This is a genomic window from Caballeronia sp. LZ024 (assembly GCF_031451455.1).
In the GTDB taxonomy this organism is placed as follows: domain Bacteria; phylum Pseudomonadota; class Gammaproteobacteria; order Burkholderiales; family Burkholderiaceae; genus Caballeronia; species Caballeronia telluris.
In genome coordinates, this window is sequence record NZ_JARUXL010000001.1 from 169,991 (window position 1) to 394,424 (window position 224,434).

General features: G+C 64.3%; 219 protein-coding genes, 1 tRNA gene and 1 riboswitch (2 of these 221 cut by a window edge). Of the genes, 135 read left to right on the top strand and 85 right to left on the bottom strand.

Going from position 1 to position 224,434, the window contains the following annotated elements:
• From bioA to QCE48_RS00820, 10 genes are all read right to left on the bottom strand, one after another.
• Positions 1–15, bottom strand: the beginning of a protein-coding gene (gene bioA, locus QCE48_RS00775) for an adenosylmethionine--8-amino-7-oxononanoate transaminase (protein ID WP_309786669.1). 1,314 nt of this gene lie to the left of the window's left edge; only the first 15 of its 1,329 coding nucleotides appear in the window; the start codon lies at positions 13–15; its stop codon lies beyond the left edge, outside the window.
• Positions 16–54: 39 nt separating this feature from the next.
• A complete protein-coding gene (locus QCE48_RS00780) occupies positions 55–852 on the bottom strand; it encodes an enoyl-CoA hydratase/isomerase family protein (protein WP_309786668.1) in 798 nt (265 codons plus the stop codon).
• 230 nt (positions 853–1,082) lie between these two features.
• A complete protein-coding gene (locus tag QCE48_RS00785; RefSeq protein WP_309786666.1) occupies positions 1,083–2,321 on the bottom strand; it encodes an alpha/beta fold hydrolase in 1,239 nt (412 codons plus the stop codon).
• Between the two features lie 325 nt (positions 2,322–2,646).
• Entirely contained in the window at positions 2,647–3,069 is a 423-nt protein-coding gene (locus QCE48_RS00790; protein WP_309786664.1) for a YchJ family metal-binding protein, read from the bottom strand.
• Positions 3,066–3,674: a glutathione S-transferase family protein gene (locus QCE48_RS00795; protein WP_309786663.1), complete on the bottom strand. Its 609-nt coding sequence runs from the start codon at positions 3,672–3,674 to the stop codon at positions 3,066–3,068. The genes QCE48_RS00790 and QCE48_RS00795 overlap by 4 nt, the downstream gene beginning before the upstream one ends.
• Positions 3,675–3,708: 34 nt before the next feature.
• Positions 3,709–4,386, bottom strand: coding sequence for an SDR family oxidoreductase (locus tag QCE48_RS00800; protein ID WP_309786661.1), 678 nt, complete (start codon positions 4,384–4,386; stop codon positions 3,709–3,711).
• Positions 4,387–4,408: 22 nt separating this feature from the next.
• Complete coding sequence (locus QCE48_RS00805) at positions 4,409–5,602, bottom strand: acetyl-CoA C-acetyltransferase (protein WP_309786660.1); 1,194 nt, start codon at positions 5,600–5,602, stop codon at positions 4,409–4,411.
• Positions 5,595–6,377: a carbonate dehydratase gene (can, locus tag QCE48_RS00810; protein WP_309786658.1), complete on the bottom strand. Its 783-nt coding sequence runs from the start codon at positions 6,375–6,377 to the stop codon at positions 5,595–5,597. The genes QCE48_RS00805 and can overlap by 8 nt, the downstream gene beginning before the upstream one ends.
• 40 nt (positions 6,378–6,417) lie before the next feature.
• Positions 6,418–8,214 (bottom strand): bifunctional isocitrate dehydrogenase kinase/phosphatase, encoded by a 1,797-nt coding sequence (gene aceK / locus QCE48_RS00815; RefSeq protein ID WP_309786656.1) that lies wholly within the window; start codon positions 8,212–8,214, stop codon positions 6,418–6,420.
• A gap of 19 nt (positions 8,215–8,233) precedes the next feature.
• Positions 8,234–8,656 (bottom strand): MerR family DNA-binding transcriptional regulator, encoded by a 423-nt coding sequence (locus tag QCE48_RS00820; RefSeq protein ID WP_309786654.1) that lies wholly within the window; start codon positions 8,654–8,656, stop codon positions 8,234–8,236.
• 111 nt (positions 8,657–8,767) lie between these two features.
• On the opposite strand from QCE48_RS00820, the gene QCE48_RS00825 reads away from it, so the two are divergent.
• Positions 8,768–9,841 (top strand): MBL fold metallo-hydrolase, encoded by a 1,074-nt coding sequence (locus QCE48_RS00825; protein WP_309786652.1) that lies wholly within the window; start codon positions 8,768–8,770, stop codon positions 9,839–9,841.
• A 19-nt stretch (positions 9,842–9,860) separates the two neighbouring features.
• On the opposite strand, the gene QCE48_RS00830 is transcribed toward QCE48_RS00825, so the two are convergent.
• The gene (locus QCE48_RS00830; RefSeq protein ID WP_309788309.1) at positions 9,861–11,447 is read right to left on the bottom strand and encodes an ABC transporter substrate-binding protein; all 1,587 of its coding nucleotides are present in this window, start codon (positions 11,445–11,447) and stop codon (positions 9,861–9,863) included.
• A gap of 211 nt (positions 11,448–11,658) precedes the next feature.
• Positions 11,659–11,835, top strand: a riboswitch (yybP-ykoY riboswitch).
• Positions 11,836–11,940: 105 nt separating this feature from the next.
• On the opposite strand from QCE48_RS00830, the gene QCE48_RS00835 reads away from it, so the two are divergent.
• The gene (locus QCE48_RS00835) at positions 11,941–12,951 is read left to right on the top strand and encodes a sodium:calcium antiporter (protein WP_309786650.1); all 1,011 of its coding nucleotides are present in this window, start codon (positions 11,941–11,943) and stop codon (positions 12,949–12,951) included.
• A 123-nt stretch (positions 12,952–13,074) separates the two neighbouring features.
• Here the strand turns inward: QCE48_RS00835 and QCE48_RS00840 are convergent, their stop codons facing one another.
• The 4 genes from QCE48_RS00840 to QCE48_RS00855 form a co-directional block, all read right to left on the bottom strand.
• Positions 13,075–13,374, bottom strand: a complete 300-nt coding sequence (locus QCE48_RS00840) for a flagellar protein FliT (protein WP_309786648.1) — start codon at positions 13,372–13,374, stop codon at positions 13,075–13,077.
• 15 nt (positions 13,375–13,389) lie between these two features.
• Positions 13,390–14,901 carry a flagellar filament capping protein FliD gene (gene fliD / locus QCE48_RS00845; protein WP_309786646.1) on the bottom strand — a complete coding sequence of 504 codons (1,512 nt, stop codon included), beginning with the start codon at positions 14,899–14,901 and terminating at the stop codon, positions 13,390–13,392.
• A 163-nt stretch (positions 14,902–15,064) separates the two neighbouring features.
• Positions 15,065–16,216 carry a flagellin gene (locus QCE48_RS00850; RefSeq protein WP_309786644.1) on the bottom strand — a complete coding sequence of 384 codons (1,152 nt, stop codon included), beginning with the start codon at positions 16,214–16,216 and terminating at the stop codon, positions 15,065–15,067.
• A gap of 265 nt (positions 16,217–16,481) precedes the next feature.
• On the bottom strand, positions 16,482–18,731 hold the full coding sequence (locus QCE48_RS00855) for a tetratricopeptide repeat protein (RefSeq protein ID WP_309786642.1): 2,250 nt from the start codon (positions 18,729–18,731) through the stop codon (positions 16,482–16,484).
• A gap of 187 nt (positions 18,732–18,918) precedes the next feature.
• Here QCE48_RS00855 and QCE48_RS00860 point away from each other — a divergent pair, with 187 nt between their 5' ends.
• Positions 18,919–19,869 carry an aldo/keto reductase gene (locus QCE48_RS00860; RefSeq protein WP_309786640.1) on the top strand — a complete coding sequence of 317 codons (951 nt, stop codon included), beginning with the start codon at positions 18,919–18,921 and terminating at the stop codon, positions 19,867–19,869.
• Positions 19,870–20,191: 322 nt separating this feature from the next.
• Complete coding sequence (gene rpsU / locus QCE48_RS00865) at positions 20,192–20,404, top strand: 30S ribosomal protein S21 (protein WP_035942296.1); 213 nt, start codon at positions 20,192–20,194, stop codon at positions 20,402–20,404.
• Positions 20,405–20,514: 110 nt separating this feature from the next.
• On the opposite strand, the gene QCE48_RS00870 is transcribed toward rpsU, so the two are convergent.
• The 3 genes from QCE48_RS00870 to QCE48_RS00880 form a co-directional block, all read right to left on the bottom strand.
• Positions 20,515–20,874 carry a hypothetical protein gene (locus tag QCE48_RS00870; RefSeq protein WP_309786638.1) on the bottom strand — a complete coding sequence of 120 codons (360 nt, stop codon included), beginning with the start codon at positions 20,872–20,874 and terminating at the stop codon, positions 20,515–20,517.
• 17 nt (positions 20,875–20,891) lie between these two features.
• Positions 20,892–21,317 carry a hypothetical protein gene (locus tag QCE48_RS00875; protein ID WP_087629193.1) on the bottom strand — a complete coding sequence of 142 codons (426 nt, stop codon included), beginning with the start codon at positions 21,315–21,317 and terminating at the stop codon, positions 20,892–20,894.
• 470 nt (positions 21,318–21,787) lie between these two features.
• Entirely contained in the window at positions 21,788–22,423 is a 636-nt protein-coding gene (locus QCE48_RS00880) for a DNA-3-methyladenine glycosylase I (protein ID WP_309786636.1), read from the bottom strand.
• A gap of 109 nt (positions 22,424–22,532) precedes the next feature.
• Here QCE48_RS00880 and QCE48_RS00885 point away from each other — a divergent pair, with 109 nt between their 5' ends.
• Both QCE48_RS00885 and QCE48_RS00890 read left to right on the top strand, forming a co-directional pair.
• A complete protein-coding gene (locus QCE48_RS00885; protein WP_309786634.1) occupies positions 22,533–23,462 on the top strand; it encodes a BadF/BadG/BcrA/BcrD ATPase family protein in 930 nt (309 codons plus the stop codon).
• A gap of 40 nt (positions 23,463–23,502) precedes the next feature.
• Positions 23,503–24,342, top strand: a complete 840-nt coding sequence (locus QCE48_RS00890) for a Cof-type HAD-IIB family hydrolase (RefSeq protein WP_309786632.1) — start codon at positions 23,503–23,505, stop codon at positions 24,340–24,342.
• Between the two features lie 66 nt (positions 24,343–24,408).
• On the opposite strand, the gene QCE48_RS00895 is transcribed toward QCE48_RS00890, so the two are convergent.
• Entirely contained in the window at positions 24,409–24,714 is a 306-nt protein-coding gene (locus QCE48_RS00895) for a hypothetical protein (RefSeq protein WP_309786630.1), read from the bottom strand.
• Between the two features lie 336 nt (positions 24,715–25,050).
• Positions 25,051–25,752 (bottom strand): aquaporin Z, encoded by a 702-nt coding sequence (gene aqpZ, locus QCE48_RS00900; RefSeq protein ID WP_309786628.1) that lies wholly within the window; start codon positions 25,750–25,752, stop codon positions 25,051–25,053.
• Between the two features lie 329 nt (positions 25,753–26,081).
• Here aqpZ and QCE48_RS00905 point away from each other — a divergent pair, with 329 nt between their 5' ends.
• Positions 26,082–26,378, top strand: coding sequence for an H-NS histone family protein (locus tag QCE48_RS00905; protein WP_309786625.1), 297 nt, complete (start codon positions 26,082–26,084; stop codon positions 26,376–26,378).
• A 140-nt stretch (positions 26,379–26,518) separates the two neighbouring features.
• On the opposite strand, the gene QCE48_RS00910 is transcribed toward QCE48_RS00905, so the two are convergent.
• Positions 26,519–27,583: a glycosyltransferase family 4 protein gene (locus QCE48_RS00910; RefSeq protein ID WP_309786623.1), complete on the bottom strand. Its 1,065-nt coding sequence runs from the start codon at positions 27,581–27,583 to the stop codon at positions 26,519–26,521.
• Between the two features lie 645 nt (positions 27,584–28,228).
• Between QCE48_RS00910 and flhD the strand changes: the two genes are divergently transcribed.
• The 15 genes from flhD to QCE48_RS00985 all read left to right on the top strand — a co-directional run bounded on the left by flhD (position 28,229) and on the right by QCE48_RS00985 (position 43,703).
• Positions 28,229–28,552, top strand: a complete 324-nt coding sequence (gene flhD, locus QCE48_RS00915) for a flagellar transcriptional regulator FlhD (protein WP_309786620.1) — start codon at positions 28,229–28,231, stop codon at positions 28,550–28,552.
• Positions 28,553–28,608: 56 nt separating this feature from the next.
• A complete protein-coding gene (gene flhC / locus QCE48_RS00920; RefSeq protein WP_309786618.1) occupies positions 28,609–29,199 on the top strand; it encodes a flagellar transcriptional regulator FlhC in 591 nt (196 codons plus the stop codon).
• Between the two features lie 174 nt (positions 29,200–29,373).
• Positions 29,374–30,234, top strand: coding sequence for a flagellar motor stator protein MotA (gene motA / locus QCE48_RS00925; protein WP_116560984.1), 861 nt, complete (start codon positions 29,374–29,376; stop codon positions 30,232–30,234).
• Between the two features lie 36 nt (positions 30,235–30,270).
• Positions 30,271–31,380 (top strand): flagellar motor protein MotB, encoded by a 1,110-nt coding sequence (motB, locus tag QCE48_RS00930; protein WP_309786616.1) that lies wholly within the window; start codon positions 30,271–30,273, stop codon positions 31,378–31,380.
• A 38-nt stretch (positions 31,381–31,418) separates the two neighbouring features.
• Complete coding sequence (locus QCE48_RS00935) at positions 31,419–31,823, top strand: response regulator (RefSeq protein WP_116560985.1); 405 nt, start codon at positions 31,419–31,421, stop codon at positions 31,821–31,823.
• A 76-nt stretch (positions 31,824–31,899) separates the two neighbouring features.
• The gene (locus QCE48_RS00940; RefSeq protein WP_309786613.1) at positions 31,900–34,164 is read left to right on the top strand and encodes a chemotaxis protein CheW; all 2,265 of its coding nucleotides are present in this window, start codon (positions 31,900–31,902) and stop codon (positions 34,162–34,164) included.
• Between the two features lie 32 nt (positions 34,165–34,196).
• Complete coding sequence (gene cheW, locus QCE48_RS00945) at positions 34,197–34,721, top strand: chemotaxis protein CheW (RefSeq protein ID WP_309788308.1); 525 nt, start codon at positions 34,197–34,199, stop codon at positions 34,719–34,721.
• Positions 34,722–35,448: 727 nt separating this feature from the next.
• The gene (locus QCE48_RS00950; RefSeq protein WP_309786611.1) at positions 35,449–37,302 is read left to right on the top strand and encodes a methyl-accepting chemotaxis protein; all 1,854 of its coding nucleotides are present in this window, start codon (positions 35,449–35,451) and stop codon (positions 37,300–37,302) included.
• 168 nt (positions 37,303–37,470) lie between these two features.
• On the top strand, positions 37,471–38,397 hold the full coding sequence (locus QCE48_RS00955) for a CheR family methyltransferase (protein WP_309786608.1): 927 nt from the start codon (positions 37,471–37,473) through the stop codon (positions 38,395–38,397).
• Positions 38,394–39,275, top strand: coding sequence for a chemoreceptor glutamine deamidase CheD (cheD, locus tag QCE48_RS00960; RefSeq protein ID WP_309786606.1), 882 nt, complete (start codon positions 38,394–38,396; stop codon positions 39,273–39,275). Before QCE48_RS00955 ends, cheD begins: the two co-directional genes overlap by 4 nt.
• On the top strand, positions 39,272–40,378 hold the full coding sequence (locus QCE48_RS00965; protein ID WP_309786604.1) for a chemotaxis response regulator protein-glutamate methylesterase: 1,107 nt from the start codon (positions 39,272–39,274) through the stop codon (positions 40,376–40,378). Before cheD ends, QCE48_RS00965 begins: the two co-directional genes overlap by 4 nt.
• 83 nt (positions 40,379–40,461) lie before the next feature.
• Positions 40,462–40,857 (top strand): chemotaxis response regulator CheY, encoded by a 396-nt coding sequence (gene cheY, locus QCE48_RS00970; protein WP_116560992.1) that lies wholly within the window; start codon positions 40,462–40,464, stop codon positions 40,855–40,857.
• 2 nt (positions 40,858–40,859) lie between these two features.
• Entirely contained in the window at positions 40,860–41,564 is a 705-nt protein-coding gene (gene cheZ, locus QCE48_RS00975) for a protein phosphatase CheZ (RefSeq protein ID WP_309786600.1), read from the top strand.
• A gap of 315 nt (positions 41,565–41,879) precedes the next feature.
• Positions 41,880–42,413, top strand: coding sequence for a DUF2844 domain-containing protein (locus tag QCE48_RS00980; RefSeq protein ID WP_309788307.1), 534 nt, complete (start codon positions 41,880–41,882; stop codon positions 42,411–42,413).
• Between the two features lie 18 nt (positions 42,414–42,431).
• Entirely contained in the window at positions 42,432–43,703 is a 1,272-nt protein-coding gene (locus tag QCE48_RS00985) for a DUF3443 domain-containing protein (protein WP_309786597.1), read from the top strand.
• An 83-nt stretch (positions 43,704–43,786) separates the two neighbouring features.
• Here QCE48_RS00985 and QCE48_RS00990 read toward each other — a convergent pair whose 3' ends face one another.
• The 4 genes from QCE48_RS00990 to argS form a co-directional block, all read right to left on the bottom strand.
• A complete protein-coding gene (locus QCE48_RS00990) occupies positions 43,787–44,563 on the bottom strand; it encodes an SDR family oxidoreductase (protein ID WP_309786596.1) in 777 nt (258 codons plus the stop codon).
• A gap of 16 nt (positions 44,564–44,579) precedes the next feature.
• Positions 44,580–45,233, bottom strand: coding sequence for a thiol:disulfide interchange protein DsbA/DsbL (locus tag QCE48_RS00995; RefSeq protein ID WP_309786594.1), 654 nt, complete (start codon positions 45,231–45,233; stop codon positions 44,580–44,582).
• Between the two features lie 146 nt (positions 45,234–45,379).
• A complete protein-coding gene (locus tag QCE48_RS01000) occupies positions 45,380–46,162 on the bottom strand; it encodes an SPOR domain-containing protein (RefSeq protein WP_309786593.1) in 783 nt (260 codons plus the stop codon).
• 156 nt (positions 46,163–46,318) lie between these two features.
• Complete coding sequence (gene argS / locus QCE48_RS01005) at positions 46,319–48,103, bottom strand: arginine--tRNA ligase (protein ID WP_309786592.1); 1,785 nt, start codon at positions 48,101–48,103, stop codon at positions 46,319–46,321.
• Positions 48,104–48,433: 330 nt separating this feature from the next.
• Between argS and QCE48_RS01010 the strand changes: the two genes are divergently transcribed.
• Entirely contained in the window at positions 48,434–48,760 is a 327-nt protein-coding gene (locus QCE48_RS01010) for a DUF1840 domain-containing protein (RefSeq protein WP_116560997.1), read from the top strand.
• Positions 48,761–48,925: 165 nt separating this feature from the next.
• On the opposite strand, the gene QCE48_RS01015 is transcribed toward QCE48_RS01010, so the two are convergent.
• The 7 genes from QCE48_RS01015 to QCE48_RS01045 all read right to left on the bottom strand — a co-directional run bounded on the left by QCE48_RS01015 (position 48,926) and on the right by QCE48_RS01045 (position 56,761).
• Positions 48,926–49,123, bottom strand: coding sequence for a hypothetical protein (locus QCE48_RS01015; protein WP_309786590.1), 198 nt, complete (start codon positions 49,121–49,123; stop codon positions 48,926–48,928).
• 154 nt (positions 49,124–49,277) lie between these two features.
• Entirely contained in the window at positions 49,278–52,076 is a 2,799-nt protein-coding gene (gene metH / locus QCE48_RS01020; RefSeq protein WP_309786589.1) for a methionine synthase, read from the bottom strand.
• On the bottom strand, positions 52,046–53,137 hold the full coding sequence (locus tag QCE48_RS01025) for a homocysteine S-methyltransferase family protein (protein ID WP_309786588.1): 1,092 nt from the start codon (positions 53,135–53,137) through the stop codon (positions 52,046–52,048). The genes metH and QCE48_RS01025 overlap by 31 nt, the downstream gene beginning before the upstream one ends.
• A gap of 203 nt (positions 53,138–53,340) precedes the next feature.
• Positions 53,341–53,598 (bottom strand): DUF3567 domain-containing protein, encoded by a 258-nt coding sequence (locus QCE48_RS01030; RefSeq protein WP_062634911.1) that lies wholly within the window; start codon positions 53,596–53,598, stop codon positions 53,341–53,343.
• A 116-nt stretch (positions 53,599–53,714) separates the two neighbouring features.
• Positions 53,715–54,503 carry an alpha/beta fold hydrolase gene (locus QCE48_RS01035; protein WP_309786587.1) on the bottom strand — a complete coding sequence of 263 codons (789 nt, stop codon included), beginning with the start codon at positions 54,501–54,503 and terminating at the stop codon, positions 53,715–53,717.
• A gap of 61 nt (positions 54,504–54,564) precedes the next feature.
• On the bottom strand, positions 54,565–55,788 hold the full coding sequence (locus QCE48_RS01040) for a DUF3108 domain-containing protein (protein ID WP_309786586.1): 1,224 nt from the start codon (positions 55,786–55,788) through the stop codon (positions 54,565–54,567).
• A gap of 133 nt (positions 55,789–55,921) precedes the next feature.
• Entirely contained in the window at positions 55,922–56,761 is an 840-nt protein-coding gene (locus QCE48_RS01045) for an IclR family transcriptional regulator (protein ID WP_404982989.1), read from the bottom strand.
• 92 nt (positions 56,762–56,853) lie between these two features.
• Here QCE48_RS01045 and QCE48_RS01050 point away from each other — a divergent pair, with 92 nt between their 5' ends.
• The 4 genes from QCE48_RS01050 (at position 56,854) to QCE48_RS01065 (ending at position 60,793) form a co-directional block, all read left to right on the top strand.
• Positions 56,854–57,840: a fumarylacetoacetate hydrolase family protein gene (locus tag QCE48_RS01050; RefSeq protein ID WP_309786584.1), complete on the top strand. Its 987-nt coding sequence runs from the start codon at positions 56,854–56,856 to the stop codon at positions 57,838–57,840.
• Between the two features lie 157 nt (positions 57,841–57,997).
• Complete coding sequence (locus QCE48_RS01055; protein ID WP_309788306.1) at positions 57,998–59,119, top strand: ABC transporter substrate-binding protein; 1,122 nt, start codon at positions 57,998–58,000, stop codon at positions 59,117–59,119.
• A 21-nt stretch (positions 59,120–59,140) separates the two neighbouring features.
• The gene (locus QCE48_RS01060; protein ID WP_309786583.1) at positions 59,141–59,971 is read left to right on the top strand and encodes an enoyl-CoA hydratase/isomerase family protein; all 831 of its coding nucleotides are present in this window, start codon (positions 59,141–59,143) and stop codon (positions 59,969–59,971) included.
• 75 nt (positions 59,972–60,046) lie between these two features.
• Positions 60,047–60,793, top strand: a complete 747-nt coding sequence (locus QCE48_RS01065) for a PhaM family polyhydroxyalkanoate granule multifunctional regulatory protein (RefSeq protein ID WP_309786582.1) — start codon at positions 60,047–60,049, stop codon at positions 60,791–60,793.
• Positions 60,794–60,850: 57 nt separating this feature from the next.
• Here QCE48_RS01065 and QCE48_RS01070 read toward each other — a convergent pair whose 3' ends face one another.
• Both QCE48_RS01070 and QCE48_RS01075 read right to left on the bottom strand, forming a co-directional pair.
• Positions 60,851–61,645 carry a molybdopterin-dependent oxidoreductase gene (locus tag QCE48_RS01070; protein WP_309786581.1) on the bottom strand — a complete coding sequence of 265 codons (795 nt, stop codon included), beginning with the start codon at positions 61,643–61,645 and terminating at the stop codon, positions 60,851–60,853.
• 35 nt (positions 61,646–61,680) lie between these two features.
• Positions 61,681–62,319 carry a cytochrome b/b6 domain-containing protein gene (locus QCE48_RS01075; RefSeq protein ID WP_309786579.1) on the bottom strand — a complete coding sequence of 213 codons (639 nt, stop codon included), beginning with the start codon at positions 62,317–62,319 and terminating at the stop codon, positions 61,681–61,683.
• Between the two features lie 191 nt (positions 62,320–62,510).
• On the opposite strand from QCE48_RS01075, the gene QCE48_RS01080 reads away from it, so the two are divergent.
• Positions 62,511–63,095 carry a sigma-70 family RNA polymerase sigma factor gene (locus QCE48_RS01080; protein WP_309786578.1) on the top strand — a complete coding sequence of 195 codons (585 nt, stop codon included), beginning with the start codon at positions 62,511–62,513 and terminating at the stop codon, positions 63,093–63,095.
• A complete protein-coding gene (locus QCE48_RS01085) occupies positions 63,095–63,295 on the top strand; it encodes a zf-HC2 domain-containing protein (protein ID WP_309786577.1) in 201 nt (66 codons plus the stop codon). The genes QCE48_RS01080 and QCE48_RS01085 overlap by 1 nt, the downstream gene beginning before the upstream one ends.
• Before the next feature lie 30 nt (positions 63,296–63,325).
• Here the strand turns inward: QCE48_RS01085 and QCE48_RS01090 are convergent, their stop codons facing one another.
• From QCE48_RS01090 to QCE48_RS31795, 3 genes are read right to left on the bottom strand one after another with little or no spacing between them, the layout of a single operon-like run.
• Positions 63,326–63,685, bottom strand: coding sequence for a DUF1365 family protein (locus QCE48_RS01090; RefSeq protein ID WP_309786576.1), 360 nt, complete (start codon positions 63,683–63,685; stop codon positions 63,326–63,328).
• Positions 63,682–64,119: a hypothetical protein gene (locus QCE48_RS01095; protein ID WP_309794057.1), complete on the bottom strand. Its 438-nt coding sequence runs from the start codon at positions 64,117–64,119 to the stop codon at positions 63,682–63,684. Before QCE48_RS01095 ends, QCE48_RS01090 begins: the two co-directional genes overlap by 4 nt.
• Position 64,120: 1 nt before the next feature.
• The gene (locus QCE48_RS31795; protein WP_404982985.1) at positions 64,121–64,375 is read right to left on the bottom strand and encodes an NAD(P)-binding protein; all 255 of its coding nucleotides are present in this window, start codon (positions 64,373–64,375) and stop codon (positions 64,121–64,123) included.
• Positions 64,376–64,625: 250 nt separating this feature from the next.
• Here QCE48_RS31795 and QCE48_RS01105 point away from each other — a divergent pair, with 250 nt between their 5' ends.
• From QCE48_RS01105 to rfaE2, 3 genes are all read left to right on the top strand, one after another.
• On the top strand, positions 64,626–65,627 hold the full coding sequence (locus tag QCE48_RS01105) for a MerR family transcriptional regulator (protein WP_309786574.1): 1,002 nt from the start codon (positions 64,626–64,628) through the stop codon (positions 65,625–65,627).
• 457 nt (positions 65,628–66,084) lie between these two features.
• A complete protein-coding gene (locus QCE48_RS01110; RefSeq protein ID WP_309786573.1) occupies positions 66,085–66,957 on the top strand; it encodes a ferritin-like domain-containing protein in 873 nt (290 codons plus the stop codon).
• A gap of 114 nt (positions 66,958–67,071) precedes the next feature.
• On the top strand, positions 67,072–67,551 hold the full coding sequence (rfaE2, locus tag QCE48_RS01115) for a D-glycero-beta-D-manno-heptose 1-phosphate adenylyltransferase (protein ID WP_309786572.1): 480 nt from the start codon (positions 67,072–67,074) through the stop codon (positions 67,549–67,551).
• Positions 67,552–67,568: 17 nt separating this feature from the next.
• On the opposite strand, the gene QCE48_RS01120 is transcribed toward rfaE2, so the two are convergent.
• Genes QCE48_RS01120 through QCE48_RS01130 form a run of 3 tightly spaced genes read right to left on the bottom strand, consistent with a single transcriptional unit; the run spans position 67,569 to position 69,539 of the window.
• Positions 67,569–67,808 (bottom strand): hypothetical protein, encoded by a 240-nt coding sequence (locus tag QCE48_RS01120; RefSeq protein ID WP_309786570.1) that lies wholly within the window; start codon positions 67,806–67,808, stop codon positions 67,569–67,571.
• 13 nt (positions 67,809–67,821) lie between these two features.
• On the bottom strand, positions 67,822–68,628 hold the full coding sequence (locus tag QCE48_RS01125) for a type III pantothenate kinase (protein WP_309786569.1): 807 nt from the start codon (positions 68,626–68,628) through the stop codon (positions 67,822–67,824).
• Positions 68,625–69,539: a biotin--[acetyl-CoA-carboxylase] ligase gene (locus tag QCE48_RS01130; protein WP_309786568.1), complete on the bottom strand. Its 915-nt coding sequence runs from the start codon at positions 69,537–69,539 to the stop codon at positions 68,625–68,627. Before QCE48_RS01130 ends, QCE48_RS01125 begins: the two co-directional genes overlap by 4 nt.
• A gap of 144 nt (positions 69,540–69,683) precedes the next feature.
• Here QCE48_RS01130 and QCE48_RS01135 point away from each other — a divergent pair, with 144 nt between their 5' ends.
• The 10 genes from QCE48_RS01135 (at position 69,684) to QCE48_RS01180 (ending at position 78,571) form a co-directional block, all read left to right on the top strand.
• Positions 69,684–70,811 carry an ABC transporter permease gene (locus QCE48_RS01135; protein WP_087629234.1) on the top strand — a complete coding sequence of 376 codons (1,128 nt, stop codon included), beginning with the start codon at positions 69,684–69,686 and terminating at the stop codon, positions 70,809–70,811.
• A complete protein-coding gene (locus tag QCE48_RS01140; RefSeq protein ID WP_087629235.1) occupies positions 70,811–71,686 on the top strand; it encodes an ABC transporter ATP-binding protein in 876 nt (291 codons plus the stop codon). The genes QCE48_RS01135 and QCE48_RS01140 overlap by 1 nt, the downstream gene beginning before the upstream one ends.
• A gap of 58 nt (positions 71,687–71,744) precedes the next feature.
• Positions 71,745–72,704 (top strand): MlaD family protein, encoded by a 960-nt coding sequence (locus QCE48_RS01145; RefSeq protein ID WP_309786567.1) that lies wholly within the window; start codon positions 71,745–71,747, stop codon positions 72,702–72,704.
• Between the two features lie 152 nt (positions 72,705–72,856).
• On the top strand, positions 72,857–73,486 hold the full coding sequence (locus QCE48_RS01150; protein ID WP_404983329.1) for an ABC-type transport auxiliary lipoprotein family protein: 630 nt from the start codon (positions 72,857–72,859) through the stop codon (positions 73,484–73,486).
• A 49-nt stretch (positions 73,487–73,535) separates the two neighbouring features.
• Positions 73,536–74,711: a VanZ family protein gene (locus QCE48_RS01155; protein WP_309786566.1), complete on the top strand. Its 1,176-nt coding sequence runs from the start codon at positions 73,536–73,538 to the stop codon at positions 74,709–74,711.
• A 29-nt stretch (positions 74,712–74,740) separates the two neighbouring features.
• Positions 74,741–75,070 carry a (2Fe-2S) ferredoxin domain-containing protein gene (locus tag QCE48_RS01160; RefSeq protein WP_309786565.1) on the top strand — a complete coding sequence of 110 codons (330 nt, stop codon included), beginning with the start codon at positions 74,741–74,743 and terminating at the stop codon, positions 75,068–75,070.
• A 13-nt stretch (positions 75,071–75,083) separates the two neighbouring features.
• Positions 75,084–75,710 (top strand): serine aminopeptidase domain-containing protein, encoded by a 627-nt coding sequence (locus tag QCE48_RS01165; protein ID WP_309786564.1) that lies wholly within the window; start codon positions 75,084–75,086, stop codon positions 75,708–75,710.
• A 418-nt stretch (positions 75,711–76,128) separates the two neighbouring features.
• The gene (locus tag QCE48_RS01170) at positions 76,129–77,355 is read left to right on the top strand and encodes a D-alanyl-D-alanine carboxypeptidase family protein (protein ID WP_309786563.1); all 1,227 of its coding nucleotides are present in this window, start codon (positions 76,129–76,131) and stop codon (positions 77,353–77,355) included.
• Between the two features lie 17 nt (positions 77,356–77,372).
• Positions 77,373–78,275 carry a D-amino acid aminotransferase gene (locus QCE48_RS01175; RefSeq protein ID WP_309786562.1) on the top strand — a complete coding sequence of 301 codons (903 nt, stop codon included), beginning with the start codon at positions 77,373–77,375 and terminating at the stop codon, positions 78,273–78,275.
• A gap of 11 nt (positions 78,276–78,286) precedes the next feature.
• Positions 78,287–78,571, top strand: a complete 285-nt coding sequence (locus tag QCE48_RS01180) for a DUF493 family protein (RefSeq protein WP_309786561.1) — start codon at positions 78,287–78,289, stop codon at positions 78,569–78,571.
• Here the strand turns inward: QCE48_RS01180 and QCE48_RS01185 are convergent.
• Positions 78,555–79,508, bottom strand: coding sequence for a transcriptional regulator GcvA (locus tag QCE48_RS01185; protein ID WP_309794061.1), 954 nt, complete (start codon positions 79,506–79,508; stop codon positions 78,555–78,557). The two genes, QCE48_RS01180 and QCE48_RS01185, sit on opposite strands and share 17 nt — an antisense overlap.
• A gap of 140 nt (positions 79,509–79,648) precedes the next feature.
• On the opposite strand from QCE48_RS01185, the gene QCE48_RS01190 reads away from it, so the two are divergent.
• The 6 genes from QCE48_RS01190 to QCE48_RS01215 all read left to right on the top strand — a co-directional run bounded on the left by QCE48_RS01190 (position 79,649) and on the right by QCE48_RS01215 (position 87,005).
• Positions 79,649–79,975, top strand: coding sequence for a DUF2917 domain-containing protein (locus QCE48_RS01190; RefSeq protein WP_309786559.1), 327 nt, complete (start codon positions 79,649–79,651; stop codon positions 79,973–79,975).
• Positions 79,976–80,037: 62 nt separating this feature from the next.
• Complete coding sequence (gene lipB / locus QCE48_RS01195) at positions 80,038–80,820, top strand: lipoyl(octanoyl) transferase LipB (RefSeq protein WP_309786558.1); 783 nt, start codon at positions 80,038–80,040, stop codon at positions 80,818–80,820.
• A 13-nt stretch (positions 80,821–80,833) separates the two neighbouring features.
• Positions 80,834–81,832, top strand: coding sequence for a lipoyl synthase (gene lipA / locus QCE48_RS01200; RefSeq protein ID WP_309786557.1), 999 nt, complete (start codon positions 80,834–80,836; stop codon positions 81,830–81,832).
• Positions 81,833–82,347: 515 nt separating this feature from the next.
• Positions 82,348–83,646, top strand: a complete 1,299-nt coding sequence (locus QCE48_RS01205) for a dicarboxylate/amino acid:cation symporter (RefSeq protein ID WP_309786556.1) — start codon at positions 82,348–82,350, stop codon at positions 83,644–83,646.
• A 22-nt stretch (positions 83,647–83,668) separates the two neighbouring features.
• The gene (locus QCE48_RS01210; protein WP_309786555.1) at positions 83,669–85,639 is read left to right on the top strand and encodes an ATP-binding protein; all 1,971 of its coding nucleotides are present in this window, start codon (positions 83,669–83,671) and stop codon (positions 85,637–85,639) included.
• Positions 85,640–85,664: 25 nt separating this feature from the next.
• On the top strand, positions 85,665–87,005 hold the full coding sequence (locus QCE48_RS01215; protein WP_309786554.1) for a sigma-54 dependent transcriptional regulator: 1,341 nt from the start codon (positions 85,665–85,667) through the stop codon (positions 87,003–87,005).
• 54 nt (positions 87,006–87,059) lie between these two features.
• Here the strand turns inward: QCE48_RS01215 and QCE48_RS01220 are convergent, their stop codons facing one another.
• A complete protein-coding gene (locus QCE48_RS01220; RefSeq protein ID WP_309786553.1) occupies positions 87,060–87,596 on the bottom strand; it encodes a TlpA disulfide reductase family protein in 537 nt (178 codons plus the stop codon).
• A gap of 144 nt (positions 87,597–87,740) precedes the next feature.
• On the opposite strand from QCE48_RS01220, the gene QCE48_RS01225 reads away from it, so the two are divergent.
• Positions 87,741–88,328: a hypothetical protein gene (locus QCE48_RS01225; RefSeq protein WP_309786552.1), complete on the top strand. Its 588-nt coding sequence runs from the start codon at positions 87,741–87,743 to the stop codon at positions 88,326–88,328.
• Between the two features lie 356 nt (positions 88,329–88,684).
• Here the strand turns inward: QCE48_RS01225 and QCE48_RS01230 are convergent, their stop codons facing one another.
• Complete coding sequence (locus QCE48_RS01230; RefSeq protein ID WP_309786551.1) at positions 88,685–90,232, bottom strand: YifB family Mg chelatase-like AAA ATPase; 1,548 nt, start codon at positions 90,230–90,232, stop codon at positions 88,685–88,687.
• 93 nt (positions 90,233–90,325) lie between these two features.
• Positions 90,326–90,586, bottom strand: a complete 261-nt coding sequence (locus QCE48_RS01235) for an accessory factor UbiK family protein (RefSeq protein WP_116561034.1) — start codon at positions 90,584–90,586, stop codon at positions 90,326–90,328.
• A gap of 423 nt (positions 90,587–91,009) precedes the next feature.
• Here QCE48_RS01235 and QCE48_RS01240 point away from each other — a divergent pair, with 423 nt between their 5' ends.
• From QCE48_RS01240 to ptsP (QCE48_RS01270), 7 genes are all read left to right on the top strand, one after another.
• Positions 91,010–91,348: a P-II family nitrogen regulator gene (locus QCE48_RS01240; protein ID WP_087629253.1), complete on the top strand. Its 339-nt coding sequence runs from the start codon at positions 91,010–91,012 to the stop codon at positions 91,346–91,348.
• Positions 91,349–91,379: 31 nt separating this feature from the next.
• Complete coding sequence (locus tag QCE48_RS01245; RefSeq protein ID WP_309786550.1) at positions 91,380–92,843, top strand: ammonium transporter; 1,464 nt, start codon at positions 91,380–91,382, stop codon at positions 92,841–92,843.
• Positions 92,844–93,134: 291 nt separating this feature from the next.
• Complete coding sequence (gshA, locus tag QCE48_RS01250) at positions 93,135–94,424, top strand: glutamate--cysteine ligase (protein ID WP_116561036.1); 1,290 nt, start codon at positions 93,135–93,137, stop codon at positions 94,422–94,424.
• Positions 94,425–94,488: 64 nt separating this feature from the next.
• Complete coding sequence (gene gshB, locus QCE48_RS01255) at positions 94,489–95,445, top strand: glutathione synthase (RefSeq protein ID WP_309786549.1); 957 nt, start codon at positions 94,489–94,491, stop codon at positions 95,443–95,445.
• A gap of 308 nt (positions 95,446–95,753) precedes the next feature.
• Positions 95,754–96,242, top strand: coding sequence for a PTS sugar transporter subunit IIB (locus QCE48_RS01260; RefSeq protein ID WP_309786548.1), 489 nt, complete (start codon positions 95,754–95,756; stop codon positions 96,240–96,242).
• 52 nt (positions 96,243–96,294) lie between these two features.
• On the top strand, positions 96,295–96,564 hold the full coding sequence (locus tag QCE48_RS01265) for an HPr family phosphocarrier protein (protein ID WP_116561038.1): 270 nt from the start codon (positions 96,295–96,297) through the stop codon (positions 96,562–96,564).
• 195 nt (positions 96,565–96,759) lie between these two features.
• Positions 96,760–98,517: a phosphoenolpyruvate--protein phosphotransferase gene (ptsP, locus tag QCE48_RS01270; RefSeq protein ID WP_309786547.1), complete on the top strand. Its 1,758-nt coding sequence runs from the start codon at positions 96,760–96,762 to the stop codon at positions 98,515–98,517.
• Here ptsP (QCE48_RS01270) and QCE48_RS01275 read toward each other — a convergent pair.
• From QCE48_RS01275 to gpmA, 4 genes are all read right to left on the bottom strand, one after another.
• The gene (locus tag QCE48_RS01275) at positions 98,514–99,737 is read right to left on the bottom strand and encodes an autotransporter strand-loop-strand O-heptosyltransferase (protein ID WP_309786546.1); all 1,224 of its coding nucleotides are present in this window, start codon (positions 99,735–99,737) and stop codon (positions 98,514–98,516) included. The genes ptsP (QCE48_RS01270) and QCE48_RS01275 overlap by 4 nt on opposite strands.
• 142 nt (positions 99,738–99,879) lie before the next feature.
• Positions 99,880–100,638 carry a molybdopterin-synthase adenylyltransferase MoeB gene (locus QCE48_RS01280; RefSeq protein ID WP_309786545.1) on the bottom strand — a complete coding sequence of 253 codons (759 nt, stop codon included), beginning with the start codon at positions 100,636–100,638 and terminating at the stop codon, positions 99,880–99,882.
• Positions 100,639–100,761: 123 nt separating this feature from the next.
• Positions 100,762–102,342 (bottom strand): S41 family peptidase, encoded by a 1,581-nt coding sequence (locus tag QCE48_RS01285; protein ID WP_309786544.1) that lies wholly within the window; start codon positions 102,340–102,342, stop codon positions 100,762–100,764.
• 309 nt (positions 102,343–102,651) lie between these two features.
• Positions 102,652–103,398, bottom strand: a complete 747-nt coding sequence (gpmA, locus tag QCE48_RS01290; RefSeq protein WP_087629262.1) for a 2,3-diphosphoglycerate-dependent phosphoglycerate mutase — start codon at positions 103,396–103,398, stop codon at positions 102,652–102,654.
• A 194-nt stretch (positions 103,399–103,592) separates the two neighbouring features.
• On the opposite strand from gpmA, the gene QCE48_RS01295 reads away from it, so the two are divergent.
• The 5 genes from QCE48_RS01295 to QCE48_RS01315 all read left to right on the top strand — a co-directional run bounded on the left by QCE48_RS01295 (position 103,593) and on the right by QCE48_RS01315 (position 106,457).
• A complete protein-coding gene (locus tag QCE48_RS01295) occupies positions 103,593–104,018 on the top strand; it encodes a rhodanese-like domain-containing protein (RefSeq protein ID WP_309786541.1) in 426 nt (141 codons plus the stop codon).
• Positions 104,015–104,275 (top strand): glutaredoxin 3, encoded by a 261-nt coding sequence (gene grxC, locus QCE48_RS01300; RefSeq protein WP_087629264.1) that lies wholly within the window; start codon positions 104,015–104,017, stop codon positions 104,273–104,275. The genes QCE48_RS01295 and grxC overlap by 4 nt, the downstream gene beginning before the upstream one ends.
• A 97-nt stretch (positions 104,276–104,372) precedes the next feature.
• Positions 104,373–104,843 carry a protein-export chaperone SecB gene (secB, locus tag QCE48_RS01305; protein ID WP_309786540.1) on the top strand — a complete coding sequence of 157 codons (471 nt, stop codon included), beginning with the start codon at positions 104,373–104,375 and terminating at the stop codon, positions 104,841–104,843.
• 39 nt (positions 104,844–104,882) lie between these two features.
• Complete coding sequence (locus QCE48_RS01310; protein WP_309786538.1) at positions 104,883–105,881, top strand: NAD(P)H-dependent glycerol-3-phosphate dehydrogenase; 999 nt, start codon at positions 104,883–104,885, stop codon at positions 105,879–105,881.
• Positions 105,882–105,905: 24 nt separating this feature from the next.
• Positions 105,906–106,457 carry an O-acetyl-ADP-ribose deacetylase gene (locus QCE48_RS01315; protein WP_309786537.1) on the top strand — a complete coding sequence of 184 codons (552 nt, stop codon included), beginning with the start codon at positions 105,906–105,908 and terminating at the stop codon, positions 106,455–106,457.
• On the opposite strand, the gene trmL is transcribed toward QCE48_RS01315, so the two are convergent.
• Positions 106,430–106,900 (bottom strand): tRNA (uridine(34)/cytosine(34)/5-carboxymethylaminomethyluridine(34)-2'-O)-methyltransferase TrmL, encoded by a 471-nt coding sequence (gene trmL / locus QCE48_RS01320; RefSeq protein WP_309786536.1) that lies wholly within the window; start codon positions 106,898–106,900, stop codon positions 106,430–106,432. The two genes, QCE48_RS01315 and trmL, sit on opposite strands and share 28 nt — an antisense overlap.
• A 24-nt stretch (positions 106,901–106,924) precedes the next feature.
• On the bottom strand, positions 106,925–107,686 hold the full coding sequence (locus QCE48_RS01325) for a ComF family protein (protein ID WP_309788304.1): 762 nt from the start codon (positions 107,684–107,686) through the stop codon (positions 106,925–106,927).
• A gap of 138 nt (positions 107,687–107,824) precedes the next feature.
• Here QCE48_RS01325 and QCE48_RS01330 point away from each other — a divergent pair, with 138 nt between their 5' ends.
• The 8 genes from QCE48_RS01330 to QCE48_RS01365 all read left to right on the top strand — a co-directional run bounded on the left by QCE48_RS01330 (position 107,825) and on the right by QCE48_RS01365 (position 114,904).
• A complete protein-coding gene (locus QCE48_RS01330; RefSeq protein WP_309786535.1) occupies positions 107,825–108,805 on the top strand; it encodes a methyltransferase domain-containing protein in 981 nt (326 codons plus the stop codon).
• Positions 108,806–109,017: 212 nt separating this feature from the next.
• Positions 109,018–109,494, top strand: coding sequence for a DUF2244 domain-containing protein (locus tag QCE48_RS01335; RefSeq protein ID WP_309786534.1), 477 nt, complete (start codon positions 109,018–109,020; stop codon positions 109,492–109,494).
• A gap of 76 nt (positions 109,495–109,570) precedes the next feature.
• A complete protein-coding gene (coxB, locus tag QCE48_RS01340) occupies positions 109,571–111,217 on the top strand; it encodes a cytochrome c oxidase subunit II (RefSeq protein WP_309786533.1) in 1,647 nt (548 codons plus the stop codon).
• A gap of 73 nt (positions 111,218–111,290) precedes the next feature.
• Positions 111,291–112,901 (top strand): cytochrome c oxidase subunit I, encoded by a 1,611-nt coding sequence (gene ctaD / locus QCE48_RS01345; protein ID WP_309786532.1) that lies wholly within the window; start codon positions 111,291–111,293, stop codon positions 112,899–112,901.
• A 73-nt stretch (positions 112,902–112,974) separates the two neighbouring features.
• Complete coding sequence (locus QCE48_RS01350) at positions 112,975–113,115, top strand: cytochrome oxidase small assembly protein (RefSeq protein ID WP_087134882.1); 141 nt, start codon at positions 112,975–112,977, stop codon at positions 113,113–113,115.
• A gap of 8 nt (positions 113,116–113,123) precedes the next feature.
• A complete protein-coding gene (locus QCE48_RS01355) occupies positions 113,124–113,702 on the top strand; it encodes a cytochrome c oxidase assembly protein (protein WP_309786530.1) in 579 nt (192 codons plus the stop codon).
• A 29-nt stretch (positions 113,703–113,731) separates the two neighbouring features.
• A complete protein-coding gene (locus QCE48_RS01360) occupies positions 113,732–113,950 on the top strand; it encodes a DUF2970 domain-containing protein (protein ID WP_309786529.1) in 219 nt (72 codons plus the stop codon).
• Between the two features lie 96 nt (positions 113,951–114,046).
• Positions 114,047–114,904: a cytochrome c oxidase subunit 3 gene (locus QCE48_RS01365; protein ID WP_309786528.1), complete on the top strand. Its 858-nt coding sequence runs from the start codon at positions 114,047–114,049 to the stop codon at positions 114,902–114,904.
• 209 nt (positions 114,905–115,113) lie between these two features.
• On the opposite strand, the gene QCE48_RS01370 is transcribed toward QCE48_RS01365, so the two are convergent.
• Positions 115,114–115,323 carry a twin transmembrane helix small protein gene (locus tag QCE48_RS01370; protein ID WP_016344133.1) on the bottom strand — a complete coding sequence of 70 codons (210 nt, stop codon included), beginning with the start codon at positions 115,321–115,323 and terminating at the stop codon, positions 115,114–115,116.
• 90 nt (positions 115,324–115,413) lie between these two features.
• On the opposite strand from QCE48_RS01370, the gene QCE48_RS01375 reads away from it, so the two are divergent.
• From QCE48_RS01375 to cyoD, 9 genes are all read left to right on the top strand, one after another.
• On the top strand, positions 115,414–116,154 hold the full coding sequence (locus tag QCE48_RS01375) for an SURF1 family protein (protein WP_309786527.1): 741 nt from the start codon (positions 115,414–115,416) through the stop codon (positions 116,152–116,154).
• Positions 116,155–116,223: 69 nt separating this feature from the next.
• The gene (locus tag QCE48_RS01380; RefSeq protein WP_309786526.1) at positions 116,224–116,880 is read left to right on the top strand and encodes a cytochrome C oxidase subunit I; all 657 of its coding nucleotides are present in this window, start codon (positions 116,224–116,226) and stop codon (positions 116,878–116,880) included.
• A 12-nt stretch (positions 116,881–116,892) separates the two neighbouring features.
• Positions 116,893–118,002 carry a COX15/CtaA family protein gene (locus tag QCE48_RS01385; protein ID WP_309786525.1) on the top strand — a complete coding sequence of 370 codons (1,110 nt, stop codon included), beginning with the start codon at positions 116,893–116,895 and terminating at the stop codon, positions 118,000–118,002.
• Between the two features lie 9 nt (positions 118,003–118,011).
• Positions 118,012–118,917 carry a heme o synthase gene (gene cyoE / locus QCE48_RS01390; protein ID WP_309786524.1) on the top strand — a complete coding sequence of 302 codons (906 nt, stop codon included), beginning with the start codon at positions 118,012–118,014 and terminating at the stop codon, positions 118,915–118,917.
• Positions 118,914–119,516 (top strand): SCO family protein, encoded by a 603-nt coding sequence (locus QCE48_RS01395; RefSeq protein WP_309786523.1) that lies wholly within the window; start codon positions 118,914–118,916, stop codon positions 119,514–119,516. Before cyoE ends, QCE48_RS01395 begins: the two co-directional genes overlap by 4 nt.
• Before the next feature lie 400 nt (positions 119,517–119,916).
• Entirely contained in the window at positions 119,917–120,807 is an 891-nt protein-coding gene (cyoA, locus tag QCE48_RS01400) for a ubiquinol oxidase subunit II (protein ID WP_309786522.1), read from the top strand.
• Positions 120,808–120,810: 3 nt separating this feature from the next.
• Positions 120,811–122,796 (top strand): cytochrome o ubiquinol oxidase subunit I, encoded by a 1,986-nt coding sequence (cyoB, locus tag QCE48_RS01405; RefSeq protein WP_309786521.1) that lies wholly within the window; start codon positions 120,811–120,813, stop codon positions 122,794–122,796.
• Positions 122,797–123,405: a cytochrome o ubiquinol oxidase subunit III gene (gene cyoC, locus QCE48_RS01410; protein ID WP_309786520.1), complete on the top strand. Its 609-nt coding sequence runs from the start codon at positions 122,797–122,799 to the stop codon at positions 123,403–123,405.
• Positions 123,406–123,738, top strand: a complete 333-nt coding sequence (gene cyoD, locus QCE48_RS01415; protein WP_309786519.1) for a cytochrome o ubiquinol oxidase subunit IV — start codon at positions 123,406–123,408, stop codon at positions 123,736–123,738. It begins immediately after the preceding gene.
• 56 nt (positions 123,739–123,794) lie between these two features.
• On the opposite strand, the gene QCE48_RS01420 is transcribed toward cyoD, so the two are convergent.
• Positions 123,795–124,091: a YciI family protein gene (locus QCE48_RS01420; protein ID WP_309786518.1), complete on the bottom strand. Its 297-nt coding sequence runs from the start codon at positions 124,089–124,091 to the stop codon at positions 123,795–123,797.
• Positions 124,092–124,260: 169 nt separating this feature from the next.
• On the opposite strand from QCE48_RS01420, the gene QCE48_RS01425 reads away from it, so the two are divergent.
• Positions 124,261–125,073, top strand: a complete 813-nt coding sequence (locus QCE48_RS01425; RefSeq protein WP_309786517.1) for a MetQ/NlpA family ABC transporter substrate-binding protein — start codon at positions 124,261–124,263, stop codon at positions 125,071–125,073.
• 46 nt (positions 125,074–125,119) lie between these two features.
• On the opposite strand, the gene QCE48_RS01430 is transcribed toward QCE48_RS01425, so the two are convergent.
• On the bottom strand, positions 125,120–126,028 hold the full coding sequence (locus QCE48_RS01430) for a bifunctional helix-turn-helix transcriptional regulator/GNAT family N-acetyltransferase (protein ID WP_309786516.1): 909 nt from the start codon (positions 126,026–126,028) through the stop codon (positions 125,120–125,122).
• Between the two features lie 341 nt (positions 126,029–126,369).
• On the opposite strand from QCE48_RS01430, the gene QCE48_RS01435 reads away from it, so the two are divergent.
• From QCE48_RS01435 to nagE, 5 genes are all read left to right on the top strand, one after another.
• Complete coding sequence (locus QCE48_RS01435; protein ID WP_309786515.1) at positions 126,370–127,104, top strand: GntR family transcriptional regulator; 735 nt, start codon at positions 126,370–126,372, stop codon at positions 127,102–127,104.
• 169 nt (positions 127,105–127,273) lie between these two features.
• Positions 127,274–128,377: an N-acetylglucosamine-6-phosphate deacetylase gene (nagA, locus tag QCE48_RS01440; protein WP_309786514.1), complete on the top strand. Its 1,104-nt coding sequence runs from the start codon at positions 127,274–127,276 to the stop codon at positions 128,375–128,377.
• Positions 128,370–129,377 (top strand): SIS domain-containing protein, encoded by a 1,008-nt coding sequence (locus tag QCE48_RS01445; protein ID WP_309788303.1) that lies wholly within the window; start codon positions 128,370–128,372, stop codon positions 129,375–129,377. Before nagA ends, QCE48_RS01445 begins: the two co-directional genes overlap by 8 nt.
• 11 nt (positions 129,378–129,388) lie before the next feature.
• Positions 129,389–131,971 (top strand): phosphoenolpyruvate--protein phosphotransferase, encoded by a 2,583-nt coding sequence (gene ptsP, locus QCE48_RS01450; RefSeq protein ID WP_309786513.1) that lies wholly within the window; start codon positions 129,389–129,391, stop codon positions 131,969–131,971.
• A 76-nt stretch (positions 131,972–132,047) separates the two neighbouring features.
• Entirely contained in the window at positions 132,048–133,829 is a 1,782-nt protein-coding gene (nagE, locus tag QCE48_RS01455) for an N-acetylglucosamine-specific PTS transporter subunit IIBC (RefSeq protein WP_309786512.1), read from the top strand.
• Positions 133,830–133,965: 136 nt separating this feature from the next.
• Here the strand turns inward: nagE and rpoH are convergent, their stop codons facing one another.
• Positions 133,966–134,901, bottom strand: coding sequence for an RNA polymerase sigma factor RpoH (gene rpoH / locus QCE48_RS01460; RefSeq protein WP_309788302.1), 936 nt, complete (start codon positions 134,899–134,901; stop codon positions 133,966–133,968).
• Positions 134,902–135,272: 371 nt separating this feature from the next.
• Here rpoH and QCE48_RS01465 point away from each other — a divergent pair, with 371 nt between their 5' ends.
• Both QCE48_RS01465 and QCE48_RS01470 read left to right on the top strand, forming a co-directional pair.
• Entirely contained in the window at positions 135,273–135,839 is a 567-nt protein-coding gene (locus tag QCE48_RS01465; protein WP_309786511.1) for an acyloxyacyl hydrolase, read from the top strand.
• A gap of 45 nt (positions 135,840–135,884) precedes the next feature.
• Positions 135,885–136,268 carry a nuclear transport factor 2 family protein gene (locus QCE48_RS01470; protein ID WP_087629292.1) on the top strand — a complete coding sequence of 128 codons (384 nt, stop codon included), beginning with the start codon at positions 135,885–135,887 and terminating at the stop codon, positions 136,266–136,268.
• 35 nt (positions 136,269–136,303) lie between these two features.
• On the opposite strand, the gene leuA is transcribed toward QCE48_RS01470, so the two are convergent.
• Positions 136,304–137,956, bottom strand: a complete 1,653-nt coding sequence (leuA, locus tag QCE48_RS01475; RefSeq protein ID WP_309786510.1) for a 2-isopropylmalate synthase — start codon at positions 137,954–137,956, stop codon at positions 136,304–136,306.
• Between the two features lie 471 nt (positions 137,957–138,427).
• Complete coding sequence (gene ybiB, locus QCE48_RS01480) at positions 138,428–139,399, bottom strand: DNA-binding protein YbiB (protein WP_309786509.1); 972 nt, start codon at positions 139,397–139,399, stop codon at positions 138,428–138,430.
• A 298-nt stretch (positions 139,400–139,697) separates the two neighbouring features.
• On the opposite strand from ybiB, the gene QCE48_RS01485 reads away from it, so the two are divergent.
• The 3 genes from QCE48_RS01485 to QCE48_RS01495 are packed head-to-tail and all read left to right on the top strand — an operon-like array spanning position 139,698 to position 141,680.
• A complete protein-coding gene (locus tag QCE48_RS01485) occupies positions 139,698–140,396 on the top strand; it encodes a fumarylacetoacetate hydrolase family protein (protein ID WP_309786508.1) in 699 nt (232 codons plus the stop codon).
• A gap of 22 nt (positions 140,397–140,418) precedes the next feature.
• A complete protein-coding gene (gene maiA, locus QCE48_RS01490) occupies positions 140,419–141,063 on the top strand; it encodes a maleylacetoacetate isomerase (protein ID WP_309786506.1) in 645 nt (214 codons plus the stop codon).
• Positions 141,060–141,680: a LysE/ArgO family amino acid transporter gene (locus QCE48_RS01495; protein WP_309786505.1), complete on the top strand. Its 621-nt coding sequence runs from the start codon at positions 141,060–141,062 to the stop codon at positions 141,678–141,680. The genes maiA and QCE48_RS01495 overlap by 4 nt, the downstream gene beginning before the upstream one ends.
• A gap of 68 nt (positions 141,681–141,748) precedes the next feature.
• Here the strand turns inward: QCE48_RS01495 and ftsY are convergent, their stop codons facing one another.
• Positions 141,749–143,056 (bottom strand): signal recognition particle-docking protein FtsY, encoded by a 1,308-nt coding sequence (gene ftsY, locus QCE48_RS01500; protein ID WP_309786504.1) that lies wholly within the window; start codon positions 143,054–143,056, stop codon positions 141,749–141,751.
• Between the two features lie 245 nt (positions 143,057–143,301).
• Here ftsY and rsmD point away from each other — a divergent pair, with 245 nt between their 5' ends.
• From rsmD to QCE48_RS01515, 3 genes are all read left to right on the top strand, one after another.
• Positions 143,302–143,961 (top strand): 16S rRNA (guanine(966)-N(2))-methyltransferase RsmD, encoded by a 660-nt coding sequence (rsmD, locus tag QCE48_RS01505; protein ID WP_309786503.1) that lies wholly within the window; start codon positions 143,302–143,304, stop codon positions 143,959–143,961.
• A 105-nt stretch (positions 143,962–144,066) separates the two neighbouring features.
• The gene (gene coaD, locus QCE48_RS01510; RefSeq protein ID WP_309786501.1) at positions 144,067–144,570 is read left to right on the top strand and encodes a pantetheine-phosphate adenylyltransferase; all 504 of its coding nucleotides are present in this window, start codon (positions 144,067–144,069) and stop codon (positions 144,568–144,570) included.
• Positions 144,571–144,662: 92 nt separating this feature from the next.
• The gene (locus QCE48_RS01515) at positions 144,663–144,920 is read left to right on the top strand and encodes a YfhL family 4Fe-4S dicluster ferredoxin (RefSeq protein WP_309786499.1); all 258 of its coding nucleotides are present in this window, start codon (positions 144,663–144,665) and stop codon (positions 144,918–144,920) included.
• 7 nt (positions 144,921–144,927) lie between these two features.
• Here QCE48_RS01515 and hisC read toward each other — a convergent pair whose 3' ends face one another.
• From hisC to QCE48_RS01555, 8 genes are all read right to left on the bottom strand, one after another.
• Positions 144,928–145,998 (bottom strand): histidinol-phosphate transaminase, encoded by a 1,071-nt coding sequence (gene hisC, locus QCE48_RS01520; RefSeq protein ID WP_309786498.1) that lies wholly within the window; start codon positions 145,996–145,998, stop codon positions 144,928–144,930.
• Between the two features lie 18 nt (positions 145,999–146,016).
• The gene (gene pth, locus QCE48_RS01525) at positions 146,017–146,619 is read right to left on the bottom strand and encodes an aminoacyl-tRNA hydrolase (protein ID WP_309786497.1); all 603 of its coding nucleotides are present in this window, start codon (positions 146,617–146,619) and stop codon (positions 146,017–146,019) included.
• Between the two features lie 128 nt (positions 146,620–146,747).
• Positions 146,748–147,368, bottom strand: a complete 621-nt coding sequence (locus tag QCE48_RS01530; RefSeq protein WP_309786496.1) for a 50S ribosomal protein L25/general stress protein Ctc — start codon at positions 147,366–147,368, stop codon at positions 146,748–146,750.
• 143 nt (positions 147,369–147,511) lie between these two features.
• Positions 147,512–148,465 carry a ribose-phosphate pyrophosphokinase gene (locus QCE48_RS01535; RefSeq protein WP_062639206.1) on the bottom strand — a complete coding sequence of 318 codons (954 nt, stop codon included), beginning with the start codon at positions 148,463–148,465 and terminating at the stop codon, positions 147,512–147,514.
• Positions 148,466–148,513: 48 nt separating this feature from the next.
• Positions 148,514–148,590: transfer RNA gene (locus tag QCE48_RS01540), tRNA-Gln, on the bottom strand.
• A gap of 54 nt (positions 148,591–148,644) precedes the next feature.
• Positions 148,645–149,526: a 4-(cytidine 5'-diphospho)-2-C-methyl-D-erythritol kinase gene (gene ispE, locus QCE48_RS01545; protein ID WP_309786495.1), complete on the bottom strand. Its 882-nt coding sequence runs from the start codon at positions 149,524–149,526 to the stop codon at positions 148,645–148,647.
• A gap of 17 nt (positions 149,527–149,543) precedes the next feature.
• Entirely contained in the window at positions 149,544–150,170 is a 627-nt protein-coding gene (gene lolB, locus QCE48_RS01550; protein WP_309786493.1) for a lipoprotein insertase outer membrane protein LolB, read from the bottom strand.
• The gene (locus QCE48_RS01555; protein ID WP_309786492.1) at positions 150,170–152,059 is read right to left on the bottom strand and encodes a tetratricopeptide repeat protein; all 1,890 of its coding nucleotides are present in this window, start codon (positions 152,057–152,059) and stop codon (positions 150,170–150,172) included. Before QCE48_RS01555 ends, lolB begins: the two co-directional genes overlap by 1 nt.
• A gap of 98 nt (positions 152,060–152,157) precedes the next feature.
• On the opposite strand from QCE48_RS01555, the gene mutM reads away from it, so the two are divergent.
• Together mutM and mutY are read left to right on the top strand one after the other, a co-directional pair.
• Complete coding sequence (gene mutM, locus QCE48_RS01560) at positions 152,158–152,988, top strand: bifunctional DNA-formamidopyrimidine glycosylase/DNA-(apurinic or apyrimidinic site) lyase (RefSeq protein WP_309786491.1); 831 nt, start codon at positions 152,158–152,160, stop codon at positions 152,986–152,988.
• A gap of 8 nt (positions 152,989–152,996) precedes the next feature.
• Complete coding sequence (gene mutY / locus QCE48_RS01565) at positions 152,997–154,058, top strand: A/G-specific adenine glycosylase (protein ID WP_309794064.1); 1,062 nt, start codon at positions 152,997–152,999, stop codon at positions 154,056–154,058.
• Here mutY and QCE48_RS01570 read toward each other — a convergent pair.
• The 11 genes from QCE48_RS01570 to kdsD all read right to left on the bottom strand — a co-directional run bounded on the left by QCE48_RS01570 (position 154,055) and on the right by kdsD (position 163,531).
• Positions 154,055–154,687 carry an LON peptidase substrate-binding domain-containing protein gene (locus QCE48_RS01570; protein WP_309786489.1) on the bottom strand — a complete coding sequence of 211 codons (633 nt, stop codon included), beginning with the start codon at positions 154,685–154,687 and terminating at the stop codon, positions 154,055–154,057. The genes mutY and QCE48_RS01570 overlap by 4 nt on opposite strands.
• 34 nt (positions 154,688–154,721) lie before the next feature.
• Positions 154,722–155,618 (bottom strand): RNase adapter RapZ, encoded by an 897-nt coding sequence (gene rapZ / locus QCE48_RS01575; protein ID WP_309786488.1) that lies wholly within the window; start codon positions 155,616–155,618, stop codon positions 154,722–154,724.
• Between the two features lie 97 nt (positions 155,619–155,715).
• Positions 155,716–156,684 carry an HPr(Ser) kinase/phosphatase gene (hprK, locus tag QCE48_RS01580; RefSeq protein ID WP_062639198.1) on the bottom strand — a complete coding sequence of 323 codons (969 nt, stop codon included), beginning with the start codon at positions 156,682–156,684 and terminating at the stop codon, positions 155,716–155,718.
• A 164-nt stretch (positions 156,685–156,848) separates the two neighbouring features.
• Entirely contained in the window at positions 156,849–157,340 is a 492-nt protein-coding gene (gene ptsN, locus QCE48_RS01585; RefSeq protein ID WP_309786486.1) for a PTS IIA-like nitrogen regulatory protein PtsN, read from the bottom strand.
• Between the two features lie 324 nt (positions 157,341–157,664).
• Positions 157,665–158,024, bottom strand: a complete 360-nt coding sequence (gene hpf, locus QCE48_RS01590; RefSeq protein WP_062639196.1) for a ribosome hibernation-promoting factor, HPF/YfiA family — start codon at positions 158,022–158,024, stop codon at positions 157,665–157,667.
• 185 nt (positions 158,025–158,209) lie between these two features.
• A complete protein-coding gene (locus QCE48_RS01595) occupies positions 158,210–159,727 on the bottom strand; it encodes an RNA polymerase factor sigma-54 (protein WP_309786485.1) in 1,518 nt (505 codons plus the stop codon).
• 145 nt (positions 159,728–159,872) lie between these two features.
• The gene (gene lptB / locus QCE48_RS01600) at positions 159,873–160,640 is read right to left on the bottom strand and encodes an LPS export ABC transporter ATP-binding protein (protein ID WP_309786484.1); all 768 of its coding nucleotides are present in this window, start codon (positions 160,638–160,640) and stop codon (positions 159,873–159,875) included.
• An 11-nt stretch (positions 160,641–160,651) separates the two neighbouring features.
• Positions 160,652–161,341: a lipopolysaccharide transport periplasmic protein LptA gene (gene lptA, locus QCE48_RS01605; protein ID WP_087629314.1), complete on the bottom strand. Its 690-nt coding sequence runs from the start codon at positions 161,339–161,341 to the stop codon at positions 160,652–160,654.
• Positions 161,342–161,371: 30 nt separating this feature from the next.
• Positions 161,372–161,974 (bottom strand): LPS export ABC transporter periplasmic protein LptC, encoded by a 603-nt coding sequence (lptC, locus tag QCE48_RS01610; protein ID WP_309786483.1) that lies wholly within the window; start codon positions 161,972–161,974, stop codon positions 161,372–161,374.
• A 4-nt stretch (positions 161,975–161,978) separates the two neighbouring features.
• Positions 161,979–162,548 carry an HAD family hydrolase gene (locus QCE48_RS01615; protein ID WP_309786482.1) on the bottom strand — a complete coding sequence of 190 codons (570 nt, stop codon included), beginning with the start codon at positions 162,546–162,548 and terminating at the stop codon, positions 161,979–161,981.
• Positions 162,548–163,531, bottom strand: a complete 984-nt coding sequence (gene kdsD / locus QCE48_RS01620; protein ID WP_309786481.1) for an arabinose 5-phosphate isomerase KdsD — start codon at positions 163,529–163,531, stop codon at positions 162,548–162,550. Before kdsD ends, QCE48_RS01615 begins: the two co-directional genes overlap by 1 nt.
• Before the next feature lie 158 nt (positions 163,532–163,689).
• On the opposite strand from kdsD, the gene QCE48_RS01625 reads away from it, so the two are divergent.
• The 5 genes from QCE48_RS01625 to purU all read left to right on the top strand — a co-directional run bounded on the left by QCE48_RS01625 (position 163,690) and on the right by purU (position 168,726).
• Positions 163,690–165,684: a cation:proton antiporter gene (locus QCE48_RS01625; RefSeq protein WP_309786480.1), complete on the top strand. Its 1,995-nt coding sequence runs from the start codon at positions 163,690–163,692 to the stop codon at positions 165,682–165,684.
• A 44-nt stretch (positions 165,685–165,728) separates the two neighbouring features.
• Positions 165,729–166,295 carry an adenine phosphoribosyltransferase gene (locus tag QCE48_RS01630; RefSeq protein WP_309786479.1) on the top strand — a complete coding sequence of 189 codons (567 nt, stop codon included), beginning with the start codon at positions 165,729–165,731 and terminating at the stop codon, positions 166,293–166,295.
• Between the two features lie 4 nt (positions 166,296–166,299).
• Entirely contained in the window at positions 166,300–166,914 is a 615-nt protein-coding gene (locus QCE48_RS01635) for a LysE family translocator (RefSeq protein ID WP_309786478.1), read from the top strand.
• Between the two features lie 71 nt (positions 166,915–166,985).
• Positions 166,986–167,831 (top strand): DUF4743 domain-containing protein, encoded by an 846-nt coding sequence (locus QCE48_RS01640; protein ID WP_309786477.1) that lies wholly within the window; start codon positions 166,986–166,988, stop codon positions 167,829–167,831.
• A gap of 25 nt (positions 167,832–167,856) precedes the next feature.
• Positions 167,857–168,726: a formyltetrahydrofolate deformylase gene (gene purU, locus QCE48_RS01645; protein WP_309786475.1), complete on the top strand. Its 870-nt coding sequence runs from the start codon at positions 167,857–167,859 to the stop codon at positions 168,724–168,726.
• Between the two features lie 72 nt (positions 168,727–168,798).
• Here purU and QCE48_RS01650 read toward each other — a convergent pair whose 3' ends face one another.
• Together QCE48_RS01650 and uvrA are read right to left on the bottom strand one after the other, a co-directional pair.
• Positions 168,799–169,884 (bottom strand): AI-2E family transporter, encoded by a 1,086-nt coding sequence (locus QCE48_RS01650; RefSeq protein WP_309786474.1) that lies wholly within the window; start codon positions 169,882–169,884, stop codon positions 168,799–168,801.
• A 146-nt stretch (positions 169,885–170,030) separates the two neighbouring features.
• Positions 170,031–172,904 (bottom strand): excinuclease ABC subunit UvrA, encoded by a 2,874-nt coding sequence (gene uvrA / locus QCE48_RS01655; protein WP_309786473.1) that lies wholly within the window; start codon positions 172,902–172,904, stop codon positions 170,031–170,033.
• 270 nt (positions 172,905–173,174) lie between these two features.
• Between uvrA and QCE48_RS01660 the strand changes: the two genes are divergently transcribed.
• The 7 genes from QCE48_RS01660 to QCE48_RS01690 all read left to right on the top strand — a co-directional run bounded on the left by QCE48_RS01660 (position 173,175) and on the right by QCE48_RS01690 (position 183,142).
• The gene (locus QCE48_RS01660) at positions 173,175–174,377 is read left to right on the top strand and encodes an MFS transporter (RefSeq protein WP_309786472.1); all 1,203 of its coding nucleotides are present in this window, start codon (positions 173,175–173,177) and stop codon (positions 174,375–174,377) included.
• A gap of 125 nt (positions 174,378–174,502) precedes the next feature.
• Complete coding sequence (locus tag QCE48_RS01665; RefSeq protein ID WP_309786471.1) at positions 174,503–175,015, top strand: single-stranded DNA-binding protein; 513 nt, start codon at positions 174,503–174,505, stop codon at positions 175,013–175,015.
• A gap of 554 nt (positions 175,016–175,569) precedes the next feature.
• Positions 175,570–176,199, top strand: coding sequence for a response regulator transcription factor (locus QCE48_RS01670; protein ID WP_309786470.1), 630 nt, complete (start codon positions 175,570–175,572; stop codon positions 176,197–176,199).
• Between the two features lie 157 nt (positions 176,200–176,356).
• Positions 176,357–177,028 carry a response regulator transcription factor gene (locus QCE48_RS01675; protein ID WP_309786469.1) on the top strand — a complete coding sequence of 224 codons (672 nt, stop codon included), beginning with the start codon at positions 176,357–176,359 and terminating at the stop codon, positions 177,026–177,028.
• Positions 177,029–177,148: 120 nt separating this feature from the next.
• A complete protein-coding gene (locus QCE48_RS01680) occupies positions 177,149–177,793 on the top strand; it encodes a response regulator transcription factor (RefSeq protein WP_309786468.1) in 645 nt (214 codons plus the stop codon).
• Positions 177,794–177,862: 69 nt separating this feature from the next.
• Positions 177,863–178,708, top strand: coding sequence for an aquaporin (locus QCE48_RS01685; protein ID WP_309786467.1), 846 nt, complete (start codon positions 177,863–177,865; stop codon positions 178,706–178,708).
• A 96-nt stretch (positions 178,709–178,804) separates the two neighbouring features.
• On the top strand, positions 178,805–183,142 hold the full coding sequence (locus tag QCE48_RS01690; RefSeq protein WP_309786466.1) for an ATP-binding protein: 4,338 nt from the start codon (positions 178,805–178,807) through the stop codon (positions 183,140–183,142).
• Positions 183,143–183,220: 78 nt separating this feature from the next.
• Here QCE48_RS01690 and QCE48_RS01695 read toward each other — a convergent pair whose 3' ends face one another.
• Complete coding sequence (locus tag QCE48_RS01695) at positions 183,221–184,153, bottom strand: LysR family transcriptional regulator (RefSeq protein ID WP_309786465.1); 933 nt, start codon at positions 184,151–184,153, stop codon at positions 183,221–183,223.
• A 476-nt stretch (positions 184,154–184,629) separates the two neighbouring features.
• Here QCE48_RS01695 and QCE48_RS01700 point away from each other — a divergent pair, with 476 nt between their 5' ends.
• The 3 genes from QCE48_RS01700 (at position 184,630) to QCE48_RS01710 (ending at position 187,379) form a co-directional block, all read left to right on the top strand.
• A complete protein-coding gene (locus QCE48_RS01700) occupies positions 184,630–185,745 on the top strand; it encodes a porin (protein WP_309786464.1) in 1,116 nt (371 codons plus the stop codon).
• A gap of 188 nt (positions 185,746–185,933) precedes the next feature.
• Positions 185,934–186,380: a CHRD domain-containing protein gene (locus QCE48_RS01705; RefSeq protein ID WP_309786463.1), complete on the top strand. Its 447-nt coding sequence runs from the start codon at positions 185,934–185,936 to the stop codon at positions 186,378–186,380.
• 48 nt (positions 186,381–186,428) lie between these two features.
• On the top strand, positions 186,429–187,379 hold the full coding sequence (locus tag QCE48_RS01710) for an alpha/beta hydrolase (RefSeq protein ID WP_309786462.1): 951 nt from the start codon (positions 186,429–186,431) through the stop codon (positions 187,377–187,379).
• On the opposite strand, the gene QCE48_RS01715 is transcribed toward QCE48_RS01710, so the two are convergent.
• Positions 187,349–188,197: an EcsC family protein gene (locus QCE48_RS01715; protein ID WP_309786461.1), complete on the bottom strand. Its 849-nt coding sequence runs from the start codon at positions 188,195–188,197 to the stop codon at positions 187,349–187,351. The two genes, QCE48_RS01710 and QCE48_RS01715, sit on opposite strands and share 31 nt — an antisense overlap.
• A gap of 106 nt (positions 188,198–188,303) precedes the next feature.
• Between QCE48_RS01715 and QCE48_RS01720 the strand changes: the two genes are divergently transcribed.
• The gene (locus QCE48_RS01720) at positions 188,304–189,899 is read left to right on the top strand and encodes an MDR family MFS transporter (RefSeq protein WP_309786460.1); all 1,596 of its coding nucleotides are present in this window, start codon (positions 188,304–188,306) and stop codon (positions 189,897–189,899) included.
• A gap of 32 nt (positions 189,900–189,931) precedes the next feature.
• Positions 189,932–190,387: a MarR family transcriptional regulator gene (locus QCE48_RS01725; protein WP_309786459.1), complete on the top strand. Its 456-nt coding sequence runs from the start codon at positions 189,932–189,934 to the stop codon at positions 190,385–190,387.
• On the opposite strand, the gene QCE48_RS01730 is transcribed toward QCE48_RS01725, so the two are convergent.
• Positions 190,384–191,658 carry an amino acid deaminase gene (locus tag QCE48_RS01730; protein WP_309786458.1) on the bottom strand — a complete coding sequence of 425 codons (1,275 nt, stop codon included), beginning with the start codon at positions 191,656–191,658 and terminating at the stop codon, positions 190,384–190,386. The genes QCE48_RS01725 and QCE48_RS01730 overlap by 4 nt on opposite strands.
• A 146-nt stretch (positions 191,659–191,804) precedes the next feature.
• Here QCE48_RS01730 and QCE48_RS01735 point away from each other — a divergent pair, with 146 nt between their 5' ends.
• The 4 genes from QCE48_RS01735 to QCE48_RS01750 all read left to right on the top strand — a co-directional run bounded on the left by QCE48_RS01735 (position 191,805) and on the right by QCE48_RS01750 (position 195,774).
• A complete protein-coding gene (locus QCE48_RS01735; RefSeq protein WP_309786457.1) occupies positions 191,805–192,692 on the top strand; it encodes a MurR/RpiR family transcriptional regulator in 888 nt (295 codons plus the stop codon).
• A gap of 1 nt (position 192,693) precedes the next feature.
• Positions 192,694–194,190: a D-aminoacylase gene (locus QCE48_RS01740; RefSeq protein WP_309786456.1), complete on the top strand. Its 1,497-nt coding sequence runs from the start codon at positions 192,694–192,696 to the stop codon at positions 194,188–194,190.
• An 18-nt stretch (positions 194,191–194,208) separates the two neighbouring features.
• On the top strand, positions 194,209–194,589 hold the full coding sequence (locus QCE48_RS01745) for a Rid family hydrolase (RefSeq protein WP_309786455.1): 381 nt from the start codon (positions 194,209–194,211) through the stop codon (positions 194,587–194,589).
• Between the two features lie 219 nt (positions 194,590–194,808).
• On the top strand, positions 194,809–195,774 hold the full coding sequence (locus QCE48_RS01750) for a fimbrial protein (protein WP_309786454.1): 966 nt from the start codon (positions 194,809–194,811) through the stop codon (positions 195,772–195,774).
• A gap of 19 nt (positions 195,775–195,793) precedes the next feature.
• Here the strand turns inward: QCE48_RS01750 and queF are convergent, their stop codons facing one another.
• Genes queF through ilvA form a run of 3 tightly spaced genes read right to left on the bottom strand, consistent with a single transcriptional unit; the run spans position 195,794 to position 199,045 of the window.
• Positions 195,794–196,618 carry an NADPH-dependent 7-cyano-7-deazaguanine reductase QueF gene (gene queF, locus QCE48_RS01755; protein WP_309786453.1) on the bottom strand — a complete coding sequence of 275 codons (825 nt, stop codon included), beginning with the start codon at positions 196,616–196,618 and terminating at the stop codon, positions 195,794–195,796.
• The gene (locus QCE48_RS01760) at positions 196,615–197,517 is read right to left on the bottom strand and encodes a 5'-nucleotidase (protein WP_309786452.1); all 903 of its coding nucleotides are present in this window, start codon (positions 197,515–197,517) and stop codon (positions 196,615–196,617) included. Before QCE48_RS01760 ends, queF begins: the two co-directional genes overlap by 4 nt.
• A gap of 4 nt (positions 197,518–197,521) precedes the next feature.
• Positions 197,522–199,045: a threonine ammonia-lyase, biosynthetic gene (gene ilvA / locus QCE48_RS01765; protein WP_309788301.1), complete on the bottom strand. Its 1,524-nt coding sequence runs from the start codon at positions 199,043–199,045 to the stop codon at positions 197,522–197,524.
• A 500-nt stretch (positions 199,046–199,545) separates the two neighbouring features.
• On the opposite strand from ilvA, the gene QCE48_RS01770 reads away from it, so the two are divergent.
• The 18 genes from QCE48_RS01770 (at position 199,546) to QCE48_RS01855 (ending at position 221,847) form a co-directional block, all read left to right on the top strand.
• Positions 199,546–203,637, top strand: a complete 4,092-nt coding sequence (locus tag QCE48_RS01770; RefSeq protein ID WP_309786451.1) for an FAD/FMN-binding oxidoreductase — start codon at positions 199,546–199,548, stop codon at positions 203,635–203,637.
• Between the two features lie 36 nt (positions 203,638–203,673).
• A complete protein-coding gene (locus QCE48_RS01775; protein WP_309786450.1) occupies positions 203,674–204,108 on the top strand; it encodes an HIT family protein in 435 nt (144 codons plus the stop codon).
• A 22-nt stretch (positions 204,109–204,130) separates the two neighbouring features.
• Positions 204,131–204,544, top strand: coding sequence for a DUF971 domain-containing protein (locus tag QCE48_RS01780; RefSeq protein ID WP_309786449.1), 414 nt, complete (start codon positions 204,131–204,133; stop codon positions 204,542–204,544).
• A gap of 89 nt (positions 204,545–204,633) precedes the next feature.
• Positions 204,634–205,365, top strand: a complete 732-nt coding sequence (ubiE, locus tag QCE48_RS01785) for a bifunctional demethylmenaquinone methyltransferase/2-methoxy-6-polyprenyl-1,4-benzoquinol methylase UbiE (protein WP_309786448.1) — start codon at positions 204,634–204,636, stop codon at positions 205,363–205,365.
• A gap of 28 nt (positions 205,366–205,393) precedes the next feature.
• Complete coding sequence (locus QCE48_RS01790) at positions 205,394–206,392, top strand: Tim44-like domain-containing protein (RefSeq protein WP_309786447.1); 999 nt, start codon at positions 205,394–205,396, stop codon at positions 206,390–206,392.
• Between the two features lie 136 nt (positions 206,393–206,528).
• On the top strand, positions 206,529–207,230 hold the full coding sequence (locus QCE48_RS01795; RefSeq protein ID WP_309786446.1) for an SCP2 sterol-binding domain-containing protein: 702 nt from the start codon (positions 206,529–206,531) through the stop codon (positions 207,228–207,230).
• 27 nt (positions 207,231–207,257) lie between these two features.
• A complete protein-coding gene (gene ubiB / locus QCE48_RS01800; RefSeq protein ID WP_309786444.1) occupies positions 207,258–208,838 on the top strand; it encodes a ubiquinone biosynthesis regulatory protein kinase UbiB in 1,581 nt (526 codons plus the stop codon).
• Between the two features lie 3 nt (positions 208,839–208,841).
• On the top strand, positions 208,842–209,453 hold the full coding sequence (locus tag QCE48_RS01805; RefSeq protein WP_309786442.1) for a methyltransferase domain-containing protein: 612 nt from the start codon (positions 208,842–208,844) through the stop codon (positions 209,451–209,453).
• A 185-nt stretch (positions 209,454–209,638) separates the two neighbouring features.
• Positions 209,639–210,001 (top strand): FmdB family zinc ribbon protein, encoded by a 363-nt coding sequence (locus QCE48_RS01810; RefSeq protein ID WP_309786440.1) that lies wholly within the window; start codon positions 209,639–209,641, stop codon positions 209,999–210,001.
• Positions 210,002–210,128: 127 nt separating this feature from the next.
• Positions 210,129–210,788, top strand: coding sequence for a DUF502 domain-containing protein (locus QCE48_RS01815; protein WP_309786438.1), 660 nt, complete (start codon positions 210,129–210,131; stop codon positions 210,786–210,788).
• Positions 210,789–210,865: 77 nt separating this feature from the next.
• Positions 210,866–212,668 (top strand): aspartate--tRNA ligase, encoded by a 1,803-nt coding sequence (gene aspS, locus QCE48_RS01820; RefSeq protein ID WP_309786436.1) that lies wholly within the window; start codon positions 210,866–210,868, stop codon positions 212,666–212,668.
• 101 nt (positions 212,669–212,769) lie between these two features.
• Positions 212,770–213,252 (top strand): dihydroneopterin triphosphate diphosphatase, encoded by a 483-nt coding sequence (gene nudB, locus QCE48_RS01825; protein ID WP_309786434.1) that lies wholly within the window; start codon positions 212,770–212,772, stop codon positions 213,250–213,252.
• Complete coding sequence (locus QCE48_RS01830; protein ID WP_309788300.1) at positions 213,252–214,544, top strand: phospholipase D-like domain-containing protein; 1,293 nt, start codon at positions 213,252–213,254, stop codon at positions 214,542–214,544. The genes nudB and QCE48_RS01830 overlap by 1 nt, the downstream gene beginning before the upstream one ends.
• Before the next feature lie 214 nt (positions 214,545–214,758).
• Positions 214,759–215,394: a TetR/AcrR family transcriptional regulator gene (locus tag QCE48_RS01835; protein ID WP_309786432.1), complete on the top strand. Its 636-nt coding sequence runs from the start codon at positions 214,759–214,761 to the stop codon at positions 215,392–215,394.
• 66 nt (positions 215,395–215,460) lie between these two features.
• On the top strand, positions 215,461–217,248 hold the full coding sequence (locus QCE48_RS01840) for an acyl-CoA dehydrogenase C-terminal domain-containing protein (protein WP_309786431.1): 1,788 nt from the start codon (positions 215,461–215,463) through the stop codon (positions 217,246–217,248).
• Between the two features lie 102 nt (positions 217,249–217,350).
• Positions 217,351–219,786: a 3-hydroxyacyl-CoA dehydrogenase/enoyl-CoA hydratase family protein gene (locus tag QCE48_RS01845; RefSeq protein ID WP_309786430.1), complete on the top strand. Its 2,436-nt coding sequence runs from the start codon at positions 217,351–217,353 to the stop codon at positions 219,784–219,786.
• Between the two features lie 25 nt (positions 219,787–219,811).
• Positions 219,812–221,011 (top strand): acetyl-CoA C-acyltransferase, encoded by a 1,200-nt coding sequence (locus QCE48_RS01850; RefSeq protein ID WP_309786429.1) that lies wholly within the window; start codon positions 219,812–219,814, stop codon positions 221,009–221,011.
• A 71-nt stretch (positions 221,012–221,082) separates the two neighbouring features.
• Complete coding sequence (locus QCE48_RS01855; protein WP_309786428.1) at positions 221,083–221,847, top strand: enoyl-CoA hydratase; 765 nt, start codon at positions 221,083–221,085, stop codon at positions 221,845–221,847.
• On the opposite strand, the gene fdhD is transcribed toward QCE48_RS01855, so the two are convergent.
• Positions 221,848–222,678, bottom strand: coding sequence for a formate dehydrogenase accessory sulfurtransferase FdhD (gene fdhD, locus QCE48_RS01860; protein WP_309786427.1), 831 nt, complete (start codon positions 222,676–222,678; stop codon positions 221,848–221,850).
• 192 nt (positions 222,679–222,870) lie between these two features.
• On the opposite strand from fdhD, the gene QCE48_RS01865 reads away from it, so the two are divergent.
• Together QCE48_RS01865 and QCE48_RS01870 are read left to right on the top strand one after the other, a co-directional pair.
• Positions 222,871–223,350, top strand: a complete 480-nt coding sequence (locus tag QCE48_RS01865) for a nitrate reductase associated protein (RefSeq protein WP_309786426.1) — start codon at positions 222,871–222,873, stop codon at positions 223,348–223,350.
• A 209-nt stretch (positions 223,351–223,559) separates the two neighbouring features.
• Positions 223,560–224,434, top strand: partial view of an EAL domain-containing protein gene (locus tag QCE48_RS01870; RefSeq protein ID WP_309786425.1) — the 5' portion only. It continues 2,227 nt past the right edge of the window; the window shows 875 of its 3,102 coding nt (coding positions 1–875); the start codon lies at positions 223,560–223,562; the stop codon falls past the right edge of the window.

Genomic DNA, 224,434 nt, shown 5'->3' on the forward strand with positions numbered 1-224,434 from the left:
GGCTTCAGTGTTCAAAGCAACTCCACGACATGCGCAGCGCGCACGCCTATTACTTCACGCGAGCCACGACGGCTTGCGCTTCTCCAGAAAACTGCGCACGCCTTCGCGTCCTTCGTCGGAGGCGCGAATGCGCGCGATGCGATCGGCGGTATCGGTGATCAGCGTGCCGTCGATTGCCCGCTCCGCCAGATCGACCACCAGTTGCTTGCATTCGCGCACCGCGTTCGGGCTGTTCGCGACGATCGACGCCGCGACCGCGTTGACGGCCGCATCGAGCTGGTCGGCCGCCACGACCTGGTGCACGAAGCCGATGCGCAGCGCTTCGGCCGCATCGAACCGCTCGGCGGTGACGAAATAGCGATGCGCCGCGCGTGCGCCCATTGCGCGGATCACATAGGGCGCGATCGTCGCGGGCATCAGGCCGAGCTTCGCTTCAGAGAGGCAGAAGTTCGCGCTGTCGGCGCTGATCGCCATGTCGCACGCGGCGACGAGGCCCATGCCGCCCGCGTAGGCGTCGCCCTGCACGCGCGCAATCACCGGCTTCCTGCACGTGTAGATCGTGTTGAGCATCGTCGCGAGACCGAGCGCGTCGGCGCGGTTCTCGGCGTCCGAGTAACCCGCCATGCGCTTCATCCAGTTCAGGTCCGCGCCCGCGCAGAACGCCGGGCCGTTCGCTGCGAGCACGATGGCGCGCACGCTGGTGTCGTCGTCGAGCGCGCGAAACGCGGCGGTCAGTTCGACGATCGTCGCGTCGTCGAAGGCGTTGCGCACGTCGGAGCGGTCGAGCGTCACGCGGGCAACGTGTCCCTCGACGGCGAACTGGAGACGTTGCAGGTTCAGTGCATCGGTCATGGAAATGTCTTCGCAAGGTGGACGACGAGAAACCGATTATCGCTAAATTCGAGATGCATTTCGATTCCGGCCCGCAATGCGAGCTTGCGACGCAGCGGCGCGCGCGCGCGGCGGACACGATACCGCGCGTAACTTCGTGCATCGCGTTGGCTTGTCGGCGCTTTTTGCGCGCGAAGATGCAAAAACGCCGGCGGGTGCGCCGGCGTGAAAAAATGCGGAGTTCGGTAAATTCAGCGCGATGCGGTCTGCGTGTCGCCGCTGGAATCGCGCCAGACGACGGCGTCGTCGACTGCGTAGAGCCGGCACGGATCGCTGCTTTGTTTCTGGCAGCTCGCGAGCGCGACCGACATCGGATCGTCGCCGCCCTCGGCCCACGACCACGCGCCCGAGTTCGAGACCGCGAACGCCCGGCTCGAATACTGGTTCAGGAAGTTGCGGTAGCCGGCGCGGCCGCTTTCGTCGAGGAAAGGAACGGCGGTCACGGCGTCGAGGTTCGCGTAGCCGGTGGCTTTCGGCGCGTGCGGCTCGTAGACCTGGTATTGCACGGAGGTCGGCATCCCGATCTGCGCGAGGAACGCCTTCACGCGCGGCCACCAGACCTGGACACCGTCGCGGTCGCCGACGAGCCGGTGCGCATCGTTCTTGTAGCTGCCGAAGTCGAACATCTGGGCTTTCGCGCCGTGTTCGGTGAACGCTGCATACATCTGGCCGGCGAGTTCGCCCTGCCACACGGAGTCATTGTTGCCGTAGAGCCAGAGCGACGGGAGACGCACCTTTTCGCCGTAGGCGCCGAACGCCGACGTCAGGTTTTTCTGCCAGCCTTCGCACTCGTCCTGGCGCAGTCCGCCGGAAAAGTTGATCAGGCCGCGCACGCCGGGCGCCGACACGACGTCGTGCGCGCCATAGGCGATCGCGGTCAGCCCGCCATGCGAGGTGCCGCCGACGACGATATGCGTCTTGTCCACGTAAGGCTGTTGGCTCATGTACGCGACGGTCGCCGCGACATCGCGCGCCTGCGCGTAGCCGTTCGCTTCGACATTGCAGCCACTGCCCGCGTAGTTGCCGTCGGATTCGGCGAAACCGCGGCGATTCGGCACCACGACGACGTAGCCATGCCGCACGAATTCGCGTGCGAGCGCGAGCGGGCGGTTACGGGGCTGGTTGTGCGAGTCGCCGGGCAGCTTGCCGTGGTTGAACACGATCATCGGGAACGGGCCGTTGCCGTCCGGCTTAAAAACGGTGGTCTGCAGCGTGATGTCGTCCTCGGGAACGCGGATCACGATTTCATTCAGACTGGTGTCGACGACGGGGAGGGTCGGATCGGCGGCGCTGGGCAACTGGCCGAACACGGGTGCCTGTAGTCCTTCCGACTGGCGCGTGCCGCCGACCGGATCGGCATGCGCGACGGAGTGCAGCGTTCCGAGCACGCAAATGAGGCTCAACCCGATCGACCAGACTTTGCTTCCCATCCCTTTGAACTCCGGCGGCCTGAAAGGCATTAAACGGTGTGGCCCAGATTGAAAACGCAAACCCAAGTCACAAACCGATCTCCCTGCTTACCTTGGAAGCAGTATGACGGCGGGATTCCGGGAGTCATGTCCTGAACAGACACGACATTTGGCTTCAAAACGGGCATTCAGGCACTGCATGAGACTTTGCCTGACGTAGCCGTAGATTAACCGGTCAAAAAGAATGTGAACAATTAGCGAAGACCCTGTAATTACTCGCTTAATCGAAAGCAGTCTTTAAGGGAATTTCTACCGTGTAAGTGTAGGGAGCGCTTAACAAGACTTATTAAGCGTTATTTACTTCTCCGTCGATATATAGCCAGCGTGCTTCGGCATTGCGCACGAAACGGCTCGTTTCGTGCAGACGGTGCGCGCGCCCGCCGACCTTGTAGCGCGCGACAAATTCGACGAGCGCATAATTCGCATCGGTCTGCTCGTGGCGCCTGATCTGCAGGCCGAGCCAGCGCGTGGCCGGATCGGCGGAGGCGTCGAGGTCGGGCGGACGGGTCTCGTCTGCCCACGTCGCGCGCAGATAAGGCGTGTCGCCGAGAACGTAGGCGGTGTAGCGCGAACGCATCAGTTCCATCGCCGTGGCGGGCAGGGCGCGGCCTTCGACGAATCGTGCGCAGCAGTCGGCGTAAAGCGGCGCGCGGTCGTTCGGCCGGCGTTCGGGCGACGCGCCGCCGCATGGGCATTCGAGCGGCTTCATTGATCGGCGTGCGGCATGTCGATGTGACGCGGCTGCGTGCGCACGCGTTCGAGCCACGCCCGGATGGCCGGATAACGCACGAGGTCGAGATTCGCTTCGCCCGCCACATGCGTGTAGGCATAGAGCGCGATGTCGGCGACGCTGTAGCACTCGCCGACGAAGTAAGTGCGCGTCGCGAGATGCGACTCCATCACGTCGAGCGCGCGGTAGGAGCCCGCGATCTTGTCGGGCAGGCGCGGATCGTCGGGTGTCTTCACGAACTGCAGGATGAAGCGCGCCACCGCGACGTTCGGCTCGTGGCTGTATTGCTCGAAGAACATCCACTGAAGCACCTGCGCGCGCGCGAGGCGGTCGGTCGGCATCAGCGGCGTGCCCTCGGCCAAGTAGCAGAGAATCGCATCCGATTCGGAAAGACACGTGCTGTCGTCGATCTGCAGCACCGGCACCTTGCCATTCGGATTGAGCGCGCGAAACGCATCGGTGCGCGTCGCGCCGTTCATCATGTCGACTTCGTGCCACACATACGGCAGATTCAATTGTTCGAGCGCGAGCCTCACCTTGTAGCAGTTGCCCGAAGCCGATACACCATGCACCTGATAAGTCACGAGCGGTTCCTTGAGACGTTGATTGTGTTGACGCTCACCAGTCGATCTTCGTGCCGTCGTATTGCACGAAGCTGCCGTTGAACTCATGGCGCATTGCACCGGCCTCCGCGATCACCGCGCGCATGCCGGCCACGCTGTGCGCGACGTCGATCGCCGCCGACGAGCCGCCCATCTCGGTGCGCACCCAGCCCGGATGCAGCGCGATGCAGGTGGAGTGCCGCGTTTCCAGCGACGCCACCTTGAGCACCGCGTTCAGCGCCGCCTTGCTCGCGCGATAGAGCCAGCCCGTCGTGCCGCTCGCCGTACTGATGCTGCCCATCCTGCTCGACAGCACGGCCAGCACGCCGCCCGCCGCATCGACGCGCGGCAGCAGCACGGGAATCAGTTGCATCGGGCCGCGCACGTTGGTGCGCATGACGTCGTCGAAGTCATCTGCGCTGATCGTCTGCACGCCTTCCGTGCGTGGGCCGTACACGCCCGACACGATCACCGCGACATCGAGCGTCTCGCCTTCCAGTTGCCACGCGAGCGCCGCGACTTGCTCGGGCTGCGCGACATCGAGTGTGAAGGTCTGCGCGCCGAGCGCGTCGAGCGCATGCAGCGACGCCTTGTCGCGCGCGGTGGCGAGCACGCGCCAGCCGTCGCGGCAATAGACACGCGCGAACTCGTGACCGATTCCACGCGAAGCGCCGACGATCAATACGGTTTTCATTTCGGGTCCTTGTCTGAAAGACTCAGAACAGCTCCACGCCCATCGCCGTCGCCTCGCCGCCGCCGATGCACAGGCTCGCGACGCCGCGCCTCAGTCCGCGTTCCTTCAGCGCGCCGATCAGCGTGACGAGAATGCGCGCGCCCGACGCGCCGATCGGATGCCCGAGCGCACAGGCGCCGCCGTGCACGTTCACCTTGTCGTGCGGCAGGTCGTGTTCGCGCATCGCGGCCATCGTCACGACGGCGAACGCTTCGTTGATCTCGTACAGGTCGACGTCGCTCGCACGCCAGCCGTTCTTCTCGAAGAGCTTGCGGATCGCGCCGACGGGCGCCGTCGTGAAGAGCGCGGGTTGCTGCGCGAACGTGCTGTGTCCCGCGACGCGCGCAAGTGGCGTTACGCCGAGGCGTCTGGCCGTCGATTCGCGCATCATCACGAGCGCCGCGGCGCCATCCGAAATCGACGACGAGTTCGCCGCCGTCACCGTGCCGTCCTTCGCGAATGCGGGCTTGAGCGTCGGGATCTTGTCGATGTTCGCCTTGAACGGCTGCTCGTCGCGATCGATGACGGTATCGCCCTTGCGGCCCTTCACCGTGACGGGCGCGATCTCCCACTTGAAGGAACCGTCGTCGTTTGCCCGCTGCGCGCGTCGCAGCGATTCGATCGCGAACGCATCCTGCGCTTCGCGCGAAAACGAATACGACGACGCGCATTGCTCCGCGAACGTGCCCATCAGGCGACCCTTTTCATAGGCGTCTTCGAGACCGTCGAGGAACATGTGATCGAGCACCTGGCCGTGTCCCATGCGCATGCCGGCGCGCGCTTTCGGCAGCAGATACGGCGCGTTCGTCATGCTCTCCATGCCACCCGCGACGGCCGTCTCGACGGAACCCGCGAGCAGCATGTCGTGCGCGAACATCGCGGCGCGCATGCCCGAGCCGCACATCTTGTTGACGGTGGTGCAGCCGGTCGCGAGCGTGAGGCCCGCGCCGAGCGCGGCCTGCCGGGCGGGCGCCTGGCCTTGGCCCGCGGGCAGCACGCAGCCGAACACGACTTCTTCGATCTGCTCGGGCGCGAGTCCCGCGCGCTCGCGGGCGGCCGAGATTGCCGCGGCGCCGAGTTCGGGCGCCGTCAGCGAGGCGAAGTCGCCCTGAAAGGCCGCCATCGGCGTGCGTGCCGCCGAAACGATGACGACCGGATCACGATGTGTCTCACTCATGTTTCAACTCCTTGATGACGCCTGCCACGACGGCAGGAATATCGCCGAGACGCGCGGCATCGGAGGCGAGCACGTCGTTCTCCGTCGAATGCGCGCCGCCGCGAGCCAGTGCTGCGATACACGATTGATACGCCGGTTCGATCTGGTCCGGCGCGCTGATCATCATGCCCATGTTGCGCATGCGGCCGTCGTGCACGCCGTAGGTCCAGCCGTGCACGGTGAGTTCCTGGCCGCGCGACCACGCATCGTCGACGATGGTCGTGCGGCACACGTTCAACGTCTGCTCGATGGTGTTCAGTTCGACGAGGCGCCGATGCCGCGCCGTGCCCATCGGCCATTCGTCGAGCAGTGTCGCGTGCTTCTCGCGCACGTCCTCGACGTGGCGCAGCCAGTTGTCCGCGAGACCGACGCGGTGTCCCATGAGCGCCGCGCCCACGCCCGAACAGCCATAGTGGCCGACCACCATGATGTGCTTCACCTTCAGCAGGTCGACGGCGAACTGGATCACCGACAGGCAGTTCAGGTCCGAGTGCACGACCACGTTCGCGATGTTTCTGTGCACGAACACTTCACCCGGCGGCAGGCCGATGATCTGGTTGGCCGGCACCCGCGAATCGGAGCAGCCGATCCACAGGTACTCGGGCGCCTGCTGGTGCGCGAGACGCGAGAAGTACTCGGGGTCTTCGGCGAGCACGCGCTTGACCCACGACGCGTTGTTGTCGAACAGATGCGCGAGCGGGTGTTGAGGATTGATGTTGTCGTCAGTCGGGTTCATGTTCGTGTTCGTATTCGTATGCGGGTTTGCCATCGCTCGCTCAGGCGGCGCGCGCTGTCTGGCCCTGCCCGAAACGCTCCGGATAGCGGATGCAGAATCGCGCGGACCGTTCATAGGGAAAGAAGTCGGCGAGTTCGCCGCGCAGCAACTGGTCCTTGTTCCTTTGCCACAGCGCGGGATCGAAGAAATCGGCGTGAAGGCGCATGAACGCCTCGCGCACGCGCGGATCGCCGAGCAGGAACGTATTGTAGGTTTCCGGGAAGATGTCGTGCGGCCCGACCGTATACCACGGCTCGCCCGACATCTCGTCTTCCTCGTAGCGCGGCGGCGGCACCGTGCGCACGTTGCAGTCGGTGAGGTACTCGATCTCGTCGTAATCGTAGAACACCACGCGGCCGTGTCGCGTCACGCCGAAGTTCTTGTAAAGCATGTCGCCGGGAAAGATGTTGGCCTGCATCAGTTCCTTGATCGCGTTGCCGTATTCCCTGATGCCGTGCTCGATGTCCGCGTCGCTGCCGTTTTGCAGATAGAGGTTGAGCGGCACCATGCGCCGCTCGATATACAGGTGCTTGAGGACGAGATTGTCGCCCTCGTATTCGATCATCGACGGCGCCTCGTTCTTCAGTTCGCGCATCAGCGTGTCGTCGAGTCTCGCGAGCGGCAGCGCGACGCTCGAATATTCGAGCGTGTCGGCCATGCGCCCGAGCCGGTCGTGGCGCTTGACGAGCTGGTACTTGTCCTTGATCTTCTTGCGCGTCGTTTCCTTCGGCGGCGGGAAATGGTCCTTGATCATCTTGAACACATACGGAAACGACGGCAGCGTGAACACGATCATCACCATTCCCTTGATGCCCGGCGCGACGACGAAGTGGTCGCTTGAATGCGAGAGATGATGCAGCAAGTCGCGATAGAACAGGTTCTTGCCCTGCTTCTGCAAGCCGACCGACGTGTAGATTTCCGCCTTCGGCTTGCCCGGCATGATCGAGCGCAGGAAATGCACATAGGCCGACGGCACTTCCATGTCGACGAGAAAGTACGAGTGCGAGAAGCTGAAGATGATCAGCAACTGCTCGCGGCTCAAGAGCACGGTGTCGAGCGCGAGCAGGCCAGGCCGCGTGTGGCGCACCGGCAAGGCGAACGGCACGACGCTGTCGCCGTTGATGATGCGGCCGACGATATATGCGGCCTTGTTGCGAAAGAAGAGCGAGGAGAGCGCATGAATCTGGAAGTTCGGCGCGGCCTTGAAGTCGCCGAGCACTTCGGCCATCGATTGCATCACGCATTGCACGTCGCGCGAGAGGTCTTCGAATGGCGGTTCGAGCTGGAAATTGGTGACGATGCGTTCGAGCGTCGCGGCGAGGCCGTCCCGCGCCGGGTAATACGCGCGATACGTCGGCTTTGCCGCGGGTTCGTCGTTCTCGATGTATTCGGTCGAGATGGCCGGGCGCACGAAGATGAAATCGTTGTTGAAGTACGAGCGATGCAGGATCTTGCAGCACACCGAGTTGAAGAACGTCTCCGCGCATTCCGGCTGCCGATGCGACGTGAGCAAGCCGATGTAGTGCAGCTTGATCTGCTGCCAGATTTCGTCATCGATATTCTCGGCGTCGTATTCGTCTTCGAGCAGCATCACGCATTCGTCCACGCGATCGTCATACGACATGATGCGCTCGCGCGCGAGCTGCTGCATGGCATGCCAGTCACACGCTTCGAAGAGCGTCTTCGCCTTGATGGCCGCATCGCGAAACACGCGATAGTGGCGGTCGAACCCTTCGAGCATCGTCTGCGCGACATCGAAGCCGATTTGCGACGAAAGCAGTTTGGGAAAGTGGTTCATGTCGACCTTGCACGTCGTGTCACGCCGCCCTGGATTTGCGCGCACGCTTTTCAGCGCTCGATGAAAGCAAGGCGCGGCCTTGCTGCTCGTACTGCGCGAGTTCCTCGAGCGTCGCGTCGAGGTCCTCCCGTTGCTGCTCCAGCACCTTGCGATGGGCGGCGATCGTGTCCAGAAACGCCTGCAATTGCGCGACGGTGCCGGTCGGCGAATCGTAGAGATCGAGCAGCGTGCGAATTTCCGAGAGCGTGAACCCGAGGCGTTTGCCTCGCAGCGTGAGCCGCAGCCGCGTGCGGTCGCGCGGCGCATAGACGCGCCGCAGGCCGCTCGGGCCTTCGCGCGTGGGCGCGAGCAGGCCCTGATCTTCGTAGAAACGAATGGCGCGCGGCGTGACGTCGAATTCGCGCGCCAGTTCGGTGATCGTGTAATGCGTCTGTTGTTTCATCGCGAGCGCGAGTATGAGCGCGATACGAGCGCGGACGTTAATATGTACGTTTACGTTATCGTCAACCTCGGCAAATTGCAACGGCGCCGCAACCCGGAGATCCATGCGCGAATGAACGCCCTCGAACATCAACTCGACTACGTCTTTGCCGACACGCTGCCCGACGCCGGCGACGTCATGGAAGCCGCGCCCGGCGTGTTCTGGGTGCGCATGCCACTGCCGTTCGCGCTCGATCACATCAACCTCTGGCTGATCCGCGACGAAATCGACGGCGTGCGTGGCTGGACGGTCGTCGATTGCGGCATCTCGGACGAGACGATTCGCGCGAACTGGGAGCGCGTGTTCGAGTCGCATCTTGACGGCCTGCCGGTGCTGCGCGTGATCGTCACGCATTGCCATCCGGATCATCTCGGCCTTGCGGACTGGATCTGCCGTGGCGGCGACAAGACGCGCTGGAATGCACGCCTCTGGATTTCGCTCGGCGAATACGCGATGGGCCGCGTGATGGCGGCCGGCGACGGTTCCAACGCGGGCGGCGAGCGCGCGGCGCGGCACTTCTCGCGACACGGCCTCATCGACGAAGCATCGCTTGACGCACTGAGAAAGCGCGATAGCTATTACCCCACGCTTGTGCCTTCGATGCCGCCGCAATTCAGGCGCATGCGCGACGGCGACACGCTCACGATCGGCGGCCGCGCATGGGAAGTGGTCACGGGCTACGGCCATTCGCCCGAGCACAGCGCGCTCTTTTGCGCGGAGTCGAGCGTGCTGATTTCCGGCGACATGGTGCTGCCGCGCATCTCCACCAATGTCTCGGTGTTCGACATCGAACCGGAAGGCAATCCGCTCGCGCTGTATCTGGAGTCGCTCGGCCGCTACGAGACGATGCCCGCGGATACGCTCGTGCTGCCTTCGCACGGCAAGCCGTTTCGCGGGATGCATACCCGCATCGCGCAGCTACGCGATCATCACAAGGCGCGCCTGGCCGAGGTGCACGAGGCTTGCGCGACAAAGCCGCACAGTGCCGCGGATATCGTGCCGCTGATGTTCAAGCGCAAGCTCGACATTCATCAGATGACGTTCGCGCTCGGCGAGGCGCTCGCGCACCTGCATCTGCTGTGGCTGCAAGGGGAGTTGAAGCGGGAAGTCGGCGACGATGGCGTGATCCGCTTTTCCCGCGCATGACCACGCCATTCACCGTTACTTACTGAACCGAAACGCTCGTGAAGTTCTGCCGCCCGAACGGGCTCACGCTATAGCCGCTCACGTTGGCGCGCGTGAGCGCGGCGGCCGTCGGATACGCGAGCGGAATCCACAGCGCCTGGTCGTGGATGATCTTTTGCGCGTCGATATAAGCCTTGGTCCGCTTGGCGACATCGGGCGTCGCCTTGCCGTCTGCGATCAGCTTGTCGAGCTGCGGATCGCAGTAACGCGCGAAATTGATGCCCGACTTCACCGCGTTGCAGCTAAATAGCGGCGAGAGATAGTTGTCCGGGTCGCCGTTGTCGCCGGCCCAGCCCATGAAGAGCATGTCGTGCTGGCCCTGCTTGGCTTCCTTGATCAGCTCGCCCCACTCGATCACTTTCACCTGCGCCTTCACGCCGATCTTCGCGAGATCCGCCTGCAAGAGTTCGGCGCCGGCCTTCGGGTTCGGATTCAGCACGCTGCCGTTCGGACGCACCCAGATCGTCGTTTCGAAGCCGTTCGGGAATCCCGCTTCGGCGAGCAGCTTCTTCGCCTTGTCCGCCGAATAGGCATACGGACTGACCGCCTTGTCGTAGCTCCACGTGTTCGGCGGATACGGATTCACGGCGGCGGTCGCGGTGTTTTCGAAGACGGTCTTCAGGTACGTCGTGCGATCGAATGCTTCGTTGAGCGCCTGGCGCACCTTCGGATTGTCGAGCGGCTTCTTCTGCGTATTGAGCGCGACGAACGCCGTCATGAACGCGGGCGTCTCGCTCACTTTCAGCGCCTTGTCCTTCTTGGCGTCGAGCACGTCCTGCGGTTTCGGCGAGAGCGCGATCTGGCATTCGCCCGCCTTGATCTTTTGCGCGCGCACGGCTGCATCCGGCGTGATCGCATAGATCAGGCGGTCGATTTTCGGCTTCGCGCCCCAGTACGACGGATTGACGTCGTAGCGGATCACCGAGTCTTTCGTATAGCTCTTCAAGACGAACGGGCCGGTGCCGATCGGCTTCGCGTTCAGGTCGGCTTGACGGTTCGCCTTCTGCAATTGGTCGGCATATTCGGCCGAATAGATCGACGCGAAACCCATCGTGAGGATCGGCACGAAAGTCGCGTTGGGCTCGTTCAGTTCGAACTTGACAGTGCTGTCGTCGACCTTGGCGACCGACTTGATCAGCTTCACGAGCCCCATCGACTGCGCGTGCGGAAAGCCGCTCGCGCCGGCGACCTTGTGCCACGGATTGCTCTCGGAGAGCATGCGCTCGAACGTGAACACGACGTCGTCGGCGTCGAGCGTGCGGGTGGGCTTGAAATACTCGGTGTTCTGGAACTGCACGTTCGGTCGCAGATGGAACGTGTAGGTGAGGCCGTCGTCGCTCACGTCCCACTTTTGCGCGAGCGCGGGCGTCACCTTCTTCGCGGCTTCGTCGTAGGAGACGAGCGTATTGAAGATCACGTCCGCCGACGCGTTGGTCGTGACGAGCGAATTGAACTGCACGACGTCGAAGCCGTCGGGGCTCGATTCGGTGCAGACGGTAAGCGGCTTCGCCAGGGCGAGTGCCGGCATGGCGACGAGCGCGGCGGCCGCAAGCATATTGAAGCGCATGAGTGGGCGCATGAGTTCTCCCGAGACCTTGAAGGTCGATTGATCGTTACGTTCGTTATCGTTCGACGACGACGCGCGAAGCCGGATGCAAGCCGCGCGCCCGCGCCGGTAGATTATCGAACGCGACCTTTGGCGACAACGATCGGATCGCCATATTCATATGCCCGCCGCGAGACGCGCCTTGCCGAATCGTGGCGCGCGGGCTACACTTCTCCCCGTCTTTGGGGAGTAGCCTTCCTTCCGCCTTCGGAAGGAGAACGCGTCAACATCCTCGGCTTTTCAGCCGTGGCGCGTTCGACCGCGAGTTCATCCGTTCGGTTTGGCGAGACCATTGATGCATCGTGTCGTTCCTGGTCGGACGGCGTGCGATGCATCATGGTTCGCTGACGTCCGACCGTGGAATCATCGTGTCCCCAGAACTCATAAAACAATCCCCCGCACGCGCCGTCACCCGCGCGAATCTCTTCGTGTACGCCTCGTCGCGAGGTGCCGCATGACGACGCTTTTCATCGAACTCGCGCTGATGCTGGCCGTCATTCTCGTGGCGTCCGAACTCTTCACCAACGCGCTCGAACACCTCGGCGAGCGGCTCGGCATTTCCGAAGGCGTGACCGGCTCGCTCTTCGCCGCCGTCGGCACGGCCCTGCCCGAAACGACCGTGCCGATCATCGCGCTGCTCGGCGGCACCGCGAGCCGGGCGGTCAACGAGGAAATCGGCGTCGGCGCGATTCTCGGCGCGCCGCTCATGCTCGCGACGCTGTCCACCTGCCTGATGACGCTCGCGATCCTGAAGTCGCGCGGCATGCGCGGCGTCATTGCGCCGGAGCGCAGCGGCTTCACGCGCGATCTCAACTTCTTCCTGTGCGCCTTCGCCATCGCGGCGGGCGCGATGTTCGTGCCGCACCACGCCTGGCAGGTGCGGGCGCTCTTCGCGGCGAGTCTCGTCGGCGTGTACGTGGTGTATGTGATATCGACGTTCAGGGCGTCGGCGGGACTCGTCGAAAGCGGGCACGGCACCGAGGCGCCCGAACGGCTGTTCGTCTCGCGGCTCGGCCTGCCGACTTCGCTTGCGACGATTGTGCTGCAGTTCGCCATCGGCATCGCGCTTCTGGTCGGCGGCGCGAAGGGCTTCATTCACGGCGTGGAAGGCGTGTCGCAGGTGCTGGGCGTATCGGCGCTGCTGCTGTCGCTGATCATCATTCCGATCGCCACCGAACTGCCGGAGAAAGTGAACAGCATCCTCTGGGCGCGGCGCGGCAAGGACACGCTCGCGTTCGGCAACATCACCGGCGCGATGGTGTTCCAGGGCACGCTGCTGCCGGCCATCGGCATCATGCTGACGCCCTGGGAGCCACGCATCGAAGTGCTCACGGGCGTGCTGATCACGCTCGCCGCGGCGCTCTGGCTGCGTTTTAACGCGCGGCGCAATGGCGTGGTGTTGTGGGCGCTGCTCGGCAACGGCGTGCTGTACGGTGCGTATCTCACGCTGACGCTCGGGCGCTGAAAAAGCGGCCGCACAAATAAGAATGCCCGCCGAGGCGGGCATCAAGAGCGAAGCATTGCGCCGTGCATCGACGCGTCGTTCTTGTTGTTGTTATTCAGGTTATCGGCGCTCGCCGGAAAAACTTTAGAAGCGCGCTGCCTGCTGATAGCGGCTCGCGGCGCTCGCGCGCTCCATCGAACGCCGATGATTCGCGACGAGCGCTTCCTGCGCGATCGCGGCCGCCTGCGTCACCGCTTCGATGCTCGACTGGATCTTGCGGATCGTCGCGAGCGCGTCGGCGGGTTGATCGGCTTGCAGCGACATCAGGAGCGGCGCACGCGCTTCGGCAAGTTCCGCCGCGCGCGTCCATTCGCAGTCCGCCACGGCCGTTTCGATGTCCCCGGTCAAACCCCAGGCTCGCTGAATCAGTTCGTGCTGGCTCATTGCTCGTCTTCCCGGTTACTTGTTGGTTGCCATCGCGCCGGCGCTGTTGGTGCCGCCGAAGAGCTGCGTGAGATAGCTCGACTGGTTCGACATCTGCGACATCAGCGTGTTGAGCGCGGTGAACTGCGCGTTGTACGACGTCGTGAGCTGCGCGGTGTAGGCGGTCAGTTGCGTCTGCTGATCGGCGATGCTCTGCAGGTCGGCGTTGAGCGCGGTCGTGCGCGTATCGATGATGCCGCCCGTCTGCAGGAACGACGTCAGGCTGGTGTTCAACGTCGCGGCGACGCCGGTCGTCGAATTGAAGAGCGAGGCGACCGTGCCGGGGTTGCTCGTCAGCGCCGCCTTGAGCGCGTCTTCGTCGGTTTTCAGCGAACCGTCGGGCTGCAGCGTGATGCCGATCGAGGCGAGGTTGACCTGGTTCGCCCCCACGCCCACGCCCTTGCTGATCGTGCTCGACAGCGTGTTGCGGATCATGTTCATCATCGAGTCGCCGAGCAGCGCGCCGCCCTGCGAGCCCGCGCTTTGCGTCGAATCGAAAGCCGTCAGCGACGATGCCGTGCTGATGAAGTTGTTATAGGCCGTGACGAATCCGTCAATGGCGGTCTGCTGCCCGGTCGTGTCCTGCGCGACCGTGAGCGTCTGCGTGGTGCCGACCGCATCGGCGGTGAGCGTCAGCGAAACGCCCGTCAGCGCGCCCGTGACCGTGTTGGTCGAGCTCGTTGCGGCCGTGCCGGCGATCGTGAAATTGGCGTCCATGCCGGCCGTCGTTTGCGTCCAGTTCGACGAATTGACGGCGGTTTGCGCGGGCGTCGTGACGCCGTTCGAGGTCGTGGCGGCGGTGTAGGTGGTCGCGACGTTGAGATTGCTCAGGCCGTTGTCGGTGGTCGGCGTGACCGTCACGTTGATGCCGTTCGTCTGGCCCGTCGACGAGGAGCGCAGCACGAGGTGCGCGCCGTCCGTCCCGTTGACGATGGTGGCCGTGACGCCGGGGTTGCCCGTGCCCGAGTTGATCGCGGAAGCGATGCCCGCGAGCGTGTTGTTGGTCGAATCGATGTTGACCGACATGCTCTTGCCGCCGATCGACAGGTTCATCGTGCCCGTGCCGAGCTGCGCCGTGCTGCTGAACGCGCCCGAGGTGATCGATTGCGACGTGGCGATGTTGCTCACCGAAACGGCGTAGCTGCCCGCCACCGCGCCGGTGCTTGCCGTGCCCGTCAGGCCCTTGCCGCTGCCGGTCGCCGTGAAGGCGTTGAGCGTGGTGCCGTCGGCGAGCGAGCTGGCGGCGCTTTGCAAGAGCGACAGCACGGATTTCAGCGTGCCGACCGCGGTGAGTTGCGTGTTGTCCTTGGTTTGCTTCGAGGTGAGCGCGTCGGTCTGACCCGCCACCTTGGCATTGACGATCGCGGTAACGAGGGAGTTCACGTCCATCGACGAATTGGTCGAGCCGCTGATGATCGACTGGGCGGCCTGCTGGACTGCACTGTTCGGGTCGACTGTGGACGCCGACGTGGTTGCTACCGTGGACATGTATGACTCCGCTCCTGGCGTGTGCCTGATCGGTTGAGGAATGCCTGCTCAGAAATGACGATGTGATGCGTAAAACAGAAATGCCGATCGGGAGGCAAGCCTCCCGGTGTACTTCGGCCGGCGCGCGGTACGGCTCGCGCGCCGGTCATGGCCGTGACGATGCTTAGCCGAGGAGCTTCAGGACCTGCTGGGGCATCGAGTTCGCTTGCGCCAGAACCGAGATGCCTGCCTGTTGCAGCACTTGCGCCTTGCTCAGGTTCGCGGTTTCCTGCGCGAAGTTCGCGTCGGTGATCTGCGATTGAGCGGACGACAGGTTGGTGGCCTGCGCGGTCTGCGTGGCGGCTACCGAACTGAAGCGGTTCTGCACGGCGCCGAGCTGTGCCTGCAATGCGTTGACCGAGTTGAGCGCGTTGTCGACCGCTTCGATCGCGGACGATGCACCGTCGGTGCCGCTGATGTCGATCTCCGACACTTGGGGCGGCTTGCTGTTCGCGTTCAGCGTCGCGAGTTCCGTCGTTTGTGCGGTCGTGGCCGACGGCACGTTGGTCGTGTTGAGCGAGATGCTGCCAGCGCTCGTCAGGTTGCCGAATACGTTCGACGAATTGAACGACTGGGTTGCCGAGGTCGTGCCGTCGCCGAGGGACTTGTTGTCCTGGTCGGTGAACGTGTAGCCGCCATTGCCGTCGGCGATCACGTTGATCGAGGTGATCGAAGCACCCGTCGTGACGTTGGCGCCCGAAGCGTTCAGCGACAGACCGTCGACCGTTCCGACGACCGTGCCCTTCTGCGGGTTGCTGCCGCCAAGCGACAGGGCCGAGACGTTTGCGCCCGTGCCGAGGTCGATCGTGATCGACTGGCCGACGTTCGCGCCGACCTGGAACGTCTTGCTGCCGGCGGTGCCGTCGAGCAGGTTCGTGCCGTTATACGTCGTTTGCGACGAGATGCGGTTGATTTCGCTGATACGCTGCGTCACTTCCTTTTGCAGCGAGGTCTTGTCGGCCGTCGAGAGCGAGCCGCTCGATGCTTGCACGGCGAGCTGGCGAATACGCTGCAGGTTGTCCGTGATCTGGCTGAGACCGCTCGATGCCGTCTGGACCATCGACACGCCGTCGTTGGCGTTCGACACGCCCTGGTTCAGGCCGTTGATCTGCGAGGTCATGCGCGAAGCGATGGCGAGGCCTGCTGCGTCGTCGGCTGCGCTGTTGATGCGCTTGCCCGACGAAAGGCGCGTGATCGCCGACGACAGGGCGCTCTGCGTGCCATTCAGGTTTTGCTGGGCGACCAGCGAGTTGATGTTGCTGTTAATACCGATCATGTTAGTTCTCCAATGAGGCCGGGCAGGTGTTTCGTCTGTTGACAAAGCCGTTTGTGGCGGAAGCGTCCGTCGTTTTGTCTGGCCGCTTGTTTAGGTTTTCGGCCCGCCTTTGGCAAACTTTAGGCATCTCGTTGCATTTGCCTGTGGAATGTCAAAGAAGCCTTATGCCGCGCGGCTTCCGAGGGGGCAAACGTTTGTCGCCGCCCACCCGGATCGCACGCCGGACAGCCCGAACCGGACCGCGGCGGACGGTTTTGCCGACGCCTCAGGCGTCGAACGTGGCGGGTGCTTCGCCTGCGCACCAGCGCTGCCACATCGTGCGCACCGCGCGCGAAAAACCCGCGGCCACCGTGTCCGCCGCGAACGACGGCGACTGCATGCAACGCTTGCGCATGCCGTCGCGAATCTCCGCGAGCCCCTGTATATCGGCAGCGCGCGCCAGACCCTTAGCCACGAAGTCGGCGCTGTCCTTCGCGACGAAGTCGTCGAGCCCCGCATGGGAGAGCGCCGAGATGCTGCCGCGGCTCGCGATCAGGTCGCCCGGGACGGTAAGCGTCGGCACGCCCATCCACATGGCCTGCAGCGTGGTCACGCCGCCGGCGTAGGGGAACGTGTCGAGCGCGATGTCGACGTCGAGGTGATGGGCGAGATACCTTTCCAGTTGCGCGCGATGGCGGAACTCGATGCGGCTCGCATCGACGCCTTCCTTGGCGAACCAGTCGGTGAGAATCGTGTGGCTGTTGTCGCGCGGCATGCCGGCGATCATCAGCCGGGCGTCCGGCAGCGCCCGCAGCAGTTCGGACCAGAGCGCGATGGTGCGCGGACGCAGCTTGTTGAAGCGGTTGAAGCTGCCGAACGTGAGGTAACCGTTGGAAAGCGCGGGAAGCGCGTTGACGCGCGGCGCGGCTTCCGACGGCTGGAAGGCCGCGAACGCAGGCAGATAGGCGATCTTCTCGGTGAACTGGCCGTCGATCTGCTCGCGCGGCACATAGAAGCGATCGGCGATGTAGTAATCCATCGACGTCATGCCGGTCGTGCCGAGATAGCCCATCCAGGTCGCCTGGACGGGCGCCGGCTTGCGCGCGAACGTCAGGAGCCGGTTGTAGCCGGTATGGCCCGACAGGTCGATCAGCACGTCGATGCCGTCCGCGCGGATCTTGTCGGCGAGCGCGCCATCCGTGAGGCCGGAAATGTCGTGCCAGCGCTCGACGAGCAGACGCAGCCTATACGTGACTTCGTCGTTCACCGAGCGGTTGTAGTAGGCGTGCACGGACACGCTCGGATCGTTCGCCAGATGGCGGAACACCGGCTCCATGAAGACGGCGACGGGGTGCTTGTTGAAGTCGCCGGACACGAAACCGACGCGGATGCGGCGGTTCGGATCGATGGCGTTGCGATGCTTCTTCCAGGTGCGCAGAAGCGGCTTCTCGCATTGCTCGGCGAAGTACAGATGCTGCCGGAAAAGCGCTTTCGGATCGATGTCGTCCTTGTGCGTCAGGCAGAACAGCATGTTCTCGTGCGCGCTTTCGACGTTCGGCTTCAGTTCGATCGCGCGCCGGTGATGCGCCTCGGCCTCGTCGATGAGACCCTGGTCCAGCAGGATGACGCCGAGCGTGTCGTGAGCCTGCGCCGAGCGCGGATCGATGTCGATCGCACGGCGGCACGCCGCCTGCGCGTCGTCGAGACGCAGCGTGGAGCGCAGGGTCATGGCGAGGATGCGGTGCGCCTCGCCATAGTTCGGGTCCTGCGCGATCATCGTGCGGCACTCGGCTTCGGCTTCGAAGAACTTGTCGCCCAGACGCAGGGCGTCCGCGAGGATGCGGCGAGCGTCGATGAAATCGGGCCGCAGTTCCAGCAGACGGCGCAGCGCGGCGATGCCGCGTTTCAGATCCATCAGCTTGACGGAACCGACGCCCACGATCTCCCAGCCGAACGCGAACGCCGGATCGCGCGCGACGAGCGTGCGCGCGAGCGCGACGGCTTCCTCGATGCGTCCGGCGGAATAATGCGCGCGCAGCTGGCTGAGTTCCTGGGGCGTGGGCGACGTGCGGCCATCGGCTGTCGCGACGGCTTCGCGCTCCTGGGTCGCCTCGCGCAGGTCCGCGGCGAGCCGGTCGATCGCCGGGCCGTTCACGCCTTGCGTGCGCGCGAGGTCGAGCACGAGATTCGCCGCGGCGACCTGACCGCTGCGCGTCAGTACGTCGATATAGTTGGCCCAGTAGATGTGCTGCGTCGGGTCGGTGCCAATGGCGGTTTCGAAGAACGGCACCGACGCCGCGTACTGGCCGCGCTGCGCGGTCAGTATGCCCAGGTTGAAGTTGGCGTCGGCGTGCGCGGGCCGCGCGTCGAGTATCAGGCGATACAGCGATTCGGCCTCGTCGAGGTGCAAGGTCTGATGCCGCTCGATGGCGGCCTCGAGCACCTGCGCGAGGTCCCGATCGATCTCCTGTTCTTCGGTGCGCGTTCTGCGGGCAGACGGCTCGTTCGATCCGCTAAATTCGTTCGGTGCGTTCATGGTCTCGGCAATACAGGGATGTTGCGGAATTATCGGCGTGCGTCCCGGTAAGCGAAGCGCTGAACTGGACTGGAAAAGCGCCCCTGTTCGTACGATTCCCCCGGCCGCCCGGCCGTCGGCGCGCGCCAGCAGCCGCGGGCATTCGCGCGTATGCTTTTTCGTCCGTCCCATCGCTACCGGAGCCCTCATGCAAAAACGCACCATTGGAACCTCGGACCTGCAGGTCGCGCCGCTCGTCTTCGGCGGCAACGTGTTCGGCTGGACCGCCGACGAGCGCACATCGTTCTCGATCCTCGATGCCTTCGTCGACCACGGCCTGAATTTCGTCGATACCGCCGACGTCTACTCCGCCTGGGTCGACGGCCACACGGGCGGAGAGTCGGAGACGATCATCGGCAAGTGGTTCAGGCAAAGCGGCAAGCGCGACAAGATCGTGCTCGCGACCAAGGTCGGCATGTTGAGCACGCGGGCGGGGCTGTCGGCGGCGAACATCGCGGCGGCCGTCGACGAATCGCTGCGGCGCTTGCAAACGGATTACATCGATGTCTATTTTTCGCACCTCGACGACGACAAGACGCCGTTCGACGAGACGCTCGGCGCGTATCAGAAGCTGATCGACGCGGGCAAGGTGCGCGTGATCGGCGCGTCGAACTACTCGGGCGCGCGGCTGGAAGAGGCGTTGCAAGTCGCGAAGGACACGGGTTTGCCGGCGTACCAGGTGCTGCAGCCCGAATACAACCTGTACGACCGCGAAGGCTACGAAACCGGTCTCGAACCGGTCGCGGCGAAGCACAAGATCGCCGTCGTGACATATTTCAGCCTGGCGAGCGGCTTTTTGAGCGGCAAATACCGTTCGAAGGACGATTTGAAAAACGCGGCGCGTGGCTCGCGGGTCGAGAAATATCTGAACGACCGCGGCCTGAAAATCGTCGATGCGCTCGTCGACGTCGCCAAGCGGCACGACACGACGCCCGCGACCGTGGCGCTCGCGTGGGTGATCGCGCGACCGAGCGTGACGGCGCCGATCGCGAGCGCAACGTCCGTCGAACAGCTCGAAAGTCTGGCCGCGGCGACGCGCCTCACGCTTTCCGCCGATGACATCGACCTGCTCGATCGTGCGAGCGCACCGGCGAAGTAGCCGAAAAATCCAATCACATCAGAGAGTTGGGATGCTTGGCGATTCGCAAGCTATCTGGTAACATCGCGCCCGAATCGAGATTTTTGCCCGACGGCGCGGTGTTTCTGCGCTGCGCCCGGCGGCCCGAAGTGCGTCATTTCAGAAGTTCTTCTCGAGTGCGCATGCCGCTTCGGCGGACAATCCCAACTCTCTCTTTTCCGGCCTCCGTGGCCGCTTTGCTCGTGTCCGCCGTGTTGGGCGGACGATCGGAGTGCCGGCGCGTGGTACGGGCCGCAAGGTCCGTCCTCGCAGTCAGAAATACGTTTAGCGATTTAGGAATTCCATGACCACTATTGTTTTGAAAGAAAACGAGCCGTTCGACGTGGCGATTCGCCGCTTCCGTCGCACGATCGAAAAGAACGGCCTGATCGCAGAACTGCGTGAACGCCAGTCGTATGAAAAGCCGACGACGGCTCGTAAGCGCAAGAAGGCAGCGGCCGTGAGCCGTCTGCGCAAGCGCCTGCGCAGCCAGATGCTGCCGAAGAAGATGCACTAAGTGTCTGTCTTCGCGCCGCGGCCGTAACAAGCTGCGGCAAGGCAAAAAGGCGGTGCGACCCTCGGGTCGTACCGCCTTTTTGCTTTATCTCGGCGTGTTCGCGATGAAAGTCAGATGAACGCGCGGCGCTTGCCCAAGGCCGTCAGCAGATGAGGCCACTGTTCTACGCTGGCGTCGTCGTGAACCTGTTCCAGCTCGCACAGCAACTCGACGATGCCCGGATCGTACGCGTTCACGTCCGATGCATAGAGCGCGCGCAGCAGCTTGCCGTCCTGCGCGTGCCGATAGTACGAAATGCCGGTGCCCTCGATGTCCGGATGATAGACATCGTCGCTCACGAGCGATCCGATCGCGCACTTGCGGCCATTCGGGCTGCGCAGCCGGCACGAGCCGTTGTCGTCCTCCGACACGGCCCGCTGGTGCAGCAGATGAGCGCATACGCGCTCGTAAATGTCTCTTGCGGTCAACATCACAACACCTGCAATCCTCACGCAGCGGTTTTCAAAAGGTCGGCCGAGAGGCCGAATTGACGCGCGATCGATGCCAGCCGCTCGCGCCATTCCCATTTGCCGAACACGTCGTGCACGTTCTGCAGACAACTGAGCAGCTCGACCGTGGTCGGATCGAACACGTTGATGCGCGAGCGCAGCAGCGCCCGCTTGAGTGCCGCCACGCCGACGTCCATATAAGGCGGCACGCCTTCCGGCGTCTTCGCGATGTAGCGGATGGGTACACCTTCCATCGCGGTCATGTAGTCGCGCGGCTTGATGAAGTTGCCGACCGGGCAGCCACCGCAATAACCGCGATACGCGCCGCCGCCGTGCGGCAGCAGGGCGGCTTGCCCCTGACCGAACAGATGCAGTACGGCGCGGTTGAAAATCTCCTGATGTGTCAGGAAGTTAAGGCTTTTCATGTTCGTTCCCCCTGCGCCCCTGCGCAGCGGCCAATCGTTGAATTTCGAGCAACCCGCACTTTCAGTATCGGACGTCGATGACGGTCTGACCGAGCGCCCGCGTACATAAACGACGCGATGTATCGAGTCCTGAATCTACTTCCGGCGCTGCGATTTTCCCGGCCCGGGTGCTCCGATTCGGGCGCCCTGTCGTGCTCGCGAGGCGATCGTCCTTGATGAAGGACCCTGTCTCAATTCCAAGTTATAGCGAATCGGGCCGGTAAAAAAGTGCGTCAGCACAGGCAAGTGCGCAATTCTGACACGGTGCGAACGATCGTGCACCGCGTCAAATCTGCAGCGATCCATTACCGGGCAAGCAATTCCGCGTGCTTCACCGCAAAAAAAGCGGCCTCTATCAGGACTTTCCCGGGTGCCAGAAAAAAATGCCCCTAAATGTTGCGAAAAAGCAAAAGTTTCCGGTTATGAAATGACTAATTGGCGCCGGCAGCGGGTGCTGCCGGCTTGTTCGCTGATTGACGGCGCGTCTTCGCGGTTCCTGCTTGGGTCGCGCTTCGGCAAAGGCAGTTTTTCTCGTGGTCGTTGACCATGCCGGTTGCCTGCATGAACGCGTAGCAGATGGTCGTGCCGACGAATTTGCAGCCGTACTGCTTGAGCGCGCGGCTGAGCGCGTCGGATTCGGGCGTCGATGCGGGCGCGTGGCTGTAGGAATCGCGCGGCGTGTCGATGGGCGCGTCGCCGACGAAAGACCATACGAAAGCGGCGAACGAACCGTGCTCGGCCTGAATCCGCTTGATCGCGTGCGCGTTGAGAATCGCCGATTCGACCTTCGCGCGATTGCGCACGATGCGCGCGTCGCCGATGAGTCGCGCCACGTCCTTTTCCGTGAAAGCGGCGACCTGATCGAGGTCGAAATCCTTGAATAGATCGCGATAACCTTCGCGCTTGTTCAGGATGGTCGACCACGAAAGCCCGGCCTGCGCGCCTTCGAGCACGAGCATTTCGAAAAGATGGCGGTCGTCGCGCGAGGGGACGGCCCATTCGGTGTCGTGGTAATGGGCCATCGCGTCCGTCGACGCCCAGCCGCAGCGGTGCTGTTCCTTTGCCATCGTCCTTTCCCCGGATTGGTGTCTGCCAGCATAGCGGAATGAGCGACGCCGGCCACCTCGTCCATTCGGCCAATTGGCGGCGCGCGGCCGCCCCGGTAAGCTTCCGGGCATGACTCATTCAGACCTTGCAAAACACTATCTGCTCGGCGTCGACGGCGGCGGCAGCGGCACTCGTGTCGTCCTCGCGGACGCACACGGAAACGAACTCGCCCGCGCGATCGGCGGTCCATCGGGCCTCGGACTCGGCGTCGAACGCGCCTGGCGCGAGATCGAAGCGGCCTGCGCGCGCGCGTTCGAAGCGGCGTCGGTTCCCTTCGACTGGCGCGCGTGCGCCCTCGGCTGCGGACTTGCGGGCGTGAACCACGCTGGCTGGCTCGCGCAGTTCCACGCGATGGCGCCCGCGGTTCGCGCGCTCGCCGTCGAAAGCGACGCGTACACCACGCTGCTCGGCGCCCACGGTGGCAAGCCGGGCGTGATCGTGGCGCTCGGCACGGGCAGCATTGCGGCGGCGCTGGACGCAAAGGGCGCGTGCCGGATCGCGGGCGGCTACGGCTTCCCGAGCGGCGACGAGGCGAGCGGAGCGTGGCTCGGCCTGCGCGCCGTCGTGCATCTGCAGCAGGTGCTCGACGGCCGCGCGCCGCCGGACGCCTGGTCCGACGCGCTCTTCGCGCTGACCGGCGAGCCGGATCGCGACGGCCTGGTCGTCTGGTGCAGCGGGGCCAATCAGACGGCCTACGCGACGCTCGCGCCGAGCGTCTTCGAGCATCGCGCGCATCCGTCGGCCGCAGCGCTCCTTGCCGACGCCGGGCGCGAAATCGAAAAGCTGGTCGCCGCGCTGGACCCGCACGCCGCGCTCGACGTGGCGCTGTGCGGCGGCCTCGCCGTCCCCTTCGAGCCGTTCGTGCCGGGCGGACTGCGCGGGCGTCTGCGCGCGCCACTCGCCGATTCGGCTGCCGGCGCGCTGCAACTCGCCCGACGCGCGGCGGCCGGGGCGGGCGCGCATCGGGGAACGCCGGCCGCTTCGGGCGGTGCAGGCTAGAATGTCAGGCTTCCCGTTCGCGCGCACACCGAAGGCATCCATGTACCCAGTCATCGCCACCGATCTCGACGGCACGCTCCTCAACAGCGACCATCAGGTCGATCCCTTCACGATCGAAACCGTTCGCCGGCTCGAAGCGAGCGGCATTCGCTTCGTGATCGCGACGGGGCGCCATTATCGCGATGTCGCCGGCATTCGTGATCTGCTGGGTATCGAGGCGTACCTGATTACGTCGAACGGTGCGCGCGTGCACGCCCCAGACGACACGCGCATCTATTCGCGCGACCTCGATCCGGCGGCGGTGCGGCGTCTCGTGCAGCCGGATCTCGCGGGCGGCGGCGGGCGCGTGATCGTCAACCTGTTCGCCGACGACGCCTGGCTGATCGACCGCCATGCGCCCGAACTGCTGGTCTTCCATCAGGATTCGGGTTTCAAGTACGAAGTCATGGATCTGCGCGAGCACGACGGCGAGGGCGTCGCGAAGGTGCTCTACATCGGCGAACCGAAGGACCTGAAGGAAACGGCCGCGAATCTGGAGCGCGAATTCGGCGACGCGCTCTACGTCACGTACTCGCTGCCGGACTGCCTCGAAGTGATGACCGCGGACGTCTCGAAGGGGCGCGCGTTGCGCTTCGTGCTCGACAAGCTCGATCTCGATCCAACGAACTGCGTCGCGTTCGGCGACAACATGAACGACATCGACCTGCTCGAAACGGCCGGGCATCCGTTCATGATGAACAACGCGAATCCCGATCTGATCAAGCGTCTGCCGGATGTGCAACGGATCGGCAACAACTTCGAGGCGGGCGTGGCGCACCATCTGCGCAAGCTCTTCGGCATCGTCGACGAACTGGCTTCGCCGGGGCAAATACCGGACTGAACGGGCGATGAGCGCCGTCAGCAGATGAAAAGGGAGCGCCGTGGCGCTCCCTTTTTCCGTCAGACGTTATCCGCGATGGTTCCAGCCGCCGCGGTCGTTGCGCCAGCCAGGGCCGTTGTTCCAGCCGGTGCGGTTCCAGCGACCGTTGTCGTGACGGTCGTCGTGCCAGCGCGGCTCGTCATGGTGCCAGCGCGGCGCGCTGTACACCGGGGCGGGACGCACGTACACCGGGCGCGGCTGCACGTAGGCCGGGGCATAGACGGGTGCGCCGAGCGAAACACCGATGCTCACGCCGGTATGCGCCTGGGCGACGCCGACGGCGCCCACTGCAAGACCGGTCGCTACGAGAAGATGAGTGACGATGCGCTTCATATTGTTTCTCCTGGATGGCGACGTCTGTCGCATGAGTCCAATTTAAGCGTCCGCCGTCTTACATGCTTCGACCAGTTGTTACCGTCTGCAAGTGGGGCGTAAGGCTTTGCGCGCATAGGGAAATCCGGCGCGCGCGGTCGCAGAGCCTTGTCGGTATTGGCTCGGCGCATTGGGTGCCGAGGCGGCGGTGCGCGACGCCGCGAATCCGGCGGGCGCTCTTGTAAACGGGCATTACATTTGTCGCCGTCAATTCATATTCCGATGGCGCCGCACAACGAAAACGGGCGCCGAAGCGCCCGTTTTCCACTGCGTTGTCGCGGAGAATTCCGCGCGCGTTCAGCGCTTGTCGCGCGCCAGCAGCGGATACACGACGCCCGCGATGACCGCACCGACGATCGGCGCAACCCAGAACAGCCACAACTGCCCGAGTGCCGCGCCGCCGACGAAGAGCGCCGGTCCCGTCGAGCGGGCCGGGTTCACCGACGTGTTGGTGACCGGAATCGAGATCAGGTGAATCAGCGTCAGGCACAGGCCGATCGCGATCGGGGCGAAGCCGGCCGGTGCACGGCTGTCCGTCGCGCCGAGAATCACGAACAGGAAGAAGAATGTCATCACGACTTCGCAGACGAGCGCCGCGATCATCGAGTACTGGCCCGGCGAGTGCTCGCCGAAGCCGTTCGTCGCGAAGCCGCTCGCGACCAGATCGAAGCCGGGCGCGCCGTTCGCAATCACCGACAGAACGTACGCGCCGAGAATCGCGCCGAGCACTTGCGCGACGATGTACGGCACGAGGTCGCGCGCCGGGAAACGGCCGGCTACCGTCAGGCCGACGCTCACCGCCGGATTCAGGTGGCAACCGGAGATGTGACCGATGGCGTACGCCATCGTGAGGACGGTGAGACCGAAGGCGAGCGAGACGCCCGCGAGCCCGATGCCCACGTGCGGGAAGGCGGCCGCGAGCACGGCGCTTCCGCAGCCGCCGAGCACCAGCCAGAACGTACCGAACATTTCAGCGCCGAGGCGCTTTGTCAATTGCATGATGCTGCTTATCCTAAAAAGGTTGATCCAGCCGCGTAATCGAGATTGCGATATAACGAGATTGCGATATAACGAGACGGCGGCCTGACGAATAACGGACTTGATTTACGTCCATTCCGGTCCGAAGTTTAATGTCGGTGGAACAGGCCGTTTGTCAACAATGGTTAACTGGCTTTTAACTCGTCCAATTATTTTCGGGATAAACCCGCGTCGGGCGTCGACCTGTTTAAATGCCGATATCGAGAGCTATCGAAAGCGATGAATTGCATCTTTTTGTCGGCCCGGATAGGCTCTCGTCCCAATCCGATTCAATAAAGAGGAAGATCGCCATGTCGAAATATCTGGAACTGAAAGCGCAAATATCGAATCTTCAGGCGCAGGCCGAGAGCGTGCGGCAGGAGGAAGTCGAGGCGGTCGTCGCGCAGATCCGACGGCAGATCGTCGAATACGGGCTGACGCCGCAGGATCTCGGGCTGGCCGTCGCCAAGCGCGGCCGGCCACCGAAAAAGGAACCCGCGCCGCCGATGTATCAGGACCCGAAGTCGGGCAGCACCTGGAACGGCCGCGGCAAACCGCCCAACTGGATTTCCGGAAAGAATCGCGAGCGCTTTCTTATCGTTCGATGAGCGCGCGGTGTTTCGTTATTGCAAAATGCAAAAAAATGCCGCCTCGAAAGGCGGCATTTCGTGTGTCGATTGGCTCGACGTCTTAATGCGCATTCGGATTAAATAAGATACGTCTTATCCTTGCGCATTAAAGCCGGACTTTAGCCCACTGCAACCTGACGCAAAACCGGACGCTTTGCGGCCTGAAGCATCGACGCATAGCTGTCGACGTAATTCTGCGCCATCGTCTTCGAACTGAAACGGCGTTCGAATTGCGCGCGGATTTCCGTGCGCGACAACTCGTCGAGACGTTGCAGCGCGCCGACGGCACCCTGCACGTCCTCGCAGATATAACCCGTCACGCCGTGGTCGATCACTTCCGGCACGGAGCCGCGATTGAACGCGATCACCGGCGTGCCGCACGCCATCGCCTCGATCATCACGAGGCCGAACGGCTCGTTCCAGTCGATCGGGAACAGCAGCGCCTTCGCGCCCGACAGGAATTCCGGTTTCTGCGCCTCGTTGATCTCGCCGACGAATTCGACGTGCGCCTGCGACAGTAGCGGCTCGATCGTCGACTTGAAATATTCCTGGTCGGCCTTGTCCACCTTGGCGGCGATCTTCAGCGGCAGACCGCTTTGCGCGGCGATCTTGATGGCGAGATCGGCGCGTTTTTCCGGACAAATGCGACCGAGGAACGCGAGATATTCAGGCTTCTTGCTGGTCTGCGGCGTCAGCAGGTTCTCCGGCAGGCCGTGGTAGATCGTGTTCAGCCACGCTGCTTGCGGCAGCGGCACGCGCTGCGAATCGGAGATCGAGATCACCGGCGCCTTCGTGAACGTGTTGAAGATCGGCTGCAGTTCCGGCAGGTCCAGGCGGCCGTGCAGCGTCGTGACGAACGGCGTGTCGAGCTGCGAGAACAGCGAAAACGGCATGTAGTCGAGGTGAAAGTGCAGCACGTCGAATTCATGCGCGCGCTGGCGGACCGTTTCGAGCAGCAGCATGTGCGGCGCGATCGCGTCGCGGATCGACGGATCGAGGCGCAGCGCACGCGGCCACGCCGCTTCGAGCGTTGCCTTGGTTTGCGAATCGCCGCTCGCGAAAAGCGTCACATCGTGGCCGAGGTCGACGAGAGCGTCGGTGAGGTAGGAGACTACGCGCTCGGTGCCGCCGTAGAATTTCGGGGGAACTGCTTCGTGCAACGGTGCAATTTGTGCGATTCGCATATCGTGACTCTCCTGTTCATGAGGGCACCGCATATTCACGCCCCGGTCGAGCGTTGACGCGCATGCCTGTCGGACGGACAACGGTTTGCCGCCGTCCGAAAATCGGCCCGGAAATCGACCGGGTTATCCCTTACGTTCATTATCGATAACGAGCCCGGTATTTCACGTCATTTTTCAATCGCTTAACCTTGTTACAGGACGAAACACCGCCTGTTACGAAGCGTGCAAATCGCGCGAAAACCCCGTGGTTAAAGGCTTTGCACACAATGGCAACGAATTACACCGTAGCGGGCGCCGCGACACTTCAGCAGTTTTCGGGCCAAGCCCGACGCAGCGGGGCCCCGCAGGCAGGGCCTGCGCGGGCTTTTCACCCGATCCCTTCAGTTATTTCAAACCCTGCCGATAATCCGGCATGCACGAGTGAAACACGCCGTTTAATTCCGTGTAGGAAATATTCCTACACGGAATTACGTATCGCGCTGCCGGCAAATCGGAATGTTTGTCCGATACCGCGCCGCCGTTGATTCGCCGAAAATCCGCCTGAAGATTAAAGGAGCGGGCGCGATATTCCTTTTTGCATGTCGGGAATTCGAGCAAACGTTTCCACATAGGCCAGACCAGGCACGGATTCGACTCGGGGAAAAAATGACGAACAGTAATGCCAGCATGCTTGCGGAAATCCGCGAGCTGAATCTGTCGTACTTGCTGCTCGCGCAACGCCTTCTTCAGGAAGACCGGCCTGGCGCGATGTTTCGCATGGGACTGTCGCAGCCGATCGCCGATGTCCTCGCGTCGCTGAATCTGGCGCAGCTCGTGAAAATCGCAGCGTCGAGCCAGATTCTGTGCCGCTTCCGCTTCGACGACCACACGATCCTCTCCTCGCTCGCCGACAAGGGAAAAAGCGCCGCGCTCGCGCAATCGCACGCGGCCATCCTGATGGCGAACCAGCCGGCCGGCGAGATCGGCTGAACGGCGCGCGCGGGCTCAACGGGTTTTATCAGCAAACGCACGGTCCAGTTTTTTTTATGGCGACAAAAAGCGTGGTGGCGGAAGTCCGCGAGATCACCCTGGCGATCGAACTGATCGAACTGGGCGCGCGGCTGCAACTGCTCGAAGCGGAGACGAACCTGTCGCGCGACCGGCTCATCCGCCTCTATAAGGAACTGAAGGGCGTTTCGCCGCCGAAAGGCATGCTGCCGTTCTCGACCGAATGGTTCATGACCTGGCAGCCGAACATCCATTCGTCGCTGTTCTACGGCATTTACCGGTTCATCAGCCAGCACGGCGGCTGCGACACGATCCAGTCGATCGTGAAGAGCTACCGGCTCTATCTCGAACACATCGAGCTGCACGGCGACGAGCCGATCCTGAGCCTCACGCGCGCATGGACGCTCGTGCGCTTCTTCGACTCCGGCATGTTGCAGACCAGCACCTGTTCGCGCTGCACCGGGCATTTTGTCGCACATGCGTACGACTTGCGCCAGGGCTATGTCTGCGGGCTATGCCAGCCGCCGTCGCGCGCGGGCAAGACGCGCAAGGCGAGCGCGGCGCGCGCGGCCGAAGCCGAAGCCCGAGCCCAAGCCGGCGCGGCAGGCGAGGCCGAACTCGCGGCCTAGCCGCCAAGCATCGTCGCGACGATCGTCGCGCGCCCCCGTCGCGGGTAGCCGAGCCCCCGCCGACGCGGGTTGTATCGTTTGCCCGCGCCGATTTTTCCCCCAAAGTTTTTGCGGTCGATGCCGTAAACCACTTAACGGCGGTCTCTCGCCGAATTGACAAGTGAGGACTCGACTGTGCTGATTTTCGTGGGAACGCTCGTGACATTGTTGTCCGTTTTCGGCGGCTATGCGCTGGAAGGCGGCCACCTTGGCGCGCTCGTGCAACCGGTCGAAATCCTGATGATCGCGGGTGCGGGCGTCGGCGCCTTCATCCTCGGCAACGGCATGAAGACGATCAAGGCCACGCTGAAGGTCATTCCCACGCTGTTCAAGGGCTCGAAATACAACAAGGACGTGTACATGGAGCTGATGGCGCTCCTCTACGTCCTGCTGGCGAAGGCGCGCAAGGAAGGCACGCTCACGCTCGAATCCGACATCGACAATCCGCACAACAGCCCGATCTTCAGCCAGTACCCGAAGATCCTCGCGGACGAGCACATCGTCGTGTTCCTGACCGATTACCTGCGGCTGATGGTCGGCGGGAACATGAACGCGTTCGAGATCGAAAGCCTGATGGACGAAGAGATCGAAACGCATCACGTCGAGGGCGAAGGCCCCGCGCAGGCGCTGCACAAGGTCGGCGACGCGATGCCGGCGTTCGGCATCGTCGCGGCGGTGATGGGCGTCGTGCATACGATGGCCTCCGCCGACCAGCCGCCCGCCGTTCTCGGCGAGATGATCGCGCAGGCGCTCGTCGGCACGTTCCTCGGCATTCTCCTTTCCTATGGCCTGATCGGGCCGCTCGCGAGCGTGGCGGAACAGCGCGTCGCGGAGTCGACCAAGATGTTCCAGTGCATCAAGGTGACGATCCTCGCGAGCCTGAACGGCTACGCACCGGCGATTGCGGTCGAGTTCGGCCGCAAGGTGCTGTTCTCCACCGAGCGTCCGTCGTTCTCCGAACTGGAAGAACACGTGCGCCGCGTGAAGGCGAAGTGACGTGCCGTCATGGCGCGCGACCTCAAAGGCATCGGCATGAGCAACGATAAAGAGCGTCCGATCTTCATCAAGCGCATCGTGGGCCGCCGCAAGGGGCATCACGGCGGCGCGTGGAAGCTCGCCTATGCCGACTTCATGACCGCGATGATGGCGTTTTTCCTGCTGATGTGGCTGCTGAGTTCGGTGTCGCCCGTGCAGCGGCGCGGCATCGCGGAATATTTCAACATGCCGCTCAAGGCCGCGATTCTCGGCGGCCAGAGCAGCGGCATGGATTCGAGCATCCTGCAGGGCGGCGGGCGCGACATGTCGAGCCCCGATCCGGGCACGACGCGCATGGGCGACGGCCAGGCGTCGTGGGCCAAGCGCACGGCGGCCCAGCGCGACGAAGCGCTTCTGAAGGAAGCGCAAAGCGAACTCGAAAGGCGCGAGCAGGCTCGCCTGCACGACCTGCAGGTGAAGCTGATGGCGGCGATCGAGGCGAATCCGACGCTGCGCCAGTTCAGGCAGCAGATCCGCATCGATTCGACGTTGACGGGCCTGCGCATCGAGATCGTCGATACGCAGAAGCGGCCGATGTTCGCGATGTCGAGCAACAACGTGCAGCCGTACATGCGCGACATCCTGCGCGAGATCGGCAAGACCTTGAACGACGTGCCGAACCGCATCGTCGTGCAGGGCCACACCGACGCCGTGCAGTACGCGGGCGGCGAGAAGGGTTACAGCAACTGGGAACTGTCGGCGGATCGCGCGAATGCGTCGCGGCGCGAACTGATCTCGGGCGGCATGGATGAAGCGAAGGTGCTGCGTGTGCTCGGCCTCGCGTCGACGCAGAACCTGAACAAGAAGGACGCGATGGACCCGGAAAACCGCCGCATCAGCATCATCGTGCTCAACCGGAAGTCGGAAGAAGCGATGACACGCGACGACACCTCCGCGACCACGCTCTTCGACAACGCCGCGGGCGCAAACGGCAATGCGGCGGCGGGCGCGCGGCCGCTCGTCGACAAGCTCGCGCCCGCGAGGGCGGCCGCACCGAAGCCCTCGCCGCAGGCCGCAATCGATCCGCCGTTGCAGCGCGTTTCGACGGCGCCCGCGACAGCCACAGCCAACGCGACCATCGCGGCGCCGGATACGGCGACGCAGTGACGCCCCTTTCGCCCGGACATCACGAGCAAGAGACTTCCATGATCAAGAACATTCTGGCAATCGACGATTCCGCCGCCATGCGGCAGATCCTCTCGGCCACGCTGACCCTCGCGGGCTACGGCGTGACGGTGGCGTCCGACGGCATCGAAGGGCTCGAAGCGGCGCTCGCGGAGCGCTTCGATCTCGTGCTCACCGACCATCACATGCCCGGCAAGAGCGGGCTCGACCTGATCGCCGAACTGCGCGCGAATCACGCGTACAAGGCGACGCCGATCCTCGTGCTGACGACCGAAAGCGGCGAGCCGTTCAAGGACGCGGCGCGCGCATCGGGCGCGACCGGGTGGATCGAAAAGCCGCTCGACCCGGAGCTTTTGACCGAACTCGTCGCGGCGCTGTCGGAAGAAGCGCCCGAGGGTTCAAGTCAGGCTCAAGTATCTGAATAAATATCCGAAAGACCGGATACGACAACCGAACGCGCATAGCGACGCCGACTGACAGCATCCTCGCGGTGAATCAAGCATGACTCTCGACATTACCCAGTTCTATCAAACGTTCTTCGACGAAGCCGACGAACTGCTCGCGCAAATGGAGCAGCTCCTGCTCGTGCTCGACATCGCGAACCCCGACCCCGAAGACCTCGCGGCGATTTTCCGCGCGGCGCATTCGATCAAGGGCGGCGCCGCGACGTTCGGCTTCACCGCGCTCACGGAAACGACGCACATCCTCGAATCGCTGCTCGACCGCGCGCGCAACAACGAACTCGTTCTGCGCCGCGACATGATCGACACGTTCCTCGCGACCAAGGACGTGCTCTCGGACCAGCTCGCCGCGTATCGCGCGAGCGCCGAGCCGGATGCGGCCGCGGCGGCCGCGATCTGCGCGAAGCTCGAACGCCTGAAGAACGAGGGCGCGGGCGACGCGGCACCGGCCGCGCCCGAGGCGCCGGCGGCAGCAGCGACAGTTGCGCCGGTGCATGAAGCACCGCTCTACGAAGGCCCGAATGCACCGCCCGCGCACGTGATCGCGCAGACGGAAGCATTGATCGAAGACGACGGCAACTGGGACGGCGCCTTCGACATCACGGGTTTGGAACCGAATGCAGGAACCGCGCAGGACGCGACGCCGGGACACATCGGCGCAACGGGCGAAGCCAGTGCGGAAGCAGGACCCCACCTGAAAATTACGCTACGGGGGGTGGGCGAGAAGGACCAGGCGCTGTTGACCGAGGAGCTCGGGAACCTGGGCGGGATCGTCGCGCAGAAGAAGTCGGGCAGCGACCTCGTGTTGTGGCTCGACTCCGACGTCTCGTCGGACGACATCGTTGCCGTGTGCTGTTTCGTGATCGACGAGGCACAGATCATCGTCGGTCGCGGCGATGGTGCTCAGGCGACGCATGACGACGCGCCGGCTGCGGCGGCCGAAGCAGTGGTCCACACGCAGGGCCAAGAGGCGGCAGCAACAGCGCCCAAGGGCGAAGAAGCGGCACCGGCGGCGGCGCAAGCCGCTGCCGGCAACCGCCCGGCAGAAGCGCCCAAGGCGAGCGCGCCCGCAGCCGACACGGACAAGAAAGCGCGCCCGGCCGCGGCGGCATCGGCGGAAGGCAGCTCGATTCGCGTCGGCGTGGAAAAGGTCGATCAGCTGATCAACCTCGTCGGCGAACTGGTGATCACGCAGGCGATGCTCGCGGAAACCACCAGCACCTTCGACCCGGCATTGCATGATCGGCTCTTCAACGGCATGGCGCAGCTCGAACGCAACGCGCGCGATCTGCAGGAAGCCGTGATGTCGATCCGCATGATGCCGATGGATTATGTATTCAGCCGCTTCCCGCGCCTCGTGCGCGACATCGCCGGCAAGCTCGGCAAGGAAGTGGAACTCGTCACGTTCGGTCAGGCGACCGAACTCGACAAGAGTTTGATCGAACGCATCATCGATCCGCTTACGCACCTCGTGCGCAATTCGCTCGATCACGGCATCGAGACCGTGGACGCGCGCCGCGCGGCGGGCAAGCCGTCGACGGGGCAACTGGTGCTGTCGGCGGCGCATCACGGTGGCAACATCGTGATCGAAGTGAGCGACGACGGCGCCGGCCTGCGCCGCGACAAGATTCTGGCGAAGGCGCAAAAGCAGGGCATGCAGGTCAGCGAGTCGATGAGCGACGAAGAAGTGTGGCAGCTCATCTTCATGCCGGGCTTCTCGACGGCCGAGCAGGTGACGGACATTTCCGGACGCGGCGTCGGCATGGACGTGGTGAAGCGCAACATCCAGTCGATGGGCGGTCACGTCGAGATCATGTCGCGCGAGGGCCGTGGAACGACGACGAAGATCGTGCTGCCGCTCACGCTCGCGATTCTCGACGGCATGTCGGTGAAGGTCGGCAACGAGATCTTCATTCTGCCGCTGAACTTCGTGATGGAGTCGCTGCAGCCGGTTGCCGAAGACATCTATACGGTCGCCAACGGCGAGCGCGTCGTGCGTGTGCGCGGCGAGTATCTGCCGCTCGTGGCGCTGCATGACGTGTTCTCGGTCGACGGTGCGCGCACCGAGCCGACGCAGGGCATCGTCACGATCATGCAGACGGAGGGACGCCGCTTTGCGATGCTGATCGATGAACTGGTGGGTCAGCAGCAGGTGGTGGTGAAGAATCTCGAGACGAATTACCGCAAGGTGCACGGCATTTCCGCCGCGACGATTCTGGGCGACGGCAGTGTCGCGCTGATCGTCGACGTGGCGGCGCTCAATCGCGAATCGCGTGCACAGCACGGATCGCATGCTCATTCCTAATTTTGCAAACCCAACCGGATTCGGGGGCTAACGTGGCAGCAGACATTCAATCCATTCATTCCGCAGCGGCATCGCAGCGCCGCGACGCGCAGCACGCCGAGGCTGCAGGTCAGGAGTTTCTCGTCTTCACGCTCGGCGCCGAGGAGTACGGCATCGACATCCTGAAGGTGCAGGAGATTCGCGGCTACGACAGCGTGACGCGCATTGCGAATGCGCCGTCGTTCATCAAGGGCGTGATCAATCTGCGCGGCATCATAGTGCCGATCGTCGATATGCGGATCAAGTTCGCCCTTGGGCGCGTCGAGTATGACAATCAGACGGTTGTGATCATTCTGAATGTCGCGCATCGCGTCGTTGGGATGGTCGTGGATGGGGTGTCCGATGTGCTCACGCTCACCGCCGAGCAGGTCATGCCCGCGCCCGAGTTCGGCGCCACGCTCACCACCGAATATCTCACCGGACTCGGTACTGTCGATGGTCGAATGCTCATTCTCATGGACATCGAGAAGCTCATGACCAGCAAGGAAATGGAACTCATCGATATGGTCGGGGTTTAGGTTTTTGCTGGCGCTTGTGCCTTCAGGGAACTTGCTTTCACGTCGGTCTATTAGCTCTGCCCCTGTCCGGGGCGGGACTTACTTTCTTTGGCTAGCGCAAAGAAAGTAAGCAAAGAAAGCAGCTTTTCTAGGCGGCAGTCACAGCACGTCAACGCCCGTGAATTACTGAGTGGACATACCGCCTAAGTGTCACCCTCAAAGGACTAAAGGGGCTTGGTCCGATTAACCACTGTGTCATCGCACAGCGAATACAACGGCACAGCCATCATTCATCCGTTTTCGCTTCGCTAACGAAGGGTGCATCGGTCGCGCGGTCGAGCATCGTGGTCAAGGATGCACACCGCTGGTTCTTGTTTTGCCTTTCGTCCGAGCGAAGCGCGGACGGAGTGAACGGAGTGCATACCGCTCCGTGGGGCATTCAGGGGTGTCAGTCGTACTGCGCGCCAAGCTGCGTGGATGTTCGAGGGCGACACTTAGGCGGTATGTCCACTCAGTGCTTCAAAGGCGTTGCCGCTTTAAAACTGCTGCTTAAAAAGCTGCTTTCTTTGCTTACTTTCTTTGCGCTAGCCAAAGAAAGTAAGTCCCGCCCCGGACAGGGGCAGAGCCAATAGACCGACGCGAAAGCAAGTTCCACAACAGAGAAGCACAAGCGCATCGACCAGCGTCAAAAAAGACCAGAAACAAACGCAGCAAAAAAAGAACCGTACAGATTGAAGGAAACAGAATCATGTTGAAGAAGTGGTCGATTCGTACGACGCTGACCCTGGTGGGTCTGCTCTTCGTGAGCTTCGCGGCGGTAGTCGGTACGCTGGCACTGACGGGCCTGACCTCGGCAAGCACGTCCCTGTCCGCGCTGGCGCAACAGGACATGGTGTCGATCCGCGCGCTCGGCGAGGCCTCGTCGTACCTGCTGCGCGCACGCGTGACGCTCGATCGCGTGCGCTCGCTCGCGGAAGCGGGCAGCGCAGACGAAGCCAAAAAAGCACTGGACCGCGGCCAGTTCCTGCTCGACAAGTCGAACGAAAACTGGAAGCGCTACATCGACACGCCGAAGCCCACGCTGCCGCAGGCAACCCTCGACGCCGTGATCGCGCAACACGACGCGCTCCTGCATACCGGCGTCGAACCGGAGTTCGTCGCGATGCGCGCCGGTGACATGGCCGCCTATCACGCCATCGCCGATACGAAGATCAGCCCGATGTTCGTGGCATTCGATACAGCCGCGTCCGCCGCCGTCACGTTGCACCTGAAGCACGCGGAAGAACTGCGCTCGAACGCGACATCGCACATCGAGATGCTCAGCGCGGCGATCGCCGTCGTGCTCGTGCTGGCCGTGCTCACGCTTCTCGCCACCCGCGTGGCGCTGCGCGGCCTCATCGTGCAGCCGATCAACGATGCCGTCGATCACTTCGAACGCATCTCGCGCGGCGATCTCACGAAGTCCGCGCACACCGACAAGAGCAACGAGATCGGCCGCCTCTTCGCGGGCATCGAACGCATGCGCGTGAATCTCACGCAGATGGTCGGCTCGGTTCATCGCGGCGCGGAATCGATCGACACCGGCGCGCGCGAAATCGCGAGCGGCAACACGGATCTCTCGCAACGCACGGAAGAACAGGCCGCATCGCTGCAGGAAACCGCGTCGAGCATGGAAGAACTCACCAGCACGGTGAAGCAGAACGCCGAGAACGCGCGCCAGGCGAGCCAGCTCGCGGTGAACGCATCGGATATCGCGTCGCGCGGCGGCAACGTCGTCGATCAGGTCGTCGACACGATGAACGCGATCGCGTCGAGTTCGAGCAAGGTCGTCGACATCATCGGCGTAATCGAAGGCATCGCGTTCCAGACCAACATTCTGGCACTGAACGCGGCCGTGGAAGCGGCGCGCGCCGGCGAGGAAGGGCGCGGGTTCGCGGTCGTCGCGGGCGAAGTGCGCTCGCTCGCGCAGCGCAGCGCGGCGGCGGCGAAGGAGATCAAGGCGCTGATCGGCGACTCGGCGGGCAAGGTCGAGAGCGGCACGGAACTCGTCGCGCAGGCGGGCGAAACGATGGGCGAGATCGTGCAGGCGGTGCGCCGCGTGACCGACATCATGGGCGAAATCAGCGCGGCCTCCGAAGAGCAGTCGGACGGCATCGAGCAGGTCAACCGCGCGGTCACGCAGATGGACAGCGTCACGCAGCAGAACGCCGCGCTCGTCGAGCAGGCAGCCGCGGCGGCGGCCTCGCTCGAAGACCAGACGCGTCAGTTGAAGGACATCGTCGGGCACTGGCAGATCGAGAGCATGACCGCGAAGCCGAGCGCTTCGGTTGCGGCGGCACGCCTGTCCGGCGCGGCATCGCGCGTCGAGCCGGCGCCGCTCAAGGTCGAAGGCCGCAACGGCGAAAAGCGCAACGACAGCACAAAAATCTCGCCGGAGCCTAACGTCGCGCGCAATCGCGCCGTTAATAAAGGTACGGGCACGGGCACCGCCAGGCAAGGCGCGCCGAGCGCCCCGGCAACGGTGTCCGCAGCACCGGCGGCCGCGCCCCGCGCGAGCGCGCGAGCGACGGCCACCGCAGACGGCGACTGGGAAACTTTCTGACGCAGCACTTTTAAGGCAGTTCGATACGACCATGCAGGATTTCGGCATCTCGCCCCGCAGCGGGCGACTCATCGAAGCGCGGGCGACGCGCCAGCTAGTCGCCGAAGACCTGCATCGCGGCGCGATGCGGCTTTAAGTCAAGCATAAGGCAGTGAGGCAAGAGGCATCATGATGGCAACGCGCCAAGCACGCATCGACACGAACGAACGTCCACGGACCTCCGACGTCGAGCGCGATTTCGAATTCACGTCGGCGGATTTCGCCCGCATTCGCGAGCTGATCCATCGCCGCGCCGGCATCTCGCTGTCCGACCACAAGCGCGACATGGCGTACAGCCGGCTCGCGCGGCGCCTGCGCGCCTGCGGCATCGACACGTTCCGGCACTATCTCGACCGCCTCGAAGCGAGCGACGACAACGCCGAATGGGAAGCCTTCGTCAACGCGCTGACCACCAACCTGACGGCGTTCTTCCGCGAGTCGCATCACTTCCCGATTCTCGCGGACTTCGCCAAGCGCCGCCAGCAGCCGTTCTCGGTGTGGTGCTCGGCGGCATCGACGGGCGAGGAGCCGTATTCGATCGCGATGACGCTGATCGAAGCGCTCGGCGAACACGCGGCGCGCCAGTGCACGGTGATCTCTACCGACATCGACAGCCAGGTGCTCGCCAAGGCCGACGCGGGCGTCTACTCGCTCGACCAGGTGAAGCAACTGAGCCCGGAACGGCTCAAGCGCTTCTTCCTGAAGGGCACGGGCGCGCATGCCGGTCTCGTCAAGGTGCGCCCGGAAGTGCGCGCGCTGGTGAAGTTCGATCGCCTGAACCTGACCGACGCGCACTACAACCTGAAAGGCCCGTTCGACGCGATCTTCTGCCGCAACGTGATGATCTACTTCGACAAGCCGACGCAAGGGCAAGTGCTCTCGCGCTTCGAGCCGCTGATGAAGCCGGGCGCGCTCTTGTTCGCCGGCCACTCGGAGAACTTCACCTACGTGACGCAGGCGTTCCGGCTGCGCGGCCAGACGGTGTACGAACTCACGCGCGACGCGAAGGGCGCGAGCCCGAAACAGGCGCGCGCGCTTGCCGGAGAACCGGCATGAGCGGATTGCCGATCGCGTCGAACCTGTATTTCGACAACCACTTCCAGAAGCCCGGCGTAAAGCTCCTGCCGAACGAGTTCTACATGACCAACGAGGACATGGTCCTCGTGACCGTGCTCGGCTCGTGCGTCGCGGCGTGCATCAACGACCGCACGGCGGGCATCGGCGGAATGAATCACTTCATGCTGCCCGACGACGGTTCGGACGCGTCGCATGCTTCGTCGGATTCGATGCGCTACGGCGCCTACGCGATGGAAGTGCTCATCAACGAACTGATCAAGCGCGGCGGACGCCGCGAGCGCTTCGAGGCGAAGGTGTTCGGCGGTGGCGCGGTGCTCGCGGGCATGACGACCATCAATATCGGCGACCGCAATTCCGAATTCGTGCGGCGCTATCTGGCGCTGGAAAAGATTCGCATCGTCGCCGAGGACTTGCAGGGCGCGCATCCGCGCAAGGTCGCGTTCATGCCGCGCACCGGCCAGGTGATGGTCAAGAAGCTGAAGACGCAGCAGGAAACGAGCGTCGTGGAACGCGAGCAGGCGCTTGTGCGCACCACGCCGGAACAACGCGCGGACCGCCTCGCGCGGGCGCGGGCGCGCGTCGAGCTGTTCAATCAGGCGGGCGCGGGCGGTTCGAAGCCGCGTGTGGAGCTGTTCGGCAGCGCCGCGCTTTCTGCAACGGCCGCGCGTCCGACTGCGGCGAAACCGCGCGTCGAACTGTTCGGCACCGCCACGGTAACGACCACGGCGCGCGCCGAAAGCGCGACGGCCAAGACCGCGGCGAAGCCGCGCATCGAACTGTTCGGAGCGACGGCTGCTTCGGGCGTGAACGGTCTCGCTCGCGCGGAGCGCGGCACCCGGACCGCGGAGGAAGCATGACCACCCAGCAAGGACAAAAGATCAAGGTGCTGTGCGTTGACGATTCGGCGCTCGTGCGCAGCCTGATGACTGAAATCATCAACTCGCAACCCGACATGCATGTCGTGGCGACGGCGCCCGATCCGCTCGTCGCGCGCGAGCTGATCAAGCAGCACAACCCCGACGTCCTGACGCTCGACGTCGAAATGCCGCGCATGGACGGCCTCGATTTCCTCGAGAAGCTGATGCGCCTGCGGCCGATGCCGGTCGTGATGGTGTCGTCGCTGACAGAGCGCGGCAACGAAATCACGCTGCGCGCGCTGGAACTCGGCGCGGTCGATTTCGTGACGAAGCCGAAGGTCGGTATCCGCGACGGCATGCTCGACTACGCTGAAAAGCTCGCCGACAAGATCCGCGCGGCCTCGCGCGCCCGCGTGCGGCAGACGCACCACGTCGCGCAGGCGGCAAGCGGCGGCGCGCCGGCCGTGAGCGCGAAGCCGGCGCCGATGTTCAACAACCCGCTCGTCAGTACGGAAAAGCTGATCATCGTCGGCGCCTCGACGGGCGGCACCGAAGCGATCCGCGAAGTGCTCGTGCCGCTGCCGCCCGACGCGCCCGCCGTGCTGATCGCGCAGCACATGCCGCCGGGCTTCACGAAATCGTTCGCGCAGCGCCTGAACGGGCTGTGCCGGATCGCGGTGAAGGAAGCGGAGCACGGCGAACGCGTCTTGCCGGGTCACGCGTACATCGCGCCGGGTCACGCGCACCTCGTGCTCGCGCGAAGCGGGGCGAACTATGTCGCGCATCTCTCGGATGCGCCGCCGGTGAACCGGCATCGGCCGTCGGTCGATGTGTTGTTTCGCTCGGCCGCGCAGCACGCCGGCAAGAACGCGCTCGGCGTGATCCTGACCGGCATGGGCCGCGACGGCGCTCTGGGTCTCTTCGACATGCAGCAGGCGGGCGCCTACACGTTCGCGCAGGACGAAGCGAGCTGCGTGGTCTTCGGCATGCCGCGCGAGGCGATCGCGACGGGCGGCGTGTGCGAGATTGCACCTTTGCAGGAAATGAGCCGGCGCGTGATGGCGCGGCTCGCATCGATGGGCGAACGCGTGCAGCGCGTCTGAACGTTCGCGGCACGGATTCGGACTGAACATTGAATCAACGCGCGGTGACGAGCCGCATAGAAAGAACACAGGAGTGACTGAAGATGGACAAGAACATGAAGATCCTCGTCGTGGACGATTTCCCGACGATGCGCCGTATCGTGCGAAACCTGCTGAAGGAGCTGGGCTATTCGAACGTCGATGAAGCGGAAGACGGCGCGGCCGGCCTCGCGCGCCTGCGCGGCGGCGGCTTCGATTTCGTGATTTCCGACTGGAACATGCCGAACCTCGACGGTCTCTCGATGCTCCAGCAGATCCGCGCCGACGCCACCCTGTCGCACCTGCCGGTGCTGATGGTGACGGCGGAATCGAAGAAAGAGAACATCATCGCGGCGGCGCAGGCCGGTGCGAATGGTTACGTGGTGAAGCCGTTCACGGCCGCCACGCTCGACGAGAAACTCAGCAAGATTCTCGAGAAGCTGGCGAAAGCGGGGAGCTGATCGTGAACGATCTCACTAATCAAAGCGAACTCGCCGAGGTCGCGGAAAGCGATGTCGACGCTTCGAGCGACCGCATCCTCGCGCGCATCGGCCAGTTGACGCGCACGCTGCGCGATTCGATGCGCGAGCTCGGCCTCGACAAGCAAGTCGAAGCCGCCGCCGAAATGGTGCCTGACGCGCGCGACCGCCTGAAGTACGTCGCGACGATGACCGAGCAGGCCGCCGACCGCGCGCTCAACGCGATCGAACTCGCGAAGCCGATGCAGGAAGCCATGCAGCGCGACGCTCAGGCGCTCGACGCGCGCTGGGGCGAGTGGTACGCCGCGCCGCTCGCGAAGACGGACGCGGGCGAACTGATCGCCGACACGCGCGGGTTCCTCCAGCGCGTGCCGGAAAACACGCAGGCGACCAACGCGCAATTGCTCGAAATCATGCTCGCGCAGGATTTCCAGGATCTGACCGGCCAGGTGATCAAGAAAATCACCGACGTCGTCTATCTGATCGAGCAGCAGTTGCTCGGCGTACTGCTCGAAAACATCGCGCCCGAGCGGCGCGAGCAATTCGCGGCGTCGGCAGCGGCGCTGGTGTCCGCAGGCATCAATCCTGACTCGCTGCTCAACGGTCCGCAGATCAATCCGGAAGGGCGCACCGATGTGGTGCAGGATCAGTCGCAAGTGGACGATCTGCTCGCCAGCCTGGGTTTTTGAGCAGGCCGCAGGAATCCTCCGATATATCCGGTGCGGCGCGCATGAATGGCGCCTCGCATCGCGCGTCGGGCGGCTAATTTGGTCTTCTCGTCGTATTTTTGAGAAGAACCGCCCCGCGCGCGTGCGCTCCCGAACTTCCGGCTCCCTGCTTTCGACTGGCATACTGCGCTTGCCTGGCCCCCTCCGCGATCCGTCGCGGCGCTGCGGGCCGACCTTTGCAACGACTGTTTGAGCCGCTCGACGGCTTCGAACGGTCGGACGTCGAACGCAGGAGGAGCAGTGAAGTCACCGATTCAATTCGACAAAGGCGACGCCATGCTGGCCCCGGCGCGGCGCACGATTTCGCGTGCCGTGTTGCCTTTGCTCGCCAGCTTGATCGCCGCATTTGCCGCGGCCCCGGCCCACGCCGTACTGGGCGGCGCGCCGATGACCACGCCGAACGGCGCCACCGCGGACCGCGCGATCGCCAAGACGGCGGTCGTGCCGGGCGCATCGTCGGCAAGCGGGACGTCCGCGTCCGCGACGTCGGGCGCCTCGTATTCCGTCCGCTCGACCACGCTCGCCAACGGCACCGTCGTAAATGAGTACGTATCGACCGATGGCGCCGTGTTCGGCGTCGCGTGGCGTGGCGAGCGCATTCCCGACCTTCCGGGCCTGCTCGGCAGCTATTTCCCGCAGTATCTGCAAGGCCTGAAGGCGCAACGCGCCGCGCGCGGAAGCCGCGGGCCCGTCAGCGTGCAGGATTCGGGGCTCGTCGTTCGTTCGGGCGGCCACATGGGCTCGTTCGCCGGACAGGCGTATCTGCCCGAGAAGCTGCCCGCCGGCGTCAGCGGCAGCGACATTCAGTAACGGACGGGAGAAACTCACATGCGTCCGACGCCCATCAGCAACGATTCACCTTCCCGATTCTTTCAGCGCGCGGTGCGCTGGCTGTCCGTCGCGATGCTCGCGACCGCGCTCGCCGCCTGCGGCGGAGGCGACGACAATTCGAGCAGCAGTTCCGGCGGCGGCAGCTCCGGTGGCGGCTCGTCCGGATCGGGCACCAGCCAGCCGATCGCGGCAAACGGCAGCAACGCCGTCCCGATCACCGTCAACAAGGGTGCGGCGAACTTCGTGAACATCCCGAACGTGTCGGTGACGGTTTGCGCGCCCGGCACGAGCCAGTGCCAGACCATCGACAACATTCAGCTCGATACCGGCTCGTATGGATTGCGCATCGTGAGCGGCGCGGCGTCGCAGGTGCTCGGCAGCCTGCCGGTCGCCACTGCGCAGGCAGGCGGCCAGCTCGCCCAATGCACGCAGTTCGCGGACGGCTACACGTGGGGCACCGTGCGCTCGGCCGACGTGAAGATCGGCGGCGAGACGGCATCGAACATTCCGGTGCAGGTGATCGGCGACCTCGATCCGTCGACTGTGCCGTTGAGCAGTTGCGTGAGCGGCAACGACGAGCGCACCACCGACGACATCGGCGCGAACGGCATTCTCGGCGTCGGCAACGCGACCTACGACTGTGGCGTGAGGTGTCTGGACGCGGCGCAAAGCACGTACTACTCGTGCCCGGGCGGCACCAACTGCACGGCGACGGCCACGCCGCTTGCGCAACAGGTCGTCAACCCGGTTACGCGCTTCGCTGCCGACAACAACGGCGTGATCGTGCAGTTGCCGCCGATCGACGACAACGGCGCCGCGTCCGCGAGCGGAACGCTCGTGTTCGGCATCGGCACGCAGAGCAACAACACGCTGACCGGCGTGACCAGGTTCGGTACAGACGGCTTCGGCAACCTGAGCGGCACCTACAAGAGCAATTCGGTGACGACCTTCTTCGATACCGGATCGAACGGCAACTTCTTCGCCGACAGTTCGATCACGGCGTGCTCGTCGACGACGTTCTACTGTCCGTCGTCGGCGCAGTCGCTCTCGAACGCGATTCGCGGCATCGACGGCACGACGGCAACCGTGGACTTCAAGGTGATCAACCAGCGAACGCTGACATCGGGCGGCTCGAAGTTCGCGTTCAGCACGCTGGCCGGCAATTTCGGCGACTCGAACTTCTTCGACTTCGGACTGCCGTTCTTCTACGGCCGCCACGTGTACGTCGGCTTCGACCAGCCGGGCAGTTCGCCTTACGTGGCGTTCTGACACGCGCGTCGGCGCGAGTCGAAATAAAAAAGGCCCCGCGAGCATCTCGCGGGGCCTTTTTTCATTCGTGCGCTGCCGGTCAGTCAGTCATGGCCGCCGCGCGGCTTGCGCGGCGCGCGCTCGAAGACGAGGTCGTAGACCCAGCGCGGCAGCACATGCAGCAGCGCGCCCGCGACGCGCATCTGCCACGGAAATGTCGCGTAGCGGACACGGCGCGCGATGGCGTCGGCGGTCTTCGCGGCGAACGCGTCCGCGTCCATCAGGAAGGGCATCGAATAGGGATTGCGCGCGGTCATCTCCGAGCGCACGTAGCCAGGCGCAATCGTGACGACGGCGACGCCCTGCGGCCGCATCTCCACGCGCAGCGCTTCCAGATACTTCGCCGCCGCCGACTTCGACGCGCTGTAGGCGCCCGAACCCGGCAGGCCGCGCACGCCCGCGACGCTCGCGATGCCGACCAGCGTGCCGCGCCGCGCGGCGGTCATCGCGGCGACGAACGGCTCGAAGGTCGCGACCATGCCGTAATAGTTGACGTCCATCACGTCGCGGAACGTCTGCAGGTCGCCGTGGCCCGTCAGTGCACCGCGGCTGATGCCGGCGTTCGCGATCACGATATCGGCCGGTCCGTGTTCCGCGACGAAGCGCGCGGCGGCATCACGAAGCGCGTCGGCGTCGCGGACGTCGGCGGGATAGACGGAGATGGGGGAATCGGGAAAGCGGGCGGCGAACGCCGCGAGCGATTCGGCGCGGCGGGCGACGAGGCCGAGCGCGGCGCCGCGCCGGACATATTCCTCGGCGAGCGCGATGCCGATGCCGCTCGATGCGCCGGTGATGAAGACTTTCAGTCGGACTGCGTTCATACCGGCGCGCGGTGCGTCACATCTTCTTCGCGCGAACCTGGCCGATCAGGTAATCGAGCACCTGCGTCGTGCCGGGTAGGCTGTTGGTCTGCGCCGGCCCGGTGACGTACTTGCCCTGCACGATGAGCGTCGGCACGCCGTCGATCTTGTAGTCCTGCAGCAGTTTCGAGTCGCGCTGGATCGCGCTTTGCGTCGAGAACGAGTTGTACGCGTCCATGTACTTCTTCTTGTCGACGCCTTGCGTTGCGAGGAAATCGGCCTGAGCCTGCGGCGTCAGCAGATAGTTCTTCTTCACATGGACTTCGTTGAAGATCGCGGGCGTGACCTTTTCCGCGACGCCGAGCGCGACGAGCGCGTGATACATCTTCGAGTGCGGAATGAACTCGTCGCGGAAGGCGACCGGCACGCGCTTGAACACGACGTCCGGGCCCTGCTTTTTCTCCCACGCTTCGAGATACGGCTCGAACTCGTTGCAATGCGGGCAGCCGTACCAGAAGAACTCGATGACTTCGACCTTGCCGGCGGCATCGACGGGCTGGGCGGCCGGCAGCACGGTGTAGTCCGTGTCCGCGACCGGCGCGGCGGGCGATGCATGCGCCGTGTTCATGGCGCCCATCGCGCCGACTGCGATACCGAGGGAGACGAGAAGCGCGCTGAACAGTTTTTTCATGATGACGGGAGAAGGTGCGTGAGAGGCGTAAAGGGATCGAACGAGGCGTAAGTGGGACACAGGACGCTTAAGCCACACTTAAGCCACGCTCAAGCGGGGATTCGAGTCCGCGCCTTTGAAGCGATCAAAGGCGCGGCGCGTGACGCTCACTGCTTCGAGAAACGGATCACCGCGGTATCGACGCCGGCATCGGACAGACGCTGACGCACGTTGTTCATGTCCTCGAACTTCGTGAACGGACCGATGCGCACGCGATAGTACGTGACGCCGCCCGCATCGCGTTCCGTGACCTTCGATTCGAAGCCCTGGAAGCCGAGCCGCGCGCGCTGCTGCTCGGCGTCGGCTTGCGTCTTGTATGCGCCGACTTGCAGGAAGTAGCCGGTGTTCGCGTCGCCGGGCGCGGGCGGGGCGGCCTTCGCCGTCGAGGCGCCGGAGGTGCTCTTGGCACCCGACGCGCTCGCCGTGCTGGTGGCGGCAGGCGCGCTTGCCGGCTTCTTGGTGGCGACGGCGCCCGAGCTTTGCGCGGACGGCGCGTTCGGCTTCGGCGCGACGGCCGTGCCACTGCCGGACGGCGGCACTTCGACGATCTGCGGTTCTTCCAGCATGCCCGACGACTGCGTCTGGTTGTTGGTCTGGCCCGGCGCCGTGTTCGGCGGCGCGGGCTGCGCGGCTTGCGGAACGGGTTGTCCGGGCGTCTTGCCTTGCAGCGGGCGGTTCGGGTCGTAGGGCTGGCCGGCGGCTGGCGCGGAGCCCGATTCGGCCGGCGGCGCGACCTTCGCGACGAACGGCGTGGGCGCGCGCGTGATGTAGAGCGCGACGATGACCGCGATCGCCAGACCGACAATCAAGCCCAGCACGATGCCCAGAAAGGTGCCCCCGGTTTGCTTCGACTGCTTCGACTGCTTCGACGTGCGGCGTGGTTTTGCCATCGTATGAATCACCTGCAAAAAGTCTTCTGATTGGCCGACGATTATAACGGCGGCCCGAAGCGGACCCGCGCACGACATCGCCGCCCGAGCGCGCCGAAAATTCCGAATTGCGCGACGGGCGATGAAGCCGATGCACCGGGGTGTCGTTTAATGCATTTACATCTTGGCGGGAGCGGACACGCCGATCGCAGCCAGGCCGTTCGCGAGCACCTGGCGCGTCGCCGCGAGCAACGCGATGCGCGCATTGCGCGGCGCCTCTTCGTCGACGAGAACGCGCTCCGCATTGTAGAACGAGTGGAATTCGCCAGCGAGATCGCGCAGATAGAACGCGACCGCGTGCGGCGCGAGTTCTTCCGCCGCATGCGCGAGCATGTCCGGATATTCGGCGAGCTTGTTGAGCAAGGCCATCGCGCGTTCGCTGTCGAGCGGCGCGAGGTGCGCGTGCGCCGCCTGCGCGAGCTCGCCGTTGTAGCGCGACTGCCAGTCGGAGAGGATCGTGCTGATGCGTGCGTGCGCGTACTGCACGTAATACACCGGATTTTCGTCGTTCTGCTTCAGCGCGAGGTCGATGTCGAACACGAACTCTGTGTCCGCCTTGCGCGAGATCAGGAAGAAGCGGACCGCGTCGCGGCCGCGGCGGATCGTTTCCTCGTCGAGCTGGTCGGGCGCGGTCTCGCTGCCCGGCGCCATGCCGCCCGACCATTCGATCAGGTCGCGCACGGTCACGTAGCTGCCCGCGCGCTTCGAGATCTTCACTTCCTGGCCGTCGCGCATCACGGTGACCATCTTGTGCAGCACGTAGTCGGGATAGCCCTTCGGAATGCCGATGGCGAGGCCCTGCAAGCCCGCGCGCACCCGCGCGATCGTGCCGTGATGGTCCGAGCCCTGCACGTTGATGACCTTCGTGAAGCCGCGCTCCCACTTCGCGCGGTGATACGCGACGTCCGGCACGAAGTACGTGTAGGTGCCGTCGGACTTGCGCATCACGCGGTCCTTGTCGTCGCCGTCGTCGGTGGTGCGCAGCCAGAGCGCGCCGTCCTGCTCGTAGGTCTTGCCGGCGGCGATCAGTGCGTTCACGGTCGCCTCGACTCGGCCTTCCTTGTACAGCGACGACTCAAGATAGAACTGATCGAACTTCACGCCGAACGCGGTCAGGTCCATGTCCTGTTCGTGGCGCAGGTAGGCGACCGCGAACACGCGGATCGCGTCCAGATCGTCGATGTCGCCTTTGCCCTTCACCGGATCGCCGTCCTTCGCCGCGACGGTCGCGCCCGCCAGATAGTCACGCGCGATGTCGGCGATGTATTCGCCGTTGTACGCCGCTTCCGGCCAGAGCGCGTCGCCGGGTTTCAGGCCGCGCGCGCGCGCCTGCGTCGAGATCGCGAGGTTGTTGATCTGCACGCCGGCGTCGTTGTAGTAGAACTCGCGATGGACCGCGTAGCCCTGCGTTTCGAGCAGATTCGAGAGCGCGTCGCCGAGCGTCGCCTGACGGCCGTGGCCCACGTGCAGCGGCCCGGTTGGATTCGCCGACACGAACTCGACGAGGACGCGCTTGCCTTCCTCGCGCGCCGAGCGTCCATAGGCCGCGCCCTCGGCGAGCACCGCCGGGACCACGGCTTGCTTCGCGGCAGCAGCGAGACGCAGGTTGATGAAGCCAGGACCGGCGACTTCGGCACTCTCGACAAGGCCTTGCGCGGCCGGACTGGCGAGCACGGCATCGACGATCTGCTGCGCGAGCTGGCGCGGATTGGCGCGCAGCGGCTTGGCGAGCTGCATCGCGACGTTGCTGGCGACGTCGCCATGCGCGGCCACTTTCGGCCGTTCGAGGACGATGGCCGGTTCGACGAACGCGGCTTCGGATGCGCCTTCTCTGGCGAGCGCGACTTGCTTGACCGCGTCGGCGAGAAGCGTTTCGAGGGTGTATTTGTGTGCGGGCAGCATGCTGAGTGTGATCCAGTGGACCGGGTCCAGTGTGATGTGGCCGGCGCGGGCGCGCTATGTTTCAGCCCGCGCGCCGGCAAAGAGCGCGACCCAACCCCGGGCAGGCGGACGTGGATGCGACGGCTTCGCGCGCTCCACACGTTGCGACGATTCCGATTGCCCCGGATGTCGAAACCGGATTTTAGCAGGTGCTAATATGTCGAATCAGGGTCGCTGTCAGGGAAACACTCAGGGAAACAGTCGGGGAAACCCACGCTTCGCGGCACATGCGTCCGATCCGCCGCCGACGCGTTTCGCTAACAACCCAAACATAAGGAAAAGGACCTTGCCATGCTGATCACTTTCAAAACCAGTGCTGCGCCCGACGTGATGATGCTCGAAAACCTGGCGGAATATCTGCTCGGCATCATCGGCAAACATCTGAGCGAGCGCGGGGTCATCACTCATGACGAGCTGCCTGCCGCGATCCAGAAGCTGGAAGCCGCCGTGGTCGTCGACAAGAAGGAACGTGCCGAGCACGACGGACATTTTCACGAAGGCGAAGAAGGCCACGAGCCGCATGAAATCCCGATCGGCCTCGCGCAGCGCGCCTATCCGTTTCTCGACATGCTGCGCCTCGCGCAGAAAGCCAACACCGACATTCTGTGGGGCGTCTGACACGCGGCGGCGCGTCTGCCGGATTAAGGAAGCGCTGAATACCGCCCGGCCGTGCGCGGCGCAGACAAAAAAACCCGCATCGGCGACGATGCGGGTTTTTTCTTGGCTACTTGATGACTGCGTGCTTCATGCGTGACGGGGAATCGCAATGCCCGGTGTCCTGCGTTACTGCGTCTGACCGTTCGTATCCGCCGCGGGCGCGCTCGCGCCTTTCTTCGCCTTGGGTTTTTTCGGCTTCTTCTTGTGTTCGGTCACCGGCGGGGAGTACGACGACACGCTGCTCGCCGGCTGCGCGAACGCAGCGGAGCCGGAGGTGAACAGGATGGCTGCGGCAACGGCCAAAACGGGCGTCAGCTTCTTCATGCGGCATTCTCCGTGACAAAGATATGCGTGACCGTCGCCATGACGGACATTCGCAACGCCAAGTCTACGGAAATAAAAAAGTTCTGGCCGTGCCGCGCGTTGTTTTTCCGTATCACGCGGCGCGTATGTTCGTGAGGCGTTTAATCGCGCGTTTTCAAAGCAGCGGCGCGAGCGCGCGTTCGGCGTCCGTCTTCGACAGCGCCATGCGTTGCGCGAAACTGTCCACCTGATCGCCGCCAATCTTGCCGACCGAAAAGTACGTGCTGTCAGGATGCGCCAGATAGAAGCCCGACACGCTCGCGGCCGGCAGCATCGCGAGCGATTCGGTCACGCTCATGCCGATCTCGCCCGCTTGCAGCACCTCGAACATGTCTTTCTTGACGAGGTGGTCCGGGCAGGCCGGATAACCCGGCGCCGGGCGGATGCCGCGGTATTTCTCGGCGATCAGCGCCGCGTTGTCGAGCGTCTCGCCGGCCGCGTAGCCCCACAGTTCGCGGCGCACGCGCGCGTGCAGCGCTTCGGCGAACGCCTCGGCGAAGCGGTCGGCCAGCGCCTTCAGCATGATCGCGCTGTAGTCGTCGTGATCGGCTTCGAACTGCTGTTCCTTCTTGTCGACGCCGAGACCCGCCGTCACCGCGAACAGGCCGATGTAGTCAGCCACGCCCGATTCCTTCGGCGCGATGAAGTCGGCAAGCGAGCGGTTCGGGCGCATCACGCCGTCGACGACCGGCCGCACGCTCTGCTGGCGCAGGTTGCGCCATGTCAGCGCGACTTTCGTGCGCGATTCGTCCGTATAGATTTCGATGTCGTCGTCGTTCACGGTGTTGGCGGGCAAGAGCGAAATGACGCCGTTCGCCGTGAGCCAGCGGCCCTGGATGATGCGCGAGAGCATCGACTTGCCGTCGGAGAACACGCGCCGCGCCGACTCGCCGACGATCTCGTCGTTCAGGATCGCCGGATACGGGCCCGCCAGATCCCAGGTCTGGAAGAACGGCGCCCAGTCGATGTAGTTCGCGAGTTCCGCCAGATCGTAGTTCCTGAAGACGCGCCGGCCGATGAATGTCGGCTTCTTCGGCGTGTAGCTCGCCCAGTCGATCTTCGTCTTGTTCGCGCGCGCCTCGGCGTAGCTCACCATCGGCTGCGCCTTCCTGTTCGCGTGCTGCGTGCGGATGCGGTCGTAGTCGGTCTTCAGGTCGTCGAGATACTTCGCCGCGCCTTCGTCCGACAAGAGGCTCGACGCCACCGAAACGGACCGCGACGCGTCCGGCACGTAGACCACCGGCCCGTCGTAATGCGGCGCGATCTTGACGGCCGTGTGCACGCGCGACGTGGTCGCGCCGCCGATCAAGAGCGGTGTCTGCTTGCCGCGGAAGTAGTCGTCGCGCTGCATTTCGGACGCGACGTAGGCCATCTCTTCGAGACTCGGCGTGATGAGCCCCGACAGTCCGATGATGTCCGCGCCTTCTTCCTTCGCCTTTTGCAGGATGGTCGCGCAGGGCACCATCACGCCCATGTTGACCACTTCGAAGTTGTTGCACTGGAGTACCACCGACACGATGTTCTTGCCGATGTCGTGCACGTCGCCCTTCACGGTCGCGATCACGATCTTGCCTTTCGGGCGCACGTCGGCGCCGGCGTCGGCCATGCGCTTTTTCTCTTCCTCGATGTACGGAATCAGGTGCGCGACCGCCTGCTTCATCACGCGCGCCGACTTCACGACTTGCGGCAGGAACATCTTGCCCGCACCGAACAGGTCGCCGACGATGTTCATGCCGTCCATCAACGGTCCTTCGATCACGTTGATCGGACGGCCGCCGGCCTTCTCAATCTTCGCGCGCACTTCTTCCGTATCGTCGACGATGAAATTCGTGATGCCGTGCACGAGCGCATGCGAAAGGCGCGCCTCGACCGGCTGGTTGCGCCATTCGAGGTTCTCTTCCTTCTTCGCGGCGCCGGTCTTGAAGCGGTCGGCGGCTTCGAGCAGGCGGTCAGTGCCGTCAGCGCGACGGTTCAGCACCACGTCCTCAACGCGCTCGCGCAGTTCGGCATCGAGATCCTGATACACGCCCAGTTGCCCGGCGTTGACGATGCCCATGTCCATGCCGGCCTGGATCGCGTGATACAGGAACACGGTGTGGATCGCCTCGCGCACGGGATCGTTGCCGCGAAACGAGAACGACACGTTCGACACGCCGCCGCTCACCTTCGCATACGGCAGGTTCTGCTTGATCCAGCGCGTCGCGTTGATGAAATCGACGGCGTAGTTGTTGTGCTCCTCGATGCCGGTTGCGATCGCAAAGATGTTCGGATCGAAGATGATGTCCTCGGGCGGAAAGCCCACTTCGTTCACGAGGAAGTCATACGAGCGCTTGCAGATTTGCGTCTTGCGCTCGAAGGTGTCGGCCTGGCCCTGTTCGTCGAAGGCCATCACGACGGCCGCCGCGCCGTAGCGACGAATCAGCGTCGCGTGGTGGCGAAACGGCTCCTCGCCTTCCTTGAGCGAGATCGAGTTGACGATTGCCTTGCCCTGCACGCACTTGAGGCCGGCCTCGATCACCTCGAACTTCGACGAGTCGATCATGATCGGCACGCGCGCGATGTCCGGCTCCGACGCGATCAGATTCAGGAAGCGGACCATCGCCGCTTTCGAATCGAGCATCGCCTCGTCCATGTTGATGTCGATGATCTGCGCGCCGTTCTCGACCTGCTGGCGCGCGACGGCGAGCGCCTCGTCGAACTGGCCGTTGAGGATCATGCGCGCAAACGCCTTCGATCCCGTCACGTTGGTGCGCTCACCGACGTTGATGAAAAGAGAGCCGTCGGTGACGTTGAACGGTTCGAGGCCGGAAAGGCGCATCGTGTGATCGGTCATGGTGTGCTGTGCAGGTTGATTGTCGTTATCGGGCCGCGCGCTGTGCCAGATCAGGCTGCGTCGCGATAATGCGACGGCCATTGGCGCGGCTTCACGTCGGCGAGCGCCTTCGCGATCTCCGCAATATGCTCCGGCGTCGTCCCGCAGCAGCCGCCCGCGAGATTCACGAGCCCCGCCTGCGCGAACTCCTTCAGCAAGCCGGACGTCACATCGGGCGTTTCGTCGAAGCCCGTATCGCTCATCGGATTGGGCAGGCCCGCGTTGGGATAGCAGGACACATAGGTATCGCAGAGCTTCGCCAGTTCCGCGATATACGGGCGCATCAGCGCCGCGCCGAGCGCGCAGTTCAGGCCGAAGGTCAGCGGCCGCGCGTGACGCAGCGAATTCCAGAACGCCTCGACCGTCTGCCCCGACAGAATCCGTCCGGACGCGTCCGTGACCGTGCCCGAAATCATGATCGGCAGCAGTTCGCCGGTATCTTCGAACAACTGGTCCAGCGCGAAAAGCGCGGCCTTAGCGTTCAGCGTGTCGAAAATCGTCTCGACCAGAAAGAGATCGCAGCCCGCGTCGAGCAGCGCCTTCGCCTGCTCGTAGTAGGCGTCGCGCAACTCGTCGAAAGTCACGTTGCGCGCGCCCGGATCGTTCACATCGGGCGAGATGCTCGCGGTCTTCGGCGTCGGCCCGATCGCGCCCGCGACGAAGCGCGGCTTGTCCGGCGTCGAATATTTGTCGCACGCCTCGCGCGCGACCTTCACCGATTCGCGATTCATCTCGACGGCAAGTTCTTCCATGCCGTAGTCGGCCTGAGCGACGCGCGTCGCGCCGAAGGTGTTCGTTTCGACGATATCGGCGCCGGCCGCGAGGTACTGGTCGTGGATCTCGCGAATGACTTGCGGCTGCGTGATCGACAGCAACTCGTTGTTGCCCTTGATGTCGCGCGCGTAGTCCTTGAAGCGGCCGCCGCGATAGGCTGCCTCGTCGAGCTTGTAGCGCTGGATCATCGTGCCCATCGCGCCGTCGAGGATGAGAATGCGCTGTTGCAACAGCGCGGGCAGTGCCGCGCCGCGCGTGTATTCGCGGCGGGCTGCACGTATGGCGGCGGCCGGAGCGGCCGTGGCGGTTGAATTGGCGGTCTCGTTCATGACAGGCAAGGCTCGCACCAAGGTAGGAAATTAGCCTGACATTGTAGCCGCACGGCCGCGAGGCCGCCGCCGCGAGCGGCTCGCCGGGCAAGCCGCGCCCAACAGGCAAAAGCCCCGGCGCATTGCGCGCCGGGGCTTCGTGGGGGTGTCACCTATGGAGTCGATGCGGCTCTGGGCGCCGCACTCTTGACCGATTGGCCGCGTCAGTGAAGGATCACCGGCTGGTTCATCAGAACGTCGAACTGACCCAGGAACTCGTCGACATCTTCGAGCGACGGTTCTTCTTCGATCAACTTCTGGACATGTTCGCGAAACTTGGCCGCCAGCGCACCATCGATGAAGATTTCGCGCTGTGTGTTCTTGTCGACGATTTCGTATCCGCCGGCTTTCATCGCCAGATGGTTGTCCTGCGGCGGGAACTCCACAACACAATAGTTAGGGCTGTTGTAGATCATTTGCATGGCGACACTCCTTATTCCTGATTGCTCCTGGCATTCCTGCAGCATAAATGGAGCGCTTGGGTTGGAATTCAAGGGGTGGCCTCGACGTGTTGCCAGAAGCCCATCGAGGCTTTCTTTTAGACAGAACTGCGCAAAAATGTTCCGAGAAGCGCGGTAAATTGCGTGGAACTTTCGACCGGGGACAAATGCGCCGCTTCGAGTGTTTCAAAAAGCGCACCCGGCACGGTGTCGGCGATCAGCCTGGAGGCAGCATTCGGTGTGCCCGTATCGTGTTTTCCGGCCACGACGAGTGTGGGCTTCGCCACGGAACGCAGCTTTTCACGTACATCGAAATCGCGGATGGCCTCGGCGGCGCGTGCGAATCCGTCGGCTGGCGTGCGCAGGATGGTTTCGCGAATCTGTTCCACCACTTCGGGATGCCGCTGCCGGAAATCGGCGGTCAGCCATCGTTCCAAGGTGGCTTCGACGATACTCGCTGTGCCATTTTCGCGCACGGATGCCGCACGTTGCCCAAAAGTGGGACGTGCGTCCTCGGGCGTGAAGGCGGGCGCGCCGACGACGGTCAGGCTATCGACGAGCGACGCATGGTCGACGGCGAACTGCTGCGCGACCATGCCGCCGATCGACAAACCCACCACATGCGTGCTCGGTGCGCCGAGCTTGTGCAACAGTTCGGCGAGGTCGTCGGCAAGCTGTTCGATGCTGAATGCCCCGGGCGATACCGCCGTCTCGCCGTGGCCGCGCAGGTCGTAACGCAGCACGGTGAAATCGTTGCGGAAATAGCCGGCCTGCTGGTCCCACACGGACAGGTCGCCCGCCAGCTGATGGATGAAGGTCAGCCAGGGGCCGCCGCCTTCGTTGCTCAGCACATAACGCGTGTCGATACCGTTGATCGTCACCTGCATGTTGGCTCCGTAAAAATGCGGTTGCGGAACGCGCCCGTCCGACTTCCTGCTCCGGTCGTCGCTAGGGTTTCTCGGGCTGTAACGCCGTGGGCGCGGATTCGTCTGACGCATCTGGCGTGCCCGGACCGCTGGTTTCGACGCCATCGCGCGCCGGTGCGGCAGGCGGTTGCAGCTTGCCGCGCCATAGCAATTCCATCTGCAGGCCGTTCGGCTCGGTTTGCACGATGCGCGCCGGCAGCCAGCCGAGCGACGGCGCGAGCCATACGTCGATGCGCCGGCGATCGCCCTCGCGGCGCGGCAGTCGCGTGAAATGGCGCGCGCTCATCGCGCCGCCGCGCGCCTGCACGGTTTCATCGCCGATGGTTTCGAACGACCAGACCTCGTTGCTGTCGTTATCCGCGACGCTGAACTGGCGCGTGACGCCCGGCTTGTACTTGTCGGGCGCGCCGCGCACGAGGCTCGCGAGTTGCATGAAGACGCTGAAGCGGTCCTGCGCGCCATCGGCGAGCGGCTGACTCGCCGGCGTGCGCGTGTAGACGAGCTGTTTCGACTCGCGATTGAAGACCGTGACGTCGGCGGCGCGGCGGCCGCGCTGCTCGGAATACTGCTCGGGCGCGATGCCGAAGCCGTCGAGATGACCGTGGCTCGAATAGACGTAGGGGCCGACGAACGGGATCGGGATCGAAACGACCATCTCGTAGCGCTGGCCGTCGTTGATCCAGTGGATCGTGCCGGTCTGATTCATCACGCCGTTGACGAGCGTGTCGTAGCGCAGCTCGCCCGTTGGCGGGACGTCGAATTTGTCACCGGAGACGGAGGGCGCCGGTTTCGCGTTTGCAGCCGCATTCGCCGCCGCGTTCGCCGCCGATGCCGCCACGGCCAGCGACGCTGCCGCCGCGCTGGCTGCGCCAGGCGGAGCGGCGGGCTGCGCATTTGCGTCGTCGCGCGCGATGCTCAGTACGGGTGCTGCAGTTTTTGGTTGCGGCGCGGCGGGCGTCGGCGCCGGCTTCGGCGCGGCAGGCGGGGCGGGCGGCGGCGCCTGTTCGACCGGCTTGGGCGTGAGCAGCGCGACCTGCACGGGCACGTCCTCGGCGGGCGGCGGATTCGACGCGTTCCCATTGCGCCCGACCCAGCGCGCCGCACTCCAGTGCAACGCGACGACCGCGAGCAGCACCAGCGCCCAGCGGCCCCATCGGCGGGGCGGTCGGGAATCGGGCGGGCGGGGCGCGCCGTTCTGCGGCTCGCCATCGGCGGGACGCGTGCGGCGCAAGGGGAAAAGCGGCATCGGAACGGGCTTCGTGTGTGTGGCGAACGCGTGCAGAACGCGGAGAACAGGCCAAACGCTTATGACACGCCTCGCGAAAGCGACGTTCCGCGCTTTCATCGCGTTACGTTCGTCGTGTGAAGGGTGCTTGCGCTCAGCGTTCCTGCGCAGAATATCCCAGTTGATATGACAGTTCCGCCGCGCATGCACGCAGCGCGGAATCGATTTCGCCGCCCCAGCGCATATCGAACGCGCCTTCGTGTCCGAGCGCGATCAGCCCCAGCGCGAGATCGCCGTTCGAATCGAAGACGGGCGTGCAGAACGCGTGGATCGTCGGCAGCAACATGCCTTCGATGCGGGCCGCACCGTGTTCGCGCACCCCGGCGAGCAAAGGTTCGACGTCCGCCATCGTCTTGCGCGTCGCCGCGAGTTCGCGCTCGAGCAGCGCGTGGGTCTGGCTGCGCGGCAGATACGCGGCGAACAGCAGCCCGGTCGCCGACGAAAGCAGCGGCATCACGTCGCCGAGTTTCAGCGACGCCTTCGCCGGATAACTCGATTCCATCCAGTGCACGACGGTCGGCCCCTGATTGCCCCACACCGCGATGCCGACGGTCTGATCGAGCCGGTCGCGCAGTTCCGAGAGCGCGATGCGCGCGAGCTTCACGCCATCGACGCGCGCGAGCCGCGCAAGTCCCATCTGCAACGCGAAGCCGCCGAGTTCGTAGCGCCCCGACACCGGGTCCTGCGACGCGAGCCCGAGACGCTGGAAACTCACGAGGTAACGATGCGCCTTCGCCGGGCTCATGCCCGCACGCTGCGCGAGATCGCGCAGCATCATGGCGCGCGGTTCGTGGGTCAGGACATCGAGCAGCCGGAAGCCGACTTCGATCGACTGGATGCCGGAACGCGCCTTTTCTTCGCCGGCTTCGGTGGCGTCGGTGGCGTCGGAGGGGACGTCGGTTTCGTCGGCGGGTTGGGGGAATTTGGAGGACATGTGGATTTGGCGAGCGAGCGGCGTGCCCCGCCCCGGATTCACCATCGTAAAATAGATTTCCCTCATCGTCATCCCACACCACCAAGTCACCTATGAAACTTGCCACGCTGAAGGACGGCACGCGCGACGGTCAATTGATCGTCGTTTCGCGCGACCTGCGCACAGCGGCGATCGCGGATGCCATCGTCGGCACGCTGCAACGCGCGCTCGACGACTGGACCTTCTACGCGCCGCAACTGCTCGACCTCTACGAAGCGCTCAATCAGGGCCGCGCGCGCAACCCGTTTTCGTTCGATGCTAAGTCGTGCATGGCGCCGCTGCCGCGCGCGTTCCAGTGGGCCGACGGCTCCGCTTACGTGAATCACGTCGAACTCGTTCGCCGCGCGCGCGGTGCCGAGATGCCGCCCGAGTTCTGGACCGATCCGCTGATGTACCAGGGCGGCAGCGACGACTTCATCGGCCCGACGGACGACATCGTGTGCGCGTCGGAAGCGTTCGGCATCGACTTCGAGGCGGAAGTCGCGGTCATCACGAGCGACGTGCCGATGACCGCGAAGCCCGACGAAGCGCTCAGGCACGTGCGCCTCCTGATGCTCGTCAACGACGTCTCCTTGCGCAACCTGATTCCCGCCGAACTGGCGAAGGGCTTCGGGTTCTTCCAGAGCAAGCCGGCGACCGCGTTCTCACCGGTCGCCGTGACGCCCGACGAACTCGGCGACGCGTGGCGGGAAGGCCGCGTGCATCGCCCGATGACCGTGCACTGGAACGGCAAGAAGGTCGGCCAGCCCGATTGCGGCACCGACATGGTGTTCCACTTCGGCCAGCTGATCGCGCACGCGGCGAAAACCCGCAACGTGCGCGCGGGGTCGATCGTCGGCTCGGGCACGATCTCGAACAAGGACGCGAAGCGGGGCTATTGCTGTATCGCGGAGAAGCGGTGTCTCGAAACCATCGAGCACGGCGCGCCGCAGACCGAGTTCATGAAGTTCGGCGACAGCGTGAAGATCGACATGTTCGACGAAGCGGGCAAGTCGATTTTCGGCGCGATCGATCAGGCGGTCGTGGCCCTGCACGAGTGAGCCCGGCCGCGCGGCGCAACGGGTTTCGCCCGATGCGCCACGCCTGCCGGGCGCCTTACACTTGCCCGGCGGTTCGGGAATGCACGACAAAAATAACGGAGACTTCGAGATGCAGCGTTGGCGAACAGGTTTGAAACGGTGGGTGGTCGGTGTGTCGATGGCGATGTCGGCGGGCGCCTTCGCGCAGACGCCGCATGTGAAGATCGGGCTGGTGCTCTCGCTCACGGGCCCGGCGGCGTCGCTCGGCATTCCCGCGCGCGAGACGGCCGCGCTCTTGCCGAAGGAAATGGGCGGGCGTCCCGTCGACTACATCGTGCTCGACGATGCGTCCGACACTACGCAGGCCGTGCAGACCACGAAGAAGCTGATTTCCGAAGACCACGTCGACGCGATCATCGGCTCGTCGATCACGCCGAACTCGCTCGCGATGATCGACGTCGTGGCCGAAGGCGAGACGCCGATGATTTCGCTGGCGTCGTCGTCGAAGATCATCGAGCCTGTCGACGCCAAGCGCCACTGGGTATTCAAGACGCCGCAGACCGACGCGATGATGGCGTCCGCCATCGCCGAGCACGCGAGCAACCACGGCGTGAAGACGATGGCGTACATCGGCCAGGCCGACGCGCTCGGCGAGACCTTCTACGTCGAAGTCGCGAAATTCGCCCAACTGCACAAGATCGCGATGGTCGCGAACGAGCGCTTCAACCGCACCGATCCGAGCGTAACCGGCCAAATTCTCAAGATTCTCGCGGCCAAGCCGGATGCGGTCGTCGTCGGCGCGGCGGGCACGCCAGCGGCGCTGCCGCCGAAGACGCTCGCGCTGCGCGGCTACAAGGGCAAGATCTACCATAACCACGGCACCGGCAACCGCGACTTCCTGCGCGTGTGCGGCGCCGACTGCAACGGCACGTTCCTGCCGACGAGCCCGGTGCTCGTCGCTTCGCAGTTGCCCGACGATCATCCGGCGAAACGCCTCGCGCTCGCGTACATCAAGCTGTACGAGGCGCAGCACGGCGCGGGCTCGGTGTCGGCGTTCGGCTCTTATACGTGGGACGCGGGCATGCTGCTGGAACGCGCGATGCCGCTCGCGATGAAGGCGGGCGCGCCCGGCACGCCGGAGTTTCGCCGTGCGCTGCGCGACGCGCTCGAAGGCACGAAAAATTTCGCCGATACCAACGGCCTCGTGAACATGTCGGCGACCGATCACATCGGGCTCGATCAGCGCGCGCGCGTGATGGTCGAGATCAGCGACGGCAAGTGGGTGTATCAGCCGCGTTGACCGCCTTTGCAAGGAAGCGCCATGAGCGATGATCTCTCTTTTTACGCGCAGTACACGTCGCTGAAGTTGCGGCGCCATCCGCACGGCGTGCTCGAAGTCGTGATGAGCGGCGCGGGCACGAACAAGAGCGGCCTCGCCACCGCCGACGCCAACATGCACCGCGAACTCGCGGACATCTGGCGCGACATCGACCGCGATCCGGACACCCGCGTCGCGTTGATCCGCGGCGAGGGCAAAGGCTTCTCGGCGGGCGGCGATCTCGATCTCGTCGAGGCGATGGCGTCGGACTTCGACGTGCGCACGCGGGTTTGGCGCGAGGCGCGCGATCTCGTCTATAACGTGATCAACTGCAGCAAGCCGATCGTCTCCGCGATGCATGGGCCGGCCGTCGGCGCGGGGCTGGTCGCGGGATTGCTCGCCGACATCTCGATCGCCACGAAGACGGCGCGCATCATCGACGGTCATACGCGGCTCGGCGTCGCGGCGGGCGATCATGCGGCGATCGTGTGGCCGCTTTTGTGCGGCATGGCGAAGGCGAAGTATTACCTGCTGCTGTGCGAGCCGGTGAGCGGCGAGGAAGCGGAGCGCATCGGCCTCGTCTCGCTCGCGGTGGACGAGAGCGAACTGATGCCAAAGGCGATCGAAGTGGCGAACCGGCTCGCGGCCGGCTCGCAGACCGCGATCCGCTGGACCAAGTACGCGCTGAACAACTGGCTGCGCTCGGCGGGCCCGACATTCGACGCGTCGCTCGCGCTCGAATTCATGGGCTTTGCCGGTCCCGACGTGCAGGAAGGCATGCGCTCGCTGCGCGAGCGGCGTGCGCCCGATTTCCCGGGCGGCTCGCCGTTCTGAACTTCAACAGGATCATCGCGCGATGCGCGGCGTGACACTTTTCGCGCGCCGCATCGCTTATCGAAGGAGATTCGCATGACCGATTCATCCGGCGGCACGCCGCCCTTTGGCGCCTTTTCCGGCATTCCGGGCTTTTCACAGACCGACATGATGGGAAAGATGTGGGAACTGATGCGCCTGAATCCCTTCACGGCCGCGGCGATGCCAGGCGGCGCGCAGGGCGTCGGTCCGTCGCTGTCGATGATGTCCGACATGCTCGCGCCGCTCTCGAACATCGAGGAACTCGACAAGCGCGTGACCGACATGCGCGCCATCGAGCAATGGCTCAAGCTCAACCTGAACATGCTGCAATCGGCGATTCAGGCGCTCGAAGTGCAGCGCGCCACGCTCGCGACGCTGCGCGCGTTCGGCGCGTATGCGCAGTCCTCGGTGGAGAAGTCGCAGGCGCCCGCGCCCGCCGAGCGGCCGAAGGCATCCGGCTGGCCGATGACCGGCGCGACCGCGAAGACCGAAGCGCCGAAACCGGCGCCCGCGCCCGAAGCGTCGAAAGACGAGAAGCCGGAGAGCGAAGGCGCGAGCGAAACGGCGTTCGATCCTTCGGGATGGTGGAACCTGCTGCAGACGCAATTCAATCAGCTTGCGGGCATCGCGATGGCGCAGGCCGCGCAGGCGGCACAAGCCGTGACGCCGGCGGCTTCGGCTGCATCGGATGAGAAGGACGAGCGTCCGGAAGCACCGTCCGGCGCGTCCGATGCCGATGCCGATGCCGCAGCGAAAAAGGCGCCCGCAAAGAAGGCGCCGCCGCGCAAGAAATCCGAGTGAAGGCGGCTGCGGTCCGGGGAACGGCAGACGCGCAGCGCACGATGGGCGTCTCGCCGGTCACGAGCCGCCGAACCAGTTGTATCCCTGATCGACCCAGTAGCCGCCAGGAAACGTATTGGTGACGAAGATCTCCATCACGTGCTTCGGGTTCTTGTAGCCGAGCTTGGTCGGCATGCGCAGCTTCATCGGGAATCCGTATTTCGCGGGCAGCGTTGCGCCGTCGTAGGTGAACGTGAGCAGCGTCTGCGGATGCAGCGCGGTCGCCATGTCGATGCTTTCGTAGTAGTCGTCGGCGCATCTGAAGCCGATGTATTTCGCGCTCGTGTCGGCGCCCACGCGTTTCAGGAACTCGGAAAACGGCGTGCCGCCCCATCGTCCGATGGCGCTCCATCCTTCCACGCAGATGTGCCGCGTGATCTGCTCCGCGTGCGGCAGCGCGTAGAGTTCGGGCAGCGACCATGCGCGCTTGTCCGCCACGAGCCCGCTCACCTTCAGGCGAAAGTCCTCGCCATCGACTTCGGGCGCATCTTCCACGCCGTAGAACGCGTTGAATGGAAACGGCCGCGTGAGTTCGGCGTGCGTGTAGGTCGGCGCGAGCCGGGTCGGATCGTAGAGCCACGCCTGCACGCCGTCGTTCAGACGCGAGACGCGCGTGAGGAAGGTCTCGACCGACTTGTTGTCGGAGATGCCGCAGCCGGTGAGCATCGCGAGGCCGCCGAGCGACAGCAGTTGCTTGCCGAAGAGGCGTCGCGCGGGCATGTCGAGTTCGCGACGCGCGTCGATCAGGAGCGACTCGCGGTCGATGCCGGGCGCGATCGACGTCTCTTTGCGGCGAGGTTTGGAGGATGTCATCTTCCGTTCTCCAGCTCTTTTAAAGGCGCGAGCGGTCAGCGGCCGCGGATCATCGTGAGAAGCGAGCGCGGCACGAGCGCGACCATCGCCACATGCACGACGATGAACGCCACCAGCAGCGACATCGCGACGAAGTGCACGATGCGCGCGCTGTCGTAACCGCCCATCAAGTCGCGCAGGTGCGGAAACTGCACCGACTTCCAGATGACGAGACCCGACAGCACGAGCACGACGAGATCGACGATCGCGAAGAGGTACGCGAACTTCTGCACCGCGTTGTAGCGGGCAAGGTCGTCGTGGGCGAGATGGCCCGTCAGCGCGAGCCGCAGGTCGCGGAAAATCGCGCCCGGCGACACCGGCAGCAGCTTCTGAAAGAGACGGCCGGTGGCGAGGTTCATCGCGAGGTAGAAGAGGCCGTTGAAGAACAGCAGCCACATCGCCGCGAAGTGCCATTGCAGCGCGCCGCCGAGCCAGCCGCCGAGCGTGATGCCGGTGGGAATCGTGAAGCCCTTGAATATCGGCGATGCGTCGTAGATGCGCCAGCCCGACAGAATCATCAGGATGACGGCAATGGCGTTGAGCCAGTGCGAGATGCGCAGCCAGACCGGCTGAATGACGGCGGCGCGCGCGGGCGAGCCGCCGGGAATGGCTGCATGCGAGTGTTGCGCGGTCATTTTTGTTTCCTTTAAGCTGTGCGTCGTTCTGCGATTGCCCGGCAGGATGGTTCGATGAGGATTAGTCGTCGGGCGGGGCGGCGTATTACATCGCCGGGCAAGATTTTTTCGCTGCCGGCGAGCCGCGACGCATCCCCGGCCCGGTCCACCGGCGCGGCCATGTGCGACTTCCGTCAGAATCTTTTCCATCCATGAGCGAATTTCCCTCGTCCCGGTTTCAGCCCGATCTCGCGCGGCTGCGCGAGCGGCTGCTGCGCTTTGCCGTGCTGCAACTGCGCGACCGCACGGAGGCGGAGGACGCGGTTCAGGAAGCGATGCTCGCGTCGATGGCGCGCATCGGCGACTTTCGCGGTCAGGCGCAGTTCAGCACGTGGGTGTTCGCGATCCTCAAGAACAAGATAGTCGATACGTTTCGCTTACGGGCGCGTAATCTTTCCACCCCTACTTACGACGAAGAGATACCGGCGGATGCGTTCGACGCGCTCTTCGACGAGCACGATCACTGGAAGAAGAACGAACGTCCGTCGGCGTGGGGCGATCCGGAGGCGACGCTCGCGCAGACCCAGTTCTGGACCGTGTTCGAACTCTGCCTGACGAATCTCCCGCCCGCGACAGCGCGCGTCTTCATGATGCGAGAGTTCCTCGACGTGTCGGTGGACGACGTCTGCGTCGAGCTCGCCATCACGAAGACGAATTGCGGCGTGATCCTGCATCGCGCGAAGATGGCGTTGCGGCTCTGCCTGCAGAATCGATGGTTCGACGAGAAAGGTGCCTGATGCTGACCTGCAAGGAAGCGACGCAATTGATGTCGAACGACATGGACCATCGCACGACGCTTCACGAGCGCAACCAGCTTCGTCTGCATCTGATTACATGCAGCGGCTGCCGCAACTACCGGCGCGATCTGCACATGCTGCGGCGCGCGTGCCGGGGGCTCGCCGCGCGTTCCGTCGGCGGCGAGTCTTCCGGCGACTGAAGCGTTACGCGTGCACGTGCGTGAACTGGATCACGTCGGTATCCGCATGCGCGAACGCCGCGGCGCAGTAGCACAGATAAAAATCCCACAAGCGAATGTACCGTGCACACGGAGAAGCGGCCCGTTCGCGTCGCCGCAGTCGATGCGCACGAGCGTACGCCACGGCCGGCCTTCGGTCGCCCGCGCAAAGAGAAAGCGAAACGTGTGGTGCCCTTCGACCTCGCAGATCGGCGATACGTGGAACACCTTGCGGGCCGTGAGCGGCATGCCGTTCGCGATCGGACGGCCGGTGTCGGGCAGGTAGGCATGACGTTCACCGAACGTGTTGCTCACTTCGCACAGCACGGCGCGCAGTGCGCCATCGGCGCGCTCGCACAGCCAGAAGCTCACAGGGTTGAAGACGTAGCCGAGCACGCGCGGGAAGGCGCAGATGGATCTCGCCGTCCGCGTGACGGTCCTCCAGCGCGGACGGTCCGCGATCCGCACGAGCCGTGGTTGTGGCAAAAGCGCACGAGCGTGCCGACCGGAAACGCAAGCATTTGGGCGACTGGGCACGACCAGATCGCGCCTATCATCGGCAGGAGATACCACTCGTGGAATGCATCGGAGAGACGCTCGCGCGCGAAAAAGTGGCCGAGCGCCCGAGCGGCTCGGCGGGCGCATTGCCGCCGCGTTGCAGCGCGAGCGCCGTTAAGGCGCGCGACGTCCGAGAGCACGCGCAGGAACGCGGGCCGCAGCAGGTTGCGGCGCTGCGCGAAGATCGTGTTCAGGTACGTCCCGGCCCATTCGGGCGGCGGTTTGCCGAGCGAGACGGAGAACGACATGTCAGTTTCGGTCGTCGGAACGTCGAGTTCCTCGAAGAGCGCGACGAGTTTCGGATACGTGTTCGTGTGTGAACACGAGAGCGCCGATGTCCACGGCACGCGCGATGGCGCCGAGCGTGATGTCCACGGTATCGGCGTGGCCGCCGAAGGTTTCGCTGGCCTTGAAGAGCGTCGTTTCGACCGCAGTATCGCTTTGCGCGCGCCGCCACGCGCACGACAGCCCCGAAATTCCGCCTCCGATGACAGCATCTCGCATGGCAACTCCGTGGTTCGAACGGCGTGCGGCTCGCCAGAGGTGGCCGCGCTGCCTGCTTTGGGCCGCGGCCTTTCAACTTAGGCAGCGGATGCCGACGCGGAGCAGGTGGACAAACGACCTATGTTTGTCCATGATGATTACGAAAAATCGCCTATCATGGGAGCACGGATCTGACGTTACAGGCCTTTCGCGATAAGGATTTAAGCGCAGACTGCAACCGTGCAACATTATCGACTGGAACATTTTGTCCATGACAAACTTACCGGAAATCGACTCAGGGCGAGAGCCGACGGACGGCGACAACGACACGAATGAGGCGGTCGTGCCGCGCGCGGGGATCGGGATCGGGATCGGGGCGATCGCGCATGAAATCGGGCTGACGAAGGACACGCTGCGTGTCTGGGAGCGGCGTTATGGTTTCCCGCGCCCGATGCGCTCGCCGGGCGGCGAACGCCTCTACCCGCAGGAACAGGTGACGAAGCTGCGGCTGGTCAAGCGGCTGCTCGATGCGGGACACCGGCCGAGCAAGGTGCTCGTGCAGTCGATCGAGATGCTGCAGCAACTCGCTCAGGACTCGGGCGTCGGCCAGGATGCGCCGGACGTGGAACTCGACCGGCTGGTCCGCATGCTGCGCGACGGCGCCTACGACGACTTCCGTTTCGAGCTGCTCAAACGCGCGACCCGCGAAGGTCTCGAGCGTTTCGTGCTCGACATCGCGGCGCCGCTGTCGGCGCGGGTCGGCAACGCGTGGGCGGCGGGCACGCTCCAGGTCTATCACGAGCACCTGTTCAGCGAGGCGATGCAAGTGACGCTGCGCACGCTGCTGCGGCCGCTCTCCGACGCGCTGCGCGGGCGCGGCGGCCGGCCGCGCATGCTGCTCACCACGCTCACCGGCGAGAGCCACGGACTCGGCATCCTGATGGCCGAGGCGATCTTTTCGCTCAGCGAATGCGAATGCATGGGCCTCGGCACGCAGACGCCGTTGCACGACATCGTCGATGCCGTGCATGCACACAAGCTCGATATCGTCGCGCTGTCGTTCTCCGCGTCGATGCCGGCTCAGGCGGTGACGAGCGGGCTCGCCGAGTTGCGCAACCTGTTGCCGGCGGAGGTCGGTATTTGGGTCGGCGGCAGCAGTCCCGTGTTGCGCCGCAAGTTGCCGGAAGGCGTGGAACACGTGCCAGGACTGACGCCGATCGACGAGGCAGTCGCGGCCTGGAGACAGGCCGCCACGCAGGCGGCCGTGCTATAGTCGGCGGACATATTTTTGCAATTCGGCGAGCGATCTTCGAGCTCGTCCGGCGGCGCCCACGCTACCAGAAGGGCGCCCGGAGCACGCCACGCGCTCGCACTCGGAGCGGGCGAACGCAAGGCTGTCATGATCGGCGGGCACGCTGACCGGGCGGCGTCGGCTCCATTCATACCCCAGGCACAGGTTTAGCTCCTCACCCAGGTAGACAAAAAACGCAAGCGCGCCAGCCGAATGCGGCGTCGCTACAACAGGCAAGCACGGGCAAAACGTCGCAGCGGATTGCGGCGGGCGCTTATTGCCGTTTTATCGCGTCTGTGCGCCTGTTTCCCGCGTAAAATTGAAAGCTTGGTTGTTCGGCGCGACGTGGCACGCCGCAAGGCAAAGTTGTCCATGCGCGCCGGGCCGAAAGTAACTACAGACAGAATCTCGCACTAAGCGGCAGATCAGGGGTGGACCTATGAACACCATGCTTTATCCGGAACTTTATAAATCGCTGGAATCGGTTCGTTGGGATATGGAGAAAGATATCCCCTGGGACAAGTTCGATGCATCGCTGCTGACGGACGAGCAGGCGAAGACCATCAAGATGAACGCGATCACCGAATGGTCCGCACTTCCCGCAACCGAAATGTTCCTGCGCGACAACCATCATGACAGCGATTTCTCCGCGTTCATGAGCGTGTGGTTCTTCGAGGAACAAAAGCACTCGCTCGTGCTGATGGAGTATCTGCGCCGCTTCAAGCCGGAGATGGTGCCGACGGAAGAAGAACTGCACGCCGTGCGGTTCGAATTCGATCCGGCGCCGCCGCTCGAAACGCTGATGCTGCACTTTTGCGGCGAAATTCGCCTGAATCACTGGTATCGCCGTGCCGCCGAATGGCACACCGAGCCGGTCATCAAGGCCATCTACGAAACCATTTCCCGCGACGAAGCGCGTCACGGCGGCGCGTATCTGCGTTACATGAAGAAGGCGATGGCGACCGCCGGCGATACCGCGCGCGCGGCATTCGCGAAGATCGGCGTGCTGATGGCGTCGGCGCGGCGCACGGAAAAGCCGCTGCATCCGACGAACCTGCACGTCAATCAGGCGCTCTTCCCGCGCGACACGATCCAGTCGCGCCTGCCCGACCCGGAATGGCTCGAACGCTGGCTCGACGACCAGATCCGCTTCGACGACAGCTGGGAAAAGAAGGTTGTCGAACGAATCCTGCACAACCTGTCGATCCTGTTCGAGCGCTCGTTCGCGACCGCGCAGGAACTGAACCGCTATCGCAAGGAAGTGGTGCAGCGCCTGCAGGCGGCGCCGGGTTCGGCGGAGCAGCCGGCCTGAAGGCTCGCGTCGTGCGATCGCGATGAATCGACAGCCCGCCGGGTTCGCCCGGCGGGCTGTTTCATTTGGGCGCCGTGGCAAAATCCTTCTCTTCCGATAGAACCGACCACCGCCATGCCCGCCATTTTCGAACGCAAGATCACCACGCGCGATGCACTCGCCGCGCTCCGCCCGAGCCTCGCCGGCCCGGTCGTGTTCACCAACGGCGTCTTCGACATCCTGCATCGCGGCCACGTCACGTATCTGGCCGACGCGAAGGCGCTCGGCGCGACGCTCATCGTCGGCGTGAACAGCGATGCCTCCGTGCGCACGCTCGGCAAGGGCGACGATCGCCCGATCAATCGCGAAGACGACCGCATGGCGCTGCTGGCGGCGCTGGAAAGCGTCGACTGGGTGGTGAAGTTCGGGGAATCGACGCCGCTTCAGCTGATCGAAGCGCTGCGCCCGGACGTGCTCGTGAAGGGCGGCGATTACGACATGGACACGCTCGCCGAATCGGCGGCGGTGCGCAGCTGGGGCGGCCGCGCGCTCGCGATCGCGTTCGAGCACGACCGCTCGACGACCGCGCTGCTCAAGAAGGTCCGCGCGCAGTAACGGAGTGCGCGGCGCGCTTACTTCCCGAGCGGCGTCGACTGCACGGGCGCGGAGGGCGCCGGACCGCCGACCACCGGCTGATCGCCGGCGTCTTCGGGTCTGAGCGGACGCACCGCCAGCGAGTCCGGCCGCACCTGCTGCAACAGATGATGCGGCTCGCGCCCGCCCGCCGAGGGCAGCGGGCCGAACGCGCCGCGCGCGACGGCGAACATCAGCAGATTGGCGATGATGAGAATGGCGACGAGCCAGCGCAGCATGTCGGATGCTCCGTCAGGAAAGGTTGCGTGCGGCGGCGTCGCGGGCGATCAGCGCGAGTCCGGCCAGCACGAGTGAATCGTGGCGAGTATGCGACACGTCGAGCGCGCCGGCGATCTCGCTCGCGGCACCGCCGCCGAGCACGAGCCGCACGTCGCTCTGCCAGTCCGCGCGCAGGTCCTGCCACGCGCGCTCGATCAGCCCGGCCTGCGCGAGCAGGCATCCCGACGAAAGCGCTGCGCGCGTGTCGGTCGCGAAGACGCTGCGGGCCTTCAAAGGCTCGTGGTCGAGCGCGCGGCGCGCGGCCGCGGTGTCGAGCGTCGGCAGCTGCGCAGTGTGCGTGCCGAGCGAATGCATCATCAGCGACCAGCCCGGCGCGATCAGGCCGCCCGTGAACGTGCCGTCGGCGCGCAGGGCTTCGAGCGTCGTCGCGGTGCCGAAGGTCGCGATCAGCAGGTTTTCGCCGGGAAACGCGGCATGTGCGCCGATCAGGCCGCACCAGCGGTCGCTGCCGAGCGACGCGAATTCGGCATAGCCGTTCGTCACGCCGCACTGGCGCGCCTTGGCGCGCACCGTCGTGCGCACGAGGCCCGGCCAGCGGGCGTCGAGCATCGCGTCGATGCGCTTTGCCGCCGGTTCTCCCGCCACATTCGATATCCACGCGTCGCGCGGCAGCGGCACGGCGGCCCAGTCGGGCTGCGCGTCATGATCGAGCGCGCCGCTCGCGAGCGCGGCGCCGTTCCCGTCGATCAGCGACCATTTGATCCGGCTGTTGCCCGCGTCGATCAAAAGCCGCGCCGTTTCATCGGCCATGCCGCTCATGGACGCGATTCCGTGAGCCGCAGGCTGACGTCGCCCGTCGCGGCCGTGCGCAGGCCTTCGGGCGTGTCGATCTGCAACTGGCCACGATCGTCGACGCCCGCCGCGATGCCGCGCGCCACTTCCACGCCCTGTTCGAGCAGCACGACTTCGCGGCCCGCATACGCGTGCGCCGCGAGCCACGACGCTCGGAACGGCCGGAAACCTTCGGCGGAAAAGCGCGTGAGCGTGGCGTCGAGTGCGTTCAGGAGCGCAGCGAGCGTGTCGGTGAGATTGGCGTTCGGCCACGCCCGCGACAGCGACGCCGGCGCATTGCCCGGCGCCGGCACGGCGGCGCTGCCCTGGCGGTTGGCTTCGTCGACCTGTGCGGCGAGTTCCGCCGCGCCGTGCAGATTGATGCCGATGCCGATCACGACCGCCGTCGCCTGCGGCGTGCTCCACGCGGTTTCGATCAGGATGCCGGCGAGCTTGCCGTCGTCGATCAATACGTCGTTCGGCCACTTCAGCGCGAGCCGCGCGGACGCCGAGAGCGGCAGGCGCGACAGTGCGTCGAGCACGCCCGTGCCGACGGCGAGACTCAGCCCGGCGAGGCCCTCGATCGGGCGCGCGATCACGCACGCAATCGAAAGGAGCAGCGCGTTGCCCGGCTCCGCGACCCACGGACGGCCGCGCCGTCCGCGCCCGGCCGTCTGCGAATACGCGACGCGCACGAGCGGTTCCAGCCCGCTCTGGCCGGCCGACGGATCGCGCGGGCGTTGCTTCACGCGCGCCATCAGGTCGGCGTTGGTGGAGCCGGTTTCATCGACGATCTCGACGGGCCAGTCGCGCACCGGCCGCGCGAGGAGCGTCGCGAGCCGCTCGCGGTCGATGCGCCAGGCGGCGTCGAGCGGAAAAGGCGAGTGTGGAGAGTTCATGATTCGCATTGTAGCCGCGCGCGCGGCCGTCCGAACGCCAGTCGGCGCGGCCGCCCGAGGCCGGTGCGGCCGCGTCGATAGGCTCATTTCGAACATAAAGCTTCGTTACAATGTGTGCTCCCTTTCCGCCGAGCGATTCGATCCTTGAACTTCGACACTCCGCCCCGCCTGCGAGTGGAAGCCGGTCAGCAGGGCAAGGTGGTCCGGCTCTCCGGCCAGTGGACGGCGCTCGCGCTCGCGCGCGACCGCGCGAAGAGCGGCGTGACGCGGCGGCTGCGCGCGATCGGCCGCGAATCGATCCGCAACTGGGACCTGCTCGCGATCGAACGGCTCGACCACGTCGGCGGACAGGCGCTGTGGCGCATCTGGGGGCGGCGCATGCCGGAAACGGTCGCGCTCTCGGACACGCAGCGCGAGATTTTCGAGCGCGTCGCGCTGCTCGACGCCGAGCGCGAGGAACCGGAAGCCGTCGATCGCACCGATCCCGTCACGCGCTTCGGCCTTCTGCTGTTCTCGTTTTTCGAGCATCTGTACGGCGGCCTCGCGATGTTCGGCACCTTCGTGATCGACCTGATCGGCCTCGTGCGGCGTCCGAAACGCATCCCGTGGACGGAAATCTCCGCCAATGTCTATAGCGCCGGCACGCAGGCGCTCGCGATCACCGCGCTCGTCGCGTTCCTGATCGGCATCGTATTGAGTTATTTGTCCGCGCAGCAATTGCGCGTGTTCGGCGCGAACCAGTACATCGTGAATATTCTCGGGCTCTCCGTGATTCGCGAACTCGGGCCGGTGCTGTCGGCCATTCTGGTCGCGGGACGCTCGGGTTCCGCGATCACCGCGCAGATCGGCGTGATGCGCGTGACCGAGGAACTCGACGCGATGCAGGTGATGGGCATCCCGCACGGCCTGCGCCTCGTCTTGCCGCGCGTGATCGCGCTCGGCATCGCGATGCCGCTGCTCGTCATGTGGACCAACATCATCGCGCTGTCGGGCGGCGCGCTCGCGGCGAAACTCGTGCTGTCCATCGACGTGTCGTTCTTCGTGCGCTCGCTGCCGAGCGTCGTGCCGATCGCGAACCTGTGGATCGGACTTGGCAAGGGCGTCGTGTTCGGCATGCTGATCGCGCTCGCCGCGTGCCATTTCGGGTTTCGCATCAAGCCGAATTCGGAGAGCCTCGGCGAAGGCACGACCACGTCGGTCGTCACCTCGATCACCATCGTGATTCTCGCGGACGCCGTGTTCGCGATCCTGTTCCAGAACGTGGGCCTCTGATGTCGACCACTCTCGCCACTGCCGTGCGCCACCAGCCGCCGCCCGTCATCGCGGAGCCGGTGATCGAGTGCGAGGACGTCACGAAGCGCTACGGGCGCACGGTGATCCACGAACATCTGAACCTCGAGGTGCGGCGCGGCGAGATCGTCGCGCTCCTCGGCGGCTCGGGCTCGGGCAAGACGACGCTCGTGAGGCAGATACTCGGCCTCGAATCGCCGACCTCGGGCCGTATCCGCGTGCTCGGCGAGGAATGGGCGAGCATGGACGAAGAAACCGCGCGCATGCTGCGCACGCGCTCCGGGATGATGTTCCAGCAGGGCGCGCTGTTCTCGTCGCTGTCGGTGTACGACAACATCGCGCAGCCGTTTCGCGAACTCGGCAAGATTCCCGAGGATCTGATCCGCGAATTCGTGATGCTGAAACTGGAGATGGTCGGGCTGTCGTGCAAGCACGCGAGCAAGATGCCGTCGGCGCTGTCGGGCGGGATGGTGAAGCGCGTCGGCATCGCGCGGGCGATCGCGCTCGAACCGGAACTGCTGTTTCTCGACGAACCGACCGCCGGCCTCGATCCGAAGGCGTCCGACGAATTCGTCGACCTGATCGCGACGCTGCATCGCGCGCTCGGGCTGACGGTCATCATGGTCACGCACGATCTCGACACGATGGTCGCGCTCTCGACACGGGTCGCGGTGCTCGCCGAGCGGCGCGTGCTGGTCGCGGCGCCGGTGGAGGAAGCGGTGGCGGTCGATCATCCGTTCATCCGCGAATATTTCCTCGGCCGGCGCGGGCGGCGCGCGTTGCAGGCGCTGCCGTCCGAGCGGCGCGCGCGGCTTCCGGCCGTCGCGCTGGAGGAAGCGCCGCTCGGCCTGAAGTGATGCGGCAAGCGCGGTAAGGGCTCATCCAAGAGCGAGTAGGAAGAAAAGGAACCTGTCGATGGAAAACAAATCCCATGCGTTCTGGGCTGGCCTCTTCACCATCGTCCTCGTGGCGGCGATCGCGTTCGCGGCGTTCTTCTTCAACGTCGACCGCACGGTGCGCGTGCCCTACGACCTGATCGCGCGCACCAACGTGACCGGCCTCTTCACCGATGCCGCCGTGCGTTATCGCGGCTTGGGCGTCGGCAAGGTGGAGTCGATCCGCTTCGACCGCGCGCATCCGGGACAGATCAGGATCCGCATTCAGGTCGACAAGAACGCGCCGATGACCCATTCCACCTACGCGACGCTCGGTTTCCAGGGCGTGACCGGCATCGCGTTCGTGCAACTCGACGATACGGGCAAGGACACGCGCGACCTGCCTTCGTCGGTGAAGGAAGTGGCCGAGGTGCCGATGCGCCCGGGCATCTTCGACCAGCTCCAGCAGCGCGGCGACGTGATCCTGCGCAAATTCGAGCGCCTTGCCGACGACGCGGACAAGTTCCTCGCCGACGACGTCCGCGACCAGCTGATGGCGACGACGAAAAGCCTGAAGGGCGCGGCGGACGGCATCGCGACGCTCGCGAGCCAGGTCGGGCCGGCGACCGCGCGCCTGCCGCAGACGCTCAACCGGCTCGACAACGCGCTCGCGTCGACCAACACACTGATCCAGAGCCTGAACCGGCCGGACGGGCCGTTCGTGTCGAACCTGAACAAGGCGGGGACGGCGGCGGAGCAGGCGGGCGTCGCGCTCGCCGACATGAACGATTCGCTGCGCGAGCTGTCTGCGCGAGTCGGCTACGAGACGCTGCCGCGCGTGAATTCCTTCGCCGACGACGTCAGCAGCGCCGCGCGCTCGATCGACCGCGCCGCCGATACCTTCAGCACGAATCCGCGCAGCGTGCTGTTCGGCGCCCCCGCGCAGGCGCCCGGGCCGGGCGAGCCGGGCTTCACGTGGCCGGCGAAAGCGGGGCAATGAGCCGTAAATGAAAGCCGAAAGCGGTGGATTGGCGGGCGTATCGAGGCGTGTTCGTCGGTTTGCCTTAAAATTTGGCGCGCTAAAGTCTGACGCTTGACGTTTTTTTGCATCGAATCCGAGGAACTGTGATGCCACCCATGAATTTCGACGCGATGCGGACTCTTCGCTCGCTGCCGCGGCGCTGCGGTTTTCCCCTTGTCCTCGCCGCGTTTGCCGCGGCGGCGCTGTCCGGCTGCGCGTCGGGGCCGCCCGCGGCGGTTTCGAATATCCGCTACGACCTCGGCGCGCCGCCCGCGTTGGGCACGCCCGGCAACATGCCGCCGATGAAGGTGGTCGGCGTGGCCGCGCCGCGCGATCTCGATTCCGACGCGTTCGTCTATCGCCTGCAATACGCCGACGCGCAACGCACCGGCGTCTATTCGAACAGCCACTGGACGATGCCGCCCGCGCAACTGCTGACGCAGCGCCTGCGCTCGGCGCTGTCGGCGCGCGGCCCCGTGCTGACGGGCGCCGACACCGTGCGCGCGCCGCTGCTCGAAGTCGAACTGACCGGCTTCGAGCAAGTGTTCGACGCGCCCAACGAAAGTCACGGGCTCGTGTCGGTGCGCGCGACGCTCTCGCAACAGGGCCGCGTGATCGGCCAGCGCACGTTCATGGCGCGCGCGCCCGCGAGCACCGGCGACGCCGCCGGCGGCGCACAGGCGCTCGCCGCCGCCGCCGACGAACTCATCGCGCAGATGACCACCTGGCTCGGCGTGCAGCCGCTCGTCGCTTCGCAATGACGCACGGGCCCAGCGCCGCCGGCCGGCGCGCGCCCCGCACGGGCGGCCGATGACCACAAAGCAGTGGCAGCGCCGCCCGTCGGCCTTCGCGCGACAGGCGCTCGCCGTGTACGCGGCGCTCGTGGTGTACGGATCGCTGTATCCGTTTTCCGGCTGGCGCTCGCTCGGCCTCGCGCCGTTCGCGTTTCTCACCGATCCGCTTCCGCAATACGTGACGGCGTTCGACGTCGTGACGAACGTGCTCGGCTACATGCCGCTCGGCGCGCTCGTCGTGCTTGCGCTGTATCCGCGCTGGCGCGGCGCGGCTGCGGTCGCGGCCGCGTTCGCGGGCGGCGCGCTGCTTTCCGGCGCGATGGAATCGATCCAGACGTATTTGCCGACGCGCGTCGCGTCGAATCTCGATCTCGCGGCGAATGCGCTCGGCGCGCTGATCGGTGGCGTGCTGACGGCGCCCGCGACCAGCATGCTGCTCGATCGCGGCGTGTTGCGGCGAATCCGCTTCACGTGGTTCGAGCGCGACGCCGCCTACGTGCTCGGTCTGTCGGCGCTCTGGCCGTTCGCGACGCTCTTTCCCGCGCCCTATCTGTTCGCGCTCGGCGACCTGCCTCATGTGCTCTGGGACGGCCTCGATCCGTCGATGCAGGACGCGATCCTCGCGTGGACGCCCGCCGCGTGGGACATCGGCGGCTGGCTCGACGACTTCGCCGGCCTCCTGCCCGACGATTCGTGGGAAGCGCTGATCACGTCGTGCAACCTCTTCGCCGCGCTCGTGCTCGCGACGCTGTACAGCCGCGAGCGCGCGCCGCGCATGCGGCTGATGCTCGCGCTCCTCACGCTGACGCTCGGCGCGAAGGCGGGCGCGTCGTTCCTGCAATCGCGCGCGGGTCTCACGTTCGACTGGGCGACCGACGGCGCGCTCGAAGGCATCGCGATCGGCACGCTCGCCGCGATGGTCTCGCTCGCGCTGCCGCGCGCGCTGCGCGCGGCGCTCGCGGGCGCCGCGCTGGTGATCGCGCTCGCGCTGGTGAACGTGCTGCCGGTGAATCCCTACTTCGATATCGTGCTCGCCGACTGGCGGCAGGGGCGCTACCTGCACTTCAATGGCCTCGCGCACTGGCTTGCCTGGGTGTGGCCTTATGCGGCGCTCGGCTGGCTCGCATCGGTCGCGGAGCGCGCCTGGCTTGCGCGGCGGCGGCGCGGCGGCGATCGGGATCGCTCGCTATAATCGACCGACACTCTTTCACGCCGACGCTCATGGATTCCTTCTACAAGTATCACGTCTTCTTCTGCCTGAACCAGCGCGAGCCGGACGCGTCGCGCCCGAGCTGCGCGAACTGCAACGCACAGGCCATGCAGGAATACGCGAAAAAGCGCGTGAAGAAGCTGGGGCTCGCGGGCGACGGCCGTGTGCGCATCAACAAGGCGGGGTGTCTGGACCGTTGCGAGCTGGGGCCGGTCGTCGTCGTGTATCCGGAAGGGACGTGGTACACCTACATCGACGAAACCGATATCGACGAGATCGTCGATTCGCATCTCGCGAACGGCAAGATCGTCGAGCGGCTTCTCATCGACCAACCGGCCTGACGCGGCGCCTTCCATGAACGCACACACCGAGAAATTCCTGATCGACGGCCCGGCGGGCAAGATCGAAGTCGCGCTCGACCGCGCCGAAGGCACGCCGCGCGGCATCGCGCTCGTCGCGCATCCGCATCCGCTCTTCGGCGGCACGATGGACAACAAGGTCGCGCAGACGCTCGCGCGCACCTTCGTGCAGCTCGGCTACACGACGTACCGCTCGAACTTTCGCGGTGTCGGGAAGACCGAGGGCGAGCACGACAACGGCATCGGCGAGCGCGACGACCTGCGCGCCGTCATCGACCACATGCGCGCCGACCCGGGCCAGGCCGACGTGCCGCTCGTGCTCGCGGGCTTTTCGTTCGGCACCTTCGTGCTCTCGCACGTGGCGAAAGCGATGCGCGACGCGGGGCAGGCGATCGAGCGGATGGTGTTCGTCGGCACGGCGGCGAGCCGCTGGCAAGTCGCCGAGGTGCCGGAGGGCACGCTCGTGATCCACGGCGAACTGGACGACACCGTGCCGATCCAGTCGGTCTACGACTGGGCGCGGCCGCAGGAACTGCCGGTCGTCGTGATTCCGGGCGGCGAGCATTTCTTCCATCGCAAGCTGCATATCCTGAAGCGCGTGATCGTCGACGCCTGGCGTTAAGGCGCGCGATCTTTCGAATCCGAAAAGCACGGCGCAAGCCTCCCGAAGGCTCTGCGCCGTTTTTTCTGCGTGCCCGAAAAATATGCACATTCGCGGGACATCAGGCCGTATCCGAAGCAAAAGCGCATCGCGCGACGCGTATAATGGCGCAGAATTTTTGCGCTGAATGCCGAGGCGTTCAGCGTGTCGCTCGAGCACACGGCGCCTTCGTCGCGCCACCGCTTGGCCGCTTGAGAACCGATCGCGCGACCGTCTGTCCAACCAGCGCTTCTTTTCGCTGCGCCCGCGGCATCCGCTGGCGCCCACGTCGAATCGACGCGCTCATCTGGCCCGAACGTCCGCCTGTTCAACCCGCGCTTCGCCCGTCCTCAAATGAAAGCCGACGAAGCGCCGATGCCTTTTCTGCCGACCCGACCCTATGCGCTTTTCCCCTTCCGGCCTGTCCTTTTTCATTCCCGAAGTGTCCCAACGCGTTTTGCATCGCGCCATTGCCGCCGCGATCGTGCTGCCCGCCACGCTTGCCGCCGCGAGCGCTTTCGCGCAGGTGCCGCCGCCCGACGTGACGGCGCGCTCGTGGGTGCTCGTCGATGCCACGAGCAACCAGGTGCTCGCATCCGGCAACCCGGATGAGCGCTCGGAACCCGCGTCGCTCACGAAGCTGATGACCGCGTATCTCGTCTTCGATGCGCTGAAGTCGAAGAAGATCAACATGGACCAGACCGTGATGCCGAGCGAGGCCGTGCGCCGCGTGCGCACCGACGAGTCGCGCATGTTCATCGAAGCGAACAAGCCGGTGACGGTTCACGATCTCGTCTACGGCATGATCGTGCAGTCGGGCAACGACGCGGCGATCGCGCTCGCGGAACTCGTCGGCGGCAGCGAGCAGAACTTCGTCGGGCTGATGAACGCGGCGGCCAAGCGCATCGGCATGAAGAACACCAACTTCGCCGACGTCAACGGCATGCCCGATCCGCAGCACTACACGACGGCGGGCGACCTGGCCGTGCTCTCGACGCGCCTCATCCGCGACTTTCCCGAGTACTACAAGATCTTCTCGGAGCGCGACTTCACGTATAACAAGATCAAGCAGCCGAACCGCAACCGCCTGCTGTGGCTCGATCCGACCGTCGACGGCCTGAAGACCGGCCACACGAAGGCGGCCGGCTACTGCCTGATCGCGACGTCGAAGCGCCCGCTCAACGGCGTGCCCGACGCGAGCCGGCGCCTCGTCGCCGTGATGATGGGCGAGCCGAAGGAGCACAACCGCGTGCAGGACAGCCTGAAGATGCTGAACTACGGCTACACCGCCTATGACGCGATGCGGCTCTACAAGGCCGATCAGGTGATCGAATCGCCGCGCATCTACAAGGGCGCCGAGAACAACGTGAAGGCGGGCGTCTCGACGGACCAGTACATCACCGTGCCGAAGGGCATGGCCGACAAGGTGAAACCCACGGTCACGCACAACGCGCTGATCGTCGCGCCGGTCAAGAAGGGCCAGCAGATCGGCACCGTCAAGATGATGGCGGACGGCAAGGAGCTCGCGCAGTTCCCGCTCGTCGCGCTGCAGGACGTGCCGGAAGCGGGTATCGCCGGGCGCCTGTGGGATTCCGCGCTGATGTGGTGGGACAAGCGCAAGCAATAAGGCAAGGAGCCGTCGCCATGAGTGCTGATCTCGATCCCGTCGTCTATCTGAACGGCGAGTGGGGCCCGTTGTCCGAAGCGCGCATTCCGGTGCTGGATCGCGGTTTCATCTTCGGCGACGGCGTGTATGAAGTCGTGCCGCTCTACGCCACGCCGCAAGGCCGAGCGCCGTTCCGGCTCACGCAGCATCTGGCGCGGCTCGCGCGCAGTCTCGGCAAGATCCGCATCGACAACCCGTTCGACGACGCCGGCTGGCGCGCGCTGATCGCACAGGCGCTCGAAGCGAATCGCGGCGACGGCGACGCGCTCGTGTATATCCAGGTGACGCGCGGCGTCGCGAAACGGCGCGGCCACGCCTTTCCGGCCGGCATCACGCCGACCGTCTTCGTGATGGTCAATCCGCTCGCGTTCCCGAGCGACGCAAGCCGCGCCGAGGGCGCGCGCGCCGTCACCGCGGAAGACAAGCGCTGGCTGCATTGCGACATCAAGTCGGTTTCGCTGCTCGGCAACGTGCTGATGGCGCAACACGCGGCGGAAAACGACGCGCTCGAAACCATCCAGTTGCGTGATGGCCTGCTGACGGAAGGGTCGTCGTCGAATGTGTGGATCGTGAAGGGCGGCAAGCTCTTCGGCGCGCCGCGCGGACCGCGCATTCTTGAAGGCATCCGCTATGCGCTCGTCGAGGAACTGGCGGCGGAGGCGGGCATCGCGTTCGAGGAACGCGACATCACCGAAGCCGAATTGCGCGACGCCGACGAAATCATGATCAGTTCCGCGACCAAGGAAGTGATGCCGATCACCGTGCTGGACGGCGAGCCCGTCGGCGAAGGCCGGCCCGGCGCGATCTATGCTGCATTGTATGACGCCTATCAGCGGGCAAAGGCGCGCGAACTCGCGGACTGGACCGCGCGCGTCAAGTGAAGGAGAACGCCATGACTACCCCCGATACCCCACAATCCATCGACGACCTGTTCGACTTTCCCTGCGATTTCCCGATCAAGGTAATGGGCAAGACGCATCCGGATTTCCAGGACACGATCGTCACGGTGATCCGCGAGCACGACGGCGAATTCGACGTGACGCGCGTCGAAACCCGGCCGTCGTCCGGCGGCAATTACACCGGCCTCACCTGCACGGTGCGCGCGCAAAGCCGCGCCCATCTGGACGACATCTACCGCGCGCTCACCGGCCATCCGATGGTCAAGATAGTGCTTTGAGTGTCGCCTCGGGCGCATCGCACGCGGCCGGCGTGCATTCGTAGGTGCGCCTGAACTGCTCCGCCTCGTCGAAAATCCACGCACGGAAGTCCTGCACCCGCTTCGTCTTCAGAATCGAGGTCGGGCAGACGAAGAAATAGGTCCAGGGACTCGGTCCGTCGATATTGAAGAGCCGCACGAGCCGCCCCGCGATGATCTCGTGCATCGCGAGCGAGCGGCGCACCAGCGCGATTCCCTGGCCGTCGATGGCCGCCTGCAGCAAATTCGACGAATCCTCATACAGAACGCCGCGCTTGGGCTCGGGCAGGTCGGTGAGCCCGGCGGCGTCGAACCAGGGACGCCACAGCTCGTCGTTCGAGCGCAAGAGCGGCATGCCGGCGAGATCGGCCGGCGTGCGCGGCAGCTTCCCGCCGTTGAAGCGCGGCGAACAGGCGGGGAAGAACACTTCGTCGAGCAGCTTCTCCGCGTGCACCCCCGAATATTTGCCCTGACCGAAACGAATCGCGACATCGACGTCGTCGCGCGTGAAGTCGGTGAGCGCGTTCGTCGACAGCAGTTCGAGGTCGATTTCCGGATGTTTTTCGATGAAGCTGCCGACGCGCGGCGTCACGAAGCGCGCCGAGAACGACGACAGCATCGACACGACGAGCCGCCGGTCGCGATCCCCGGAGCGCAGCTTGCGCGTGGCGTCGGCGAGCGCGACGAGCGCCGCGCGGACTTCGGCGGCGTACTGACGGCCGCTGTCGGTGAGGCGCACGCGCTTGCCGTCGCGGGCGAAGAGCGACACGCTCAGTTCGGCTTCGAGCGCCCGGATTTGATGGCTGACGGCGCCGTGCGTGACGAAGAGGTCGTCGGCGGCGCGCGAAAAGCTTTCGTGGCGCGCGGCGGCTTCGAAGGCACGCAGGGCGTTGAGGGCGGGAAGCTGGCGAAGGTCCATGACAGATCGAAGTATGTTGATCGGGTACATCACTCGCTTCGCTAATCTACCTCACATAGCGAAGAAAATTGCTCGTTTTGCTCCCAGCCTTGCTGCGCCTAGGATTGTAGTCAGCAAAGCCAATCTTCACGGAGCAGATCATGCGAGAAATATCCACAAACGTCGTCTTCGAAATCCGTCCCGGCGAAACGGTGCCGATGCGCATCGCGCGCGGCACGCGGCTCACGGTGCAGGGCGCCGCGGTCTGGGCGACGCGCAGCAACGATACCGAGGACTACTGGCTCGCCCCCGGCGACAAGCTCAAGCTGCGCGAACGCGAGCGGCTCTGGCTTTCCGTCGAAGGCGAACGGCCCGCGCAGGTCGTCTTCACGATCGCGGCGCGCCCCGACCGGCGGGCGATCGGCTGGATCGCGAAGCGTTTCGACCGGATGTTCGATCGCTTCCGCTCGGGCTTGCGGACCATCTGAGCGCCGTCCGCGCGGATTCATCGGCGGCGGGCGTTGCACGATTTCGGTAAACTAACGGGATCATGTCCGCCACGCCGCTCCGCGCTCCTTTCGATTCGAACCCCGCCGCGGCGACCGTCAGCGGTTGCGCCGCGCATCCGGTCACGCTGCGCTGGCGCGGCCTCGAACCCTACGCGCAAAGCTTTGACGCGATGCGCGCCTTCACCGACGCCCGCACGCCCGACACGCCCGATGAAATCTGGCTCGTCGAGCATCCGCAGGTGTTCACGCTCGGCCTCGCGGGCGATCCCGCGCACCTCCTGATCGCCGACAGCGGCATTCCGCTCGTCAAAGTGGATCGCGGCGGGCAGATCACGTATCACGGGCCGGGGCAGGTCGTCGCGTATCTGCTGCTCGATCTGCGCCGCCGGAAGCTGATGGTGCGCGAACTCGTGCGCCGGATCGAGCAGGCCGTGATCGAAACGCTCGCGGCGTATAATCTGGCGACTGATCGTAAGGCTGGCGCGCCGGGTATCTATATCTCACGACCGTTCGAAAACCAGCTCGCGGACGGCGCCGATGCCGCGCTCCACGGCCTGCACGAAGGCGCGAAGATCGCCGCGCTGGGTCTGAAGATTCGCAACGGCTGCAGCTATCACGGCGTGAGCCTGAACGTGCGGATGGACCTGAAGCCGTTCCTCGCGATCAATCCATGTGGCTATGCGGGACTCGAAACAGTCGACATGGCGACGCTCGGCGTCGCGGCCAGTTGGCACGAAGTGGCCGGGCGTCTCGCAGACCGGCTAACCCACCACATCGACGGCGCCCCCGCCGCCGCTCAACCGCAGAACGGCCTGACCGTCTGAATGGATCGACCGAATGACTGACGCAACCGGAAACCTGGCTGGCGAACTCGCCGCTTCTCCGACTCCCGCCGCCTACGACGCCACGGCCAAGCAGAAGGCGCAGGCCAAGACGGCGCGCATTCCGATCAAGATCGTCCCGATCGAAAAGCTGAAGAAGCCCGAATGGATTCGCGTGAAGGCGGCGACCGGCAGTTCGCGTTTCTACGAGATCAAGCAGATCCTGCGCGAGCACAACCTGCATACCGTGTGTGAAGAAGCGAGTTGCCCGAATATCGGCGAATGCTTCGGCAAGGGCACCGCGACGTTCATGATCATGGGCGACAAGTGCACGCGCCGCTGCCCGTTCTGCGATGTCGGCCACGGTCGTCCCGATCCGCTCGATGCGGAAGAACCGCTGAATCTCGCGCGCACGATCGGCGCGCTGAAACTGAAGTACGTCGTGATCACGAGCGTCGATCGCGACGACCTGCGTGACGGCGGCGCGGCGCATTTCGTCGAGTGCATCCGGCAGGTGCGCGAGCATTCGCCCCAGACGCGCATCGAAATCCTGACGCCGGATTTCCGCGGCCGTCTCGATCGCGCGATCGGCATTCTGACCGCCGCGCCGCCCGACGTGATGAACCACAATCTCGAAACGGTGCCGCGTCTCTACAAGGAAGCGCGACCGGGCTCGGATTACCACCATTCGCTCAAGCTCTTGAAGGACTTCAAGGCGCTGCATCCGGATGTCGCGACGAAATCGGGCCTGATGGTCGGACTGGGCGAAACCGAAGAGGAAATCCTTCAGGTGATGCGCGACCTGCGCGCGCACGACGTCGACATGCTGACGATCGGGCAGTATCTGCAACCGTCGGAGCATCATCTGCCGGTGCGTGCGTATGTGCATCCCGATACCTTCAAGATGTACGAGGAAGAGGCGTACAAGATGGGCTTCACGCACGCGGCCGTCGGCGCGATGGTGCGTTCGAGCTATCACGCGGATCAGCAGGCACACGACGCGGGCGTCGTCTGATTCAGCGCCGCGAACCGGCGAGACAAAAAACCCACGGTGACGTGGGTTTTTTTCGCCCCCGCGCTTTTCGGATTTGCCGACGAATGTCTCTGCGATGCGTTCCGCCCGGCGGTCGAAAAACTCCGGGAAAGCCCGTAGATAAAGGCGCTAAGGGAAAACCCGAGGGTCGTCCGGATCGTCGGACGAGGTCGTTCCGGAATTCCGGAAAGCCGGATCGAAGCCCCGTTGGTGCAACAAAAAAATATTTTAAATCAGGTGTTTAGGCGCTATAAAACACTGGCATCGACCTTGCAATAGAGAGGCATGGCCCGCGAGGCCCCTCATAACAGTAAGGAGACAAAATCGATGCACCCCATTCCTTCGAAACGTCCTTGAATCGTCGTCGTAGCGGCCTGGCTGCTGCTCGCGGCGCGTTCATCGTGCGGATCATGCCGGTCCCGCACCGACGCACCTCGCACTCGCGGCTCGCCTCCGGCTCTTTTTTGCCCACTGCCTGATCCCTGTCTGGAACCATCGTGAAGAAACCTTTCTACAAAGTCCTCTACGTGCAAGTGCTGATGGCGATCGCCATCGGCATCGCGCTCGGACACTTCTATCCGACCCTCGCCACCGACATGAAGCCGCTCGGCGACGGATTCATCAAACTCATCAAGATGGTCATCGGCCCGATCATTTTCTGTACCGTCGTAACCGGTATCGCCGGCATGGAGGACATGAAGAAGGTCGGTCGCGTCGGCGGCAAGGCGCTGCTGTACTTCGAAGTCGTCTCGACCTTCGCGCTCCTGATCGGTCTCGCGGCGACGCACATTCTGAAGCCGGGCGCTGGCTTCAACGTCGATCCAGCGACGCTCGACAGCAAGGCGGTCGCGTCGTTCGCCGCGAAGGCGCACGGCCAGTCGACCGTCGACTTCCTGCTGCACATCATCCCGGATACGCTCGTGTCGGCGTTCGCGCAGGGTGAAATCCTGCAGATCCTGCTGATCGCGCTCTTGTTCGGCGCCGTGCTCGCGCACGTCGGCGAGAAGGGCCGTGCGGTGACGAGCTTCATCGACGGTCTCTCGCACATCCTGTTCGGCATGGTCGGCATCATCACGAAGCTGGCGCCGATCGGCGCGTTCGGCGCGATGGCGTTCACCATCGGCAAGTACGGCATCGGCTCGCTCGTGCCGATGTTGAAGCTGATCGGCACGTTCTATCTCACCTCGATCCTGTTCGTCGTCATCGTGCTCGGCGCGATTGCGAAGATGGTCGGTTTCAACATCCTGCGCTTCGTCGCATACATCAAGGAAGAGATGCTGATCGTGCTCGGCACGAGTTCGTCGGAAGCCGCGCTGCCGCAACTGATGCTCAAGCTCGAAAAGCTCGGCTGCTCGCGCTCGGTGGTGGGTCTCGTGGTGCCGACCGGCTATTCGTTCAACCTCGACGGCACCAACATCTACATGACGATGGCCGTGCTCTTCATCGCGCAGGCGACCAACACCGACCTCACCTGGACGCAGCAGCTGACGCTCCTCGCGGTGACGATGCTGACCTCGAAGGGCGCGAGCGGCGTGACGGGCGCGGGGTTCATCACGCTCGCCGCGACGCTCGCCGTCGTGCCGACGATCCCGCTTTCGGGCATGGTGCTGATTCTCGGCATCGACCGCTTCATGAGCGAATGCCGCGCGCTGACGAACATCGTCGGCAACGGCGTGGCGACGGTGGTCGTGTCGGCGTGGGAGAAGGAGCTCGACCGCAACAAGCTGCGCAACGCGCTGTCGCACGGCGCATCGGACGACACCGAAGAAGGCGACGCCATTCCGGTCAAGCACTGACGCCTCAGAGGACCCAACGGCCATGAACGCGGCGAAGCATCCGGCGACCTATGCTTCGCCGCAGCCGTCTCTGTCCGGCGCCTATGCCACAATCGCGGAATCCAGTCATCCGGAATCCGCTCACGTGACGCGCCGCCTGCTTGTGTTCTTCGCGCTTGCCGCCGCGCTCGTGGCGGCCTGCGCGCTGACCTGGAACATCGCGTGGCAGCGCGGCATCGACGAATTGCGGCGCAATGCCGCCGTGCGCGTCGACCGCACGACGAACACGCTCAAGAGCACCCTTGAGCGCTACGAATACCTGCCGTATCTGCTGTCGCGCCATCCGTTCGTGCAGGAGGTGCTGACCGATCCGAACGCGCCGAACATCGAGCGCGCGAACCGCTACCTCGAAGATCTGAACGGCCGCGCCCGCGCGACCGTCACCTACATCATCCGGTCCAACGGACTGTGCGTCGCCGCCAGCAACTGGCGCGCGGCCGATACGTTCGTCGGCTCGGAATACGAGTTCCGCCCGTATTTTATCGACGCGACCAAGGGCAACACCGGCCGCTTCTTCGGGCTCGGCACCGTGTCGCGCGAGCCGGGCTATTACATCTCGCAGCCGGTCTACCGCGAAAGCTCGCGCGAGATCGTCGGCGTGGCGGTCGTGAAGCTCAATCTCGAATGGCTGCAAAGCGCCGACGCGTCCGAGCCGCTCATCGTCACCGACGATCACGGCGTGATCTTCCTGTCGTCGGTGCCGGCGTGGAAATATCACACGGTGCGGCCGCTGCCGAAGAACATCGAGGCGTCCGTGTTCGCGACGCGCCAGTACGCGCAGCAGACCATCACGCCGCTGCCGATGACGGTCGTAAAGACGCTCGAAGGCGATGCGCAGATCGTGCGCGTCGGCGGCGGACTGAACGCGCCGAGTTATCTCGCGACACGCCGTTCGATCGGCGAGCCCGACTGGCAACTGATCACGATGGCGCCGCTCGATCCGGTCGAAAGCGCCGCGCGCACGGCGGCCATCGTGACGGGGCTCGTGTTCGTGTCGCTGTGTCTGCTCGGCTTCTACTGGCGCATGCGGCGCGTGCGCGTGCGCGACATGCTGCGCAGCCGCGAGTTGTTGCAGACGGCGTATGCCGAACTGAACCAGCGCGTGGCGGAACGCACGGCGGACCTGTCGGAAGCCAACGCGCGGCTCACCAAGGAAGTGGGCGAGCGCACGCGCGCCGAGCAGGACCTGCGCGCCGCCCACGACGAACTGATCCAGGCGAGCAAGCTCGCCGCGCTCGGCCAGATGGCGGCGGGCATCACGCACGAACTGAATCAGCCGCTCGCTGCGCTGCGCAGTTTCTCCGACAACACGCGCGTGTTGATCGAGCGCGGCGACCAGGCGGCGGCGCACGAGAATCTCGAAGCCATCGCCTCGCTGACCGAGCGCATGGGCAAGATCACGAATCAGCTGAAACTCTTCGTCGCGAAGGCGCGGCCGCGCAACGCACGCACCGACGTCGCGCGCGCGTGGCGCAACGTGCTCGCGATGCTGCGTCCGCGCATGCAGGACGTCGCGCTCGACGTGGCGCCGGAACTGCGCCGCGACGATGCGCCCGTGTACGTGCGCTGCGAGGACCTGCGGCTGGAGCAGGTGCTGATCAACCTGATCGGCAATGCGCTCGACGCGGTTGGCGCGTGCGATTCGCCGCGTATTTCCGTGTTTATCGAGATCGGCGAGCAGAGCGTGGAACTCGTCGTGCGCGACAACGGCCCCGGCATTCCGGACGACGTGCTGCCGCGTCTCTTCGAGCCGTTCTTCACGACGAAGGAGATGGGGCACGGCCTCGGGCTCGGCCTCGCGATTTCGTCGGCGATCGCGCGCGACTACGGCGGCACGCTCGTCGCGCGCAATCTGGCGATGGCGCTGGAAGTCGACGGACCCGAAGGCGGCACGCAGGCCGACGCCGATCGCTCGCACGGTGCAGAATTCGTGTTGACGCTGCGGCGTGCGTAAAACTTTGTAGATGCGAGAGCGAGCAATGACGACTGGCCTGCAGGTCATCTTTATCGAAGACGACGAACTCGTGCGGCGCGCGAGCGTCCAGAGCCTGCAACTCGCGGGCTTCGAGGTCGCCGGACACGGCAGCGTCGAAGCGGCGGCGCGTTCGATCGATGCAGCGTTTCCCGGCGTGATCGTGAGCGACATCCGCCTGCCGGGCGCAAGCGGTCTCGATCTGCTCGCGCAATGCCGCGAGCGCGCGCCCGAAGTGCCGGTGATTCTCGTCACCGGTCACGGCGACATCTCGATGGCCGTGCAGGCGATGCGCGACGGCGCCTACGACTTCATCGAAAAGCCGTTTGCCTCCGAGCGCCTGATCGAAGCCGTGCGGCGCGCGCTCGAACGCCGCACGCTCGTCCTCGAAAACCAGGCGCTGCGGCGCGAACTGGCGGGGCAGAGCAGCGTCGCGCCGCGCATCATCGGGCGCAGTCCGGCGATCGAGCAGGTGCGGCGGCTGATTGCGAACGTTGCGCCGACGGATGCCTCGGTGCTCATCAACGGCGACACCGGCGCGGGCAAGGAACTGATCGCGCGCAGCCTGCACGACCTCTCGCCACGACGGGACAAGCCGTTCATCGCGGTGAATTGCGGCGCGCTGCCTGAGCAGATGTTCGAATCCGAGATGTTCGGCTACGAAGCGGGCGCGTTTACCGGCGCGCAGAAGCGGCGCGTCGGCAAGCTGGAACACGCGTCGGGCGGCACGCTTTTTCTCGACGAAATCGAGAGCATGCCGCTTTCGTTGCAGGTGAAACTCTTGCGCGTGCTGCAGGACGGCGTGCTGGAGCGGCTCGGCTCGAACCAGCCGATCCGCGCGAATTGCCGCGTGGTGGCGGCGGCGAAGGGCGACATGGCGGAACACGTCGCCGATGGCACGTTCCGGCGCGATTTGCTGTATCGGCTCAACGTCGTGACGATCACGCTGCCGCCGCTCGCCGAGCGTCGAGAGGACATCGTGCCGCTTTTCGAGCATTTCCTGCTCGACGCCGCCGTGCGCTACGAGCGCCCCGCGCCGCTTCTCACCGACCGTCAGCGTGCCGAACTGATGCAGCGCGACTGGCCGGGCAACGTGCGCGAATTGCGCAACGCGGCGGACCGGATGGTGCTCGGCGTGATCGACGACACGGCCGTTCCGCTCGACGCCGCGACGCAGTCGCTCAAGGAGCGCGCCGAGCAGTTCGAGCGCGCGGTGATCGCGGAAGCGTTGCAGCAGTGCGGCGGGGTGGTGGCGTCGGCGGCCGACCGGCTGCAGCTTGGCAAGGCGACGCTCTACGAGAAGATCAAGCGCTACGGCCTCACCGTGAAGGGCGACGGCGAGCGTTGAGCATAAAAAAACCCGCCTGCCGTGAACAAGCAGGCGGGTGTTCATGCGCGAGGATTACACCGCGTTCAGCGCCTTGTCGAGCAACGCGTCGAGTTCGGCGAAGGTCGGTTCGCCGACATAGCGCTTCAAAATCTTGCCGTTCTTGTCGATGACGAAGGTTGTCGGCGTCAGTTGCACGTTGCCGAACTGCTTGGCGACGCTGCCGTCGTCCATCGCGACCTTGAACGGCAGGTTGCGGGTCTGCGCGTAGTTGGTGACGTACATCGGCGCGTCGTAGCTCATCGCCACCGCGACGAATTCGAGGCCGCGGCCCTTGAAGCGGTTGTACGTGTTGATCATTTCCGGCATTTCCTTCATGCAGGTCTCGCAGCTCGTCGCCCAGAAATTGACGAGATAGACCTTGCCCTTCAGATCGGCCGAGGTCGAAATCTTCTGGCCCGACAGCAGCGTGAACGTGGCGTCGGGTACGCGCTGCTGTCCACCGAACGCGAAGTAGCCCGTGCAGGCGATCACGCCCGCGACGACCGCCATCGCGATGTAGCGCAACGGACTCTTGCCGCGCGAGGGCGTTTGCTGGGTGGCTTGGGACATGGGGAACCTCGTGGAACCTGGATTCGCGCGGACCGCGCTCGCAACTGCCCGATATTTTAGCGCCAATCCGGAGCGCGAGCTCGCGCGAGCCGGAAGCCCCGGTATTGAGCAGCGATAATGACGGCTTTTGCGCACTTTTTCGTCATGAATCGAACTTTCGCTTTCGCATCGGCAGGCCGGTTTGTCCGTCGTGCCGCTTGCCCGCTGCGCGCCGCGCTCTGCGCGTCGCTTGCCGCCGGCGCGCTCCTCGCCTGCACGCCGGCCTACGACTGGCGCACGATCATGAACAACGACGACGGCTACGAAGTCACGCTGCCCGCGAAGCCGCGTTCCGACGAGCGCGAAATCCGCATCGCGGGACAGTCGATGAAAATGAAGATGCAGACCGCCGAAGCCGGCGATGCCGTGTTCGCCGTGGGCACCGTCGTATTGCCGAGCGCCGATCCGGCATTGCAGCGCGCCGCGCTCGATTTCCTTCAGCACGGCCTCGCCAGCAACGTGAACGTGCCGCCGTCCGCACGCGCGACGCAGATCGAACTCTCGGCAGGCGGCCGCGTGCTCGGCAGCGAAATGGACGTGAAGGGCGTGAGTGGCGACAAGCGCGAAGCGCATTCGATCCACGCGCGGTTCGTCGCGCGCGGCGTGCATGTCTACCAGGTGGCGATCGTGTCGTCGAAAGAGGCGCCGCAGGAGCAGGTCGAACAGTTCTTCACTTCCTTCAAACTTTATTAGAACGTTTACTCCAGAACCGCCGATCGAGCAGAACGAGCGTGCTCAGACTGTTGTCGCGGAATGAAAGTTCCGCGGAAGGTTTCAGCGCTAATGCTCGGATTTATCTGAGTTTTTTGCGCTATCCACAGCGTCTGTGGATAACTTTGTGGAAAAGAGTGTGCGGTTGCGCTCATAGCGCCAACTGGCGCGGACCCTGTTAGTTTGCCTCCAATCGGAGCAATTTAAATATTCCAATAAAATCAATGCCCTGTAGTCATAGGCGATTTTCGCCATTCGATACGACGAAAATGCCTCGAGGAGCGGCGCGGTGTGCATAAGTCAAGTCTTGACAAGCAGATTTCGCGGTCGCCCTTCAGTCACGCGACGGCCAGCGCGCGCCGGTATTGAACCGCCTCGGCGACATGCGGGGCGCCGACGGAGTCCGACGCGTCGAGATCCGCGATGGTGCGTGTCACTTTGAGCACGCGGTAGTACGCCCGCGCCGACCAGCCGAAGCGCTCGCTCGATTCGCGCAGCAACGCCTCGGCGGACGTATCGAGACGGCAAACCGCGTCGGCTTCGCGGCCGTCCAGTTCGCGATTGGTCTTGCCTTGCCGGCGCAACTGCCGTTCGCGCGCGCCGGAAACGCGCTGCGCCACGCTCGCGCTCGACTCCCCGCGCACCGCGCTTCGCGCCGACAGTTCCGAGGGCGTCAGCGCCGGCAACTCGATCTGGATATCGATGCGATCCAGTAGCGGCCCCGAGAGCTTGCGCAGATAGCGCGCGGCGATGTCCGGAGAGCAGCGACATCTGCCGTTCGGATCGCCGCGCCAGCCGCATGGACAGGGATTCATCGCGGCGACGAGCTGGCACGCGGCCGGGAAGTCGGCCTGCTGCGCGGCGCGCGAGATCGTGATGCGTCCGGCTTCGAGCGGTTCGCGCAGCGTTTCCAGCACTTTCCGGTCGAATTCCGGCAGTTCGTCGAGGAACAGGACGCCCAGGTGCGCCAGCGTGATCTCGCCCGGCTGCGGCGGATTGCGCCCGCCGACGAGCGCCGCCGAACTCGACGAATGATGCGGCGCCCGGAACGGCCGCCGGCGCCATTGCTCGGGCGTAAAGCCGATCGAACTCGCCGAGAGGATCGCCGCGGAAGTCAGCGCTTCGTCGTCGGTCAGCGGCGGCAGAAGGCCGGGCAGGCGCGCCGCGAGCATCGACTTGCCCGCGCCGGGCGGTCCGATCATCAGCAGATGATGGCCGCCCGCCGCGGCGACTTCCAGTGCGCGGCGCGCCGCCGGATGACCGATCACGTCCGCCAGATCGGGTTGCGGCGGGCCTGCGCTGAAGTCGGGCAACGTGGGGGCGCGCACGCGCGCGAGCCGGCCGTCGATGCTCCCCGCGAGATGCGCACAGAGCGACGGCAGATCGGCTGCGCCGAACACGTCGATGCCCGGTACGAGCGCCGCCTCGGACGCGCTCGCGAGCGGCAGATAGATTTCGGGCGGCGGCTCGTCGCTCGCGGCGAGCGCGTACTGGCGCGCCGCGCCGCAGACCATCGCGAAGGCGCCGCGCATCGGGCGCAGCGCGCCGGTCAGCGACAACTCGCCGGCAAACTCGCGGCGCGTCAGCGACTCCGCCGGAATCTGCCCGCTCGCGGCAAGGATGCCGAGCGCGATCGGCAGGTCGAACCGGCCGGATTCCTTCGGCAGATCGGCGGGCGCGAGATTGACAGTGATTCTTCGAACGGGAAATTCGAATCCGCAGTTCTGAAGCGCGGCGCGCACGCGCTCGCGACTTTCGCGGACTTCGAGGTCGGGCAGGCCGACGATCGAAAAAGAAGGTAATCCATTTGCGAGGTGAACTTCGACGACCACCTCGGGCGCGCGCCCAGGCGCGGGCGCGCGGCTGCGTACCACGGCTAGCGACATGATTTCCCCAGATCCCGGCGCCCGATGACCCGGCGCCTTCGTATTCGATTAAGTCTTCACTCGCCAGTCCGAGGTCCGCTCAAAAACGGGGCATCAGTCCTGCGACGTCCCGCCGGCCGTCAACCGCTGTTCGAGTTGCGCGACGCGCGCCTCCAGTTCTTCGAGCCGCGCGCGCGTGCGCACGAGCACCTGGGTCTGCGTATCGAATTCCTCGCGCGTCACGAGATCGAGCTTGGAGAAACCCTGCGAAAGCATCGCCTTCATGTTCCTTTCAAGGTCTTTCGCCGGCGAATTCTTGAGTAGCTCGCTCATCTTCTGCTGGAAATCGTTGAATACGTCGTTGGGCTGTTTCATGGTTTTTCCTCTGATGCACAGTTTTAGTGCATTCGTTCTTAGGTCAGTGCCCCGGCTCGCCGAATGTTCGTTTTTGGTGCGCCTCGACAGTGCACTCGTTCGAGCCTGTGCCGAACGTGACTCACCGCCGCCGCGTCCTTTTCTGCCGGACCTTGCGAGCACTCTAGCAACGAACCCGACGCGGCGCCAGCGCGCTTAGGCCGCGTTGGCCGTTCGGACGATGCTTTCTCCCGGTCGCGTCAAACATCCCGCCGGGCCCGATGAACACACGCATGGCACACGAGTTGCATAAGTGGCGCGGGCCTTTCCTGCGCGCGCTTTTCGGCGGCTGGCGGGCGGGACGATGCGGCGCACAACGATCACAAAGGTCACACAGAGCCGCTCGAAGGCATCGGGATCAGGGCACACCACAGCGAGGGTTACATGAAGCTCATTACCGCAATCATCAAGCCGTTCAAGCTCGACGAAGCGCGCGAAGCGCTGTCGGCGATCGGCGTCTCGGGCATCACCGTGACCGAGGTGAAGGGATTCGGCCGTCAGAAAGGTCACACCGAGCTTTATCGCGGCGCGGAGTACGTGGTCGATTTTCTGCCGAAAGTGAAGATCGAAGCCGCCGTGTCGGACGACATCGTCGACCAGGCGATCGAGGCAGTGGAACGCGCGGCCCGCACGGGCAAGATCGGCGACGGCAAGATTTTCGTCACCGCCATTGAACAGGTTGTTCGTATTCGCACCGGCGAGACCGGCGCGGACGCTCTCTAAAAAGAATTCGGCGATAAGAGGAAACAGAAGAATGCGCAAATTATTGATGTCCTTGTTGATGGCGGGGTCGCTGATCGGCGCCAGCGTCGGCGCCGCTCTGGCCCAGGACGCGTCCGCACCGGCCGCAGCGTCGGCCCCGGCGTCCGATGCCACGGCAGCAAGCGCACCTGCCAGCGCCAACACGGCGATGGCGTCGTCGGCCGAGGCCGCCGCAGCGTCCGGCGCATCCGAAGCCGCGCCTGCCGCACCGACCGAACCTTTCTCGGTCGACTCCTCGAAGATCAGCTCGGGCGACACCGCCTGGATGCTGACCTCCACCGCACTCGTGCTGTTCATGACGATCCCGGGCCTCGCGCTCTTCTACGCCGGCATGGTCCGCAAGAAGAACGTGCTCGCGACCGTGATGCAGAGCTTCGCGATCTGCTGTCTCGTGACGATCATCTGGACGGTGGTCGGCTACAGCATGGCGTTCACGCCCGGCAGCGCGTTCCTCGGCGGCTTCTCGCGCGTGTTCCTGCACGGCATGAACTACATCAAGGGCGACAAGGCGACGACGCTCACCGTCAGCCATCTCGCGCAGACGATTCCCGAGTCGGTCTACTTCGTCTACCAGATGACGTTCGCGATCATCACGCCGGCGCTGATCACCGGCGCGTTCGCCGACCGCATGAAGTTCTCGGCGATGCTCGTGTTCATGACGCTGTGGTCGCTCGTCGTCTATTCGCCGATCGCGCACATGGTCTGGGAACCGACCGGCTGGCTGGCGTCCGCTGGCGTGCTCGACTTCGCGGGCGGCACGGTGGTTCACATCAATGCGGGCGTCGCGGGTCTCGTCTGCTGTCTGGTGCTCGGCAAGCGCGTCGGCTACGGCCGCGAAGTGATGGCGCCGCACAACCTGGTGCTCTCGCTGATCGGCGCTTCGATGCTGTGGGTGGGCTGGTTCGGCTTCAACGCGGGCTCGGCGGTGGCGGCGGACGGCCGTGCTGGCTTCGCCATGCTCACGACGCAGATCGCGACCGCCTTTGCCGCCTTCGGCTGGATGTTCGCGGAATGGATCACGAAGGGTAAGCCTTCGGTGCTCGGCATCATTTCGGGCGCGGTCGCCGGTCTCGTGGCGATCACGCCGGCTTCGGGTTTCGTCGGCGTGACGGGCGCGATCGTGATCGGCATCGTCGCGGGCGTGGTCTGCTTCTGGTCGGCGACGTGGCTCAAGACCAAGCTCGGCTACGACGACTCGCTCGACGCGTTCGGCGTGCACGGCATCGGCGGTATCGTCGGCGCGCTCTTGACCGGCGTGTTCGCGGTCAAGGACATCGGCGGCTTCGACGGCAGCGTGCTGCTGCAGGCGAAGGGCGTGCTCACGACGGTCGTCTACAGCGGCGTGGTCAGCTTCATCCTGCTGAAGGTCATCGACATGGTCATGGGCCTGCGCGTGACGGAAGAACAGGAGCGCGAAGGTCTCGACGTGACGCTGCACGGCGAACACGTCGAATAAGGCATCACGCGGGACGACGCCCGCGCGCGAGAGGCGCGGGCGTCGTCCGGAACAAACAAGCGCAGTACGGCTCCGAACGAGCGCAGCGACTTTGCCCGCCTCACGGCGGGCATTTTTTTGTTGGTCGAAAATGCGACACGCGTGTGACACGGGCCGGCTATCGCGGCGATAGAAACAATTGAGGGCGCAATGCTGGCTCGAGGGCCGGGAAACCTTGCCAAATGGCGGTTCATCCCCAAGTAGGCAGGGCAATTGCTCTACAATCTTTCCTCTCAAGTCCGCGAGAAATCAATGGTTCCGCATTTAGTCACGGCGTTAAACGGCCCGCTGCTCGATCTCGAGCGGAAGATCCTCGACGCCACGCCGGCCATCGAACGCTGGTTCCGCCTCGAATGGCAGGAACACACGCCGCCCTTCTATTGCTCGGTCGATCTGCGCAATGCGGGGTTCAAACTCGCCCCCGTCGATACCAATCTGTTTCCCGGCGGTTTCAACAACCTGCCGCAGGAAGTGCTGCCGCTCGCGGTGCAGGCCGCGATGGCGTCGATCGAAAAAATCTGCCCGGACGCGAAGAACCTGCTCGTGATTCCGGAGCGCCATACGCGCAACGCGTTCTACCTCGAAAACGTCGCCCGGCTCGCGACGATCATGCGTCAGGCGGGCCTGCACGTGCGCTTCGGCACGCTCGACGAAACCATCCACGGCCCGGTGACCATCGCGCTCGCGGACGGCCAGAAGATCGTGCTCGAACCGCTCGAGCGCACGCCGCGCCGGCTCGGCCTGAAGAATTTCGATCCCTGCTCGATCCTGCTGAACAACGATCTGTCGGCGGGCATTCCGCCCGTGCTGGAAAACCTGCACGAGCAATACCTGCTGCCGCCGCTGCACGCCGGCTGGGCGGTGCGCCGCAAGTCGACGCACTTCTCCTGCTACGACGACGTCGCGAAGAAGTTCGCGAAACTGGTCGAAATCGATCCGTGGATGATCAATCCGTACTTCGCGCACGTGGAAGGCGTGGACTACGAGGCGCGCACCGGCGAGGAAGCGCTCGCGGACGCGATCGACGGCGTCATCAAGAAGATCGCGAAGAAGTATCGCGAGTACGGCATCAGCGAGAAGCCTTACGTCGTCATCAAGGCCGATGCCGGCACCTACGGCAAGGGCGTGATGACGGTGCATGACGCGTCCGAGGTCGCCGCGCTCACGAAGCGCGAGCGCGCGAAGATGAACGACGCGAAGGACGGCCTGCAAGTGCATGACGTGATCGTGCAGGAAGGCGTCCATACGTTCGAGCGCGTCGAGAACGCCGTCGCGGAACCGGTGGTGTACATGATCGACCGGTATGTCGTCGGCGGGTTTTATCGCGTGCACGATTCGCGCGAGCGCGACCAGAACCTGAACGCGCCCGGCATGCATTTCGTGCCGCTCGGCTTCGAGCACACCGCGCTGCCCGACAGCCACGCCAAACCCGGCGCCGCGCCGCCGAACCGCTTCTACATGTACGGCGTCGTCGCGCGGCTCGGGTTGCTCGCGGCGTCGGTGGAACTCGAGAAGACCGATCCCGAAGCGATCCAGGTCTGAGAACGTCCGCGCCGCGCGCGCGGCGCATCGATCAACCCAGGCCGCACGGCCATACTGGACCTTTATGGACATCCTTTTTATCGCCGATCCGCTCGATCGCTTCAAGATCTACAAGGACACGACCTACGCGATGATGGCCGAAGCCGCGCGCCGCGGTCACGTGCTCTACGCGTGCGGGCCGCAGCATCTCGCGTGGACGGGCGACGGCGTCGAGGCGCGCGTGCAGCGCATCGCGATCGTCGGCGACGAAGCGAACAGCGACCGCTCGCCGTGGTACGCGGCCGAGCAGCCGGAACACATGCGGCTCACGCATTTCGACGCCGTCCTGATGCGCAAGGACCCGCCATTCGACATGGAGTACGTCAATTCGACGTGGCTTCTGGAAATGGCGGAGCGCGCGGGCGCCCGCGTGTTCAACAAGCCGCAGTCGATCCGCGATCACTCGGAAAAGCTCGCGATCGCCGAATGGCCGCAGTATGTCGCGCCGACGCTCGTCACGCGCGACGCCGCGCGTCTGCGCGCGTTCCACGCCGAGCACGGCGACGTGATCCTGAAGCCGCTCGACGGCATGGGCGGCATGGGCGTGTTCCGGGTGAAGCCGGACGGCATGAACCTCGGGTCGATCATCGAAATGCTGAGCGAGGATGGCGCGCGCTCGGTGATGGCGCAGAAGTTCATCCCGCAGATCACCGACGGCGACAAGCGCATTCTTCTGGTCGGCGGTCAACCGGTGCCGTATTCGCTTGCACGCATTCCGCAGGGCAGCGAAGTGCGCGGCAATCTGGCTGCGGGCGGCCTCGGGCGCGCGCAGCCGCTTTCGGAGCGCGATCGCGAGATCGCGGAAACGCTCGGGCCGGTGCTGGCCGCGCGCGGACTGTTGCTGGTCGGACTGGACGCCATCGGCGACTATCTCACCGAAGTCAACGTGACGAGCCCGACGTGCTTTCGCGAAATCATGGACCAGACAGGCTTCGACGTCGCCGGCATGTTCATCGACGCGCTGGAGCGCGCGGCGGGCTGAACGGACCAGACTGTTACAATCTGCCGACCGCGGATGGCACGCGGCATCGCAAGAATCGGGGCACGATCCTGCCTTTGAAAGCCGATTTAAAGCCTCAATTAAGGATCGTGGCGCAAGCTGCCGTTAGTACGTCGGATAAACGGGTAGCCGCGTCGCAGCGTCGCGGACGGATCGCGGCTAAGCTTGAGGTTTCGGTCATCTGCTCTCGAAACCGACGTCCGCGCAGCCGCTTTATGCGCCTTTTTGTATTCCGCGGCGCATTTCGATGTTTACCGACGGTTTTCGTCGTTTTGAGGCAGCAATCTGACATGGCTGGCATTCTGATCATCGCGCACGCACCGTTCGCTTCCGCGCTTCGCGAGTGCGTCGCTCACATTTACGGCGGCTTGCCCGCCCGCATCGGCGTCATCGACGTGAAGCCGGACTGCGATCCCGTGGAAGTCCGCGCGTTCGCGCGCTCGGAGATCGACCGTCTGAGGGAAGGCAACGGCGCGATCGTGCTCACCGACGTGTTCGGCGCGACGCCCGCGAACATCGCGCAGAGCCTCGCTGGCGACGAAGTGCGCGTGCTCGCTGGCGTCAACCTGCCGATGCTCGTGCGAGCGGTCTGCTATCGCACGACGCCGCTCGACACGCTCACCGAAAAAATCCTGCAAGGCGGCTCGAAGGGCATCCAGGAACTGGATTGCACGACGCCGCAGAATCCCTGCGCGCTCGCGACGGCGAAGCCGGGCACGGCCGATCCCGCGTCGTCGGCGAGCGCCGATCTCGTGACGGCGAAGGCGGTCGCGTCCTGACCGCTTCCCTCGCGGACGACGCTTCTTCATCCACTCAGCGTTTCGGAGCATCATGCTGCAACAAGAAACAACCATCGTGAACAAGCTGGGACTTCACGCACGCGCTTCGGCCAAGCTCACGCAACTGGCGGCCAATTATCAAAGCGAAATCTGGATGAGCCGCAACGGCCGCCGGATCAACGCGAAGAGCATCATGGGCGTGATGATGCTGGCGGCGGGCATCGGCGCGACGGTCGTGATCGAAACCGAGGGCCCGGACGAGGCCGACGCGATGCAGGCGATCCTCGCGATGATCGCCGACAAATTCGGCGAAGGGCAGTAACGGACTGTCGCCGAGAGGACGTACCCACGAAAGCCGCGCATCGACGCGGCTTTTTGTTGCGCGTCTTCTTCTTGCGCTGTATCGGGCCGCGCGAGGCGATCGAATTTATAATGATCGCGCCGGTCCGGACGCCATCGGGCGGCGAGCCGCGGACCATGAGAGACCGCGGGCATATCACAACTAGAGGAGGTGCGCGTGTCCTTCACGCTGCATGGAATTCCCGTCTCACGCGGCATCGCCATCGGGCGTGCCTATCTGATCGCGCCCGCTGCCCTCGATGTCGACCATTACCTGATCGAACCGGACCAGATCGGCGCTGAAATCGAACGCTTTCACGCGGCGCAGGAACGCGTGCACGCGGAACTCGACGCCCTGCGCGACGACCTCGCCGCCGACGCGCCCAGCGAAATGGGCGCGTTCATCAATGTCCACTCGATGATCCTGAACGACGCGATGCTCGTGCAGGAAACCATCGACCTCGTGCGCACGCGGCGCTACAACGTCGAATGGGCGCTGACCGAGCAGCTCGAAATCCTGAGCCGCCATTTCGACGACATCGAAGACGAATACCTGCGCGAGCGCAAGGCCGACATCGAGCAGGTCGTCGAGCGCGTGCTGAAGGCGCTGGCGGGCGCGCCGTCGACGGCATCGCTCGTCGCGCATAACGCCGCGAGCAACGGGCACAACGAGATGATCGTCGTCGCGCACGACATCGCGCCCGCCGACATGCTCCAGTTCAAGACGCAGGCGTTCAAGGGCTTCGTGACGGACTTGGGCGGGCGCACGTCGCACACGGCGATCGTCGCGCGCAGTCTCGGGATTCCGGCGTCGGTCGGCGTGCAGCAGGCGAGCGTGCTGATCCGTCAGAACGATTTGATCATTGTCGACGGCGACCACGGCATCGTGATCGTCGATCCGGCGCCGATCGTGCTCGAGGAATATTCGTACCGGCAAAGCGAAAAAGTGCTGGAGCAGCGAAAGCTCCAGCGCCTGAAGTTCTCGCCGACGCAGACGCTCGACGGCACCAAGATCGAGCTGTGCGCGAACATCGAATTGCCGGACGACGCGCAGACCGCCGTGGAAGCGGGCGCGATGGGCGTCGGCCTCTTTCGCACCGAGTTCCTGTTCATGAACCACAAGGACCGGCTGCCCGAGGAAGAGGAGCAGTTCGAGGCGTACAAGCGCGCGATCGAACTGATGAACGGCCGGCCGGTGACGATCCGCACGATCGACGTCGGCGCCGACAAGCCGCTCGATTCGATGAGCGGCGACGGTTACGAAACCGCGCCGAACCCGGCGCTCGGTCTGCGCGCGATCCGCTGGAGTCTTTCAGAGCCGCAGATGTTCATGACGCAGTTGCGGGCGATCCTGCGCGCGTCGGCGTTCGGCCAGGCAAAAATCCTGATTCCGATGCTCGCGCATGCGCAGGAAATCGACCAGACGCTCGACTTGATCCAGGAAGCGAAGCGCCAGCTCGACGACGCCGGCATCGCCTACGATCCGAACGTGCAGGTCGGCGCGATGATCGAGATTCCGGCGGCGGCGATCGCGGTGCGGCTGTTTTTGAAGCGGCTCGATTTCCTGTCGATCGGCACGAACGATCTGATCCAGTACACGCTCGCGATCGATCGCGCGGACAACGCCGTCGCGCATCTGTACGATCCGCTGCATCCGGCGGTGCTGAATCTGATCGCGTTCACGCTGCGCGAGGCGAAGCGCGCGGGCGTACCGGTGTCGATCTGCGGGGAAATGGCGGGCGATCCGACCGTCACGCGTCTGTTACTCGGGCTCGGTCTCACCGAGTTCTCGATGCATCCGAGCCAGTTGCTCGTCGTGAAGCAGGAAATCCTGCGCTCGAACCTGAAGGCGTTCGAGAAGCCCGTCGCGGATGTGCTCGCCGCCTACGAGCCAGCCGAACTCGCGACGGCGCTTGGCGCACTGCAAAAGATCTAAGCCGTTTCAGCAAGCCGGTGCTCGGCGATCAGCCGATGCACCTGCGAGATCACGTGCTCCGGCGAGATTGCCCAGGTGCATTGAAAGCGCTGCGGCTTGTCGTGGCGGCGCGGGCACCAGAGGAAATCGCGGGGGTCGAAGCGGGTCGTCGTGTCGTTGAAGCAGCTGTTGCACGCGTGGAAGTTGATCACGCGATAGGGCGTGCGGAATTCCGTCTGCGGATGCGAAAAGCCGCTGATCATCACGACCGGCGTCCCGGCCGCCCACGCGAGCCACGACAGCCCGCTTCCCAAACCGATGAAAAAGTCCGCGTGGAGCAAGAGGTTGGCGCGTTCCTGAAGCGGACGATTTCCGGTGAAGTCCTCGCAGCCTTCCGGCATCGTGTTGATGTAGTCGCCGAGGCCGTACTCGCGTTCCCGGTCGATGCACAGCACGCGATAACCCAGTTGCTTCAGATGCGCGATCACCGTCGGCCAGCCGCGCGGGTTGTTCCAGTATTTGCTTTGCGCGGTCGCCTGCGTCGCGATGCAGACGTAGCGCTCGGGAATGCGCCGCGCCGTGTCCGCGACGACGAGGTTCGGCCGCCACTCGGCGCACGGCACGCCCAGCATGTACGCGATTCCGTCCTGCATGCTGCTCACGCGCGGGTCGGTCGGCTGATGATCGCGGTCGGTGTAGGGCGAGAACATTCCTAGGTAATAGGTCGCGTAGGCGTCGACGGCGAGCGCGTCGAGCGCTTCACGCGTCAGGAAACGGATGTGCGGATGACCCGCCTCGAAAAGCGCCTGGAGATGCTCGGCGAGCAGCATGACGAGCTCGCACTGATGCTGCGCGCGAAAGGCATCGACGATCGGCACCCACGCGAGCGAATCGCCGAGCGCCATCGTCGACGGACGCACGACGACCTTCTTCCCGCGCGCGTCGTAATCGTGCAAGAACACGAGCCGCTCGCCGTCGCGCACTTCGAGCCTGAAACGCACGAAATACTTGCGGCGGCTCGTCACGACGACGTTCGCCTCGACCGGCTCGTCGAACAGCAGGCTGTGCGTATCGAGATCGATCATGCGCACGCGCCAGCCGTCGACGGGCACCTGCACGCGGCAACCGTAGTTGAAGTCGTAAAGAATGCCTTCGGCGCCCGCGAGAACCGGGGCGCCCGGATTGGCGAATTTGCTTTGGGTAAGGCCGCGCTGCGCGCTCGCGTTGTCTGTGCCGCTCATTGAGACTCCGTTCGATGGCGCCGGCGTGCAGGCGCCGGCCGCTGGATGGGCGAAAAATGCAGCGCACACCTTAAAGCGGCGCGCCCATCGTCGAAATTGGAGAACTCTTAGATTTGAGATGGCGTCCGGCGACGCCCGCGGTTCAGCGGCCGTGCTGCGTGCCGCAGACGGAGCACGCCGGCTGGCGCGCGATGCGCATCGTGTTCCATTCCATGCGCAGCGAGTCGAGCATCATCAGGCGTCCTTCCAGCGTCTCGCCGAAGCCGCCGATCACGCGCAGCGCCTCGGCCGCCTGCATCGCGCCGATGATGCCGACGGTCGGCGCGAACACGCCCATTGTCGAGCACGCGACTTCCTCGAATGCCTGGTCGGGCGGGAACACGCACGCGTAGCAGGGCGATTGCGCGGAGCGGAAGTCGAAGGTGCTGATCTGGCCGTCGAAGCGCAGCGCCGCGCCCGAGACGAGCGGCACCTTGTGCGCGACGCAGGCGGCGTTGATCGCGTGGCGCGTCGCGAAGTTGTCGGTGCAGTCGAGCACGACCGTCATGCGCGGCACGTTTTTGTCGAGCCAGGCGGCGTCCGCGCGCTGCTCGCGCGCGTGAACCTTCACGTCCGGATTGAGCGCCGCGAGCGCATCGCGGCCCGATTCGACTTTCGGCCGTCCGACCGAACGCGTCACATGCAGGATCTGCCGCTGCAAGTTGGTGAGATCGACCGTGTCGGCATCGACGAGCGTGACTTCGCCGACACCCGATGCCGCCAGGTACATTGCCGCCGGCGAACCGAGGCCGCCCGCGCCGATCACGAGCGCGTGGGCGTCGAGAAAGCGCTGCTGCGCCTCGATGCCGATCTCGTCGACGAGGATATGGCGGGAGTAGCGAAGGAGTTGGTCGTCGTTCATCGGGCTGGGCGCAAGACGTTGCATCGACGCGAAAGCGCGCTTCACGTGAGGTATTCTAGATCGCGCGCCGCGTGAGGACGAAACGCGGGCTTCGCGGCGCGGCGCCGCGAAGCCCGATACGGCTTACTTGCTCTCGGCCGTCGGCGCGGACGCCGGCGCGGCGCCCGATGCTGGCGACGAGCCCGGCGTGGCCGGCAGCGCCGGCTTCACCGCCACCGGCGCGGACGCCGAGCGGGGCGGCTTGTTCTGCGCCAGCTTGCGCTCGCTGATCGACTTCGATTCGACCACCTGCTTGCCTTCCAGCTTGTTCAACGCCTGCTGGAGCATGAAGTCGTCGGAACTGCCGAATTCGACCGGCTTGCGCTCGCGATCCTTGCGGCGCTGTTCCGGCGTCTTCTTGTCGTTCTGCTCTTCGAGAATGCGCAGTTGTTCGAGACGGTCGGCTTCGCGCGCTTCCTGTTCCTTCTTCTCGTTCGGATCCTGCGTATTCGCGAGGTGATTCGAGTAGTCGACTTCGCGCGTCACGAGCGCGTCGTCGGGATCGCCGTCCGCGTATTGATCGACCGGCACGTCAGGGCGCACGCCCTGGTTCTGGATCGACTTGCCGCTCGGCGTGTAGTAGTAGGCCGTCGTCAGGCGCAGCGCGGTCTCGGCGGTCATCGGGCGGACGGTTTGCACCGAGCCCTTGCCGAAGGTCGTCTTGCCGACGATCAGCGCGCGATGGTGATCCTGCAGCGCGCCCGCGACGATTTCCGATGCCGACGCCGAATACGCGTTCGTCAGCACGACGATCGGCACCTTCTTGAAGATGGGCGGCACGTCCTTCAGCGGGTCCGAGTCGAACGACGGCAGGCGGTAGTTCTCGTAGGTGTCGCGGAACGTCTGCTTCGCGTCGGCGATCTGTCCGTTGGTCGAGACCACGACCGCGTTGTCCGGCAGGAACGCACCCGCCACGCCGACCGCGCTCTGCAGAAGACCGCCGCCGTTGTTGCGCAGGTCGATCACGAGACCCTTCAGGTCCGGCTGCTGGCGCGCGAGGTCCTGCAGCTTCGCGGCGAGATCGGGAACGGTGCGTTCCTGGAAGCTCGTGATGCGGATATAGCCGTAGCCCGGCTCCGGAATCTTCATCTTCACCGACTGAACGCGAATCAGCGCGCGCGTGACGGTGATCGGGAACGTGCGGTCGTCGGTCTTGCGGAAGATGGTGAGCGTGACCTTCGTACCCGGCTCGCCGCGCATCTGCTTGACGGCCTTGTCGAGCGTCATGCCGCGCACGGGCTTGTCGTTGATGCGCGTGATGAGGTCGCCCGGGCGGATGCCGGCGCGGAACGCGGGCGTGTCCTCGATCGGCGAAATCACCTTGATCAGCCCGTCTTCCGACGAGATTTCGATGCCGAGACCCGCGAAGCGGCCCTTGGTCTGCTCCTGGAGTTCTTCGTAGTCGGTCTTGTCGAGATAGGACGAGTGCGGGTCGAGGCTCGACACCATGCCCTTGATCGCGGCCGTCAGGAGCTTCTTGTCGTCGACCGGTTCGACGTATTCATGCTTGATTTGCCCGAAGACTTCGGCAAACAACCGCAATTGATCGAGCGGGAGCGGCGCGGTGGCGGATTGCTGGGCGGACGCGGAGATTTGCAGGGTTGCGAGCGCGCCGGTAGCGAGGCCCGCGGCGATCAGGCCGATGTTTTTCAGGTTCTTTCGCATAGAGTGTTGCGGTCGGAAGCGGATTAGGCTGGATCGTAGGTGACAGGCCAGTATACATGGTCGTTTCCCGCAACGACTTAAACGCAGCTTAAAGCCCCGGACAAAGGGACGACGGGGGCGGCGCGGCGGTTGCGAGCCACGCGGACGATCATTGGACGGACCCCGCGCGATGCCGCAATGGTCGACCTGACGGCGAGGCGCGTGCCTGTCACGCAGATGACGGCGTTGTCATGCGCGAAGCCGGGACGACAAGAACGACGCCGCGCGAATAAAAAACGGGCCGGGGAATCACCCCGGCCCGCGATGCGGTCAGCCCGCCTTGCCTTGCTTCGCCACGGCGGCTTGCGCGGCGGCGATCGCTTCCTGGTCGCCGAGATAGTAGTGCTTGATCGGCTTCAGGTCGGCGTCGAGTTCATAGACGAGCGGCACGCCATTCGGAATGTTGAGGCCGACGATGTCGTCGTCCGAGATGTTGTCGAGATACTTGACGAGCGCGCGCATCGAATTGCCGTGCGCCGCAATCAGCACGCGCTTGCCCGACTTGATGGCCGGTGCGATCGACTCGTTCCAGATCGGCAGCACGCGCGCGACCGTGTCCTTCAGGCATTCGGTGAGCGGCAACTGCTCGCGCGGCACCTTGGCGTAGCGCGGATCGTTGTAGGACGTGCGCTCGTCGTCCGGGGCGAGTGCGGGCGGCGGCGTATCGTAGCTGCGGCGCCAGACGAGCACCTGTTCGTCGCCGTATTTCTTGGCGGTTTCGGCCTTGTTCAGCCCGGACAGCGCGCCGTAGTGACGCTCGTTCAGACGCCACGAATGAACGACGGGCAGATACATTTCGTCCATTTCGTCCTGCACGTGCCAGAGCGTGCGGATCGCGCGCTTCAGCACGGACGTGTAGGCGATGTCGAACGAGAAGCCGGCTTCCTTCAGCAGCACGCCTGCCTGGCGCGCTTCGCGGTTGCCCTGTTCGGTCAGGTCGACATCGACCCAGCCCGTGAACCGGTTTTCCTTGTTCCACGTCGATTCGCCGTGGCGGATGAGCACTAGCTTGTACATGTCTGATAGGTCGGTTAGTTGGGAAGCGGAAAAGCAGGAAGACTTGACGTTCGATCGTGTCAGATTGTGCTCGCAGCCGGTGGCGCGCGCCATCGTCCGAACGGCCGAGGCCATCGCGGCAAACGGTTATTTTATAATGCCCCGATTGTCCCGATTTTTTCTTTCTTCCTTTCTCCACTTTCGGCGGCCCTTCCGTGAAGTTTTTCACCGATTACACGAACCTCGTACTCATCGCGATCGTCCTCATTTCCGGCGGCTTGCTCCTCTGGCCGGCGATCACCCGTCGTGGACGCGGCGGCGTCTCCGCTGCCGAAGCCACCACGCTGATCAACCGGCGTAACGCGGTCGTCGTCGACCTGCGTCCCGCGGCGGAATACGCGAAGGGGCATCTTCCGGCGGCGCGCAATCTCGAAATGACCGAGCTCCAAGCAAAGATCGGCCAAATCGCGAAGAATAAGAGCAATCCGGTCATTCTGGTGTGCCAGACCGGACAGCAATCGCAGAAGGCGAGCCGCACCGTGGCGGAAGCCGGCTACAGCGAAGTCCATGTTCTGCAGGGCGGTGTCGACGCCTGGCAGAAGGCCGGCATGCCGGTCGTGAAACAAGGAGCAGTCAAGTGAAGAAAGTCGTGATGTACAGCACCCAAGTGTGTCCTTATTGCCAGATGGCCGAACGTCTTTTAAAGTCGCGCGGGGTCGAGCACATCGAAAAAGTGCTGATCGATCGCGAACCCGGCCGGCGTGAGGAAATGATGACGCGTACCGGCCGCCGTACCGTGCCGCAGGTGTATATCGGCGAAACCCACGTGGGCGGCTACGACGATCTTTCCGCGCTCGATCGCAAGGGCGGCCTGACGCCGCTGCTCGAATCGGCCTAAAGCAATTCCGCCGCGGTCCTCCGCCGCGACGGACGGCGCCATCGCAAAAACAACGAAAGCGCGGCGCCGATTATCGAAATAATCAAGGGAATTCACCATGTCTGACGACAACAACCAGCCGTTCTTCAACATCCAGCGCATTTACCTGAAGGACATGTCGCTCGAGCAGCCCAACTCGCCGGGCATCTTTCTCGAACAGGAAATGCCGTCGGTGGAAGTCGAAGTCGACGTGAAGGCCGAGCGCCTCGCGGAAAGCGTCTTCGAAGTGCTGGTCACTGGCACCGTCACCGCGAAGGTCACCGACAAGGTCGCGTTCCTGATCGAAGCGAAGCAGGCGGGCATTTTCGACATCCGCAACATTCCGGTCGACCAGATCGATCCGCTCGTCGGCATCGCCTGCCCGACCATCCTGTTCCCGTACCTGCGCTCGAACATCGCCGACGCGATCACCCGCGCCGGTTTCCCGCCAATCCACCTCGCGGAAATCAACTTCCAGTCGCTCTACGAGCAGCGCATCTCGCAACTCGCGGCGGCTCAGGAAGGCGCGGCGAACGGCGCGACGCACTAAGCAGACTGTCTGTCCAACCCGCCGGACCCGGAGCCGAGCATGAAAGTAGCCGTTCTCGGCGCCGGTGCATGGGGCACCGCTCTAGCAGGCCATCTGGCCTCGCGCCACGACGCGGTGCTCTGGGCGCGCGATCGCGCGCTCGTCGAATCCCTTTCCACATCGCACGAAAACGAGCGCTATCTGCGCGGCGTGACCCTGCCGCCGTCGCTGCGCTTCGAAACCGAACTGGCCGCGGCCCTGACGCACGCGTGCGCCGACGATGCGCTCTGTGTCGTCGCGACGCCCGTTGCCGGCCTGCGCGCGCTGTGCCGGTCGATGCGAGACATCGGCATCGTTCCCGCGCACATCGTCTGGCTCTGCAAGGGCTTCGAAGCGGACACGCAATGTCTGCCGAACGAGGTCGTCGCGTCCGAACTGCCGCAGCACGCGAGCAACGGCACGCTGTCGGGGCCGAGCTTCGCGCGCGAAGTGGGGCAGGGCTTGCCGGTCGCGCTGACGGTCGCGAGCGCCTCGGCCGTGCTCGCCGAGCGCACCGTCGCCGCGTTCCATCACGGCGCGATGCGCATCTATACGGGCGACGACGTGATCGGCGTCGAAGTCGGCGGCGCGGTGAAAAACGTGCTGGCGATCGCGACGGGCATCTCCGATGGCCTCGGGCTCGGCCTGAACGCGCGCGCCGCGCTCATCACGCGCGGTCTCGCGGAAATGTCGCGGCTCGGCGTCGCGCTCGGCGGCCGCGCCGAAACCTTCACCGGGCTCACGGGCCTCGGCGACCTGATCCTCACCGCAACCGGCGATCTCTCGCGCAATCGCACCGTGGGTATGCAGCTTGCAACCGGACGAACGCTCACCGAGATTCTCGCGGCGCTCGGCCATGTGGCGGAAGGCGTCCGGTGCGCGCGCGCGGTGCTTGCGCTCGCGCAGTCGCGCAATATCGAGATGCCCATCACGCACGCCGTCTGCCGCGTGCTGTTCGAAGACGTCACGCCGCGCGATGCGGTTCACGCGCTGCTCAGCCGGGACGCGAAGGCGGAATAGGCGCGTCCTCGTGGGAGGTCTGCCATGTTCGCCGTCGGTCACTGCACGCTGGAGGCACGACTCGTCGACATCACGACGCTCGCCGTCGACGCCATCGTCAACGCGGCGAACAAGTCGCTTTTGGGCGGGGGAGGCGTCGACGGCGCGATTCATCGCGCTGCGGGACGCGACCTCAAACGCGAATGCGAGACGCTCGGCGTCTGCGAGACCGGCGACGCGAAGATCACCGGCGGCCACGAGCTGCCGGCGAGGCACGTGATTCACGCGGTCGGCCCGCGCTGGAGCGGCGGCAAACGCAACGAGCCGGCGCTGCTCGCGAGCTGTTACAGGCGTTCGCTCGAACTCGCCGGCGAGGCGCGCTGCAAGTCGATCGCGTTTCCAGCGATCAGTTGCGGCATCTATCGCTTTCCGGTCGGCGAGGCCGTGCGCATCGCGGTGGATACGGTGATCGGCACGTTGCCGAACACGCCTGCCATCGAACGCGTGATCTTCGCGTGCTTCCAGCAGCCGATGCTCGATCTCTATACGAAGCAACTCGGAGAAGCGATTCAGGCGCCGCCTTCGAAACCCGCCTGACGCCACGCCTCGAACGTCACCACCGCCACCGTATTCGACAGGTTCAGGCTCCGATTGCCCGGCCGCATCGGCAGGCGCACGCGCTGTTCGTTCGGGAAGCGGTCGAGCAGCGCCTCGGACAAACCGCGCGTTTCGGCGCCGAACACGAACCAGTCGCCCGGCTTGAACGCGTGCTCGAAAAACGGCGACGAGCCGCGCGTCGTGAAGGCGAACATGCGTGCGGCATCGGGCGATTCCTTCGCGACGAACGCTTCCCAGTTCGCGTGCACGTGCATCTGCGCGTACTCGTGATAGTCGAGGCCGGCGCGGCGCATCTTGGCGTCGTCGAGCGGGAAGCCGAGCGGCTCGATCAGATGCAGGCGCGCGCCGGTGTTCGCGCAAAGGCGGATCACGTTGCCGGTATTCGGCGGGATTTCGGGTTCGACCAGAACGACGTTGAACATAAGTAAGTGAGCAGAAGTGCGGGGTTAATCTTTCGGCGTACGCAACGCGACGAAATTGGTCACGCGGCGTGCGCCCGACCGCTTGAGCGTGCGCGCGAGCGCATCGAGCGTCGCGCCGGAGGTCATCACGTCATCGACGATGCCGACGTGCAGTCCGCGCACGTCGCCTTTCACGGCGAACGCGCGTTCGACGTTACGGCGGCGCGTGTCGAGATCGAGCTTCGACTGCGGCGCGGTTTCGATCGTGCGGCACACGAGCCGGGCGTCGGCGCTCACGGCGAGGCGCCGCGCGAGCGGTTTCGCGATCGCCCACGCCTGGTTGTAGCCGCGTGCGATCAGACGTTGGTCCGACAGTGGCACCGGCGCGATCACGTCGGGCGCCGGCAAGCCGCTGTCGTCGAAACACGCGTGCAAATGGCGCGCGAACGCTTCGCCCGTGCCGAATCGCGCGCGAAACTTCAGGTCGAGCGCGAGCGTATCGAGCGGCGCGCGGTAGTCGGCGAGTGCGAGCGTGGCATCGAAGTGCGGCGGCGAATCAAGACACGCCGCGCAGTGAGATGCAGCGCCATCGAATTCTCGACGAGTCGCAGACAACGGCAACGCGCACGTCCGGCATCTCAAACGCGCTTCGTTCCAATAGGATTCGTCGCATCCTCGACACAGCAAGCTCTGCGACAAATTGCCACACAAAGCGCATTGGCCGGGCAACGCGACGTCGCCGAGCCACGCGATGGCGCGTCGCGCACGCCCGATGACGTGCGTGGGCGCGGCGCAGCCCGACGACATCGCGCGCTTTTCGATGATCATGTTGACGACTCCCGCGAAAACAGGCGAAACCGCGCCATCCGGGCCTCGCGGCGCCGCCTTTGCAGGCCGATTCCAGGACGACCGAGTATACTTCGCACTCTTCGCGAGCAGACCGTCATGTCCCCAACTCCCGCCAAATCTGGCCGACCGGCCTATGATCCGCGCCGTCTGCGCGAGATTTTCGACCGCCGCGCCGGCACTTTCGACGACGTCGCGTTCCTGACGCGCGAGATCGCGCAGCGCATGCGCGAGCGGCTCGACTACATTAAGGTCGCCCCGACGCGCGCGCTCGACGCCGCCTGCGGCGCGGGCGCCGATCTGCCGGGACTGCGCGCGCGTTTCCCGGAGGCGTCGGTGCTGGGCGTCGACATATCATCGGCGATGCTCGCGCGCGCAAACGCCGCCGAAAGCGCCGACGCGCAAGCCGACGCGGGCTGGCGGCGCTTTCTTCCGGCCACGCTCAGCAAGGCGTTCGGCGCGCGCGGCCCGCAACTCGCGCAGGCCGACTTTTCGGCGCTGCCGTTCGCGGCGGGCGCGTTCGAACTCCTCTGGTCCAACCTCGCGCTGCACTGGCATTCGCGCCCCGACCTCGTGTTCCCGGAATGGCAGCGCGTGCTCAAGGTCAACGGCCTTCTGATGTTCAGCACCTTCGGTCCCGACACGCTGCGTGAGCTTACCCGCGCGTATCGCGAGGCGGAAGCGTCGCTCGGCATCGCACCGCAGCCGCACACGATCGATTTCGTCGACATGCACGATCTCGGCGACATGCTGGTCGAAAGCGGCTTCGAGATTCCGGTGATGGATCAGGAGGTGCTGACCATCACGTATCGTTCGCCCGAATCGCTGTTAAACGATGTGCGGCGCTGGGGCGCCTACCCGTTCGAGCGCGCGGCAAACGAGCGCCCGACCGATGCCGAAGCCTTGCGCAGCGCGGTTCACACCGCACTCGAGGCCATCCGGCGAGAGGACGGCACGATCCCTCTGACCTTCGAAGTGATCTATGGTCACGCGTGGAAGGCGGTGCCGCGCATGACGGCGGAAGGGCACGGCATCGTGCGTCTGGAAGATATCGGACGAGGCCCGAAGAAGGATCGCTGACGCGGTAAAGAGGGCATCTGTTATGTCTGAGATTTGCGTCCGAAAAGCGCGTAAAAAGCTGCGTCAAATGGGCGCAGAGGCTTGTGGCGCTTGGCTTTGCGCTGTTCTGCCCCTTGCTTGTGGATGCTTCGTAACGCGCCTATAATGCGTCAGTTTGTCGCCCGGCTGGCAATGATTTTGGTCAACATCCGAGCAGATCGACGGAGGCGGCGATGGAAAGAAGCGCATTGCTGACGGACACGGAGCCCGTCCTCAAGGAGTGGCTGATGAAGCGTAACTGCTCCGCGTCGCCGCGCCAGTTCGTGGGCTTCTTTGTCTCGCTCGCGCTCTTTTCGCTCGCTATCGCGACCTTGCTGTTATTGAATGGCGCCTGGCTGGTGCTGCCGTTCACGGGTATCGAACTGTTCGTGGTGGGCGTCGCGTTCCTGATCTACGCGCGGCACGCAGTCGACTACGAACGCATCCGGCTGTTTCAGAACCGGTTGTTGATCGAACAGATGAATGCCGAAGAATTGACGCAGTTCGAATTCAATCCGCGCTGGGTGCGGATCGAAACGGGCGCGGCACCGAGAGATCCGCTCAAGATCGTATCGCGCGGGCAGTCGGTGCACATCGGGCTACACCTTGCACAGCATCGTCGCCGGCAGTTCGCCGCGGAATTGCAGGCCTGGATTCGCCGCTGCGCGTAAAGCGCAACGGAAGCAAAAGCGGGCGCAAAAGCAGCGCGTAACGCGCGACGGATGCACACGGGGGTCGAGGGTTTGAATGGAAATTTTGGGTAAGGATGCTATGAAAACAATCAAGCGAGCCCTCTCGGGCGTGCTGGCGGCAGGCGCAATGCTCGCAGCCGGCACGGCCCTGGCGGTCACCGACGCTCCTGGCGGTCCTCGTGTCAACGAGCTCAACTTCCAGCAGCCCGCGACGAAAATCGCCGAGGAGCTCTTTGGCCTCCATACGTTCATGCTGATCATCTGCGGGGTGATCTTCCTCGGCGTGTTCGGCGTGATGTTCTATTCAATGTTCGTGCACCGGAAGTCGCGCGGCCACAAGGCGGCCAACTTCCACGAAAGCACTACCGTCGAAATCATCTGGACGATCGCGCCGTTCGTCATCGTCGTGCTGATGGCGCTGCCGGCCACGAAGGCCGTCGTCGCGATGAAGGACACGACCAACGCCGATCTCACCGTGAAGGTCACGGGTTATCAGTGGAAGTGGGCATACGACTACGTGAAGGGGCCGGGCGAGGGCATCAACTTCCTGTCCACACTGTCCACGCCGCGCAGCGAGACCAACGGCCAGACGCCGATCTCGAATCTTTATCTGCAGGAAGTCGACAACCCGCTGGTGGTGCCGGTCAACAAGAAGATCCGCATCATCACCACCGCGAACGACGTCGTGCACTCGTGGTACGTGCCGGCGTTCGGCGTGAAGCAGGACGCGATTCCCGGCTTCGTGCGCGACACGTGGTTCAAGGCGGAGAAAGTCGGCACGTTCCGCGGCTTCTGTACCGAATTGTGCGGCAAGGAACATGCGTACATGCCGGTCGTCGTCGAGGTGCTGTCGGACGACGACTACGCGAAGTGGGTCGACACCCAGAAGAAGAAGCTGGCCGCTGCCGCGGACGACCCGAACAAAACCTACACGATGGACGAGCTCAAGGCGCGCGGCGAGAAGGTCTACGCATCGAACTGCGCGGTGTGCCACCAACCGAACGGCAAGGGCGCGGGCGCGTTCCCGGCGCTCGACGGCAGCAAGATCGCCAACGGCCCGATCGCCGAGCACGTGAACATCGTGCTGCACGGCAAGGCGGCGATGCCGCCGTGGGGCACGGCGCTTAACGACGTCGAGATCGCCTCGGTCGTCACGTTCGAGCGCAATTCGTGGGGCAATCACACCACCGACATCCTTCAGCCGAAGCAGGTCGCGGACGCGCGCAACGGCAAGATGCCCGAAGGCGGCAACCATCTGGCGGCAGCGGGCGCGGCGGATGCTGCGGCATCGGCACCGGCAGCATCGGCAGCCGAAGCGTCGGGCGCATCGGCTACTGAAAGCGCGAGCGCGCCGGCAGCGCCGGCCGCGGAAGCGACGCAGGCCGCAGGCCTGCCCGCGAGCGTCTATTTCGAAACTGGCAAGAGCACGCTCCCGGCCGACGCGGCCGCCGCCGTGCAAGCCGCAGCGGCTTACGCGAAGGCGCATCCTGAAGCGAAACTGGCGCTGTCGGGCTTCACCGACGCCACCGGTTCCGCCGGTAAGAATGCCGACCTCGCCAAGAATCGCGCGCAAGCCGTGCGCGACGCGCTGAAGGCAGCGGGCGTCGCCGAGGATCGCATCGTCTTGAAGAAGCCGGAAACCATCACGGGCGGTACGGATGCGAAGGAAGCCCGTCGCGTAGAGATCAGTCCGGCTGCTTGACGTGTCGCGCCCGCGCCAGAACGGAGCGGGCGACACCCGCCAAGTGCCGCAGTATTCGCTTTAGGAGATTGTCATGTCTAGCATCGGACACGATGTAGCCGCGGGTCACGACCACGCGCACGATCATGCGCATGAAACGCCTCACGGCTGGCGCCGGTGGCTGTTCGCCACCAACCACAAGGACATCGGTACGCTGTACCTGCTGTTCTCGTTCATCATGTTCCTCTCGGGGGGCGTGATGGCGCTGATGATCCGTGCCGAGCTTTTCGAGCCCGGCCTGCAGATCATGCGCCCCGAGTTCTTCAACCAGCTGACCACCATGCACGGCCTCATCATGGTGTTCGGTGCGATCATGCCGGCGTTCGTCGGTTTCGCGAACTGGATGATCCCGCTGCAGATCGGCGCGTCCGACATGGCGTTCGCGCGGATGAACAACTTCAGCTTCTGGCTGCTGCCGGTCGCGGCCGTGCTGCTGGTCGGTTCGTTCTTCGCGCCGGGCGGCGCGACGGCCGCCGGCTGGACGCTCTACGCGCCGCTCTCCACGCAGATGGGCCCGGGCATGGACTTCGCGATTTTCGCGGTCCACATCATGGGCGCGTCGTCGATCATGGGCGGCATCAATATCGTCGTGACGATCCTGAACATGCGCGCGCCCGGCATGACGCTCATGAAGATGCCGATGTTCGCGTGGACGTGGCTCATCACGGCGTATCTGCTGATCGCGGTGATGCCGGTTCTAGCGGGCGCGATCACGATGGTGCTGTTCGACCGCCACTTCGGCACGTCGTTCTTCAACGCGGCGGGCGGCGGCGATCCGGTGATGTACCAGCACATCTTCTGGTTCTTCGGTCACCCCGAGGTGTACATCATGATCTTGCCGGCGTTCGGGATCGTGTCGCAGGTGATTCCGGCGTTCTCGCGCAAGCCGCTCTTCGGCTATAGCTCGATGGTGTACGCAACGGCCTCGATCGCGATTCTGTCGTTCATGGTCTGGGCGCACCACATGTTCGCCACCGGCATGCCGGTGACGGGCCAGCTCTTCTTCATGTACGCGACGATGCTGATCGCCGTGCCCACGGGCGTGAAGGTGTTCAACTGGGTCGCGACGATGTGGCGCGGTTCGCTCACGTTCGAAACGCCGATGATCTTCGCGATCGGCTTTCTCTTCGTGTTCACGATGGGCGGCTTCACGGGCCTGATCCTGTCGATGGCGCCGCTCGACATCCAGATGCACGGTACCTACTACGTGGTCGCGCACTTCCACTACGTGCTGGTGGCGGGGTCGCTCTTCGCGCTCTTCTCCGGCTGGTATTACTGGGCGCCGAAGTGGACGGGCTGGATGTACAACGAAACGCGCGGCAAGATCCACTTCTGGGCGTCGATGATCTTCTTCAACATCACGTTCTTCCCGATGCACTTCCTCGGCCTCGCGGGCATGCCGCGTCGCTATGCCGACTACCCGGCGCAGTTCACCGACTTCAACCAGGTCGCGACGATCGGCGCATTCGGTTTCGGTCTCGCGCAGGTGTACTTCCTGTTCGCGGTCGCGCTGCCGGCATATCGCGGCGGCGGCGAACTGGAGAAGGCCGGCGACAAGCCGTGGGATGGCGCGGAAGGCCTCGAATGGACCGTGCCGAGCCCGGCGCCGTTCCATACGTTCGAAAATCCGCCGACCGTCGAATAAGACGCACGCAATGCGGCGAGGCTCCGGCCGGAGTCTCGCCAGGCAGGTCCTAATGGAACAAGACGTTCGCAGCATGACCCGGAATCCACAGGAAAGACGATCGCCCGAGCAGATTCGCGCGGGCAACAAGCGGCTCGGTTTGATCCTGCTCGCCATCGTCGCCGTCTTTTTTATGGCAGCCGTCGTCAATCAGTTCCTGCTGTCCAGAGGGTGAGAAACGACGTGTCCAGTTCGCAGGAAGTACGCACAGACCGCGCGTTCAACCGCTCGATGCTCGTCAAGCTCGTTGTCGTGGCGGGGCTGATGTTCGGTTTCGGTTTTGCCCTGGTGCCGATGTATCGCGCGATCTGCTCGATTACCGGCATCAACAACCTCGTGCAGCGCGATGTCGGCGCGCGCGAGGCGAAGAATACGCAGGTCGACGCGAGCCGCACGATTTCGATCGAACTCGACGCCAACGCGCGCGGCCCGCTGCAGTTCAAGCCGGAGCAGAACAGCCTCGACGTGCACCCCGGCGAAGTGATGACGGTGATGTATCAGGTGACCAACGAGCAGGGGCGCACGGTTCAGGCGCAGGCCATTCCGAGCTACGCCCCGAAAGAGGCCACCGAGTACTTCAAGAAGATCGAATGCTTTTGCTTTACGCAGCAGACGCTCGCCGCCAACGAGACGAAGCGCATGCCGGTGGTGTTCGTCGTCGATCCGAAGCTGCCGAAGGATGTGAAGACGATCACGCTGTCGTACACGTTCTTCGAGCTCACGGCGCCTAAATCGGTCGCGAAAAGCGGCAACGGGACGTGAACGCGGGCAAGCAAGGCAAGGAACGAACGATGGTCGAAGCAGACAAGCAGGGCACGCCCGCACAGAAGACGAGCCTCCTGAGGCTCGTGAAAGCGGTGTTCTGGTCGTTTTTCGGCGTGCGCCGCAGGGCCGACCTGGAAAGCGACGCCGCCCAGTTGAATCCGTTGCATCTGATCGCAGCGGGTGTGATCGGCGCGGCGCTGTTCATCGTCGTGCTGCTGCTGGTCGTGCGGGCGGTAGTCGGATAAGGAAGCGAGGGGCCGGGCCGGCGTGGTGTGGATGATGGGACGCGCCGCCCCGAGTCGAAAGAAAACAAGCAACTGGATCGAAGTGGAGAATCAAAAATGAGCGGTCAAAACGATAGCCCGTACTATTTCGTGCCGCACCCGTCACGGCATCCGATCATGGCGGCCACCGGTCTGCTGGTGGCGCTCGGATCGCTGGCGTCGTGGGTCAACGGCCATACCTGGGCGCCGTTCACGACGCTGCTCGGCGTGCTCTTCGTGCTGTTCGTGCTCTGGCACTGGTTCGGCGACGCCATCTCGGAATCCGAGGGCGGCATGTACGGCAAGCGCGTCGACACGTCGTATCGCTGGAGCATGAGCTGGTTCATCTTCTCCGAAGTCATGTTCTTCGCGGCGTTTTTCGGCGCATTGTTCTACGCGCGCGCGATTGCGATGCACGAGCTGGCGAGCCTCGACTACAAGCTGATCTGGCCGGATTTCACGGCGGTGTGGCCGAATAACGGGCCGGCGGCGCTGGTCGGACATTTCCGCTCGATGACGCCGTGGCCGCTGCCCACCATCAACACCGCGCTGCTGCTGAGTTCCGGCGCGACCCTGACGGTCGCTCACCATGCGCTGCGCGAAGACCATCGCAGGAAGGCGATCATCTGGCTCGGCGCGACGGTGCTGCTCGGTCTGATCTTCCTGTTCTGCCAGGGCTACGAGTATTTCCACGCTTACAACGAACTGAACCTGACGCTCGCATCGGGCGTGTACGGCTCGACGTTCTTCCTGCTGACGGGCTTCCACGGTTTCCACGTGTTCCTCGGCGGCACGATGCTGGCGGTCGTCATGGTGCGGCTGATCCGGGGGCACTTCACGGCGGAGCATCATTTCGCGTTCGAAGGCGCCGCGTGGTACTGGCACTTCGTCGACGTCGTGTGGCTGGGGCTGTACGTCGTCGTCTACTGGCTGTAACGGTTTTCGCCGCACGGACGGCGGCGCGCGACGCGCCGTCCGCAACGTTCAGTCGCACCGCACTGCTTGAGCGCCGCCCTCGACCTTCCCGGGCGGCGTTTTGTTTTTCGACTGCCGGAGTTTTGAGCGGGATTGAATGCGCTGATATGTCGCGGCGGCCGCGCCCGGAGCGTGCTAAAAACAGTGCCCCGGCGAACCTTCGCGGCGGTTCAGCGTCCGAGCGGAATGCCGGTCGACTGAATCCAGCCCATCCAGTGCGCGAACAGGATGAAAAGGAACAGCGAAATGGACAGCCCGACGCGCATGGCAAGCGACCACACCATCCGCTTGGTTTTGCCCCGGTCGGTCATCATGAAGTACAGCGCCGAGCCGAGGCTGCCGATGATAAGGATGAATGCGATGGCAACGATGATGTGCATGAAACCAGCCAGCGATTGGCATGAGAAGTTGAATCAATCGATTATCGCACCGCAGGGATCGTGCCGCGTTGCACGGGACGGATCGCGGATATGAAGATTCGCTTCTGGCCGGCGCTCTTGATCCTGATCGTCGTCGCGGTGACGGTGAAGCTCGGATTCTGGCAGCGCGATCGCGCGCATCAGAAGGAAGCGCTCAACGCGCGCATCGTCGCGTTCGAACACGCGCCCGCGCAGCGCGTCGGCGTGATGCCGATCCCGCTGAAGGACATCGAGTTTCATCGCGTGCTGGCGCGAGGCAAATTTTTGCCGGAGCAGGTCGTTTATCTCGATAATCGGCCTTATAACGACCAGCCGGGTTTTTATGTCGTGATGCCGTTTAAACTCGACTCAGGCGGCTACGTCCTGGTCAATCGCGGCTGGTTGCCACGTAATCTCGCCGATCGCACGGGCATCGAGCCTTACGAGACGCCGAAAGGTGAGGTCGAGATCGAAGGCATTGCGCGCTCGAATGCGTCGCAGGCGTTCGAACTGGGGCGGGGCGGATCGGCGGCGCGTCAGAAGGTTCGTCAGAATCTCGACATCGCCGCCTACGCCGGCGAGACCGGTCTGCCGTTGCAGCCGTTCGTGATCCAGCAACTGAACACCACCGGCGACAAACTCGTGCGCGACTGGCCGGCACCGACGCTCGGCGTCGAACGCAACTATGGCTATATGTTGCAGTGGTGGGGCATGGCGGCGGCGGCGATCGGTTTCGGTCTCTACGCCGCGCGTCGCGCCGCGAAAAAGAGCGACTCCGCCGACGAAGCGGACAATCACGCCAGCCACGCCTAAGCTTGAATCCAGTCAGCGCGCTGTTTGAACCGGCGCGCTGCGTAATCGAATAGAGGCCCCGTTTTGTCGATGCAAACACCCCGTCCTTCGCCGTCCGCCATCAACAAGGCGCGCGCCGAGCACCGCGAAGCCACGAAAGGCTCGTGGAACAAGGGCCGCTGGATGCTCCTGCTGCTCGCGCTCGTCTGCGCGGCGCCGGTCATCGCGTCGTATCTGATGTATTACGTGTTCAAACCGGCCGGCGGCACCACGAGCTACGGCGCGCTGATCGAGCCGCAGCGCCCGATTCCCGGCGACCTGATGGTCCGCGACGAAAAGGGCGAGCCGATGCCGCTGACCGCGCTGCGCGGCAAATGGCTGATGCTGACGGTCAACGGCAGCGCCTGCGACGAGCCATGCGCGACGCGGCTTTATTTCATGCGCCAGGTTCGCGTGTTGCAGGCGGGCGAACGCGAGCGCGTCGTGAACGTCTGGCTGCGGACCGACGACAAACCCGTCGACGACAAGATCAAAACCGCCTATCCGCAACCGGATACGCGAATGCTTGTTGCAGATCAGGGCGCCATCTCGAAATGGCTGCCAATCTCTGACGACACGCAGCTTACCGACCACATCTTTCTCGTCGATCCGAACGGCAATCTGATGGAGCGTTTCCCGAAAAATCCCGATCCCGCCAAGATCAAGGGCGATCTCGCGAAACTTCTCAAGTGGTCACGGATCGGTTGAGGGTTTAGAAGAATGTTCGTATTGCAACTTGGCTTGATTGGCCTCTGTATCGCGCTTTTGCCGCTCTCGTACGTCTGGGTCAAGGCCGACGACAACAAATTTCGCAAGCTCGTCTGGCTGACGACGTTTCTCACGCTCGATCTGATCATGTTCGGCGGTTTCACGCGTCTGACCGATTCCGGCCTCGGCTGCCCCGACTGGCCGGGTTGCTACGGGACGTCGTCGCCGTTCATCGCGCATGCGCAGATCGCCGCTGCCCATCAGGCGATGCCGAGCGGGCCCGTCAGCCTGGTCAAGGCGTGGATCGAAATGCTGCACCGCTATTTCGCGATGGCGATCGGCGTGCTGATCATCGCGCAGGTGGCGATCGCGTGGACGGCGCGTTTCAAGCGCCGGCCGCTGCACGTCTCGCCGTGGTGGCCGACGGGCATTCTGCTGCTCATCTGCGTGCAGGGCGCGTTCGGCGCGTGGACGATCACGATGAAACTTCAGCCGGTGATCGTCACGCTGCATCTGCTGCTCGGGCTTGCGCTGCTCGGCGCGCTCGGCTGGCTCGCGGCGCGGCAGACGCCGATTCCCGTTCACGAGCCCGAAGCCGCGCGCTGGATGCCGGCGGCGCTTTTGGGGCTGGCGTTGCTGATCGTGCAGATTGCGCTCGGCGGCTGGGTCAGCACCAATTACGCGGTGCTTGCCTGCACAGACTTCCCGCTGTGCAACGGCCAATGGGTCCCGCCGATGAATTTCGAGCACGGTTTTCACCTGTGGCGCGCGCTCGGCATGACCGGTGACGGCGACGTGATCTCGCAGGATGCGCTCGTCGCGATCCACTGGACGCACCGGACTTTCGCCGTCGTCGTGGTGCTTTACACGCTGTGGCTCGCGTTCAGGCTGCGTCGTTTCGAATCGCTGCGCACGCCTGCCAACGGCGTTTTGCTGCTGATCGTCGCGCAGTTTTTGACGGGGCTGTCGAACATCGTTCTGCAATGGCCGTTGCCCGTCGCCGTGGCGCACAACGGCGGTGCAGCCATCCTGCTGCTGCTGCTCGTTATGCTAAACTTTCGAATCTCTTCCAGCCGTCCCGGCCGCGCCGTGCTTCCCGCGCGCGACGTCGTTTCAGCGTGAATCCAAATCATGGAAAGCACGACAATCACTTCTCCCTCCGGTAGCCGCCTCGCGCAATATCTCGCGCTGACCAAGCCGCGCGTGACGCAACTGGCGGTGTTCTGTGCGGTCATCGGCATGTTTCTCTCGACGCCCGGCATGGTGCCGTGGACCGTGCTGATCGGCGGCACGGTCGGCATCTGGCTCCTAGCGGGCGCGGCGTTCGCGATCAACTGTCTCGTCGAGCAAAAAGTCGATGCGATGATGCGGCGCACGTCGTGGCGTCCGTCGGCGCGCGGCGAGATCACGACCGCGCAGATCCTGCTCTTCTCGGCGGTACTCGGCGGCGCCGGCATGGCGACGCTCTACACCTTCACCAACCCGCTGACGATGTGGCTCACGGTCGCAACGTTCGTCGGCTACGCGGTCATCTATACGCTGCTGCTCAAACCGTACACGCCGCAGAACATCGTGATAGGCGGAGCGTCGGGTGCGATGCCGCCGGCGCTCGGCTGGGCGGCCGTGACGGGCGCGGTGCCCGGCGACGCGTGGATTCTCGTGCTGATCATCTTCGTGTGGACGCCGCCGCATTTCTGGGCGCTCGCGCTCTATCGCCGCAAGGACTATGAGAACGCCGGCCTGCCGATGCTGCCGAACACGCACGGCGAGCAGTACACGCGGCTGCACATCTTCCTCTACACGGTGATCCTGTTCGCCGTCACGATGATGCCGTTCATCTCCGGCATGAGCGGGGTGATCTATCTGGCCTCGGCGGTCGTGCTGGGCGCGGTGTTCCTCGGCTACGCGTGGAAGATTTATCGCGACTATTCCGACGCCCTCGCGCGCAAGACCTTCCGCTATTCGATCGTGTATCTGTCGCTGCTGTTCGGCGCGCTGCTCGTCGATCACTACGTGCGCACGGTGATCGGCGCATGACCGTTCCGGCTCGCAGGACCTTTGGGCGTATCGCGCTCGCGCTGGCCGGTGCCGCGCTCCTGGCGGCGTGCAACAAGGCGCCGGACTTCAAGAATCTCGACATCACCGGCAATACCCAGTTCGGCAGCACGTTCTCGCTGCCCGACACGTCGGGCAAGACGCGCACGCTCTCCGATTTCAAAGGCAAGGCCGTCGTCCTCTTCTTCGGCTACACGCACTGCCCGGATGTCTGTCCGACGACGCTCGCCGAGCTTTCGCAGGCGCTGCAGCAACTCGGTGACGAGGGTAAGCGCGTGCAGGTGCTGATGGTCACCGTCGATCCCGCGCGCGACACGCCCGAGTTGCTCGGGCAGTATGTATCGGCGTTCAACGCGTCGTACATTGGATTGCGTCCCGCGAACGACGCGGAACTCGCGAAGGTCGCGAAGGACTTCCGCGTGTACTACGCCAAGGCGCAGGGCAAGACGCCTGGCGACTACACGATGGACCACACGGCCGCGAGCTACGTCTTCGACCCCGAAGGCAAGCTGCGACTTTTTGCCCGAGATGGACAAGGCGTCCAGCCCTGGGTTCACGATCTGAAACTGCTGCTCGACTGAACGCGCGTCGTCCGCGCGGACGACGTTCGCCGACACGCAAAACTGCCGGTCGAATCCGATCGACCGCATTTATCGCCGATTCTGCGGCAAAACCCCCTCTTCTGCTTTCAACTGCGCGGATGCGATCGACGCTTCGTCCCGTCATCCGATCGAGCGCGACCGTCTTATTCAGACATCCTGATGACCGTGATGACGACGCTTGTCACGTTTCTAAGAACGTTTTCAGACAAACGCCCGTAGGCAGGGGCGTTTAGACGCATTCGTTATGTTGACCGCGGTCAATTTCCGCATGGGTGCGCCTGCATAAAATTTCGCGCTGTAACGCTCCCCAGCGCGTCTCCAACGGCGGCGCGCATCTCTCTTTCGTCTGGAACGAATCAATGAAGATCAGGCAAATGAAATGAATGGAAAACTTTTAAGAGGGATCTTGCTTCCCTTCTCGGTCGCGCTGATCTCGTGTCTCTCCGGATGTAGCAACCTCGATCTGCTGAATCCCAAAGGCAGCGTCGGAGTGGCCGAGAAGGATCTGATTACGACGGCGACAATCGCGATGTTGATCGTCGTGATACCGGTCATCATCATGACGTTGGTGTTCGCGTGGCGTTATCGCGCGTCGAACCGCAATGCCACCTACGCGCCGAAGTGGGCGCACTCGACGGCCATCGAAGTGGTCGTCTGGACCATTCCCACGCTGATCATCCTCTTCCTCGGCATCCTGACCTGGAAGACGACGCACGAACTCGATCCGTACAAGCCGCTCGAGTCGTCGGTGAAACCGATCAACGTCGAAGTCGTCGCGCTCGACTGGAAGTGGCTCTTCATCTATCCGGACCTCGGCATCGCGACGGTCAACCAGCTCGCGTTTCCGGTCGGCACGCCGGTGAACTTCCGCATCACGTCCGACTCGGTGATGAACTCGTTCTTCATTCCGCAGCTCGGCAGCCAGATCTACGCGATGGCGGGCATGCAGACGCGTCTGCATCTGGTCGCCGACCACTCGGGAGACTTCGCGGGCGTATCGGCCAATTACAGCGGTCACGGCTATGCCGACATGAAGTTCCGCGCGCTCGCCAAAACGCCGGCGCAGTTCGACGAGTGGGTCGCGGGCGTGAAGGCGTCCGCCGACCGCCTCGACATGAACGCCTACAACGTCGTGACGCAGCCGAGCGCGAATCAGCCGGTCCGGTATTTCTCGACCGTCGATTCGAAGCTCTTTCGCAACATCATCGCAAAGTACAACAACGGTAACGTCCTGGACTTCAAGGATGCTGCCTGCGCAACGCAGGGGTAACGCATGTTCGGAAAACTCACACTGTCGGCGATCCCTTTCGATCAGCCGATCATCATGGGAGCCGCGGCCTTCATGGCGCTCCTGGTACTCGGCGTAGGCGGCGCGCTGACTGTCTACGGCAAGTGGAAATGGCTGTGGACCGAATGGCTGACGAGCGTCGACCATAAGCGCATCGGCGTGATGTATTGCGTCGTCGCGGTTCTGATGCTGGTGCGCGGCTTCATCGATGCCGTCATGATGCGCGCGCAGCAGGCCGTCGCCTATCTCGATCCGGGCTTCCTGCCGCCGCATCACTACGATCAGATCTTCACGGCGCACGGCGTCATCATGATCTTCTTCATGGCGATGGCGCTGATGGTAGGCTTCTTCAACATCGTGGTGCCGCTGCAGATCGGCGCGCGCGACGTCGCGTTCCCGTTCCTCAATTCGCTGAGCTTCTGGATGACGGCGATCGCCGCGATCCTGATGAACGTCTCGCTCGTAATCGGCGAATTCGCGCAGACCGGATGGCTCGCCTATCCGCCGCTTTCGGAGTTGCAATACAGTCCGGGCGTCGGAGTCGACTATTACCTCTGGAGCTTGCAATTGTCGGGCGTCGGCACGTTGATCACGGCGATCAACTTCTTCGTGACGATCGTCAAGATGCGCGCGCCTGGCATGACGCTCATGAAGATGCCGGTGTTCACGTGGACGGCGCTCTGCTCGAACGTGCTCATCATGGCGACGTTCCCGATCCTGACGGTCGCGCTGGCGCTGCTCGGTCTCGACCGCTACATGGGCATGCACTTCTTCACGAACGATCTCGGCGGCAATCCGATGCTGTACCTGAACCTGATCTGGGCGTGGGGGCATCCCGAGGTGTACATCCTCGTGCTGCCGGCGTTCGGCATCTATTCGGAAGTGGTAGCGACGTTCGCTAAGAAGACGCTGTTCGGCTACAAGACGATGGTGTACGCGTCGTGCGTGATCATGATTCTGGCGTTCCTCGTGTGGCTGCATCACTTCTTCACGATGGGATCGGGCGCGAACGTCAACGCCTTCTTCGGCATTATGACGATGATCATCGCCATTCCGACCGGCGTGAAGATCTTCAACTGGCTGTTCACGATCTATCGCGGCCGGCTGGAATTTTCGTCGCCCATCCTGTGGACGATCGGCTTCATCGTGACGTTCACGATCGGCGGCATGACGGGCGTGATGCTCGCGATTCCGGGCGCCGACTTCCTGCTGCACAACACGCTCTTCCTGGTTGCGCACTTCCACAACACGATCATCGGCGGGGTGGTGTTCGGCTACATGGCGGGCGTGACGTACTGGTTCCCGAAAGCATTCGGATTCAAGCTCAACGAGAAGCTCGGCAAGTGCGCGTTCTGGTGCTGGTTCGTCGGCTATTTCGTCGCGTTTACGCCGCTTTACGTGCTCGGCTTCATGGGCATGATGCGACGCATGAATCACTACGACAATCCCGCCTGGCAGCCGTGGCTGATCGTGGCCGCATGTGGTGCGGGCATCATCGCAGTGGGCGTGGTGTTCCAGGTCGTGCAGGTGATCGTCAGCGTGCGCAACCGCCATCTGCCGGCGTACCGCGACGTCACGGGCGATCCGTGGGGCGGCCGCACGCTCGAATGGGCGACGAGCTCGCCGCCGCCGGTCTACAACTTCGCCAATCTGCCGGTCGTCCATGAACTCGATGCGTTCGCGCACATGAAGGAAACGGGGCATGGCCTCGGACGCGATACGGTTTATCGCGACATTCACATGCCGTCGAATACGAGCGCTGGCTTGTTTGTCGGATTGTTCAGCCTCGGGCTGGGTTTCGCCGGCGTCTGGCACATCTGGTGGCTCGCGATCGTGGCGCTGGTCGCGATCGCGGTCACGGTGATCGGCTACAGCTTCCGTCGCAACGACGGCTATTACATCGAAGCTTCGAAGGTCCGCACGATCGAGAAGACGTACAGTCCCGCGCCTGCGGCAGTGGAGGTCGTTTAAATGTTGCAGAAAACTCTCGTTCTCGATCCGTACGATTCCGGCGAAGAACACGTCCCGTCGCATTCGGTCTTCGGTTTCTGGCTGTATCTGATGACCGACTGCGTGATCTTCGCGTCACTGTTCGCCACGTTCGGCGTCATGGCGCACCAGTTCGCGGGCGGTCCGAGCGGCAAGGAGCTCTTCGATATCCAGGGCGTCGCGCTCGAAACCGCGCTGCTGCTCCTGAGCAGCATCACGTTCGGCTTTGCGATGCTCGGCGCGCACCGCCGCAAGAGCGGTACGGTACTGATGTGGCTTGCGGTCACGTTTGTGCTCGGCCTTGGGTTCCTGTGGCTGGAATTCCGCGAGTTCGGACATCTGCTCGACGAGGGCTTCGGCCCCGGCCGCAGTGCGTTCCTGTCGTCGTTCTTCACGCTGGTCGGCACGCACGGCCTGCACGTGACGCTCGGCCTCGTCTGGATGGTCGTGCTCGCCGCGCAGGTCATCTGCAACCCGGAACTGTCCGAGCGCGAAATTCGCCGGCTCACGTGCCTGAGCCTTTTCTGGCACTTTCTGGATATCGTGTGGATCGGTGTCTTTACCTTCGTCTATCTCGGGAGCGTGATCTAAATGAGCCATGCGCACTCTTCAACGGCGGACCACGGGCACGGCACGCTCGGTAGCTATGTCGTCGGCTTCGTGCTTTCGGTGCTGCTCACCGCAGCCGCGTTCGGCCTCGTCATCAAGCGCGTGCTGCCGCCCGATACCGCGCTGCTCGTGCTCGGCGCGCTGGCGTTCGTGCAGATCGTCGTTCATCTGGCGTACTTCCTGCACCTGAACACGTCGCGCGCGCAACGCTGGAATCTGATCGCGTTCGGCTATACCGTGCTCGCGGCAGCGTTTCTGATCGTCGGCACGATGTGGGTCATGCACAACGTGTCGATGAACATGATGTCGCGTTAAACGGATAACGCGAACGTTCCGATTAGGAAAAGGCGGCCATTGGCCGCCTTCGTCGTTTACGCGTGCGCGGGCGACGGCAGGTTCAGGCCGGGCGCGAGCCGTGTCGCCTTGAATTCGATCACTTCGTAGTGGGCGAGCTTTTGGTCCGCGAACGGGTCTTCGGCGAGGATCGAATCGAGCCGGTCGCGATCGATCGCCGATGCCAGGATGACCCCGCCGTCGCGCGGCACCTTCGGACCCGCGGCGATGAAAATGCCCGCAGCGAACTGCCGTTCGAGGAAAAGGCGATGCGCATCGAGTGCATCGTCGATTTCGGCAAGCGCGCCGGTATAACGCAGATTGATGACGTACATGTCGGTCGTTCCGGTTTGGATGATGGACGATTCTAAGCCGGACGGCCCTTTTCACGCCGGCGCCGGTATAACGACATTCCAATTGCATATTTCCGTTTGCACCACGAGTGTGCGAATATCCGCGGCCTCAGGCGAAGTACCCGTCACCTTGTATCGAAGCGAGAACACCATGCAGCGCAGACATTTGCTTAAAGCCATTTCCCTCGTCGCGGTATCGGCCGCGCTTTTCACGAGCGCAGTCGCGCACGCCGACGACAAAGTCGTCAAGGTCGGCACCATCGGCGGCCCCGACGCGCAAATCTGGCAAGTCGTGCAGAAGGTTGCCAAGCGCGACGGCCTCGACGTGAAGGTCGTCGAGTTCAACGACTACGTGCAGCCGAACGCCGCGCTCGACGCGGGCGATCTCGATGCCAACAGCTTCCAGCATCAGCCGTATCTCGACAGCCAGATCAAGCAACGCGGCTACAAGCTCGTCAACGCGGGACTGACTTACATTTCGCCGCTCGGCGTCTATTCGAAGAAGCTTAAGTCGGTGAAGGATCTGCCGGAAGGCGCAAAGATCGCGGTGCCGAACGACCCGTCGAACGAAAATCGCGCGCTGCTGCTGTTGCAGTCGCAAGGCGTGATCAAACTGAAGGCCGGCGCGGGCACGAACGGAAGCAACGCAACGCCGCTCGACGTCGCCGCGAATCCGAAGAAGATCAAGCTGGTTGAACTCGATGCCGCGCAGTTGCCGCGCACGCTCGCGGACGTCGACGCCGCCGCGATCAACACGAACTTCGCGCTGGCCGCAGGCCTCCAGCCGGCCAAGGACGCCATCGCGCTCGAAGACGTGCACAGCCCGTATGCGAACCTGATCGCGGTGCGCGCGAAAGACAAGGACCAGCCGTGGGTGAAGAAGCTGGTCGCCGCGTACCAGTCGGAAGACGTGCGTCAGTTCCTGAAGACGGAGTTCAAGGGTTCGATGGTGCCCTCGTTCTGAGTCGATTCAGACGGCAAGACGAATGGCGCCCGACGGGCGCCATTTTTTATGCGTCGATGGAAGTGAGCGATCTTTGCCAGCCATCGTTCGCCGCTGCAAATCCACGGCTCACGACGAACCCGCGAAGATCGGCATGGGCTTCGTCGAACGAGCAGGAGAGTTGCTCGCAGCCCGCGTCGACCGCGAACCGCGAACAGGCGTCGACGAGACGCGAGCCCAGTCCTTGCCGGCGCGCGCCCGGCTCCACGAACAGCAGTTCGATGCGCGCTAGCCTTGCCGACCCACGCATCAGCATCGCGGCGCCGATTCGCGAGCCGTTATCCTGCTCGGCGATCCAGCACACAGCCGGCCGCGCACCGTGGCTCGCGTGAGACGCCGAGTCGAGGAAGCGCGTCACGACCGACGCCGCGCGCGTTTCCATGTCCGGACCGGCGTTGTCAGGCGAAGCAAGCTGGGCGCAGCGCTCCACGATCCAGCCGAAATCGCCGCGTCGCGGACTGCGCAGACGCACGCGTTCCCGCTCGACGGGAGGCGAGAGCAGGCGTTCGATATCCGCCATCGACGACATGAGTTGTGCGCGCTCGCCCGCGGTCAAACGATCGAGCGTTGCCGATACTTCGCCGATGCTGCCCGCGCCGATTTCGTCGAAGGCCGTGCGGCCCGCTTTGGTCAGGATCAGGACGTGTTTGCGCGCGTCGTCGATGCTCAGTAGCCGCACGAGAAGGCCATTGCGTTCGAACCGGGTCAACAGCCTGCTCAGATAGCCGGTGTCGAGCCCCAGGCTGCGTGCGACTTGCGCCGCCGTCTGCGGCGGGTCGTAGACGAGCGTCTGAAGTACCCGCACCTCTGCCATCGAAAAAGCGCTCTGGCGCAGGCACTCTTGCAGGCCACGCGTGTAGCGCGAATAAAAGTGATTGAAGCGCCGGACGGCCTCGGCGGCGCGGTCGGAATTCACAGTCATCATTCCTTGTTCTCTCAGTGTCTAGTTTTATGTGTCTTCATTACTTCAGAGTCCGAAGCAACTTCGTCTATTGTGCCGCGTAAAAGCACGCCCGCGCACTTTTGTCGAAACGAACGAACTGGGCGCTTTCTATGCGGACCAGTCGGCATCGAGTGGACTGTACATGCGGGTAAATCCCGATGCTTCCGAGCATGTTCGCGGACCTGCGGTTTACGATATAAGTAACTGAATTTAAACAATAAAACAAGCCTCGCCGGAGGCGGTTTGCCAAAATTGACTGGTATTATTTTGGTTATATAATGGGCTCCGACAAACGCTTCTGACCGGAAAATCCGATGGACGAACGATGGCGCGAACTGGCTCCCGATGCGCAGAACAGCACGCCGCTCTATCTGCAACTCGCCGCCCGCCTCGCCACCCGGATTCATGCGGGCGCATGGTCGGCGGGCGAGGCGCTGCCGTCGGAGCGAACGTTGTCGGAGAGCGTCGGCGTGTCGCGGATCACCGCGCGCAAGGCCATCGCGCTTCTGGTCGAGCAAGGTCTGATTCGCCGGGTGCGCGGCGCGGGCAGCTTCATTACGCCGCGCGTCGAAGACCCGCTGTCGCGGCTCACCGGTTTCACGACGAAGATGGAGCAGCGCGGCTTCACGCCCGACTCGGTCTGGCTCGCGCGGGAAGTGCGCACGGCGAGCCGCGACGAAATCGTGCGTCTCGGTTTGTCGCCGGGCGCGGGCGTCGCGAGCTTGCGGCGCTTGCGTCGCGCGGACGGCATCGTGATGGCGGTCGAGCATTCCACGCTGCCCGCTTCGGTCGTGCCGCAGCCGGCGGCGATCGGCGCATCGCTGTATCGGTATCTGGAGGAGCGCGGCATGTCGGTCGTGCGCGCGTTGCAGCACTTTCGCGCGGTCAACGCGGGCGCGGAGATCGCGCGCCTGATGGGCGTGGCGCCGCGCGCGGCGCTGCTCGTCATCACGCGTATCGGTTATTCGGCAGAACAGCGCGCCATCGAACTGACGGACACGTATTGCCGCGACGACTACTACGATTTCGTCGCGGAGCTTCACCGCTAGCAGCACAAAAAAGCGTCGGCATGACAGACGCGCACGACCCATAAAAACGAGAGGACAAAGACGCCGGACGCAGTTTTCGCCTGCTCGCAGCATGGCGCGCCCGGATTTCAGCCTCGAGTCTCAGGCTCAAACCTCAGGCTCAAACGCATCGCGTTTCACAGAGAACTTCATGCTCAAAGGAAACATCCTCACGACCGACGGCTGGATTCACGGCTCGATCCGCTTCGAGAACGGGCGCGTCACGGCGCTCGACGGCGAGCGCGTCGATCCGTCGACCAATGACGCGCCGTACATCCTGCCCGGCTTCATCGACCTGCACGTGCATGGCGGCGGCGGCGCCGACATCATGGAAGGCGGCGACGCCGCTCAGACCGTCGCGCGGCTGCACGCGCAACACGGCACGACGAGCCTTCTCGCCACGACGATGACCGCCCCGCGCGACGAACTGTTGAGCGTCGTGGCCGGCCTCGGCGAGCAGGCGAAATACCGCGTGCCGGGCGGCGCGCGCGTGCTCGGCGTGCACCTGGAAGGTCCGTACATCAATCCCGGCAAGCTCGGCGCGCAGCCTGACGCGGCGGCCGTCGCCGTGCGCGACGAAGTTTTGAAATACCTCGCGCTCGCGCCGATCCGCGTGGTCACGATCGCGCCGGAAATCTCCGGGCATCTGGACATCATCAGCGAGATGGCGGCGCGCGGCGTGCGCGTGCAACTCGGCCACTCGCTCGGCACCTACGACGACGCCGTCGCCGCGCTCAAGCACGGCGCGCGCGGCTTCACGCATCTGTTCAACGCGATGTCGCCGCTGCATCACCGCGATCCCGGCATGGTCGGCGCCGCGCTCGCGCATGCCGAATACGCGGAACTGATCCCCGATTTGCTGCACGTCCATCCGGGCGCGATTCGCGCGGCATTGCGCGCGATTCCGCATCTGTACGTCGTGACCGACAGTACCTCGGCGTCCGGCATGCCCGACGGCGAATACCGCCTCGGCAGCCAGCACGTCACCAAATGCATGGGCGGCGTGCGGCTCGCGGACGGCACGCTCGCCGGCAGCACGCTCACGATGGACCAGGCGCTGCGCAATCTCGTGTCGCTCGGCCTGCCGATGGCGGACGTCTCGAACCGCCTGTCGCGCAACGCCGCCGATTACCTCGGTCTCGAAGACCGCGGCCGCATCGCGCGCGGCGCGTGGGCCGATCTCGTCGTCATCGACCGCGAACTCGCGCTGACGGCCACTTATGTCGAAGGAGAATCGATTGTCGAATATGCTTAGTGAGGCGCTCGCCTCGGCCGATGTGGTCGAAGCCCAGCTCGCCGATACCTCGAATATCGAGGCCCTTGCCGTCAAGCTCGCCGAAGCGCCGCGTCATGTCGCGCTGACGGTCGCACGCGGTAGTTCCGACCACGCCGCGAGCTATTTCGCGAGCCTCACGATGAGCCGCATCGGCGTGCCGGTCGCGTCGCTGCCGATGTCGGTCGCCACCTTGCAGCAGGCGCCGTTGCGCGTCGCTGGGCAACTCGCCGTCGCGTTCTCGCAGTCGGGCAAGAGTCCCGATCTCGTCGGCACGATGCAGGCGCTGCGCGAAGCGGGCGCGTTCACTGTCGCCGCCGTCAACGCGCCGGGTTCGCCGCTTGCCGACGCCTGCGAATGGCACCTGCCGCTGCTCGCCGGCGCGGAACTGAGCGTCGCCGCCACGAAAAGCTATATCGCGATGCTGTCGCTTTCCGCGATCGTGATTGCGCACGTGCAGCGCGACGTCGAATTGCTGAACGCGCTGAAGACGCTGCCGGACGCGTTGCGGGTCGCGGGCAAGCTCGACTGGTCGAAGGCCGTCGACGAACTGAAGGGCGTCGATCGCATGATCGTGATCGGCCGCGGTCTCGGGCTCGCGATCGCGCAGGAAGCGGCGTTGAAGCTCAAGGAAACCTCGGGCATCCAGGCCGAAGCGTTTTCGAGCGCGGAAGTGCGTCACGGCCCGATGGAACTGATCGACCAGGACTATCCGCTGCTCGTGTTCGCGCCGCGCGGACCGGAGCAGGCGGGCCTGATCCAGCTTGCATCCGACATGCGCGCGCGCGGCGCACGCGTGCTGCTCGCCGCCCCCGACGACGTCGCGCAAGCCGACTTGCCGCTCGCGGTCACGGACCATCCGGCGCTCGATCCGATCGCCGCGATTCTTTCCTTCTATGTGATGGCCGCCGGTCTCGCCGCCGCGCGCGGACGCAATCCCGATGCGCCGCGTCACCTGAACAAAGTCACCGAAACTCACTGAGCGAGCCCCCGATGCGCCGTGCCGAGGAGTCACTGTTGAACCATTCCACCGCTAAACCGTTCGTGTTGCTCGCGCCTTTCACCGGGCCCGTCGTGCCGCTCGCCGATGTCCCCGATCCCGTCTTCGCGGAAGGGATGTTCGGCGACGGCATCGGCATCGATCCGCTCGACGGCGTGCTCGTCTCGCCGTGCGACGGCACGATCACGCATCTCGCGCGCACCCATCACGCCGTCACGCTGCGCACGCCGGAAGGCGCGGAAATCCTGCTGCATATCGGTATCGACACGGTCGAACTGGGCGGCGCGGGCTTCACGCCGAAGATCGCGCAGGGTGCGCAAGTGCGCGCCGGCCAGCCGCTGATCGAATTCGACGCCGACTACGTCGCGCAACACGCGCCGAGCCTCGTCTCGGTGATCGCGGTCGCCAACAGCGACGCGTTCGAGGTCGTCGAGCGTGCCGGGCGCGGCGTGCTGAAAGCGGGAGAGCGCCTCCTCGTGCTGCGCGCGAAAGACGGCGCGAAGGCCGACGCCGCCCGCAGCGACGCCAATTTCACCGACGAAGCCCGCCGCAACGTGACGCTCGCGCACGCGGGCGGCCTGCATGCGCGGCCGGCGGCGCGCGCCCGCGAAGCGGCGCGCGGTTTCGACGCGAAGGTCGAAGTGCGCTACGAAGGCCGCAAGGCGCCGATCGAAAGCGTCGTCGGCTTGCTGGGACTCGGCGCGGGCGAGGGCGCGACGGTCGAACTGCTTGGCATCGGCGCGCAGGCGGCGCAAGCCGTCGAAGCGGTCGCGGCGGAACTGCTGCGCGCCGCGCACGGCGAAGTGGAAGAAACGCCCGCGCGCGCCAAATCACCCGCGCCGCAGACGCTCGCGCGCACGCCGGGCCAGCCGCTCGACCCGAATACGCTCGCGGGCGTGTGCGCGGCGCCGGGCATCGCGGTCGGCAGGCTCGTGCGCTGGGACGATCAGGACATCGCGCCGCCCGAGCAGGCGAGCGCCACGTCGGCGGCGGAAAGCCGCGCGCTCGATCGCGCGATCGCAACCGTCGATGCCGAACTCGGCGAAACCGTGCGCACCGCGTCGCAACGCGGCGCGGTCGGCGAAGCGGGGATTTTCGCGGTGCATCGCGTGCTGCTGGAAGACCCGACGCTGCTCGACGCCGCGCGCGATCTGATCAGCCTCGGCAAGAGCGCGGGTTTCGCGTGGCGCGAAGCGATCCGCGCGCAGATCGTGCTGCTCGGCAAGGTGGAAGACGCGCTGCTCGCCGAGCGCGCCGCCGATCTGCGCGACATCGAAAAGCGCGTGCTGCGCGCGCTTGGGCTAACGAACACGGCGGCGCGCGCGCTGCCCGACGAAGCCGTGCTCGCCGCCGACGAATTCACGCCGTCCGATCTCTCGTCGCTCGATCGCACGCGAGTCACCGCGCTCGTGATGGCGCGCGGCGGCGCGACCTCGCACGCGGCGATCATCGCGCGGCAGATCGGCATTCCGGCGCTCGTCGCCGTCGGCGATGCGCTGCATGCCGTGCCCGAAGGCACACAGGTGGTCGTCGATGCGTCGGCGGGACGGATCGAATACGCGCCGACCGCGCTCGACGTCGAACGCGCGCGCACCGAGCGTCAGCGTCTCGCGGGCGTGCGTGAAGCGAACCGGCGTCTGTCGGGCGAAGCGGTCGCCACCCGCGACGGACGCGCGATCGAAGTCGCCGCCAACATCGCGACGCTCGACGATGCGCAAACCGCCGTCGACAACGGCGCCGACTCGGTCGGCTTGCTGCGCACGGAGCTGCTCTTCATCCACCGCGCGTCGGCGCCGACGAAGGACGAGCACGCACAGAGCTACCAGGGCATCGTCGATGCGCTGAAGGGGCGCACGGCGATCATCCGCACGCTCGATGTCGGCGCGGACAAGGAAGTCGATTACCTGACGCTGCCGCCCGAAACGAACCCGGCGCTTGGTCTTCGCGGCATCCGCCTCGCGCAAGTGCGCCCCGATCTGCTCGACGACCAGTTGCGCGGCCTGCTCGCCGTGCGGCCGTTCGGCGCCGTGCGCATCCTGTTGCCGATGGTCACCGATTCGGGCGAACTCGTGCGCCTCAGAAAGCGCATCGACGAACTCGCGCGCGAAATCGGCCGCACCGAGCCGGTCGAAGTGGGCGTGATGATCGAAGTGCCGTCGGCGGCGCTGCTCGCGGATCAACTGGCGCAACACGCCGATTTCCTCTCGATCGGCACCAACGATCTCACGCAGTACACGCTCGCGATGGACCGCTGCCAGCCCGATCTCGCCGCGCAGGCCGACGGCCTGCATCCTGCCGTGCTGCGCCTCATCAAGGCGGCGACCGACGGCGCCGCGAAGCACGGCAAGTGGGTCGGCGTGTGCGGCGCGCTCGGCGGCGATCCGGTGGCGGTGCCGCTGCTCGTCGGCCTGGGCGTGACCGAACTGTCGGTCGATCCGGTCTCGGTGCCGGGCATCAAGGCGCGCGTGCGCAATCTCGATTACCCGCTGTGCCGTCAGCGCGCCGAGGATGCCCTCGCGCTCGAATCGGCGCAGGCAGTAAGAGCAGCAAGCCGCGAAATCTGGCCGCTGGACTAACGTCCGTCCGGCGCGGGGTTTCGCGTCCCGAAATCAAACCCAGCAACGACAAGACCACTATTAATTGGAGAACCCGATGGACGCCAACCCGTTTGCAAAGATGCAGCGACTAGGTCGCGCGCTGATGCTGCCGATTGCCGTGCTGCCCGTGGCCGGCCTTCTGCTGCGTCTCGGCCAGCCCGATGTTTTCAACATCAAGATGATCGCCGACGCCGGCGACGCCATCTTCACGAATCTGCCGCTCCTGTTCGCGATCGGCGTGGCGGTCGGTTTCGCGAAGGACAACAACGGCACGGCGGGTCTGGCGGGCGCGATCGGTTATCTGATCGAGATCGCGGTGATGAAGGACATCGATCCGAAGCTCAACATGGGCGTGCTCTCGGGGATCGTCGCGGGTTCGGTCGCGGGCTATCTCTATAACCGCTACAAGGACATCAAGCTGCCCGAGTACCTCGCGTTCTTCGGAGGGAAACGCTTCGTGCCGATTGTGACGGGCGTCGCGTGTCTGATGCTCGGCATCGTGTTCGGCTATATCTGGCAGCCGGTGCAGCATGCGATCGACGCGGCCGGCCTCTGGCTCACGACGGCGGGCGCGCTCGGCACCTTCGTGTTCGGCGTGCTGAACCGCATCCTGCTGGTGACGGGTCTGCATCACATCATCAACTCGCTTGCGTGGTTCGTGTTCGGCACGTTCACGCCGGCCGGCGGCGCGCCGGTGACGGGCGACCTGCACCGCTTCTTCGCAGGCGACCCGACCGCGGGCGGCTTCATGACGGGCTTCTTCCCGGTGATGATGTTCGGCCTGCCGGCGGCGTGTCTCGCGATGTTCCACGAGGCGCCGAAGGATCGCCGCGCGATCGTCGGCGGCCTGCTGTTCTCGATGGCGCTCACCTCGTTCCTGACGGGCGTGACCGAGCCGATCGAATACACCTTCATGTTCCTCGCGCCGGTTCTCTACGCGATCCACGCCGTGCTGACGGGCCTCTCGCTCGCGATCTGCTCGGCGCTCGGCATTCATCTGGGCTTCACGTTTTCGGCCGGCGCGATCGACTACGCGCTGAATTACGGCCTGTCGACGCGCGGCTGGATGGCGATCCCGATCGGCATCGTCTACGGTTTCCTGTACTACGGCCTGTTCCGCTTCTTCATCCGCAAGTTCAACATGGCGACGCCGGGCCGCGAACCCGCGACGACCGATGCCGAAACCGCGTCGACGGAAAGCGCAGGCGGCTACGTCTCGCCGACGTTGGCGCCCGCAGCGGCTTCGACGCGCGCGGCCCGCTATATTGCGGCGCTCGGCGGCGCGTCGAACCTGACGCTCGTCGATGCGTGCACGACGCGCCTGCGTCTGTCGGTGGCGGATTCGGAAAAGGTGTCGGAAGCGCAGTTGAAGACGGTCGGCGCGCGCGGCGTGCTGAAGCGCGGCGCGACGAACGTGCAGGTGATCATCGGGCCGGAAGCGGACCTGATCGCCGATGAAATCCGCTCGGAACTCGAGCATTCGTCGACACGCGGCGCCACGCCGGCTTCATCGGCGCCGGCTGCCGTGGCTGCGGCTCCGGCGGCGGTTGGCGCGAGCGAGCAAGGCCCGCTCGATCCGGACCCGGCGCGCTGGCTCGCCGTGTTCGGCGGCGCGACCAACGTGTCTTCGCTCGATGCCATCGCGGCGACGCGCCTGCGCGTGGTCGTGCGCGATCCGTCGGCGGTGGATCGTCAGCGGCTCTCGACGCTCGACGTCGCGTGGGTCTCGGCCGATACGTTCCACATCGTCGTCGGAACGGCTGCCGAGCGCTATGCGCGACAACTGGCGACGCGTCTGCAAGGCAACGGCGGCGGCGCGGCGCCTCTGCCGGCCTGACGCGCGCACACGTTCACGCATGACGGAAACGGCGCCTTCGGGCGCCGTTTTTTCATTCGCGGCGCGCAACGTCGGGCACGCAAAAAAGCCCGCCGTCTTTCGACGGCGGGCTTTGCGGTACTGCGTCAGTCAGACGTCAAGCGTAGTCGTGCAACGCCGCCTTCATCTTCTTCATCGCGCTCGCTTCGATCTGGCGAATCCGCTCCGCCGAGACGCCGAACTCGTCGGCCAGTTCATGCAGCGTCTTGCCGCCCGATCCGTCGTCCTGCACGTCGAGCCAGCGCGCCTTGATGATGCGGCGGCTGCGATCGTCGAGCGATTCGAGCGCGTCCGACAAGCCGTCGCTTTGCAGCTTGTCGAACTGGCGCGCGGCGATCACGTTGGTCGGCTCGTTGTTCGAGTCGGCGAGATACGCGATGGGCGCGAAGGCTTCCTCGCCATCTTCGACCTGGCCTTCGAGCGCGATGTCGCCGCCCGACAGACGCGTTTCCATCTCCGCGACTTCCTCGCGCTTCACGTTCAGCTCTTTCGCGAGTCCTTCGATCTCGTCCGGCGTGAACGCGGCGAGGCCGGTCTTGCGGCTGCGCAGGTTGAAGAACAGCTTGCGTTGCGCCTTGGTGGTCGCGACCTTCACCGTGCGCCAGTTGCGCAGGATGTATTCATGGATCTCGGCCTTGATCCAGTGCATCGCATACGACACGAGGCGCACATTCTGCGCGGGGTCGAAGCGCTTCACTGCCTTCATCAAGCCGATGTTGCCTTCCTGGATCAGGTCTGCGTGCGGCAGGCCGTAGCCCAGGTAATTGCGGGCGATCGACACGACGAGGCGCAGGTGCGACAGCACGAGCTGACGCGCCGCTTCGAGGTTGCCGTTCTCGCGGAATTCGGTGGCGTACTGACGTTCCTCCGACGGCGACAGCATCGGAATCCGGTTCACAGCCGAAATATAGGCGTCGATATTGCCGATCTGGCCGGTCAGCATCGACGACTGTGCGTACGTCAGCGCGCCTGCCGATGCGGCCTTGGCCGGCGCCGAGCTCACGACATTCGGAAGGGTCATCGCATTGGTCACGCTCATAAGCTCCTTATCAACAAAAAACCCGGTGCGAAAATTCGCAGCGAGTCACCACGATATTAGCACTCCAGTCCAGTGAGTGCTAAGGATTAGAGCGTCGACTTGTGTGGGAGTTCCCACAAAAGCTATCAAAAATCAAGCCCTGATAGGGCGCATATTACAGTTAATTAAACAGTCATTTTTACCGCGAAGCGCCTCGGGGATTTGGTGGCGTTCGCACGAATTACCGTGGTTCGCCCCATCGACGAAACTTAATTCAGCCTTTCAGCGAAACGAAACACAATTCAAGCACAATTCCGCGATCATCTCTAAAATACGCCAGTGGCCGTCCGAGCGGTCGGTGATCGAAAACCAGTGTCGGGGTGTTCATGCAAAAGAAAAAATGCGCCTGGCTGAATCGTTTCCTGCAATGCGCCGCATTCGCGGCATGTGCGTGCGCGTCGGCGGGCGCGCACGCTGACCGGTTTGGTGTGCAGATTGCGGGCGGCTATTCCGACCGGCAGATCTGGAAAGCCGATCTGGGTCTCGTCTGGGACCCGGAATGGAAGTGGTGGGAGATCGGCGGGTATCACTTCACGATGGTCGGCGAGGGGCATATCTCGTACTGGCATCCGACCCTCGACTACACGGTCAATCCGGACATCTGGGAAGTCGGCATCACGCCCATGTTCCGGTTCATCAAGAGTTCGGGCAACTTCCGGCCTTTCATCGAAGCGGGCGTCGGCGTCCGGGTGCTGTCGCACACGCGCATCACGCCGTTTTTCGCGATGGGAAGCGCGTTCGAATTCGCCGACGTGGTCGGCATCGGCGCGATTTTCGGCTCCCGTCAGAGCTACCAGGCGGGCTTCCGGTTTCAGCACGTGTCGAACGCCGGTATCAAAGAGCCGAATCCTGGTATAAATTTCAGCCAGCTCTATCTGCAGTACAACTTCTGACGGGGAACGCGTGCATCGGTTCCTTGCCGCAAGGGGAATCGACAGATGCCGGCAAAAACTATCGAGGCGATCCGCGGTCTCGAACGCGACCGCTTCCGGGCGATGGTCGAAGGCGACGGCGAGACGCTCGACGCGCTCCTCGCCGACAACGTCAGCTACGTGCACACGAACGGCAAGCGTGAGACGAAACGCCAGTTCATCGACGCGATCACGGCCGGCCGCCGTCGCTACCGGCAAATCGAGATTCAGTCGCAGGACGTGATGCCGGCCGGGCGCGACACGTGTCTCGTGTCGGGGCGCGCGCTGATCGAGATGGAATCGAAGAACGGCGCGCTGCTGTTTCCGATCGCCTACACCGCGGTCCACATTCAGAACTCCGGGCATTGGCAGCTGCTCGCCTTGCAGGCGACGCGGGTGGCGCTCGAATAGCCGTCGCGCCGCCTGCGCCGTTGCCTTCGATTGCGCTACACCGCCACGGCCTCGCTCTGCGCTTCCTGCACGCTCGTCCAGCGCGCCCGATTCACCGCGCTCACGATCGCATCGACGACGGCCAGCGCCGCGTTCGCATTCACCGCGACGCCGAAGCGCATCGGCTCGTCGCCCACGCGGCATCCGACGAACACCGCCGTCTCGCCGCTCGCCGTGCTGGCCGTCTCGAACGACGACACCTGCGCCGCGACGCCGAGCGCCTCTGCCACGGTTTGCGCATAAGACTCGCCGGACGCGGCGGCGGAGGCCGGCGGAATCTTCACGTCGCGTCCGCGAACCCGCAGCGTCGCCGCGCCGATACGTGAGACCGGACCGGCCACGTCGAAATATTCGCGCCGGAACAACGCGCAGACCGCTTCGCCGGACACTTCCTCGCCCGACGCATCCGCGACCGCCTGCACGGCGTGGCTGAACGCGATCTGCACGCGGCGCGGCGGCGTGAAGCCCAGGCCGCGTTCGAGCAGATACGTCGCGCCGCCCTTGCCGGACTGGCTGTTCACGCGGATCACGGCGTCGTAGCTGCGGCCGAGATCGGCGGGATCGATCGGCAAATAGGGCACTTCCCACACCGTGCCGGGCTCGCGCTGCGCGAAGCCCTTTCGGATCGCGTCCTGATGCGATCCCGAAAACGCCGTGAACACGAGATCGCCCGCATACGGATGGCGCGGATGCACCGGAATCTGGTTGCAGCGCTCGACGACGCGCCGCACGCCGTCGATGTCCGAGAAGTCGAGGCCCGGATCGATGCCTTGCGTGTAGAGATTCAACGCGAGCGTGACGAGATCGACGTTGCCGGTGCGCTCGCCGTTGCCGAAGAGACACCCTTCGACGCGTTCCGCGCCCGCGAGCATCGCCAGTTCCGCGGCGGCAACGGCCGTGCCGCGGTCGTTGTGCGGATGCACCGAGAGGACGATGCTGTCGCGATAGCCGAGGTTCTTGTCCATCCACTCGACCTGGTCCGCGAACACGTTGGGCATCGCGGCTTCGACGGTCGCGGGCAGGTTCACGATCATTTTGTGATCCGGCGTCGGGCGCCACATTTGCGCGACGGCGTCGCAGACTTCGCGCGCGAACGAAAGCTCCGTCATGCTGAACGTTTCCGGCGAATACTGATACGTCCAGTGCGTACCGGGCCGCGCGGCGGCGCATTCCTTGATGATGCGCGTGCCCTCGACGGCCAGCGCCTTCACTTCTTCCTTCGACTGATTGAAGACGATGCGCCGGAACGACGGCGCAATCGCGTTGTACAGATGCACGATCACCTTCGACGCGCCTTCCACCGCTTCGAACGTGCGCTCGATCAGTTCACGGCGCGACTGCACGAGCACTTCGATGGTCACATCGTCGGGAATGCGCTTCTCGACGATCAGCTTGCGCACGAAATCGAAATCCGTCTGAGATGCCGACGGAAAGCCCACTTCGATCTCCTTGAAACCCGTCGCCACCAGCATCTCGAAGAATTCGAGCTTCGCTGCGATGTTCATCGGCTCGATCAGCGCCTGGTTGCCGTCGCGCAGGTCGGTGCTCATCCAGACGGGCGCTTTTTCGATGGTGCGCGTCGGCCAGCGGCGGCCGTTCAAACGGACTGGCGGAAACGGACGGTATTTCTCGGAAGGGCTCTGCATCATGATCGTCGACCTCGTTGATCGCGGGTTGCGCAAGTTGCGTAGCGTCTGCGAGAGAGGCCCGTGCCGGCGGCTGGCCGGCCCTTGCCCGATGCACGCCGAGATGCTTTCCCGCGCGCGCGGCCACGTTGCGTCACGGCGATGGTGACGCCTGCGACCAACGTGAACGTGCGCGAAGCAGCGTGCATGTGACCCTCGCGTTTCCGCATCGCGGGATGCGCGAACGAAAAGCTGACGACTACAGGTGGTGAAAAGAAGGAACTACGAGAACTACTGGGAGGACCGCGCGAACAACAGACAAACGCGCGGCGCTACGCCTGGCGACTTACGCTAGACGTAGCGATAGGGGCCGCGCTAGGCGGCCCGAAATAATTCGGAGGGAGGAGAATTGGGTGAAACGCATGCGGCTACTTTAGCCAGCGGCGGTTGATGTGTCAACCAATCGCGAACGCAACATAATCGGGCGGTTCCGATTCACACCGGCCGGCGCACCACGTCGGAGATCAGTTCGACCTGCCGCACGACCGCCGGCGGAATCGGCACTTCACCGCGCAGCACGGTTTCGATCCAGCGCGCGGTGGTCGCGGCGTCGAGCGAATCGGGCAGCGCGGCGGCCGGCGCATCCGCCGACGAGCGTTCCGCCGACAGCAGCGTCTCCGAATGGCCGTCGTGGAACCAGTCGACCTGAACCTGGCGGCGCGTATCCGCAACTGCCTCGCCTTCGGTGCCGCGCGCGAGCAGCGCGCCGCCCACGGCGGCGTCGGGATGATCGACGAAAAGGCTCGTCAGGCTGTCGCGATACTCCGGATGCGTGTAGTTCACGAGCCGCAAGCCCGGTTGCGCAAACGGCTGAAGAATCTTGACAAGCGTGTGGGTCGAATTGCGCACGCCCATGATCCGCCGCAGCGCCAAGAGCCGCGCGAGCTTCGGCGCAAGCGCGCCGATCGGCGCGAAGGCGAGCCGGCGCGATGCGAGGCTGTCCTCGATTTCATCGTGCGACGCCGCCTGCGCGATGCCCAGTTCCGCGAAGATTTCCGCGCTCGTCACCCGCCCCGGATCGTCGACGACGCCGTGCACCAGCACCGGCACGCCTTCGCGCGCGAGCAGCATCGCGAGCAGCGGGGTCAGGTTCGGCTGCTTGCGGGCGCCGTTGTAGCTCGGGATCGAGACCGGCCGTGCGTGCTCGCGTCCATGCTGGATGTGCAGCGGCTCGAAGGAGCGATGCGCGGCAGCGAGCATCGCGGCGAGTTCGGCGGCCGTTTCGCCCTTCACGCGGTACGCAAGCAGCACCGCGCCGAGTTCGAGTTCGGAGACGCGGTGATCGAGCATCGCTTCGTAGAGCGAGAAGGTGTCGTCGCGGGAGAGCGCGCGGGCGCCGTTCGGCCCGCGTCCGATTTCCTTGATGAAGCGCGCGCAGAGGAAGGGTTGCAGGGCAGGATCAGTCATCGATTAGGGTGCGCGGGCGTCGTGCGTTTCGCAATGGCGGTGTCCACGTTCGGTCCAGGCAAATGTGGGATGCGGAAAGAGTATTGAGTACAGCATTTGTGCGGCGCGTGCAAGTCGCTCAAAAGAGGCGGCGGCCCGCGCGACGCGCCTTTTTCGCGCGCGAGCCCGGCGCGCAGGCGCGACGCGCGCACGTTAAACTCTTTGTCTTGCCGGCTTCGGCGCGGGCGCGGATCGGGGTCGACCCGCCATGCGCTGCGCACGATCGAGGCCGCGATCCAACCAGAACGAGGAGAGCGGGATGAGTTTCGTGTTCACTCCGGCGCCGGCGGTAGCCGTGCCCGTCGCAGGTTCCGACGATCAGTTTCCGGTACGCCGCATTTATTGCGTCGGCCGCAATTATGAAGCGCACGCGCGCGAAATGGGTCACGACCCGGACCGCGAGCCGCCGTTCTTCTTCGGCAAGCCCGCCGACGCCGTGCTCTACGTCGCGCCGGGCACGACCGGCGAATTCCCGTATCCGTCGCAATCGAAGAACGTGCATTTCGAGATGGAACTGGTCGCGGCGATCGGCAAGCAAGGCCGCGACATTCCCGCCGATCAGGCGCTCGACTACGTGTACGGCTACGCGCTCGGCCTCGACATGACGCGCCGCGACCTGCAGGCCGAAGCGAAGAAGCTCGGCCGTCCGTGGGACACCGCGAAGGGTTTCGACCGCTCCGCGCCGCTCGGGCCGATTCATCCGGTGTCGAAGGTCGGGCATCTGGAAAAAAGCGCGATCTGGCTGTCGGTCAACGGCGAGGAAAAACAGCGCTCGGACATCTCGCAACTGATCTGGTCGGTCGGCGAGACGATTGCGTACCTCTCGACGCTCTTCGAACTCTTCCCCGGCGATCTCATTTTCACCGGCACGCCGGAAGGCGTCGGCGCGATCGTTACGGGCGACCTGATGAAGGGCGGCGTGGACGGCATCGGCGAATTTTCGGTGCGGGTCGTGTAAAGCGCGAAAAAGGGGAGACGACTTGAAGCTCTACAGCTATTTCCGCAGTTCGGCGGCGTACCGGGTGCGCATCGCGCTGAATCTCAAGGGGCTCGATTACGAGTACGCGCCGGTGCATCTGCTGCGTGACGGCGGACAGCAACTCCAGCCCGACTATCGCGCGCTCAATCCGGACGGCATCGTGCCGACGCTCGTCGACGGCGACGACGTGCTCACGCAATCGCTCGCGATCATCGAATATCTGGAGGAAACGCATCCCGAGCCGGCGCTCCTGCCGCGCGGGCCGGCGGATCGCGCGTTCGTCCGGTCGATCGCGCTCGCGGTCGCGTGCGAAATCCATCCGCTCGACAACCTGCGCGTGCTCAAGTACCTGAAGCACCAGGTGAAGGCGCCCGACGAGGTCAAGGACGCGTGGTACGCGCACTGGGTGGAATCGGGGTTCGAGGCGCTGGAAAAGCGGCTGTCTGCCGACAAGCGCGTGGGCGCGTTCTGTTTCGGCGATACGCCGACCGTCGCCGACCTGTGTCTTGTGCCGCAAGTGTTCAACGCGCGGCGCTTCAAGATCGACCTCGGCCGGTTTCCGACGATCGAACGCATCGCCGATCACGCCGACACGCTCGAAGCCTTCCAACGCGCCGCGCCCGCGCAACAACCCGACGCTGAATGACGCTTCCCTATCTATCGAGCTTTTTGTCGGGCGCCGGACTGGGCGCGAGTCTCATCATCGCGATCGGTGCGCAGAACGCCTATGTGTTGCGGCAGGGATTGAAAGAGAAGCACGTCGGGCTGGTCGTCTCGATCTGCGCGGCGATCGACGTGCTCCTGATCGCGCTCGGCATCGGCGGGATGGGCGCGCTGATTGCCCGCGCGCCGTTTCTGCTCGACGTGATCCGCTGGGCCGGCGCGATTTTCGTGTTCCTCTACGGCGCACGCGCGTTTCTCGCGGCGTGGCGCGGTCCGGGCCATCTCGACGCCACGAACGTCGACACGCAGACGGCGCTCGGCGCGGCATCGACGGTGCTCGCGCTCTCGCTGCTCAATCCGCACGTGTATCTCGATACCGTGGTGCTGCTCGGCGGCATCGGCGCGCGCTACGGCTGGCCGCGCAACGCGTGGTTCGCGGCGGGCGCGATGTGCGCGTCGATCGTCTGGTTCACGACGCTCGGCTACGGCGCGCGGCTCCTTCAGCCGTGGTTCGAGAAGGACGTCGCGTGGCGCGTGCTGGATGTGATCGTTGGCTGCGTGATGTGGTGGATTGCGGCGGCTTTGCTGCTGTCGCACTGAGTTCGCGCTGCTTCATGGCGAAAAAAGGCGTCCCGCGGGACGCCTTTTCTGCTTTGAAGCGACGACGGTCAGCCGAGCAACGCGTCGGCGAATTCCTCGGCGCTGAACGGCTGCAAGTCCTCCACCTTTTCGCCGACGCCGATGAAATACACCGGAATCGGCCGCTGCCGCGCGATCGCGGCGAGGATGCCGCCCTTCGCGGTGCCGTCGAGCTTGGTGACGATCAGCCCGGTCAGGCCGAGCGCGTCGTCGAACGCCTTCACCTGCGCGAGCGCGTTCTGGCCGGTGTTCGCGTCGATCACGAGCAGCACTTCGTGCGGCGCGTCCGGCATCGCCTTGGCGATCACGCGGCGCACCTTGCGCAACTCTTCCATCAGATGCAGCTGTGTCGGCAGACGTCCGGCGGTATCGGCCATCATCACGTCGATCTTGCGTGCGCGTGCGGCGCCGACCGCGTCGAAGATCACCGCGGCGGCGTCGCCGCTTTCCTGCGACATCACCGTCACGTTATTGCGCTCGCCCCAGACGGTGAGCTGCTCGCGCGCGGCGGCGCGGAACGTGTCGCCGGCGGCCAGCAGCACCGACTGCTCGAAGCGCTGTAAATGCTTTGCCAGCTTGCCGATGCTCGTGGTCTTGCCCGCGCCGTTCACGCCCGTGATCATCATCACGAGCGGCTGCGCGCGGCCGAGCATCAGCGACTTTTCGAGCGGCGCGAGCAGATCGACGAGCAGCGAGCGCAGCGCGTTTTTCACCTGCATCGCGTCGGTGAGACGCTCGGCGCGCACTTTTTCGCGCAACGCTTCGAGCAGGAATTCGGTGGCGTCGACGCCCGCATCGGACACGAGCAGCGCGGTTTCCAGCTCCTCGTACAGATCCTCATCGATTTTCGCGCCGACGAAAATGCCGGTCAGGCTCGAACTCGTCTTCGACAAACCGTGCTTCAGGCGCGAGATCCACGATTTCTTCGCGGCGGCGTCGGGCGTGGGCGCCGGGATGACTTCGTCGAGTTCTTCCGCGAGCGGCTCGCGCTGCCATTGCGACGGCGTGCGGCCCTGCCAGTACGGCTTCGGCTCCGCCGTTTGCGGCTCGGCGGGCTTCGGCGCGGCCTGAGGCGCCTCGTCGACGGGCTGCGCGGGCGTGACGGGTGTCGTCGCGTGCTTCAGCGGCGCGGGTTCGTTCACCGGCTTCGAAGCTGGTTCCGAAGCCGGTTCCGAAGCCGGCTCGACCGGCTGCGCGGGCGTGACGGGCGTGCTCGCGTGACGCAACGGCTCCTCGAACGCCTCGGGCGCTTGCTGCGCGCCGGCTTCGTCGGCGGCATTGTCGACGGGCGTTTCGCCCTCGGCCGGCTTCTTGAATCGTTTGAAAAAGCTGAACATGGTCTGCAAGGGTGGGAAGTGCGCACGTTTCTCGAATGACGCCGGGGTTCTCGACATCGAGCAAACCAGAAAGCGAGAAAGCACGGAAGGCGCGTATTTTATCAGGCGACGCCTGGGGCGGTCGCTCGCCTTTGGTGGCAAGGCGCACGGCTGTGGTAACGTTGCCTTTCATCTTTTCGCATCGCGTTCGGTTTCGTAAGACGGCCGCGCTTTCCGGCGCCCGCATCTCCATTTACTTCACCACCATGTCCCGTTCGTCCATCAACCGCTCGCCCGCCTCAGCCGCGCCGCGCCGCCCGCCCGCCAAACCGCGCGAGGCCGCGCCGTCGCGCGGCGGCAAACCGCATTCGATCCGCATCATCGGCGGCGACTGGAAGCGCACGCCGCTGCCCGTGCTCGATCTCGACGGCCTGCGTCCGACGCCGGATCGCGTGCGCGAGACGCTCTTCAACTGGCTCGGCCAGCAACTCGACGGCCAGCGCTGCCTCGATCTCTTCGCCGGCAGCGGCGCGCTCGGCTTCGAAGCGGCGTCGCGCGGCGCGGCCCGGGTGCTGATGGTCGAACGGAGCGGACGCGCGGTCGCCCAGTTGAAGGCGAACCAGGCGCGGCTCGCGGCGACCAACATCGAAATCGCGGAAGCCGACGCGCTGCGGCTCGCCGCAAACCTGCCGCCGAATTCCTTCGACATCGTGTTCCTCGATCCGCCCTTCGGCGACCAGCCGATGCTCGATCGCGCGCTGGAACTCGCGACGCCGCTCGTAGCATCAGGCGGCGCGCTGTACGTCGAATCCGGCGCAGCGCTCGACATCTCGGCGACGCCCGCGCTCGGCGGCTGGGCGATCGTCCGCGAGGGCCGTGCAGGCGCGGTCCACTATCATTTGCTGCGGCGCGAAAATGAGGAATAATGCGCGTTCCAAAAATAGCGCACCGGACGCAATGGCCGGGCGCCCCCCGGTTGCACTTGCCTGAGCGGCCGAGCGGCCCAATGTCTAGATAAGAGGAGAAGGCCCATGGTAGTCGCCGTGTACCCGGGAACGTTCGACCCGCTGACGCGCGGACACGAAGACCTCGTAAGGCGGGCGTCGAGCATATTCGATACGCTCGTCGTCGGCGTCGCCGACAGCCGGGCGAAGAAGCCGTTCTTCAGCCTCCAGGAGCGCCTCGACATCGCACACGACGTGCTCGGGCATTATCCGAACGTGCAGGTGATGAGTTTTACCGGGTTGCTCAAGGATTTCGTGCGCAAGAACAATGCGCGCGTGATCGTGCGCGGCCTGCGCGCCGTCTCCGATTTCGAGTACGAGTTTCAGATGGCGGGCATGAACCGTTATCTGCTGCCGGACGTGGAGACGATGTTCATGACGCCGTCGGACCAGTATCAGTTCATCTCGGGCACGATCGTGCGCGAGATCGCGCAACTGGGCGGCGACGTCAGCAAATTCGTGTTTCCATCCGTCGAGAAGCGCCTGATCGACAAGGTCGGCCTGCTGCCGGCGAACGGCGCGGCGCCCTGAGCTTCGACGGTCGTCGCGAACCCGGCGGCGCGTTGCAGTTCGAGTCGCCGCGCGGGTGAGTGCCGGGTCAGACCGGCGAGAGAGAGTAGAGCATGTCCCTGATCATTACCGACGAGTGCATCAACTGCGACGTTTGCGAGCCCGAGTGCCCGAACGACGCCATTTCGATGGGCGCGGAAATCTACGTCATCGACTCGAAGAAATGCACCGAATGCGTCGGCCATTTCGACGAGCCGCAATGCCAGCAAGTGTGTCCCGTCGAATGTATTCCGCGCGATCCGGCGCATGTTGAAACGCCCGGCCAGTTGATGGCGAAGTACCACGCGCTGATGGCCGCCAAGGGCCAGTAAGCGCGTTTCAGGCGGCGATCAGCGGCTTGAGCGCGTCGACGAGCGCGTCGCATTCCGCATCGGTGCCGATGGAAATGCGCAAGTGCTGGTCGATGCGCGGCAGCCTGAAATGCCGCACGAAAATCTCCTTCTTCCTGAGCGACGCGGCGAGCGTCGCGGCATCGTGCGCGGGATGGCGCGCGAAAACGAAATTCGCCGCCGACGGCACGATGTCGAAGCCAAGCGCCTTCAGTTCGCCCGTCAGCCGTTCGCGGCTCGCGATCACCTTCGCGCAACTTTCGCGGAAATACGCATCGTCTTCGTAAGCGGCGATCGCCGCGGCAAGCGCCAGGCGGTCGAGCGGGTACGAGTTGAAACTGTCCTTCACGCGCGTCAGCGCTTCGATCAGCGCGGCGTCGCCGAACGCGAAACCCACGCGCATGCCCGCCAGAGCACGCGACTTCGACACCGTCTGCACGACGAGCAAATTCGGATAGCGGTCGATCAGCTTCACCGCCGATTCCGCGCCGAAATCGACATACGCCTCGTCGATCACGACGGGCGAATCCGGATTCGCCTTCAGCAAGGCCTCGATTTCAGCGAGCGTCAGCGCGCGGCCGGTCGGCGCGTTCGGGTTCGGCAGCAGCACGGGGCCGCCCGGCGCGCGGTAATCGTCGATGTCGATGGCGAATTCGTCGTCGAGGGCGATCGCATCGAACTCGACGCCGTAGAGCTGCGCGTAGACCGGATAAAAGCTATACGTGATGTCGGGGAAGCGGATCGGCGTGTCGTGCTTCAGGAGCGCCTGGAACACGTGGGCGAGCACTTCGTCCGAACCGTTGCCCGCGAACACCTGATCGATCCGCAAGCCGTGGTGCACCGCCACGGTCGCGCGTAACGCCTGCGCGGTCGGATCGGGATATTTGCGCAGCACGTCGCCGCTATCGCCCAGCTCGCGCCGGATCGCCTCGACGACGCGCGGCGACGGCGGATACGGATTTTCGTTCGTGTTCAGCTTGACGGGATGCGCGAGCGCGGGCTGCTCGCCCGGGACATACGGCGTCAGTCGATGAACGATGTCGCTCCAGAAACGGCTCACGTGCGGCTCCAATGAAGATCAGGAATTGCGATGCAGGTTCATCACCGCGCGCTCGGTTTCGCCGGCGACGACGAATGGCATCACGGCGAGCGCGCGCTCGATCGACTGGTCGATCGGCTCCTGCTCTTCGCGGCGCGGCGGCTTGAGCACGAAATTGGCGACGTCGGGCTTCGCGCCGGCACGCGCGCCTTCGGGAATCAGGTCGCGCGGATGTCCGATGCCGATTCGCAGCCGCCAGTATTGCTGCGACGACAGGTGCGCGGAGATGTCCTTCAGGCCGTTGTGGCCGCCGCTGCCGCCGCCGAGCTTCATCTTCACCGTGCCGGGCGGCAGGTCGAGTTCGTCGTGCGCGACGAGAATCTCGTCCGGGAGAATCTTGAAGAATTGCGCGACCGCGACCACTGATTGCCCCGACCGGTTCATGAACGTCTGCGGTTCGAGCAGGTGCACTTCGTGGCCGTTCAGACGGCCTTTGCCATAGTGGCCGTGGAAGCGGCGCTCGTCGCGCAGGGTCGCGCCTGCATCGCGTGCGAACTGGGCGACGAACCAGAAACCTGCGTTGTGTCGGGTCGCGGTGTACTCGGCGCCCGGATTGCCGAGGCCGACGATCAGCTTGATCATGTCGAGTCGTGACGGGCGAGGGCGCCCGCCTGGATGGGAGCGAAAAAAAACCCGCCGGAGCGCGAGCATCGGCGGGTCACGTCGACCGTTCTAAGAACGGTTCGAGAGGATAGCTTCTTGGCGAAAACTTACGCTGCCGGCGTTTCGCCTTCTGCAGTGCCTTCAGCAGCCGTGTCCGACACCACTGCGGCCGGGACCGTCGCCGAAGCGATGACCGGGTTTTCTGCAATGACGTGCGCGACGAGCGCCACGCCCTTCGGCAGCGCGATGTCCTTGGCGTGCATCGACTGGCCTGCTTCGATCTTCGCCAGATCGATTTCGACGAATTCCGGCAGGTCGCCCGGCAGGCATTCCACTTCGAGTTCGTTGATCACGTGGGTGATCACGGCGCCGGCCAGCTTGACAGCCGGATTCGTTTCCTGATTCATGAAGTGCAGCGGCACCTTGGTGTGCAGCTTCTTCTTCGAATCGACGCGCTGGAAGTCCACGTGCAGAACCATCTGCTTGAACGGGTGGTATTGCACGTCGCGCAGGAGAACCTGTTGCGAGCTACCAGCCACTTCCATGTCGAGAATCGACGAATGGAACACTTCTTTCTTCAGCGCGTGCCAAAGGGCGTTGTGGTCGAGTTCGACCAGTTGCACATCTTTGTCGGCGCCATACACGATGCCCGGGGTCTTGCCCGAGTTACGCAGGCGGCGGCTCGCACCCGTACCTTGCAGACTACGCTCGAAAGCGACTACTTTCATGATTCGACTCCATTTGCTGCCCGCGACCAGGCAGTGAGAACGGGGCGCTTTAGTCGAGCCCCAAAACAACGGCACGGACCTTCGTTCGTTCGTGCCGATTACGCAAAAACGCGAAGCTCAAGCTTCGCGTTTTGCCAATTCTTTTAACTTTCAGCGAACAGCGACATCACCGAGTCGCCGCGCCGGATTCGCGAGAACGTCTCCGCGAGGAGGCCCGAACTCGACAGCAGGCGAATCTTCTTGCATGCGAGCGATTCGGCGGAGAGGGGAATCGTGTCGGTGACGACGAGTTCGTCGAGTTCCGATGCCGCGATCCGCTCGCCCGCGCCACCCGAAAGAACCGGGTGCGTGGCGTACGCAAACACCTGCTTCGCGCCGCGTTGCTTCAAAACCTGTGCTGCCTTGCAGAGCGTGCCGGCGGTGTCGACCATGTCGTCCATGATCACGCACGTGCGGCCTTCCACTTCACCGATGATGTTCATCACTTCAGCGACATTCGCCTTCGGACGGCGCTTGTCGATGATCGCGAGGTCGGTGTTCAGTTGCTTCGCCAGTGCACGGGCGCGAATTACGCCGCCTACATCCGGCGACACCACCAGCAGGTTCTCGTGATTCTGCTTGCGCAGATCGCCGAGCAGCACGGGCGTTGCATAGATGTTATCGACGGGGATGTCGAAGAAACCTTGGATCTGGTCGGCGTGGAGATCCATCGTGATGACGCGATCGACGCCGGCGATTTCCAGCATGTTCGCCACGACCTTCGCCGAGATGGCGACCCGCGCCGAACGCGGGCGGCGATCCTGACGCGCATAACCGAAATAGGGGATGGCTGCGGTGATCCGGCCAGCGGATGCGCGCTTGAGCGCATCGACCATGATCATGAGTTCCATCAGGTTATCGTTCGTCGGAGCACAGGTGGACTGCAGAACGAATACGTCCTTGCCACGAACGTTTTCCTGAATCTCGACCATGATTTCGCCGTCGGAGAAACGGCTGACCATCGCTTTGCCGAGGGGAATACCAAGAATCTTGACGACTTCCTGTGCAAGCGCGGGATTCGCGTTGCCAGTAAAAACCATCAGGCCGTCACTGCTCATCGTGCACCTAATTCGGGCTGGGGGCGAGAGGAAAAGCGCGAGAAATTATGGCAGGGGAGGAAGGACTCGAACCCTCGCATGCCGGAATCAAAATCCGGTGCCTTGACCAACTTGGCGACTCCCCTACACTAACTTTGAGTCTTGCCGGAAGTGTAGGACATACCCGACAAAACAAAACCTTATGACGCGAAAGCGAAGAGAGGATGAGAATCCAGACTGCCTGCCACGACGCTCTTCCAGCTTGCCGGGAGCTTGGCTTGCGCCAGTTCCGCTTCGGCTTTGCTACGAAAAGCAGCGAACACGCTTGCTCCAGATCCGGTCATTCGCGCCGGTGCTGAATCGGAAAACCACTCGAGCACCTTTGCAACTTCCGCGTACTTTTCTGCGACAACTGCCTGCATATCATTTCGGCCGAAACTGTCTGGCCAATCTGCGTCAGAACTATGTTGTGCAAGAAAGTCCGTCATTGTGAGGACTTTTGAGTCCCTTGTCAACGCTTTCTCCGAAAAAATCTCGGCGGTTGGCACGTGGACCGCAGGAGTCACCACCAGGAACCAGCGCTTCGGCAGATCGACCGCTCGCAACGCTTCTCCGACTCCTTCTGCAAACGCATTCTGCCCGAAAACAAAAAATGGCACGTCAGCGCCCAATTGCAGGGCGAGATTTTGCAGTGTCGCGCGCGGAAGGTCAACGCCCCAAAGACGATTTAACGCTAAGAGTGTCGTCGCGGCATCGGAACTGCCCCCGCCGAGACCCGCGCCCATTGGAAGTCGCTTGTCGATTTCGATTTCGACACCGTATTTGCTTCCCGTGTGATCGCGTAACAGCCGCGCCGCGCGCACGACGAGGTCGTCCGATTCCGGGACGCCCGGAACGTCGGTCCGGCGCGTGATCGCGCCGTCGTCGCGACGGGTGAAATGCAGCGCGTCGCCCCAGTCGAGCAGCTGGAAAACCGTCTGGAGCGCGTGATAGCCGTCCGGACGACGGCCGGTGATGTGCAGGAAGAGGTTGAGCTTCGCGGGCGCGAGGCAGTCGCGCAGCGACTCGTTCGATTGGGACATGCTTGAGCGGAAAAGGCTTACTGGTCGATCACGAGCTTGATGTCGAGCGGCGGATCTTCGCGCGTCAGGTCGACGCGCTTGACGCCTGTCGCGGGCGCGTCGGCGTAGGCCAGATAGTCGATCGTCCAGCCGTCCTGCTTGATTTCCTTGAGGCGCCCGTTGCCCGACGATTCATCCATCGTGGTCCTGGCGCGCGAACTCGGCGCCGCCGACGGCTGCAGCCAGTAGCGCAATCCTTCGACCGGCAGCGCGAATCCGAGCGTGCTCTGCATCAGTTGCGAAACGTTGTCGGCGTTCACCGGCTGCTTGTTCGGCAGTTCGAGCGTCGCCGAGGCCGGCGACGACGTCACCACCGCCAGCGTCTGCCCGAGCGGATTACGCAGTTGCAACGTGACGGTGTCGCCGGTTTCCTGCCAGTCGAAATTGCCGTAGGCGTTGCGCTGATGACCGTACTCGTCGTTGTACTGAACGGCGAAACGGCCGTGATACGCGCGGCTCGTCTGCGCGGTGATCGAGGTCGCCGCATTCGACGTGTTCGGCACGTTGGGCTTGGTCGCGCAGCCGGAAAGGACGACGGCCGCCGCAGCCGTGAGCGCGAGCGCGCCGCGTCTGAGCGGCGCGCGGGCGTGGGTGTGCATTGCCATCAAAGATCGTTCACCTGAAGTCGTTTGAGCGTTTTGACGAGCGTGTCGTTGTCCGGTTCAAGCTTTTGAGCCTGCCGCCACGTCGCGCGCGCCTGGTCCTGCTGGCCCGACTTCCACTGCACCTCGCCGAGATGCGCGCCGATTTCGGCGTTCGGCTGCAGGTCGTATGCTTGCTTCAAAATCTTCGCCGCTTCCGCGGAGTTGCCCTGGCGGAATTTGGCCCAGCCGAGGCTGTCCATGATGAACGCGTCGTTCGGCGCGAGCGAGACGGCCTTTTCGATCAGCTTCACGGCTTCGTCGATGCGCTGGTTGCGATCGACGAGCGAGTAGCCGAGCGCGTTATACGCCTGCGGATTGTCCGGCTGCGTGCGCATCAGCTTGCGCAGTTGCGTTTCCATGACGTCGTAATGGCCGTTCTTTTCGGCGGCCATCGCGTAGTCGTAGGTGAGGTCGGGGTCGTCGGGGAACGCGGCGACGGCCTTCGCCAGATTCGCCTCCGCCTCCGGATAGCGCTTCGCTTCGAACAGCAGCGCGGAGTCCGTGCGCGCGAGGAGCGCGATGTCGTGCGGGTCCGAGCTCTGCAGATTCGCGAGCAACTGACGCGCTTCGTCGACCTTGCCCTGCTTCGCCATCAGTTGCGCGCGCGTGATCTGCGCGGGCAGGTATTGCTGGCTCGTGCGCGGAATCTTGTCGAGCCACTGGCTCGCGGCGGCATCGTTCTTCTGTTCCAGCGACAACTGCGCGAGATAGATATACGCCTGACCCGGATCGGCGCCGGGCGTGCTTTCGGCGGTCTTCGCGTACTGGTTCAGGTAGTCCTGCGCCTTGTCGAACTGCTTTTTCTGGATGTTGATGAGCGCGAGCGCCATCAGCGGCGTCAGGTCCTTCGGATCGTTCTTGCGCATGATCTCGAACTGCTTCTGCGCGTCGTCCAGTCGATCCGACGACAAATACAACTGCGCGAGCGCAAGCCGCGCATCGTGCGACTTCGGATTCTTCTCGAGGTATTTCTCGAACGAAGCGATGCCTTCCTTGCGCTCCTCCGGCCCCATGCGAGCGAGCGTGAGCGCCGCCGGCAGATAGTCGGGCTTCAACTGGAGCGCCTTTTCGAGCGATGCGCGCGCGCCGGGCGCGTCGTCGGCGATCAGTTGCTGGCGGGCGAGCGCCAGATGCGTTTCCGGGCGTTGCAGGTCGTTCGCCGTCAGGTCCTTGAGCACGTTCAGCCCGCCGATCCGGTTCGGCCCGCGCGACAGCAGCGATTGCAGCGACAGGATCGCATCGCCGCGCTGCGCCTCGGGGACCTTCGCGAGTTCGCGCTGAAGCGTGGGCTCGGCGTCGTCGGGCTTGCCGGCGACGATCAACAGCGACGCGCTCAATTGCGCCGCGCGATCCGAATTCGGCGCGAACTGCTGCCACAACTGGACGGCGGTCAGCGCGTCGTTCGGACTTTGCGCTGCGATCGCGATTTCCGTCGCACGCTGCGCGAAACGCGGATCGTGCGTGTCGCGAGCGAGCGCGAGATACGTCTGATACGCCGGCGCCGGCTGATTGCGCTGCAACGCGACTTCCGCGGCCAGGACCTGGAACACGATCTGGCTCGACAGCGCGACGGGCGGCAGATCTTGCGATTCCTTGGCCGTCGGCGGCGCGGTCAGCATGTCGGCGGCGCTGACGGGCTGATCGTCGGACGACGGAGCGGGGCTCTGATCCGACGGCTGACCCTGCTTTTGCGCCTGAGTCTGCGGCGGTATCTGCGCGCAGGCGGGCATGAATGCGAACACGGCCATCGCCAGAGCCACCGCGCCCGCGACGCGCGAAACCGACGACCCGCTTTCCTCAGCAAGCGCGCCCGTTCGCTTCGGAAATTGCTTATTGACGAACAAGTTCATGGAAATCCGATGGATGTTTCGGTCGATTGTAACGCGCTCGCTACAATACGGGCACAAAGCGGGACCAACGCCCCAAGCAAGCTGCAGACCATCCAAATATGCCAGAGTTGCCGGAAGTAGAAGTCACGCGCCGCGGAATCGAACCCTATGTGGCGGGACGGCGGATCGAACACGTCGAGATACGCACGAAGGCGCTGCGCTGGCCGGTTCCGGCGCATCTCGCGAAGACGCTCGGCCAGCTCAGGATCGACAAAGTGGAGCGGCGCGGGAAATACCTGCTGTTCGAGACCGCCGCCGGCTGGCTCATCGTCCATCTCGGCATGACGGGCACGCTGCGCGTGCTGCGCAACGTGCCGCGCCCGCCGGACGCCGCCAAACACGATCACATCGACCTGATTTTCGACGACTTCATCCTGCGTTTTCGCGATCCGCGCCGCTTCGGTGCCGTGCTGTGGCATCCGCGCGAAGCGGGCAACGTGCTCGATCACCCGCTGCTCGCGAGTCTCGGCGTCGAGCCGTTCACGCCCGAATTCTCCGGCGCGCTGCTGTTTCGCAGAACGCGCGGGCGCAAGGTCTCGGTGAAGCAGGCGCTGCTCGCGGGGGACATCGTCGTGGGCGTGGGGAATATTTATGCGTCGGAGAGCCTTTTTCGCGCGGGCATCCGGCCGACGACCGCCGCCGGGCGCATCTCGCTCGTGCGCTACGACCTGCTCGCCGACGCCGTGCGCGTGACGCTGGCCGCTGCGATCGAGAAAGGCGGCAGCACGTTGCGCGATTTCGTCGGCAGCGACGGCGAGTCGGGCTACTTCCAGCTCGATTATTTCGTCTATGATCGCTCGGACCTGCCGTGTCACGTCTGCGGCACGCCGATCAAACACATCGTCCAGGGACAGCGCTCGACGTATTTCTGTCCGCGCTGCCAACGCTAATTGCTCCGATGCTCGCACTCGCCGATTTCTCCACGCGCCTGATCGCGTGGCAACGCGTTCATGGTCGCCACGACCTGCCGTGGCAAAACACGCGCGATCCGTACTGGATCTGGCTGTCGGAAATCATGCTGCAGCAGACGCAGGTATCGACGGTGATTCCGTACTACGCGCGTTTTCTCGCGCGCTTTCCCGATGTGAACGCGCTCGCCGCCGCGCCGCTTGACGACGTGATGGCGCTCTGGGCCGGCCTCGGCTACTACTCGCGCGCGCGCAATCTGCATCGGTGCGCGCAGGTCGTGTCGCAGGAATATGGCGGCGCGTTTCCACAAACCGTCGACGAACTCGCGGAATTGCCGGGCATCGGCCGCTCGACGGCGGCGGCGATCGCGTCGTTCGCGTTCGGCGCGCGGGCGACGATCCTCGACGGCAACGTGAAGCGCGTGCTCGCGCGCGTGTTCGGCATCGACGGTTTTCCAGGCGAAAAGCGCGTCGAGAACGCGATGTGGACGCTCGCCGAATCGCTGTTGCCGGACGCCGCGCATCCCGACGACGTCACCGCGTACACGCAAGGCCTGATGGACCTCGGCGCGACGCTGTGCGTGCGCGGCAAGCCGGATTGCGCGCGCTGTCCGTTCGCGGCGGATGGCGTGGCGAAGGTGAGCGGACGGCAGCGCGAATTGCCGGCGGCGCGTCCTAAAAAGACGGTGCCGACGAAGAAAACCTGGATGCTGGTGCTAAAGGACGGCGACGCCGTGCTGCTGGAAAAACGCCCGCCGACGGGCATCTGGGGCGGCCTCTGGAGCCTGCCCGAAGCCGCCGGCGAAGACGCGCTCGCGGTCGTCGCGCAGGGCTTTGGCGGCACGGAAGAACTGCATCGGCTTGCGCCGCTCACGCACACGTTCACGCACTTCAAGCTGGATATCGAGCCGCGTCTCGCGCAAGTGGGCGGCGCGCGTGTTCAGGCGGCGAACGGCGAAACGGTCTGGGCGCCGCTTTCCGGGATCGACGCGTTCGGCTTGCCCGCGCCGGTGAGGAAACTGCTCGACGCGCTGCAAGGATCGCTGATCTAAAGCAGTTGATGATGCTGCATGTAGTGATGCACGACGTCGATGCGCGCCGCCGCGTCCTCCAGTTCCATCATTTTTTGCCGCGCGCGCATTGGAATCGGCAGGATTTCGGACAGACGATTCGAGACCCACGTCGGGTCGTCGAAGAGGAAGGGCTCGGCGAAAGGAAGGTTCTGCGGATCGCGTTCCTTGATCGTCTCGATAATGCGTTCCAGCACTTCCGCGCACGCGCCGAACTTCGCGAGCGCCTCGACGCCCTGAAGCGGCGCGTCCTCACCGATCAGTTCCGCCATGCCCACGATCAGATTGCTCGGCTCGACGCGATGCGAAAGCAGCCGGAACCGCTGCGTTCCGCGCGCCTGAACGAGCAGCAGGCCGAACGTGTCGACATCGCATTCGTTGATCTCGGCCAGGCAGCCGACACTTTCCGGCACGGAAGGATCGCCCGGCGACGCGATCTCGTTGCCGCTTTTCAGGAGACACACGCCGAACGGCGTCTTCTCGCGCAGACATTCGCGCGCCATATCGAGATAGCGCGCCTCGAAGATCTTGAGCGGCAAAAGGCCGCCCGGAAACAGGACGGTGTGAAGCGGGAACAGCGGCAAGTCGGCGAGAACGGGATTGGAAGACATCGCGCGCCTCCAGGTTTGATCGCCGCGACGGCGATCAGGTTGGCGTGTGCGCCGCGCTGCCATCGACCGCGATGGGCGCGTCGCGATGCCGCACGATTACTTTCGCCTTGTCGTTAAAGCGCGCGGCGAGCGCCTGGGCGATGAACACCGAGCGATGCTGGCCGCCCGTGCAGCCGATCGCGACGGTGAGATAACTGCGGTTGTCGTCGCGAAACTGCGGCAGCCATTTCGCAATGAACGTGCCGATGTCGTCGATCATCTGATGCACCATCGGCTGCGCCGACAGATATTCGATGACCGGCTGGTCGAGACCCGTCAGCGGTCGCAGTTCGCGGTCGTAGTACGGGTTCGGCAGCGTGCGGACGTCGAACACGAAATCGGCGTCGAGCGGCACGCCGCGCTTGAATCCGAACGACTCGAACATCAGCGTGAGTCCCGCCGATTCCTGCTCGATGAAGCTCTTCACCCACGCGCGCAGCACGTTCGCGCGCAGATTGCTCGTGTCGATCTGATGCCCGAACTCCGCGAGACCCCAGACGAGTTCGCGCTCGCGCTCGATGGCTTCGGCGAGCGACTTCAGGAGGCCGACGTCGGCGTCGTGCGCGGGCGAGCCCGAGAGCGGATGACGGCGGCGGGTTTCGGAAAAGCGCTGAATGAGCGACTGCGTGCTCGCGTTCAGGAACAGCACGCGCAGGTCGTAGGCGACGGAAAGATCGCGGATGATCGCGGGGACATCGTCGAGCGAGACGCTCGAGCGCGCGTCGATGGCGACGGCGAGATGCGTCTGTCCGACGCTGGCGAGATATCGGGCGAGCTCGGGCAGAAAGCGCGGCGGCAGGTTGTCGACGCAATAGTAGCCGCCGTCTTCCAGAGCGTTCAGCGCGACGGACTTGCCGGAACCGGAAATGCCGGTGATCAGAATGATACGCATGGAGTTCGACTCGTTCGCTTTATCTTAGCACCTGCAATGATGCGCGGATTTGTCGCAGGAACCGCGCGCGGCGTGCTTTGGCGCGGCGCTCGCGCGGTCAGATCAGTTTGCCTGGAAACTGGCTGTCGGGGTCCTGCATCGCAAGCCGCTGACGGTCCATGAAGTCGCGCAACGTGTCGATGCCGCGCAGTTGCAGGATCGTGTTGCGCACCGCCGCTTCGACCAGCACGGCGAGATTTCGCCCGGCCGCGACCTGAATCGTGACCTTGCTGATCGGCAGGCCGAGCACGTCGACGGTCTGGCTTTCCAGCGGCAAGCGTTGGAATTCGCCGTCCGGCCGGCGCACGAGTTGCACGATCAGCTTGAGCTTCATTTTTCGCCGCACCGCGGTTTCACCGAAGATCGTCTTGATGTCGAGCAGGCCCAGGCCGCGCACCTCGAGCAGATTCTGCAACAGCGGCGGGCAGCGCCCTTCGACGAAATCCGGGCCGAGGCGCACGAAATCGACGGCGTCGTCCGCCACCAGCCCGTGGCCGCGGCTGATCAGTTCCAGCCCCAGTTCGCTCTTACCGAGGCCGGAGTCGCCGGTGAGCAGCACGCCCATCCCGAGGATGTCGAGGAACACGCCGTGCAGCGTCGCGCGCGGCGCGAGAATGCGCGACATGTAGAGCCGCAAACTGTCGATGACCGCTGCCGCCGACATGCGCGTGGTGAAAAGCGGCGTCGACGAGCGGGTGCAGCGCAAGACCAGTTCCGGCGGTGCGCCGACTTCGCCCGCGACCACGAGAAACGGCGGCTCGAGCGCGATCAGCTCGGCCATGTTGCGCGAGCGGTCTTCGTCGGATTGGCGTTGGTAGTAGTTGATCTCGGCGTCGCCGAGCACCTGGATACGGTTCGGGTGAATCAGGTTCAAGTGGCCGACGAGATCGGCACTCGATGTAGCGTTCGCGACCGTCTCGCTCGAAAAGCCGCGTTCCCAGCCTTCGTGACCCGTCAGCCAGCTGAGTTTCAGCGCGGCCGCGTTGTCGTCGAAAATGCTCTGGGCGTTGATGCTGGACGTATCCATGAGTCCGGAACTCCGTTGGAAGCCGGGAGCGGGCTTCTGTTCCGGGGCTCGCACCCGAGCCCATCGCAGTCCGCTCCATTGAACCGATTGTGCCCCAGAAGCCCGGCCCGCGCGAGCCGGCCCGCGGCCGCCCGGTCAGGCCGTGCGTGCCGCCGAAGCTGGATTTACGGCTGCCACTGCGTGAGCACCTGATACAGCGCTTCACGATTCTCTTCCTTGTTGAGGCGTTCACGCGCTTGCGTGTCGGAGAGCAGTTGTGCGATCTCCGACAGAATTTCAAGATGCTGCTGCGTGGCCTGCTCGGGAACGAGCAGGAAGATGAGCAGCGACACCGGCTGGCCGTCCGGCGATTCGAATGCGATCGGTTCGGCCAGGCGCACGAAGGCGGCGATCGGCTGCTTCAGACCCTTGATGCGCCCGTGCGGGATCGCGACGCCTTCGCCGAGACCGGTCGAACCGAGGCGCTCGCGTGCGAAAAGATTGTCCGTGACGGTGCTGCGGGCGACGCCGTTCTGGTTCTCGAAAATCAGCCCGGCTTGCTCGAATACGCGTTTCTTGCTGGTGACGGTCAGTCCGAGAACGACGTTTTCGAGGGGAAGAAATTTGGCTAAACGATTCATGTTGGCAGGCTGATGCGTGGCCTGAATTCTCCTCATCGTGGCGACTGATCGAAAGCGCTCACGGCGATGTTTGGAAGGAACAGCGCTCGCTGGCGCGGTCCGATAGTGGAATTCGATAATAACCGGTTCATTATATGACAGCGCAATCGTGATGGTGCAGCGCGCCATCGACTTCGGGCACCTTTTCGCAACGGTCAATTCGCCCGGAAATCAACGACTTGAACCTGGCGTGCAACAAAAAAGCCGCCTGGGTTCAGGCGGCTCGTGCCAGGTTGCACCCTTCCTTTGCTCAATCACGAAATTCGAATAATCCTTCGAATTGTTGCGCGATGCATCAGGCGCTTCGTTTGGCCGGCAAAATCACGGCGACGGGGCTTCGAGTTCCTGGGGTTCCGCACGATACTTCGCGGCCTCGTGCGCGTGGCCTTGAATCTTGTCCTTGTGCTTGATGACCTGGCGGTCCAGCTTGTCCACCATCAGGTCGATCGCTGCGTACATATCAGCGTCACAACTCTCGATGAAAATGTCCTTGCCCTTCAGGTGCAGGTTGATTTCCACCTTTTGCCGCTTGTCCTTTTCCCTATGATTGTCGACCGAGAGGACCACATTGCCGTCGATCACTTGATCGAAATGACGGAGCACCCTGTCGAGTTTGGTGATCACGTACTCGCGCAACGCAGGCGTCAATTCGAGGTGGTGTCCACTGATCTTCAGATTCATAGTTGCTCTCCAAGCTAGTGGCCGTGGATCGCGACAGCGCGGCTGAAACCGGTCGGCCCTGCTGCCCGTTTGCTACGCCGTCCGGGCGCGCGTGAAAAACGGGACGCATCGGCCGGCTCGTTCGCGCTTACCGCGATGCGGCCGGTAAAGGCCCGCCGCGAAATGCAGCGGGCTACAGAGACGTGTCACAGAGACTTGCGCAGATTCACCGCGGGGATTTTCAGAGCTTCGCGATATTTCGCGACAGTGCGCCGCGCGACCACGAATCCCTGTTCCGCCAGCAGTTCGGCGATGCGGCTGTCTGAAAGAGGAGATTTGGAGTCTTCCACTCCTATCAGTTGCTTGATGAGGGCCCGGATCGCCGTGGACGATGCCGCGCCTCCTGTGTCGGTCGAAACGTGCGATCCAAAGAAGTACTTAAATTCAAGCGTCCCAAATGGGGTGAGCATGTACTTGCCGGTCGTCACACGCGAAACCGTCGACTCGTGTAAACCCAGCGTATCAGCAATTTCCCTCAAAACCAAGGGCCGCATGGCAATTTCGCCATGTGCAAAAAAGTTCTTTTGACGCTCAACAATTGCCTGCGCGACACGCAGAATTGTCTCAAACCTCTGCTGAATATTCTTGATGAGCCAGCGCGCTTCCTGAAGCTGCTGACGCAGTGATCCGCTGCCCGGATCGCCCCGGTTGTTGCGCAGAATGTTCGCGTATAGATGGTTGATCCGCAGGCGCGGAACGATCTCCGGATTGAGTTCGGCGGTCCAGCCGCCCGTGGTCTTGCGCACCAGAATGTCCGGCACGACGTAATCCGCTTCGCTCTTGCCGTACGCCGCGCCCGGAAACGGCTCGAGCGACCGGATGAGCGCGTGCGCATCGCGCAGGGCGTCGTCGCTGGCCTTGAGTTGCTTGCGCAGACGCGTGAAGTCGCGCGCGGCAAGCAGTTCGAGATGATGTGTGACGATTTCCAGCGCGAGCGTGCGCGTCGCTGATGGATCGAGCCGCAGCAACTGCAGCTTCAGGCATTCCGAAGCCGAGCGCCCGCCGACGCCCGGCGGATCGAAGCTTTGCAGGAGCGCCAGCGCGGCGCTGAGTTCGTCGACATCGACTTCGAGTTCGTCCGGCAAATCCTGCTGCACTTCGTCCAGCGACGAAGTGAGATAACCGTCTTCGTCGAGTGATTCGATCAGGAACGTAATGAGCGCGCGGTCGCGCTGGTTCGCCTGCGTCATGCGCAACTGCGCGGTCAGATGATCGCGCAGCGTGGTGGTGGACTCGTGGATTTGCAGCGGCGGGAGATCGTCGTCGTCGGAACCGGTGTTCGAGCGGCCGTAGTCTTCCAGATTCCACGAATTCGAATCCGCGGCGCCGTCCGCGCCGAGGCCGTTGTATTCGTCGACGCCCTGTGGCTCGCCGTTTTCCGATCGTTCGGATGTGGACGTGCTGCTCGTCGAGCCGTTGTTCATCAGCGGCTCGGGCGGCGCGCTCGACGTGTTCGCCGAGGTGATGAGCGAGCCGTCGGCGGCGACGCGCAGCGGACTGGCGATCCAGTCGTCCTCGTTTTCGAGCAGCGGATTCTGCGCGACCGCCATCGCGACCTCTTGTTGCAGTTCGAGCGTCGACAACTGTAGCAGCCGGATGGACTGCTGCAGTTGCGGGGTCAGCGCAAGATGCTGCGATAGGCGGAGTTGGAGGCTGGCTTTCATGGCAAAGTTTTAATCATTGTAGAGAGTTTGCCACGCGCGCGAAACCTCGCGGGATTTCGCAAAAACAGCCGTGCCCGCTCGCGGGCGGCACGTAAGATTTGCAACTCGCGATGCCGCGGTGCAGTAATCCGCGGCGGTGCACCGGTCACATGCGGAAGTGCTCGCCGAGATACACGCGGCGCACGCTTTCGTTTTCGATGATCTCGCTCGGCGCGCCGGCGGCGAGCACGCTGCCGTCGCTGATGATGTACGCGTGGTCGCAGATGCCGAGCGTTTCGCGCACGTTGTGATCCGTGATGAGTACGCCGATGTTGCGCTGCTTCAGAAACTTGACGATCTTCTGGATTTCCAGCACGGCGATCGGATCGACGCCCGCGAACGGCTCGTCGAGCAGGATGAACGCCGGATTGGTCGCGAGCGCGCGGGCGATTTCGACGCGTCGCCGCTCGCCGCCGGAGAGCGACAGCGCCGGATTGTCACGCAGATGCGCGATCTGAAGTTCGTCGAGGAGCGCTTCGGCGCGCTGCGTGATGGCGTCCTTCGTGAGCCGCTTGCCGGCCTCGGTCGTTTGCAGTTCGAGCACGGCGCGAATGTTCTGCTCGACGGTCAGCTTGCGAAAAACCGAGGCTTCCTGCGGCAGATACGACAGCCCGAGTTTCGCGCGCTGGTGAATCGGCAGGAGGCTGATCGAGGTGCCGTCGAGCGCGATTTCGCCCTCGTCGAGCGGCACCAGGCCGACGATCATGTAGAACGACGTCGTCTTGCCCGCGCCGTTCGGGCCGAGCAGCCCGACGACTTCGCCGCTCTTCACGTCGAGCGACACGTCCTTGACGACCGTGCGCGAGCCGTAGCGCTTTTTAAGATTGCGGACGGCGAGCGAACTCGATTCACCGGCCGGCTTGCGATGGGGCATGGCGGGCGAGTTCACTGCTGCGGCGTTCCCTGAATGGTGGTGGAAGGAGCGAGCGTGGCGGGCGACCCGTTGAGCGGCGCGGCGTTGCCGTTGCGCGGCGAGAGCATGGCGCGCACGCGGCCGGTCGGGTTGCCGGGGCCTGCGACGTCGGAGCCCGCCTTCGCGGTGTAGAAGTCCTTCTGGCCGTCGTAGGTGATCACGCTGCCGTGGACTTCGTCCTGGATCTTCGTCAGGCCGACCAGCCGGCGTACGACCGCACGCGTCGTGAGCGTGGTCAGGTCCTGCTTGCCGTCGTAGTCGATACGCACGGCATTGCCTTCGATGTACTCGTCGAGGCCGTCGCGCTTCTGGCGGAAGTACGACAGGTTGTTGCCGGTCGAGGTGCCGGTTGCGTACTGGTAGCCCTGCGGGTCTTGCGTCACTTCGACACGGTCGGCCTTGATCACGATCGTGCCCTTGGTCGCGACGACGTGCCCGATGAAGATGTTCTTCTGCTTCAGGTCGTCGTAGGACATGTTGTCCGCTTCGATGTTGAGCGGCTTGTCGCGGTCGGCGCGTTCCGCGTGGGCTGCCGGGGCAAAGCCCGCGATCGGCAGCGCGACGAGTGCGGCCGCGAGCCCGAGCTGCGCGGCGCGGCGCGCGCGGCGCGAAAGCGCCTCGCGCGGACAGCCGGAATCGGGACGAGGGAACGTTTCGTTCATGCAGTCACACTTGGGATGGGATTGCCGGGATTACTTGGAAGAGCCGCCGTTGATATCGGTCGAGGCGATCGCGCCGCGCACGTTACCAAAGAGCTTCATTTCCCGGGTCACGTTGTTGTAGTTCATGCCGTTGGCCGTCATCACGGACGGACCGCGCTGAAGTTTAACCGGCTTTTCCGTTTCGATGACATCGTCATTGACGAAGATACGGAAATGCTGGGAATCGGCCTGCATCTGCGGATCGCCGTAGCCCGCCACGCGCAGGATGCGCGCGTTGTCGTAAAGATCGACGATCGAGACGTCGCCGTTCACCGTGCCGCGCTCGGAGGTCGCGGTCACTTGCGGCTTCTGCGGCTGGAACATGCGCATCGCGGGCAGCGTGAGGTCGCTGTTCTCGTCGTCTTCATAATGGACCATCGACTTCGCGGTGAGGCGATATTGCGTCGTGCCGGTCGTGTCGAGTTCGGAGACGGAAAAGTTGTCGGCGAAATAGTCCGCCGTGTGGCGCTTCGGCTGCTCGGGCGCCGGCCCCGACTGTGGCAGCGTCGCCTGCAAGAGCCAGTACGTGATGCCCGCGAGCGCGGCCACCGCGACGAGCGGCAGGAGCGAAGTGAGTCGGCCTGGGCGCTGCATCGCGTCAGGCTCCCATCGCGGCGGCGAGCAGTTCGTCGTAACGATGCTGCGCGCGCGCGATCGCGTCGCACACTTCGCGCACCGCGCCGTGGCCGCCGCGCGCCTCGGCGACCCAGTGCACGCGCTGGATCACTTCCGGATGCGCGTTGGCCGGCGCGGCCGCGAAGCCGCACAAGCGCATGACCGCGAGATCGGGCCAGTCGTCGCCCATGTAGCCGCATTCGGACGCGGCGATGCCGGTCTTCTGCAGCAGTTCGGCGAGCGCGACGGTCTTGTCGTCCACGCCCTGATAGAGATGCGTGATCGAGAGTTCGCGCACCCGCGCCGCGACGATGCCCGACTGGCGCCCGGTGATGATCGCCGTCTGCACGCCGATTCGTTCCAGCATCTTCACGCCGTAGCCGTCGAGCGAATTGAACGACTTCATCGCGTCGCCGTCGGCGTTGAAGAAGAGGCTGCCGTCGGTAAAAACGCCGTCGACGTCGAAAATCATCAGCTTGATGCGGCTCGCGCGCTCGGCTGCCGTGCCCGTGGCGGCCGGCGCTGCGCTGGCGGCGGAAGGCTTCTGCGCCATCAAATCACCTTCTTGGAGAAGAGGTCGTGCATGTTCAGGGCGCCGATCAGCGTCGCGTTTTCATCGACGACCAGCATCTGATTGATGCGGTGGCGCTCCATCAGTTCCACGGCCTCGACGGCGAGATGGTCCGGCGCGATCGTGCGCGGGTTGCGCGTCATGACGTCGACGAGCGACAGCGCGCGGAAATCGCCGTCGCGCTGCAGCACGCGGCGCAGGTCGCCGTCGGTGAAAATGCCTTCGACGTGGCCTTTCGCGTTCACGACGGCCGTCATGCCCATGCGCTTGTCGGTGATCTGGAAGAGCGCGTCGGCGACGGTTGCATCGAGCGGCACTTGCGGCACGTCGTCGCCCACGCGCATCACGTCGCGCACGTAGGTGAGCAGGCGCCGGCCGAGCGCGCCGCCCGGATGCGAGCGCGCGAAGTCGTCGGGGCCGAAGCCGCGCGCGTCGAGCACCGCGACCGCGAGCGCGTCGCCGAGCGCGAGCGCCGCGGTCGTGCTGGCGGTGGGCGCGAGATTCAGCGGGCAAGCTTCCTTTTCGACGCGCGCGTTCAGGTGCATGTCGGCGAGTTGCGCGAGGCTCGATTCGGGACGGCCCGTGATCGCGATCAGCTTGGCGCCGAGACGCTTGATGAGCGGCAGGATCGCGACGAGTTCTTCGGTCTCGCCGGAGTTCGACATCGCGATGAAGATGTCGTCGGAGGTGACCATGCCGAGGTCGCCGTGGCTGGCTTCGGCGGGATGCACGAAGAACGCGGGCGTGCCCGTGCTGGCGAGCGTCGCGGCGAACTTGCGCGCCACATGCCCCGACTTGCCGATACCCGACACGACCACGCGGCCGCGGCAGCCGAGCAGCAGTTCGACGGCGCCGGTGAAGTTGTGGTCGAGAAGATCTGCGAGCCCGCGGACGGCGTCGGCTTCGATGTCGAGTACGGTGCGAGCCAGCGCGAGTGCCCGGTCGCCATTGATTTTCGCTATCATTCGCGGAGTATAACAAAGGCGTTTCTTCGCCGCGCCGGACACCCAGCGGCTCGCCGCCGCTCATCCGCCCCCCGAAAGGCCTGCCGCAAAAGGCCATCCCCGAGAACTGCGCGCGTGCCGCGCGAGCGGTTCCGCCGACAAACGAGGACGCTAGACGGATGACATCGCCGCTTGAAATGACGCTGTTGCTGCTGCTGTGCTCGGTGGCGGGAGTCGTCGTGTTCCGGTTTCTGAACCTGCCGCCGATGCTCGGCTATCTGGCGGTCGGCATCGTCGTCGGGCCGAATGCGCTGCGCATCGTGCCGGACAGCGGCGGCGCGCAGCATCTCGCCGAATTCGGCGTCGTGTTCCTGATGTTTTCCATCGGGCTGGAATTCTCGCTATCGAAATTACGCGCGATGCGCCGCATCGTGTTCGGACTCGGCGCGTGCCAGGTTGCGGGGACGATCGCCTTCGCGATGTTCTTCGGCTGGATCGCGAGCTTCTGGATGAACATGTCGTGGCAGGCGAGTTTCGCGCTCGGCGGCGCGCTTTCCATGTCGTCGACGGCGATCGTCAGCAAGCTGCTCGCCGAGCGGCTCGAACTCGAAGCGGAGCACGGCCGCAACATCTTCGGCGTGCTGCTGTTCCAGGACCTCATCGTCGTGCCGCTGCTCATCATCATCGCGGCGTTCGGCAACGGCCAGTCGTCGCAGCTCGCGATGTGGCTCGGCATCGCGGCGGTGAAGATCGTCGTCGCGCTGACGGTGCTGCTCTTCATCGGCCAGAAGTTCATGACGCGCTGGTTCGATCTCGTCGCGCGGCGGCGCTCGCAAGAGCTCTTCATGCTGAACCTCTTGCTGGTGACGCTCGGCGCGGCGTTCATCACCGACAAGTTCGGGCTGTCGCTCGCGCTCGGCGCGTTCATCGCGGGCATGCTGATCGCCGAGACGCCTTACCGGCATCAGGTGGAAGAGGACATCAAGCCGTTTCGCGACGTGCTGCTCGGCCTCTTCTTCGTGACGACCGGCATGCTGCTCAACCCGCGCGTGATCTGGGAGCATCCGCTCCTCGTGCTCGCGTTCCTGATCGTGCCGATCCTGCTGAAGGCCGTGATGATCACCGGGCTCGCGCGGCTCTTCGGCGCGCGGCCGGGCGTCGCGATGCGCACGGGTCTTTATCTGGCGCAGGCGGGCGAATTCGGCTTTGTGCTGCTGAACCTGATTTTGGACGCGCATCTCGTCGAGCCGGTGCTGCTGCAGGCGATCCTCTCCGCGATGCTGCTCTCGATGCTCGCCGCGCCGTTCATCATCCAGAACGCGGACCGGATCGTGCTCAGGTTGTCGTCGACGGAATGGATGCTGCAATCGTTGCAGATGACGAAGATCGCGACGCAGAGCCTCAAGCAGAGCGGCCACGTGATCATCTGCGGCTACGGCCGCGCCGGGCAGAATCTCGCGCGGATGCTGGAGCACGAGGGCTTGTCCTATGTGGCGCTCGATCTCGACCCGGATCGCGTCGCGGCGGCCGCGGCGGCGGGCGAATCGGTCGTATTCGGCGACGCCGGGCGTCGCGAATCGTTGCTCGCCGCGGGCCTGCACCGCGCGGCGACGGTCGCGATTACGTATGCGAACACGCCGTCCGCGATGCGCGTGCTGCACAACATCCACGAGCTTCAGCCGACGTTGCCCGTGATCGTGCGCACCGTCGACGACGCCGATCTGGAAAAGCTGATCGCGGCGGGCGCGACGGAAGTGATTCCGGAGATCGTCGAGGGCAGCCTGATGCTCGCGTCGCATACGCTCGTGCTGATGGGCGTGCCGATGCGGCGCGTCGTGCGGCGCGTCGAGGAAATGCGCGACGAGCGCTACAGCCTGCTGCGCGGCTATTTCCGCGGCGCCGACGACCTCGACGACGACGATGGTCACGAGCAGGTGCGGCTACAATCGGTGCCGATCGACGAGAACTCGGACGCGGTCGGCCAGACGCTCGAAACGCTTGGGCTCGTCGGCGACGGCATCGAAGTGACCGCGATCCGGCGTCACGGCATTCGCGGCGTCGAGCCGGACCCCGAAACCAAGCTGCGCGCGAAGGACATCGTCGTGTTGCGCGGCCTGCCCGAAGAACTGGCGCAGGCCGAAGAGCGGTTGTCGCGCCATCGCCGAGCCGCCTGATTCCGCACGCTCGAATGCCGAGCGCCATGTTCCCCGGAGACACCATGTCGAGCATCCCATCGACCGCCGCGCGCGAGGCCGCGCAATTCATCAAGGACCGCGTGCGCACGATCGACGACTGGCCGCAGCCGGGCGTGCAGTTCCGCGACATCACGCCGGTGCTGCAGGACCGCCGCGCGCTGCGCACGCTGATCGACCTGTTCGTGCAGCGCTATATCGACGCGAAGCTCGACGCCATTGCGGGGCTCGACGCGCGCGGTTTCATCATCGGGCCGATTCTCGCGTATGAACTGAGCCTCGGCTTCGTGCCGATCAGAAAGAAAGGCAAGCTGCCGTACAGGACGCTCTCGGAGTCGTACGAACTGGAATACGCGAGCGCGACCGTCGAAATCCACGAGGACGCCGTGAAGCCGGGCGATCGCGTGGTGCTCGTCGACGATCTCGTCGCGACCGGCGGCACGATGATGGCGGGCACGCGCTTGCTCAAGCGCCTGGCCGCGACGGTCGTGGAAGCCGCGGCGATCATCGATCTGCCGGATCTCGGCGGCTCGGCGCTCTTGCGCGAGGGCGGCGTGCCGCTCTACACCGTGTGCGAGTTCGCGGGGCACTGAAGCGATGCCGAATTTCCTGCTCTTTCTCGCTGCATCGGTTGCGATCACGGTCGCGCCCGGTCCCGACAATCTCCAGGTGCTCGCACGCGGCATCTCGCAGGGACGCGCGGCCGGGCTCGTCGCGGCGCTCGGATTCGCCGCCGGCATCAGTTTCCACACGACGCTCGCCGCGCTCGGCGTCGCGGCGTTGCTGCGCTCGTCGCCGGTCGCGTTCGAAGTCGTGAAGCTTGCGGGCGCTGCCTATCTCGTGTGGATCGGCATCAAGGCGCTGACGAGCCGAGGGCTTGCCACCGCGCACGAACGCCCCGCGCAGGCGCTGTCGACGGTGTTCCGGCAAAGCGTGATCGGCAACATGCTGAATCCGAAGGTGACGCTCTTTTTCATCGTCTTCCTGCCGCAGTTCGTCAATCCGCACGGCGGCCAGAGCGTGATGCTCCAGATGTTCGAACTCGGCGCGTTGTTCATGCTGCAGACAGTCGTCGTGTTTTCGGCGTTCGGCTTCTGCGCCGGGATGATCGGCGCGTGGCTCAAGCGCCGGCCGCGCGTGGGCGTGTGGCTCGACCGCCTGGCAGGCGCGACGTTCATCGCGCTCGGGATTCGCGTCGCGCTGAAGGACTGAGCGCGCGTCGCCGGAAGGCCTCGCACGCTACAATTGCCGGCTTTTCGCCGCCTGGCGCCGCCGGAGTTTCCATGTCCCTGCCTTCGATCGCCGCCGCCCGCCGCTTCGATCCCGCCGCGCATCGGCCGTTTTTCATCGGCGACGAGCGCGTCGGCTGGGTGCGTCGCGGCGATGTCGATTTGCTCGCGTGCTGGCCAGACGTCTTCGAAATCGACGCTTCGTCCGTTCGGCTCTCTCACTCGTTCGATTCCGTCGGCGCCCGCAGCGCCGCGCTCGGCGCGGTGATCGGCATGCTCGCCGCGGAAGGCCGCATCCCGGGCTGGCGCGACGAAACCTACGCGATCCGCAACCACTTCGACGCCGCGCCGCTCGCGTTCATCGAACGCGCGGCGTCGCGCTTCTTCGGGACGATGACCTACGCGGTGCATCTGAACGGCATCGTAGAATATGACGATAGCGCGCCGCAGTTGTGGATCGCGCGCCGCAGCGAGACCAAGGCGACCGATCCCGGCATGCTCGACAACGTCGTCGCGGGCGGCATCGGCTGGGGAATGGGCATCGAGGCGACGCTCGCGAAGGAATGCTGGGAAGAAGCGGGCATGACGCCCGAACTCGCGGCGCGCGCGACGCGCGGCGGCACGTTTCACGTTTTGCAGACGCTGCCGGAAGGCACGCAGGCGGAACAGATTTTCGTCTTCGACGTCACGCTGCCCGCCGATTTCGCACCGCGCAACCAGGACGGCGAAGTCGGCGAACACCGGCTTGCGCGCATCGACGAAGTGGCGCGCTGGATCGAAGAGGGCGCGCTCACCGTCGACGCAAGTCTCGCGACGCTCGATTGCCTGCTGCGGCGCCGCTGGATCGACGAGGAAGCCTGCGAAGGCATCGCGGCGATCTACGCCTCGCCCGAGTTCTAAATATCACGCCAGGAGTGACCGGTTCATGTCGACCGAACATAGTTTCATTTTGAAGTTGTCGTGCCCGGACCGGCCCGGCATCGTGCATGCGGTGTCCGGGTTTCTGTTCAACCTCGGCAGCAATATCCTCGATTCGGCGCAGTTCGGCGACAGCCACACCGGCGAATTCTTCATGCGCGTGCATTTCCAGCAGGTCGGCGGCGATCCGGGGCTGGAGGCGTTGCGCAAGTCGTTCACCGAACTCGCCGACGAGTTCGGCATGCGCTGGGAATTGCACGACGCGTCGGTGAAGCCGCGCGTGGTGATCATGGTGTCGAAGATCGGGCATTGCCTGAACGACCTGCTGTTTCGCTATCGCACCGGCCAGTTGCAGATCGAGATTCCGGCGATCGTCTCGAATCACAAGGATTTTTATCAGCTCGCCGCGAGCTACGACATTCCGTTTCACCATCTGCCGCTGACGTCGTCCACCCCGCAGGCGAAGGCCGCGCAGGAAGCGCGCGTGATGGAAATCGTCGAACAGCATGACGTCGATCTCGTCGTGCTCGCGCGCTACATGCAGATTCTGTCGCCGCAAATGTGCGAGAAGCTCGCGGGCCACGCGATCAATATCCACCACTCGTTTTTGCCGAGCTTCAAGGGCGCGAAGCCGTATTACCAGGCGTTCGACCGCGGCGTGAAGCTGATCGGCGCGACCGCGCACTACGTAACGACGGATCTCGACGAAGGTCCGATCATCGAGCAGGAAGTGGAGCGCGTCGATCACAGCATGGCGCCGGATCAACTGACGGCGATCGGCCGCGACGTCGAATGCGTGACGCTCGCGCGCGCGGTGAAATGGCATGTCGAGCACCGCATCGTGTTGAACGGAAGCAAGACGGTGGTGTTCCGCTGAATTTTTGCCGTCGCAATGAAAATGGCCGCCTTCGAAAGGCGGCCATTTTTTTCGCGCGACGCTGCGTGAAGCTCAAACCAGCCGCAGATAAATCAGTTCGCGCTTGATATAGGCGTAGAAGATCGGCGCGGCGATCACGCCGGGCAAGCCGAACGCCGCTTCCATCGCGAGCATCGCGAGCAGCAGTTCCCACGCGCGCGCCTCGATCTGTCCGCCGATGATCCGTGCGTTCAGGAAGTATTCGAGCTTGTGAATCAGGATCAGAAACGCGAGCGACGCGACAGCCGTCCCGAACGACACGGAAAGCGAAATCGCGACGATGATCGTGTTCGAGATCAGATTGCCGATCACCGGCAGCAATCCGACGATGAACGTGACCAGGACGAGCGTCTTCGAGAGCGGCAGGCGCTCGTGAAAGATCGGCAGCGCGATCAGCAAATACATCGCGGTGAATACGGCGTTGATCGCCGAAATCTTGATTTGCGCAAAGACGATGCGGCGGAAGGCGTCGGAAAAGCGCGAGACGCGGGTGACGAGCGCGGTGGAAAGCGGCAGCCGGTGCGAGGTTTTCGGCGCGCCCACCGCGATGATCGCGCCGATGATCATGCCGATCAGGATATGCCCGAAGCCGCGCGCCATCTCCTTGCCGCCCTGCTGCAATTGCTCGGCGTGCTGATGCATCAGCTGAGTGGCCTTGTCCTTCATCTGCTCGGAATCGACGGGCAGATAGTTGCCGACCCATTCCGGCACGCGCAGGCGCGCGTGCGACGTGATCGTGAGCAACTGGTCGAGCAGCTTTTGCAGGCTCGGGACGTCGTGCTCGAAATGCTGGATGGTGGCGACCGTCGCGCCCGTCAGCCCGCCGATGATCACGGCGGAGAGCAGCACCACCGCGACGAGCCGCGCGCGTCCGCTCGTCATCCGCTTTTCGATGAACGGCGCGATCATGTGCACGAGCTGGTAGACGAGCATCCCCGCGAGCAGGCCGCCGAGCAGCTTCAGCTGCAACACGAGGTACATGGCAAGAAACGCCACGAGATAGCTGCCGATTTCCACCGCCGACAGCTTCGGCAAACTCATGTCGCTCGTCAGTCTGACCGGCCGGGCGGGCAGGTCCCGGACCCGCCGCTCGTCGGGCGCTTCGTTGCGCTTTGCCATGACCGCTTCCCATCTCCTGACGCCAACAGCGTTTATCACCGCCGCCACCCGGAGGTGCGGCTCATTTTCGTCGCTTGCTCATGCAGCCGGGCTTCAGTTTCCCCGCGCCGCCGCCCATGACGCTCAGGCGGCAACCCGGCTGCACATCAGGCCGCCGATTTCGCCCGTTGCAACAGCGGTGCCAGATATCGGCCGGTAAAACTGGCCTTCGACTTCGCGACCTGCTCCGGCGTCCCCTGGGCGATGATCTGCCCGCCGCCGGCTCCGCCTTCCGGCCCGAGGTCGATGACCCAGTCGGCGGTTTTGATCACGTCGAGATTATGCTCGATGATGACGACAGTATTGCCTTGATCGCGCAGCCGGTGAATCACTTCGAGCAGCAGCGCGATATCGTGGAAGTGCAGCCCGGTAGTCGGTTCGTCGAGGATATAGAGTGTCCGACCGGTGTCACGCTTGCTCAGTTCCAGCGAGAGCTTGACGCGCTGCGCTTCGCCGCCCGACAGCGTGGTCGCCGACTGGCCGAGGCGAATGTAGCCGAGCCCGACGTCGAGCAGCGTCTTCAGCTTGCGCGCGACCACCGGCACCGGCCGGAAGAATTCGTGCGCCGACTCGACCGTCATGTCGAGCACTTCGCTGATGTTCTTGCCCTTGTACTGGATGTCGAGCGTCTCGCGGTTGTAGCGCTTGCCGTGGCAGACGTCGCACGGCACGTAGACGTCGGGCAGGAAGTGCATTTCCACCTTCAGCACGCCGTCGCCCTGGCACGCTTCGCAGCGGCCGCCCTTCACGTTGAACGAGAAGCGGCCGGGATCGTAGCCGCGCTCCTTCGCCGCCGGCACGCCCGCGAACAGTTCGCGGATCGGCGTGAAAAGACCGGTGTAAGTGGCCGGATTCGAGCGCGGCGTGCGGCCGATCGGCGATTGATCGACGGCGATCACCTTGTCGAAATGCTCCAGCCCTTCGATCGATTCGTAGGGCGCCGGCTCCGTCGCCGAGCCGTACAGGTGTTGCGCGACCGCGTGGTAGAGCGTGTCGTTGATGAGCGTCGACTTGCCCGAGCCGGACACGCCCGTCACGCAGGTCAACAGGCCGACCGGCAGGTCGAGCGAGACGTTCTTGAGATTGTTGCCGTAGGCCTCGACGATGCGCAGTCGCCGCTCGTCGGGCGCGGTGCGCTCGGCGGGATAGCCGATCCCGCGCTTGCCGGACAGATACTGGCCGGTGACCGAGTTCGGATCGTTCTGAACCTGCGCCGGCGTGCCTTGCGCCACGATCACGCCGCCGTGCTCGCCCGCGCCCGGGCCCATGTCGACGACGTAATCGGCCATGCGGATCATGTCCTCGTCGTGCTCGACGACGATCACCGAATTGCCGATGTCGCGCAGATGCTTGAGCGTGCCGATCAGCCGGTCGTTGTCGCGCTGGTGCAGGCCGATCGACGGCTCGTCGAGCACGTACATGACGCCGGTGAGCCCCGAGCCGATCTGCGACGCGAGCCGGATGCGCTGCGCCTCGCCGCCGGACAGCGTTTCGGCGCTGCGTTCGAGCGACAGGTAATCCAGCCCGACGTTATTCAAAAACGACAGCCGCGCGACGATTTCCTTCACGACCTTGTCGGCGATTTCGCGCTTCGCGCCCTCGAGCGTGAGCGTCTGGAAATAGCCGAGCGTGTCGCGCAACGGCCAGCCGCTCACTTCGAAGATGCCGCGGGCTTCGTCGCCGGTGCCGACCTTCACGTGACGCGCTTCGCGACGCAGCCGCGTGCCTTCGCAGGCCGGGCACGGCTGGTTGTTCTGGTATTTGGCGAGCTCCTCGCGCACGGCGGTCGAATCGGTTTCGCGATAACGGCGCTCCAGATTCGGGATGATCCCTTCGAACGCGTGCTCGCGCACCGAGGTCCGGCCGCGCTCGTTGATGTACGAGAACGGGATGAGCGTCTTGCCCGAGCCGAACAGCAGGATTTTGCGAACTTTCTCGGGCAGGTCCTCGACCGCTTGCTCGATGTCGAATTCGTAGAATGCCGCGAGACTTTGCAGCATCTGGAAATAGAACTGGTTGCGCCGGTCCCAGCCCTTCACGGCGCCTGCCGCGAGCGATAGCGACGGATGCGCGACCACCCGCTTCGGGTCGAAGAAGGTGATCTGGCCGAGTCCGTCGCATTCCGGGCACGCGCCCATCGGATTGTTGAACGAGAAGAGCCGCGGCTCCAGCTCCTGCAACGAATACGAGCAAACGGGGCACGCGAATTTCGAGCTGAAGAGCTTCTCGCGGTCGGTGTCCATTTCGAGCGCGATCGCGCGGCCGTCGGCGAGACGCAGCGCCGTCTCGAATGATTCCGCGAGCCGCTGCTTCATGTCGGGACGCACCTTCAGCCGGTCGATGACGACGTCGATCGTGTGCTTGTCGTTCTTCTTCAGCTTCGGCAGCGAGTCGACTTCGTAGATTTTCGCGACGCCTTCGTTCGCCGTGCCGCCGCCCGAGCGGATCCGGAAGCGGATGAAACCCTGCGCCTGCATTTCCTCGAACAGCTCGACATGCTCGCCCTTGCGGTCCGCGACCACGGGCGCGAGGATCATCAGCTTGGTTTCCTCGGGCAGCGCGAGCGCGGCGTCGACCATCTGCGAGACGCTTTGCGCTTCCAGCGGAATGTGGTGATCGGGACAATAAGGCGTGCCGACGCGCGCATACAAAAGGCGCAGATAGTCGTGGATTTCCGTGACGGTGCCGACCGTCGAGCGCGGATTGTGGGACGTGGCCTTCTGCTCGATCGAAATGGCGGGCGAAAGGCCCTCGATCAGATCGACGTCGGGCTTTTCCATCAACTGCAGGAATTGCCGGGCGTAAGCAGACAGACTTTCGACATAGCGGCGCTGACCCTCAGCGTACAGCGTATCGAACGCGAGCGACGACTTGCCCGATCCGGACAGGCCCGTAATCACGATCAGCTTGTGACGCGGCAGGTCGAGACTGACGTTTTTGAGGTTGTGGGTGCGAGCCCCACGAATACGGATTTCTTCCATGAACCGGGCGGAAAGTGAGGGGGCTAAACCTGCTACTATAACGACTTTTCAAGGGCGCCGTACCTGCGCCCGAGAGCGCCAGTCAAGCGCCGGAACGGCTGCTCGCGGGGATCCGGCGGGCTTCGAGCGAAGACCTTGCCGGCTGCGCGGTGCGCCAGTGCAGTGCGTCCCATATTGTGCCGTTTCGACCGAGGACAAGGCGGCCGCGCCCGGTTTCATCGAGCTTCTGCGTTTCGGGCCAACGCGTTTCCCTTACATTTCCCGCTTCTGATGTCCAATCCGTCTGCCACGTCTTCACGTCTGAGCGCGCCCGAACTTCGCGCGACCGTGTCGCTCGCCGCGATCTTCGCGCTGCGGATGCTCGGCCTCTTCATGATCATGCCGGTGTTTTCGATCTACGCGAAAACCATCCCCGGCGGTGACAACGTGTTTCTCGTCGGTCTCGCGCTCGGCGCCTACGGCGTCACGCAGTCGATGCTCTATATCTTCTACGGCTGGGTCTCGGACAAGTTCGGCCGCAAGCCGGTCATCGCGTTCGGGCTCGTCGTGTTCGCGATCGGCAGTTTCGTCGCGGCCGCCGGCCATTCGATGACGTGGATCATCGCCGGGCGCGTGATCCAGGGCATGGGCGCGGTGTCGTCGGCGGTGATCGCGTTCATCGCCGATCTCACGTCGGAGGAAAACCGCACCAAGGCGATGGCGATGGTCGGCGCGAGCATCGGCGTATCGTTCGCGGTGGCGATCGTGGGCGCGCCGATCGTCTTCCACTGGGTCGGCATGAGCGGACTGTTCACGGTGATCGGCGTGCTGTCGATTTTCGCGGTGGGCGTCGTGCTGTGGGTCGTACCCGATCCGCCGACGCATCCCGTCCACGTGAAGGCGCCGTTCGCCGAAGTGCTGCACAACGTCGAACTGCTGCGTCTCAACTTCGGCGTGCTCGTGCTGCACGCCACGCAGACGGCGCTTTTTCTCGTCGTGCCGCGCATTCTGGAAGCGGGCGGCCTGCCGGTCGCGTCGCACTGGAAGATTTACCTGCCGGTGATGGGGCTCGCGTTCGTGATGATGGTGCCCGCGATCATCGCCGCCGAGAAACGTGGAAAAATGAAGAGCGTCATGCTGAGCGCGATCGCGCTTATCCTGATCGGCCAGTTGTTATTGGGCGCCGCTCCTCATACGCTATGGTCGGTGGCCGCGATTCTGTTCGTGTACTTTCTCGGCTTCAACGTGCTGGAGGCGTCGCAGCCGTCGCTCGTGTCGAAGCTCGCGCCCGGCACGCGCAAGGGCGCGGCGGCGGGCGTCTACAACACCACTCAGTCGATCGGGCTCGCGCTCGGCGGCGTGATCGGGGGCTGGCTGCTGAAGGTGGACGGGCAAAGCGCGGTGTTCTACGCGTGTTCCGCGCTGGTGCTCGCGTGGCTCGTGGTGGCGGCGAACATGAAGGCGCCGCCGCGCAAGGTCCAGCGCACGGTTTAATCGCAATCACAGTCAATCGGATTCAAGCCGGTGCGGCGACGAAAAGCGGGACTTCGGAGTAGCGAAGTCTCTTGCGCATCGTGCGGCGCAGCCGGCGGCAAAGTATCGAATCAACAGGAGAAATCATGGCATCCGTCAACAAGGTCATTCTCGTCGGCAATCTGGGCGCCGACCCGGAAACCCGCTACCTGCCGAGCGGCGACGCCGTAGCCAACATTCGTCTCGCGACGACCGACCGCTACAAGGACAAGTCGTCCGGGGAAATGAAGGAACTCACGGAGTGGCATCGCGTGTCGTTCTTCGGGCGTCTCGCGGAAATCGTGAACGAGTACCTGAAGAAGGGTTCGTCGGTGTATATCGAGGGCCGCATCCGCACGCGCAAATGGACGGATCAGGCGGGGCAGGAACGCTATTCGACCGAAATCGTCGCTGATCAGATGCAGATGCTCGGCGGCCGCGGCGGTGCGGGCGGCGCCGACGACAGCGGATACAGCCGCAGCGCGCCCGCGGAACGCAGCGGCGGCGGCGGTCGCGCGCCCGCGGCCGGCCGTCCGGCAAGTGGCGGCGGCGGATCGAGCCGTCCGAGCGCGCCGGCTGGCGGCGGCTTCGACGAGATGGACGACGACATCCCGTTCTAAATCGCTACGCATTCTTGAAAAGCCCGTGACGTCATCGTCACGGGCTTTTTTTAACTCTCTTTTTGACAAATTCCTATGCGGTCTTAATCGTTGTATTCGAGCCGTGAAATAGCTTGGGTATCCTCTTTAAAACCACGCGCGCATTCGCATTCGCCTAAAAAATTGACGAGTCTGTGACAGTTGATGTCGATTTGATCGATTATCCGGCGGCATTTTTAAGCGCGCACATCGAATAGTCCTTTGCTTATAGGTTGGTCGGCGACGGCCTCCTATATTAGCGTCTCCCCGACGGACCTGACACGGATAGCCGTTCGGAAATAGGAGAAATCGTATGGAGAAGAAAATTACCGACGTCTACTCTGGCAGAACCAACGGCAGGGCGTTTCTTTGCAAATGCGTGCTCCTGAGTGGCCTGAAATGATTCCAATCAGCGCATTTCTTAGGCTACTGATGAAAACGCAATTGACTAAACACACTGTCCTTTGGATTGAAGCTCGGATTGGTGAAAAACAAAATAAGAAACTGAGAGGGCAGCTTTGAAGTTACGTGTTGTCTTGGCGGATGATCATCCGTTCGTGCTACTCGGAATTCGTGCGACGTTCAACACCGACGAGAGCCTGACCATCGTGGGTGAGGCCGTGAATGCCACGGCATTGATTTCGTTGCTCAGCACCACGCCTTGCGATGTGCTCGTGACCGATTTCGCCATGCCGGAGCAAGGTTCGCAGCCAGAGGATGGCCTGCGTCTGATTCGCCGCGTGTGCCGGGATTGGCCCGCCATCCGTATCGTCGTGCTCACGAGCATGAGCAACGTCGCGATCCTGCGTTCCATCCTGAACGCCGGTGCGCTCAGCCTGCTCAACAAGGTCGAGTCGATGGACGAACTGGCCGCCGCTGTCCGCTTTGCTGGCGTCGGGCGGCGGTATCTGAGTACGTCCATCGTTGCGGCTCTGGCGGTCGCGGGTGCGGAAACAGATGCGCTCGCGGAAGGGCCGCGACTGTCGCCGCGAGAACTGGAGGTCGTCCGGATGTTCGCGAGCGGAATGTCGATCACCGAGATCGCCCGGGAACTGGATCGCGATGTTCGCACGATCAGCCGCCAGAAACGCGACGCGATGAGCAAGCTCGGCGTGCGCAACGACCCCGGCTTGTTTGCGTTCGCGCGTGCCCACGGCTTGACCTGAAGTTATGAAAATTCTTAGCAATTTTGGGACGTTTCTTCCGTTCGAGGATGCGTCGACGTCTGATGCTTACGCGCGTTTTATCCCGCGGCGTCCAAGCTTCATTGTGTTCTGGGCGACGAAGGTAATCCAGAAAACACCCGGAATGAGGAGCGGGTAAATGCATGCGTTCAATAAGAGAATTCGACTCGCGGTAGCGGACGACCATCCGCTCGTCATCCTCGCCATCGAGAAGTTGATTGCCAACATTCCGAACATCGAGATCGTGTGTCGGGCAAAGGACGCAACCGAGCTGGTAGAAGCGCTTGCGACTGTCGAGTGCGACGTCGTGATCATGGATTTCTTCATGCCCGGCGGTAAGTACGGCGACGGACTCGCCCTCATCAGGCACCTCACGAGCCGTCATCCTCAGGCGGCGAAAGTCGTTCTATCGATGATGACCGACGCCGATCTGATCGGGCAGGCGCTCGAAGCGGGCGCGAATGCGGTCGTGAGCAAGCAGGACCGGCTCGAACTGATTTACGTTGCCATCGTCACCGTACTGGCGCAGGAAGACTACCTCGGGCCGTCCGTGCGCGCGCTGCTCGCCGACGCGAACGTGGCGAATCGAGTGGATCTGATCCGCAAGAAGTTGACCCGCCGGGAACTCGACGTGATCGCGCGCTACGCAAAGGGTGGAAACGTGACGGAAATCGCGAAGGAACTCGGGCGCAGCGTGAAGACGATCAGCGCGCAGAAATGCGCGGCCATGCGCAAGCTCGATCTGTCGACGGACGCGGAGCTCTATCGGTTCGCCTTCGACAGCGGACTCGTGCAACTGCGCCGGACGTAGGTTCGCACGAACCCGCGTGCCGCGCGGGCAATCATGGATTCATGCGGCGAGCTGGACGGAGACAAGAGGCGGTCCAGATAGAAAGCTCGCCGTTTCGATGCACCGACAACGACAAAAACAATGGATAAGAAAATCCGAGTCATTGTTGCCGACGATCATCCGGTGGTCCTGGATGGAATTTGTGCGTATCTGCGACAAGACCGGCGGGTCGAGGTCGTGGCGACCGCCAGGGACGCGGCAGGGCTCGCCACGCTTGTTTCGGACGTCCCGTGCGACTTTGTGTTTTCGGACATCGGCATGCGGGGCGTGAACGGCGAGAGCAACTCCATCGCGTTCCTCAAGCGGTTGGTCCGGCAGGTGCCACGTCCTCATATCGTCGCGGTCACCATGATCGCGCATGCGCAGATGCTGGCAGGGTTGCTCAATCTGGGCGTGGAAGGCGTCGTCGACAAGCGCGACACACTGCCTTCGTTGAGCGAGGCGATCACGGCGATCAGTGGCGGGCGGCGATTCGCGTCGGCGCACGCAACCGAGTTGCTGGCCGCCGAACCGGCGTGGGCGCCCGCTCGTGCCGGCACCTTGAGCGCGCGCGAATGGGAAGTCTTTCGGCTATACGCGAGCGGCATGCGAATGGCCGAGATCGCGCGTCAGTTCGGACGGAGCAACAAGACGATCGCCACGCAACGACGCAGCGCCATGCGCAAGCTGGGTCTTGAAAACGAGTTCGAGCTGATCGCCTATTTGCAACAGATCGGACTCGCCTGAATGGTGCATTCGGATGTCCCATATCAACGATAAGACCATATTCGGATCAATCTGATGTTGCGGATTCGGATGTCTGGTCAAACTCTTGGTTTCACTAACTTGATGCCCGCGCGGACGCGTTCGCTTCCGCTGCTGGATCGCTTGTGGCCGATGACCCCGACGAAGAACCTGATTGGAATACTGGCAGCAGAATGTGCGGGAACCTTCTGGCTCGTTTTCATGGGATGCGGCTCCGGCGTGCTTGCCTCCGGTTATTTCGCCTCTTATCCGGGGCTCTTGGGACAACCCTTCATGTTCGGGTTTGCTTTCATCACGGCTTCCTATGTACTCGGCCCTGTCTCGGGCGCCCATTTCAATCCCGCTGTGACGGTCGGGTTCGCGGCGGCCAATCGCTTTCCGATCAGCTCCCTCGTGCCCTATATTCTCGCGCAGGTCGTCGGCGCGGTCGCGGGCGCCGGTTTGCTCTATCTCTTGATGCGCGCAAGACCGGGCTTTGAGTTCTATCAGTCGGGTCTTGGTGCGAACGGGTTCGACAGTCACTCGCCGGGAAGCTTCACGCTGCAGGCCGCATTTATCGTCGAAGCGGCCATGACCTTCGTGTTCGTGACGATGAATCTGGTGCTCGCCGGAAGACGCGCCTCTAGCACATGCAGTCCGTTTGCCATCGGGCTGGCGCTGATCATGATCTACGCCTTTACGGCGCCCGTCACCGGCGCATCGATCAATCCGGCGCGCTCGACGGGACCCGCGCTCATCACAGGCGGCTGGGCGCTCGACGAGCTGTGGCTGTTCTGGGCGGCGCCGCTGACGGGCGGCGTGCTCGCCGGCCTGTGCTACCCGGTCTTCCATCGCGAACTGGCGAGCGTCGATGCACGTGGCCCCGCGCATGAGGTCAACGACGTGCCACAGCACTAGCGCGCTTCGAGGTTGATCAGCGCCATGTCGACACTCCGGTCTTTTCTCTTCGCTTCAGGCACGGCGCGCTGTTGGGCGCGACTCGTGCTCGTCGCGATGTTGTTCCCCGCAACGCTGTTCGCGCATGTCGATCCGGCACAGGCGATCAGCGCCAGCCGGTCCCTCAAGGACTACACGGTCCTCAACGTCGGCGTGCTGTCGGCGGGTGCCGATTCGTCCGTCACGATGCGTGATGGTCAGCCCGCCGGCACGAGCATCGACGTGCTGCGCGAACTTACCGGCCCTAACATCCGTTTCGACGCACGCAGCTACGCGACGATGGCCGACCTGATTCAGGCAGCGTGTGCGGGCGAGATCGACGTGATCGCCAACGTCTCGCGTGCGGCCGACCACGATGAATGCCTGACCTTCACCGTCCCGTATTCCTACAGCCAGTCCGTGATGATCGGACGCACCGTCGACCTCGCCAGGATGACGCAAGGCGGCACGCGTCAGCCCGTCGTCGCCGTGGAAGAGGGCTATGCACTCGAGCAGTTGATTCGCGAACGCATGCCCAATGCGAAGATCCGGAGCTTTCGCGATGAACGCCAGGCATTGCAGGCAGTCGTCCGGAACGGCGCCGATCTGTATTTCGGAATCGCGCCGGGCGCGGCCCGCCTCCTCGATTCACCGGAATTCGCGTCCCTCGGGCTCGTGCAGACTGAAAGCGGCGAGCTCAATGAGTCGCGCTTTGCCGTTCCATCCAAACACGTCTCGCTGCGCAACGACCTCAACGACCGCCTTCTCGCGCTGGATGCCGACCGGCTGCATTCCATTCACCCGGTTTTATCGGAACGACAAGATCGCGGCAGGCGTTCGGGCATGCCTCTGGTTCTGAGCGCCGCGGAGCGGCACTATCTGTCCTCGTTGCCTTCGGTCAGCGTCGGATTCGATGCCGACTGGGCGCCCTTCAGCTACGTCGATTCGAACGGACATGCGAGCGGAATCGGCGCGGCCTACCTCGCATACCTTTCCAAGACGCTCGGCGTGACGTTCGATCGACGCGCCTACGCGGATTCGGCGGCTGTCACACGCGCGCTCGCGCGTGGCGACGTCGACATGATCTTCACCGCCGAGCGCGTTCGGGACTCGGCGTCCGGTAACGTCCTGACCGATCCGCGCGACCAGTATCCGCTCGTCATCGTGGGACGGCACGGTCAGGCCGCGGTGAAAAGCCTCGACGATCTCCCGTTGCCGCGTATTGCGGTGAGCAAACGCCTCGCGGCAGACGGCGAACTGCGAGGTCTTGCTCCGCACGCCGAGTTCGTTGTCGTGCCCAAACTGAACGACGCGCTCGAGCGCGTGGCGAAAGGCGAGGCCGATGCCGCAGTCGGGGACGTGGCGTCCATCGATGTGGCGCTGTCGTCGCAATACGGCGAGACGCTCAAGATTCTGGGTCCGACGGGCACGTTCGAGCATATCGGCTTCGCTTTGCGACCGCAGTCGTCGCAACTGGCGAACCTCATCGACCGCGCTCTGGACGCCATGCCGGAGGCCGAAAGGCAGAAAATCAACGTCGCCCGGCAGGCCGCGCTCGGCGACCCGCAAAGCGGATGGAGCGTCAACGCGCTGCGACTCCTGCCTGCGCTCATCGCGGTCGCGGTCGTGCTCTTCGTCACGCTGCGAGCCTTCGTCCTCCTGCAGCGCGAAATGGCCCGGCGCGTCGAAATGGAGGAGCGCCTCGCCACGCAACTGAGCTTCCAGCGCACGATGATGGAAGTCGTGCCGTATCCGCTCGTCGCGAAGGATTTGCAGAATCGCTATATCGCCGTCAATCGCGCTTTCGAGGAAGCGCTCGGCGTGCGACGCGAAGAGATCATCGGCCGCACGTCGGTCGAGTGCATGCCGTGGGGCGCGAACCAAAGCAAGCAGATGCACGAACTCGCGGCCCTGAGCATCGCGACCGATAAGCGCCAGCAAGTCGAACTGGAATTTCGCGGTCGCCACGGTGAGGCGCGTCACGGGCTCTTTTGGACCAGCACGTTCACGTCCGCGGATGGCGCGATGGCGGGTATCGTCGGCACGATGGTCGATATCACCGACATTCGCGACGCGGAAATGCGCGCGCGAGAAAACGAACGGCGTCTGCACGATGTCACGCGCTCGCTGCCGGCCGTCGTTTTCCAGTTGCGCCGCACGCCTGACGGCACCTACAACTTCCCCTACATCGGCGGCGATACGCGGCCGCTGTTCGGCGTCGATCTGTCCAGGGCCGACGAGAACCAGTTAGGCTGTCTGTCGCAGATTCATCACGAAGACATGGGCACGCTGCGCGAAGTCATCGAGCGCTCCGCTTTGACGCTCGAACCGGTGCACGCGGAATTCCGCTCGAACGGCGATCACGGCGAGCGTTGGGTGCGCGCGGTTCTCGCAGCACGCCGTGAAGACGACGGCGCCGTCGTCTGGAGCGGATACTGGGTCGATGCAAGCGTCGAGCGTGCGCGAGCCGACGAACTCGCGCGTGCCCGCGATACGGCCGAAGCGGCGTCGCGGGCGAAGGACGACTTCCTCGCGATGATGAGCCACGAAATCCGCACGCCGATGAATGGCGTGCTGGGGCTTGTCGAGGTGATCGAGAACACGCCGCTCAATCCCGACCAGGCGCAGATGCTCGGCATGATCCAGGATTCCGCGAGCGCGCTTTTGCAGATCCTGGATGACCTGCTCGACTATTCGAAGATCGAAGCGGGGCGACTCAGCATCGAGTCGACGCCGATCGACCTGCGCGAACTGGTCGACAACGCCGTGGGACTGCTCGCAGGCCGCGCCCACGAAAAGGGATTGCGCGTGCGTTGCGACGTCGCGCCGGACGTCGCGGCGAGTGTCCGGGGCGACAGCGTGCGCTTGCGTCAGGTGCTGTTCAATCTCATGAGCAACGCCATCAAGTTCACGATGAAAGGCGAAGTCGCGCTGTCCGTGCGGATGGCCGAGGATCACGGTGACGAGCAATTGCTCGAACTGTGCGTGGAAGACAGCGGCATCGGCATCGCGCCCGATGCGCAGGCGGGTCTGTTCGAGCCGTTCGTGCAGGCCGAGAACTCGACGACGCGGCGTTTCGGCGGCACGGGTCTCGGGCTGACGATTTGCCACAAGCTCGTGGAACTAATGGGCGGCACGCTCCATCTCGAAAGCGAAGTCGGCGTCGGTACGCGCATGACCGTGCGGCTCGCGATGCCGGTGGGAACGGCGCACTATCAGATTGAAGGCTTGCGCGGCAAGCGGGCGCTCATCGCGATCGACGACGCGCGGGTGGCGCGAGCGCTCGTCGACTACGGGCAGGCGCTCGGACTCGTGATGCGCATCGTGTCCCGAAACGACGCCGCGCTCCAGCGCCCGGCGACGTTCGACGGCGTCGAACTCGTGTTCCTGAGCGATGCGCACCGGGAATCGCTGCCCGTGAAGTCTCGCGTCATCCACGTGACGGAAAAACCGAAGCCGACCGGCTACCGCATCCTCGATGACGACATCCGCGTGAGCGTGAACCCTATCTCGTGGCGCGGATTGGGTGCGGCGTGCGTGGCCGCGCTGACCGGCTTGCCGCAGATCGTTTCGCACGCGACCGGTGGCGTCGAAGCGCCCATGGAAGCGCCCGACCGCGAGAAGGCGCTGAAGGGTGGCAGGCTCGTGCTCGTCGCCGAGGATCATCCGGTGAACCAGGAGTTGATCCGGCATCAGTTGTCGCTCCTCGGATTCGCATGTGATGTCGTGCACGATGGCGTGGAGGCGCTGACCGCGCTGAAGAATACGCGCTATGGCTTTCTTATCACCGACTGCCATATGCCGAACATGACGGGCTACGAACTGGCGCGGCGAGTCCGGGCATCGGAACTCGGCATGGAGAAGCGGCTGCCGATTCTCGGCATCACCGCGAGCACGGCGCCCGAGGAACTCACGATGTGCCGTGAGGCCGGCATGGACGACTGTCTCGTCAAGCCGACCCGGCTCGCGACGTTGCGCGATCACCTGAACCGGTGGCGTGCTCCGGAAGGCTCGGAGGCCGTCGTCCAGCCGATCGAGACGCGCGTGCCAGCGGCGAGCCTCGTGTACGCGTCGGGCGAGGATCTCGATCTCACGTATATGACCCAGCTGTGGGGAAGCGAATCGACGGTGAAGGCGCTGCTTCATTCGTTCGTCTCGTCGTTTCGGGACGACCTCGCGGCGCTCGGGCCGCTGCTCGACGATGGCTCGATCGGGCGTCTGCGTGACTGGCACCATCGTGTGCTTGGAGCCGCGAGCGTTCTCCAGTATCGGCCGCTGCTCGACGCGCTGGAAATCTTCAGGCGCGACTTGTGCGACAAGCCGCCGGCGCGTCGTCGCGAGGACGGCATCGCGCTGATCGCTCGCTGCGAGGTTCTTCTCGAGCGCCTCGAGGCGCGTTGCAGTGCTTTGGTGTAGAAGCGTGAATGGGAATGGCTCACGGATGAACGCGGCCAAACGGCCGCGTTTTCATATTCGTTTGCGCGGAGCCGAGGATCAGCAGACAACCGGCGGCTGCATCTGCGCTGCCGCGTCGCTGCGAAAGTAGGCGAGCGCGAAGTCGACGAACGATCGCGTCTTCGCCGAGACATGCCGCCGTCCCGGATAAACCAGCGAGACTTCCTTGTCCGCGTCCTTCACCGAGAACCCGGGCAAGAGACGCACGAGCGCGCCGCTTTCGATGTCGCTCGCGACATGGCTCTCCGGCAACACGGCGACCCCCATTCCCACGATGGCCGCCTGACGCAGCATCTGTGAATTGTTGACCGTGTAGGCCGGATCGAGCGAGACCTCTTCGTCATCGCCCGAGGGCGAGGTGAATGTCCACATCGCGCCGTGAATGTCGGGCGATGGCGCGAGAAACGTGTGCGTCGCGAGACAGGAAGGGCGCGTTGGCGTGCCGTGCCGCTCGAGATAGGCCGGTGCGGCGACGACCGCCGGCGTCACCTTGAAGAGCGGGCGGTTGATGAGCGTGCCGCTATTGATGAGCCGCGGCACGACGATGCCGACGTCGAACCCCTCGTCGACCAGATCCACCGGACGATGCAGCAAGGTGAGACGCAGTTTCACGTTTGGATAGCGCTCGCGATAGGCGCCGAGCAGGGGCGTCAGACCCAGCAGCGAAAACGAAGCCGAAGCGACCAGCCGGAGCGTGCCTGAAGGATCGGTCGAACTGCTCGAAATGGCGGCTTCGATCTCCTCGAGCTGGTCGATCACCGCTTTGCAGGAGAGCGCGTAGGTGCGTCCCGCTTCGGTCAGCGAGACACTGCGCGTGGTGCGGTTCAGAAGGCGCGTGTTGAGATGCGCTTCGAGCAACGCGACGTAGCGCGTGATGACCGCGTTGGACAATTCGAAGCTCGCGGCGGCGCGCCCGAACGAGCCCGACTCGGCGACTTTCAGGAAGACGCGGATGGCTTGCAAATGATTCATGGTCGTGCCTGCTAGGACGTGCGATGGAGCGCCATCGGAGGGGTGCCGCGTTGGAGTTTGGAAGGGCGTCGGCAGGCGCAGTACCGATGCGCGCGCGATGGTAGGTTGACGCTGCGTTCGTGTGAATACGAATAATCCGAAGTCGGCGGTGTGTCGCAGACAAACCACTGTGGCATGCGCGCAACTGGAATGAATAATTCGGAATACAGAGGTTATTTAAAGATAGACGCAAGTCTATGGGAAGTCAGGGTTTCCCCGTATCAAAATTGCATTATTCGACTTATTCGAAAGCATTTTTGTGCGTCCTTTGGTGGTGGCTGGAATTGCCTGCGCCATAAACTTTGGTCTGCCGAATAACGGTGTCCGGGAAGAACCGGAGGCGCGGTGCTCAGTGGTTTGCCAGGCGAATCGCCGTGCGAAGCAACGCCGCGTTGAGCAACCAAATCGAGTCGCGAGACTCATTCAAAGGATCACACATGAAAAAGACTCTGATTGTGGCGGCCGTATCCGCTTCGTTCGCCACTGCCGCGAGTGCGCAGAGCAGCGTGACGCTGTATGGCCTCATCGACGCAGGTTTTGCTTACACGAACAACGTCGTAAACCCGGGCGCAGGCCCGGATCAACAGGTGTCGAAGTTCGGCATGACGAGCGGCAACCTGCAAGGCAGCCGTTGGGGCCTGCGCGGTCAGGAAGATCTCGGCGGTGGCCTGAAAGCCGTCTTCACGTTGGAAAACGGCTTTAACATCACGAATGGCACGGCTTCCCAAGGTGGCCGTCAGTTTGGCCGTCAGGCGTACGTCGGCCTCTCGAGCGCAGTTGGAGGTACCGTGACGCTCGGTCGCCAGTACGACTCCGTCGTCGACTATCTGGGCCCGATCACGTCGAACGGCAGCTGGGGCGGCACGTACTTCTCGCATCCGTTCGATAACGACAACACGAACAACTCGTTCCGTGTGAACAACGCGATCAAGTACCAGAGCGTGAACTACGGCGGCTTCACGTTCGGCGGCCTGTACGGCTTCTCGAATGACGCAGGCAGCTTTGCGAACAACCGCGCATACAGCGCCGGCATGCAGTACGCGAACGGCCCGTTCAAGATCGCGGCAGCTTACCTGCAGACGCAAGGTGCAGGTGGCGCGGCAACCGATGGCGGCGCGATCGCTGATCCGGTGCTCGCGTCGGACAGCCGCCGCACGCGTACGTACGGCGTGGGCGCGAACTACTCGGTCGGCGCGCTGGTGTTCGGCGGCGTGTGGACGCAGACTCGCCTCGACGAGTCGGTGTTGTTCGGCAACGGTAGCTTCAACAACTTTGAGTTGAATGCCCGCTACCACGTCACGCCGGCACTTGCACTGGGCGGCGCGTACACGTACACCCGCGCAAGGTTCGACGGCGTGAACGACAACCATCGGTACGCTTACCATCAGTTCGGTTTGCAAGCCGACTACCTGCTGTCGAAGCGTACTGACATCTACGCAGAAGGCGTCGTGGAGACCACGCGCTCGGGCGTTCAGGCTCAAATCTTCGGCACGGATGCTTCGTCGAGCAACCACCAGGTCGTGGTGTCGGCTGGTATCCGTCACCGCTTCTAAAGCGGTTTGAGCTGTAAGCAGTAACAGAAACACAGAAGGGCGCCGCAAGGCGCCCTTCTGCATTGCGGCCGTCGACAAGGCGCAATGCTACTGCAATCGGCCGATGCAGCCCCGGAATGCTCTACCATGCAGACGAAGGCCGCGCGCTTCACCCTTCAGGCGGCCGATTCGCCGTCAGGAGAAGAAGCATGAAACGAGCATTCAGACCGTATTTCGGCTTGGCGATCGCGCTGGTGTTTTCACTGTCGACATCCACGGCTGTGTTTGCCGACACGGTCGCGCTGAAAGCTAATCTGCAACCGTCGGCCGAAGTGCCGCCGCGCGTGAGCAAGGGACACGGCATCGTCGACGCAAAGTTCGATACCGCCACCAAGACGCTGACGTGGACCGCCAGCTACGACGAACTCTCCGGCCCGGTCACGATGGCGCATTTTCACGGCCCCGCGCCTGTTGGGCAGAACGCCAAGCCTCAGGTGACGGTCGACAAGAGTGCGCTCGCGAGTCCCATGAAAGGGCAGGCCACGCTCACCGACCAGCAAATCACGGATCTGATGGCCGGTCAGTGGTACTTCAACGTCCACACTGCCGAGAATCCATCGGGCGAAATTCGCGGGCAGGTCGTTCCGGCAAACTGAAGCCGCATCGATGCCGACGCACGAGCAACACGACGCGGAGCGTTCCAAATGAGCTGGCAAAGCGCGCTGGCGTGCTGGATCGTGCGTCGCCGATTGCGGCCAGAGACCGCGAAACCGGTGATCGACGTTGCGCGCGCGCGGGCGTACGCGGCGCGGCGCGTCTGGGCGCCGAAAGTCCCGGCCGACTGGCGCCTGACGGAACACTACGCCGCCCGCGACCTCCCACTGCGCGGCGAGTGGCTGACGCCGGAAACCGTCGCCGAGCAGCAAGCCACCATCCTGTATCTGCACGGTGGCGGTTATTACTTCTGTTCGCCGCGCAGCCATCGGTCGGTGGTGTTCCCGCTTGCCATGCTGGCACGCGCGCGCGCTTTTTCTCTCGACTATCGGCTCGCGCCGGAACACCGCTTCCCATGCGCGCTCGACGACGCCGTCGCCGCCTACCGCCGTCTGCTCGCCGACGGCATTCCGGCCCGGTCGATCGCGATTGCCGCCGATTCGGCCGGCGGCGGTCTCGCGCTCGCGATGCTCCACGCGTTGCGCGACGCGTCCGATCCGCTGCCCGCCTGCGCCGTGCTGTTTTCGCCCTGGACGGACCTCGCCTCGACGGGCGCATCCATCGTGACCAACGATGGCCGCGATCCGATGTTCCACGGCGCGGCCCTCGCACGCGCGGCGAAGCTGTATCTGGGCGATGCCGATCCGGCAAATCCCGGTGCGTCGCCGCTATACGGCCGTTTCGACGATCTTCCGCCGCTCCTGATCCAGGCCGGCGAAACCGAAGTGCTGCTCGACGATTCCGTGCGCGTCGCGGAGAAAGCGCGCGCGGCCGGCGCGATCGTCGATCTCGACATCTGGAAGAACGTGCCGCACTGCTTTCAGCTTTGCGCGCCCTTCATGCCCGAGGCGAACAGGGCGCTTGCCCGCGCGGCGGCGTTCATCCGCGAAAGCACGAGCGGCAAGGCGCCTCAACGGCTGCCTGAAACGTCGATCGTCTGATACGCGCGCTCGACGGCCAGTTGGCCGTACTGCCGCTCCAGCCGGCGCACGGCGAAGTGGCCGTGCGCCATCTGCTGGAAGTGGTCGATGAAGACGGTGTTCACCATCGCGCCGAGCACCGCGCCGATCGCCGGAATCGACTTGGCCGCGACCTGTTCGCTGACCTGAACCGAAAAGCGCGACGCGATCGTATGCAGGAACTTGATGAGCGCCGTCGATCCGTGGCTGCTCAAGCCCTTCGCGGCGATCTCGTTCGTCGCGCGCGAAACCGACTGCGCCAGCGCGCCGCGCACGATGAAATAACCGATGTCGGCGTTGTCGTCGCTTTTGGCGGGGCCGCCCATGCCGAGCACCATCATGCATTGCAGTTGCGTGTCGATGCGATGGATGTCCTCGCCTTCGCTGCGCGCGATGTCGCAGATCGAGCGGAACATCAGCGTCGTCGTGACCGGCAGCTCGACCGGCAGCGCGAAAAGTCCGAACGCGCCACCCGCGGCGCCGGTCGTTGCGACGGCCAGCTTGTGCATCAGGTTGTGCGGCTTGTCGGGCGGCGGCGCCATCAGCGAATCGTGCGGCCCGGTCTTGCCGAGTGTGCGCAGCGCGAGTTGCAGACATTTTCGAAGCGCGACCTGCGTGGCTTCGTCGATTTTCTCCTGCGCGACGCCCGGCATTTTCGCCATCAGTTTTTCGATCGGCGCGCCGACGACGCTCGCGAGTTTCATCGTCAGCGACGGACTTTCGAGCGCCTCTTTTGCGCGCCGGAGGGATTTGAGATCGTCGGAGGAAAGGGGCGTGGTGGCGATCGGCGTGGGTTCCATTTTTGGCTTCTTGAAATAGTGAAAAGAGTGAATCCGGAACGGTTAGAGCGCTTTCACATGCTAAGATTCGCTTTCCGTTGACTAGTCAATCATTGCGGTATCAAAAATGGCCGTTCATACAGCCGCGCAACATTCCAGTTCCCAGGTTCTCCCGTTTCGCGAATCGCTGATGGCGATGCTCGGCATCTCGTTCGTGACGATGCTCGTCGCGCTCGACCAGACCGTCGTCGGCACCGCGCTTCCCACCATCGTCGCCGAACTCAAGGGCTTCGACCTGTACGCGTGGGTCGCCACGTCCTATCTGCTCACGTCCGTCATCACGGTACCGATTTTCGGCCGGCTTGGCGATTATTACGGGCGCAAACCGTTCGTGATCGCGTCGATCGTCGTGTTCACCGTGGCGTCGGTGCTGTGCGGGCTCGCGAACAGCATGATGTTCCTCGTGCTCGCGCGCGGCCTGCAGGGAATCGGCGGCGGGATGCTGGTCGGCACCGCGTTCGCGTGCATCGCGGATCTTTTCCCCGACAACGTCGTGCGTCTGCGCTGGCAGGTCCTGATGAGTTCGGCGTTCGGCATCGCGAACGCGGTCGGGCCGTCGCTCGGCGGTTTCCTGACCGAATACTACGGCTGGCGCTCGGTGTTCTACGTGAATCTGCCGGTCGGCGCGGTGTCCCTCTTTTTTGTCTGGCGATATCTGCCGCATCTGCGACACGTCGCGCACGAAGGGAAGATGCGGCTCGACTGGCCGGGCGCCGCGCTGATCGCCGTCGCGCTCGGCTCGCTGCAAATGTTCGTCGAAACCGTGCCGAAGCACGGCCTGACGCTCGAGACGGCCGCGCTGATCGCGGTGAGCGTCGCGAGCGCGATCGCGCTGTGGATGTGGGAAAAGCGCTGCACCTACGCGATTCTTCCGATCGACATGTTTCGCAACAAGAGCCTCGCCGCGCTCTTCACGCTCGGGATTCTCGGCGGCTTCACGATGTTTTCGCTGCTGTTCTACGCGCCGCTCCTGTTTCAGGGCGGCTTCGGAATGTCGCCGAAAGACGCCGGGCTGATGATTACGCCGCTCGTCGTGTTCATCACGATCGGCAGTATTGCGAACGGGCGCATCGTGACGCGTGTGAAGAATCCGAACGCGATGCTCTACGTCGGCTTCGGGCTTCTGGTGATCGCGTGTCTCGGCACGGTGATCGCGACGCGCGCGATGCCGCGTCCGATCCTGATGACGTTCATGCTGATCGGCGGTCTCGGCCTCGGCTTCGTGATGCCGAACCTGACCGTCTTCGCGCAGCAGACGGCGGGCCGCCAGCATCTCGGCATCGCCACGGCGCTTTTGCAATCGCTGCGGATGATCGGCGGGATGATCGGCACGGCGCTGACCGGGACGCTCGTCACGCATCTCTACGCGAGCGGCGTGCAGCTCGCGCTGGAAAAGGATCACGCGACGCACTGGCTCGCCGAACTCGCCGATCCGCAGATCCTCATCAATCGCGACGCTCAGGACACGCTCCTCGCGCAGCTCAGTGCCGCCGGACACAACGGCGCGCTGCTGCTCGAAGCGGCGCGCGAGGCGCTCGTCGCCGCGATTCACATCGGGCTTGCGCTCGCGGCGGTCGTCGCGGTGATTTCGCTGTGGCAGTCGCGCCGCGTGCCGCCGGTGCGCCTGAAGGGGCCCGTCGAACCGACGGTCGCCGCCGAATGAACTTGCTGGAAAGCACAGCCGGAAGACAGAGCATGGAAGAACAGGACCGTATCGCCGTCGTTCAGCAGTTCGGGCGCACTTACCGCGCGTTCATGTCGGCGTTCGAATCGCAGGTCGGCCAGCCGATGCCGCGCTGGCGCATCCTGCGCGCGCTGCACGAGCACGCGGGCGTGCTGTCGCAGAAAAAGCTGGTGGAGCAGTTGCGCGTCGATCCGGGCGCGCTCACGCGTCAGTTGAAGGCGCTCGAGGCGCTCGGCTGGATCACGCGCAGCGTCGACGCGCGCGACAACCGCATTTCCAACGTCGTGCTGACCGACGACGGCCGCGCCGCGGTCGATGCAAGCCTGCCGCGCAGGAACGCGTTCCTGCACGACACCATGGCGTCGCTGCCCGACGACGCCATCGCCGCGCTGTCGGATGCGCTGCGCATGCTGGAGCAGCGCATCCAGACGGTGACGGCGTCGAACGCCGCCAGCGACGACGTCTAGAAAAACGTCTCGATCACTTCCGTCACACGGAACTTCGGATCGACGACGAGCACCTGGCGCCACTTGTCGAAGGTCAGGCACGGGTGCGAGATGTCGAACGCGATCATGTCGCCGACCTTCACGTCGTCGCCCGGCTTGATGCGCAGGTACGCGTGCTGATCCATCAGGCCGAAGATTTCCCAGCCGTCGTCGGGGCCGACGTCGCGCGGCGCGTCGTTGCCCGGCCGATAATGCCGCGCTGGCTCCGGCATGCCGGCATCGAATGCGGAATCGCGCTTGCCGAGCCCGATGATCGCGCGATCCGGCTCCGGAATCGACTGCACGTAAGCCCACAGTTGCAGCGCCGGCTTCAATCCCTGCCCCATTTTCTTCGCGATCGGATTGCGCGCGAAAATCTCGTTCTGCGCTTTCTTGTAGATGCCGACGTCGTGCGTGAGATAGCAGCCGGGGCGCAGCACGACTTCGATCACGTCGCTGTTCGCCTTCGCGAATTCATCGGCGACGACGTCGTACCACGCCGATCCCGCGCCCGACAAAATGGCCGGCTTGCGCGTGATCTTGCCCTCGGAGACGAGCGAACGCGTGATCGTCACCGCGTCCTGAAGGAATTCGCGCACCTTCGACTCGTCCTGCAGCACGCCTTCGTACAGTTCCACGCCCGCGAGACGGATCGTATCCGGCCAGCGCGCGATGGCGGCCAGCACGGCGTCGCGCTGGGTTTTATCGCGCACGCCGGTGCGTCCGCCCGGCACGCCGAGTTCGATCAGCACGTTCAACGGCTTCTTCACGCTGCTGAAAAATTCGCCCAGTTGATCGACGCCGTCCGCTGAATCGACCAGACAGAAGAACTCGAAATTCGGATCGGTCAGCAGCTCGGCGATCATGCCCATGTTGCGGCGTCCGACGAGCTGGTTCGCGAGCAGCACGCGATGCACGCCGCCGCGATACGCCGCGCGCACCTGATGCGCGGTCGCGAGCGTGATGCCCCACGCGCCCGTTTCGAGCTGGCGGCGGAACAGTTGCGGCGCCATCGTCGTCTTGCCGTGCGGCGCGAGCTTCACGCCGTATTCCGCGACGAACGCCTGCATCCACTTCAGGTTGTGCTCGATGCGGTCCGCGTACAGCACGGCGGCCGGCAGGCTCACGTCTTCTTCCAGCAGATTCCAGTCGAGACGTCCCGCATCGCCGAGATTGATGCCCGTGCCCGGCACCATGCCGAGACCCTTGCCGAACGGGTCGATCGTCGCGTTCTGATAGTTTGTAACTTTCATGTGCTGCTACTCCATCGTCCGTTTAAATAGAGTTCTGTCGATGCTTAACTGGCGCCAAGGTTGACGTCAACATGGTACCGAAAGTACGATGCGTGATAAATTGTTATTTAGTACCAAGACCGTTCTTTTTCTGATTTTTTGCCTGGATGAATGCTTCCTCCGAAACGCTTGGCTTCGATATCGTCGCCCGGATCGCCGAGCGCGCGCCCGAACTGCGTTCGGCCGAGCGCAAGGTGGCGGCGCTGATCCTCGACGATCTCACCGGCGCGTCGCGCGCGAGCATTGGCGCGCTCGCGGAAAAGGCCGAGGTCAGCATCGCGACGGTGACGCGCTTCGCGAAGGCGGTCGGCTGCGACGACGTGCGCGAACTGAAACTGCGGCTCGCGCAGGCGGCGGCGGTCGGCCAGCGTTTCCTGAAGCGCGAGCCCGACGACTTGCCCGATTCGCTCGCGACGCGCATCTTCGAGGAAGTGCAGACCACGCTCGCACACAACCAGGGCGCGCTGCGCGCCGCGCCGATCGAAGCCGCCGCCGACGCGCTCGGCGAAGCCGCGATGATCTACGTGTTCGGCATGGGCGGCGGCTCGACCGCGCTGTCCGACGAGATGCGCTTTCGGCTCGTGCGGCTCGGCCGGCCGGTCGCGTCGTATCAGGATGGTTTGCTGCAGCGCATGGTGGCCGCGACGTTGTCGAAGGAGCACGTCGTCGTGGCGTTGTCGGTGACGGGACAGACGCCGGAGATGGTCGAAAGCTGCCGGCTCGCGCGCGAATACGGCGCGCGCGTGATCGCGCTGACCGCGCCGGCTTCGCCGCTCGCGCAACTCGCCGACTGGCTGATCCCGATCATCGCGATCGAAACGGATTTCATCTACAAGCCGTCGTCGTCGCGTTACGCGATGATGATGGCGCTCGACCTGCTCGTCACCGAACTGGCCGTCAAGCAGGCGAGCCACAGCCGCGAACTGCTGCGCCGCATGAAGCACGCGCTCGATGCGCATCGCGGCGGCGGCGAGCGCCAACCTCTGGGAGACTGATATGGAATCGCAGTTGGAGACGGCCAAGGCCGACACGCTGATCGTCGGCGCGCGCGTGATCGACGGTACGGGCGCGCCGGCGTCGGAACGCGACGTCGCATTGCGCGATGGCCGAATCGTCGCGATCGCGGCGCCGGGCGCGCTCGCGGGCTGGCGCGCGGATCGAGTCGTGGAAGCGGCGGGGCGCGTGCTCGCGCCCGGTTTCATCGACGTCCACACGCACGACGACACCCACGTGATCCGCTCGCCGCAGATGCTGCCGAAGCTCACGCAGGGCGTGACGACGGTGATCGTGGGCAATTGCGGGATCAGCGTGTCGCCGGTGACGCTGAACGGCGATCCGCCCGACCCGATGAACCTGCTCGGCGACGCCGGCGCGTTCCTCTATCCGACTTTCGCGTCCTATGTGGACGCGGTCAACGAGGCGCGGCCGGCGGTGAACGTCGGCGCGTTGATCGGCCATACGGCGCTGCGCAACAATCACATGGACCGGCTCGACCGGGCGGCCACATCGGCGGAAATCGAGGCGATGCAGGCGCAGCTCGAAGAAGCGCTCGATAACGGCGCACTCGGATTGAGCAGCGGGCTCGCGTACGGTTCGGCGTTCAGCGCGCCGCCGGAAGAGGTGAAGGCGCTCGCCGAACCGCTCGGCCGCGCGGGCGCGCTCTACACCACGCACATGCGCACCGAATTCGACGCGATTCTCGACGCGATGACCGAGGCGTATCAGGTCGGCCGCCACGCGCGCGTGCCGGTCGTGATTTCGCATCTGAAGTGCGCGGGGCCGTCGAACTGGGGACGCAGCGTCGAGGTGCTGAAGTCGCTCGACACGACCCGCGACGGTCAGCCGGTCGGCTGCGACTGCTATCCGTACAACCGCAGTTCGTCGACGCTCGACCTGAAGCAGGTGACAGGCGACATCGACATCACGATCACCTGGTCGGAACCGCATCCCGAGATGGCGGGCAAGCTCATCCGGGAGGTCGCCGCCGAGTGGGGCGTGAGTCAGCAGGAAGCGGGCAAGCGGCTGCAACCGGCGGGCGCGGTGTATCACAACATGTCGGAGGACGACGTGCGGCGCATTCTCTCGCATCCCGCGACGATGGTCGGCTCCGACGGCCTGCCGAACGATCCGCTGCCGCATCCGCGTCTGTGGGGCGCGTTTCCGCGCGTGCTCGGGCACTACGCGCGCGATACGGCGCTGATTTCGCTGGAGGAAGCGGTGCGCAAGATGACGAGCCTGTCGGCGCGGCGGTTCGGGCTCGTGGAGCGCGGCGAGCTGAAGGTGGGCTTTCACGCCGATCTGGTGATGTTCGACGCCGAAAAGGTCCGCGATGCCGCGACTTTCGCGGACCCGCAGCAGCCGGCGGACGGCATCGATGCGGTGTGGGTGAACGGGGTATTGTCGTACAGCGAGCGGGCGGTGACCGGCGAGCGTGCGGGGCAATTCGTGGCGCGTGGTTCAGCTTCGAAGCTGGATGCACACGGCGCTTTTTAAGTTTTCAAGGAGTCGAAGATGAAGCGATATGGCGTGGAAGGCGGTAAGGGACAGGGCGGCGCGCATATGCCGTTCGCGCGGGCTGTCGAGGCGAACGGCTGGTTGTTCGTCTCCGGACAGACGCCGATGGAAAATGGCGAGGTGATCAACGGCGGGATCGTCGATCAGTCGCACAAGTGCATTCAGAACGTGTTCGCGATCCTGAAGGAAGCGGGATACGGCGCGGAGCACGTGGTGCGCTGTGGCGTGTGGCTCGACGATCCGCGGGACTTCGCTTCGTTCAACAAGGTGTTCAAGGAATACTTCGGCGAGAATCCGCCGGCGCGCGCTTGCGTCGTGTCGTCGATGGTGATTGATTGCAAGGTCGAGGTGGATTGCGTCGCGTATAAGGCGCCGTAAGAGGAACGCGGGCGCGATGGTTTTTCGGCGCCCAACGAGAGAGGTCAAAATTTGACCAATCTCAAAATACGACTTCTCCTACATTGCCTTCTTGCAATATCTGGCACATTACGGACCTGGCGCGGTAGATCCCGGCGATCTGCCGCAAATTCTTGTGTGCGTCCGGATGTCCTCATGCGCTTTTGCAATCTCCGTCGTCTCATCCATCTCGTGTGCGCAATGCTGATCGTGTTCGGCGCGAAGGGCGCCATGGCGCGATATAACGACTGCTCCGGCCCTCTGCCCGCGACGCTCAACTTGCCAAGCGTCTCGGTCCCGAGCAGTCTCGCAATCGGGCAAACCGTTCCCGGTGCGATCTCGCGACTCAACATACCCCTCACGTGCGCAGGAACCAACGTGCCGGCGGCGAGCGTCTGGACACTGGCTACCAACTCCACGCCGACCCTGGTGGCAGGCTTCACGGACGTGTACACCGTCCCTGCGATGCAAGCTGGCATCGGCTTTCGCATTCGAGGCAGCGACGGTACTCCGGTCATTGCCACAAGCAATAATTTCACCGTCGGGAGTGCGGCAAACGGAGCCAACACGATCCAGTTTTCGATCGAGCTGGTGCGAACGGCGAGTACGATCGTTGCGGGAAGCGTGAGTTTCACCGCTGGTTTGAGCGTGTCCAATTGGGAATGGGCGAATGGCGGCACGGGTGCGCTGAGTCAGGTCAACTTCGCCTACACGATGCAAACGGCGACCGTGGGCTCCTGCAGCGTGACGCAGACCGCCGTCGCGGTGACGTTGCCGGCGGTCAGCGCGCGTTCTCTGGCAACCGTGGGAGCGGTTTCAGGCTCCGCGCCGTTCGGACTGGGCCTGAACTGCGAAAGCGGCGCGAAGCCTCAGATCAGCATGACCGATGCGACGACATCCACGAATCAGTCCACCGATCTCACACTTGCACCGGGTTCTTCCGCCGTGGGCGTCGGCGTTCAGGTTGTCTACGGAAACGCGCCGGTCGTGTTTGCCCCGACGCCCTCGTATTCGACAGGCGGCACGTCCACTTCGAACATGGTCAAGCTCGGCGCACGCTCGGGCGTGGTCAGCGTTCCTTTTTACGCGCGCTACGTCAGAAACGGTCCGACTCTGACAACAGGCACAGTGAAGGCGTTAGCGGTATTCACGATGGCATATCAGTGAGTCGTCGGACGTTTCGGTGCTATTGCCGCGCGAGCCGCGCATTGTCCGGCATCGACAAATTGAAATTGGTGCGGAACGGGTTGATGTCGAGCCCGCCGCGCCGCGTGTAGCGCGCATAAACGGCAAGCCGTTCCGGCCGGCATTCGCGCATGATGTCCATGAAAATGCGCTCGACGCATTGCTCATGAAACCCGGTATGTTCGCGAAACGACACGATATACCGCAGCAATCCCGCGTGATCGATCTGCCCGCCGTAATAACGGATCTGCACGCTGCCCCAGTCCGGCTGCCCCGTCACCGGGCAATTCGATTTCAGCAAGTTCGAAAACAGCGTCTCGTCGACGGGCGCTTCATCGTGGACCGCCGTCAATAACGAAGGGTCCGGCGAATACACATCGGTATCGAGATCGAGCCGGTCGAGCGACAAGCCGTCGAATTCCTCCATCGCGAGCTTGCCGAAATCGCCCGGCGCGGCGAGCTGCACCGACACCGTCGCGCCGCAAATCGCCGACACGTCGCGCTTGATCGCCGCCTTCACGTCGTCGATGGAATCGAACGCGGTCTGCGCGAACGATCCCAGATACAGCTTGAACGACTTCGACTCGACGATATTCGGCGAATCGGCCGGCACGAAGAACGTGGCGACGGCGATCTGCGGCTTGCCGCGCCGGTTCAGCCACGACAGTTCGTAGGCGTTCCAGATGTCGGTGCCGAAGAACGGCAGCCGCGCGCCGACGCCGATGGCATCGCGCGCGCTCTTGCGTTCGATCGGGAACAGCAGCATCGGATCGTACTGTTCGGTGTAGACGACGGCCTTGCCGAGCGGAGATTGGTCGGGTGTCATGATGCGTTCGATATGCCACTCAAAACGTGCCCGGTCGCGGTGACGACGCGGGCCGATTCGCAATGGCGCATTTGATCGTCGAAGAAAAAGTCGGGTTCGAACTCGCGCAGGAACGCGCCCTTGTCGAGTCCGCCGAGGAACATCGCTTCGTCGATTTCAATGTTCCAGGCCATCAGGGTCCGGATCGCGCGCTCGTGCGCGGGAGCGGAACGCGCGGTGACGAGCGCGGTGCGGATGCGCATCGGCGCGGCGTCGTCGGCGATTTTTTGCAGCTTGTGAAGCGCCGCCAGAAGCGGCTTCAGCGGTCCGCTGGCGAGCGGCGAATCCTTCTTCGTCGTCTCGTGGCCGACGAACGCGCGCAAACCGTCGGACTGGAACACGCGCTCTGCTTCGTCGGAGAAGAGCACGGCGTCGCCGTCGAATGCGATGCGGATTTCGTCAGGATACTGGCTCGCGGCGCGCGCCGTCTCGGGAAGCACGCGCGCGGCGGGAAAGCCGGCGTCGAGCGCGGCGCGCACGTCGTCCGGATTCGCCGACAAAAACAGCGACGCGCCGAGCGGCCTCAAATAGCCGAACGGCGCGCGTCCGCGCGTGAACACGCCGCGCTCGATCGCGAGTCCGTGTTCCTTGCAGGAACTGAACGCGCGCAGGCCGCTGATCGGATCGCTGCGCGACAGAATCACCACTTCGACATGCTGCGCGCCGACGTTCATCGCGAGCAGCTTGCGAATCAGCGCCAACGCGACGCCCGGTTTCGCCGGCACGTTCAGCCGCGAGCGCTGCAACGCTTCGTATTCGGCGAGATCGCCGGCTTCGTAGACTTCGTTCTCTTCCTCGAAGTCGAAAAGCGCACGCGACGAAATCGCGACGACGAGCTTGTCTTCGAGCGTGAACGCCATCGCGTTACGCCAGGAAGAGCTTGTAAACCGGATTCGCGCCTTCGTCCCACCACGGATAGCCGAGCGTCGCGAGAAAGCGCTCGAATTCGGCGTTTTCCGCCGACGGCACCTGAATGCCGACCAGAATCGAGCTGTAATCCGCGCCCTGATTGCGGTAGTGAAAGAGGCTGATGTTCCAGTTCGGCGCCATCGACGACAGGAACTTCATCAGCGCGCCCGGCCGCTCGGGAAATTCGAAGCGCAACAGGCGTTCATCGCGGGCGAGCGGCGAATGGCCGCCGACCATGTAGCGGATATGTTGCTTGGACAACTCGTCGTGCGAGAGATCGACGGTCGCAAAACCGTGCTCGACGAACGCGCTCATCATCTGCGCGGATTCGCTGCGCGTCTTGATCTGCACGCCGACGAAGATATGCGCGGCGTTCGCATCGGCGATGCGGTAGTTGAATTCGGTCACGCTGCGCGTGCCGACGAGTTCGCAGAAGCGCCGGAAGCTGCCGCGCTCCTCGGGAATCGTCACGGCGAAGACCGCCTCGCGCGCTTCGCCGACTTCGGCGCGTTCCGCGACGAAGCGCATCCGGTCGAAATTCATGTTCGCGCCCGACGTCACGGCGACGAGCGTTTTCCCTTCGATGCCCTCGCGTTCCACATACAGCTTCGCGCCCGCGACCGCGAGCGATCCGGCCGGCTCCAGCACGCTGCGGGTGTCCTGGAAGACGTCCTTGATCGCGGCGCAGAGCGCGTCGGTATCGACGGTAATGACTTCGTCGAGCAGTTCGCGGCAGAGCCGGAACGTTTCCTCGCCGACGAGTTTCACCGCCGTGCCGTCCGAAAACAGGCCGACTTCAGGCAGCGTGACGCGCTCGCCGGCCTTGATCGATTGCGCCATCGCGCAGGAATCGTCGGTCTGCACGCCGATCACCTTGATCTCCGGCCGCACCGCTTTCACGTAAGCCGCGACGCCCGCCGCCAGCCCGCCGCCGCCGATCGGCACGAAGATCGCGTGGATCGGCCCCTGATGCTGGCGCAGGATTTCCATCGCGACGGTGCCTTGTCCGGCGATCACGTCGGGATCGTCGAACGGATGGACGAAGGTCAGGCCGCGTTCTTCCTGAAGTTTCAGCGCGTGCGCGTAGGCGTCGCTAAACGATTCGCCCGCCAGCACCACTTCGACCGTCGGGCCGCCGTGCGCGCGCACCGCGTCGATCTTGACTTGCGGCGTGGTCGTCGGAATCGCGATCACCGCGCGGCAGCCGAGCCGCGCCGCCGAAAACGCGACGCCCTGCGCGTGATTCCCCGCCGACGCCGTGATCACGCCGCGCGCGAGCACATCGGCGGGAAGCTGGGCCATCTTGTTGTACGCGCCGCGAATCTTGAACGAGAACACCGGCTGGTTGTCCTCGCGCTTGAGGAAAACCGGGTTCGAAAGCCGCACCGACAGATTGCGCGCGGGTTCGAGTTCGCTTTCGCGCGCGACGTCGTAGACGCGGGCGGTCAAGACTTTCTTCAGGTAGTCGGGGTGTGCCATGCCGGGTGAGTCGCGCATTGCGACTGCGCGCCATTTTTGAGAGCGAAAACATCAATGATAGCGCCAACCTCTTGCGGATCGGCCGGGAACGGCTTTCACCGACCGGTCGGTCGCGGATAGCCCGGGCGCAAAACGTTGGAAATCCGGCGAAAACGCGCTGGCAAATGCCCCTTCGGCGCGCTAGCCACGGCGAACGGCGTTTTTCGCGATGGGTTAGAATTCTCTTTTCGAATCAGGATCGGAAGATGCAACGGCAGCCTCGGATCGAATCGTTCACGCAGGCCCCGCGCGAGTGTCATCCTGCGGCCGAGCGGCATGCGCGTCACGCGCGATCGTGGCGCTGATTCCGGGCACCCCGAAGGCGATTGTCAGCCGCTTATCAATCGAATGACCGGCCGCCTTCCCAAAACCAAGTCTTCCTCGAAAATTTGCGCCCCCACGCGCATCGTCGGGCATTGCGCTCCTCTTGGCGCATGCGCCGGCCTACCGAACCGCCGAATATGAACGCACCCCAAGCCTTCGACCCGAAGGGCGCCGCCGCCGCTGTCGCGCTGGACACCGAACCGCGCCTGCGCGAAATTCCCTATAACTACACGTCGTTCTCCGATCGCGAAATCGTCATGCGGCTCCTCGGCGACGAAGCCTGGGCCGCGCTCGACGTGTTGCGTCTCGAACGCCGCACCGGCCGCTCGGCGCGCATGCTGTACGAAGTGCTCGGCGACATCTGGGTCGTGCGCCGCAATCCGTATCTGCAGGACGACCTGCTCGACAATCCGAAGCGCCGCGCGCTGCTCGTCGAGGCGCTGAACCATCGGCTGCACGAAATCGAGAAGCGTCGCCGGGACGATCTCTCCGAACACGGCGACACCGCCGGCCACGACCGCGCCACGCGCGTCGAAATTCTCGTGTCGGCCGCGCGCCGCGCCGTCGACGAATTCGCCGACGAGTTCGGCCGCATGGCCGAGTTGCGCCGGAAAGCGTCGAAGGTGCTCGGCAAGTGCACGCAGAAGGACAACATCAAGTTCGACGGCCTCTCGCGCGTCTCGCACGTCACCGACGCAACCGACTGGCGCGTCGAATATCCGTTCGTCGTCTTGACGCCGGATACGGAAGAGGAAATCGCGGGGCTCATCAAGGCGTGCTTCGAACTCGGACTCACCGTGATTCCGCGCGGCGGCGGCACCGGGTACACCGGCGGCGCGATTCCGCTCACGCCGTTTTCGGCGGTCATCAACACGGAAAAGCTCGAACAGTTGGGCCCGGTCGAAATGACGGACTTGCCCGGCGTCGATCGCCGTGTCGCGACGATCTTTTCCGGCGCGGGCGTCGTCACGCGGCGCGTGACCGAAGCGGCGGAGCAGGCGGGTTTCGTGTTCGCCGTCGATCCGACTTCGCTCGATGCGTCCTGCGTCGGCGGCAATGTCGCGATGAACGCGGGCGGCAAGAAGGCCGTGCTGTGGGGCACGGCGCTCGACAACCTCGCCTGGTGGCGCATGGTCGATCCGGAAGGCAACTGGCTCGAAGTCACGCGGCTCGACCACAACCTCGGCAAGATTCACGACATCGAAGTGGCGCGCTTTAAGCTCGACTGGTTCGACGGCGCGCGCGCGCCGGGCGAAAAGCTGATCCGCACCGAAGCGCTCGACATCGCGGGACGCACCTTCCGCAAGGAAGGGCTCGGCAAGGATGTGACCGATAAATTCCTGTCCGGCCTGCCGGGCGTGCAGAAGGAAGGCTGCGACGGGCTTATTACGTCGGCGCGCTGGATTCTGCACAAGATGCCCGCGCACACGCGCACCGTCTGCCTCGAATTTTTCGGCCAGGCGCGCGACGCGATTCCGAGCATCGTCGAGATCAAGGACTATCTGTTCGAGACGTCGAAGCAGGGCGGCGCGATCCTCGCCGGTCTCGAACATCTCGACGAGCGCTATCTGCGCGCGGTCGGCTACGCGACCAAGAGCAAGCGCAATGCGTTTCCGAAGATGGTGCTGATCGGCGACATCGTCGGCGACGATGCCGATGCGGTCGCGAGCGCAACCTCCGAAGTCGTGCGCATGGCGAACGGCAAGAGCGGCGAAGGTTTCGTCGCGGTGAACGCCGAAGCGAGGAAGCGCTTCTGGCTCGACCGCTCGCGCACGGCGGCGATCGCCAAGCACACGAACGCGTTCAAGATCAACGAAGACGTCGTGATCCCGCTCAACCGCATGGGCGAATACACGGACGGCATCGAGCGCATCAATATCGAGTTGTCGATCAAGAACAAGCTGCAACTCGTCGACGCGCTCGACGCGTTTTTCCGCACCGGCAAGCTGCCGCTCGGCAAAAGCGACGACGCCAACGAAATCCCGAGCGCCGAACTGCTCGAAGACCGCGTGCAACAGGCGCTCGATTTGCTCAAGCGCGTGAAGGCGCGCTGGACGTTCGTCGGCGAGAAGCTCGATTTGCCGCTGCGCGAGGCGCAGCACTATATGGTCGGGCTCGGCTACGAGGGGCTCGCGGAGAAGCTCGCCGACCGCGTCGATGCGCAAGCCGGCGCGACCGTCTTCAACGTCGCGCAGGACCGCACGGTGCGCGTTTCGTGGAAGCAGGAAATCCGCGCCGAACTGCGGCAGATCTTCAACGGCGGCGAATTCAAGCCGATCCTCGACGAAGCGCAGAACATCCACAAGCAGGTGCTGCGCGGCCGCGTGTTCGTCGCGCTGCACATGCACGCGGGCGACGGCAACGTCCACACGAACATCCCGGTCAACTCCGACAACTACGAGATGCTGCAGGACGCGCATCACGCGGTCGCGCGCATCATGAAGCTCGCGCGCTCGCTCGACGGCGTGATTTCCGGCGAACACGGCATCGGCATCACGAAGCTGGAATTCCTGACGGAAGACGAAATCGGCGAATTCCGCGCGTACAAGCAGCGCGTCGATCCGAACGGACGCTTCAACGCGGGCAAGCTGCTCGCGGGCGCCGATCTGCGCAATGCGTACACGCCGAGCTTCGGGCTGATGGGCTACGAATCGCTCATCATGCAGCAGAGCGACATCGGCGCGATTTCGGATTCGATCAAGGATTGCCTGCGCTGCGGCAAGTGCAAGCCGGTCTGCGCGACGCATGTGCCGCGCGCGAACCTGCTCTACAGCCCGCGCAACAAGATTCTCGCCACGTCGCTCCTGGTCGAGGCGTTCCTGTACGAAGAGCAGACGCGCCGCGGCGTGTCGATCAAGCATTGGGACGAATTCAACGACGTCGCCGATCACTGCACCGTCTGTCACAAATGCGTGACGCCGTGCCCGGTGAAGATCGATTTCGGCGATGTCACGATGAACATGCGCAATCTTCTGCGCAAGATGGGCAAGAAGAAGTTCAATCCGGGCAACGCGGCCGGCATGTTCTTCCTGAACGCGACCAACCCGCAGACGATCAACCTCGCGCGCACGGCGATGATGGGCATCGGCTACAAGGCGCAGCGCCTCGGCAACGACGTGCTGAAGAAGTTCACGAAGAAGCAGACGGCGAAACCGCCCGCGACGGTCGGCAAACCGCCCGTGGTCACGCAGGTGATCCACTTCATGAACAAGAAGATGCCGGGCAATCTGCCGAAAAAGACGGCGCGCGCGCTGCTCGACATCGAAGACAACAAGATCGTGCCGATCATCCGCAATCCGAAGACGACCACCGTCGATACGGAAGCGGTGTTCTATTTCCCCGGCTGCGGCTCGGAGCGCCTCTTCTCGCAGGTCGGCCTCGCGACGCAGGCAATGCTCTGGGAAGCGGGCGTGCAGACCGTGCTGCCGCCGGGTTATCTGTGCTGCGGCTATCCGCAGCGCGGTTCGGGCCAGTACGACAAGGCCGAGAAGATCGTGACGGACAATCGCGTGCTGTTCCATCGCGTCGCGAATACGCTGAATTATCTCGACATCAAGACCGTGGTCGTATCGTGCGGCACCTGCTACGACCAGCTCGCGGGCTACGAATTCGAGAAGATCTTCCCGGGCTGCCGGATTATCGACATCCACGAATTCCTGCTCGAAAAGAACATTCGGCTGGAAGGCGTGAAGGGCACGCGCTACATGTATCACGACCCGTGCCACTCGCCGATCAAGACGATGGACCCGGTGAAGCTCGTGAACGAACTGATGGGCTCGAAGAACGACGGCTACAAGATCGAGAAGAACGATCGCTGCTGCGGCGAATCGGGCACGCTCGCGGTCACGCGTCCGGACATTTCGACACAGGTTCGTTTCCGCAAGGAAGAGGAGATCCGCAAGGGCGCGGCGAAGTTGCGCGATATTCCGCTCGTCGCCGAGGCGGGCGCGAACGCGATCAATCCAGCGAACGCGTCGGCCGGTTCGGCGGGTGCGGCGCCCGGTTCGGTGCTGAAGGCCGGCGACGGCCCGCAATCGAGCGGAACCGACGTCAAGATCCTGACGAGCTGCCCGTCCTGCCTGCAAGGCCTCTCGCGCTACAACGAGGACGCGGACATCGAAGCGGATTACATCGTCGTCGAAATCGCGCGCAAGGTGCTCGGCGAGAACTGGATGGCCGACTACGTCGAGCGCGCGAACGATGGCGGTATCGAGCGCGTGCTGGTGTAATAGCGAAATCGAGGATTGTTTCGCTAGAGGTTGACGATGGACTGTGTGTTTTGCCGTGAAGACGGCGGCGAGGTTTTATGGTCGGACGACACGCTGCGTGTCGTCCTCGCCGACGAGCCCGACTGGCCGGGACTTATCCGTGTGATCTGGAATTCGCACGTCGCCGAGATGTCCGATCTCTCCGATCAGGCGCGCCTGCGGGTCATGACGGCCGTGAACGGCGTCGAGCGCGCGATGCGGCGCGTTCTTTCGCCCGCGAAGGTGAATCTGGCGAGCCTCGGCAACCAGGTTCCGCACGTTCACTGGCACGTCATTCCGCGCCGCTCCAACGATTCACGTTTTCCTCTGCCGATTTGGGCACCGCGCCAGCGCTCGGTGCCCGAGGCGCGACTGTCGAAATGGCGCGCGCAGGCCACGCTCTTGCGCGAAGCCGTGCGCATCGAACTGGACCACGCGTTCGGCCAGAACTGAACCCCAACCATCAAGGCTCATCATGAGCGGACTTACCCGAGAGACGCCGATCCCGAGCGGCGTCGTCGTCCATTCGAAATCGCGCGCGCTCGAACTTCAGTACGCGAACGGCGAGAACTATCGCGTTCCGTTCGAGCTGCTGCGTGTGTATTCGCCTTCGGCGGAAGTGCAGGGACACGGCCCCGGCCAGGAAACGTTGCAGACCGGCAAGCGCGACGTCACGGTGATCGGCGTCGAGCCGGTCGGCCATTACGCGCTGCAACTGAGCTTTTCCGACGGTCATAACACCGGAATTTATTCCTGGGACATCCTGTACGACCTGGCCGCGCGCCAGGATGAACTCTGGCGCGAGTATTTCGCCAAACTGGAAGCGGCGGGCGTCGATCGCGATGCGCCGATGACGGCGGCGAAGGCGTCGGGCGGCCACTGTCACTGACACCGTCATCGGGATAGCGCGGCGTTTTGCCGCACCAGCCGGCGCTCCGGGCGCGGGCATACAACGAAAAACAGGCGAGGACGAGCGCGATGAGCAAGACCCACTTCGGTTTCGAAACGGTCGACGAACAGGAAAAAGCAAAAAAAGTGGCGGGCGTCTTTCACTCCGTCGCAAGCAACTACGACCTGATGAACGACCTGATGTCGGGCGGGCTGCATCGCGTGTGGAAGTTCTTCACGATCGGCCAGGCGAAAGTGCGTCCGGGCTACAAAGTGCTCGACATCGCAGGCGGCACGGGCGATCTGGCGATGGCGTTCGCCAAGCAGGCGGGGCCGTCGGGCGAGGTGTGGCATACCGACATCAACGAATCGATGCTGCGCGTCGGGCGTGACCGGCTGCTCAACAAGGGCGTGATCACTCCCGCGCTTCTTTGCGACGCTGAGAAAATTCCGTTCCCGAATAATTATTTCGATGTGGTTACGGTCGCGTTTGGGCTTCGTAATATGACGCACAAAGATGGTGCGTTGACGGAGATGCGACGGGTTTTGAAGCCCGGCGGGCGTTTGCTCGTATTAGAGTTTTCCAAGGTGTGGGACCCGCTGAAAAAAGCCTACGATGTCTATAGTTTCAAGGTTTTACCTTGGCTTGGCGATAAGTTCGCGAAAGATGCGGAGAGTTACCGCTATTTGGCGGAATCTATCCGCATGCATCCCGACCAGGAAACTTTGAAGACGATGATGGAACAAGCAGGCTTAGATCGAGTCGAATATTACAATTTGTCAGGTGGCGTGGTAGCGTTACACGTCGGGACCAAATTCTAGTGTTCCACTCTTTCTTAAAGGATTCGAAATGTCCGATTCGCGCTCACCCCAGTCTCGGGGTTTCCTGAAGACGCTTTTCAGGAAAGCCGGGCTTCTGGCGCTGGCTGGCGTAATCATGGCCGGCGCCATCATCACCGACGATGCGGAAGCCGCGCGCATGGGCGGCGGCCGCAGCATGGGCCGTCAGTCCGCCACCGCGACGCAGCAGCATCAGGCGACGCCGCCTTCCCAGTCGATGCAGCAAGGTCAGGCCGCACAGGCCCAGCGCGCGCCCGCAGCCGCGCCGGGCGCCGCTGCCGCGCAGCCGGCGCGCAACCGCTGGCTCGGTCCGATCGCCGGTCTGGCCGCGGGTCTCGGTATTGCCGCGTTGCTGTCGCACTTCGGGCTCGGCGAAGCGTTCGCCGGCGCGATGGCGAACATGATCATCATCGCGTTGATCGTGATGGCCGCCGTCATGCTGTTCCGCTTCATCATGCGAAAGCGCGCCGCGGGCAACACGCCGGCGTATGCCAATGCGGGCGCGGGTTCGTCGCCGTTCGGCGGTTCGGCGCGCACCGCGCTGAATCAGGAGCCGGGGTACACGGCACCGTCGTCGGGCGGCTATATCCCGCAAAGCGCGGCGAGCGCGATGGATGTCGCGCCGGCCGTCACCGTGCCGGCGGGTTTCGACACCGACGCCTTCATGCGCAACGCGAAGGTCTACTTCGTGCGCCTGCAGGACGCCTGGGATCGCGGCAACGTGAACGACATCCGCGAATTCACGACACCCGAGATGTTCGCCGAAGTGAAACTCGACATCGACGCGCGCAACGGCCAGCCGAATCGCACGGACGTCGTGCAGTTGAACGGCGATCTGCTCGGCGTCGAGGATCGCGGCTCGGAGTATCTGGCGAGCGTGCGTTTCCACGGGCTGATCCGCGAGTCGGAAGGTGCGTCGGCGGAACCGTTCGTCGAGATCTGGAACCTGTCGAAGCAGAAGGCGGGCAACGAAGGCTGGTTGCTGGCCGGCATCCAGCAAGTCAACTGACGGCGTTTGCGGCGCATCGGCCGAATGGCCGACGCGCGGAATGCGCCTCCGGCGGCCAGCCGGTTGCGAAGGTACGAAGGTAGAATAGGAACCCGCGCGAGCTACCGCTTGCGCGGGTTTTTTCATCTCATAGCCGATGACGAACGCAGACGAATCCGCCCGTTTTCCCGCAAGTCCCGCCGTCAAGACCGCATCGAAAGCGTTCGCGGCCGCTGTCAATCATCTGCTCGCCCGCGAGTCGTGGGCTCGCGAGCGCTTCAAGCCCTACGCCGGCAAGACCGCCCGGCTCGCCTCGCCGCCTTTCGCGCTGGCGCTCGTGGTGCAGCCGGACGGGTTGATCGCCGGTATCGACGAAACGCAGGCGCCGCTCTTCGACGTCACGATCTCGGTGCCGCCCGACGCGCTGCCGGCCTTCGTGCAGGGCGGTCAGGCGGCCGTGATGAAACACGTCAGGATCGAAGGCGATGCGGAATTCGCGACGACCATCGCGAAACTCGCCGAGCATTTGCGCTGGGAGCCGGAAGAGGATCTCGCGCGCGTGATCGGCGATGCGCCCGCGTACCGCATCGGCGCGGTCGTGCGCACGGTTCACGAGCAGGCGCTTCGGACCGGGCGCAACGTGCTGGATACGGTCGCCGAATACCTGCTCGATGAAAAGCCGCAACTCGTGCGCCGCAGCGCGCTCGACACGTTCAACGCCGACCTGTCGCGCGCCCGCGATGCGCTGGCGCGCGTCGAAAAGCGCATCGAGCGGCTCGAGCGCATGCAGCCGGCAGCCGAAGCCCGTGGCGCCTGTGCGCCCGGCGCCGCCGCACTCCCGCGCGGCACGCGCACTTAAAGGCAATAAAGGGCTAACGGGCTGACCATGCGTTTTCTGCGTTTCCTCAAGATTTTTTTCACGATTGTTCGCTTCGGGCTGGACGAACTAGTGATGAGCGGCATCGACGATCGCCGCGTGCGCTTTCTCATGCGCATCACCACGTTCGGACGCAAGTTCGACATTCAGCGCGGCATTCGTCTGCGGCTCGCGCTGGAAAGCCTCGGGCCGATTTTCGTGAAGTTCGGCCAGGTGCTCTCGACGCGCCGCGACCTGCTGCCGGTCGATATCGCCGATGAACTCGCGAAGCTTCAGGATCAGGTGCCGCCATTCGATTCGGACGTGGCGATCTCGATCATCGAGAAATCGCTCGGCAATCCGATCGACGTGCTCTTCGACGATTTCGAACGCGTGCCGATTGCGAGCGCATCGATTGCGCAGGTGCACTTCGCGAAGATCCGCACGGGCGTGCATGCCGGCAAGGATGTCGCGGTGAAGGTGCTGCGCCCGGGCATGCTCCCGGTGATCGATTCCGACCTCGCGCTCTTGCGCGACATCGCGATCTGGGCGGAGCGTCTCTGGGCCGACGGACGGCGCTTGAAGCCGCGCGAGGTGGTCGCGGAATTCGACAAATACCTGCACGACGAACTCGATTTGATGCGCGAGGCCGCGAACGGCAGCCAGTTGCGCCGCAATTTCGCGGGGCTCGATCTGCTGCTCGTGCCCGAGATGTACTGGGACTATTCCGCGCCCACCGTGCTCGTCATGGAGCGGATGATCGGCGTGCCGATCAGCCAGGTGCAGACGCTGCGCGCGGCGGGCGTCGACATTCCGAAGCTCGCGCGCGAAGGCGTCGAGATTTTCTTCACGCAAGTGTTCCGCGACGGCTTTTTCCACGCCGACATGCACCCCGGCAACATTCAGGTGAGCCTCGACCCGGTGCATTTCGGGCGTTATATCGCGCTCGATTTCGGGATCGTCGGCGCGCTGTCGGATTTCGATAAGAATTATCTGGCGCAGAATTTTCTCGCGTTCTTCAAGCGCGACTATCACCGGGTCGCGACGCTGCATCTGGAGTCGGGCTGGGTGCCGTCCAACACGCGCGTCGAGGAGCTGGAAAGCGCGATCCGCGCGGTCTGCGAACCGTATTTCGATCGCGCGCTGAAGGACATTTCGCTCGGCCAAGTGCTGTTGCGCCTTTTTTCGACGTCGCGGCGCTTCAACGTCGAAATCCAGCCGCAACTCGTGCTGCTGCAAAAGACGATGCTCAACGTGGAAGGGCTCGGCCGCTCGCTCGATCCCGAACTCGACCTGTGGAAGACCGCGAAGCCGTATCTCGAACGCTGGATGAACGAGCAGATCGGCTGGCGCGGCTGGTATGAGCGGCTGCAGATGGAAGCGCCGCAGTGGAGCAAGACGCTGCCGCAACTGCCACGGCTGATTCATCATCTGCTTGCGGAGCGCCACGAATTGCCGGGCGTCGCCGGCAACGACGAACTGGTGCGCACGATTCTCGTCGAGCAAAAGCGGACGAACCGGCTCCTGCAGGCGCTCTTGATCTTCGGGCTGGCGGTGGGAGCGGGCGCGGTCATCACACAGTTCTGGCTGAGCTACGCTTACGGAGGCTGACCCATGAGCGATCCTGCCGCACCTTCGTTCGAGTCGCGCGATCCCAATTCGCCTGAATTCTGGGACGAACGCTTCGACCAGCACTACACGCCGTGGGATCAGGCGGGCGTGCCTCACGCGTTCCGGACGTTCGTCAGCGGGCGCGCGCGCTGCAACGTTCTGATTCCGGGGTGCGGCAGTGCATACGAGGCGTCGCTGCTCGCGGAGGCGGGGTGGCCCGTCCGCGCGATCGATTTCTCCCCGAGTGCGGTCGCGGCGGCGCGAGTCCAGCTCAAGAACCACGCGGAGGTCGTCGAACAGGCGGATTTCTTTGCTTATGAGCCACCGTTTGCCGTCGACTGGGTCTACGAGCGCGCGTTTTTTTGCGCGCTGCCGCCTGAGCGCTGGCCCGACTACGCCGCGCGCATGGCCGCGCTGCTGCGGCCGGGGGCGCTGCTCGCCGGCTTTTTCTTTCTCGGCACGACGCCGAAAGGGCCGCCGTTCGGCATCGAACGCGACGCGCTCGACGCTTGGCTCACCCCGCGCTTCGAACTCGTCGAGGACCACGAGGTGACGGACTCGATCGCCGTGTTCGCCGGGCGCGAGCGCTGGCTGACGTGGCGTCGGCGCGCCTGACTTCGACAGTTCGGTGGGGTTGTCGGCGCTTTTCGCTCCGCTTCGAGCTTGAATTACGGTCGACTGGACCGCATTTGAGAGTCCGCCCGCACGCCCCGGCGCCCTGAAAATCGCGGGTCGAAAATGGTTTGCGGCTATAATTCAAGGCTTTGCAAGCGCCGACAGATTAATGTAGGAACAGTGCCATGCCGATCTACGCGTACCGCTGCGAGTCCTGCGGCTTCGGAAAAGACATCCTCCGCAAGCTGAGCGACGCGCCGCTCACCCAGTGTCCCGAGTGCGGGAAACACACTTTTGCCAAGCAGGTGACTGCTGCCGGCTTTCAGCTGAAGGGCTCCGGCTGGTATGTCACGGATTTCCGCGGCGGCAACAACGGCGGCAAATCCGCCCCGGCGGCGACGGAAAGTACCGGCGCCGAGGCCGCGAAGTCCGAAAGCGCCACCGCCGACTCCGGCTCGAAACCGGCCGCCGCGAGCGCTCCGACGGAGTCGTCGTCGGGCGCCGCTGCCGCTTCGACGGGCACGTCCGCATCGTCCGGCGCCGCGTAAGACGCAGCGCCGTCGCCGATCTGTCCACACTCACGCAAGAAGACGACCGCCCACCGCTTTTGAATGCACCGGGGCGGCAAACCTGCCAAACCGTGCCTCATCGCGGGGCGGCCTTCCGGCTGTGTCAATGACGACCAAAAAGACTACGTTGAAATCCGTGTTCCTCACCGGCCTGCTCGTGCTGGTGCCGCTCGCCATCACCCTGTGGGTGCTGGGGCTCGTGATCGGGACCATGGACCAGACGCTTCTGCTTCTGCCGCTCGCATGGCAGCCGGAGCGGCTCTTCGGCTTCCATTTGCCGGGTCTCGGCGCCGTGCTGACGCTTGCGTTCATTTTCATCGTCGGTCTGCTGACGCAGAATTTCATCGGGCAAAAGCTCGTTGGATGGTGGGACGTGGTCGTGCGCCATATTCCCGTGGTCGGCCCGCTCTATACCAGCGTCAAGCAGGTGTCGGACACGCTTCTCTCCAGCAGCGGCAACGCGTTCCGCAAGGCGCTGCTGATCGAGTATCCGCGCAAGGGTTCCTACACCATTGGCTTCCTGACGGGCATTCCCGGCGGTGACGTCGTGAACCATCTGAAGGAAGATCACGTGAGCGTCTACGTGCCGACGACGCCGAATCCCACTTCCGGCTTTTTCCTGATGGTGCCGAAAAGCGAAGTGATCGAGCTCGACATGACCGTCGATGCCGCTCTGAAGTACATCGTCTCGATGGGTGTGGTGGCGCCGAACGCGCCGCCCGCGCCGGTGGCCCCCGCGCGCCGCCCCACCGAGCCGCCGCTGTAATGCCGGCACGCGCTGCGAAACGCCATCTTTTTCGCACGCGCGCCGTTGATTAATGAAACAACGAAAGACACAACATCATGTCGATGCGATCTGAATACTGCGGTCTGGTGACCGAAGCCCGTCTGGGCCAAACCGTCTCGCTGTGCGGCTGGGTACATCGCCGCCGCGATCACGGCGGCGTTATCTTCATCGACCTGCGCGATCGCGAAGGCCTCGTCCAGGTCGTTTGCGATCCGGATCGCGCCGACATGTTCAAGGTCGCCGAGGGCGTGCGCAACGAATTCTGCGTGCAGGTGAAGGGCGTTGTGCGCAGCCGTCCGGAAGGCACGGCGAACGCCGGTCTCACGAGCGGCAAGATCGAAGTGCTGTGCCACGAACTGACCGTGCTGAACGCATCGGTCACGCCGCCGTTCCAGCTCGACGACGACAACCTCTCGGAAACCACGCGCCTCACGCATCGCGTGCTCGACCTGCGCCGCCCGCAGATGCAGCAGAACCTGCGTCTGCGCTATCGCGTCGCGATGGAAGTGCGCAAGTATCTCGACGCGCAAGGCTTCATCGACATCGAAACGCCGATGCTCACGAAGAGCACGCCGGAAGGCGCGCGCGACTATCTGGTGCCCTCGCGTGTGAACGCCGGCCAGTTCTTTGCGCTGCCGCAGTCGCCGCAGCTGTTCAAGCAGTTGCTGATGGTCGCGAACTTCGACCGCTATTACCAGATCGTCAAGTGCTTCCGCGACGAAGACCTGCGCGCCGACCGTCAGCCGGAATTCACGCAGATCGACTGCGAAACGTCGTTCCTGAACGAGCAGGAAATCCGCGATCTCTTCGAAGCGATGATCCGTCACGTGTTCAAGGAAACGATGAACGTGTCGCTCGCCGAGAAATTCCCGGTGATGCTCTATTCGGAAGCGATGCGCCGCTTCGGTTCGGACAAGCCCGACCTGCGCGTGAAGCTCGAATTCGCCGATCTGACCGACGCCGTGCGCGATGTCGACTTCAAGGTGTTCAGCACGCCGGCGAACTCCAAGGACGGCCGCGTCGCCGCGCTGCGCGTGCCGAAGGGCGGCGAACTCTCGCGCGGCGACATCGACGGCTACACGGAATTCGTGCGCATCTACGGCGCGAAGGGCCTCGCGTGGATCAAGGTCAACGACGTGACGAAGGGCCGTGACGGCCTGCAAAGCCCGATCGTGAAAAACCTGCACGACGCCGCGATTGCCGCGATCATGGAGCGCACCGGCGCGCAGAACGGCGACATCGTGTTCTTCGCCGCCGACCGCGCGAAGGTCGTGAACGACAGCCTGGGCGCGCTGCGTCTGAAGATCGGTCATTCGGAATTCGGCAAGGCGAACGGCCTGCTGGAAACCGGCTGGAAGCCGCTGTGGGTGATCGACTTCCCGATGTTCGAGTACGACGAGGAAGAGAACCGCTACGTGGCCGCGCACCATCCGTTCACGAGCCCGAAGGACGAACATCTCGAATATCTCGAAACCGATCCGGGCCGCTGTCTCGCGAAGGCGTACGACATGGTGCTGAACGGCTGGGAAATCGGCGGCGGTTCGGTGCGCATCTATCAGGAAGAGGTGCAGAGCAAGGTGTTCCGCGCGCTGAAGATCAACGCCGAGGAAGCGCGCCTGAAGTTCGGCTTCCTGCTCGACGCCCTGCAGTACGGCGCGCCGCCGCACGGCGGGATCGCGTTCGGTCTGGACCGCATCGTCACGATGATGGCGGGCGCCGATTCGATCCGCGACGTGATCGCGTTCCCGAAGACGCAACGCGCGCAGTGTCTGCTCACGCAGGCGCCGAGCGAAGTCGACGAGCGTCAGTTGCGCGAGCTGCATATCCGCTTGCGTCAGCCGGAGCCGAAGGTTCAGTAAGGTCTCGTGTCGCACCCATGAAAAAGGCGCCGATGGCGCCTTTTTCATTTTTTGAGTTACAGTCGTTGGCCGTATCGCAAAAATGTGCGCGCGCCGTCAACATGCTCAACAACAAGCCGCCGAAAATCCCCGAATCCGTTCTCGTCGTGATCCATACGCCGGAACTCGACGTCCTCATCATCGAACGCGCCGATCACAAGGGCTTCTGGCAATCGGTGACGGGCTCGAAGGACCGCATCGACGAGCCGGTCGCCGAAACGGCCGCGCGCGAAGTGGCCGAAGAAACCGGCATCGTGATCGGCAGCGAACTCGTGCCCGAGCGGTGCCTCGTCGACTGGCATCACGAAATTCAGTACGACATCTATCCGCAATGGCGGCATCGCTACGCCGAGGGCGTGACGCGCAACACCGAGCATCAGTTCAGCCTGCTCGTGCCGCACTGTCTCGAAATCACGCTCGCGCCGCGCGAGCACACGTCGCACCTCTGGCTGCCGTTTCGCGAAGCGGCCGATCGTTGCTTCTCGTGGTCGAATCGCGAGGCGATCCTGCAGTTGCCCGAGCGCCTCGCGGCGCACAACCGATGATGGGATTCGGCCCGCGGCGCCGGTTCACGCGCCTGCGGGCGGCGCTCTTCTCCGGCCGCCGGCCGCCGCGGCTCTGCTTCACGGTCGGCAACGAGGTGCGGCTCTTCAAAAGCGGCGTCGAATTTTTTCCGGCGCTGCTCGAACGTATCGACAGCGCTCAACGCGACGTCGCGCTCGAAACCTACATCTTCGCCAACGACGACACCGGCCGCGCCGTCTCCGAAGCGCTCGTCCGCGCGGCCACGCGCGGTGTGCGCGTGCGTGTGATCACGGATGGCATCGGCACCGCGAAGAACCTGCCGATGTTCACGGCGTGGGAGGAGGCGAACGTCGAGCATCGCATTTACAACCCGCATCTGTTCGGACCGCTCGGTTTTTCGCGCACGCATCGAAAGCTCGCCGTCATCGACGAGACGCATGCGTTTTGCGGCGGCATCAATATCGTCGACGATTTCGACCAGGACGGCGTGCGCCTCGAATCGCCGCGCTGGGATTTCGCGCTGGAAACCAAGGGCCCGGTCGTCGCCGACGTGCGCGAAGCCTTCGACCTGCAATGGCAGCGTATCCGGCTCGGCGTCAAGCCGAGCCAGCCGCGTCAGCCGGGCTGCGATCCGCAATCCGGCAAAAATGGCGCGCCGACCGTCGCGCGCGGCGCGGCGCGGCGGGCCGCGCGCGCGAAGCGTCGTGCGCGGCTCGGCGAGATTCACGCGGTCGACCAGCCGTGTGTCGCCTTCGTCGCGCGCGACAACCTGCTGAACCGGCGCGCGATCGAAAAGGCCTACCTGCGCGCGATCGCGCGTGCCGAGCGCGAAGTGCTGCTCGCCAATCCCTACTTCATGCCGGGACGAAAACTGCGTCGCGCGCTCGTGCACGCGTCCCGGCGTGGCGTGCGCGTGAATCTGGTGATCGGCCGAAAGGAATTCGTCGCGCTCGATTACGCCACCCCCTTCCTCTACGACAACCTCCTCAAGCACGGCGTGCGGATTGCTGAATACGAGAAAACGATGCTGCACGGCAAGGTCGCGGTCGTCGATTCCGCCTGGGGCACCGTCGGCTCGTCGAACCTCGATGCGCTCAGTCTCGTGCTGAACAACGAGGCGAACATGGTGCTCGTCCATCACGAGGAGATCGCCGCGCTGCGCGACAAGATCCTGACGGCCTTCGACGAAGGCCGCTGCATCGACGAAAAACACTATGCCGCGCGGCCGATCGGCGAACGCATGTTGAGCTGGCTCGCCTATAACACCTATCGAACGATGATGAAGCTGCTCACGATCGGCCAATACGACTGATTCCCAAGAATTGGGAACTCGGGCAGGCACTAACTGGCAGGCGGTGATTTAAAAGGGACAATGAGCGCGCACAAGATTTACGCTGATTCCTATTGACCATCACTGGCGGTTAGACATGGGTTTCTAATAAATAGCTTGTTTCACGAACGGCCGACTACAATAATAGTACGGCCGTTCGATTTTTAATCGGTCACATAAGAACGGTAGAGACATCATGCGAAAAGGCGAACAGACACGAGTCGCGATTCTCGATGCAGCACTGGACCTCGCGAGCCGCGACGGGCTCGAAGGGCTGACCATCGGTCTACTCGCCGAGCGAATGCAGATGAGCAAGAGCGGAGTGTTCGCGCATTTCGGCTCGCGCGAGGATCTGCAGGTGGAAGTGGTGCGCGAATACCACCGCCGTTTCGAGGACGAAGTGTTTTTCCCGAGTCTGCGCGAAGGGCGTGGGTTGCCGCGTCTCAGATCGATGATGAATCGCTGGATGGAGCGCCGTATCCAGGAAGTGACCACGGGCTGCATTTACATCAGCGGCGCGGTCGAGTACGACGACCGCGCGGCGAGCGCAGTACGCGAGCAACTCGTCCATAGCGTGACGATGTGGCGCGAGGCGCTCCTGCGTGCAATTCAGCAGGCGAAAGACGAAGGGCACCTGAAGCCGGAGACCGATCCGGCGCTGATGCTCTTCGAACTGTACAGCTTCACGCTCGGACTGCATCACGACGCGCGCTTCCTGCACTTGCCGGACGCCGTGCAACTGACGCGGGACGCGCTGGAAAAAACGATCGTTTCGTATCAGAGCAAGAGCGAACACAAAACCGAAAGCAACAGCGAAAGCAACAGCCGTTAGCGAAGTCGATCGAGGCGGAATTCGGCGGCGGCGCGCGGCACCAAGATTGAACATCTGGAGAAACTCATGGGACAGTACGCCGCACCGCTGCGCGATATGCAATTCGTATTGCACGAAGTGCTTAATGTCGAAGCCGAATTGAAGAACATGCCGAAGCATGCCGACCTCGACGCCGACACCATCAATCAGGTGCTCGAAGAAGCCGGCAAGTTCTGCTCCGAAGTCATTTTCCCGCTCAACCAGAGCGGCGACCGCGAAGGCTGCACCTACGAAGGCGATGGCGTCGTGCGCACACCGGCGGGCTTCAAGGAGGCGTATCGCCAGTACGTCGAGGCGGGCTGGCCCGCGCTCGGTTGCGATCCCGAATTCGGCGGCCAGGGCCTGCCCGCGTTCGTGAACAACGCGATGTACGAGATGCTGAACTCCGCGAACCAGGCGTGGACGATGTATCCCGGCCTTTCGCATGGCGCCTACGAATGCCTGCACGCGCACGGCACACCCGAGCAGAAGACGGTCTATTTGCCGAAACTCGTCTCCGGCGTCTGGACCGGCACGATGTGCCTGACCGAACCGCATTGCGGAACCGACCTCGGCATGCTGCGCACGAAAGCCGAGCCGAATAGCGACGGCTCCTACTCGATCAGCGGCACGAAGATTTTCATCTCCAGCGGCGAACACGATCTCGCCGAGAACATCGTTCACCTCGTGCTCGCGCGCCTGCCGGGCGCGCCTGCGGGCACCAAGGGCATCTCGCTTTTCATCGTGCCGAAGTTCGTCCCGAGCGATGCGGGCGAGCCCGGTGAGCGCAATGGCGTGAAGTGCGGCTCGATCGAGCACAAGATGGGAATCCACGGCAATTCGACCTGCGTCATCAATCTCGACAACGCGAAGGGCTGGCTCGTCGGCGAGGCGAACAAGGGACTCAACGCCATGTTCGTGATGATGAACGCGGCGCGTCTGGGCGTTGGGATGCAGGGGCTCGGGCTTACCGAAATCGCGTATCAGAACTCGCTCGTCTACGCGAAGGAGCGTCTGCAAATGCGCTCGCTGACCGGCCCGAAGGCGCCGGAGAAAGCCGCCGATCCGATCATCGTGCATCCCGACGTGCGGCGCATGCTGCTCACGCAAAAGGCGTATGCCGAAGCCGGCCGCGCGTTCACGTACTGGGCGGCGCTCAACATCGACCGCGAGTTGTCGCACGCGGACGAATCCGTGCGCCGCGATTCCGCCGATTTCGTCGCGCTGCTGACGCCCGTCATCAAGGCCTTCCTGACCGACAACGCGTTCGAAGGCACGAACATGGGCATGCAGATCTACGGCGGCCACGGCTTCATCAGCGAGTGGGGCATGGAGCAGTACGTGCGCGACGCGCGCATCAACATGATCTACGAAGGCACGAATTCGATTCAGGCGCTCGATCTGCTCGGCCGCAAGATTCTCGGCGACATGGGCGCGAAGCTGAAGAAGTTCGGCAAGCTCGTGACGGACTTCGTCGAAGAGGAAGGCGTGAAGCCGGAGATGCAGGAGTTCATCAATCCGCTCGCGGATATCGGCGACAAGGTGCAGAAGCTGACGATGGAAATCGGCATGAAGGCGATGCAGAACCCCGACGAAGTCGGCGCTGCTGCCGTGCCGTATCTGCGCACGGTCGGGCATCTGGTCTTCTCGTACTTCTGGGCGCGCATGGCACGCGTCGCGCTCGACAGGCAAGCTGAAGGCGACCCGTTCTACAAGGCCAAGCTCGCGACCGCGCGCTTCTACTTCGCGAAGCTTTTGCCCGAAACGGCATCGACGATCCGCGCGGCGCGCGCCGGATCGAAGACGCTGATGGACTACGACGAGGCGTTGTTCTAAACGCCTTTCGCGAGCGCGCCGCGGCTTTGAGCGTTGCGGCGCGCCGGTCTCTCAAGCCGCTTCTGACGAAGCGCATCGAATGAATACTCCCGGAGATAAAACGTGAGCAACCTGAATATCGCCAAGGTGGCCGTGCTTGGCGCCGGCGTGATGGGCGCGCAGATCGCCGCGCACCTCGTCAACGCGCGGGTGCCGGTCCTGCTGTTCGACTTGCCCGCGAAGGAAGGCCCGAAAAGCGGCATCGCGATGAAGGCAATCGAGAACCTGAAGAAGCTGTCGCCCGCGCCGTTCGGCGTGAAGGAAGACGCGCAGTACATCGAACCCGCGAACTACGACGACGACATCGAGAAGCTGAAGGAATGCGATCTCGTGATCGAGGCGATCGCCGAGCGCATGGACTGGAAGCACGATCTGTACAAGAAGGTGTCGCCGTATATCGGCGAGCGCGCGATCTTCGCGACCAACACGTCGGGGCTGTCGATCAACGAACTGTCGAACGGTTTTTCGGATGAACTGAAGGCGCGCTTTTGCGGCGTGCACTTCTTCAATCCGCCGCGCTACATGCATCTGGTCGAACTGATTCCGACCGCATCGACGCGTCCCGAGATTCTCGATCAACTGGAAACGTTCCTGACGAGCGTCGTCGGCAAGGGCGTCGTGCGCGCGAAGGACACACCGAATTTCATCGCGAACCGCGTCGGCATCTTCTCGATTCTCGCGGTGATCGCGGAAGCGCAGAAGTTCGGCCTGCGTTTCGACGAAGTCGACGATCTCACGGGCGCGCGCCTCGGTCGCGCGAAGTCGGCGACGTTCCGCACGGCGGACGTGGTCGGCCTCGACACGATGGCGCACGTCATCAAGACGATGCAGGACAACCTCGCGGGCGATCCGTTTTTCCCGGTCTACGAAACGCCCGCCGTGCTCGCGGAACTGGTGAAGCAGGGCGCGCTCGGACAAAAGACCGGCGCGGGCTTCTACAAGAAGGAAGGTAAAGCGATCAAGGTGCTCGATCCGAAGTCGGGCGGCTACGTCGATGGCGGCGCGAAAGCCGACGAACTCATCGGCCGCATCCTGAAGCGTCCGCCCGCCGAGCGCCTCAAGCTCTTGCGCGAATCCGAGCATCCGCAGGCGCAGTTCCTCTGGGCGATCTTCCGCGACGTGTTCCACTACATCGGCGTGCATCTGGAATCGATCGCCGATAACGCGCGTGACGTCGATCTCGCGATCCGCTGGGGTTTCGGCTGGAACGAAGGTCCGTTCGAAGGCTGGCAGTCGGCGGGCTGGCAGCAGATCGCGAAGTGGGTGCAGGAAGACATCGACGCGGGCAAGGCGTTGTCGAACGCGCCGCTGCCGTCGTGGGTATTCGACGGTCCGGTCGCGGAGAAGGGCGGCGTGCATACGGCGGAAGGCTCGTGGTCGCCCGAAGCACGCAAGTTCGTGCCGCGCTCGAATCTGCCGGTCTACGGCAAGCAGGTGTTCCGCGCGCCGCTCGCGGGCGAAACGGGCGCCGATCCGAAAACCTGCGGCAAGACGCTCTTCGAAACCGAAGCCGTGCGCGCGTGGGTCGATGACCGCGCGGGCGAGGACGACGTCGTGATCGTCTCGTTCAAGAGCAAGATGAACACGATCGGACCGTCGGTGATCGACGGCATTACGCAGGCGATCGAACTCGCCGAAAAGGACTACAAGGGCGTCGTGATCTGGCAGACGAGCGCGCTCAAGCTCGGCAATCCGGGCGGCGCGTTCTCGGCGGGCGCGAATCTCGAAGAAGCGATGCCCGCGTTCATGATGGGCGGCGCGAAGGGGATCGAACCGTTCGTCAAGAAGTTCCAGCAGGGCATGCTGCGCGTGAAGTACGCGAGCGTGCCGGTCGTCGCGGCGGTATCGGGCATCGCGCTCGGCGGCGGCTGCGAACTCGTGCTGCATTCGGCCAAACGCGTCGCGCACATCGAAAGCTATATCGGGCTCGTGGAAGTGGGCGTCGGTCTCGTGCCGGCGGGCGGCGGGCTGAAGGAAGCCGCGTTGCGCGCGGCGGAAGCGGCCAGCGCCGTCAATGCGACCAGCGATCTTTTGAAATTCCTCCAGAAGCCGTTCGAGAACGCCGCGATGGCGAAGGTGTCGACTTCCGCGCTCGATGCCCGCGCGATGGGCTATCTGAAGCCGTCGGACACGATCGTCTTCAACGTGCACGAACTGCTCGACATCGCGAAGAAGGAAGCACGCGCGCTGAGCGCATCGGGTTATCGTCCGCCGCTGCGCGCGAAGCAGATTCCGGTCGCGGGCCGCTCGGCCATCTCGACGATCAAGGCGTCGCTCGTCAACATGCGCGACGGGCACTTTATCAGCGAGCACGATTTCATGATCGCGAGCCGTATCGCAGAAGCCGTGTGCGGCGGCGATGTCGAAGCGGGCAGTCTCGTCGACGAAGAGTGGCTCCTGAAGCTCGAACGTCAGGCGTTCGTCGACTTGCTCGGCACGCCAAAGACGCAGGAACGGATCATGGGCATGTTGCAGACCGGCAAGCCGGTTCGCAACTGAGCGCGCGCAAACACTGGAGTCGGACATGACTAAACAACTGCAAGACGCATACATCGTCGCTGCGAGCCGCACGCCGATCGGCCGTGCGCCGCGCGGCGTCTTCAAGAACACGCGCCCGGACGAACTGCTCGTTCACGCGATCCGCTCGGCCGTGGCGCAGGTGCCGGGGCTCGATACGTCGCTGATCGAAGACGCGATCATCGGCTGCGCGATTCCCGAGGCGGAGCAGGGCCTGAACGTGGCGCGCATGGGCGCGCTGCTCGCCGGCCTGCCGAATACGGTCGGCGGCGTGACGGTGAACCGCTTCTGCGCATCGGGCGTGACCGCGCTCGCGATGGCGGCGGACCGCATTCGCGTCGGCGAATCGGACGTGATGATCGCGGGCGGCTGCGAATCGATGAGCATGGTGCCGATGATGGGCAACAAGCCGTCGCTGTCGCCGCATATCTTCGATCGCGACGAGAACGTCGGCATCGCCTACGGCATGGGCCTCACCGCGGAGAAGGTGGCCGAGCGCTGGAAGATCAGCCGCGAGGCCCAGGACGCGTTCGCGGTCGAGTCGCATCGCAAGGCGCTTGCCGCGCAACAGTCGGGCGAATTCGACGATGAGATCGCCGCGTTCATGCTGAACGAACGCTTCCCCGATCTCGCGACCGGCGAGGTCCGCGTGAATGCGCGCGAGATCCGGCTCGACGAAGGCCCGCGCGCCGACACGTCGATGGAAGGTCTCGCGAAACTGCGCACGGTGTTCGCGAACAAAGGCTCGGTGACGGCGGGCAACAGCTCGCAGACGTCCGACGGCGCGGGCGCGCTGATCGTCGTGTCGGAGAAGATCCTGAAAGCATTCAACCTGACGCCGCTCGCGCGCTTCGTGAGCTTCGCCGTGCGTGGCGTGCCGCCGGAGATCATGGGCATCGGTCCGAAGGAAGCGATTCCGGCCGCGCTGAAGGCCGCCGGTCTCAAGCAGGACGACATCGACTGGATCGAACTCAACGAAGCGTTCGCGGCCCAGGCGCTCGCTGTCACGCAAGACCTCGGGCTCGATCCGTCGAAGATCAATCCGATGGGCGGCGCGATTGCGCTCGGCCATCCGCTCGGCGCGACGGGCGCGATCCGCGCGGCAACGGTCGTGCACGGCCTGCGCCGGCGCAATCTGAAGTACGGCATGGTGACGATGTGCGTCGGCACCGGCATGGGCGCGGCGGGCATCATCGAGCGTCTGTGATCTTGCTGTCGATATGACATGGCGGTTCGCGGGCAGGCGCTCGCGAACCGCCTTTTACATAGGGGACAAAGATGGACATTCTCATCCAGCGCGACGGCGGCGTCTTGACCATCGCGCTCAATCGGCCGGACAAGAAGAACGCGATCACGGCCGCGATGTACCAGGAACTGGCCGACGCCTTCTTCGAAGCGGAGAAGGACGCGAGCGTGCGAGTCGTGCTGATTCGCGGCAACGGCGGTACGTTCAGCGCGGGCAACGATCTCGAAGACTTCATGAAGGCGCCGAACACCGACCACGATGCGCCCGTGCTCCAGTTCCTGCGCCGCATCAGCAGCGCACCGAAGCCCGTGGTGGCGGCGGTGGCGGGCGCGGCGGTCGGTGTCGGCACGACGATGCTGCTGCACTGCGATCTCGTCTACGCAGCATCCACGGCGAAATTCTCGATGCCGTTCGTGCAACTCGGGCTGTGCCCGGAAGCGGCGTCGAGCCTGTTGCTGCCGCGCGTCGCGGGCTATCAGCGCGCGGCGGAAAAGCTGCTGCTCGGCGAAGCGTTCGACGCACAGGAAGCCGTCCGCATGGGCTTCGTGAATCGCGTGCTGGACGCCGCCGAAGTCGATGCATTTGCGTTGCAGCAAGCGCAGAAACTGGCGTCGCTGCCCGCTTCGTCGCTGCGCCTCTCCAAGTCGCTGATGAAAAGCGCGGATGCCGCCGCTATCGCGCATCGCATCGACGAGGAAGCCGGGCACTTCGGCACGATGCTGAAGGCGCCGGAAGCGCGCGAGGCGTTCCAGGCCTTTTTCGACAAGCGCAAGCCGGACTTCAGCCGCTTCGAGTGATCACTCCGCGCCGTACTCGACGAAGCCGTTCTCCCGCGCGAAGCTGACGAGCCGCAAGCCCGCCTCTTTCGCGATGGCGATGGCGAGCGACGTCGGCGCCGAAATCGTGACGACCATCGGCACGCCGACGCGCGCCGATTTGCGCACGAGTTCATAGCTTGCGCGGCTCGACAGAAACACGAAACCTTGCGTCGTGTCTTCGCGGTTCAGGATCAGATGGCCGATCAGCTTGTCGAGCGCGTTGTGCCGGCCGACGTCCTCGAACGCGTAGCGCACCGCTCCGTCGGCGTCGCACCAGGCGGCCGCGTGCAGGCCGCCCGTTAGCTTCGTCAACTGCTGATGCGCGGGCAGTTCGCGCGCGGCGCGAGCGATCGCGTCGTCGGCCACGCGCGCGAGAAAGCCCGTGTCCGGCACGCGCTCGGGTTGCAGGTCGAGCAACTCGATGCTCTCGATGCCGCATACGCCGCAACCCGTTCTGCCGGCGAGCGCGCGCCGCTTGTCCTTCAGCGCGACGAACGCCTGCTGCACTACTTGCAGATGCACTTCCGCATGCGGCAAGACGGCGTCGTCGCTATCGCGGAAGAACACTTCGATGTCGTGGATGTCGCTGCCGCGCTCGACGATCCCTTCCGTGATCGAGAAGCCGACCGCGAATGCTTCGAGGTCGCGCGGCGTGCACATCATCACCGCGTGTGAAATGCCGTTGAAGACGAGCGCGACGGGCCATTCCTGCCCGACGTTGTCCGAGGCGATCGTCGTATCGCCGATGCGATGGCGGCGCACCTGGCGCTCGATGTATCCGGGCTGGTCGTCCGTGTCGAGTTCGTTCACTTTGCTGTTTTCCCTGGAGCAGCCCGCGCGCGATACACGGGCATAACGTTTGCTGCCGAATCGACGAAGGAGCGTGCGCGACCCCATGCAGGGGCGCCGCAACTGTGGGTATATTTGTCGTCCGAGGCCCTACAATAACTTAAGCCGGCGAAGCATGCCGATGCTCGCCATCACGCCAACGAGGCAACTGTCATGGGACTTTACGACGCCGCGCGTCTGTTCGAATTCGAAGTCGAGTCGTCCGAAAATCTGCGCTTCATTCCCCTTGCCGTGCGTTTCAACCTCGATCGCTTTGGTCTGCGGATAACGCTCGATCAATGGCAGATGCTCCCGCACGACGACCGCGTGCTGCTCGCGCGCTTCCCGGTCGAAGTCGACAGCGAGATCGAACCGAACTTCGATCGCGCGATCGACGAGATGTTGCGCACGCATGCGAACGCCGCGCCCGAGAAGTTTACGCCCGACGCCGATCCGGTCTGGGCCCACGCCGACGCCGTGCCGGAGACCGTCATCCGGCAGAGCAGTCTCGCGGGAGTGAGCGCGCCGAGCCTGTCGCGCTGGGGCGCGCTCGACCCGTTCCAGCGTTACGCGCTCGCCAAGCTCGCGCGCCGCACGGACGAATTGAATCACGACTTCCTGCCCGCGATGCGCGAGTTCGGACTCGCGGAATGACGCCAAAGCGCGGTCATCGCTGACCATCTGAAGCGCTGCATTTAAGCGCTTAGGGATTTTTTTTGCCGCTGCCCTAAAGCCGGCACCCTGGCTGCCGTTATCCAGAGATCGCGGCGTGGACGACAGGTCCGCGCGCCGGTTTCGTGCGCCGTTTCGGCGGCTCGCGAAACCGCCTCCGCGCCTGCTTTCACGGATGACGCCCGTAGCCCATGATCCCATTCTTTTCCAGGCGCCTGCTGGTCAATGTCGCTGTCGTGCTGCTCGCGCTCGGCGCGAATGCGTTCGTCGCTTACCGGCAGATCAGCGGTCAGGGCGAAGCCGACGCGCGCACGCTCCGCTCGATGAGCCTGATGCGCGACCTGGACGCCTATCGCGGCACGCTCGGCGAAAACCTGACCGCGCTCAGCCGCTTCGAGGCGACCGGCACGCTCGAATCGGCCGCGGTGCGCGAAGCGCGTAGCGCGCACATCGACGCGCTCGAAAGCAGCCTGCGCGCCCAGTTCGCCATCGAGCCGGGCATGGACGGCGCGTTCGACGCGCTCGCGCGCGCAGCCGCCGTCATGAAGCGCGACTCGCATGCCGCGTTCGAACGCGCGGTGAAGGCGAGACCCGGCGCGTCGCGCGACTGGGTCGATGCGCTCTTTGCGCAGATGGCGGAAGACCAGCAGGCCGTCGACGAAGAACTCGCCGCGCTGCGTGCCCGCGAGGACATCGCGCTGACCTCGGCGCTCGATGTCTCGACCGAGGCATCCGGCCACGCGATGCTGCTTCTGATCGTCACGATGCTCGCGGGCAGCGGCGTGCTGATCTACACCTTCGCGAGCCACGAGCGCTCGGCGCGCGGCAAGCTGCGCATCGCCCGCGCCATGCAGCGCAGCAACGAACGCTTTCGCGGGCTCTTCGACTCGCATCCGGTGCCGATGTGGATCGTCGACAGCGAGACGATGCGCTTCGTCGCCGTGAATCCGGCGGCGCTCCAGCATTACGGCTACACCGAACCCGAGTTCATGGACCTGACGCTTCGCGACCTGCATGGCGCGGAAGACTTCGCCCTGTTCGCGGCGCGGCTCGCGCGAGGCGCGAA

What these genes read in the sequence shown, in the direction of transcription:
- QCE48_RS00780 (WP_309786668.1), bottom strand. Translation starts at nt 852, where the DNA reads ATGACCGATGCACTGAACCTGCAACGTCTCCAGTTCGCCGTCGAGGGA.
- QCE48_RS00785 (WP_309786666.1), bottom strand. Translation starts at nt 2,321, where the DNA reads ATGGGAAGCAAAGTCTGGTCGATCGGGTTGAGCCTCATTTGCGTGCTC.
- QCE48_RS00790 (WP_309786664.1), bottom strand. Translation starts at nt 3,069, where the DNA reads ATGAAGCCGCTCGAATGCCCATGCGGCGGCGCGTCGCCCGAACGCCGG.
- QCE48_RS00800 (WP_309786661.1), bottom strand. Translation starts at nt 4,386, where the DNA reads ATGAAAACCGTATTGATCGTCGGCGCTTCGCGTGGAATCGGTCACGAG.
- QCE48_RS00805 (WP_309786660.1), bottom strand. Translation starts at nt 5,602, where the DNA reads ATGAGTGAGACACATCGTGATCCGGTCGTCATCGTTTCGGCGGCACGC.
- can (WP_309786658.1), bottom strand. Translation starts at nt 6,377, where the DNA reads ATGAACCCGACTGACGACAACATCAATCCTCAACACCCGCTCGCGCAT.
- aceK (WP_309786656.1), bottom strand. Translation starts at nt 8,214, where the DNA reads ATGAACCACTTTCCCAAACTGCTTTCGTCGCAAATCGGCTTCGATGTC.
- QCE48_RS00820 (WP_309786654.1), bottom strand. Translation starts at nt 8,656, where the DNA reads ATGAAACAACAGACGCATTACACGATCACCGAACTGGCGCGCGAATTC.
- QCE48_RS00825 (WP_309786652.1), top strand. Translation starts at nt 8,768, where the DNA reads ATGAACGCCCTCGAACATCAACTCGACTACGTCTTTGCCGACACGCTG.
- QCE48_RS00830 (WP_309788309.1), bottom strand. Translation starts at nt 11,447, where the DNA reads ATGCGCTTCAATATGCTTGCGGCCGCCGCGCTCGTCGCCATGCCGGCA.
- QCE48_RS00835 (WP_309786650.1), top strand. Translation starts at nt 11,941, where the DNA reads ATGACGACGCTTTTCATCGAACTCGCGCTGATGCTGGCCGTCATTCTC.
- QCE48_RS00840 (WP_309786648.1), bottom strand. Translation starts at nt 13,374, where the DNA reads ATGAGCCAGCACGAACTGATTCAGCGAGCCTGGGGTTTGACCGGGGAC.
- fliD (WP_309786646.1), bottom strand. Translation starts at nt 14,901, where the DNA reads ATGTCCACGGTAGCAACCACGTCGGCGTCCACAGTCGACCCGAACAGT.
- QCE48_RS00850 (WP_309786644.1), bottom strand. Translation starts at nt 16,216, where the DNA reads ATGATCGGTATTAACAGCAACATCAACTCGCTGGTCGCCCAGCAAAAC.
- QCE48_RS00855 (WP_309786642.1), bottom strand. Translation starts at nt 18,731, where the DNA reads ATGAACGCACCGAACGAATTTAGCGGATCGAACGAGCCGTCTGCCCGC.
- QCE48_RS00860 (WP_309786640.1), top strand. Translation starts at nt 18,919, where the DNA reads ATGCAAAAACGCACCATTGGAACCTCGGACCTGCAGGTCGCGCCGCTC.
- rpsU (WP_035942296.1), top strand. Translation starts at nt 20,192, where the DNA reads ATGACCACTATTGTTTTGAAAGAAAACGAGCCGTTCGACGTGGCGATT.
- QCE48_RS00870 (WP_309786638.1), bottom strand. Translation starts at nt 20,874, where the DNA reads ATGTTGACCGCAAGAGACATTTACGAGCGCGTATGCGCTCATCTGCTG.
- QCE48_RS00875 (WP_087629193.1), bottom strand. Translation starts at nt 21,317, where the DNA reads ATGAAAAGCCTTAACTTCCTGACACATCAGGAGATTTTCAACCGCGCC.
- QCE48_RS00880 (WP_309786636.1), bottom strand. Translation starts at nt 22,423, where the DNA reads ATGGCAAAGGAACAGCACCGCTGCGGCTGGGCGTCGACGGACGCGATG.
- QCE48_RS00885 (WP_309786634.1), top strand. Translation starts at nt 22,533, where the DNA reads ATGACTCATTCAGACCTTGCAAAACACTATCTGCTCGGCGTCGACGGC.
- QCE48_RS00890 (WP_309786632.1), top strand. Translation starts at nt 23,503, where the DNA reads ATGTACCCAGTCATCGCCACCGATCTCGACGGCACGCTCCTCAACAGC.
- QCE48_RS00895 (WP_309786630.1), bottom strand. Translation starts at nt 24,714, where the DNA reads ATGAAGCGCATCGTCACTCATCTTCTCGTAGCGACCGGTCTTGCAGTG.
- aqpZ (WP_309786628.1), bottom strand. Translation starts at nt 25,752, where the DNA reads ATGCAATTGACAAAGCGCCTCGGCGCTGAAATGTTCGGTACGTTCTGG.
- QCE48_RS00905 (WP_309786625.1), top strand. Translation starts at nt 26,082, where the DNA reads ATGTCGAAATATCTGGAACTGAAAGCGCAAATATCGAATCTTCAGGCG.
- QCE48_RS00910 (WP_309786623.1), bottom strand. Translation starts at nt 27,583, where the DNA reads ATGCGAATCGCACAAATTGCACCGTTGCACGAAGCAGTTCCCCCGAAA.
- flhD (WP_309786620.1), top strand. Translation starts at nt 28,229, where the DNA reads ATGACGAACAGTAATGCCAGCATGCTTGCGGAAATCCGCGAGCTGAAT.
- flhC (WP_309786618.1), top strand. Translation starts at nt 28,609, where the DNA reads ATGGCGACAAAAAGCGTGGTGGCGGAAGTCCGCGAGATCACCCTGGCG.
- motB (WP_309786616.1), top strand. Translation starts at nt 30,271, where the DNA reads ATGAGCAACGATAAAGAGCGTCCGATCTTCATCAAGCGCATCGTGGGC.
- QCE48_RS00935 (WP_116560985.1), top strand. Translation starts at nt 31,419, where the DNA reads ATGATCAAGAACATTCTGGCAATCGACGATTCCGCCGCCATGCGGCAG.
- QCE48_RS00940 (WP_309786613.1), top strand. Translation starts at nt 31,900, where the DNA reads ATGACTCTCGACATTACCCAGTTCTATCAAACGTTCTTCGACGAAGCC.
- QCE48_RS00950 (WP_309786611.1), top strand. Translation starts at nt 35,449, where the DNA reads ATGTTGAAGAAGTGGTCGATTCGTACGACGCTGACCCTGGTGGGTCTG.
- QCE48_RS00955 (WP_309786608.1), top strand. Translation starts at nt 37,471, where the DNA reads ATGATGGCAACGCGCCAAGCACGCATCGACACGAACGAACGTCCACGG.
- cheD (WP_309786606.1), top strand. Translation starts at nt 38,394, where the DNA reads ATGAGCGGATTGCCGATCGCGTCGAACCTGTATTTCGACAACCACTTC.
- QCE48_RS00965 (WP_309786604.1), top strand. Translation starts at nt 39,272, where the DNA reads ATGACCACCCAGCAAGGACAAAAGATCAAGGTGCTGTGCGTTGACGAT.
- cheY (WP_116560992.1), top strand. Translation starts at nt 40,462, where the DNA reads ATGGACAAGAACATGAAGATCCTCGTCGTGGACGATTTCCCGACGATG.
- QCE48_RS00980 (WP_309788307.1), top strand. Translation starts at nt 41,880, where the DNA reads ATGCTGGCCCCGGCGCGGCGCACGATTTCGCGTGCCGTGTTGCCTTTG.
- QCE48_RS00985 (WP_309786597.1), top strand. Translation starts at nt 42,432, where the DNA reads ATGCGTCCGACGCCCATCAGCAACGATTCACCTTCCCGATTCTTTCAG.
- QCE48_RS00990 (WP_309786596.1), bottom strand. Translation starts at nt 44,563, where the DNA reads ATGAACGCAGTCCGACTGAAAGTCTTCATCACCGGCGCATCGAGCGGC.
- QCE48_RS00995 (WP_309786594.1), bottom strand. Translation starts at nt 45,233, where the DNA reads ATGAAAAAACTGTTCAGCGCGCTTCTCGTCTCCCTCGGTATCGCAGTC.
- QCE48_RS01000 (WP_309786593.1), bottom strand. Translation starts at nt 46,162, where the DNA reads ATGGCAAAACCACGCCGCACGTCGAAGCAGTCGAAGCAGTCGAAGCAA.
- argS (WP_309786592.1), bottom strand. Translation starts at nt 48,103, where the DNA reads ATGCTGCCCGCACACAAATACACCCTCGAAACGCTTCTCGCCGACGCG.
- QCE48_RS01010 (WP_116560997.1), top strand. Translation starts at nt 48,434, where the DNA reads ATGCTGATCACTTTCAAAACCAGTGCTGCGCCCGACGTGATGATGCTC.
- QCE48_RS01015 (WP_309786590.1), bottom strand. Translation starts at nt 49,123, where the DNA reads ATGAAGAAGCTGACGCCCGTTTTGGCCGTTGCCGCAGCCATCCTGTTC.
- metH (WP_309786589.1), bottom strand. Translation starts at nt 52,076, where the DNA reads ATGGCCGTCGCATTATCGCGACGCAGCCTGATCTGGCACAGCGCGCGG.
- QCE48_RS01025 (WP_309786588.1), bottom strand. Translation starts at nt 53,137, where the DNA reads ATGAACGAGACCGCCAATTCAACCGCCACGGCCGCTCCGGCCGCCGCC.
- QCE48_RS01030 (WP_062634911.1), bottom strand. Translation starts at nt 53,598, where the DNA reads ATGCAAATGATCTACAACAGCCCTAACTATTGTGTTGTGGAGTTCCCG.
- QCE48_RS01035 (WP_309786587.1), bottom strand. Translation starts at nt 54,503, where the DNA reads ATGCAGGTGACGATCAACGGTATCGACACGCGTTATGTGCTGAGCAAC.
- QCE48_RS01040 (WP_309786586.1), bottom strand. Translation starts at nt 55,788, where the DNA reads ATGCCGCTTTTCCCCTTGCGCCGCACGCGTCCCGCCGATGGCGAGCCG.
- QCE48_RS01045 (WP_404982989.1), bottom strand. Translation starts at nt 56,761, where the DNA reads ATGTCCTCCAAATTCCCCCAACCCGCCGACGAAACCGACGTCCCCTCC.
- QCE48_RS01050 (WP_309786584.1), top strand. Translation starts at nt 56,854, where the DNA reads ATGAAACTTGCCACGCTGAAGGACGGCACGCGCGACGGTCAATTGATC.
- QCE48_RS01055 (WP_309788306.1), top strand. Translation starts at nt 57,998, where the DNA reads ATGGCGATGTCGGCGGGCGCCTTCGCGCAGACGCCGCATGTGAAGATC.
- QCE48_RS01060 (WP_309786583.1), top strand. Translation starts at nt 59,141, where the DNA reads ATGAGCGATGATCTCTCTTTTTACGCGCAGTACACGTCGCTGAAGTTG.
- QCE48_RS01065 (WP_309786582.1), top strand. Translation starts at nt 60,047, where the DNA reads ATGACCGATTCATCCGGCGGCACGCCGCCCTTTGGCGCCTTTTCCGGC.
- QCE48_RS01070 (WP_309786581.1), bottom strand. Translation starts at nt 61,645, where the DNA reads ATGACATCCTCCAAACCTCGCCGCAAAGAGACGTCGATCGCGCCCGGC.
- QCE48_RS01075 (WP_309786579.1), bottom strand. Translation starts at nt 62,319, where the DNA reads ATGACCGCGCAACACTCGCATGCAGCCATTCCCGGCGGCTCGCCCGCG.
- QCE48_RS01080 (WP_309786578.1), top strand. Translation starts at nt 62,511, where the DNA reads ATGAGCGAATTTCCCTCGTCCCGGTTTCAGCCCGATCTCGCGCGGCTG.
- QCE48_RS01085 (WP_309786577.1), top strand. Translation starts at nt 63,095, where the DNA reads ATGCTGACCTGCAAGGAAGCGACGCAATTGATGTCGAACGACATGGAC.
- QCE48_RS01095 (WP_309794057.1), bottom strand. Translation starts at nt 64,119, where the DNA reads ATGTCGTTCTCCGTCTCGCTCGGCAAACCGCCGCCCGAATGGGCCGGG.
- QCE48_RS31795 (WP_404982985.1), bottom strand. Translation starts at nt 64,375, where the DNA reads ATGCGAGATGCTGTCATCGGAGGCGGAATTTCGGGGCTGTCGTGCGCG.
- QCE48_RS01105 (WP_309786574.1), top strand. Translation starts at nt 64,626, where the DNA reads ATGACAAACTTACCGGAAATCGACTCAGGGCGAGAGCCGACGGACGGC.
- QCE48_RS01110 (WP_309786573.1), top strand. Translation starts at nt 66,085, where the DNA reads ATGAACACCATGCTTTATCCGGAACTTTATAAATCGCTGGAATCGGTT.
- rfaE2 (WP_309786572.1), top strand. Translation starts at nt 67,072, where the DNA reads ATGCCCGCCATTTTCGAACGCAAGATCACCACGCGCGATGCACTCGCC.
- QCE48_RS01120 (WP_309786570.1), bottom strand. Translation starts at nt 67,808, where the DNA reads ATGCTGCGCTGGCTCGTCGCCATTCTCATCATCGCCAATCTGCTGATG.
- QCE48_RS01125 (WP_309786569.1), bottom strand. Translation starts at nt 68,628, where the DNA reads ATGAGCGGCATGGCCGATGAAACGGCGCGGCTTTTGATCGACGCGGGC.
- QCE48_RS01130 (WP_309786568.1), bottom strand. Translation starts at nt 69,539, where the DNA reads ATGAACTCTCCACACTCGCCTTTTCCGCTCGACGCCGCCTGGCGCATC.
- QCE48_RS01140 (WP_087629235.1), top strand. Translation starts at nt 70,811, where the DNA reads ATGTCGACCACTCTCGCCACTGCCGTGCGCCACCAGCCGCCGCCCGTC.
- QCE48_RS01145 (WP_309786567.1), top strand. Translation starts at nt 71,745, where the DNA reads ATGGAAAACAAATCCCATGCGTTCTGGGCTGGCCTCTTCACCATCGTC.
- QCE48_RS01150 (WP_404983329.1), top strand. Translation starts at nt 72,857, where the DNA reads ATGCGGACTCTTCGCTCGCTGCCGCGGCGCTGCGGTTTTCCCCTTGTC.
- QCE48_RS01155 (WP_309786566.1), top strand. Translation starts at nt 73,536, where the DNA reads ATGACCACAAAGCAGTGGCAGCGCCGCCCGTCGGCCTTCGCGCGACAG.
- QCE48_RS01160 (WP_309786565.1), top strand. Translation starts at nt 74,741, where the DNA reads ATGGATTCCTTCTACAAGTATCACGTCTTCTTCTGCCTGAACCAGCGC.
- QCE48_RS01165 (WP_309786564.1), top strand. Translation starts at nt 75,084, where the DNA reads ATGAACGCACACACCGAGAAATTCCTGATCGACGGCCCGGCGGGCAAG.
- QCE48_RS01170 (WP_309786563.1), top strand. Translation starts at nt 76,129, where the DNA reads ATGCGCTTTTCCCCTTCCGGCCTGTCCTTTTTCATTCCCGAAGTGTCC.
- QCE48_RS01175 (WP_309786562.1), top strand. Translation starts at nt 77,373, where the DNA reads ATGAGTGCTGATCTCGATCCCGTCGTCTATCTGAACGGCGAGTGGGGC.
- QCE48_RS01180 (WP_309786561.1), top strand. Translation starts at nt 78,287, where the DNA reads ATGACTACCCCCGATACCCCACAATCCATCGACGACCTGTTCGACTTT.
- QCE48_RS01185 (WP_309794061.1), bottom strand. Translation starts at nt 79,508, where the DNA reads ATGGACCTTCGCCAGCTTCCCGCCCTCAACGCCCTGCGTGCCTTCGAA.
- QCE48_RS01190 (WP_309786559.1), top strand. Translation starts at nt 79,649, where the DNA reads ATGCGAGAAATATCCACAAACGTCGTCTTCGAAATCCGTCCCGGCGAA.
- lipB (WP_309786558.1), top strand. Translation starts at nt 80,038, where the DNA reads ATGTCCGCCACGCCGCTCCGCGCTCCTTTCGATTCGAACCCCGCCGCG.
- lipA (WP_309786557.1), top strand. Translation starts at nt 80,834, where the DNA reads ATGACTGACGCAACCGGAAACCTGGCTGGCGAACTCGCCGCTTCTCCG.
- QCE48_RS01210 (WP_309786555.1), top strand. Translation starts at nt 83,669, where the DNA reads ATGAACGCGGCGAAGCATCCGGCGACCTATGCTTCGCCGCAGCCGTCT.
- QCE48_RS01215 (WP_309786554.1), top strand. Translation starts at nt 85,665, where the DNA reads ATGACGACTGGCCTGCAGGTCATCTTTATCGAAGACGACGAACTCGTG.
- QCE48_RS01220 (WP_309786553.1), bottom strand. Translation starts at nt 87,596, where the DNA reads ATGTCCCAAGCCACCCAGCAAACGCCCTCGCGCGGCAAGAGTCCGTTG.
- QCE48_RS01225 (WP_309786552.1), top strand. Translation starts at nt 87,741, where the DNA reads ATGAATCGAACTTTCGCTTTCGCATCGGCAGGCCGGTTTGTCCGTCGT.
- QCE48_RS01230 (WP_309786551.1), bottom strand. Translation starts at nt 90,232, where the DNA reads ATGTCGCTAGCCGTGGTACGCAGCCGCGCGCCCGCGCCTGGGCGCGCG.
- QCE48_RS01235 (WP_116561034.1), bottom strand. Translation starts at nt 90,586, where the DNA reads ATGAAACAGCCCAACGACGTATTCAACGATTTCCAGCAGAAGATGAGC.
- QCE48_RS01240 (WP_087629253.1), top strand. Translation starts at nt 91,010, where the DNA reads ATGAAGCTCATTACCGCAATCATCAAGCCGTTCAAGCTCGACGAAGCG.
- QCE48_RS01245 (WP_309786550.1), top strand. Translation starts at nt 91,380, where the DNA reads ATGCGCAAATTATTGATGTCCTTGTTGATGGCGGGGTCGCTGATCGGC.
- gshA (WP_116561036.1), top strand. Translation starts at nt 93,135, where the DNA reads ATGGTTCCGCATTTAGTCACGGCGTTAAACGGCCCGCTGCTCGATCTC.
- gshB (WP_309786549.1), top strand. Translation starts at nt 94,489, where the DNA reads ATGGACATCCTTTTTATCGCCGATCCGCTCGATCGCTTCAAGATCTAC.
- QCE48_RS01260 (WP_309786548.1), top strand. Translation starts at nt 95,754, where the DNA reads ATGGCTGGCATTCTGATCATCGCGCACGCACCGTTCGCTTCCGCGCTT.
- QCE48_RS01265 (WP_116561038.1), top strand. Translation starts at nt 96,295, where the DNA reads ATGCTGCAACAAGAAACAACCATCGTGAACAAGCTGGGACTTCACGCA.
- QCE48_RS01275 (WP_309786546.1), bottom strand. Translation starts at nt 99,737, where the DNA reads ATGAGCGGCACAGACAACGCGAGCGCGCAGCGCGGCCTTACCCAAAGC.
- QCE48_RS01280 (WP_309786545.1), bottom strand. Translation starts at nt 100,638, where the DNA reads ATGAACGACGACCAACTCCTTCGCTACTCCCGCCATATCCTCGTCGAC.
- QCE48_RS01285 (WP_309786544.1), bottom strand. Translation starts at nt 102,342, where the DNA reads ATGCGAAAGAACCTGAAAAACATCGGCCTGATCGCCGCGGGCCTCGCT.
- gpmA (WP_087629262.1), bottom strand. Translation starts at nt 103,398, where the DNA reads ATGTACAAGCTAGTGCTCATCCGCCACGGCGAATCGACGTGGAACAAG.
- secB (WP_309786540.1), top strand. Translation starts at nt 104,373, where the DNA reads ATGTCTGACGACAACAACCAGCCGTTCTTCAACATCCAGCGCATTTAC.
- QCE48_RS01310 (WP_309786538.1), top strand. Translation starts at nt 104,883, where the DNA reads ATGAAAGTAGCCGTTCTCGGCGCCGGTGCATGGGGCACCGCTCTAGCA.
- QCE48_RS01315 (WP_309786537.1), top strand. Translation starts at nt 105,906, where the DNA reads ATGTTCGCCGTCGGTCACTGCACGCTGGAGGCACGACTCGTCGACATC.
- trmL (WP_309786536.1), bottom strand. Translation starts at nt 106,900, where the DNA reads ATGTTCAACGTCGTTCTGGTCGAACCCGAAATCCCGCCGAATACCGGC.
- QCE48_RS01325 (WP_309788304.1), bottom strand. Translation starts at nt 107,686, where the DNA reads ATGTCGTCGGGCTGCGCCGCGCCCACGCACGTCATCGGGCGTGCGCGA.
- QCE48_RS01330 (WP_309786535.1), top strand. Translation starts at nt 107,825, where the DNA reads ATGTCCCCAACTCCCGCCAAATCTGGCCGACCGGCCTATGATCCGCGC.
- QCE48_RS01335 (WP_309786534.1), top strand. Translation starts at nt 109,018, where the DNA reads ATGGAAAGAAGCGCATTGCTGACGGACACGGAGCCCGTCCTCAAGGAG.
- coxB (WP_309786533.1), top strand. Translation starts at nt 109,571, where the DNA reads ATGGAAATTTTGGGTAAGGATGCTATGAAAACAATCAAGCGAGCCCTC.
- ctaD (WP_309786532.1), top strand. Translation starts at nt 111,291, where the DNA reads ATGTCTAGCATCGGACACGATGTAGCCGCGGGTCACGACCACGCGCAC.
- QCE48_RS01350 (WP_087134882.1), top strand. Translation starts at nt 112,975, where the DNA reads ATGACCCGGAATCCACAGGAAAGACGATCGCCCGAGCAGATTCGCGCG.
- QCE48_RS01360 (WP_309786529.1), top strand. Translation starts at nt 113,732, where the DNA reads ATGGTCGAAGCAGACAAGCAGGGCACGCCCGCACAGAAGACGAGCCTC.
- QCE48_RS01365 (WP_309786528.1), top strand. Translation starts at nt 114,047, where the DNA reads ATGAGCGGTCAAAACGATAGCCCGTACTATTTCGTGCCGCACCCGTCA.
- QCE48_RS01370 (WP_016344133.1), bottom strand. Translation starts at nt 115,323, where the DNA reads ATGCACATCATCGTTGCCATCGCATTCATCCTTATCATCGGCAGCCTC.
- QCE48_RS01375 (WP_309786527.1), top strand. Translation starts at nt 115,414, where the DNA reads ATGAAGATTCGCTTCTGGCCGGCGCTCTTGATCCTGATCGTCGTCGCG.
- QCE48_RS01380 (WP_309786526.1), top strand. Translation starts at nt 116,224, where the DNA reads ATGCAAACACCCCGTCCTTCGCCGTCCGCCATCAACAAGGCGCGCGCC.
- QCE48_RS01385 (WP_309786525.1), top strand. Translation starts at nt 116,893, where the DNA reads ATGTTCGTATTGCAACTTGGCTTGATTGGCCTCTGTATCGCGCTTTTG.
- cyoE (WP_309786524.1), top strand. Translation starts at nt 118,012, where the DNA reads ATGGAAAGCACGACAATCACTTCTCCCTCCGGTAGCCGCCTCGCGCAA.
- QCE48_RS01395 (WP_309786523.1), top strand. Translation starts at nt 118,914, where the DNA reads ATGACCGTTCCGGCTCGCAGGACCTTTGGGCGTATCGCGCTCGCGCTG.
- cyoA (WP_309786522.1), top strand. Translation starts at nt 119,917, where the DNA reads ATGAATGGAAAACTTTTAAGAGGGATCTTGCTTCCCTTCTCGGTCGCG.
- cyoB (WP_309786521.1), top strand. Translation starts at nt 120,811, where the DNA reads ATGTTCGGAAAACTCACACTGTCGGCGATCCCTTTCGATCAGCCGATC.
- cyoC (WP_309786520.1), top strand. Translation starts at nt 122,797, where the DNA reads ATGTTGCAGAAAACTCTCGTTCTCGATCCGTACGATTCCGGCGAAGAA.
- cyoD (WP_309786519.1), top strand. Translation starts at nt 123,406, where the DNA reads ATGAGCCATGCGCACTCTTCAACGGCGGACCACGGGCACGGCACGCTC.
- QCE48_RS01420 (WP_309786518.1), bottom strand. Translation starts at nt 124,091, where the DNA reads ATGTACGTCATCAATCTGCGTTATACCGGCGCGCTTGCCGAAATCGAC.
- QCE48_RS01425 (WP_309786517.1), top strand. Translation starts at nt 124,261, where the DNA reads ATGCAGCGCAGACATTTGCTTAAAGCCATTTCCCTCGTCGCGGTATCG.
- QCE48_RS01435 (WP_309786515.1), top strand. Translation starts at nt 126,370, where the DNA reads ATGGACGAACGATGGCGCGAACTGGCTCCCGATGCGCAGAACAGCACG.
- nagA (WP_309786514.1), top strand. Translation starts at nt 127,274, where the DNA reads ATGCTCAAAGGAAACATCCTCACGACCGACGGCTGGATTCACGGCTCG.
- QCE48_RS01445 (WP_309788303.1), top strand. Translation starts at nt 128,370, where the DNA reads ATGCTTAGTGAGGCGCTCGCCTCGGCCGATGTGGTCGAAGCCCAGCTC.
- ptsP (WP_309786513.1), top strand. Translation starts at nt 129,389, where the DNA reads ATGCGCCGTGCCGAGGAGTCACTGTTGAACCATTCCACCGCTAAACCG.
- nagE (WP_309786512.1), top strand. Translation starts at nt 132,048, where the DNA reads ATGGACGCCAACCCGTTTGCAAAGATGCAGCGACTAGGTCGCGCGCTG.
- QCE48_RS01465 (WP_309786511.1), top strand. Translation starts at nt 135,273, where the DNA reads ATGCAAAAGAAAAAATGCGCCTGGCTGAATCGTTTCCTGCAATGCGCC.
- QCE48_RS01470 (WP_087629292.1), top strand. Translation starts at nt 135,885, where the DNA reads ATGCCGGCAAAAACTATCGAGGCGATCCGCGGTCTCGAACGCGACCGC.
- leuA (WP_309786510.1), bottom strand. Translation starts at nt 137,956, where the DNA reads ATGATGCAGAGCCCTTCCGAGAAATACCGTCCGTTTCCGCCAGTCCGT.
- ybiB (WP_309786509.1), bottom strand. Translation starts at nt 139,399, where the DNA reads ATGACTGATCCTGCCCTGCAACCCTTCCTCTGCGCGCGCTTCATCAAG.
- QCE48_RS01485 (WP_309786508.1), top strand. Translation starts at nt 139,698, where the DNA reads ATGAGTTTCGTGTTCACTCCGGCGCCGGCGGTAGCCGTGCCCGTCGCA.
- QCE48_RS01495 (WP_309786505.1), top strand. Translation starts at nt 141,060, where the DNA reads ATGACGCTTCCCTATCTATCGAGCTTTTTGTCGGGCGCCGGACTGGGC.
- ftsY (WP_309786504.1), bottom strand. Translation starts at nt 143,056, where the DNA reads ATGTTCAGCTTTTTCAAACGATTCAAGAAGCCGGCCGAGGGCGAAACG.
- rsmD (WP_309786503.1), top strand. Translation starts at nt 143,302, where the DNA reads ATGTCCCGTTCGTCCATCAACCGCTCGCCCGCCTCAGCCGCGCCGCGC.
- coaD (WP_309786501.1), top strand. Translation starts at nt 144,067, where the DNA reads ATGGTAGTCGCCGTGTACCCGGGAACGTTCGACCCGCTGACGCGCGGA.
- QCE48_RS01515 (WP_309786499.1), top strand. Translation starts at nt 144,663, where the DNA reads ATGTCCCTGATCATTACCGACGAGTGCATCAACTGCGACGTTTGCGAG.
- pth (WP_309786497.1), bottom strand. Translation starts at nt 146,619, where the DNA reads ATGATCAAGCTGATCGTCGGCCTCGGCAATCCGGGCGCCGAGTACACC.
- QCE48_RS01530 (WP_309786496.1), bottom strand. Translation starts at nt 147,368, where the DNA reads ATGAAAGTAGTCGCTTTCGAGCGTAGTCTGCAAGGTACGGGTGCGAGC.
- QCE48_RS01535 (WP_062639206.1), bottom strand. Translation starts at nt 148,465, where the DNA reads ATGAGCAGTGACGGCCTGATGGTTTTTACTGGCAACGCGAATCCCGCG.
- ispE (WP_309786495.1), bottom strand. Translation starts at nt 149,526, where the DNA reads ATGTCCCAATCGAACGAGTCGCTGCGCGACTGCCTCGCGCCCGCGAAG.
- lolB (WP_309786493.1), bottom strand. Translation starts at nt 150,170, where the DNA reads ATGGCAATGCACACCCACGCCCGCGCGCCGCTCAGACGCGGCGCGCTC.
- QCE48_RS01555 (WP_309786492.1), bottom strand. Translation starts at nt 152,059, where the DNA reads ATGAACTTGTTCGTCAATAAGCAATTTCCGAAGCGAACGGGCGCGCTT.
- mutM (WP_309786491.1), top strand. Translation starts at nt 152,158, where the DNA reads ATGCCAGAGTTGCCGGAAGTAGAAGTCACGCGCCGCGGAATCGAACCC.
- mutY (WP_309794064.1), top strand. Translation starts at nt 152,997, where the DNA reads ATGCTCGCACTCGCCGATTTCTCCACGCGCCTGATCGCGTGGCAACGC.
- QCE48_RS01570 (WP_309786489.1), bottom strand. Translation starts at nt 154,687, where the DNA reads ATGTCTTCCAATCCCGTTCTCGCCGACTTGCCGCTGTTCCCGCTTCAC.
- rapZ (WP_309786488.1), bottom strand. Translation starts at nt 155,618, where the DNA reads ATGCGTATCATTCTGATCACCGGCATTTCCGGTTCCGGCAAGTCCGTC.
- hprK (WP_062639198.1), bottom strand. Translation starts at nt 156,684, where the DNA reads ATGGATACGTCCAGCATCAACGCCCAGAGCATTTTCGACGACAACGCG.
- ptsN (WP_309786486.1), bottom strand. Translation starts at nt 157,340, where the DNA reads ATGAGGAGAATTCAGGCCACGCATCAGCCTGCCAACATGAATCGTTTA.
- hpf (WP_062639196.1), bottom strand. Translation starts at nt 158,024, where the DNA reads ATGAATCTGAAGATCAGTGGACACCACCTCGAATTGACGCCTGCGTTG.
- QCE48_RS01595 (WP_309786485.1), bottom strand. Translation starts at nt 159,727, where the DNA reads ATGAAAGCCAGCCTCCAACTCCGCCTATCGCAGCATCTTGCGCTGACC.
- lptB (WP_309786484.1), bottom strand. Translation starts at nt 160,640, where the DNA reads ATGCCCCATCGCAAGCCGGCCGGTGAATCGAGTTCGCTCGCCGTCCGC.
- lptA (WP_087629314.1), bottom strand. Translation starts at nt 161,341, where the DNA reads ATGAACGAAACGTTCCCTCGTCCCGATTCCGGCTGTCCGCGCGAGGCG.
- lptC (WP_309786483.1), bottom strand. Translation starts at nt 161,974, where the DNA reads ATGCAGCGCCCAGGCCGACTCACTTCGCTCCTGCCGCTCGTCGCGGTG.
- QCE48_RS01615 (WP_309786482.1), bottom strand. Translation starts at nt 162,548, where the DNA reads ATGGCGCAGAAGCCTTCCGCCGCCAGCGCAGCGCCGGCCGCCACGGGC.
- kdsD (WP_309786481.1), bottom strand. Translation starts at nt 163,531, where the DNA reads ATGATAGCGAAAATCAATGGCGACCGGGCACTCGCGCTGGCTCGCACC.
- QCE48_RS01625 (WP_309786480.1), top strand. Translation starts at nt 163,690, where the DNA reads ATGACATCGCCGCTTGAAATGACGCTGTTGCTGCTGCTGTGCTCGGTG.
- QCE48_RS01630 (WP_309786479.1), top strand. Translation starts at nt 165,729, where the DNA reads ATGTCGAGCATCCCATCGACCGCCGCGCGCGAGGCCGCGCAATTCATC.
- QCE48_RS01635 (WP_309786478.1), top strand. Translation starts at nt 166,300, where the DNA reads ATGCCGAATTTCCTGCTCTTTCTCGCTGCATCGGTTGCGATCACGGTC.
- QCE48_RS01640 (WP_309786477.1), top strand. Translation starts at nt 166,986, where the DNA reads ATGTCCCTGCCTTCGATCGCCGCCGCCCGCCGCTTCGATCCCGCCGCG.
- purU (WP_309786475.1), top strand. Translation starts at nt 167,857, where the DNA reads ATGTCGACCGAACATAGTTTCATTTTGAAGTTGTCGTGCCCGGACCGG.
- QCE48_RS01650 (WP_309786474.1), bottom strand. Translation starts at nt 169,884, where the DNA reads ATGGCAAAGCGCAACGAAGCGCCCGACGAGCGGCGGGTCCGGGACCTG.
- uvrA (WP_309786473.1), bottom strand. Translation starts at nt 172,904, where the DNA reads ATGGAAGAAATCCGTATTCGTGGGGCTCGCACCCACAACCTCAAAAAC.
- QCE48_RS01660 (WP_309786472.1), top strand. Translation starts at nt 173,175, where the DNA reads ATGTCCAATCCGTCTGCCACGTCTTCACGTCTGAGCGCGCCCGAACTT.
- QCE48_RS01665 (WP_309786471.1), top strand. Translation starts at nt 174,503, where the DNA reads ATGGCATCCGTCAACAAGGTCATTCTCGTCGGCAATCTGGGCGCCGAC.
- QCE48_RS01675 (WP_309786469.1), top strand. Translation starts at nt 176,357, where the DNA reads ATGCATGCGTTCAATAAGAGAATTCGACTCGCGGTAGCGGACGACCAT.
- QCE48_RS01680 (WP_309786468.1), top strand. Translation starts at nt 177,149, where the DNA reads ATGGATAAGAAAATCCGAGTCATTGTTGCCGACGATCATCCGGTGGTC.
- QCE48_RS01685 (WP_309786467.1), top strand. Translation starts at nt 177,863, where the DNA reads ATGTCTGGTCAAACTCTTGGTTTCACTAACTTGATGCCCGCGCGGACG.
- QCE48_RS01690 (WP_309786466.1), top strand. Translation starts at nt 178,805, where the DNA reads ATGTTGTTCCCCGCAACGCTGTTCGCGCATGTCGATCCGGCACAGGCG.
- QCE48_RS01695 (WP_309786465.1), bottom strand. Translation starts at nt 184,153, where the DNA reads ATGAATCATTTGCAAGCCATCCGCGTCTTCCTGAAAGTCGCCGAGTCG.
- QCE48_RS01700 (WP_309786464.1), top strand. Translation starts at nt 184,630, where the DNA reads ATGAAAAAGACTCTGATTGTGGCGGCCGTATCCGCTTCGTTCGCCACT.
- QCE48_RS01705 (WP_309786463.1), top strand. Translation starts at nt 185,934, where the DNA reads ATGAAACGAGCATTCAGACCGTATTTCGGCTTGGCGATCGCGCTGGTG.
- QCE48_RS01710 (WP_309786462.1), top strand. Translation starts at nt 186,429, where the DNA reads ATGAGCTGGCAAAGCGCGCTGGCGTGCTGGATCGTGCGTCGCCGATTG.
- QCE48_RS01715 (WP_309786461.1), bottom strand. Translation starts at nt 188,197, where the DNA reads ATGGAACCCACGCCGATCGCCACCACGCCCCTTTCCTCCGACGATCTC.
- QCE48_RS01720 (WP_309786460.1), top strand. Translation starts at nt 188,304, where the DNA reads ATGGCCGTTCATACAGCCGCGCAACATTCCAGTTCCCAGGTTCTCCCG.
- QCE48_RS01725 (WP_309786459.1), top strand. Translation starts at nt 189,932, where the DNA reads ATGGAAGAACAGGACCGTATCGCCGTCGTTCAGCAGTTCGGGCGCACT.
- QCE48_RS01730 (WP_309786458.1), bottom strand. Translation starts at nt 191,658, where the DNA reads ATGAAAGTTACAAACTATCAGAACGCGACGATCGACCCGTTCGGCAAG.
- QCE48_RS01735 (WP_309786457.1), top strand. Translation starts at nt 191,805, where the DNA reads ATGAATGCTTCCTCCGAAACGCTTGGCTTCGATATCGTCGCCCGGATC.
- QCE48_RS01740 (WP_309786456.1), top strand. Translation starts at nt 192,694, where the DNA reads ATGGAATCGCAGTTGGAGACGGCCAAGGCCGACACGCTGATCGTCGGC.
- QCE48_RS01745 (WP_309786455.1), top strand. Translation starts at nt 194,209, where the DNA reads ATGAAGCGATATGGCGTGGAAGGCGGTAAGGGACAGGGCGGCGCGCAT.
- QCE48_RS01750 (WP_309786454.1), top strand. Translation starts at nt 194,809, where the DNA reads ATGCTGATCGTGTTCGGCGCGAAGGGCGCCATGGCGCGATATAACGAC.
- queF (WP_309786453.1), bottom strand. Translation starts at nt 196,618, where the DNA reads ATGACACCCGACCAATCTCCGCTCGGCAAGGCCGTCGTCTACACCGAA.
- QCE48_RS01760 (WP_309786452.1), bottom strand. Translation starts at nt 197,517, where the DNA reads ATGGCGTTCACGCTCGAAGACAAGCTCGTCGTCGCGATTTCGTCGCGT.
- ilvA (WP_309788301.1), bottom strand. Translation starts at nt 199,045, where the DNA reads ATGGCACACCCCGACTACCTGAAGAAAGTCTTGACCGCCCGCGTCTAC.
- QCE48_RS01770 (WP_309786451.1), top strand. Translation starts at nt 199,546, where the DNA reads ATGAACGCACCCCAAGCCTTCGACCCGAAGGGCGCCGCCGCCGCTGTC.
- QCE48_RS01775 (WP_309786450.1), top strand. Translation starts at nt 203,674, where the DNA reads ATGGACTGTGTGTTTTGCCGTGAAGACGGCGGCGAGGTTTTATGGTCG.
- QCE48_RS01780 (WP_309786449.1), top strand. Translation starts at nt 204,131, where the DNA reads ATGAGCGGACTTACCCGAGAGACGCCGATCCCGAGCGGCGTCGTCGTC.
- ubiE (WP_309786448.1), top strand. Translation starts at nt 204,634, where the DNA reads ATGAGCAAGACCCACTTCGGTTTCGAAACGGTCGACGAACAGGAAAAA.
- QCE48_RS01790 (WP_309786447.1), top strand. Translation starts at nt 205,394, where the DNA reads ATGTCCGATTCGCGCTCACCCCAGTCTCGGGGTTTCCTGAAGACGCTT.
- QCE48_RS01795 (WP_309786446.1), top strand. Translation starts at nt 206,529, where the DNA reads ATGACGAACGCAGACGAATCCGCCCGTTTTCCCGCAAGTCCCGCCGTC.
- ubiB (WP_309786444.1), top strand. Translation starts at nt 207,258, where the DNA reads ATGCGTTTTCTGCGTTTCCTCAAGATTTTTTTCACGATTGTTCGCTTC.
- QCE48_RS01805 (WP_309786442.1), top strand. Translation starts at nt 208,842, where the DNA reads ATGAGCGATCCTGCCGCACCTTCGTTCGAGTCGCGCGATCCCAATTCG.
- QCE48_RS01810 (WP_309786440.1), top strand. Translation starts at nt 209,639, where the DNA reads ATGCCGATCTACGCGTACCGCTGCGAGTCCTGCGGCTTCGGAAAAGAC.
- QCE48_RS01815 (WP_309786438.1), top strand. Translation starts at nt 210,129, where the DNA reads ATGACGACCAAAAAGACTACGTTGAAATCCGTGTTCCTCACCGGCCTG.
- aspS (WP_309786436.1), top strand. Translation starts at nt 210,866, where the DNA reads ATGTCGATGCGATCTGAATACTGCGGTCTGGTGACCGAAGCCCGTCTG.
- nudB (WP_309786434.1), top strand. Translation starts at nt 212,770, where the DNA reads ATGCTCAACAACAAGCCGCCGAAAATCCCCGAATCCGTTCTCGTCGTG.
- QCE48_RS01830 (WP_309788300.1), top strand. Translation starts at nt 213,252, where the DNA reads ATGGGATTCGGCCCGCGGCGCCGGTTCACGCGCCTGCGGGCGGCGCTC.
- QCE48_RS01835 (WP_309786432.1), top strand. Translation starts at nt 214,759, where the DNA reads ATGCGAAAAGGCGAACAGACACGAGTCGCGATTCTCGATGCAGCACTG.
- QCE48_RS01840 (WP_309786431.1), top strand. Translation starts at nt 215,461, where the DNA reads ATGGGACAGTACGCCGCACCGCTGCGCGATATGCAATTCGTATTGCAC.
- QCE48_RS01850 (WP_309786429.1), top strand. Translation starts at nt 219,812, where the DNA reads ATGACTAAACAACTGCAAGACGCATACATCGTCGCTGCGAGCCGCACG.
- QCE48_RS01855 (WP_309786428.1), top strand. Translation starts at nt 221,083, where the DNA reads ATGGACATTCTCATCCAGCGCGACGGCGGCGTCTTGACCATCGCGCTC.
- QCE48_RS01865 (WP_309786426.1), top strand. Translation starts at nt 222,871, where the DNA reads ATGGGACTTTACGACGCCGCGCGTCTGTTCGAATTCGAAGTCGAGTCG.